Source organism: Companilactobacillus heilongjiangensis (assembly GCF_000831645.3).
GTDB classification, from domain to species: Bacteria; Bacillota; Bacilli; order Lactobacillales; family Lactobacillaceae; genus Companilactobacillus; species Companilactobacillus heilongjiangensis.
In genome coordinates this window covers 2,422,204-2,652,889 of the sequence record NZ_CP012559.1, presented here as the reverse complement: position 1 = coordinate 2,652,889, position 230,686 = coordinate 2,422,204, and the positions used below count along the sequence as shown (strand labels likewise).

At 37.3% G+C, this 230,686-nt stretch carries 197 protein-coding genes, 3 rRNA genes, 1 pseudogene and 1 CRISPR repeat array (1 of these 202 cut by a window edge); of the genes and pseudogenes, 140 read left to right on the top strand and 61 right to left on the bottom strand.

The window, feature by feature from the left end; all coding sequences use genetic code 11:
• The first annotated feature begins 33 nt into the window (after positions 1-33).
• The 17 genes from dnaA to JP39_RS11730 all read left to right on the top strand — a co-directional run bounded on the left by dnaA (position 34) and on the right by JP39_RS11730 (position 18,646).
• The gene (gene dnaA / locus JP39_RS11815; RefSeq protein WP_041498942.1) at positions 34-1,410 is read left to right on the top strand and encodes a chromosomal replication initiator protein DnaA; all 1,377 of its coding nucleotides are present in this window, start codon (positions 34-36) and stop codon (positions 1,408-1,410) included.
• 158 nt (positions 1,411-1,568) lie between these two features.
• Complete coding sequence (gene dnaN / locus JP39_RS11810; protein WP_041498941.1) at positions 1,569-2,705, top strand: DNA polymerase III subunit beta; 1,137 nt, start codon at positions 1,569-1,571, stop codon at positions 2,703-2,705.
• A gap of 239 nt (positions 2,706-2,944) precedes the next feature.
• Positions 2,945-3,154, top strand: coding sequence for a S4 domain-containing protein YaaA (yaaA, locus tag JP39_RS11805; RefSeq protein ID WP_041498940.1), 210 nt, complete (start codon positions 2,945-2,947; stop codon positions 3,152-3,154).
• A 3-nt stretch (positions 3,155-3,157) separates the two neighbouring features.
• Entirely contained in the window at positions 3,158-4,279 is a 1,122-nt protein-coding gene (gene recF / locus JP39_RS11800; protein ID WP_041498939.1) for a DNA replication/repair protein RecF, read from the top strand.
• The gene (gene gyrB / locus JP39_RS11795) at positions 4,279-6,228 is read left to right on the top strand and encodes a DNA topoisomerase (ATP-hydrolyzing) subunit B (protein ID WP_041498937.1); all 1,950 of its coding nucleotides are present in this window, start codon (positions 4,279-4,281) and stop codon (positions 6,226-6,228) included. Before recF ends, gyrB begins: the two co-directional genes overlap by 1 nt.
• Positions 6,229-6,244: 16 nt before the next feature.
• A complete protein-coding gene (gyrA, locus tag JP39_RS11790; protein ID WP_041498936.1) occupies positions 6,245-8,818 on the top strand; it encodes a DNA gyrase subunit A in 2,574 nt (857 codons plus the stop codon).
• A 710-nt stretch (positions 8,819-9,528) separates the two neighbouring features.
• Positions 9,529-9,825 (top strand): 30S ribosomal protein S6, encoded by a 297-nt coding sequence (rpsF, locus tag JP39_RS11780; RefSeq protein WP_041498933.1) that lies wholly within the window; start codon positions 9,529-9,531, stop codon positions 9,823-9,825.
• A 37-nt stretch (positions 9,826-9,862) separates the two neighbouring features.
• Positions 9,863-10,465 (top strand): single-stranded DNA-binding protein, encoded by a 603-nt coding sequence (ssb, locus tag JP39_RS11775; protein ID WP_041498931.1) that lies wholly within the window; start codon positions 9,863-9,865, stop codon positions 10,463-10,465.
• 21 nt (positions 10,466-10,486) lie between these two features.
• Positions 10,487-10,723: a 30S ribosomal protein S18 gene (gene rpsR / locus JP39_RS11770; protein ID WP_041498930.1), complete on the top strand. Its 237-nt coding sequence runs from the start codon at positions 10,487-10,489 to the stop codon at positions 10,721-10,723.
• Between the two features lie 214 nt (positions 10,724-10,937).
• Complete coding sequence (locus tag JP39_RS11765) at positions 10,938-11,138, top strand: helix-turn-helix transcriptional regulator (protein ID WP_041498928.1); 201 nt, start codon at positions 10,938-10,940, stop codon at positions 11,136-11,138.
• The gene (locus tag JP39_RS11760) at positions 11,128-11,670 is read left to right on the top strand and encodes a DUF3278 domain-containing protein (RefSeq protein WP_041498927.1); all 543 of its coding nucleotides are present in this window, start codon (positions 11,128-11,130) and stop codon (positions 11,668-11,670) included. The genes JP39_RS11765 and JP39_RS11760 overlap by 11 nt, the downstream gene beginning before the upstream one ends.
• 99 nt (positions 11,671-11,769) lie before the next feature.
• Positions 11,770-13,773, top strand: coding sequence for a DHH family phosphoesterase (locus JP39_RS11755; RefSeq protein WP_041498926.1), 2,004 nt, complete (start codon positions 11,770-11,772; stop codon positions 13,771-13,773).
• Between the two features lie 18 nt (positions 13,774-13,791).
• The gene (rplI, locus tag JP39_RS11750) at positions 13,792-14,247 is read left to right on the top strand and encodes a 50S ribosomal protein L9 (protein WP_041498925.1); all 456 of its coding nucleotides are present in this window, start codon (positions 13,792-13,794) and stop codon (positions 14,245-14,247) included.
• Positions 14,248-14,253: 6 nt separating this feature from the next.
• Positions 14,254-15,639, top strand: coding sequence for a replicative DNA helicase (gene dnaB / locus JP39_RS11745; protein WP_041498924.1), 1,386 nt, complete (start codon positions 14,254-14,256; stop codon positions 15,637-15,639).
• Between the two features lie 22 nt (positions 15,640-15,661).
• Positions 15,662-16,948, top strand: a complete 1,287-nt coding sequence (locus JP39_RS11740) for an adenylosuccinate synthase (RefSeq protein WP_041498923.1) — start codon at positions 15,662-15,664, stop codon at positions 16,946-16,948.
• A gap of 355 nt (positions 16,949-17,303) precedes the next feature.
• The gene (locus JP39_RS11735) at positions 17,304-18,149 is read left to right on the top strand and encodes an NAD(P)H-binding protein (RefSeq protein ID WP_041498922.1); all 846 of its coding nucleotides are present in this window, start codon (positions 17,304-17,306) and stop codon (positions 18,147-18,149) included.
• A gap of 65 nt (positions 18,150-18,214) precedes the next feature.
• Positions 18,215-18,646 carry an Rrf2 family transcriptional regulator gene (locus JP39_RS11730; RefSeq protein WP_041498921.1) on the top strand — a complete coding sequence of 144 codons (432 nt, stop codon included), beginning with the start codon at positions 18,215-18,217 and terminating at the stop codon, positions 18,644-18,646.
• Between the two features lie 277 nt (positions 18,647-18,923).
• Here JP39_RS11730 and JP39_RS11725 read toward each other — a convergent pair whose 3' ends face one another.
• On the bottom strand, positions 18,924-19,850 hold the full coding sequence (locus JP39_RS11725; RefSeq protein WP_041498919.1) for a hypothetical protein: 927 nt from the start codon (positions 19,848-19,850) through the stop codon (positions 18,924-18,926).
• A 73-nt stretch (positions 19,851-19,923) separates the two neighbouring features.
• Between JP39_RS11725 and JP39_RS11720 the strand changes: the two genes are divergently transcribed.
• Together JP39_RS11720 and JP39_RS11715 are read left to right on the top strand one after the other, a co-directional pair.
• On the top strand, positions 19,924-21,219 hold the full coding sequence (locus tag JP39_RS11720) for a hypothetical protein (protein ID WP_041498917.1): 1,296 nt from the start codon (positions 19,924-19,926) through the stop codon (positions 21,217-21,219).
• Positions 21,220-21,228: 9 nt separating this feature from the next.
• A complete protein-coding gene (locus JP39_RS11715) occupies positions 21,229-23,937 on the top strand; it encodes a transglycosylase domain-containing protein (protein ID WP_048699268.1) in 2,709 nt (902 codons plus the stop codon).
• A gap of 668 nt (positions 23,938-24,605) precedes the next feature.
• On the opposite strand, the gene JP39_RS11710 is transcribed toward JP39_RS11715, so the two are convergent.
• Positions 24,606-26,057, bottom strand: coding sequence for an amino acid permease (locus JP39_RS11710; protein ID WP_041498916.1), 1,452 nt, complete (start codon positions 26,055-26,057; stop codon positions 24,606-24,608).
• 621 nt (positions 26,058-26,678) lie between these two features.
• Between JP39_RS11710 and JP39_RS11705 the strand changes: the two genes are divergently transcribed.
• The 12 genes from JP39_RS11705 (at position 26,679) to JP39_RS11650 (ending at position 41,979) form a co-directional block, all read left to right on the top strand.
• A complete protein-coding gene (locus tag JP39_RS11705) occupies positions 26,679-27,812 on the top strand; it encodes an LCP family glycopolymer transferase (RefSeq protein ID WP_342669235.1) in 1,134 nt (377 codons plus the stop codon).
• Between the two features lie 528 nt (positions 27,813-28,340).
• Positions 28,341-29,885 (top strand): ABC-F family ATP-binding cassette domain-containing protein, encoded by a 1,545-nt coding sequence (locus JP39_RS11700; protein ID WP_041500025.1) that lies wholly within the window; start codon positions 28,341-28,343, stop codon positions 29,883-29,885.
• A gap of 446 nt (positions 29,886-30,331) precedes the next feature.
• A 16S ribosomal RNA gene (locus JP39_RS11695) occupies positions 30,332-31,898 on the top strand.
• 172 nt (positions 31,899-32,070) lie between these two features.
• Positions 32,071-34,988: ribosomal RNA gene (locus JP39_RS11690) — 23S ribosomal RNA — on the top strand.
• A gap of 84 nt (positions 34,989-35,072) precedes the next feature.
• Positions 35,073-35,189 (top strand): 5S ribosomal RNA (rrf, locus tag JP39_RS11685).
• Together the 16S, 23S and 5S rRNA genes form the textbook arrangement of a ribosomal RNA operon.
• Positions 35,190-35,493: 304 nt before the next feature.
• Positions 35,494-35,991, top strand: coding sequence for a DoxX family protein (locus tag JP39_RS11680; protein WP_041500373.1), 498 nt, complete (start codon positions 35,494-35,496; stop codon positions 35,989-35,991).
• Positions 35,992-36,303: 312 nt separating this feature from the next.
• Positions 36,304-37,917, top strand: coding sequence for a helix-turn-helix domain-containing protein (locus JP39_RS11675; protein ID WP_041500372.1), 1,614 nt, complete (start codon positions 36,304-36,306; stop codon positions 37,915-37,917).
• A gap of 250 nt (positions 37,918-38,167) precedes the next feature.
• Positions 38,168-39,358 carry an MFS transporter gene (locus JP39_RS11670; RefSeq protein ID WP_041500370.1) on the top strand — a complete coding sequence of 397 codons (1,191 nt, stop codon included), beginning with the start codon at positions 38,168-38,170 and terminating at the stop codon, positions 39,356-39,358.
• Between the two features lie 13 nt (positions 39,359-39,371).
• A complete protein-coding gene (locus JP39_RS11665; protein ID WP_041500368.1) occupies positions 39,372-40,268 on the top strand; it encodes an alpha/beta hydrolase in 897 nt (298 codons plus the stop codon).
• 9 nt (positions 40,269-40,277) lie between these two features.
• Positions 40,278-40,754, top strand: coding sequence for a hypothetical protein (locus JP39_RS11660; protein ID WP_041500365.1), 477 nt, complete (start codon positions 40,278-40,280; stop codon positions 40,752-40,754).
• Entirely contained in the window at positions 40,751-41,596 is an 846-nt protein-coding gene (locus JP39_RS11655) for a sulfite exporter TauE/SafE family protein (protein ID WP_174795704.1), read from the top strand. The genes JP39_RS11660 and JP39_RS11655 overlap by 4 nt, the downstream gene beginning before the upstream one ends.
• The gene (locus JP39_RS11650; RefSeq protein WP_041500363.1) at positions 41,596-41,979 is read left to right on the top strand and encodes a DUF1634 domain-containing protein; all 384 of its coding nucleotides are present in this window, start codon (positions 41,596-41,598) and stop codon (positions 41,977-41,979) included. The genes JP39_RS11655 and JP39_RS11650 overlap by 1 nt, the downstream gene beginning before the upstream one ends.
• Positions 41,980-42,031: 52 nt before the next feature.
• Here the strand turns inward: JP39_RS11650 and JP39_RS11645 are convergent, their stop codons facing one another.
• Positions 42,032-44,380, bottom strand: a complete 2,349-nt coding sequence (locus JP39_RS11645; protein ID WP_041500361.1) for an L-type lectin family protein — start codon at positions 44,378-44,380, stop codon at positions 42,032-42,034.
• Positions 44,381-44,569: 189 nt separating this feature from the next.
• Positions 44,570-46,885 (bottom strand): L-type lectin family protein, encoded by a 2,316-nt coding sequence (locus tag JP39_RS11640; RefSeq protein WP_041500359.1) that lies wholly within the window; start codon positions 46,883-46,885, stop codon positions 44,570-44,572.
• Between the two features lie 254 nt (positions 46,886-47,139).
• Between JP39_RS11640 and JP39_RS11635 the strand changes: the two genes are divergently transcribed.
• On the top strand, positions 47,140-47,580 hold the full coding sequence (locus JP39_RS11635; RefSeq protein WP_041500357.1) for a MarR family winged helix-turn-helix transcriptional regulator: 441 nt from the start codon (positions 47,140-47,142) through the stop codon (positions 47,578-47,580).
• An 88-nt stretch (positions 47,581-47,668) separates the two neighbouring features.
• Here JP39_RS11635 and JP39_RS11630 read toward each other — a convergent pair whose 3' ends face one another.
• The 5 genes from JP39_RS11630 to nrdH form a co-directional block, all read right to left on the bottom strand.
• Entirely contained in the window at positions 47,669-48,454 is a 786-nt protein-coding gene (locus JP39_RS11630) for a Fic family protein (RefSeq protein WP_041500355.1), read from the bottom strand.
• Positions 48,455-48,772: 318 nt separating this feature from the next.
• Entirely contained in the window at positions 48,773-49,798 is a 1,026-nt protein-coding gene (gene nrdF / locus JP39_RS11625; RefSeq protein ID WP_041500354.1) for a class 1b ribonucleoside-diphosphate reductase subunit beta, read from the bottom strand.
• 15 nt (positions 49,799-49,813) lie between these two features.
• Positions 49,814-51,985, bottom strand: coding sequence for a class 1b ribonucleoside-diphosphate reductase subunit alpha (nrdE, locus tag JP39_RS11620; RefSeq protein WP_041500375.1), 2,172 nt, complete (start codon positions 51,983-51,985; stop codon positions 49,814-49,816).
• Positions 51,972-52,346: a class Ib ribonucleoside-diphosphate reductase assembly flavoprotein NrdI gene (nrdI, locus tag JP39_RS11615; RefSeq protein ID WP_041500353.1), complete on the bottom strand. Its 375-nt coding sequence runs from the start codon at positions 52,344-52,346 to the stop codon at positions 51,972-51,974. The genes nrdE and nrdI overlap by 14 nt, the downstream gene beginning before the upstream one ends.
• Complete coding sequence (gene nrdH, locus JP39_RS11610; protein ID WP_041500351.1) at positions 52,346-52,576, bottom strand: glutaredoxin-like protein NrdH; 231 nt, start codon at positions 52,574-52,576, stop codon at positions 52,346-52,348. Before nrdH ends, nrdI begins: the two co-directional genes overlap by 1 nt.
• Before the next feature lie 269 nt (positions 52,577-52,845).
• Here nrdH and JP39_RS11605 point away from each other — a divergent pair, with 269 nt between their 5' ends.
• Positions 52,846-53,472: an LVIS_2131 family protein gene (locus JP39_RS11605; protein ID WP_041500349.1), complete on the top strand. Its 627-nt coding sequence runs from the start codon at positions 52,846-52,848 to the stop codon at positions 53,470-53,472.
• 638 nt (positions 53,473-54,110) lie between these two features.
• On the opposite strand, the gene JP39_RS11595 is transcribed toward JP39_RS11605, so the two are convergent.
• On the bottom strand, positions 54,111-54,320 hold the full coding sequence (locus JP39_RS11595; protein ID WP_041500347.1) for a hypothetical protein: 210 nt from the start codon (positions 54,318-54,320) through the stop codon (positions 54,111-54,113).
• 83 nt (positions 54,321-54,403) lie between these two features.
• On the opposite strand from JP39_RS11595, the gene JP39_RS11590 reads away from it, so the two are divergent.
• The 3 genes from JP39_RS11590 to JP39_RS11580 all read left to right on the top strand — a co-directional run bounded on the left by JP39_RS11590 (position 54,404) and on the right by JP39_RS11580 (position 57,593).
• Complete coding sequence (locus JP39_RS11590) at positions 54,404-54,961, top strand: guanylate kinase (protein ID WP_041500346.1); 558 nt, start codon at positions 54,404-54,406, stop codon at positions 54,959-54,961.
• A 213-nt stretch (positions 54,962-55,174) separates the two neighbouring features.
• Complete coding sequence (locus JP39_RS11585) at positions 55,175-55,888, top strand: C40 family peptidase (RefSeq protein WP_041500344.1); 714 nt, start codon at positions 55,175-55,177, stop codon at positions 55,886-55,888.
• Between the two features lie 1,045 nt (positions 55,889-56,933).
• The gene (locus tag JP39_RS11580) at positions 56,934-57,593 is read left to right on the top strand and encodes a ribose-5-phosphate isomerase A (RefSeq protein WP_041500343.1); all 660 of its coding nucleotides are present in this window, start codon (positions 56,934-56,936) and stop codon (positions 57,591-57,593) included.
• Positions 57,594-57,648: 55 nt separating this feature from the next.
• Here JP39_RS11580 and JP39_RS11575 read toward each other — a convergent pair whose 3' ends face one another.
• The 9 genes from JP39_RS11575 to hflX all read right to left on the bottom strand — a co-directional run bounded on the left by JP39_RS11575 (position 57,649) and on the right by hflX (position 69,995).
• Positions 57,649-58,980 carry a replication-associated recombination protein A gene (locus JP39_RS11575; protein ID WP_041500341.1) on the bottom strand — a complete coding sequence of 444 codons (1,332 nt, stop codon included), beginning with the start codon at positions 58,978-58,980 and terminating at the stop codon, positions 57,649-57,651.
• Positions 58,981-58,992: 12 nt separating this feature from the next.
• The gene (locus JP39_RS11570) at positions 58,993-60,306 is read right to left on the bottom strand and encodes an MFS transporter (protein WP_041500339.1); all 1,314 of its coding nucleotides are present in this window, start codon (positions 60,304-60,306) and stop codon (positions 58,993-58,995) included.
• Positions 60,307-60,321: 15 nt separating this feature from the next.
• Entirely contained in the window at positions 60,322-60,834 is a 513-nt protein-coding gene (locus JP39_RS11565) for a DUF1440 domain-containing protein (RefSeq protein WP_041500337.1), read from the bottom strand.
• Positions 60,835-62,952: 2,118 nt separating this feature from the next.
• The gene (locus tag JP39_RS11560) at positions 62,953-63,879 is read right to left on the bottom strand and encodes an ABC transporter ATP-binding protein (RefSeq protein WP_041500336.1); all 927 of its coding nucleotides are present in this window, start codon (positions 63,877-63,879) and stop codon (positions 62,953-62,955) included.
• The gene (locus tag JP39_RS11555; protein WP_041500334.1) at positions 63,879-64,925 is read right to left on the bottom strand and encodes an ABC transporter ATP-binding protein; all 1,047 of its coding nucleotides are present in this window, start codon (positions 64,923-64,925) and stop codon (positions 63,879-63,881) included. The genes JP39_RS11560 and JP39_RS11555 overlap by 1 nt, the downstream gene beginning before the upstream one ends.
• Before the next feature lie 16 nt (positions 64,926-64,941).
• Entirely contained in the window at positions 64,942-65,967 is a 1,026-nt protein-coding gene (locus JP39_RS11550; RefSeq protein WP_041500333.1) for an ABC transporter permease, read from the bottom strand.
• 1 nt (position 65,968) lies between these two features.
• Positions 65,969-66,901 (bottom strand): oligopeptide ABC transporter permease, encoded by a 933-nt coding sequence (gene opp3b, locus JP39_RS11545; protein ID WP_041500332.1) that lies wholly within the window; start codon positions 66,899-66,901, stop codon positions 65,969-65,971.
• A 22-nt stretch (positions 66,902-66,923) separates the two neighbouring features.
• Complete coding sequence (locus JP39_RS11540) at positions 66,924-68,561, bottom strand: peptide ABC transporter substrate-binding protein (RefSeq protein WP_041500330.1); 1,638 nt, start codon at positions 68,559-68,561, stop codon at positions 66,924-66,926.
• 141 nt (positions 68,562-68,702) lie between these two features.
• A complete protein-coding gene (gene hflX, locus JP39_RS11535) occupies positions 68,703-69,995 on the bottom strand; it encodes a GTPase HflX (RefSeq protein WP_041500329.1) in 1,293 nt (430 codons plus the stop codon).
• A 510-nt stretch (positions 69,996-70,505) separates the two neighbouring features.
• Between hflX and JP39_RS11530 the strand changes: the two genes are divergently transcribed.
• A complete protein-coding gene (locus JP39_RS11530) occupies positions 70,506-70,787 on the top strand; it encodes a bacteriocin immunity protein (RefSeq protein ID WP_041500920.1) in 282 nt (93 codons plus the stop codon).
• A gap of 335 nt (positions 70,788-71,122) precedes the next feature.
• The gene (locus JP39_RS11525; protein WP_041500922.1) at positions 71,123-72,373 is read left to right on the top strand and encodes an MFS transporter; all 1,251 of its coding nucleotides are present in this window, start codon (positions 71,123-71,125) and stop codon (positions 72,371-72,373) included.
• On the opposite strand, the gene JP39_RS11520 is transcribed toward JP39_RS11525, so the two are convergent.
• The gene (locus tag JP39_RS11520; protein WP_041500924.1) at positions 72,368-72,574 is read right to left on the bottom strand and encodes a hypothetical protein; all 207 of its coding nucleotides are present in this window, start codon (positions 72,572-72,574) and stop codon (positions 72,368-72,370) included. The genes JP39_RS11525 and JP39_RS11520 overlap by 6 nt on opposite strands.
• Positions 72,575-73,285: 711 nt before the next feature.
• Between JP39_RS11520 and JP39_RS11515 the strand changes: the two genes are divergently transcribed.
• Positions 73,286-73,636 carry a hypothetical protein gene (locus JP39_RS11515; RefSeq protein ID WP_041500925.1) on the top strand — a complete coding sequence of 117 codons (351 nt, stop codon included), beginning with the start codon at positions 73,286-73,288 and terminating at the stop codon, positions 73,634-73,636.
• Positions 73,637-73,649: 13 nt separating this feature from the next.
• Here the strand turns inward: JP39_RS11515 and JP39_RS11510 are convergent, their stop codons facing one another.
• The 5 genes from JP39_RS11510 to JP39_RS11490 form a co-directional block, all read right to left on the bottom strand.
• Positions 73,650-74,270 (bottom strand): hypothetical protein, encoded by a 621-nt coding sequence (locus tag JP39_RS11510; protein ID WP_169751890.1) that lies wholly within the window; start codon positions 74,268-74,270, stop codon positions 73,650-73,652.
• Positions 74,271-74,306: 36 nt separating this feature from the next.
• On the bottom strand, positions 74,307-74,909 hold the full coding sequence (locus JP39_RS11505; RefSeq protein ID WP_041500929.1) for a hypothetical protein: 603 nt from the start codon (positions 74,907-74,909) through the stop codon (positions 74,307-74,309).
• A 113-nt stretch (positions 74,910-75,022) separates the two neighbouring features.
• Entirely contained in the window at positions 75,023-75,772 is a 750-nt protein-coding gene (locus JP39_RS11500; protein WP_041500931.1) for a response regulator transcription factor, read from the bottom strand.
• Entirely contained in the window at positions 75,769-77,019 is a 1,251-nt protein-coding gene (locus tag JP39_RS11495) for a GHKL domain-containing protein (protein WP_169751889.1), read from the bottom strand. Before JP39_RS11495 ends, JP39_RS11500 begins: the two co-directional genes overlap by 4 nt.
• A gap of 44 nt (positions 77,020-77,063) precedes the next feature.
• Positions 77,064-78,359, bottom strand: a complete 1,296-nt coding sequence (locus JP39_RS11490) for a GHKL domain-containing protein (protein WP_041500934.1) — start codon at positions 78,357-78,359, stop codon at positions 77,064-77,066.
• Positions 78,360-78,554: 195 nt separating this feature from the next.
• On the opposite strand from JP39_RS11490, the gene JP39_RS11485 reads away from it, so the two are divergent.
• Both JP39_RS11485 and JP39_RS12630 read left to right on the top strand, forming a co-directional pair.
• Complete coding sequence (locus JP39_RS11485) at positions 78,555-78,767, top strand: hypothetical protein (protein WP_041500936.1); 213 nt, start codon at positions 78,555-78,557, stop codon at positions 78,765-78,767.
• Between the two features lie 345 nt (positions 78,768-79,112).
• The gene (locus JP39_RS12630) at positions 79,113-79,259 is read left to right on the top strand and encodes a hypothetical protein (protein ID WP_157492469.1); all 147 of its coding nucleotides are present in this window, start codon (positions 79,113-79,115) and stop codon (positions 79,257-79,259) included.
• A gap of 55 nt (positions 79,260-79,314) precedes the next feature.
• Here JP39_RS12630 and JP39_RS11480 read toward each other — a convergent pair whose 3' ends face one another.
• Positions 79,315-79,911 carry a hypothetical protein gene (locus JP39_RS11480; RefSeq protein WP_041500938.1) on the bottom strand — a complete coding sequence of 199 codons (597 nt, stop codon included), beginning with the start codon at positions 79,909-79,911 and terminating at the stop codon, positions 79,315-79,317.
• Positions 79,912-80,094: 183 nt separating this feature from the next.
• On the opposite strand from JP39_RS11480, the gene JP39_RS11475 reads away from it, so the two are divergent.
• Genes JP39_RS11475 through JP39_RS11450 form a run of 6 tightly spaced genes read left to right on the top strand, consistent with a single transcriptional unit; the run spans position 80,095 to position 84,223 of the window.
• Positions 80,095-80,472, top strand: a complete 378-nt coding sequence (locus JP39_RS11475; protein ID WP_245626333.1) for a GntR family transcriptional regulator — start codon at positions 80,095-80,097, stop codon at positions 80,470-80,472.
• Positions 80,465-81,193, top strand: coding sequence for an ATP-binding cassette domain-containing protein (locus JP39_RS11470; RefSeq protein WP_041500941.1), 729 nt, complete (start codon positions 80,465-80,467; stop codon positions 81,191-81,193). Before JP39_RS11475 ends, JP39_RS11470 begins: the two co-directional genes overlap by 8 nt.
• Positions 81,186-81,938, top strand: coding sequence for a hypothetical protein (locus tag JP39_RS11465; protein ID WP_041500943.1), 753 nt, complete (start codon positions 81,186-81,188; stop codon positions 81,936-81,938). The genes JP39_RS11470 and JP39_RS11465 overlap by 8 nt, the downstream gene beginning before the upstream one ends.
• Positions 81,939-81,953: 15 nt before the next feature.
• On the top strand, positions 81,954-82,664 hold the full coding sequence (locus JP39_RS11460) for an ATP-binding cassette domain-containing protein (RefSeq protein WP_041500945.1): 711 nt from the start codon (positions 81,954-81,956) through the stop codon (positions 82,662-82,664).
• On the top strand, positions 82,661-83,434 hold the full coding sequence (locus JP39_RS11455) for a hypothetical protein (RefSeq protein ID WP_041500947.1): 774 nt from the start codon (positions 82,661-82,663) through the stop codon (positions 83,432-83,434). Before JP39_RS11460 ends, JP39_RS11455 begins: the two co-directional genes overlap by 4 nt.
• Before the next feature lie 39 nt (positions 83,435-83,473).
• Entirely contained in the window at positions 83,474-84,223 is a 750-nt protein-coding gene (locus tag JP39_RS11450) for a hypothetical protein (protein ID WP_041500949.1), read from the top strand.
• A gap of 224 nt (positions 84,224-84,447) precedes the next feature.
• Here JP39_RS11450 and JP39_RS12845 read toward each other — a convergent pair whose 3' ends face one another.
• Positions 84,448-84,576, bottom strand: a complete 129-nt coding sequence (locus JP39_RS12845; RefSeq protein ID WP_255312369.1) for a hypothetical protein — start codon at positions 84,574-84,576, stop codon at positions 84,448-84,450.
• A gap of 66 nt (positions 84,577-84,642) precedes the next feature.
• Between JP39_RS12845 and JP39_RS11445 the strand changes: the two genes are divergently transcribed.
• The 5 genes from JP39_RS11445 (at position 84,643) to JP39_RS11425 (ending at position 87,786) form a co-directional block, all read left to right on the top strand.
• The gene (locus tag JP39_RS11445) at positions 84,643-84,840 is read left to right on the top strand and encodes a hypothetical protein (RefSeq protein ID WP_041500951.1); all 198 of its coding nucleotides are present in this window, start codon (positions 84,643-84,645) and stop codon (positions 84,838-84,840) included.
• Between the two features lie 339 nt (positions 84,841-85,179).
• The gene (locus tag JP39_RS11440; RefSeq protein ID WP_041500953.1) at positions 85,180-85,368 is read left to right on the top strand and encodes a hypothetical protein; all 189 of its coding nucleotides are present in this window, start codon (positions 85,180-85,182) and stop codon (positions 85,366-85,368) included.
• Between the two features lie 84 nt (positions 85,369-85,452).
• Positions 85,453-86,310, top strand: coding sequence for a helix-turn-helix domain-containing protein (locus JP39_RS11435; protein ID WP_041500955.1), 858 nt, complete (start codon positions 85,453-85,455; stop codon positions 86,308-86,310).
• A 58-nt stretch (positions 86,311-86,368) separates the two neighbouring features.
• Positions 86,369-87,220 (top strand): helix-turn-helix domain-containing protein, encoded by an 852-nt coding sequence (locus JP39_RS11430; protein ID WP_041500957.1) that lies wholly within the window; start codon positions 86,369-86,371, stop codon positions 87,218-87,220.
• A gap of 14 nt (positions 87,221-87,234) precedes the next feature.
• Positions 87,235-87,786: a hypothetical protein gene (locus JP39_RS11425; protein ID WP_041500959.1), complete on the top strand. Its 552-nt coding sequence runs from the start codon at positions 87,235-87,237 to the stop codon at positions 87,784-87,786.
• A 183-nt stretch (positions 87,787-87,969) separates the two neighbouring features.
• On the opposite strand, the gene JP39_RS11420 is transcribed toward JP39_RS11425, so the two are convergent.
• The gene (locus JP39_RS11420; protein ID WP_041500961.1) at positions 87,970-88,902 is read right to left on the bottom strand and encodes a DHH family phosphoesterase; all 933 of its coding nucleotides are present in this window, start codon (positions 88,900-88,902) and stop codon (positions 87,970-87,972) included.
• A 355-nt stretch (positions 88,903-89,257) separates the two neighbouring features.
• Complete coding sequence (locus JP39_RS11415; protein ID WP_082330702.1) at positions 89,258-90,715, bottom strand: APC family permease; 1,458 nt, start codon at positions 90,713-90,715, stop codon at positions 89,258-89,260.
• A 757-nt stretch (positions 90,716-91,472) separates the two neighbouring features.
• On the opposite strand from JP39_RS11415, the gene JP39_RS11405 reads away from it, so the two are divergent.
• The 14 genes from JP39_RS11405 (at position 91,473) to JP39_RS11340 (ending at position 107,357) form a co-directional block, all read left to right on the top strand.
• Positions 91,473-92,225, top strand: coding sequence for an ABC transporter ATP-binding protein (locus JP39_RS11405; protein WP_041500965.1), 753 nt, complete (start codon positions 91,473-91,475; stop codon positions 92,223-92,225).
• Positions 92,226-92,239: 14 nt separating this feature from the next.
• Positions 92,240-94,030 carry an FtsX-like permease family protein gene (locus tag JP39_RS11400; protein ID WP_041500966.1) on the top strand — a complete coding sequence of 597 codons (1,791 nt, stop codon included), beginning with the start codon at positions 92,240-92,242 and terminating at the stop codon, positions 94,028-94,030.
• A 703-nt stretch (positions 94,031-94,733) separates the two neighbouring features.
• Complete coding sequence (locus JP39_RS11395) at positions 94,734-95,465, top strand: amino acid ABC transporter ATP-binding protein (RefSeq protein ID WP_041500019.1); 732 nt, start codon at positions 94,734-94,736, stop codon at positions 95,463-95,465.
• 11 nt (positions 95,466-95,476) lie between these two features.
• The gene (locus tag JP39_RS11390; RefSeq protein ID WP_041499961.1) at positions 95,477-96,304 is read left to right on the top strand and encodes a glutamate ABC transporter substrate-binding protein; all 828 of its coding nucleotides are present in this window, start codon (positions 95,477-95,479) and stop codon (positions 96,302-96,304) included.
• The gene (locus JP39_RS11385; RefSeq protein WP_041499962.1) at positions 96,301-96,939 is read left to right on the top strand and encodes an amino acid ABC transporter permease; all 639 of its coding nucleotides are present in this window, start codon (positions 96,301-96,303) and stop codon (positions 96,937-96,939) included. Before JP39_RS11390 ends, JP39_RS11385 begins: the two co-directional genes overlap by 4 nt.
• 13 nt (positions 96,940-96,952) lie before the next feature.
• The gene (locus tag JP39_RS11380) at positions 96,953-97,606 is read left to right on the top strand and encodes an amino acid ABC transporter permease (RefSeq protein ID WP_041499964.1); all 654 of its coding nucleotides are present in this window, start codon (positions 96,953-96,955) and stop codon (positions 97,604-97,606) included.
• A 690-nt stretch (positions 97,607-98,296) separates the two neighbouring features.
• Positions 98,297-99,700, top strand: coding sequence for a Na+/H+ antiporter NhaC (gene nhaC / locus JP39_RS11375; RefSeq protein WP_041499966.1), 1,404 nt, complete (start codon positions 98,297-98,299; stop codon positions 99,698-99,700).
• A 750-nt stretch (positions 99,701-100,450) separates the two neighbouring features.
• Positions 100,451-101,362 (top strand): efflux RND transporter periplasmic adaptor subunit, encoded by a 912-nt coding sequence (locus JP39_RS11370; protein ID WP_041499968.1) that lies wholly within the window; start codon positions 100,451-100,453, stop codon positions 101,360-101,362.
• Between the two features lie 12 nt (positions 101,363-101,374).
• Complete coding sequence (locus tag JP39_RS11365) at positions 101,375-102,052, top strand: ABC transporter ATP-binding protein (RefSeq protein ID WP_041499970.1); 678 nt, start codon at positions 101,375-101,377, stop codon at positions 102,050-102,052.
• Complete coding sequence (locus JP39_RS11360) at positions 102,045-103,196, top strand: ABC transporter permease (RefSeq protein WP_041499972.1); 1,152 nt, start codon at positions 102,045-102,047, stop codon at positions 103,194-103,196. The genes JP39_RS11365 and JP39_RS11360 overlap by 8 nt, the downstream gene beginning before the upstream one ends.
• 8 nt (positions 103,197-103,204) lie before the next feature.
• Positions 103,205-103,657, top strand: coding sequence for a hypothetical protein (locus JP39_RS11355; RefSeq protein WP_041499974.1), 453 nt, complete (start codon positions 103,205-103,207; stop codon positions 103,655-103,657).
• A 321-nt stretch (positions 103,658-103,978) separates the two neighbouring features.
• Entirely contained in the window at positions 103,979-104,467 is a 489-nt protein-coding gene (locus JP39_RS11350; RefSeq protein ID WP_041499975.1) for a prolyl-tRNA synthetase associated domain-containing protein, read from the top strand.
• A 335-nt stretch (positions 104,468-104,802) separates the two neighbouring features.
• A complete protein-coding gene (locus JP39_RS11345; protein ID WP_041499977.1) occupies positions 104,803-106,494 on the top strand; it encodes an FAD-dependent oxidoreductase in 1,692 nt (563 codons plus the stop codon).
• 98 nt (positions 106,495-106,592) lie between these two features.
• Positions 106,593-107,357, top strand: coding sequence for a hypothetical protein (locus JP39_RS11340; RefSeq protein WP_041499978.1), 765 nt, complete (start codon positions 106,593-106,595; stop codon positions 107,355-107,357).
• 79 nt (positions 107,358-107,436) lie between these two features.
• On the opposite strand, the gene JP39_RS11335 is transcribed toward JP39_RS11340, so the two are convergent.
• From JP39_RS11335 to JP39_RS11325, 3 genes are all read right to left on the bottom strand, one after another.
• Positions 107,437-109,131, bottom strand: coding sequence for a phosphoenolpyruvate carboxykinase (ATP) (locus JP39_RS11335; protein ID WP_041499979.1), 1,695 nt, complete (start codon positions 109,129-109,131; stop codon positions 107,437-107,439).
• A 493-nt stretch (positions 109,132-109,624) separates the two neighbouring features.
• Complete coding sequence (locus JP39_RS11330) at positions 109,625-110,284, bottom strand: histidine phosphatase family protein (RefSeq protein ID WP_041499981.1); 660 nt, start codon at positions 110,282-110,284, stop codon at positions 109,625-109,627.
• Between the two features lie 136 nt (positions 110,285-110,420).
• A complete protein-coding gene (locus tag JP39_RS11325; protein WP_041499982.1) occupies positions 110,421-111,071 on the bottom strand; it encodes a histidine phosphatase family protein in 651 nt (216 codons plus the stop codon).
• A gap of 112 nt (positions 111,072-111,183) precedes the next feature.
• On the opposite strand from JP39_RS11325, the gene JP39_RS11320 reads away from it, so the two are divergent.
• Positions 111,184-111,804, top strand: coding sequence for an NAD(P)-dependent oxidoreductase (locus JP39_RS11320; protein WP_041499983.1), 621 nt, complete (start codon positions 111,184-111,186; stop codon positions 111,802-111,804).
• Between the two features lie 4 nt (positions 111,805-111,808).
• Positions 111,809-112,249 (top strand): flavodoxin domain-containing protein, encoded by a 441-nt coding sequence (locus JP39_RS11315; protein WP_041499984.1) that lies wholly within the window; start codon positions 111,809-111,811, stop codon positions 112,247-112,249.
• Positions 112,250-112,309: 60 nt separating this feature from the next.
• A CRISPR array of direct repeats spans positions 112,310-113,797; the repeat unit is 36 nt; unit sequence GGTTCTTAAGTAATTGAGATGACATACTTCTAAAAC.
• A 20-nt stretch (positions 113,798-113,817) separates the two neighbouring features.
• Here the strand turns inward: JP39_RS11315 and csn2 are convergent.
• From csn2 to cas9, 4 genes are all read right to left on the bottom strand, one after another.
• Entirely contained in the window at positions 113,818-114,522 is a 705-nt protein-coding gene (gene csn2, locus JP39_RS11310; RefSeq protein ID WP_041499986.1) for a type II-A CRISPR-associated protein Csn2, read from the bottom strand.
• Positions 114,519-114,815: a CRISPR-associated endonuclease Cas2 gene (gene cas2, locus JP39_RS11305; RefSeq protein WP_371851528.1), complete on the bottom strand. Its 297-nt coding sequence runs from the start codon at positions 114,813-114,815 to the stop codon at positions 114,519-114,521. Before cas2 ends, csn2 begins: the two co-directional genes overlap by 4 nt.
• A 13-nt stretch (positions 114,816-114,828) precedes the next feature.
• Complete coding sequence (gene cas1 / locus JP39_RS11300) at positions 114,829-115,704, bottom strand: type II CRISPR-associated endonuclease Cas1 (RefSeq protein WP_041499989.1); 876 nt, start codon at positions 115,702-115,704, stop codon at positions 114,829-114,831.
• Between the two features lie 152 nt (positions 115,705-115,856).
• A complete protein-coding gene (cas9, locus tag JP39_RS11295) occupies positions 115,857-119,927 on the bottom strand; it encodes a type II CRISPR RNA-guided endonuclease Cas9 (protein ID WP_041499991.1) in 4,071 nt (1,356 codons plus the stop codon).
• A gap of 170 nt (positions 119,928-120,097) precedes the next feature.
• On the opposite strand from cas9, the gene JP39_RS11290 reads away from it, so the two are divergent.
• On the top strand, positions 120,098-120,781 hold the full coding sequence (locus JP39_RS11290; RefSeq protein ID WP_053085060.1) for a sunset domain-containing protein: 684 nt from the start codon (positions 120,098-120,100) through the stop codon (positions 120,779-120,781).
• Positions 120,781-121,617 (top strand): DNA/RNA non-specific endonuclease, encoded by an 837-nt coding sequence (locus tag JP39_RS11285; RefSeq protein WP_041499992.1) that lies wholly within the window; start codon positions 120,781-120,783, stop codon positions 121,615-121,617. Before JP39_RS11290 ends, JP39_RS11285 begins: the two co-directional genes overlap by 1 nt.
• A gap of 36 nt (positions 121,618-121,653) precedes the next feature.
• On the opposite strand, the gene JP39_RS11280 is transcribed toward JP39_RS11285, so the two are convergent.
• The 7 genes from JP39_RS11280 to JP39_RS11250 form a co-directional block, all read right to left on the bottom strand.
• Positions 121,654-122,055 carry a MerR family transcriptional regulator gene (locus JP39_RS11280; RefSeq protein WP_041499994.1) on the bottom strand — a complete coding sequence of 134 codons (402 nt, stop codon included), beginning with the start codon at positions 122,053-122,055 and terminating at the stop codon, positions 121,654-121,656.
• Positions 122,056-122,669: 614 nt separating this feature from the next.
• Positions 122,670-122,984 (bottom strand): hypothetical protein, encoded by a 315-nt coding sequence (locus tag JP39_RS11275; RefSeq protein WP_041499995.1) that lies wholly within the window; start codon positions 122,982-122,984, stop codon positions 122,670-122,672.
• A gap of 397 nt (positions 122,985-123,381) precedes the next feature.
• Positions 123,382-124,371: a tagatose-bisphosphate aldolase gene (gene lacD / locus JP39_RS11270; RefSeq protein ID WP_211257136.1), complete on the bottom strand. Its 990-nt coding sequence runs from the start codon at positions 124,369-124,371 to the stop codon at positions 123,382-123,384.
• Between the two features lie 33 nt (positions 124,372-124,404).
• A complete protein-coding gene (locus JP39_RS11265) occupies positions 124,405-125,349 on the bottom strand; it encodes a hexose kinase (protein WP_041499998.1) in 945 nt (314 codons plus the stop codon).
• A 408-nt stretch (positions 125,350-125,757) separates the two neighbouring features.
• The gene (lacB, locus tag JP39_RS11260) at positions 125,758-126,273 is read right to left on the bottom strand and encodes a galactose-6-phosphate isomerase subunit LacB (protein WP_041500000.1); all 516 of its coding nucleotides are present in this window, start codon (positions 126,271-126,273) and stop codon (positions 125,758-125,760) included.
• A gap of 17 nt (positions 126,274-126,290) precedes the next feature.
• The gene (gene lacA / locus JP39_RS11255; RefSeq protein WP_041500002.1) at positions 126,291-126,725 is read right to left on the bottom strand and encodes a galactose-6-phosphate isomerase subunit LacA; all 435 of its coding nucleotides are present in this window, start codon (positions 126,723-126,725) and stop codon (positions 126,291-126,293) included.
• A gap of 17 nt (positions 126,726-126,742) precedes the next feature.
• Entirely contained in the window at positions 126,743-127,507 is a 765-nt protein-coding gene (locus JP39_RS11250) for a DeoR/GlpR family DNA-binding transcription regulator (protein ID WP_041500004.1), read from the bottom strand.
• Between the two features lie 270 nt (positions 127,508-127,777).
• Here JP39_RS11250 and JP39_RS11245 point away from each other — a divergent pair, with 270 nt between their 5' ends.
• The 5 genes from JP39_RS11245 to ppk1 all read left to right on the top strand — a co-directional run bounded on the left by JP39_RS11245 (position 127,778) and on the right by ppk1 (position 134,196).
• On the top strand, positions 127,778-128,290 hold the full coding sequence (locus JP39_RS11245) for a PTS sugar transporter subunit IIA (protein ID WP_041500006.1): 513 nt from the start codon (positions 127,778-127,780) through the stop codon (positions 128,288-128,290).
• A gap of 17 nt (positions 128,291-128,307) precedes the next feature.
• Positions 128,308-128,613, top strand: a complete 306-nt coding sequence (locus JP39_RS11240) for a PTS sugar transporter subunit IIB (RefSeq protein WP_010018929.1) — start codon at positions 128,308-128,310, stop codon at positions 128,611-128,613.
• A 27-nt stretch (positions 128,614-128,640) separates the two neighbouring features.
• The gene (locus JP39_RS11235) at positions 128,641-130,059 is read left to right on the top strand and encodes a PTS galactitol transporter subunit IIC (protein ID WP_041500009.1); all 1,419 of its coding nucleotides are present in this window, start codon (positions 128,641-128,643) and stop codon (positions 130,057-130,059) included.
• A gap of 732 nt (positions 130,060-130,791) precedes the next feature.
• Entirely contained in the window at positions 130,792-132,171 is a 1,380-nt protein-coding gene (locus tag JP39_RS11230) for a DUF2252 domain-containing protein (RefSeq protein ID WP_041500010.1), read from the top strand.
• A 21-nt stretch (positions 132,172-132,192) separates the two neighbouring features.
• Positions 132,193-134,196 carry a polyphosphate kinase 1 gene (ppk1, locus tag JP39_RS11225; protein ID WP_041500012.1) on the top strand — a complete coding sequence of 668 codons (2,004 nt, stop codon included), beginning with the start codon at positions 132,193-132,195 and terminating at the stop codon, positions 134,194-134,196.
• Positions 134,197-134,543: 347 nt separating this feature from the next.
• On the opposite strand, the gene JP39_RS11220 is transcribed toward ppk1, so the two are convergent.
• Both JP39_RS11220 and JP39_RS11215 read right to left on the bottom strand, forming a co-directional pair.
• Complete coding sequence (locus JP39_RS11220; protein WP_041500014.1) at positions 134,544-135,449, bottom strand: proline-specific peptidase family protein; 906 nt, start codon at positions 135,447-135,449, stop codon at positions 134,544-134,546.
• Positions 135,450-135,838: 389 nt separating this feature from the next.
• Entirely contained in the window at positions 135,839-136,129 is a 291-nt protein-coding gene (locus tag JP39_RS11215) for a type II toxin-antitoxin system HicB family antitoxin (protein ID WP_169751888.1), read from the bottom strand.
• Positions 136,130-136,304: 175 nt separating this feature from the next.
• Between JP39_RS11215 and JP39_RS11210 the strand changes: the two genes are divergently transcribed.
• The 14 genes from JP39_RS11210 (at position 136,305) to JP39_RS11140 (ending at position 150,054) form a co-directional block, all read left to right on the top strand.
• Positions 136,305-137,624: an NEAT domain-containing protein gene (locus tag JP39_RS11210; RefSeq protein WP_082330700.1), complete on the top strand. Its 1,320-nt coding sequence runs from the start codon at positions 136,305-136,307 to the stop codon at positions 137,622-137,624.
• 373 nt (positions 137,625-137,997) lie between these two features.
• On the top strand, positions 137,998-138,762 hold the full coding sequence (locus JP39_RS11205; RefSeq protein ID WP_041500106.1) for a threonine/serine exporter family protein: 765 nt from the start codon (positions 137,998-138,000) through the stop codon (positions 138,760-138,762).
• 2 nt (positions 138,763-138,764) lie between these two features.
• Positions 138,765-139,232: a threonine/serine exporter family protein gene (locus tag JP39_RS11200; protein WP_041500107.1), complete on the top strand. Its 468-nt coding sequence runs from the start codon at positions 138,765-138,767 to the stop codon at positions 139,230-139,232.
• Between the two features lie 432 nt (positions 139,233-139,664).
• Complete coding sequence (locus tag JP39_RS11190; RefSeq protein WP_041500109.1) at positions 139,665-141,563, top strand: heavy metal translocating P-type ATPase; 1,899 nt, start codon at positions 139,665-139,667, stop codon at positions 141,561-141,563.
• Positions 141,564-141,705: 142 nt separating this feature from the next.
• Positions 141,706-141,936, top strand: coding sequence for a heavy-metal-associated domain-containing protein (locus tag JP39_RS11185; RefSeq protein ID WP_041500111.1), 231 nt, complete (start codon positions 141,706-141,708; stop codon positions 141,934-141,936).
• Positions 141,936-142,490: a ferritin-like domain-containing protein gene (locus JP39_RS11180; RefSeq protein WP_041500113.1), complete on the top strand. Its 555-nt coding sequence runs from the start codon at positions 141,936-141,938 to the stop codon at positions 142,488-142,490. The genes JP39_RS11185 and JP39_RS11180 overlap by 1 nt, the downstream gene beginning before the upstream one ends.
• A gap of 13 nt (positions 142,491-142,503) precedes the next feature.
• Positions 142,504-143,190 carry a Crp/Fnr family transcriptional regulator gene (locus JP39_RS11175; RefSeq protein WP_041500114.1) on the top strand — a complete coding sequence of 229 codons (687 nt, stop codon included), beginning with the start codon at positions 142,504-142,506 and terminating at the stop codon, positions 143,188-143,190.
• Between the two features lie 579 nt (positions 143,191-143,769).
• Complete coding sequence (locus JP39_RS11170; RefSeq protein ID WP_082330699.1) at positions 143,770-144,429, top strand: Firmicu-CTERM sorting domain-containing protein; 660 nt, start codon at positions 143,770-143,772, stop codon at positions 144,427-144,429.
• 130 nt (positions 144,430-144,559) lie between these two features.
• Complete coding sequence (locus JP39_RS11165; protein WP_048699140.1) at positions 144,560-145,276, top strand: Firmicu-CTERM sorting domain-containing protein; 717 nt, start codon at positions 144,560-144,562, stop codon at positions 145,274-145,276.
• Positions 145,269-145,865 carry an exosortase family protein XrtG gene (gene xrtG / locus JP39_RS11160; RefSeq protein ID WP_041500116.1) on the top strand — a complete coding sequence of 199 codons (597 nt, stop codon included), beginning with the start codon at positions 145,269-145,271 and terminating at the stop codon, positions 145,863-145,865. Before JP39_RS11165 ends, xrtG begins: the two co-directional genes overlap by 8 nt.
• On the top strand, positions 145,862-147,199 hold the full coding sequence (locus JP39_RS11155; protein WP_041500117.1) for a TIGR03111 family XrtG-associated glycosyltransferase: 1,338 nt from the start codon (positions 145,862-145,864) through the stop codon (positions 147,197-147,199). The genes xrtG and JP39_RS11155 overlap by 4 nt, the downstream gene beginning before the upstream one ends.
• Positions 147,196-147,576: a 6-carboxytetrahydropterin synthase gene (locus JP39_RS11150; RefSeq protein WP_041500118.1), complete on the top strand. Its 381-nt coding sequence runs from the start codon at positions 147,196-147,198 to the stop codon at positions 147,574-147,576. Before JP39_RS11155 ends, JP39_RS11150 begins: the two co-directional genes overlap by 4 nt.
• Before the next feature lie 12 nt (positions 147,577-147,588).
• On the top strand, positions 147,589-149,133 hold the full coding sequence (locus JP39_RS11145) for a TIGR03766 family XrtG-associated glycosyltransferase (RefSeq protein ID WP_041500120.1): 1,545 nt from the start codon (positions 147,589-147,591) through the stop codon (positions 149,131-149,133).
• Between the two features lie 150 nt (positions 149,134-149,283).
• Positions 149,284-150,054: a formate/nitrite transporter family protein gene (locus tag JP39_RS11140; protein ID WP_041500121.1), complete on the top strand. Its 771-nt coding sequence runs from the start codon at positions 149,284-149,286 to the stop codon at positions 150,052-150,054.
• A 64-nt stretch (positions 150,055-150,118) separates the two neighbouring features.
• On the opposite strand, the gene JP39_RS11135 is transcribed toward JP39_RS11140, so the two are convergent.
• On the bottom strand, positions 150,119-152,665 hold the full coding sequence (locus JP39_RS11135; RefSeq protein ID WP_041500123.1) for a hypothetical protein: 2,547 nt from the start codon (positions 152,663-152,665) through the stop codon (positions 150,119-150,121).
• Positions 152,666-152,958: 293 nt separating this feature from the next.
• Between JP39_RS11135 and helD the strand changes: the two genes are divergently transcribed.
• Together helD and JP39_RS11125 are read left to right on the top strand one after the other, a co-directional pair.
• Entirely contained in the window at positions 152,959-155,280 is a 2,322-nt protein-coding gene (gene helD, locus JP39_RS11130; protein ID WP_041500125.1) for an RNA polymerase recycling motor HelD, read from the top strand.
• A 219-nt stretch (positions 155,281-155,499) separates the two neighbouring features.
• A complete protein-coding gene (locus JP39_RS11125) occupies positions 155,500-159,129 on the top strand; it encodes a hypothetical protein (RefSeq protein WP_041500126.1) in 3,630 nt (1,209 codons plus the stop codon).
• A gap of 53 nt (positions 159,130-159,182) precedes the next feature.
• On the opposite strand, the gene JP39_RS11120 is transcribed toward JP39_RS11125, so the two are convergent.
• On the bottom strand, positions 159,183-159,614 hold the full coding sequence (locus JP39_RS11120) for a hypothetical protein (protein ID WP_041500128.1): 432 nt from the start codon (positions 159,612-159,614) through the stop codon (positions 159,183-159,185).
• Positions 159,615-159,804: 190 nt separating this feature from the next.
• Between JP39_RS11120 and JP39_RS11115 the strand changes: the two genes are divergently transcribed.
• A complete protein-coding gene (locus JP39_RS11115; RefSeq protein ID WP_041500130.1) occupies positions 159,805-161,136 on the top strand; it encodes a dihydrolipoyl dehydrogenase family protein in 1,332 nt (443 codons plus the stop codon).
• Between the two features lie 70 nt (positions 161,137-161,206).
• On the opposite strand, the gene JP39_RS11110 is transcribed toward JP39_RS11115, so the two are convergent.
• Positions 161,207-162,571 carry an FAD-dependent oxidoreductase gene (locus JP39_RS11110; RefSeq protein ID WP_041500131.1) on the bottom strand — a complete coding sequence of 455 codons (1,365 nt, stop codon included), beginning with the start codon at positions 162,569-162,571 and terminating at the stop codon, positions 161,207-161,209.
• 83 nt (positions 162,572-162,654) lie between these two features.
• Here JP39_RS11110 and JP39_RS11105 point away from each other — a divergent pair, with 83 nt between their 5' ends.
• On the top strand, positions 162,655-163,353 hold the full coding sequence (locus JP39_RS11105) for an EAL domain-containing protein (protein ID WP_041500133.1): 699 nt from the start codon (positions 162,655-162,657) through the stop codon (positions 163,351-163,353).
• A 429-nt stretch (positions 163,354-163,782) separates the two neighbouring features.
• Here the strand turns inward: JP39_RS11105 and JP39_RS11095 are convergent, their stop codons facing one another.
• Together JP39_RS11095 and JP39_RS11090 are read right to left on the bottom strand one after the other, a co-directional pair.
• Positions 163,783-164,418: a GPP34 family phosphoprotein gene (locus tag JP39_RS11095; RefSeq protein WP_041500136.1), complete on the bottom strand. Its 636-nt coding sequence runs from the start codon at positions 164,416-164,418 to the stop codon at positions 163,783-163,785.
• A 10-nt stretch (positions 164,419-164,428) separates the two neighbouring features.
• Positions 164,429-165,010, bottom strand: a complete 582-nt coding sequence (locus JP39_RS11090) for an SGNH/GDSL hydrolase family protein (RefSeq protein ID WP_082330698.1) — start codon at positions 165,008-165,010, stop codon at positions 164,429-164,431.
• 101 nt (positions 165,011-165,111) lie between these two features.
• Here JP39_RS11090 and coaA point away from each other — a divergent pair, with 101 nt between their 5' ends.
• The gene (gene coaA / locus JP39_RS11085; RefSeq protein ID WP_041500139.1) at positions 165,112-166,038 is read left to right on the top strand and encodes a type I pantothenate kinase; all 927 of its coding nucleotides are present in this window, start codon (positions 165,112-165,114) and stop codon (positions 166,036-166,038) included.
• Between the two features lie 58 nt (positions 166,039-166,096).
• On the top strand, positions 166,097-167,662 hold the full coding sequence (gene guaA / locus JP39_RS11080) for a glutamine-hydrolyzing GMP synthase (protein ID WP_041500140.1): 1,566 nt from the start codon (positions 166,097-166,099) through the stop codon (positions 167,660-167,662).
• Between the two features lie 164 nt (positions 167,663-167,826).
• Here guaA and JP39_RS11075 read toward each other — a convergent pair whose 3' ends face one another.
• Complete coding sequence (locus tag JP39_RS11075; protein WP_041500142.1) at positions 167,827-168,171, bottom strand: helix-turn-helix domain-containing protein; 345 nt, start codon at positions 168,169-168,171, stop codon at positions 167,827-167,829.
• A 489-nt stretch (positions 168,172-168,660) separates the two neighbouring features.
• On the opposite strand from JP39_RS11075, the gene JP39_RS11070 reads away from it, so the two are divergent.
• The 6 genes from JP39_RS11070 to JP39_RS11045 all read left to right on the top strand — a co-directional run bounded on the left by JP39_RS11070 (position 168,661) and on the right by JP39_RS11045 (position 175,710).
• The gene (locus JP39_RS11070; protein ID WP_041500144.1) at positions 168,661-169,671 is read left to right on the top strand and encodes a hypothetical protein; all 1,011 of its coding nucleotides are present in this window, start codon (positions 168,661-168,663) and stop codon (positions 169,669-169,671) included.
• A 44-nt stretch (positions 169,672-169,715) separates the two neighbouring features.
• Entirely contained in the window at positions 169,716-170,822 is a 1,107-nt protein-coding gene (locus tag JP39_RS11065) for a CAP domain-containing protein (RefSeq protein WP_041500145.1), read from the top strand.
• 260 nt (positions 170,823-171,082) lie between these two features.
• Positions 171,083-171,562, top strand: coding sequence for an IS200/IS605 family transposase (tnpA, locus tag JP39_RS11060; protein ID WP_041500146.1), 480 nt, complete (start codon positions 171,083-171,085; stop codon positions 171,560-171,562).
• Positions 171,563-172,711: 1,149 nt separating this feature from the next.
• Entirely contained in the window at positions 172,712-173,089 is a 378-nt protein-coding gene (locus JP39_RS11055) for a hypothetical protein (protein WP_041500148.1), read from the top strand.
• Positions 173,090-173,316: 227 nt separating this feature from the next.
• A complete protein-coding gene (locus JP39_RS11050; RefSeq protein ID WP_041500150.1) occupies positions 173,317-174,555 on the top strand; it encodes a hypothetical protein in 1,239 nt (412 codons plus the stop codon).
• A gap of 261 nt (positions 174,556-174,816) precedes the next feature.
• Positions 174,817-175,710, top strand: a complete 894-nt coding sequence (locus JP39_RS11045) for a YitT family protein (RefSeq protein WP_041500151.1) — start codon at positions 174,817-174,819, stop codon at positions 175,708-175,710.
• 43 nt (positions 175,711-175,753) lie between these two features.
• Here JP39_RS11045 and JP39_RS11040 read toward each other — a convergent pair whose 3' ends face one another.
• Entirely contained in the window at positions 175,754-178,192 is a 2,439-nt protein-coding gene (locus JP39_RS11040) for a BspA family leucine-rich repeat surface protein (protein ID WP_041500153.1), read from the bottom strand.
• A gap of 280 nt (positions 178,193-178,472) precedes the next feature.
• Positions 178,473-178,637 (bottom strand): hypothetical protein, encoded by a 165-nt coding sequence (locus JP39_RS12700; protein ID WP_169751887.1) that lies wholly within the window; start codon positions 178,635-178,637, stop codon positions 178,473-178,475.
• 221 nt (positions 178,638-178,858) lie between these two features.
• Here JP39_RS12700 and JP39_RS11035 point away from each other — a divergent pair, with 221 nt between their 5' ends.
• The gene (locus JP39_RS11035) at positions 178,859-181,609 is read left to right on the top strand and encodes a cation-translocating P-type ATPase (RefSeq protein WP_041500154.1); all 2,751 of its coding nucleotides are present in this window, start codon (positions 178,859-178,861) and stop codon (positions 181,607-181,609) included.
• A gap of 98 nt (positions 181,610-181,707) precedes the next feature.
• Here the strand turns inward: JP39_RS11035 and JP39_RS11030 are convergent, their stop codons facing one another.
• A complete protein-coding gene (locus JP39_RS11030; RefSeq protein WP_041500156.1) occupies positions 181,708-182,010 on the bottom strand; it encodes a hypothetical protein in 303 nt (100 codons plus the stop codon).
• A 425-nt stretch (positions 182,011-182,435) separates the two neighbouring features.
• On the opposite strand from JP39_RS11030, the gene glgB reads away from it, so the two are divergent.
• From glgB to JP39_RS11000, 6 genes are read left to right on the top strand one after another with little or no spacing between them, the layout of a single operon-like run.
• Positions 182,436-184,316 (top strand): 1,4-alpha-glucan branching protein GlgB, encoded by a 1,881-nt coding sequence (gene glgB / locus JP39_RS11025; RefSeq protein ID WP_371851529.1) that lies wholly within the window; start codon positions 182,436-182,438, stop codon positions 184,314-184,316.
• Between the two features lie 5 nt (positions 184,317-184,321).
• Positions 184,322-185,467 carry a glucose-1-phosphate adenylyltransferase gene (locus tag JP39_RS11020; protein WP_137619728.1) on the top strand — a complete coding sequence of 382 codons (1,146 nt, stop codon included), beginning with the start codon at positions 184,322-184,324 and terminating at the stop codon, positions 185,465-185,467.
• Positions 185,464-186,636 carry a glucose-1-phosphate adenylyltransferase subunit GlgD gene (glgD, locus tag JP39_RS11015; RefSeq protein WP_041500160.1) on the top strand — a complete coding sequence of 391 codons (1,173 nt, stop codon included), beginning with the start codon at positions 185,464-185,466 and terminating at the stop codon, positions 186,634-186,636. Before JP39_RS11020 ends, glgD begins: the two co-directional genes overlap by 4 nt.
• Positions 186,629-188,065, top strand: a complete 1,437-nt coding sequence (glgA, locus tag JP39_RS11010) for a glycogen synthase GlgA (RefSeq protein WP_041500162.1) — start codon at positions 186,629-186,631, stop codon at positions 188,063-188,065. Before glgD ends, glgA begins: the two co-directional genes overlap by 8 nt.
• A gap of 37 nt (positions 188,066-188,102) precedes the next feature.
• On the top strand, positions 188,103-190,508 hold the full coding sequence (locus JP39_RS11005; RefSeq protein WP_041500164.1) for a glycogen/starch/alpha-glucan phosphorylase: 2,406 nt from the start codon (positions 188,103-188,105) through the stop codon (positions 190,506-190,508).
• A 13-nt stretch (positions 190,509-190,521) separates the two neighbouring features.
• The gene (locus tag JP39_RS11000) at positions 190,522-192,339 is read left to right on the top strand and encodes a glycoside hydrolase family 13 protein (RefSeq protein WP_048699069.1); all 1,818 of its coding nucleotides are present in this window, start codon (positions 190,522-190,524) and stop codon (positions 192,337-192,339) included.
• A gap of 105 nt (positions 192,340-192,444) precedes the next feature.
• On the opposite strand, the gene JP39_RS10995 is transcribed toward JP39_RS11000, so the two are convergent.
• Positions 192,445-193,107 (bottom strand): HAD family hydrolase, encoded by a 663-nt coding sequence (locus JP39_RS10995; RefSeq protein WP_053085053.1) that lies wholly within the window; start codon positions 193,105-193,107, stop codon positions 192,445-192,447.
• A 145-nt stretch (positions 193,108-193,252) separates the two neighbouring features.
• Here JP39_RS10995 and JP39_RS10990 point away from each other — a divergent pair, with 145 nt between their 5' ends.
• Positions 193,253-194,326, top strand: a complete 1,074-nt coding sequence (locus JP39_RS10990; protein WP_041500165.1) for a hypothetical protein — start codon at positions 193,253-193,255, stop codon at positions 194,324-194,326.
• A gap of 105 nt (positions 194,327-194,431) precedes the next feature.
• On the opposite strand, the gene JP39_RS10985 is transcribed toward JP39_RS10990, so the two are convergent.
• Positions 194,432-194,776: a helix-turn-helix domain-containing protein gene (locus JP39_RS10985; RefSeq protein WP_048699071.1), complete on the bottom strand. Its 345-nt coding sequence runs from the start codon at positions 194,774-194,776 to the stop codon at positions 194,432-194,434.
• 244 nt (positions 194,777-195,020) lie between these two features.
• On the opposite strand from JP39_RS10985, the gene JP39_RS10980 reads away from it, so the two are divergent.
• The 8 genes and pseudogenes from JP39_RS10980 to JP39_RS10950 all read left to right on the top strand — a co-directional run bounded on the left by JP39_RS10980 (position 195,021) and on the right by JP39_RS10950 (position 201,395).
• Positions 195,021-196,052 (top strand): hypothetical protein, encoded by a 1,032-nt coding sequence (locus JP39_RS10980; protein ID WP_041500167.1) that lies wholly within the window; start codon positions 195,021-195,023, stop codon positions 196,050-196,052.
• 12 nt (positions 196,053-196,064) lie between these two features.
• Positions 196,065-196,739 carry a zinc-ribbon domain-containing protein gene (locus JP39_RS10975; protein ID WP_041500169.1) on the top strand — a complete coding sequence of 225 codons (675 nt, stop codon included), beginning with the start codon at positions 196,065-196,067 and terminating at the stop codon, positions 196,737-196,739.
• Between the two features lie 21 nt (positions 196,740-196,760).
• Positions 196,761-196,826, top strand: a pseudogene (locus JP39_RS12895) (zinc-ribbon domain-containing protein); the annotation flags it as partial.
• A gap of 3 nt (positions 196,827-196,829) precedes the next feature.
• Positions 196,830-197,441, top strand: a complete 612-nt coding sequence (locus JP39_RS10970; RefSeq protein ID WP_245626332.1) for a hypothetical protein — start codon at positions 196,830-196,832, stop codon at positions 197,439-197,441.
• 22 nt (positions 197,442-197,463) lie between these two features.
• On the top strand, positions 197,464-198,624 hold the full coding sequence (locus JP39_RS10965; protein ID WP_048699074.1) for a PrsW family glutamic-type intramembrane protease: 1,161 nt from the start codon (positions 197,464-197,466) through the stop codon (positions 198,622-198,624).
• A gap of 10 nt (positions 198,625-198,634) precedes the next feature.
• Positions 198,635-199,591 carry an Lreu_0056 family protein gene (locus tag JP39_RS10960; protein ID WP_053085054.1) on the top strand — a complete coding sequence of 319 codons (957 nt, stop codon included), beginning with the start codon at positions 198,635-198,637 and terminating at the stop codon, positions 199,589-199,591.
• A gap of 41 nt (positions 199,592-199,632) precedes the next feature.
• Positions 199,633-200,196: an SLAP domain-containing protein gene (locus tag JP39_RS10955; protein WP_041500172.1), complete on the top strand. Its 564-nt coding sequence runs from the start codon at positions 199,633-199,635 to the stop codon at positions 200,194-200,196.
• Between the two features lie 35 nt (positions 200,197-200,231).
• Positions 200,232-201,395: a CAP domain-containing protein gene (locus JP39_RS10950; RefSeq protein WP_169751886.1), complete on the top strand. Its 1,164-nt coding sequence runs from the start codon at positions 200,232-200,234 to the stop codon at positions 201,393-201,395.
• Between the two features lie 114 nt (positions 201,396-201,509).
• Here JP39_RS10950 and JP39_RS10945 read toward each other — a convergent pair whose 3' ends face one another.
• Entirely contained in the window at positions 201,510-201,809 is a 300-nt protein-coding gene (locus tag JP39_RS10945; protein ID WP_041500174.1) for a hypothetical protein, read from the bottom strand.
• A 357-nt stretch (positions 201,810-202,166) separates the two neighbouring features.
• Between JP39_RS10945 and JP39_RS10940 the strand changes: the two genes are divergently transcribed.
• The 4 genes from JP39_RS10940 to JP39_RS10925 all read left to right on the top strand — a co-directional run bounded on the left by JP39_RS10940 (position 202,167) and on the right by JP39_RS10925 (position 205,473).
• Complete coding sequence (locus JP39_RS10940) at positions 202,167-202,991, top strand: SDR family NAD(P)-dependent oxidoreductase (protein ID WP_041500175.1); 825 nt, start codon at positions 202,167-202,169, stop codon at positions 202,989-202,991.
• 112 nt (positions 202,992-203,103) lie between these two features.
• Positions 203,104-203,571, top strand: coding sequence for a hypothetical protein (locus JP39_RS10935; protein ID WP_048699076.1), 468 nt, complete (start codon positions 203,104-203,106; stop codon positions 203,569-203,571).
• 72 nt (positions 203,572-203,643) lie between these two features.
• The gene (pepI, locus tag JP39_RS10930) at positions 203,644-204,528 is read left to right on the top strand and encodes a proline iminopeptidase (RefSeq protein ID WP_041500177.1); all 885 of its coding nucleotides are present in this window, start codon (positions 203,644-203,646) and stop codon (positions 204,526-204,528) included.
• A 108-nt stretch (positions 204,529-204,636) separates the two neighbouring features.
• The gene (locus JP39_RS10925) at positions 204,637-205,473 is read left to right on the top strand and encodes an SDR family oxidoreductase (protein ID WP_041500178.1); all 837 of its coding nucleotides are present in this window, start codon (positions 204,637-204,639) and stop codon (positions 205,471-205,473) included.
• Positions 205,474-205,600: 127 nt separating this feature from the next.
• Here the strand turns inward: JP39_RS10925 and JP39_RS10920 are convergent, their stop codons facing one another.
• On the bottom strand, positions 205,601-205,885 hold the full coding sequence (locus JP39_RS10920; protein ID WP_041500179.1) for a hypothetical protein: 285 nt from the start codon (positions 205,883-205,885) through the stop codon (positions 205,601-205,603).
• A gap of 242 nt (positions 205,886-206,127) precedes the next feature.
• Between JP39_RS10920 and JP39_RS10915 the strand changes: the two genes are divergently transcribed.
• The 19 genes from JP39_RS10915 to JP39_RS10825 all read left to right on the top strand — a co-directional run bounded on the left by JP39_RS10915 (position 206,128) and on the right by JP39_RS10825 (position 226,928).
• Positions 206,128-207,015: a serine hydrolase gene (locus tag JP39_RS10915; RefSeq protein WP_245626331.1), complete on the top strand. Its 888-nt coding sequence runs from the start codon at positions 206,128-206,130 to the stop codon at positions 207,013-207,015.
• A gap of 113 nt (positions 207,016-207,128) precedes the next feature.
• Positions 207,129-208,070 carry an NAD(P)H-binding protein gene (locus tag JP39_RS10910; protein WP_041500181.1) on the top strand — a complete coding sequence of 314 codons (942 nt, stop codon included), beginning with the start codon at positions 207,129-207,131 and terminating at the stop codon, positions 208,068-208,070.
• Between the two features lie 184 nt (positions 208,071-208,254).
• Positions 208,255-210,117 carry a BglG family transcription antiterminator gene (locus JP39_RS10905; protein WP_041500183.1) on the top strand — a complete coding sequence of 621 codons (1,863 nt, stop codon included), beginning with the start codon at positions 208,255-208,257 and terminating at the stop codon, positions 210,115-210,117.
• Between the two features lie 2 nt (positions 210,118-210,119).
• Positions 210,120-210,992 carry a ketose-bisphosphate aldolase gene (locus JP39_RS10900; protein ID WP_041500184.1) on the top strand — a complete coding sequence of 291 codons (873 nt, stop codon included), beginning with the start codon at positions 210,120-210,122 and terminating at the stop codon, positions 210,990-210,992.
• A gap of 29 nt (positions 210,993-211,021) precedes the next feature.
• On the top strand, positions 211,022-212,950 hold the full coding sequence (locus tag JP39_RS10895) for a PTS fructose transporter subunit IIABC (protein ID WP_041500186.1): 1,929 nt from the start codon (positions 211,022-211,024) through the stop codon (positions 212,948-212,950).
• A 221-nt stretch (positions 212,951-213,171) separates the two neighbouring features.
• On the top strand, positions 213,172-213,480 hold the full coding sequence (locus JP39_RS10890) for a PTS sugar transporter subunit IIB (RefSeq protein WP_041500188.1): 309 nt from the start codon (positions 213,172-213,174) through the stop codon (positions 213,478-213,480).
• A gap of 35 nt (positions 213,481-213,515) precedes the next feature.
• Positions 213,516-214,754, top strand: coding sequence for a PTS sugar transporter subunit IIC (locus JP39_RS10885; protein ID WP_041500190.1), 1,239 nt, complete (start codon positions 213,516-213,518; stop codon positions 214,752-214,754).
• Between the two features lie 30 nt (positions 214,755-214,784).
• The gene (locus JP39_RS10880) at positions 214,785-215,123 is read left to right on the top strand and encodes a PTS lactose/cellobiose transporter subunit IIA (RefSeq protein WP_041500191.1); all 339 of its coding nucleotides are present in this window, start codon (positions 214,785-214,787) and stop codon (positions 215,121-215,123) included.
• A gap of 11 nt (positions 215,124-215,134) precedes the next feature.
• Complete coding sequence (locus JP39_RS10875; protein ID WP_041500192.1) at positions 215,135-216,589, top strand: glycoside hydrolase family 1 protein; 1,455 nt, start codon at positions 215,135-215,137, stop codon at positions 216,587-216,589.
• A 15-nt stretch (positions 216,590-216,604) separates the two neighbouring features.
• A complete protein-coding gene (locus JP39_RS10870; protein ID WP_082330696.1) occupies positions 216,605-218,527 on the top strand; it encodes a BglG family transcription antiterminator in 1,923 nt (640 codons plus the stop codon).
• Between the two features lie 206 nt (positions 218,528-218,733).
• Positions 218,734-219,648, top strand: a complete 915-nt coding sequence (gene yhfZ, locus JP39_RS10865) for a GntR family transcriptional regulator YhfZ (protein WP_041500195.1) — start codon at positions 218,734-218,736, stop codon at positions 219,646-219,648.
• A gap of 12 nt (positions 219,649-219,660) precedes the next feature.
• The gene (locus JP39_RS10860) at positions 219,661-220,020 is read left to right on the top strand and encodes a PRD domain-containing protein (RefSeq protein ID WP_041500197.1); all 360 of its coding nucleotides are present in this window, start codon (positions 219,661-219,663) and stop codon (positions 220,018-220,020) included.
• Complete coding sequence (locus JP39_RS10855; protein WP_041500199.1) at positions 220,013-220,378, top strand: DUF2620 domain-containing protein; 366 nt, start codon at positions 220,013-220,015, stop codon at positions 220,376-220,378. Before JP39_RS10860 ends, JP39_RS10855 begins: the two co-directional genes overlap by 8 nt.
• A 72-nt stretch (positions 220,379-220,450) precedes the next feature.
• Entirely contained in the window at positions 220,451-221,743 is a 1,293-nt protein-coding gene (locus JP39_RS10850) for a YhfT family protein (protein WP_041500201.1), read from the top strand.
• A 23-nt stretch (positions 221,744-221,766) separates the two neighbouring features.
• Positions 221,767-222,651, top strand: a complete 885-nt coding sequence (locus JP39_RS10845) for a phosphotriesterase family protein (RefSeq protein ID WP_041500203.1) — start codon at positions 221,767-221,769, stop codon at positions 222,649-222,651.
• Positions 222,644-223,741 carry an aminotransferase class V-fold PLP-dependent enzyme gene (locus JP39_RS10840; RefSeq protein ID WP_041500204.1) on the top strand — a complete coding sequence of 366 codons (1,098 nt, stop codon included), beginning with the start codon at positions 222,644-222,646 and terminating at the stop codon, positions 223,739-223,741. The genes JP39_RS10845 and JP39_RS10840 overlap by 8 nt, the downstream gene beginning before the upstream one ends.
• A 2-nt stretch (positions 223,742-223,743) precedes the next feature.
• A complete protein-coding gene (locus JP39_RS10835; RefSeq protein WP_041500206.1) occupies positions 223,744-224,910 on the top strand; it encodes a YhfX family PLP-dependent enzyme in 1,167 nt (388 codons plus the stop codon).
• Between the two features lies 1 nt (position 224,911).
• On the top strand, positions 224,912-226,141 hold the full coding sequence (locus JP39_RS10830; RefSeq protein ID WP_041500208.1) for a phosphopentomutase: 1,230 nt from the start codon (positions 224,912-224,914) through the stop codon (positions 226,139-226,141).
• Between the two features lie 247 nt (positions 226,142-226,388).
• The gene (locus JP39_RS10825) at positions 226,389-226,928 is read left to right on the top strand and encodes a dihydrofolate reductase family protein (protein WP_041500210.1); all 540 of its coding nucleotides are present in this window, start codon (positions 226,389-226,391) and stop codon (positions 226,926-226,928) included.
• 38 nt (positions 226,929-226,966) lie between these two features.
• Here the strand turns inward: JP39_RS10825 and JP39_RS10820 are convergent, their stop codons facing one another.
• From JP39_RS10820 to JP39_RS10810, 3 genes are all read right to left on the bottom strand, one after another.
• A complete protein-coding gene (locus tag JP39_RS10820; RefSeq protein ID WP_041500211.1) occupies positions 226,967-227,773 on the bottom strand; it encodes a CAP domain-containing protein in 807 nt (268 codons plus the stop codon).
• A gap of 19 nt (positions 227,774-227,792) precedes the next feature.
• Positions 227,793-228,398 (bottom strand): SLAP domain-containing protein, encoded by a 606-nt coding sequence (locus JP39_RS10815; RefSeq protein WP_041500213.1) that lies wholly within the window; start codon positions 228,396-228,398, stop codon positions 227,793-227,795.
• Positions 228,399-228,505: 107 nt separating this feature from the next.
• Positions 228,506-230,686: the 3' portion of a PRD domain-containing protein gene (locus JP39_RS10810; RefSeq protein WP_041500215.1), read on the bottom strand. 345 nt of this gene lie beyond the right edge of the window; 2,181 of the gene's 2,526 nt are visible here — the last part of the coding sequence; its start codon lies beyond the right edge, outside the window — the gene reads right to left on this strand; its stop codon occupies positions 228,506-228,508.

The following is a 230,686-nucleotide window of genomic DNA, read 5'->3' as shown; positions in this document are numbered from 1 at the left end:
AATTATCCACAACCACAGATTGGGGGGAAATAATTGCAAAATATAAATAACTCAACTGATCCAAAACTAACCGAATTTTGGGACTATTTTACAAATAAGCTTAGATCTCAATTAACTTCTGTCAGTTATTCAACTTGGGTTGAAAGTGCCAATCCTTTATATATCGATGGCAATAACATTTATATTTCGGTCCCAACAAAACTACATAAAGACTATTGGGAAAGAAATTACACCGAAAAAATTGCTATATATTCATATGAACTAAATGGAACTGAATTGAATCCAATCATCGAAAATGATGAAGAAAACAACAAAAAAGAGGAGCAAACAATCGCTCCTCAAGTTGAACAGACAACTGAAACTGCTCAACCAAAGCATATTTTCCATAATTCACATTTGAATCCAAAATATACTTTTTCTTCATTTATCGTTGGTAGCGGAAATCAGATGGCACATGCCGCAGCCTTAGCTGCAGCTGAAGATCCCGGCGGGGTCTACAATCCACTCTTTATTTATGGTGGCGTTGGTTTAGGTAAGACTCACTTGATGCAAGCAATCGGACATCAAATGATCAAACTTGATCCACTAGCTAAAGTTAAATATGTTACGAGTGAAACCTTTGCCAATGACTTCATCAACTCAATCCAGATGCGGACTCAAGACGATTTCAGACAAGAGTATCGAAACGTCGATCTACTATTAATAGATGACATTCAATTCTTCGCTGAAAAAGAGGGTACTCAAGAAGAATTCTTCCATACTTTTAATGAGCTCTACGAAAATGGTAAGCAGATCGTAATGACATCGGACCGTTTACCAAACGAAATCCCTAAATTACAACAACGATTAGTTTCCAGATTTACACAAGGTTTGTCAGCAGACATCACCGCACCTGATCTCGAAACTAGAATTGCTATCTTACGCAATAAAGCTAAAGCAGAACACCTTGAAATTCCTGATGACACGCTTTCTTATATTGCCGCTCAAATTGATACCAATGTTCGTGAACTTGAGGGTGCTTTGATTCGAGTTCAAGCTTATTCAACGACCAAAAACACTGATATTACTAAGTCAGTCGCCGCCGATGCGCTAAAAATCTATAAATTATCTAACGACAAAAACGGTATTTCCATCGCGAAAATCCAAAATAAAGTTGCTAAATATTACCGTGTCACGATCCAAGACTTAAAAGGGAAGAAACGTGTCAAAACCATTGTCGTTCCTCGACAAATCGCCATGTATCTCTCTCGTGAGTTGACCGACAGATCACTTCCACAAATCGGAATGGAATTTGGCGGTAAAGATCATACGACAGTCATGCATTCGTGTGATAAAATATCCGAATTACTCATTAAAGATGACGATTTGAAACGGTCCGTTAATGAACTGAAGGATGACCTTAGAAATTAACATGTTCATAACTTTTAGTTTTTCCCACAGTTATCCACAGCTGTTAATAACATAAAATTTTCAACTGTCACATATCTTTCTAATAGTTTTCCACAGTTTTAACAGTCCCTACTACTACTTCTATCTTTATATTAATTAATTAAAAAAGGGAGTTACCTATGAAATTTTCTATCGACAGATCAAAATTCATTAACCAAACAAGTAACGTTCAACGAGCAATTTCGACAAAGACAACTATTCCTATTTTGACAGGAATGAAATTAGATCTTTCGGAATCAGGCTTAACAATTACTGGTAGCAATTCAGACATTTCTATCACATCGTTTATTTCTAAAGAAGATGCTGATAATGATTTGAAAATTGAGAGTACTGGTTCAATTGTTCTACCTGCTAGATTCTTTAACGAAATTATTAAGAAACTTCCTGGCGACAATTTTGAATTAGAAGTTTTGAGCAATAATCAAACTTTAATCAAGTCTGGTGTTTCAGAATTTACAATCAATGGTTTGGATGCTGTAAATTATCCACACCTTCCAGATGTTGAAGCTGACAATCAACTTGTCTTTCCAACTGATGTTTTCAAAGAAGTTGTTAACCAAACTGTTATCGCTGTTTCAACTCAAGAAAGTCGTCCCGTTTTAACTGGTGTCAACTTCTTGATTACAAGTGAAGGACTAACTGCTGTTGCGACTGATAGTCACCGTCTTTCACAACGTCGTATCAACATTACTAGTGATGAAGATTACAACTTGATTATTCCTGGTAAGAGTTTGACTGAATTAGTTAGAACTATCAGCGACTCAGTTAAAGAGATCTCAATGTCAATTTCTGAAAACCAAGTTTTATTCAGTTTTGACAACATCATGTTCTACTCAAGATTGCTTGATGGCCGTTATCCAGAAACTGACCGCTTGATTCCTGATGAATCAAATACTCGTTTGACTTTCGACTCATCAAATCTACTTGCTTCAGTTGAACGTGCCTCATTGCTTTCTCATGAAAGTCGCAACAATGTTATCAAGCTTGAAATCAAAGCTGTGGATAAAAAAGCCACTCTTTACGGAAACTCACCAGAAGTTGGTACCGTTGAAGAAGTTCTTGATTGTGAAAATCTTGAAGGAGACGACTTAGAAATTTCCTTTAACCCTGATTACTTGAAAGATGCTTTGAGATCGTTCGGAAGTAACACAACAATTGAAATGAGTTTCACATCACCATTACATCCATTTACTTTAAGACCAGTAGAAGATCGTGATAATTTCGTGCAACTTATCACTCCAGTACGAACATTTTAATGTGAAAACGCAAAAATAGACTGAACTTTCGGTTCGGTCTATTTTTTTTGCCAATATCAGCCAAAACGCCGTAATTTAGCGTAGAAACTTTTTTGAGGGTATTTTAGTGGGTGGATACTCATTATTTGAAAAATTGCTCAAATCGCCTGATATTTAGTTCTAAGTTGTTTTTTATTGTGAAAACAACTATAATATTAGTATGTCATTAATGGATAAATCTAATAAATAGGGTGTTAACAATGTCTGAAAAAATTAAGCTAGAAACTGAATTTATAACCTTAGGTCAAATGTTAAAAGAAGCTGGAGTCATCGAAACTGGTGGCCAAGCTAAATGGTTCTTACGTGAGAATTCAGTCCTTCTTAACGGCAGTCCCGAAGATCGTCGTGGTAAAAAGTTACGCTCTGGGGACGTTGTAGTTGTCGGTGATCAAACTTTTGAAATTGAATAGTAGATGTTTGTAAAAGAACTCAAACTTCAAAATTACCGTAACTACGAATCCTTAAACGTCAATTTTTCACCCGCTATCAATGTATTTTTGGGAGAAAATGCTCAAGGCAAGACCAATTTATTAGAGGCTATGTATTTTTTAGCTTTGACGAGAAGCCATCGAACATCAAATGACAAGGATTTAATTAGGTGGGGCAGTGATTTTGCAAGAATCTCCGGTACGGTGATCAAAGATAATTCCAGTCGTCTGAAATTGGATTTGGTCGTCAGTAAGTCTGGAAAAAAAGCCAAATTGAATAATTTAGAACAACGTAAATTATCCAGTTACATTGGTAATTTGAATGTTGTTCTTTTTTCTCCAGAAGATTTGTCGATTGTTAAAGGCAATCCTGGGATTCGTCGCAAGTTCATTGATATGGAATTTGGCCAAATGTCGGCGCAATATTTGAAGACGATGAGTCAATTCCGGTCAGTTTTAAAACAGCGCAATGCATATTTAAAAAAACTTCAGCATCACCAAGCGAACGATATGATTTATTTAGATGTTTTATCAGATCAGTTTGCGGCGTATTGTGCGGAAGTTGTTTTTTCACGTTTACAGTTTTTACAGAAGTTGCAGGTTCATATTGAAAAGATTCATGCAAATATTACCGAAGATAATGAAAAACTAGAAATTGTTTACAATACGTTTTTCAAAACTGACGGAAAGAGTCTTGAAAATATCTATAATATTTTCAAAGATAATTTCAAAAAGAGCTACCAAAAAGAGATTCAACGTGGTGTGACGCTTTCTGGTCCACATCGCGATGATATTAAATTCATGGTCAATGGGAAAAATGTTCAAGATTTCGGATCACAAGGTCAACAGCGGTCAGTCGCTTTGAGTTTGAAATTTGCGGAAGTCGAATTGATTAAGGATCAGGTAGGGGATTATCCAATTCTTTTGTTGGACGATGTCTTGTCAGAACTTGATCACAAACGACAGACCCATTTACTATCCTCAATTAAGGGTGGTATTCAAACTTTTATTACCACGACTTCGATCGATGACGTTGATCCGGAATTGGTTAAAAATCCTAATATTTTAAATATTAAAAATGGCAAAGTTCAACAGGAGGAGATTTAATGGCTGAAGACAGAAAAGCTGAGCTGGAAAAGAAAGAAGAAAAAGTCGAAGAATATGACGCGAGTCAAATTCAAGTTCTTGAAGGACTAGAGGCTGTTCGTAAGCGTCCTGGTATGTATATCGGTTCTACTAGTAAACAAGGTTTACACCATCTTGTTTGGGAAATTATTGATAATGGTATTGATGAAGCTTTAGCTGGTTTCGCTACAAAGATCGAGGTTACTGTTGAACCTGATAACTCCATTACTGTTACCGATGATGGACGTGGTATTCCAGTTGATATTCAAAAGAAGACTGGTAAGCCTGCTCTTGAAACGGTTTATACAATTTTGCACGCTGGTGGTAAATTCGGCGGTGGCGGTTATAAAGTATCTGGTGGTTTGCATGGTGTTGGTGCTTCCGTTGTTAATGCGTTGAGTAGTCAATTGCAGGTTGAAGTTGTTCGTGCCGGCAAACGTTACGGTATCGACTTCGAACGTGGCAAGGTTAAGGATGCAATGCATGTCCTCGGCGATGCTGGTGAATTTAAACATGGAACTAAAGTCCATTTCGTGCCAGATCCAGATATTTTTACCGAAACTACAGTTTACGATGACAAAGTTTTAACAACTAGAATTCGTGAACTAGCTTTCTTAAATAAAGGCTTGAAGTTAACTTTCACTGATAAGAGAGCTGATACAGCTGAAAAATTAGTTTTCCACTATGAAGGTGGAATTAAGAGTTACGTTGAATTCATGGATAAAGACAAGGAAGTCCTTTTCGACGATCCTATTTATCTTGAAGGTGTTCAAGACGGTATTACTGTTGAAGTTGCCCTCCAATATACTGATGAATATCACACTAACTTGATGACTTTCGCTAATAACATTCACACCTATGAAGGTGGTACTCACGAAGTTGGTTTCAAGACAGCTTTGACACGTGTTATTAACGATTACGCTCACAAAAACAAATTATTAAAAGATACCGACAAATTATCTGGTGAAGATGTTCGTGAAGGGATGACTGCGGTCGTTTCTATCAAGCACCCGGACCCACAATTTGAAGGTCAAACAAAGACAAAACTTGGTAATAGTGACGCTAGAACTATCACTGATCGTCTATTCAGTGAACATTTCATGAAGTTCTTGATGGAAAATCCTAACGTTGCTAAGAAGATTATTGAAAAGGGTTCTTTAGCTACCAAAGCTCGTCTAGCTGCTAAGCGTGCTCGTGAAGTAACTAGAAAGCAAAATGGTTTGGAAATCAGTAATTTACCTGGTAAGTTGGCTGACAACTCAAGTAAAGATCCTGCAATTTCTGAATTATTTATCGTCGAGGGTGATTCAGCCGGTGGTTCTGCTAAGACTGGTCGTTCACGTTTAACACAAGCTATTTTGCCTATTAGAGGTAAGATTTTGAACGTTGAAAAAGCTTCAATGGACAAAATCTTGGCTAATGAAGAAATCAGAACTTTGTTCACAGCGATGGGAACAGGTTTTGGTGAAGATTTCGATATTTCTAAGGCTAGATATCACAAGGTTATTATCATGACCGATGCCGATGTCGATGGTGCCCATATCAGAACATTGCTTTTGACGTTGCTTTACAGATACATGCGTCCAATCGTTGATGCAGGCTATGTTTATATCGCTAAGCCACCTTTGTATCAAGTTCGCCAAGGTAAGATGATGCAGTACTTTGATACTGATAAAGAAAAAGATGAATTTGTTGAACAATTAGCACCAAAACCAGAACCAAAGATTCAACGTTACAAGGGTCTTGGTGAAATGGATGCTGATCAATTATGGGAAACAACTATGGATCCTGACAAGAGAAGATTGGACCGTGTTAACCTCGATGATGCCATTGAAGCTAACGCAGTCTTCTCAATGTTGATGGGTGACAAAGTTGAACCTAGACGTGAGTTCATCGAAGCAAATGCACGTTATGCAGAAGTAGATTATTAGGGAGGATGGCAATTTAATGGCAGAGCATAGAATAGAAAATGTTAATTTGACAGAAGTCATGAAGAATTCCTTTGTTGACTACGCTGCTAGTGTTATCGTGTCACGTGCGTTACCTGATGTTCGTGATGGCCTCAAACCCGTTCATCGTCGTATCCTTTACGGTATGAATGAGTTAGGTGTTACACCTGACAAACCATACAAGAAGAGTGCCCGTTTCGTTGGGGATATCATGGGTAAGTATCACCCCCACGGGGATTCAGCTATCTACGAATCAATGGTTAGAATGGCTCAGGATTTCAGTTACCGTTACCCATTGGTTGATGGACACGGAAACTTTGGATCAATCGATGGTGATCCGCCCGCTGCTATGCGTTATACCGAAGCACGTATGAGCAAGATGGCGGTTGAAATGTTGCGTGATATCAACAAAGATACCGTTGACCTTGTTCCTAATTATGATGGTGAAGAAAAAGAACCAATGGTTTTACCAGCTCGTTTCCCTAACTTGTTAGTTAATGGTGCAACTGGTATCGCCGTTGGTATGACAACTAATATCCCCGCTCATAACTTGAAAGAAGTTATTGATGCATTGCATATTTTGATGAGAAATAAGGATGCAACTGTAGCTGATTTGATGAAAGTTATTCCCGGACCTGACTTTCCTACTGGTGGTATCATCATGGGCCGTTCAGGTATCAGAAAAGCTTATGAAACTGGTAAAGGTACAATCATTCTCCGTGCCAAAATTGACGTTGTAACGAAGAAGAGTGGCGCTGAACAAATCATCGTGACTGAACTTCCATACATGGTCAACAAGGCTAAGTTGGTTGAACGTATTGCTGAACTAGCTCGTGAGAAAAAACTTGAAGGTATCACTGATTTGAACGATGAATCTGACCGTGAAGGTATGCGTATCGTTATCGATATTCGTCGTGACGTCAGTGCTTCAGTTGTTTTGAATAACCTTTATAAATTGACATCATTACAAATTTCATATGGTATCAACATGGTTGCTATCGTGGGTAAGACTCCTAAGGTCTTCACACTTAAAGGTGTCCTAGTTGAATACTTGAAGCATCAAGAAGTTGTTATCAGAAGAAGAACTGAATTCGAATTGAAACGTGCCAAAGCTAGAGCTCATATCCTTGAAGGATTGAGAATTGCCTTGGATCACATCGATGAGATTATCAGTATTATCCGTGGTTCTCAGACTTCAGCGATTGCTAAGCAAACTTTGATGGACAAATTCAAGCTTTCAGACAAACAATCACAAGCTATTCTAGATATGCGTCTGGTTCGTTTGACTGGTTTGGAACGTGAAAAAGTTGAAGCTGAGTATCAAGAACTCTTAGTTAAAATTGCGGACTTCGAAGATATTTTGGCTAAACCAGAACGTGTCGACAAGATTATTTATGACGAATTGCTTGATATTCAAGATAAATTCGGCGATCCAAGAAGAACTGAAATTCGTGCTAGTGAAGTTGCTAACATCGAAGATGAAGATTTAATTGAAGAAGAAAATATCTTAGTCGTTTTGACACACAATGGTTATATCAAACGTTTGTCTGCGGATGAATTTCGTGTTCAAAATCGTGGTGGCCGTGGTGTTCAAGGAATGGGGATTCATGATGATGATTTCATCGAACAGATGATTTATACATCAACACATGACCGTCTCTTGTTCTTTACAAACGCTGGTAAAGTTTATCGAATCAAAGGGTATGAAGTTCCTGAATATGGGCGTACAGCCAAGGGAATTCCAATTATCAACCTCTTGAATATCGAGAAGGGCGAAAAGATTGAAACTGTCATCAATGTCGATAAAGATGTTGATCCCGATAATTCATTCTTGTTCTTCGTTACTAAATACGGAACCGTTAAACGGACTCCAGTTAGTGACTTTGCCAATATCAGACACTCTGGTTTGCGTGCAATTACTTTGCGTGATGAAGATGAATTGAACAATGCCTTCTTAACTGATGGCAGTAAAGTTATTATCATCGGAACTCACAAAGGTTATGCCGTAACATTTAGAGAAAGCGACGTTCGCCCAATGGGAAGAACAGCTGCCGGTGTCCGTGGTATTAAGTTGCGTGAAGAAGACTATGTCGTTGGCTCATCAATTGCTGAAGCTAGCCAAGAAATTTTGACCATCTCAGAAAATGGTTATGGTAAGAGAACTGCCGTAACTGAATACCCAATCAAGGGTCGTGGTGGTAAAGGTATCAAGACTGCTAACGTAACTGAGAAAAATGGACCAATTGCTGGTTTGACAGTTGTTGACGGTGATGAAGATATCATGTTGATCACTGATAAAGGTGTTATGATTCGTTTCGGCGTTCAAAGCGTCTCACAAACAGGTCGTGCAACACTTGGTGTCAGATTGATTAAAGTCGATGACGATTCAATCGTTTCAACAATGGCAAAAATTGCTGAAGACGAAACAGAAGATTCCGAAGATACTGATAACAGTGACAAGACTGATGATTCAACAAATGATTCATCAGAAGAAAATTCAACTGATTCAGTAGATTCTGATACTTCTGATAGTTCAGAAGATTCAGATAATTCAGATTCAGACAATGAATAATAATAAATAGTAAAAAAAACTAATCGTTTCTGCGTACTTTAGATATGTAGCCCAATTAAGGGATGCGTGTCAGGCAGAAACGGTTTTTTTGTTGCCGCCTCCGGGTTTGAGAGAATTCTATCTGCTGTGCCGACCGGTGTGAGCCAAGGTCTCACGCCTCGCTTTGAAGCCTTGCAAAAACAGCAAGTCTCCAAAGACGCCGGTGGTGTAATGGCTAAAGCCATAACGCCACTTGCACGGCGGATAGATTCTCTCAAACCCTCCGGCTAATTTGACTTTGAATGTTGGTATTAGCTTTATTTTGTGGCTTTGTATACATAGTCATTGCTTAGTCATGCTGGCAGCTATGAATTGAAATTTGATTATGTATGATAGATATCTACAAAAAATCCTCAGACTTAGTCGGAGGTTGGCAGAAAGATAGTCCAGCAATGGAGGTGGCGTTATGGCTTTAGCCATTACACCACAGGACGAGTTTTGAGACGCGCTTTTTCGGCTCAAAATCGAGGCGCGAGACCTTGGCTCGCGTCGGTCCCATAGCGGACTATATTTCTGCCAACCGGAGACGGCAAATTACAATAGAATTAGTCCTAGTAATTACAGACAACTTATGATAGAATTATCATTCGTGAGTATAAAATGTAGTTAATTTATGCTCCTTGTCCTTTCCAAGTGGAAGGGACCATTAGACCATAAGGAGGTGTACAGTCATGGCTGAAGCACATTACGAAATCACATATATCATTAAACCTGATATGGAAGAAGACGCAAAGAAGGTATTGATCGATCGTTTCGATAAGATCCTTACTGACAACGGCGCCAAAGTAATCGACTCAAAAGACTGGGAAAAGAAACGCTTAGCATACGAAATCGCTAATTACAAAGAAGGTATTTACCATATCGTAAATGCTGAATCTGATAACGATGAAGCAGTTAACGAATTCGACCGTCTTTCAAAGATTGAAGATAACATTCTTCGTCACATGATCGTTAGACGCGAAGACTAAACTTGTTTCACGTGAAACATTTTAAGGAGGCAGATAAATGATTAATCGAGTAGTTTTAGTTGGACGCCTGACACGTGATCCTGAATTGAGATATACTTCTAGCGGAGCTGCGGTTGCCAGTTTTACAGTTGCTGTAAACAGACAATTCACAAATTCTCAAGGGGAACGTGATGCCGATTTTATCGGTTGTACTATTTGGAGAAAAGCTGCCGAGAACTTTGTCAACTTCACTAAGAAGGGTTCGCTTGTCGGTATTGATGGACGTATCCAAACGAGTTCATATGATAATCAACAAGGTCAAAGAGTCTACAGAACGGATGTTATTGTGGAAAACTTCTCCTTGCTTGAATCTCGTGCTGAAAGTGAAAGACGTGATTCTGGTAGTGGTAATAATTATTCAAATAATAATCAAGCACCTAGCTACAATAATTCTAACCAATCAAATCAGTCTCCAGTAAATAATAACAGTAATAACAACTTTAACGGTGGCAACAATGCCCCTGCTAATAGTGGTAATTACAACAGCAATACAAATAATAATAACAATAATCAATCTAACAATAATAACAGCAGTAGTGCTGATCCATTTGCTGACAACAGTAAACCAATTGACATTTCTGATGATGATTTACCATTTTAATATAGAAGGGAGCAATTAATAATGGCCCAACAAAGAAGAGGCGGACGTAGAAGACGTAAAGTTGACTTCATCGCTGCTAACCATATCGAATACATCGATTACAAAGATACAGACTTACTTAAGAGATTTATCTCAGAACGTGGTAAGATTTTACCTAGACGTGTTACTGGTACAAGTGCTAAGAACCAACGTGCTTTGACTGTAGCTATCAAGAGAGCAAGAATCATGGCTCTACTTCCATTCGTTGCTGAAGACTAATTTTTTGAAAATTAATTAAAGACCACTTTTCGGTGGTCTTTTTTTAAACCCTCAAAAGTGAAAATCCATTTGATCCTGATGACGGTCATAAACTGACTGAGCTTGGGGTCTATTTTTATCAATAAAATGTCATATATAATTGACATAATTATTTTTAAGCCCTACAATTACAAATGTAATATATATATGACTTTTTGAAATGAAGGGTGAATGGATGAATCGTGTTCGTGAATATCGTCGTAGTTTAAAGTTGTCGCAAATGGCTCTGGCTGAAAAGGCTGGTGTAGCGAGGCAAACGATTAATCTAATTGAAAACGATAAGTATAATCCGTCTTTAGATCTGTGTCTAAAACTGGCTTGGATACTGAAGACTGATTTGAATACGCTTTTTTGGAGGGATCAAGATGAAGACTAAGTGGGATGATAAAGTAATCAAAAAGTTCTTTGGAATTCCTGGAGTGATGGACGAACGAGTCAAGAATGAAATTGGTCGGAATTCAATTAGAACAGTAATTGTATTGTTGGTTTTTGAATTCTTGTTTGCAATTGCTAGCTTTTCATATGCCGCAGCAGGATTGGTAAATGATTTTGAAAATTTCTTTTATATTAATATATTAATTCAATTGTTAGCGGTTTCATGGATTGCGATTTTATGTTCGATGATTCCGTTACGTCAGCTTGGTTTAATTGATCGAGAAACTACTAAGCAAAATAAAGAACAGAAAATAAAACAAATTCGTCTGAAGTGGATGAAGATGCTGCCGTTAAATTTTCTTTCCTTTTGGATAATCAGCTCAGTTCTAGAGTTTTCGAAACGTAGTTTTCTAACTGTGTTATTTAGTCGGCAGGAATTGTTTGAAGCACTATTTTTTGCCATTTTTTTCAGCGGATTTATGTATTTATGGGAAAGGCATCTGATACGTGTTGTTAAAGATGATAGGTATTAGATAAAACGCTTTCTTTAATAGTTATTTTCAGCACTATATATGAAGAAAGAAGAAGTCGCCTGTGATAAAATTAAAGGGTATATCTAAGAGGGGACTATTATGAAAAAGATAAAAGCTAATCTGAAATTCTTCCTTTCACGAGTTGATCATTCAACTCAACTTACGGCGGTCTCTTTGATTGTTATGTTATTTTCGATATTAATAGTTGGTTTGATTCACGGCTCAGCAGCTGGTTACATTCAAGCTATACTAGTAATTATCTCGTTAATCCTATTTGTTTATTTATTCCTATTATTAGGTGAAAAAGCAGGTAAGTATACTAACAATTTGCAGTATCGAATTGATCGGGGAACAGATAACAGTTTTGTAGAGTATCCATTAGGAATACTTCTATATGATACTGATAAACAGATTCAGTGGGTGAACCCTTACTTTGTTGAAGAGACAGGATTTAATCCATCTAACAGTATGACCATCGGAGATGTATCGGCCAAATTAGCCAGTATGATTGATGATGCGAATCCTACGGGGAATCAAACGATTCAAATCGATGACAAGTATTATTTGGTACAGGTTCAAACAGAACTGAAAGTCATCTATTTAATGGATATTACACACTATTCTAAAATTGAAAAGAGATATGAAGAAAATCGTTCAGTTATCGGACAAGTATATTTGGATAACTACGCTGAGATTACTCAGTCAATGAGTGATCGTGATGTCTCTAATTTGGATAATTATATTACCAATGAGTTGTCGAATTGGGCTTCAGAACAGCAGATGTTCTTGAAACGTATCGATGATGATCATTTCTTTATCATGGCTTACACAGGTCGGATTTTTGAAATGGAAAAGACTGGTTTTAAGATTTTGGATATCATCCGTGAGTACACATCACAACAAAATGTACCTTTGACGCTAAGTATGGGCTTCTCATATGGTGTTGATGATTTGCATAAGCTGAACGATGAGGCGCAAAAGAATCTTAATTTGGCACTTGGACGTGGTGGTGATCAGGTCGTCGTTAAAGAAATTGGCGAAAAAGCTCGTTTCTACGGCGGAAATACTGATCCAATGGAAAAGAGAACCCGGGTTCGAGCTAGAATGATTAGTGAAGCGCTCCAAGAATTGCTCAAGGATAGCGACCAAGTCATTGTTATGGGACACTCGCATCCCGATATGGATGTTTTGGGCTCATCCCTTGGTATTAGACGTATTTCAATGATGAATAATACTCCATGTAAGATTGTCATCAATCCGAATACCTTGCACTCTGACGTCAGTCGTTTGTTGGGCATGATTGACGAAGATCCTAGTATTAAGAAAGATATTATTTCACCAGAGGAATCTGAGACTATCAAGACGCCTAGAACTTTGATTGTTATGGTCGATCACTCGAAACAGAGTATCTCTATCAATCCTGATTTGTTCAACGGCGATAATAATAAAGTTGTCGTTATTGATCACCATAGACGTGGCGAGGAATTCCCAGAAAATCCAATGTTGATTTATATCGAACCATACGCTTCATCAACGAGTGAATTGATTACTGAAATGCTTGAATATCAGCCTAAGAATAAAAAAGCCATCGAAAAAATCGAGGCTACAGCGTTGTTGGCTGGTATTACAGTCGATACGAAGTCATTCTCACTCAGAACTGGTACCAGAACCTTTGATGCGGCCAGTTACTTGCGTTCAGTGGGTGCTGATGAGACCGTCATCCAGAATGTTTTGAAAGAGAATATCGACTCATTTATTCAAAAGAGTCACTTAATCGAAACAATTACGATGGTCAATGGCAACATGGCAGTATGTTTTGGCGAAGAAGACCAATCTTACGATCCAGTTATTGTTGCCCAAGCAGCTGATACATTGTTATCATTAGATAATGTTGAAGCATCATTTGTTATTAGCAAACGTCCAGATGGTCGTGTTGGTATTTCAGCACGTAGTTTGGGAAATGTTAATGTTCAAGTCATTATGGAGAAACTTGGCGGTGGTGGACACTTGTCTGATGCCGCAACTCAAATTTCTGATTCAACGGTCGAGGATGTCAAAAATCAATTGGTTGACGTATTGACTGAATCTAATAAGAAGAACTAAGAGGAGGATTCATATAATATGAAAGTTATTTTCCTAGAAGATGTTAGAGGTAAAGGTAAGAAGGGGGAGCTAAGGAATGTTGCTGACGGTTACGCCCAAAACTTCCTAATTAAGAATAAAAAGGCTATTGAGGCTACAACTGCTAATGTTGCTAAATTAAAGGCTGAACAAAACCGTGAAGCTAAAGATTACGAAGCTGAAAAAGCTGAAGCTAAGGTTTTGAAGACTCAGATTGAAGATGACAAGACAGTTGTCGAAGTTTCAGCTAAAGCTGGTACTGATGGTCGTTTATTCGGCTCAGTTACAACTAAGAAAATTGCTGAAGAATTAAATAACCAATATGGAATCAAAGCTGATAAGCACAAGATGACATTAGCTGATGGTGTTAAGGCACTTGGATACATTAACGTTCCTGTTAAATTGTTTGAAGGTGTTGAGGCAACCATTCGCGTACACGTTGCTGAAAAGAAGTAGGAATAAATGAATAATGATATAACTTCAAGAATACCGCCCAATGATAAGGATGCCGAGCAAGCCGTATTAGGAGCGGTTTTTCTTAGTCAGGATGCTTTAATCGAAGCTATGGAATACGTTGAAGCGGAAGATTTTTATCAACACGCTAATCAATTAGTATTCCAAGCTATGATGAATTTAAACGATGAGGAAGAACCAGTCGATGTTGTGACAGTTCAAAACGAACTCGATCGTTTAAATCAAATTGAGGATATTGGTGGGGTCAGTTACTTAGCTGAACTAGCTAGTGCTGTACCGACAGCCGCTAATACGACTTATTATGCCAAAATCGTTAAGAACAAATCGACTTTGCGTCGTCTGATCAATGCTGCCACAGGAATTGTCCAACGGAGTTTTGAAGAAGATGAAGATGTTGATAGTATTATCGATTTATCCGAAAAAGAAATCATGGATGTTTCTGAAAACCGAAATCACAAGGGTTTCAGAAGAATCTCAGATGTTGTAAAGTCTTCATTTGAGGAGATTGATAAACTCTATGATCAAGACAGTGATGTTACTGGACTTTCAACTGGTTACAAAGATCTTGATGCCATGACGACTGGTTTGCATAAGGATGAATTAGTTATCCTCGCTGCCCGTCCCGGTGTTGGTAAAACTGCCTTTGCTTTGAACTTGGCTCAAAATGCGGCCACGAAATCTAATGCCACAGTTGCTATTTTCTCTTTGGAAATGGGTGCTGAATCGTTAGTTAACCGTATGCTTTGTTCAGAAGGTAGTATTGACGCCAATGCGTTGAGAACTGGTAAGTTGGATGAGAATCAATGGAACAGTTTAGTTGTTGCCATGGGTAGTTTGTCACGGACTAACGTCTATATCGACGATACCCCTGGTATTAAGATGGCTGAAATTAGATCAAAATGTCGTCGACTTTTAAAGGAAAGCGGCAATTTGGATTTAGTTATCATTGATTATTTGCAGTTGATCGAAGGTACTGGTCAAGAAAATAGACAACAAGAAGTTTCTGTTATTTCTCGTAATTTGAAAAAATTAGCAAAAGAATTACATGTACCAATAATCGCATTGTCACAGCTTTCCCGTGGTGTTGAAGCTCGTCAAGATAAGAGACCAATGTTGTCAGATATCCGTGAATCTGGTTCAATTGAACAGGATGCGGATATCGTAGCTTTTCTTTATCGTGATGATTATTATCGTGATGAAGATGGCGATGACAACAATAATAGTGAGCCGCAAGAGGAACCGGAAGATCCGGATGTTGGTGAAGTCGAAGTCATCATCAGTAAGAACCGTTCGGGTCCTCGTGGGACTGCTAAGTTATTGTTCGTGAAATCTTATAATAAGTTTTCATCGATCGCGAATATTCCAGAAAATTAAATAGTGTAGGTGTAGAAGAAATATGACAACAGTTGTTGTAGTAGGTACTCAATGGGGCGATGAAGGTAAAGGAAAGATTACCGATTATTTCAGTGGTGAAGCTAACATTATTGCACGTTACCAAGGTGGAGATAATGCTGGACATACGCTAAATATCGATAACCATGTTTACAAATTGAGATCTGTTCCATCAGGTATTTTGTATCCAGATAAGACTAGTGTTATTGGAAATGGGGTTGTTTTAAACCTTGAGTCACTTCAAGAAGAGCTCGGTCGTCTTCACGAACAAGGCGTTGACACAACTAACCTAAAAATTTCTAACCGTGCACAGTTAATCTTGCCTTACCATATCGAACTAGATAAGCTTCAAGAAGCTGCTAAGGGCGATTCTAAGGTCGGAACAACTAATAGAGGTATTGGACCTGCTTATACTGACAAAGCTTCACGTGTGGGTATTAGAATGGCCGATATTCTTGATAAAGAGTTGTTCAAGGAATTGTTGACAGAAAACCTTAAGCAAAAGAATGAACTATTTACTAAAATCTACGGTGCTGAACCAATGAACTTTGATGATATCTTTGAAAAGTATTATCAAATTGGTCAAGACTTAAAAGATCGTGTTATCGACACATCTGCCTATTTGAACAGAGAATTAAAGAACGGTAAAAACGTCCTATTTGAAGGCGCACAAGGAATCATGCTTGATATTGACCATGGTACTTATCCTTATGTAACTTCATCAAATCCCGCTGGTGGTGTAACAACAGGTGCCGGAGTCGGTGCTCCATTGATCGACAACGTTATCGGAGTTGTGAAAGCTTATACATCACGAGTTGGTGCTGGTCCATTCCCAACAGAACAATTAAACGAAACCGGCGATTTCTTACGTGAAGCTGGCCATGAATACGGAACAGTAACACACCGTCCCCGTCGAGTTGGCTGGTTGGACCTAGTCGTTCTAAAACATTCATGTAATGTTGCCGGAGTAACACACTTATCACTTAACTGTTTAGATGTACTAACAGGCCTAAAAGAAATCAAAGTCTGCACAGGCTACGATTTGAACGGTAAGATTATCGACGAATATCCAGCAAACTTGAACGTTTTAGCAAAATGTAAACCAGTATATAAGACATTCCCAGGTTGGGATGAAGATATGACACAAGCCAAGAGCTTGGAAGATTTGCCACAAGCAGCTAGAGATTATTTGGACTTTGTTAAAGACCAATTAGGCGTTGAATATGCTACAGTTTCAGTTGGTCCAGATAGAGAACAAACAATTGAAGTAAATGACGTGTGGACAAACTAGAGAGTGGAGACAGGGCGGTCAGCTCCCGAGCATTTTCGTAAATAAGTGAATTGTACGCTGAACTTAGCGGGCGATTTACTTATTTATGAAAAGCTGAAGGAGTTGCCCTGTCGGAACTCGTTTTAGAGCCACTGCCTATATAAACCAAAAGCATCATCAGTTCCAAAACTAAAACTAAATCAACTAACTAAACTCAACAACAAAACAAAAAAATCGATTCCAAGGCCTAATCCCAAGGAACCGATTTTTTTATATCCTCAGAAACCAAAATCCTTGCATCTAAGAAATAAGATGTTATTATAATAATAACAAGTTAATAATAAAGTAACACCTATTAGAGAGAAGGATAATATCAATGACAAAATACGCAATCACAGCCGTTACCGGCCACTTTGGACAAAACGCAATCAAGGAATTAGCAAAACTAGTAGCACCCACAGACATCATCGCTTTAGCACGTAATACCAAAAAGGCTGAAGCAATCGTTCCAGAAGGTGTCGAAGTACGTCCTGGAGATTATACTGACGAAAAACAACTTGAAGCATCCCTAAAAGGCGTTGACCGTCTACTTCTAATTTCATCTCAACCAGGTGGACCAGTAGCTCGTTTAACACAACATGAAAATGCAATTAAAGCTGCTAAAAATGCTGGTGTAAAATACATTGCTTATACAAGCTTCCCACATGCTGACGAGACAACGGTTCCTTTAGCCGCTGATCATATTGCATCTGAAAAACTTATCAAGGAATCAGGGATGGACTATTCATTCCTACGTAACAACTGGTATTTGGAAAATGACGGTGCTGGCTTGAAAGCTGCAGCTAACGGTCAACCTTTAGTTTATTCAACTGGCGACAGTAAAGTAGGCTGGGCTTTGGAAAGCGAATATTCAGAAGCTGCTGCTAAGGTTTTAGCTACTGCTGATCCTAAAAAAGTCTATGAATTTGCCGGTAAGAGTCGTACATATGCAGATTTAGCTCAAGCTATTGGTGATGTAAAGACTGTTTCAATTACTGATGACGAGTACAAAGAACAACTTAAGGCTGCCGGAATGGACGATATGACAATCGGCATTATCATTTCAATTCAAGATTTGATTTCTGAAGGTGCCTTACAAGAAGAAACAACTGATTTACCAGATGTACTAGGCCGTGATTTGACACCAATTTCAGATGCCATTCAAACAGTTATTAATGAATAGTTTGTCATCTAAACGCCTAATGCTATGATAATAAAAGGTATTTTTTTACTAGGAGGCGTTTAAATATGAAATTTTCCAATAAACTAAGCGATGGAGTCCACATATTAGCTTATATCGACATTTGTAAAGATGGAGATCTCTCAAGCGCTGCGATTGCTGGTAGTATTGAATCCAATCCTAGTTTAGTGCGTCGAATGATGTCACGCTTAAGTAAAGCCGGCTTGTTAGTCAGTCGACCTGGAGTAGTAGCACCGAAACTGGGCCGACCAGCGGATGAGATTACACTTTTGGACGTGTATAAAGTGATGGAGGATAACCAAAACCTCTTACACATCGACGAAAAGACTAATCCAGCCTGTATTGTCGGCGGCAATATTCAAGAAACTTTGACTGATATATATGATCAGATTCAAAAGAATGCTGAAGACAGTATGGCGCAGGTGACTTTACAACAAATTATCGATAGTATTTTGGTTAACAATAGTAAGAAAAAATAAAAGACAATTCATTTTCTGAAAGTTCAGAAGACGAATTGCCTTTTTTAGTGAAAAATTTTTGAAATTGGCCGTTTCCAGAGTTGAGAGTATTCATCTGCTGCACGGTACGGTTCGAGCCAAAATGCGGTCTCGAACCTCGGTTGAAGTCCTGCAAAACTGGCAGGTCTCCAACACGCCCGATGGTGTAATTGCTAAAGCAATAACGCCACTTTCGCTGCTGATGAATACTCTCAACTCTTCCAACTAACTTATGCTACTTAATTAAACCTTCAATAAATTAATTATTACCATCGGTCGAAATAATACCCTTCTGGAAATTGATAAAACGTCCACTATTGCGGCTGAAAGTTAATGTATAGTAATAACTATTATCTTTACTCAATTGTTTAATGTAAACCCGAGTATATCGAGGTACATCGGAAATCTGATAACCAACGATACTAGAATTGCTGACACGGGCATTAGAATTTTTAGCCAAAGCATATAAACCATTATTACTATTATCAGGGTTCAACCCCAAGTTGATTGAAATTTGATTGAAGTTACCGGGTTCGCTAGCATTAGTTGCAGTCAAATTTGAGTTGATAATGGCTGTCTTCAAACGTTGCAAGAAAGCCTTGGCCTGATCATTACCTGATTTGCCCAATTCGATATTTGAAATAACAAATTTTGGCGGATACTTGTTAGACTTGGTATTGAGATACTTAGCTGATTTGATTGAATCGCCACGATAATAGAGTCGATAACGATAACTGACAATATTTTTCGTATCATCGTATCGATTACAGCTGATAGTGATGTATTTGCCGATGGAATCTTTTCCAAAGTTGAGTAGGGTCATTTTGGCAATGTAGCGATGTGGTTTCTCGTGAACCTTTTTCAACAAAGTTTTTTCTTGGTCATTGGATAAAAATGAGAGCTCCTTCGTATTATCATAGTCATCATTGATAGTGCTGACTAAGTTGATAGCTTCTTGCTTGGCCTTAGTCATATCGCCATCATTTATTTCAACGGCTTTGGGAGCAATATCTTCATCAATGTTTTTAGGATTAACAATCAGGGAAAACGGAATGGTGATTGAAGCAATGCCATCGACCGTCTTATCTTTGATTTTTCCTAGGTTAAGGGCATATGAGGATACAATTATTACTAGTAAGAGAAGAATAATGATCCATTTAATATATTTTTTGTTTAATTTTTTCAAAATTTCCACCCTTTATTTGTAGGATAATTTACTATATATAATAACAAGATGAACTAGATATTTGGGGAAAATAATGAAAGATAAGAAAGATTTAAAGAGTAGGACGAAATCAGAGCATTATTTGATGGTGAGTGCTGGCATTGTTGGTGTAGTAACGGCCATCATCTTTTTTATCATGCTTTCACGTGGTGTCGTCAATGCAGTTGTGACTTCAAAAATATCTAGTCAATATCAGGATAAAGAATTGGAAGTTTTAAAGACTGATTTAAACTATCGCTCATTGGATTTCATCGGCAAGGTGATCAATGTCAGCGATGGTTACGTGATTACGAAGAGCAATATTCAAAAATATCATGAGCTCGAGAACTATATTCAGGCTCGTAAGGATCGGACGAAAGATGTTAACGCGTTATATGACGGCAAAAGTGACTATCGTGATGATGTGACGAGTGATACCATCAATAATTTGGATAAGACGTTGTTAAAAGAGAAGAATCAAGACGTTTATCAAAAGCAGCGTAATAAACTCGATACGATTCAGATATGGTATGAACAAACTCAGGATGCTGACAAGTATTTGAGTAAGACTTGGAATGCTTATACGGCAGATAACTCGAGTTTGAGCTTTAAGAAAATCTCGATGGTTAATACTTATTATAAACTGGTTAAAAATAAGACGGTTAAAAAACGCTGGACCGAGGATGTTACGAAGATGGACGACTACTTTGCCAATCATCAAGGTGAGAGTTCTCGAGTTGCGGCAGTTAAGCAAGAACTAGAAGCACTAAGAAATTCACCTTTGACGGAGAAATATACTCCTGCCAATGTCGATATTGTTGGCAGTCTCAATTCAACTACTGGCGCATCAGATGCTTTAACACAATCTGGAATCACGGGTAAGAATGTCCTTTACTACAACTCAAGTAAGAATACTTTGGCATTGATGACTAAAGTCAGTGGTAAGTATGTGGCTCAAGATGGTTACGCTAATGTTATTAGTTCACAAGTTAGTTCCGGCAAGTATACGATTAAGAAACTCGTTAATGCTGGTAGTTCGGATGCAATCGTTACAGATAGTAGCAATAGCGACTTTGGGCAATATGTCTCAAACGCTAGCGAAAGCGACTTTACTTCAATGAATATAACTGATCCAGATAATACGACAGCTGATTTCAATTCTGCTACGCCAGTCTTCTGGTTCAAGAATAATTCAGCATTGAACAGTTCAATTTACTTCAGTAATGGATCAACACTTGGATTCATCTATGCTGGAGGTACAAGTTACAACAATGGTATGCAAATTAGTTCATCAGACTTGTCTAATTTGATGTCACAAATCTCTTCTGGAATAACATTCTATGTTAATTAGGGGCTAATTATGCGTAAGAAAAAAATGGAACACAGATTAATCAAAAAAAGAAAAAAATGGCCGTGGATACTTTTGACAATCGTTTTATTAATTGTTTTGAGTGTCGGAGCTTTCTGGTGGAAATATGGCTATGATATTAGAAATACGATTGCGGATGGCTATTCATACAGTCAGGGTTTGAAGAAGTCAGACTTTCATCCTAAAAATTCAACCGTTATATATGACCGTAACGGTAAAGAAATCAAGAAACTGTCACAGTCGAGTTCCAATTATACTGATATAAATGACATTAACCCCAAGATTAGCAAAGGATTAGTCGCGGTGGAGGACCAACGTTTCTACATTCATCATGGTGTCGATTTGTATGGTATTCTGCGTTCGACCGTTTCAACTGTTTTGCATCGTCGGACTGAAGGTGGTTCGACCTTAACGCAGCAACTAGTTAAGAATGTTATTTTGCAGGATCAATCACAGAATCTAACGCGTAAGTTGAAAGAAATGGTTATTGCCCAACAACTGGAGAAGAAATTTACCAAGCAACAGATTCTTGAATTCTATATCAACGATGTCTATATGGGACATGGTTCTTATGGATTCAGTGCCGCCTCGGATTACTATTTTTCACAGGATCAAAAAGATTTATCAATTGATAAATTAGCTGTGCTAGTCGGCATCCCTAATAATCCAGTTTACTATGATCCAGTAGCTGCACCGCAACGGACAATAAAACGCCGTAACATGATTCTCTATATTTTCCATCAACGTGGTTTGATTTCCAAAAAGACTTATTTGACCGCACGTAAGCGTCCATTAGGTTTGAAGATTAATCAGAAGCGTTATGACAATAATGTTTCGAATAACTATGCGCTGAGCTACGCCGTCTTCAATGCGACTGAGGAATTAATGAAGTCAGCTGGCTTCACGATGCGTTATGATTTTAAGGATAACGCTGACCGTAACGCCTATAATACTAGTTACCAACAAGCATACGAGCGTGCTCATGGTCAATTGATGGATGGTGGTTATACGATTAGAACAACGATTGATGAAACTGTTCAAAATAAGATTGAGCAATTGGTCAATAATACGTATAAGGCTTATACAGGTAGGGATGTCCATGGAAAATTAGCGCCACAAGTATCAAGTACCGTCGTTGATAACAAAACTGGCGACGTTATAGCGATAGTCGGTGGACGAACAACCAACGGGGATCAAGTTAATCGGGCGATAAGTGGTTATCGTCAACCTGGTTCCACAGCCAAGCCGATAGTTGCCTATGCTCCAGCTTTTGAACGTGGATATTTCCCTCAGAGTACCGTAATCGATTCTGCTGTCGGAAATCCAGTAGTTCATAACTGGTACAGCGGTTATACAGGTAGCAATACTTTGCGTCATGCTTTGGAAAACTCAATTAATACAATTGCGTACAAATTAGCGGCTTCGGATACTAAACACACCTATTATGATGACTTAGTTAAAATGGAGTTTGCTCGTTTGAGCCCTGAACAGAAAGAAGAGCCACGTTTAGCAATTGGTTCATTCAAGTATGGGACAACTACGACCGAAATGGCCTCCGCATACAGTTCATTCTCACGTGGTGGGCAATTCATTCATCCAAGTAATTTGTCGAGTATTTATGATAATGACAATGATCGTTTTATTTATCAGAATACGCACATGAAAAAGGACGTTTATACGAAGAATGCCAGTTATATGATGCTCAATACCATGCAATCCGTTATTACTGATGGTCTGGGTAAAGCAGCGGCATTGGATAACTATAAGTACACGGCTGGTAAAACTGGTACGACCGATGATACGAAAGATTCCTATTTTGTTGGGATGACACCTAATTTCACGATTGCTAACTGGACTGGTAACGATGTGCCATCTACTTTGACTCAGAGTGAAGATGCTTTGACGATGCAGGCTTTCAAGGCTGAGGGTGAGTATATGGTCGATTATACAAAGCAAAAGCAAACTAACTTCAAGAAACCAAGTACTGTCACAGTTAGTGGTGGCAATATCTCGGTTAAGGCAAGCAATGAAAAGCCAAGTATTCAAGATATTATTGATAACGACTTTTCGAAATATAATACCGACCAAGAAGATAAGAATACGAACCGACTTTACAATCTCGATTATCGAATTATCTATCATTTGACTAAGAAAGAAGAATTTAGTCGTGAAGATAAGGTTCAAAAAGCCATCGATAAGTATAACGAGTCACCAATTACTAAGGAGTCTCAATACAATAGTAAGTTGAGTGAATTGCAGAAGATTCGTTACCTCAACGCTAATGTTAAACGCCAGAGTGCCAAGATTGATTTCAATAAGCAGATTTTGGAATTACAAAAGGATCTGAATATGAGTCAGGCCATGTTCCAAGCAGCTAAGGATAATAAGAAAGTTGCGAAGTACGAGGCTGAGAAGGAAACAATTGAAACAGAACGGGCTCAGAAACGTCAGTCAATGGTCGATAAGTTGATGCCACAGTACAATTCACAATTGCAGAAGGTTAAGGATGCTTATAAGAACGATGATTCAGATAAAGCTGATCAAAAGCAGAAACTCGTTGATATTATGAACGAAATTAGAAGCTATGGTGGCAATGTGCCAGACATCAAGATAGATGCCAATGGCAATTCAACCAGTTCTTCATCGTCATCAACGCCTTCTTCTGATTCATCTTCAAGCTTTGACAGTTCTAGTGATTAGGTTTGGTGTATTGAAGGATGCCGCCACAGGTTGCCAGCAATTTTCACCTGCTGTGAGGACCGGTCCGAGCCAAAGAGCGGTCTCGAACCTCGACTTGAAGCCTTACCACAACCCGGTAAGTCTCCAAGTCGCCCTATAATATAATGACTGACGTCATTATATTATTTTCACTGCTGGTGAAATTGCTGGCAACCTGTGGCTGGGGTTTTAGTTTTAGTTGATTTAATGTATGAATTAAAAATGTATTGTAGATATTGATGAAGTCAGACTGTTTGGATTACGGTCTGGCTTCTTTGTATTTAATAGGTTAAATACGAGTGAATGAATCAAAATTGCTATAATTTTTTGGACATTATTATCTCTATTGTTAGGACTTCAGTTATTAATATGTCCAGAGTATTTAAAATACTTTAGCTTGCGGATGCCAGTGATGGAGTCAGCAATGGAGGTGGTGTAATGGCTTTAGCCATTACACCACAGGGCGACTTTGGAGACTTACCGTTTTGTGGTAAGGCTTCAAAGCGAGAGACGAGACCTTGGCTCGGCTCGGTCCTCATAGCGACTCCATCACTGGCATCCGCAAGCGGCATGCTTTAAAAGACAAAAATAGGACCATCAGAATTAACTGATGGTCCTATAAAATCACCTGTGCAGAGAGGCAATTAAGTTTAAGCTTCGTCTAAATCTTTATTAGTACGTTTGGCAATAGCAGGTAGAATCAAACCAAGAGTAATCAAAGCAATTGGTGTGATGATGTTAAGTGCTAATTGGAACCACCATGATGATGGATCTTGTGCCATATTCATCTTAGGAACCATACCTAAGATACATGCGAAGGCTGTTAGGAAGAAAGTCCAAAGACCTAATCCGAAACCAACGTATTTGTTCTTAACAAACATATAATCTGATTGGAAACTTTCGATATGTTTTGAAAGCATCATGAATGCGAAGAATACCCATAGATAACGCATAGGCATAACGATTGAGTTAAGGTTCAACAACCAGTTATATAGATCATTCATACCGTTGATACCAAGAGCAGGAACGACAATCAAGATAGAAACAAGAACGGCAGTCATCTTGTAACCGTTGATTGCTACGCCACGCTTGTTTTTCTTTGAAAGTGCCTTAGGGATGAATTTAGAATCGGCATCACCTAAAAGCATACGTAATGGAGCATCAATTGAAATAGCAAGGGCAGCGGCTGAAGCAACTGTATTAGTAATCGCGAAAGCCCAAACGAACAAGTTACCAACGTGGAAACTGTTACCTAAGAATTGGAAGGCTTGGTAAGCACCGTTAGCCATCAAATCAGATGGAATATGGTTAGAGTTAACAATCATACCAATAGCAAATGATCCTAGAATGGCTGAAACAGCAACCATGACAGCTAAGATAATCATACCAAGTGGGAATTCTTTGGAAGCATTCTTAGTCTTGTTAACGTATGGTGAAATCTTTTCAGAACCACCAACGGCGAAGACTAACATAGAAATTGTCGTAAAGTATTGAAAGTCGAATTTCGGTATATATGTGTGAATATCAGTCATGTTTGGTGTAGCGATTGCCACATGAGTGATAAATGGAGCGCTGACACCTAAGATAATGAATAGCATTGACATAGTAAACATAGCGATACCGGCAATACTACCTAAATTATTTAGAGTGGCAGTACCTTTACTAGCTAACCAAACGAAAGCTAGAAAGATAATTAAACTGGCCCCTTGAACTAATAATGGGGAACTAGTTTTGATAAATGAACCATTACCCTTAAATAACCAACTCAAGCTAACCATGATAATTTGTGGTTTTTGAGCAAGGTATGGAACGTGAACAACCCAATAAGTCCAAGCAGCGAAGTAAGCTAACTTATTATTGGATAGTGCTTTGACCCAGGAACTGACACCCCCGCCAGCATTTTGAAAGGCTGATCCCAATTGACCAACCATCAAAGTGTATGGGACAAAGTATAGAATCATGATCAAAATCCATGAAGTTATAACAGCTAAACCTTGGTTGGCAAAGTTGTTAATAACGTTATTAAGACCCCAAACAGTGGTAAAACCTAGTAAGGCAATATTCCACCATCTGAACGTCTTTGCATTATTTGCATCTGGCATTATTCAAATCCTCCTACGAAGGTGATTATACAGGAAATTAGGAACTAAAACTTAAAAATAATAAGATAGTTTTTTGATTATATCCGACTTTATATTCTGACAAAATTATTTTAATGAAATTGACATGTGGTATTAAAAACATATAATTTAGATTGTTTGGGAAGGCCGCCGGAGGCTGGCAGTAATGTCAGCCTCCGGCTAATGTATTTTTTTGATTGATTTTTGATTAAATTATCAACTTATTGAACAATCATAATATTGGGGATGCTAACATGTATTTATTAATGTTAAAATTCATTGAACAGTTTAGAAATTTCAATAAGTAAGGTATTAAAATAAAATGAGAAGCTTTAATTTGATTATTAATCCTAAAAAATAGTTGGAAGGGCTGAGAATATTCGTGTTCTCAGCCCTGGAAACAGCAGACAAATACTAAGCTTTCAATGTTTAGTGCATCAGTTGAACCAAGGCCTTTTACAGAAAGATTTTTAATCAGTAGAATTAAGCTGTATAATTGCATTCTATCTACTATATAATATAGAGAGAATTTGTTAGAAACGTAGATAGCAAATTAATCGGAGTTTATTTATGGATAACAACAATAAAAACAATAAAAACAATATGTCTAGAGAGCGTCGGCAACGAACTCGTAACAGTGCCTTAGCCTCTAATAACGGTGGTAATATTAAACGCCCATTTGTGAAGATTCTAGGTTTAGTATTTCTAGTTATGATTTTCGTCATGGGTGCTTATGGATTTAGACTATATGCCCAAACCCAAAGTTCTATGGGTAAGACTTACAGGCCTTTGGATGGTAAGAAAGTTTCAACTCGTATCAATGATAAGAAACCTGTCTCAATTCTTCTATTAGGTGTCGATACAACTGACGATGGTGTCAGGGATTCTGAAAAGGATTATCGTGGTAATTCAGATACAATGATCATTGTATCGGTCAATCCGGATACGAATAAAACTACGATGATGTCTGTTCCAAGAGATTCCATGGCTCAAATTTGGAAGAGTAGCTCGAATAATACGAGAAAGATTCAAAAAATCAATTCAGCCTATAATATTGGTAATGAAGAGAGTGCTGTTGCTACAACAGAGAAATTCTTGAATGTACCGATTGATTATTATGTTAAAGTTGATTTCAACTCATTGACACAGATTGTTAATGCTGTTGGTGGTGTTGATGTAGATGTACCATTTAGCTTTTCTTATGGTGATACCGGTCAAAAGGAATCCCATTTTAAGAAGGGTAAGATGCATTTAAACGGTAAACAAGCTCTTGATTACTCAAGAATGCGTTACGAAGATCCAAAGGGTGATTATGGACGTCAATTAAGACAACGTCAGGTCATTACAGCAATTATTAAGAGTGCTGCGAGTGCCAAGACATTTACACGTTATCAAAAAGTGTTGGATAGTATTTCTAGTTCAATGACAACTAACTTGAGCTTTAGCGATATGCAATCAATGTTCTTGAATTATCGTGGTGCGGCCAAGAGTATCGGCTCTGATCACGTTCAAGGATATGGCTCAATGATCAATGGTTCTTCTTATGAAGTAATTCCTTCTAAGGAACTACGACGTGCATCCAATAAACTAAGGAAGCAATTAGGCTTATCCGAGGAAGATTTGGATAATGAAGAAACAAGATTAAATACATTGAATGAGGATAATGGTTTCTCCTTTGAGAGTGGGAACCAAAACCAAAACTATACAATCTTTACAAGAAATCAAACGTCCGAATAAGGATTTGACTAAAGACTGAAACGATAGTTTCGGTCTTTTTTATATATTTTTAGTGGCGGGGCCTCCGGGTCTGGCAGTAATGGAGTTCTGCTGTGAGACCGGTTCGAGCCACAGTGCGGTCTCGAACCTCGATTTTGAACTTCGCAAAATACGCGAATTTCAAAATGCGTCAGTAGTGTAAGAGCAGAAAATCGCTGCTCTAACGCTACTTTCACTGCTGAAATTAATTACTTCCAGCCCCTCCGGTTAAGTTGGCTGCATGGACTAGTCTGACTTTGGGTGATAACATGTATTCTTGTGTGTTTTATTAAAAATATGAATAAATAGATAATTTACTACTATAGTAGTAAAAGGTTAGATGGAACCAAGCTTAATATAGTTGGTTTTATAATATATATAATTCAGAACATTAATAGAGTTATTAATAATAAAAGATAAATTAGTCGTAAGGGATGAGAGTATTCACCAACAGGGGCGAAATACTCTCATCTCTGTAGACGGCATATTTCAAAAGAAGAGGAGACAAATATGAGTGTTTTAGAAGTACATGACTTAACACAACAATTTTTGGATAAAAGATTGTACGATTCAGCCAATCTACAGGTTAATAAGGAAGATCATTTGGGTATTATTGGACAAAACGGTGTCGGTAAGTCTACCTTTATCAAGATTTTGACTGGCCAAATTGAACCTGACGAGGGAAAAATCTCTTGGAAGAAACATTTAACTATCGGTTACTTGGATCAACAGGCCAAATTAGCTGCCGGAATGACGATTTACGAGTACCTTAAAACCGCATTTTCAAAATTATATGAAACTAGCGATAAGCTAAACGACATTTACATGAATAACCCAGATGATGAAGACCTTGAAAAGGCTGGAAAGCTTCAAGAAATCTTAGATGCCAACGATTTCTACGAATTGGATACTAAGATTCAACAAGTCGCTACCGGTTTAGGACTCGATGCGATTGGATACGACCATGACGTTTCCAAACTTAGTGGTGGTCAACGTTCAAAGATTATCTTGGCTAAAATTTTGCTCGAACAACCTGATATGATTCTTTTGGATGAGCCTACTAACTACTTGGATACTAACCATATTGACTGGTTGGCTGATTATTTGAATAACTTTGAGGGTGCTTTTATCGTAATTTCCCATGATTATGGCTTCCTAGACCGCATTATCAACTGTGTAGCTGACTTTGAGTTCGGTAAGATTACTAAATATACTGGTTCATTGAAGCAAGCTCTCAAGCAAAAGGCTGCTAATAAAGAAACATATATGAAGGCTTACGTTAAGCAACAGGACCAAATTTCGAAGACTAAAGCTTATATTAGAAAGTTTAAGGCCGGTTCGCGTTCTAAGAGTGCCAAGAGTAGGGAGAAGCAATTGTCTCACATGGAAGTCCTTACTCCTCCAGGGAACAAGACCGCAGCTAGTTTTGGCTTTCCATATATCGAAGTACCAAGTTCTCGTATGTTGCTAGAAGTAAATGATCTTAAAGTCGGTTATGATGGGAAAGCTCTATTTGATAAAGCTTTGAATTTCTCGATTGTCAGTGGCGAAAAGATGGTTATTAAAGGGTTCAATGGTATCGGTAAGTCTACATTGATCAAGACTCTACTAGGTATTATTCCTCCTATTGAAGGTAATTTTGATTTCTCAGAGACTGTTAAGATTGGATACTTCAAGCAGGATCTAGTATGGAAGAATAATCTCGAATCACCATTTAAGTACATAAGTGACGAGCATTCTGACAAAGATGGTAAGGAAGTTAGACGTGTACTAGCTAGAACTGGACTAACTAACCAACAGATTATGTCCCAAATGCGCTCACTATCCGGTGGGGAGCAGACTAAGGTTAAGATTGCTGACTTGATGTTCGACAATACTAACTTCCTATTCATGGATGAACCTACTAACCACTTGGATGATGAGTCAAAGGCTGCTCTACGTAAAGGGCTTAAGAACTATGATGGATCAATGATTCTCGTAACTCACGAGGAGGATTTCTATAGTAGTGACTGGATCGATAAGGTCTTGGATATTGAAAAGATAAAAGAAAATTGATTATTTTCAAAAAAATATGAAAAAGTACTTGCATTGGTTTACTATTAACGGTAAGATATTACCTGTTGTCACGAAGAGTTAACAACGCCAACGGTTAAGCAATGATTTTGCTTGATTGTTGGAAAAATTATTTCAAATAAGTTCTTGACATTATGTTTTGAACTTGGTAGAATAATTAAGTTGACTCAGAAGAGCAACACGTAAGAATTTGATGAATTTATTCATTAAATTCTTACGAAAATTATTTTAAAAAGTTCTTGACATTCATTTGTCAGCTTGATAAAATAATTAAGTCGCTGATGAGCGTAAGCGCTTAATCAGCTGGTAGACCTTTGAAAACTGAACAAAGTTTTAACACTAAAATTGTGTAGGCCAACATTTATTTGTTGGATTTACAACGAAGTCAATTCGCTAGTATTTAATATTTTTATTGAGTCACAAACTTTTAATATGAGAGTTTGATCCTGGCTCAGGACGAACGCTGGCGGCATGCCTAATACATGCAAGTCGAACGAACTTTCCCGATGATTGAAGCTTGCTTCATGAATCGGATCTAAGTGAGTGGCGGACGGGTGAGTAACACGTGGGTAACCTGCCCAAAAGTGGGGGATAACATTTGGAAACAAGTGCTAATACCGCATAACAACTACTTTCACATGATCGTAGTTTAAAAGATGGCTCTGCTATCGCTTTTGGATGGACCCGCGGCGTATTAGCTAGTTGGTGAGGTAAAGGCTCACCAAGGCAATGATACGTAGCCGACCTGAGAGGGTAATCGGCCACATTGGGACTGAGACACGGCCCAAACTCCTACGGGAGGCAGCAGTAGGGAATCTTCCACAATGGGCGAAAGCCTGATGGAGCAATGCCGCGTGAGTGAAGAAGGTTTTCGGATCGTAAAACTCTGTTGTTGAAGAAGAACATGCGTGAGAGTAACTGTTCACGTACTGACGGTATTCAACCAGAAAGCCACGGCTAACTACGTGCCAGCAGCCGCGGTAATACGTAGGTGGCAAGCGTTGTCCGGATTTATTGGGCGTAAAGAGAATGTAGGCGGTTTATTAAGTTTGAAGTGAAAGCCCTCGGCTCAACCGAGGAAGTGCTTCGAAAACTGGTAAACTTGAGTGCAGAAGAGGAAAGTGGAACTCCATGTGTAGCGGTGGAATGCGTAGATATATGGAAGAACACCAGTGGCGAAGGCGGCTTTCTGGTCTGTAACTGACGCTGAGATTCGAAAGCATGGGTAGCAAACAGGATTAGATACCCTGGTAGTCCATGCCGTAAACGATGAGTGCTAAGTGTTGGAGGGTTTCCGCCCTTCAGTGCTGCAGCTAACGCATTAAGCACTCCGCCTGGGGAGTACGATCGCAAGATTGAAACTCAAAGGAATTGACGGGGGCCCGCACAAGCGGTGGAGCATGTGGTTTAATTCGAAGCAACGCGAAGAACCTTACCAGGTCTTGACATACCATGAAAAGCTAAGAGATTAGTCTTTCCCTTCGGGGACATGGATACAGGTGGTGCATGGTTGTCGTCAGCTCGTGTCGTGAGATGTTGGGTTAAGTCCCGCAACGAGCGCAACCCTTATTATCAGTTGCCAGCATTCAGTTGGGCACTCTGGTGAGACTGCCGGTGACAAACCGGAGGAAGGTGGGGACGACGTCAAATCATCATGCCCCTTATGACCTGGGCTACACACGTGCTACAATGGTCGGTACAACGTGCTGCGAACTCGCGAGGGCAAGCAAATCACTTAAAACCGATCTCAGTTCGGATTGTAGGCTGCAACTCGCCTACATGAAGCTGGAATCGCTAGTAATCGCGGATCAGCATGCCGCGGTGAATACGTTCCCGGGCCTTGTACACACCGCCCGTCACACCATGAGAGTTTGTAACACCCAAAGCCGGTGGGGTAACCCTTCGGGGAGCTAGCCGTCTAAGGTGGGACAAATGATTAGGGTGAAGTCGTAACAAGGTAGCCGTAGGAGAACCTGCGGCTGGATCACCTCCTTTCTAAGGATATGATGCGTAAGCATCAACGGAAATACACAATTGTTAAAACTTTGTTTAGTTTTGAGGGGTCTACCCTCAAACTCGTACCTTGAAAACTGGATATTAAGAAATAATGAATTAAAGAAACACCGAAAACTGCGCGATAAAAATGATTAATTTCATATTTTGTCAAGATTAAGTTATAAAGGGCGCACGGTGGATGCCTAGACACTAGGAGCCGATGAAGGACGTAACTAACGACGATACGCCTCGGGGAGCTGTAAGTAAGCTTTGATCCGGGGATTTCCGAATGGGGGAACCCAAATATCGTAATGGATATTTACTTGTTTGTGAATACATAGCAATCAAGAGGAACACGCAATGAACTGAAACATCTAAGTAGTTGCAGGAAGAGAAAGAAAATTCGATTCCCTGAGTAGCGGCGAGCGAAACGGGAATAGCCCAAACTAAAGAGCTTGCTCTTTAGGGTTGTAGGACTGATGTTGTGAGAACAAAAGGTAATGATAGTTGAACAAGTTGGAAAGCTTGGCCAAAGAGAGTGAAAGCCTCGTAAATGAAATCTGACCCACTCCATTCAGTATCCTGAGTACGGCGGAACACGAGAAACTCCGTCGGAATCTGGGAGGACCATCTCCCAAGGCTAAATACTCCCTAGTGATCGATAGTGAACCAGTACCGTGAGGGAAAGGTGAAAAGTACCCCGGAAGGGGAGTGAAATAGATCCTGAAACCGTGTGCCTACAAGTAGTCAGAGCCCGTTAATGGGTGATGGCGTGCCTTTTGTAGAATGAACCGGCGAGTTACGTTAACATGCAAGGTTAAGATGAAAAGTCGGAGCCGTAGCGAAAGCGAGTCTGAATAGGGCGACTAAGTATGTTGATGTAGACCCGAAACCAAGTGACCTACCCATGACCAGGTTGAAGATGCGGTAAAACGCATTGGAGGACCGAACCCGTGTATGTTGAAAAATGCTGGGATGAGTTGTGGGTAGCGGTGAAATTCCAAACGAACTTGGAGATAGCTGGTTCTCTCCGAAATAGCTTTAGGGTTAGCCTCGGGGATTAGGATTATGGAGGTAGAGCACTGTTTGGACTAGGGGCCCGTCTTGGGTTACTGAATTCAGATAAACTCCGAATACCATCAATCTATACCCGGGAGTCAGACGATGAGTGATAAGATCCACCGTCGAAAGGGAAACAGCCCAGATCACCAGTTAAGGTCCCAAAATTCATGCTAAGTGGAAAAGGATGTGGAAACGCATAGACAACTAGGATGTTGGCTCAGAAGCAGCCATTCATTCAAAGAGTGCGTAATAGCTCACTAGTCGAGTGATTCTGCGCCGAAAATGTACCGGGGCTAAGCATGATACCGAAACTGTGGATGTGTCGTAAGACACGTGGTAGGAGAGCGTTGTAAGAGCATTGAAGCTGTACCGTGAGGAGCAGTGGAGTTCTTAGAAGTGAGAATGCCGGTATGAGTAACGAAAGACCAGTGAGAATCTGGTCGGCCGAAAGACTAAGGTTTCCTGGGGAAGGCTCGTCCTCCCAGGGTTAGTCGGGGCCTAAGATGAGACCGAGAGGTGTAATCGATGGATAACGGGTTGATATTCCCGTACTAGTTTATTTTGTTTGAACGATGGAAGGACGCAGGAGGATGATGTGTGCGCGCTGATGGATATGCGCGTCCAAATAGCAAGTCTTGGTAAGAGTCAAATGCTTTTACCTTTAAGGACAAGTTATGATGGGGAGTGAAATTTTAGTAGCGAAGCACAGTAACTCACACTGCCGAGAAAAGTTCCTAGTTAGAAATAAACTACCCGTACCGCAAACCGACACAGGTAGTCGAGGAGAGTATCCTAAGGTCAGCGAGTGAACTCTCGTTAAGGAACTCGGCAAAATGACCCCGTAACTTCGGGAGAAGGGGTGCTGGTGTAACAGCCAGCCGCAGTGAATAGGCCCAAACAACTGTTTATCAAAAACACAGGTCTATGCTAAATCGTAAGATGACGTATATGGGCTGACGCCTGCCCGGTGCTGGAAGGTTAAGAGGATCAGTTAGCTTTTGCGAAGCTGAGAATTGAAGCCCCAGTAAACGGCGGCCGTAACTATAACGGTCCTAAGGTAGCGAAATTCCTTGTCGGGTAAGTTCCGACCCGCACGAAAGGCGTAATGATTTGGGCACTGTCTCAACGAGAGACTCGGTGAAATTATAATACCCGTGAAGATGCGGGTTACCCGCGACAGGACGGAAAGACCCCATGGAGCTTTACTGTAGCTTGATATTGAGTTTTTGTGTGACATGTACAGGATAGGTAGGAGCCGTTGATTTCGGAACGCTAGTTTCGAAGGAGGCATTGGTGGGATACTACCCTTGTTATATGAAAACTCTAACCCACGCCGCTCAGCGCGGTGGGGGACAGTGTCTGGTGGGCAGTTTGACTGGGGCGGTCGCCTCCTAAAATGTAACGGAGGCGCTCAAAGGTTCGCTCAGAATGGTTGGAAATCATTCGCAGAGTGTAAACGTATAAGCGAGCTTGACTGCGAGACTGACAAGTCGAGCAGGGACGAAAGTCGGAGTTAGTGATCCGGTGGTACCATATGGAAGGGCCATCGCTCAACGGATAAAAGCTACCCTGGGGATAACAGGCTTATCTCCCCCAAGAGTTCACATCGACGGGGAGGTTTGGCACCTCGATGTCGGCTCATCGCATCCTGGGGCTGTAGTCGGTCCCAAGGGTTGGGCTGTTCGCCCATTAAAGCGGTACGCGAGCTGGGTTCAGAACGTCGTGAGACAGTTCGGTCCCTATCCGTCGCGGGCGTAGGAAATTTGAGAGGAGCTGTCCTTAGTACGAGAGGACCGGGATGGACATACCTCTGGTGTACCAGTTGTGCCGCCAGGCGCATCGCTGGGTAGCTACGTATGGAAGGGATAAACGCTGAAAGCATCTAAGTGTGAAGCCCCCCTCGAGATGAGATTTCCCATTCCTTTATGGAAGTAAGATCCGTTAGAGATTATGACGTAGATAGGCTGCGGGTGGAAGTGTAGCGATACATGGAGCTGAGCAGTACTAATAGATCGAGGACTTAATCGAGTAAGAGTTTACAGCAGTTCGAAGTGATTCAAAATTTAATTCATTGTTCTTAATATCTAGTTTTCAGGGTACGAGCGAAAATAGTGTGGTGGCGATAGTGAGAAGGATACACCTGTTCCCATGCCGAACACAGAAGTTAAGCTTCTCCGCGCCGAAAGTAGTTGGTGGGAAACTACCCGCGAGGATAGGGAGCTGCCACGCTAACATAAAGGAATTGACTTAGGTCAGTTCCTTTTTTCGTATCTTCAAATAATATAGAGTAAACAAGGTCTGAACTTCGTCTAGGGTTCGAGACTCCTACTCTCCGCAATGCAATTGAAGAGCCGTTCATTTCCCTTCGGGATCATGAAAGGCTCTTTGTGTACCTATTTCTTCCTATTATATATAGTTTTAATTTTCATTTTTATAAAGTAAATATGTAATTAGTAATGAAAACTATGAAAATTAAAACAATTAGTTCTATAATGTAGTAGTCACTTATTTGTTAAACAGAGGGGAATATAAAATGGTACATTTTTTGCGTAATAATAAGATTGCGACTGTTATCTTAGCAATCATTCGTATTTACCTAGGTGTTCAATGGACACTTGCTGGCTGGGAAAAGGTTTCTGGCGGAGCTGCTGGAGCAGTTAAAGGTCTTGTAGCTAACGCTATCAAGAACCCTGTTAAGGGACCTGAAGGTAATGTTCTTTATCCTTGGTTCAATGATATGCTCAGTGCTATCTTGCCACATTACAAAGGTATGAGCTTAATGGTTTCATGGGGTGAACTATTAGTTGGATTAGGTTTAATCTTTGGTTGTTTAACAACCGCTGCCGTCTTCTTCGGCTTGATGATGAACTTTTCATACATGTTAGCTGGAGCTATTTCTGTAAATCCACTCTACATCTTTCTTGAATATTTCATCATTATCGGTGGATTCAATGCTGGTAAAATTGGTTTGGATTACTGGGTAATTCCATGGATCAGAAAAAATATCTTCAAAAATAAGGCTTCAATATAAATTTTTTAGATAAAATAAAAAAGAAACTGAATAAATTTCAGTTTCTTTTTTTCTTTTTTATGAAAAAATATTTTTTCCGGATTACGGAACGTGTAGGCACTATACTTATTTAAAATAAGGCGTAAAATAACATATTGGTATAGATAATAAATTATGTTCATATTTCACTAAATTTTCTGTCTATTTATTTAAGTAATAAAATATGGTAGGTTACTTATATACAAATTTATTTACCATAATATAATTGTTTTAAAATGAGATTGAATATATTCTATTATTATAGAATTAATTGCATCTACGGGGGTGGAGTTCTTGGATAGTTTTACTGACTTATTTTTATCGAAATCAGAAATTGAAAAAATTCAACTATTTAACAAGATCAAATTAATTAGAACTACTCAACTAGCTAGTGCCGACTTAATCGGTACTTATCGTAATCGCGATATCCAAGTTAAGGATATCAACTTGCGTAAGGCTGCTTATCAAATGAATAAGAGTTACGGTAGTGTCTATAATACTTTCTTAGGAATCCAAGATGATTTCAAGAAAATTTTAAATAAGGATAAATATAGCACTGAAGAAATGTTCAATGTTACACGAGATGCTTATCATGCATTTCTAACGACTAATTCTGATGGCTACTTATTCTTAGATGCCATTGTTAAGGACAAAGAGAGCTCATTCAAGCACTTTTACGAAACATTGGAAAGTAGCAAGGCAACTGTTTTGCGTCACTTAAAACCAATGAGAGGCTACTTAAAACGCTTTGGAGTTCGTATTGCCTATGAACCTATGCGTTTTGTTGGTGATGAAGAATCAATTCGTTTGGCTATCGCGGCATTGTACTGGAATGCTACTAGGGGATACGTATGGCCATTTGAAGATTTCACACAGACTGTTGCTTTCAAAGTAGTTGATATTGCTTTGGACAAATATCGTCTCAAGCCAACTAATGACATTACAAAGATGTTCTATGCATATGTTGTTATGGCACACCTATATCGAATCATTGACGGCAACCACGTTCAAAATATGGACGCATTGAATGTCATCAACTATCCTTTCCCAAACATTTTCGAAAGTGCTGGTTCTATGCTTGAAGGGGATTCAGGTAGCCAAAAAGTTCGCGAATTGAAACGTGCCATCAAAGAAGATGTTAGCTATGAAGAGCAAATGTTCCAATCAGCTGACTTCTATATTCTATTGATGTGTGTTCCAGCAACATTTGAAGTTTCCGAAGACTACTTACAATCAGTTTCTAAGCAATTGGTTAGATATAATCCATTGTTTGCTAACTTTATTGATGACTTCTTGGAACTTATTCCAATTGATATTGAACAAACAGTTTCAGATATGGCCATGTCACATTCTGAATTCTTGAGATATAAGTACAATCTGACAACATGTATCATTGGTGTGCTTGCTCTTGATCACAATTATATTGAAATCTTGAACTTATACTCTGGTTTTGGCGATGCTATCAGCAAACTTAATGATGAGGGCTTGGAGAGTAAGATTTACTCAACTGTTCAACATTTGATGTTGCGTGATAAGTATCAATCATTAACTGGAAAATCAAAGCAAATTTCTGAAGCTATTTATGCAATTGCTTACCGTTTCTTCTCACTATATAACAAGAATATTCAAGTTAAAGTTTATCTAGAACTTGAATCATTCTTCTTAGTTTATTCAGATTTGGCTGTGACTCTACAATCATTGCCGTACGCTAAAATTGTTAGTGATCCTAAAGAAGCTGATATTGTTGTAACTGCCAATAGTGCCAATCCACCAGAAGACGAAATGAAAAAAGATGTCTGCATCTATCGTTGGATGTATAACGGTGTCGATGGCCAAATGGGTGGCTTATTGAACCTAATTTACAAGATTTGGACTGAAGAAAAGGTTGATGAAAATCCAAATCTTTAATGAAAAGTGTTGCAACTATTTTCATAATATATTATGATACACATTGTGCGATGAGTCGAGAGCCGTCGAATTTGGACGGCACTTATGAGGTAGGGTATCGAGCACTACTCACCGGATATGTGAGGGATATCTATAGGAAACCGATGTGAACGGGGACCTATTTGCTCATATGAGTACTACCGTTTAAAACCATGGATATTTTAAGCCATGGTTTTTTTATTGAAAAAATTACATAGAAGAGGTGAAAAGGATGCGCGCTCAAAGACTTTGGTTACTAATTTTGAATATTACGTTCAATTTAGTGATGGGATTTATTTTGCCAGTGAATACAATTTTTATTCACAAGAACTTACATGAGTCATTAGTAACAGCGGGATTTACTTTAATGGTATATTCAGCCTTTATGATGATCGGTAATGCCCTAGGAGGGGTAATGTTCGATCGTTTTTCAAAACGTGGGACATTATACATTGGCTATGCTATTTCGATTCTTTCGTTATTAGGCATGTCAGTTCATCATATTTGGCCAACATATGCGATTATGTTGTTCATTTTAGGATTTGGAATGGGACTGGTGTATACAGCCGTCAACGCTTATACAGCTTTCATTGCCGAACAAATGTCAGGAAACAGTCGAGTAATATTCAATAATATGTACTTAGCTGCCAATATCGGAATTGCTATTGGTTCCACGGCTGTAGGATTTATTTTTAAGTGGAGTATCTTTTTCACTTTCTTCATTCCAATGTTACTATTTGTCGTCAGTGGCGTTATTTTACTATTTAAAGCTAATCTATTGGATACAGTTCATGAACATGATGATTCAATTGGACATAATTATGTAAGTAGCGATACTGCCGATCCTAAAATTGAAATTGGTGCAAGTCGTTTTACTGTAAACTTGATTGTTATCTGTGCTTCAATCTTTATCGTTTGGTTGGGCTACTCACAATGGGACAGCAATATGTCAGCTTACATGTTGAATCAAGGCTACACAACACGTGAATATGGTTTAGTTTTCACAATTAATGCGGCTTCACTTTTGATTATTCAACCAGTTATGAATCGAGTAGTTTCAAAGATTTTCAAATTGTTAAAGTATCAAATTTTCTTAGGAACAGTTATCATGGGATTATCATTCCTCTTGTTGCCAGGAGCTAAGTCATATCTAGCTTACGTTATGAGTATGTTAGTTTTGACAATTGGTGAATCCATGGTCTTCCCAACAATTCCAGCTTTGTTGAGTAAAATGTCGACAAACAAGAATCGCGGAACGTTCCAAAGTTTCTATAGTATTTTCGGATCATTAGGACGTGCCATTGGACCATATGCAGGTAGTTTGATCGTTACGGCATTGTCATTTTCAAGTTTATTCGTGGGAATCACTGTCTCAATGATCGTAGTTGCTGTAGCAATGATAGGTGTAAAAGAATTAGCATAAGTGAGGTAATATCATGATAATTATTTTGTTGATATTGTTATTACTAGTCGTTCTAATTCTGAACGCCTTTTTTTTATATGTTCAAAAAAGAGGTTCCAAAGCGTTAGGTTCAGAAGCTCCGAAAGTAAAAATGGATGACGGATTAGCAGAAGCAACGGATGTGTTTGTAAAGAAACCCAAGCAGACGTGGGAGATTAAGTCTAGTAATACAGGCAATCAACTGTATGGGTGGTTCACTGATAATAACGATGATGTAACGGTGTTGATGGTTCATGGCTTTGGTGTGGATCATACGTCATTGAATGTACATGCACAGTTATTCGATAAGCTCGGGTGCAATGTATTGCAGATTGATAATCAGGCAGCTGGCAAAAGTGAAGGTAAATACCTTGGCTGGGGCTACTTGGAAAGTCTTGATGTTTTGGATTGGATAAAAAAGCTTCTATCTGAACGCCCAAATGATAAAATTATTCTATTTGGTGCTTCAATGGGAGCGGCAACGGTTATGTTAACATCACAGTATGACTTGCCTAAAAATGTTAAACTGATAATTGAAGATTCTGGGTACACGAGTGCAAGCGAAATCTTGAGTTATCACTGTCAGAAACGTTATCATATTAAAGGTAAGTTACTGATTGGTGGGATATCTTTGATGTCGAAACTGAGAGCTGGTTTTTCATATCGACAGACTGATTGTCGCAAGGCTTTGTCCAAGAATAAGGTGCCAATGATGTTCATGCATGGCAAGAATGATTTTACCGTTCCATTCGAAATGCGAGACGAGTTATCCACATGTGGACAATTCAAAAAAAGGACGTACGAAAGCCTTGGTGTTCACATTCGGAGCTACTACATAGATTCGAAAAACTACCAGATGGCTGTGGAAAACTTTTTAGAAAAATACCTTTAGGAGAATAGTATGAAAATTAAGATTGCTGATTTTATGGAGAACGTTCAAGCAGGTGAATTTAACCAAACTAGTTTGGAAATTAGTAAGGATGATTTACTTCAAGAAGACCTTTGGTCACTAAATAAAGCTAAGGAACAACTTGAAAAAGACGTTACCGATAATAAACTTTCACAAGTTATGATCCATGTGGCTGATGCTGAGTTCGAAATTGATTTTTATTTAGAAACAGGAGTAATCAATTTACCCTTTGCAGATGCTAAGAAAGTCACTCATTTCTTCGATGATGACGCCGAAGTAGAAACAAAAATTTATCTTTCGACAAGTTGCGATTACTTAAATGCATCCAAATTTCACATTGATTTAATTTCAGAAAATAGCTTGAAAAATGATGAAATAAAACACACAATGGATATAATGAAAAGTAACTATGAAACTTCCGTCGAGAATTTTGCTAAGAAAGAGGAAGTAGAAAAAGAGGATAAATAATGAATTCAATGCTACTACTCCTAGTAATGGGTGTGGGAGCTGGAGTTCTTGGTGCAATTTTGGGGATTGGTGGCGGAATGATTATTACTCCGGTGCTAACTATCATGATGGGGTTAGATATCAAGTATGCAATTGGTGCTAGTATCATCTCAGTTATTGCAACGAGTTCCGGTTCGACAATCGCTTATTTAAAGGACGATATGCTAAACCTGCGGGTGGCTATGTTTTTGGAGATTGCTACAACGGTCGGTGCCATCATGGGGGCTCTGTTAGTAGGGATGTTCTCAAGTAATTTCTTATACGTCTTATTTGGATTCTTTTTACTGTATTCTTCATACAATATGATCCGTAAGTTATTCGATAAAAAAGGTGAAGTCGTTTATACCGAGACTGGCGAAATTGTTGAGAAATTCAAATTAGCCAGTACTTATTACGATAAAGCTGAACAAAAACAAATTGATTATTCAATGAAAAATGTTCCCGGTGGATTCATAATGATGTGGGCTGCTGGTTTGGCCAGTGGTTTGTTGGGTATCGGTAGTGGTGCTTTTAAAGTTATCGCTATGGATACAATTATGAAAATGCCTTTGAAACCATCAAGTGCAACAAGTAATTTGATGATGGGTGTTACTGCTGCAGCTAGTGCTACAGTGTATTTCTTTAACGGCTCAATCCGTCCCGACATCGCTGCACCTTTAGCAATTGGTGTTTTGGTTGGTGCAACAATCGGAGCTAGATTGATGCAAGTATTGAAACCTCGAGTTATTAGAATGATCTTTGTTCCCATTATTTTATACATGGGAATACAAATGGCTCTTAAAGGATTTGGGGTGAATATCTAATGCAATCACATGAAGAAACTCGAAAAGTTGAGTTAATCATCGGTCAAATCTTACGTATCGGCGTTATAACGTCTGCTATCGTTATACTAATCGGTATGGGATTGTACTTTATGAATGGCGCTGGTTATCCAACCGTTATCAGAAATGGCCATTCAATGGTTGATTTCCCACAGCGTTTCTCGTCAATCTTTGCTGGAATAGCAGAGGGTAAGTCATACGCCGTTATAATGTTGGGCGTATTCTTATTGATATTGACACCGGTGTTACGTGTTGTTGTTTCAATCTATGCGTTTTATAAGGAGCACGATACCTTGTATGTTGTTATTACATCAATTGTTATGGTTATTCTGATGTTTGCGATGTTCTTGGGTTATCGTAGTTAATGATGAAAAAATGAAGGCGTTACGCGAAGGTTTTTCGCGTAACGCCTTTTTCTTATATAGAATCTGATAGGGCCCAATAAATTTTACCATTGTAGGTTCCAATGAGATTATCGCTTTGCATGGCCAGCAAGATTCCGCTGTTTGAATCCCAAGTATTAGTAATATTCGTTTTTTCTGGTGTGTCGACATCTTTGATATGACTAGCAACAATAGTTGGGTTACCCTGAATATTTTTATCCGAATTCTTTTTTTTAGGATCGCGATAGAACATGTTGCCTTTAAGAATTGTTTTCTGATTATTATGAGTTAAGCTTTCTGATTCGGCAGTTACTTTCCAAGGACTACCTTTTTTTCTGCTATCATTAACCTCAACTTGCCAGTTTCCTGATCGAGGAACTATTTGTTCCCCCAAAAAGCCAATAGTCGTTTGAAAATTAACTTCAGTTTGAACTTTTCCAAAGGCTAATAATCCACCTATGGAAAGCTGACGATTGATATGATTGCTTGTCAAATCACCGTAAGTGACATAAAATTCTAAATTTCCGAAATTTGAATTATTAATTTGTTTCAATATTGAAGCGTCGATACCAAAAGTGAATTTACCACTAGGATCGATTCGTATAGGTTTATCAATTATAATTCGTTTTGGATTTGTCAAATCAGCACTATCTATTAAAACTAAATGAACTTTCATTTGGTTGTAGTCAGCATCCAATCCTCTACAAGTTATTTGTCCATCAATCGTGGTGTCCTGATTATATTTTAGTATTATCGGGTTAGGTGAGAAACTGTCCAATGTTAATTGTAATGGCTCAATACTAAATGATGGAGTTTCGGTACCGGTGATAAGATTATCACCCTCAAAAGAAGCATGAACCGATGGAACTGGTACGTTTGTTTCACCGGAATTTATTCTATCCACTTTACCATGAAGCTCTATTTTAGCATCTCTACTGTTGGAATCTAGTTTCTCTGGAAGGTGGTATTGAAAGGTCCTATTTGTATTATCTTTAAAATAGTCAGCAGGAATTTGGCGAGTTGATGTATTAATTGGCGAGTTTGGATAAGTCACGGTACCACTTGTAAATGTAACGTGCTCTGGGATTTTTAAACTAGCGTTAATTTTATTCCAGTCTTTTTCCCATCCTTTATAATTTAAGGAGAAAGAATACGTAATATCAGAATTTGAATCAACAATATTATGAGTGTCATCGATTTGTATTCCTTTTGAATTATCATAGATTGTAGAATCAACTTTAGCATCTACGAATGAAGGTAAAGATTCGAAAACTATTAAATTATTTTCAGAATAGTCACCAGTTGACCCAGTAAAACCCCAGTATAGTTTTTTATTGCCATTAGTTAATCCAAATTTGGTAGTATCTATTTCTTGAGAGTTAGAAATAGTATATCCTTTCGAAGGTTTACCAGTAGTGGGATTTTTGTCATTGTAAATATATGTTAGTTCTCCCTTTGTATTGTCATTACTATTCGGTTTCCATTTAATAGTAATATGGTGCCATTTACTATCCACAAAAGAAGTGTTATTTGGAGGAAACCGAGTATTAGTTTGATTATGTGATAATCTAAAATAATTTTTATTAGACCTGTTCGTATAATGTTTGTACGTAGAGGAATCAGCGGGATAGTTACCCATAATGTGATTATGGGTAATATAATAATCAAAAGCAGTACCTTCCCCTGTTAATTTATGGTCATCATCATCACCGATGCTTATGTTTGCAAAGGTATCAAACTCTAAAGCCCAACTATTTTGAATTGCAGTTTGTGATAATTTATTTGGACATTCATTGTTGATATCCCAATCAGCTCCCCAGACTCCCATAGATTGCCCATTAACAGGTACCCCGTCAGCTGAAAGTGCAATTGAGTTTTCTCTGTTGGGATCGTTTTGTAGAACAAAGGCCATACCATCTGCGGGTATATTGGTTGTTCTTCCAAAATATATCCACATGGAGGCTGTTTGTTCATGATCAAGATCAAAATAGTTATCTTTTGACATATTACTCCAAACGGCACCAGTTTGATGTTCTGCATTGGTCATTTGAATGATACTCGTATCCGGATGTTTAGGATTAGTAGATGGAATAATTTTAGCATTGTTCCGTCTACTGGGATTCTTACTTAAAACTGTTTTATTACTATGGTTTCCGATGTTTGTTCCGTTAAGTACACGGTTATTATATGCAGTTGAAAAGTTAGCAATAATGAAATCATCATCATTCCAATGTAATCCTTTAGGAGCACTTGAAAGAGCATATTCAAAATCACTATTGGTAGTGTTTGCTTCATCAGCTTTCACTAATTGATAACTATTAAGTGATATCAAAAATCCGAAACAAAGTAATAATAATACTTTTAAAAGCCTAAGCCATTTCATAAATGCCTCTTTCATCCTCAACAAATTTATTTACAGAAAAATCATAACAAATCCCAGATTTTCTAACTGCATATGAAAGGCGAAAGGCCATTGTATTTTTATATAAATGAAATAAGCGATTAAATATTAAATAATTATTCCTGTAATCAAAAAAAGTCACTGAATGACATATTCAGTGACTTTTTCAAATTATATATTAGGAAGGGCATCTAACAGAATCCATTGGAGTTCACCCTGATAGTTACCATCCTGATTTCCCTTTTCCATTGATAGTAAAACGCCGCTGTCAGTTGTCCAAGTATCGGTGATGTTCTTAGTTTGTGTATCGTCAATATCCTTGGTATGACTGGCTACACTGATGGTATTGTTGAATAGATTGTGGTCAATACCAGAATTGTCACGATAAATCAGATTACCCTTTAATGGATATTTTGGATCATTATTCAAAAACATATTTGAAGCATTCGCCTGAACGGTCCAGTTGCTGCCTTTTTCACGACTATCGATGACATCGATTTGCCAATTATCTAAACGAGGGATGATTTTATTTTCAAATGAGCCGTTTGTTGGTTTGAAATGAACCGTATCTTGCACGGTACCAAAAGTTAGCAGCCCACCAACGTTGATTTGTCGGGAGACAGTGTTACTTGTGTTGCCCAATGTGTCCGTTACATAGAAAGATAGAGTGCTGATTTTATTCAGTTGATTAGCACTGATTGGCATAGTAAAATTGCCGCTTGGGTCTACGATTCTACCAAGATTGGTCTTGGTTCCATTCAAAGTTTGATAAACGTTCATCGTACTGAAACTTGGCGTTGTTCCACTACCGATATAGGAAACTTTACCGGGGACAGTCGTGCCTTCATTTGGTTTTAAAGTGATTGGGTTAGGGGATGAACTTTCCAAACTCAACAGTCGCGACCTAATTTTGAAAGCCTGAGTATCGGTTCCGGTAATTAAATTGTCACCTTCAAATGATGTATGAACCGAAGGAACCGTCAGTTGCGTTGGCGCTCTGGCAATAGTATGACCCTTTAATTCAATTTGAGCATTACGACTGTTGGAATCTAAACCTTCGGGAAGTAAGTATTGTAATTGATTATTTGTTACATTTTGAAAAACTTCTGCTGGAATTGGACGAGGATTTTTATTAGTTGGTGAATTTGGATAGGTTACAGTTCCACTTGTGAAAGTAATATTGTCAGGCACTTTCATTAAAGCATTGATGTCATTCCAAGTTTTAGTCCAACCTTTGTAATTTAGAGAATAGGTATAACGGATGTCCGAATTTGGATCAACTAGGGTACTGCTGCTGGTAACTTGAGTTCCACCTTGGGAATCGTCGTATACGGCTGATTTTGCTTCAGCATCAACGAATGACGGAATCGATTCAAAGACTATCAAATTATTTTCATAGTTATTACCAGTCGAACCGGTGAAGCCCCAATATAGTTTTTTATTATCTTTAGTGATGCCTAGTTTAGTCAAGTCAATCGGATATTTACTCGTAACGCTATTGGTCAAAGGTGCCCCTGTATTGGGATCTTTATCGTTATACGCATATGATAGTGTGCCGGTATATTCGGTACTGGGAGTCCACTTAATGGTGACGTGGTGCCACTTGCTATCTACCAGATTAGTTGGTGGAATATTGTAAGAAGAAAAAACGTTGGTCTGAGAATTATGGTTCATTATGAAGTAATTTTTACCACGATTACTTTTACCATTTGTATATGTGGATGATAAAGCGGGATAGCCGGCAGAGATGTGTTGATCCTGACGTTGAAGATTGGGTATATCATAATCGAAAGTATTACCTTCACCAGTGATATTACTATTTTCAAAATTGGTAAAAGTGTCAAATTCCAACGCCCAACTATTTTGAATGGCTGTTCTCGATAAATTTTCAGAATATGGATTTGCAGTATTCCAATCAGCTCCCCAGACACCTAATGATTGTCCGTTAACTGGGGTTCCGTTGGCTGAAAGTGCAATGGCATCGCCACCGTTGGGATCGTTATGAAGGACAAAAGCCATACCATCAGCGGGCTGAACTCCAGTAATTTTTCCCAAATAAAGCCACATTGAAGCGGTTTGTTCATGTGTGGTATCGAAGTAATTATCATTGGCTAAGTTGCTCCAAACAGCCCCAGTCTGCCATTTTGCATTGGTCATTTGAATGACACTTGTATTAGGAGTATTGGGATTGGTCGATTGAGTAATCTTGGCATTATTGACGCGGCTGGCGTTTTGGTCAACCAAATTATTACTGTTATTTCCTTGGTTTGTACCGTTTGCTATTCTATTTGCATAGGCTTTGGCAAAATCAGCTACGGTAAAGTCATCATCTTTCCACTTTAAACCTTTAGGTGTCGTTGCCAAGGCATTTTGAAAGTCCGCATTAGCATCGGCAGCGTGAACCAAAGTAACGGGATAATTAAGGATTAATGAAAATATCCCGAATACAATAAATACTATCCTTTTGAAAACGTTTAACTTGCTCATATAGTTCCCCTTACGCGCACAAATTCCTTCCATAAAGTGAGTGTATCAAATATATACACTTAGTACACGTAAGATAAGAGTAAAAATCCATTGTATTTTTATATAATTAATATAATAAAATGTCAGTACATATAATAACTAATATTATAATTAGATGCTATGGCATTGTTGGGTTGTGCAAAATAGAATAATTTACAATTGAGTTTAAAAAGCATAGAATACATGGTAAATACGGTATTAAAGGAGGCAACAATATGTTTGTAGATACGAGTCAGCCCCTGCCTTTGGACGATCATTTGTGTTTCTCGCTTTACGCAACATCGCGTGCCATTCAAAAGTTGTATCACGACGGATTGAGCGCTAATGGCATAACATATCCACAATACCTAGTACTTGTAGCGCTGTATCAGTATAAAGAATTATCGGTCAAACAGATGGGTGAATTATTGTCACTTGATTCTGGTACCTTAACACCATTATTGAAACGCCTTGAACATGAAAATTTAGTAGTTCGTCAGCGAAGTAAAGAAGATGAGCGAGTTGTTAACGTTTATTTGACTGAAGATGGTCTCAAGAAACGTGAAGCATTGAAAGACTTGCCACAATCATTAGTTAGTAAAAGTGGTTTCACCAAAGAAGAATGGGACAGTTTAGAAGATCTCACTAAAAAGTTGTACGGTAATATTACTAAGTAAAATATCAATTAAAAAAGCTGTTGGACTTGAATTAATCAAGTTCAACAGCTTTTTTATGCGCCTAGATTCAAACCGTTATCGGGATGTCTTAGAAATTTTTGTTATTTTCGTTTCGAAATTGTGGTTTAACTTTATAAGTTGTTGCCAACTTTTCTTTGTTTATCTCTTCTGGGGATAATGGGGCTCTCAGTTTAGTTTCACGTTCTTTAGCAGAAGGTAGAATGTCTATCATACGGTCAAGATATTTGTTTTCTTCTGATTTACTGTCAGCCTTGTAATAACGCATTAATTGGATTGTAAAGTCTGCTCGATCTAAATCACTGAAAGGCAGTACTAAATAATTTTCATTTTCCCATGCTTCATAAGCAGCATTGGCTGAGATTAAGGCTGTTCTTTTGTTGCCATCTTGAAACGGCTGTAGCTTAGATATACTTGCAAATACCCGCCAAGCATCTTTTTCGGCCTTCAATGAGTTTTTGTATTCTTCCACTATTTTACTCAAATCAGATTGAGTGACTATTTCAGGTGGAAAATAATTATCGGATTGACGAGCTCTAGAATCAGTCGTGACGACAATACGAGCAGCTTCATTCCACATAGCATTTCTTAAATGTCCTGGAATGTTGGGCTCTTCGTCATCAGGTGAATCAAAATTCTTATTTACTGCGATAATACCATCAACGCTAAAGCCAATCTTTTTAATGGCTTCAATACCACTTATTGCATCCTCAAATATTGCGACATCATGATTATTCTGTTCGAGTGGCGCACTAGATTTTGCATCCAACGCTTTTTTAGTCTGAGCGACAGTACTGCCATAATCATTTAAACTTCCCAGTGAGGTTATAAATCGTGCTAATTTTGTATTGTCCATTTAACGTCACTCCTTAATCAGTCAGTTTTTAATAATTGAGTCCAATATGCATGGTGCTAGTTGATAAACTATTACAAATATTTCTCTTTATCAACATTATATTCGAATTTATCTTTAACTGCACAATTTACATATTGGTAAAAAAGATGGTTCTGTGACATAACTATTTTTATCTTAAATATGCAGCATAAACGTGCAACAAAACATAGCTTTTTCCGCTTAAGGCAAACAAGACTAGCAATCCAAAATCGGATTACTAGTCTTGTTTGCCTTAATGCTCGAAAGCTGACCATGTTTTGTCACACTCTCATCTTTTTGTTATTTTAATTTTTTAACCTTATCAAACAATGAATTACCATCAGGTGTCTTATTGTCGCCAGTACGCCCAATATCGTAATCAGAATCTCGCATGGCTTCAACTTTACCCATCAAATAACCATTACCAACTTGTGAGAAGAAATCATGATTACTTGTACCAGTCGAGATACCGTTCATAACGATAGGATTGACATCTTCGGCATTGCCATCTGGAAATAGTGGCTCTTGACCGAGGTTCATCAATGCTTTGTTAGCGTTATAACGAAGGAATACTAGAACTTCATCGACCCAACCAACCTCTTTGTACAATTCACGAGTATATTTCTCTTCATTATCATAGAGAGTATAGAGCAAATCGTACATCCAGTCTTTCAATTCAGCCTTTTTATCATCGCTCAATTCGTTAAAACCGAGTTGGAATTTATAACCGATATAAGTTCCGTGGACCGATTCGTCACGAATGATCAACTTGATGATTTCTGCAACGTTAGCTAATTTGTTGTTACCAAGATAGTAAAGTGGTGTGTAGAAACCAGAATAGAATAAGAAGCTTTCTAGAAAGACACTGGCAACTTTTTTCTGCAATGGTTCACCATTTTGATAAATATCGTTGATAAACTTAGCTTTCTTTTGAAGATATTCGTTGTGATCAGTCCAGTCGAAAATTTCCTCAATTTCTTCGGCACTGTTTAAAGTACTGAAGATTGATGAGTAACTCTTGGCATGAACTGATTCCATAAATTCAATGTTATTGAAAACGGCAGTTTCGGCTTGAGTACGAGTGTCCTTTAACATTGCTTGGATACCATCTTGTGACTGTAATGTATCTAAGAGTGTTAAACCACCAAAGACGTGTCCGACAACGGTATGTTCAGCGGAATTCAAGGTGCGCCAATCGTCTAAATCGTTTGAAAGAGGGATTCTAGTATCCAACCAAAATTGAGAAGTTAACTTTTCCCAAGTTTCCTTGTCGATTTGGTCTTCAAGTTTATTCCAGTTCATTGATTTGTAATATGTATCAACCATTATAAAAAATTCCTCCTAGATTGAGCAGCTTTCACACTCGTTACTGCCGATTTCATCATTGTTCTCGGTAAATGTTCTCACATAATAAAGTGACTTGATACCCTTGTAGTAAGCGTAGTTACGCAAAATACTTAGGTCACGTGTTGTCTGTTTAGTATCGTCAGCAGCTTTCCATTCATATAGTCCTGCTGGGATTTCGGAACGCATGAATAGGGTCAAACTCATACCTTGATCGATGTGTTCTTGGGCTGAAGCGTATGTATCGATAACTTTACGCATATCGGTGTCATAGGCTGACTTGTAATATTTGATTGTATCGTTACTCAAGAAAGGAGCTGGGAAGTATAACTTACCGTTCTTCTTTTCTTGTCTCTCTTCAACTAGACGTGTAACGGGTTGCAAACTGGCACTAGTGTTATTGATGTAAGAAATTGAGCCAGTAGGGGCAACTGCCATACGGTAGGCGTTATAGATACCATCCGTCATAACGCTGTCTTTTAATGCAGCCCAGTCTTTTTCTTCAGGAATAAAGATACCGGCGAAGAGTTCTTTAACGTTATCTAATTTTGGAGCGTAGTTATTTTCGACATATTTATCGAAGTAAGTTCCGTCAGCGTATTTAGATTTGTCAAAGTTAGCGAAAGTTTCATGACGTTCTTTAGCAATGTTGTTACTTTCAACTAAAGTCCAGTAATTTAGCAACATGAAGTAAACGTTGATGAACTCAATTGCTTCTGGTGAGCCATATTCGAGATGATGGCAAGCTAAAAAGGTATGTAATCCCATAGCGCCCAATCCGATGGCATGGCTCATCTTGTTACCATTAGCAACTGGTGGAACAGATGTGATATTTGAAGCATCACTGACAAATGTCAAAGCTCTAGTCATTGAACGAATCGATTGACCGAAGTCAGGACTTTGCATCATATTCAAGATGTTAGTTGAACCAAGGTTACAGCTGACATCTGTTCCCAATTTAGTATATTCTTGAGCATCATTTAATTCAGAAGGGATTTGGACTTGTTGAATTTCAGTACAAAGATTACTCATGATAATCTTACCGTCGATAGGATTTGTACGGTTAACGGTGTCGATATTTAGGACGTATGGGTAACCAGATTCTTGTTGAAGTTTACTAATTTCATCTTCAAGCTCACGCGCATCAATTTTATATTTCTTAATGCGGTCGTCTTTAACCAGGTTGTCATATTCTTTAGTGATGTCGATATATGAGAATGGTTTGCCATAGACGCGCTCAACTGAATAAGGGCTGAAGAGATACATCGGTTCGTTGTTGCGAACTAATTCATAATATTTATCAGGTACGATAACGCCGAGTGAAAGAGTCTTAACACGAACCTTTTCGTCAGCGTTTTCTTTTTTAGCAGATAGAAACTCAATAATATCAGGATGGAAAACGTTCAAATAAACGGCACCAGCACCTTGTCTTTGACCGAGTTGGTTACTGTAACTGAAACTGTCTTCCAATAACTTCATAACGGGCAAAACACCGGATGATGAATTGTCGACACCTTTAATAGGAGAACCTGACTCACGCAAGTTCGATAGGGTAATACCAACACCACCACCGATACGTGATAGTTGTAAGGCACTGTTGATTGTTCGACCGATACTGTTCATATCGTCAGTAACTTGTAGTAAGAAACAAGAAACGTATTCACCACGGCGCTTACGACCAGCATTTAAAAATGACGGTGTAGCGGGTTGATAACGCTGAGCAATCATCTCAGTTGCCAAACTCTTTGCGAGATCTTGGTCGCCATTGGCATATAAAAGGGCATTAAAAAGAATTCTCATCTCATAATTTTCAAGATAATAGTTACCATCGTTAGTCTTTAGGGCATATTGATTGTAAAACTTATAGGCTGCCATAAATGATTGGAACTCAAAATGTTGATCCAACAAGTATTGGTAAAGATTTTCGATAAATTCAACTGAGTACTTATCGATAACTGATTTTTCGATGAAGTCACCTTTGATTAGGTAATCTAGGTGGTCTTGGAAAGTATCAAACTTCATCGTATTAGGTTTCACATTTTCGGCAAAGAAGGCTGCAACAGCTTCTTTATCCTTGTTTAGTGGAATTTTGCCATCTACGGGGATGTTGATTTCGTTATTTAATTTGAAATAACTAAGCTTAGTTGCATCGAGGTTATTTAATCCCAATTTCATTCACTACTTTCTGAAAGTTTTCGACATCTTTTTGGGTACCATTGAATTCAAATTGGAAGACAACGGGCACATTTAAACCAGCGGCGATATCCTTAGCCGTATGATTGTAGAGCGTATTGAAGTTACGATTGCCACCACCGGCGACACCGACACAGTTCTTGGCATTGTCTTCATATTGGAGAAAATCGATTACAGGGTCCATCATATCGTCGTCATAAGCAGGCACAATAAGAATAAATGGCCGACCCATTTGATAAAACGGATCGGCATCGGTAATTTCATATCCATCTATTCCCAGCTTATTAACAAAACGCTTTGTTTGACCTGTAATTGAATAATAAGCTAGCTCTTTCATTAGTCCACGAGCTCCTTTAGGCTATCTGGACGGAAACCGACGATTGGGTCCATAGCTGAGTTCATTACGACAGGAACACTTTGGAATCCCTGTTGTTTAAGAGTGGCTAAAAATTCAGGGTCTTGATTGATGTTTCTTTCTTCAAAAGGAACGTTGTGTTCTTTAAGATATCTCTTAGTCATTTTGCATTGCATGCAGTTATTTTTACTATATACGATTGTGTTGTTCATGTTATTACTTCCTCTCAAGTGCTATTCTCAATTAGTATAATCATTTGAAATACGAAACACAATATATTGTATTCGACATAACGGTGAACACACGATATAGCGTGGTTATGCTACCATTATAAAAAGTCGGCAAACGTGTGTACCCACACATTTTTTAGCGTTTCGCATCTCAATTTCAAATAATTTTTCGATTCGTGGTAAAATTAGCGTAATGACTATTATAGAGTTATGAAGTGTGTAAAACAATCAATTTTAGTTGGGAGAAAACTATGAGTTCTTGGAATTTTGTGGGAATTATTGCATGGATTATTGTCATCGCGCTATTAATCTTTGTAGTATTTAATATTAGAAATCGCCATTTAAAAATTTTAGTAGTTAAAAAGGGAAAAATTACTGGAGCAACGATTTTGATGGACTTTGTTGAAATCCTGGTCGTTATTTTTGCTGTCAGTGGTATGTTGTACACGAGTTTGTTTACAAAAGTTGATTTGACTGATAAAAGTGAAGTCGCCGTTTCATATAAGTACGATCCGATGATTGTGCAGACAACCAATGATGGTCAAGGATATTACGTCAAGATCGATAAGAAAGAATCCAATACCGCAACAGATGTCTACCAATATTGGATCAATAATTCGACATTCACAGTTTCCAGTCGAAATGCCACAATCTCAGATGCAACATTGCCATTCACCGTATCAGGCATGCATTTGGATTGGCCAATGAAGAAAATCAAGAAGGCCGATAGTAAGTATCAAGACGCATACGTTATTACCGTTCGTGCCAAGTATAAGAACAACTTCATCAACGGCTTAGGTCTAAAAGCTAACCGTTATGCAATGGAATATCGAGTATTACGAGTTCCTGCACGTTCATTTATTAATGTTGAAAAATAGATGTTTGTAAAGGCGGCCGCCCCGGCCGTCAGTGATTTTTTGCCGCTATGGGGACCGGTCCGAGCCAAAGGGCGGTCTCGAACCTCGATTTGAGGACTTGCAAAAACCGCAAGTCTCCAAGCTCGTCCCGTGGTGTAATTGCTAAAGCAATAACGCCACCTCCATGGCAGGCAAAAATCACTGACGACCGGAGGCTAGGGTTTTAGTTTATTGATGTGTAATTGAAGGTAGGAATCCGATTATTCGATATTTAATTGAATACGGATGGTTCAGAGAGTCTGATAATTGTCTTCTCTATTCATTACATCAATGATGTAAATAATTAAACCATAATCAAAAAAATCTAGCCGCAAATTAAGGGATGTTTTTAAATTAAAAAATTAAATTAGTTGGAAGAGCTGAGAGTATTTATCCGTAGCGAAAGTGGCGTTATTGCTTTAGCAATTACACCACCGGACGTGTTGGAGACTTTCCGATTTTTGGAAAGTCTTCAACCGAGGCCCGAGACCGCACTTTGGCTCGGACCGTGCCGCGCAACAGATGAATACTCTCAGCTCTGGAAACGGCAGACTAATATAACGAAGAGTAAAAAAAAGAAGCTGATCAACTTAATGACCGGCTTCTTTTTATGAGATTAATTATTTAGCTTTTTTGATTTTCTTGATACTTACAACAATCTTGTTATTTAATTCCGTTTTATTAGTATTGTCCTTAGGATCATTCTTAACAATCTCCATCAAAGCTGAGTGCTCGTAAACTTTCTCAACTTTTCCTTGGAATGGGTAATCCATATCTTCATCAACGGAGCAATCGTAAACAGTGCCAACTTTTAAGTCTTCTATTTTCATATCTAATTCTCCTCGGATTAATTACTTAACAGACTAGTATAATAATATAGTAGAAGAAATATTTCAAACATAGGAGTCCTATAATGGATAAAAAAATTATTGTTATCACTGGAGCAAGTGGAACTGGGAAAACAACAATTAGTAAATATTTGCAAGATACCTATCATATACCGAGTGTCATAACTCATACTACTAGATTACCACGTGTGGGCGAAAAAGACGGCATAGACTATCATTTTGAGACGAAAGATAGCTTTTTGAAGAATCATTATCTCGAAAGAGTCGAATTTAGTGGCAATTGGTATGGATCTTCTGAAGAAAGTCTCAATAAAACTTGGGAAAAGTATGATGCGGCCAGTATTGTGGTCGATACTAAAGGTGCAATTTCCTATAAAGAGAAGTATGGCAATCAGGCAGTCGTCATTTTTCTTGAAGTAGATTTGGATACTGTGACGAAACGTTTGGCTGGTCGCGGGGATGATATTAATCGATTAAAGGCGCGAATTAATAGTGACGAATTCCATCGAGATTTGAATATTCCGAGTGAATTAAGGGGTAAATGTTATAAAATTACTAATAATAACATAGAAATAACTAAGGAAAGCGTTAACAAAATACTGAATATCGAAAAAATCAAGTAAATGAGTTTTTCACAATAAAGCTGTAACCACTGATATGTATGTGGTTACAGCTTTATTACTTTGTGAACAACAAAGTGTAACATTCTTATACAATTGCTGTAACATTTCTGCAATATTCAGAGCGTATTATAGTCAACGTTGAGTGATAAGAAATTAATAATTAAGAAAAACTTAAAAAATAAAAAAAACAAACCATTACGGGGGATTTCAATTTTGAATACTAACGTTAAAAAGAGTCTTATTTCATTTACAGCTGCTGCCGCTTTAGCAGTTACAGGTTTAGGCCTATCAAATGCTTCTACAACAAAGGCTGCTTCACAAGTTCTATCTGATGCACCTTCTGCTGTACGTACAAAGACAATGTCAGCACTTTACACAACACCATCATCAAATGGCAAGAGTTCTGGCCGTGCATTGCAAGCTAATACAGCCTGGGCCGTTGGTCAAGCTGTTAAAGACGATCAAGGAAACACATGGTACCTAGTAGGCGCAAGTGAATGGGTTAACGCTAGTGACGTTACTGATATGGCTGCTGTTACAGAATCAGCTTCATCATCAGACAAAGCTTCAACTTCTGACAGTGTTGTAAATACTGCTAAGAAATATATCGGTACACCATATGTATGGGGTGGTAAGACACCTTCAGGTTTCGACTGTTCAGGTTTCACATCATACGTATACCAACAAGCAACTGGTAAGAGCATTGGTTCATATACAGTAGCTCAAGAAAGTGCCGGTACACAAGAAGCAGTTTCTCAAGCATCAGCTGGAGATCTATTATTCTGGGGTGGCAAAGGTTCAACTTACCACGTAGGTATCTACTTAGGTAACAACCAATACATCGCCGCACCACAACCAGGCGAATCAGTTAAGATTTCAACAATCTCAGGCTACTTCATGCCTTCATTCGCTGTTAAAGTTCTATAATACACATTCAAAATTAAAATCATTCACGTTGGACTGTCCGAAAGAAAGGGCAGTCCTTTTTTTGTATGTTATTGAAGGATGCCACTTCCGGTTTCCAGTTATGGAGTTCAGCTATGGGACCGGCTCGAGCCGAAGTGCGGTCTCGACCCTCGATTTTGAGCCGAAAACCGCGTCTCAAAAGTCGTCCTGTGGAGTAAGAACGAGAAGAACGCTCGTCCTAACTCCACTTCCACAGCAGCCTCCATAACTGGAAACCGGAAGCTAGGGTTTTAAAAAGAATTTTGCTCTTCTATTTTCTTCGATATATATGATGGAATTTAGAGGTGTTTCTATATATCTTTGAATTCCTATAAAAGCTAGGAAGATCAGAGGATTTAATCAATTTGATAAGATATACAGACTATTTCATATCCACTGCAGTAACAAAAGAGACGGAAGAGCTAAGAAGTATTCACCCGCTGTGGGTGTGGCGTTAGAGCTTTAGCTCTTACACCACCGGGCGAGTTTGGAGACTTTCCGGTCTTTGGAAAGCCTTCAAACCGAGGGACGAGACCTTGGCTCGGCCCGGTCCGCATAGCAGATGAATACTTCTTAGCTCTGGAGACGGAAAATAATTCACCAATTCTTCATATTTTGTTATAAATTTATTCGTATTTAAACGTTATTATTTAAACATAGTCAAATAGAGGAAGAGGTGAACGGATGATTAGATAAAGCTTCAAATAGAACAAACCCTTTAAAAAACAATTATTGAAAACAATTAATGAATAGAAATAACCCCCTTAAAACATATATATACGAATAAAAATTTAATCTCCTATAAATAAACTTAAACTTCAGATATCTCCCCCTAATAGATAAAGAAGTTAAATTCAAGATTACTATTCCCCCGTAGTTAATCTTCAAAAGAAAGAAGTTGATATTTATCCTACTATTGAATATCATGATGGCCTGCTTATTAGCAGGCTTTTTTGCTGCAGAATTTTTGATAGAATAAGTGTTGAATTAAATGCATGCAAAATATATTTCTTACGAGGATGTAAACATGGAAAAATTAATCGAATCGGCTTTAACAATGATCAAGCCTGGTATGACTGTTAGTTTTGGTGGCGGTCGCACGGTAGGACGCTTGATTCACGCTTTGGATGCATCAACAATTAAAGTGGCTAGTCCTTCAGAACAAACTCGAAAGCTTTGTCTGGAATTGAATATTCCGGTTGTACCTTTGGAACAAGTAACGAAATTTGATTTAGCCTTTGACGGTTGCGATAGTATCGACCAAAACCTGAATGTTTTGAAAAGTGGCGGTGGCATCCATACTTTGGAACGCTTATATGCTAATTTGGCTGACCGATACGTTATTATGGCGCCACAGGAGCGATTTGCTGAAGCATTGAATCCTGATGTGCAATTGACGTTGGAAGTGCTAGAAATGGCTATCCCACAAGTTATAGATACAGTTTCTCAGTTGGGTGGAGAAGCAGAAGTTCGTCAATCTCAAGATATGGCTGGAATGGTACGAACACCTAATGGCAATGGCTTAGTTGACTGTCATTTTAAAGATTGGTCCGAAATTGACTCGATTAATAGTAAATTAGCAGTAATGGCAGGAGTTTTGGGAACATCATATTTTAAAGATGTTGTGACTGATGCTCTTTTAGCAAGCGGCGATAATGTAAAACATATTAAAAAAGAAGATTTATAATTTGAACAAAAAACGACCAAGTAATCTGTAAATTTGATTACTTGGTCGTTTTTTGTTATTTATCATCGTGTTCTTGGTGCCATTGTTTGACATATTCCAAACGTTGCTTGAATAGTCGCTCCTTACCTTGTTCGGTAGGGTGGTAATATTGACTATCCTTGATTTCATCAGGAACAGTTTGCATGGTTGTTAATTTGTCTTGATAGTTGTGGGCTAATTCATAATCTTTACCATAACCGAGATTCTTCATTAGCTTAGTTGGTACATTTCTAATCTGCAATGGAACTGGCAAGTTACCATATTTCTTAATATCTTTTTCAGCGGCTAAAACTGATTTATAAACGGCATTTGATTTAGGTGCGACTGATAAATAGATCACAGTTTCTACCAAATGAACGTTACATTCAGGCATTCCTAGGAATTGGCAAGCTTGGAAGGCATTGATGGCCACGTTTAAAGCGTTAGTGTCTGCCAAACCGATGTCTTCACTGGCAAATCTGACTAGCCGACGGGCGATATAGAGTGGATCTTCACCGCCATCGAGCATACGCATAACCCAATAGATAGCTGAATCGGTATCACTGTTACGCATGGATTTGTGTAAAGCCGAGATGATGTTGTAATGTTCTTCACCATTTTTATCGTAACGAAGCGACTTAGTATTCAACAATTGGCGGACGTCGTCAGCTTTAACTGAAGCAACTTTGTCCTTGGTTTCAGAGTTGATAACGGCCATTTCTAGCGTATTCAAGGCTACTCGAGCATCACCATTGGCATAAGCAGCGATTAATTCCAAAGTATCGGAATCGAGTTCAACTTTTAATTTTGGAAAGACTTTGGGATTCTTTAACGTATTTTGTAGTAACTGGACTAAGTCGGCAGTGGTTAAAGATTTGAGTACAAAGACTTTACAACGTGATAACAGAGCGGAATTGATTTCAAATGATGGATTCTCTGTAGTTGCTCCAATTAAGGTGATGCTGCCTTTTTCAACGAATGGCAAAAAAGCGTCCTGTTGGGCTTTATTGAACCGATGGATTTCATCAATGAAGACAATTGTCTTTTGTCCCATTTCACGATTCATTTCAGCTTCTTTCATGACTTTTTTAATATCATTGATACCGCTAGTGACAGCACTAAAGGTGATGAAATTGGCTTCAGTTTTCTTGGCAATAATTTCTGCGAGAGTAGTTTTACCAACCCCGGGAGGTCCCCAAAAAATTAATGAGGGGATATTATCCTGATCAATGATGTCACGGAGAATTTTATTGTCACCGATTAAATGTTGCTGACCGACAAAATCCTCTAGCGTTTTGGGACGAACCCGATTGGCTAGAGGTGAATTGTCGTCTTTATTTTGACTTGCGAAAAGTGATTCTTGTTGCATTTTTAACCTTCTTTAAGAAATGGCTTGTTGAATCTTAGTCTCATTATATCCCAAAAGAATTAAAAACATGATGACGTATAAAACTAAAGGAATTAATGCGTAATTTAAATTAATAGCGGCAATAGTTTGTGCTGTCTGAGTTTTATTCGAAACATAGCCGGATATTTGGAGAGATTCAGCGGTAATTAAACCACCTAATCCCAGTCCTAAGTTAACGCCGAAGTCGTCGGTTGAAGCAAGGACACCTTCAGCTTGAATACCCATGGCAGTACCGTAGCGAATCGTGTCCGCAATCATGATGGAAACGAGTCCAATGATAAATCCGCCACCGATACAGTTGATAAAGATACCAGTAAATAGAATAGGTAAGTTTTCTGTATAAGCTGCGAAGGTGATGATTAATTGGCCAATAAAAGCAACGATAATGCCTAGTAGCATCGTATTCTTTTTACCAAGTTTAGCGGAAACAAAATAGATTGCGACCACACCGATTAAAGCCGTCAGCGTGAAACTATTTGCTAGTGAAACGAGTGCTTCATTGTGAATAATATATTTGAAATAGTAGATAGTTGTCTGATTCTTAATAGAAGTGGTGAGCCAATACAGGAAGATAACAATGGAAATAACGATCCAAGGTTTATTTGCCCGTAACATTTTCCAAACGGAAGAAAGCGGCTGATGACTGATTTCTTTATTCGTATAACGTTCACGAACATGGAAGAAAGTATTAAGAATCAAAAATAGTGAAATGAATCCGAAGAGAATAATCGTTCCTAAGAAACCTTTTTGTTGATCACCCTTACCAAATAAGCTTACTAGAGGGATGGTAAAGACTGCCACGATAATTTGGACAGAGCTACCGAAGAACTGTCTGATAACGCCTAATAGGGTGGTTTCCTGCTCGTTGTCAGTCATAGTTGGCAAGATTGATGTGATTGGTAAGTTAACTGCAGTGTAGAAGAAGCCTAGACCCAAGTAAGTGACGTAGGCCCAGATTAATTTCCCGGAGTGTGGTAGGAAATTAGGAGTAACGAAAGTTAGGATAGCGAAGATAACGTAAGGGAATGAATACCACAAGAAAAATGGTCGACTTTTACCCCATTTAGAGTGAGTGTTGTCGATCATAACTCCAATAAGTAAACTTTCAAAAACGTCAGCTGTACGGGCTACAACGAAGAGAATTGCCACTTCATTAGCGGTCAGTCCGAAAACGTCAGTGTAGAAAAAAAGCAGATAAGTAGTCATCATTTGGAAGACTAGATTGTCTGCCGCATCGCTTAATCCATAACTGATTCGTTCAGTTAAAGATGTTTTCCATCTATTCATATTTTATGAACAGATCTATTTTTGCGTAGTTAAACGACGATAAAGTTCACGTCCAACAATATCGTTTGTCCACATCCAAGCGATATGACCGAGAGCTTCAGAAATATGTTCTTCAGTAGGTTGATCCTTTGCTGAAGGGACAGTCTTCATCATAGGCATAATTCCAATATGGAAAGCTACCCAGATAGCAAGGCCAAAGATGGCACCAGAGCCTTTTCTGATAAATGGTGAGTATTCTGAGAGTACTTCATAAATGATTGCAAATGAAGTTGAAAAGCCAAAGTGCATCAAAAAACTAGCCCAAGGCATTTGGTGATCAGAGTAAGTGTAAGTTCCACGAGTAATTTTGGTAGGAATCCCCGCTTGTTCCATCAAAGTCTGTGGAGGGTTAACAGCATCACGTTCAGGAGTACGTGGAGGCAAGACATTCTCCCAGCCCAATTTAACAAAGCCAGAGATAATACCAGCGGCCGTTCCAGCGATAATAGCAGCTTTAAGATCGACCTTTTGATCTTTAGTTAATTTCATAAACAAATCCCCTCATTCTTTTTTATCAAATTTATTAATTAAAGTATAAATCAGAATTAAATGTAATTCAGGTAATACGTCTTGGGGTGGTTGGTTGGATATATGCCGCCTCCGCTTGCCAGTGATTTTCAACCGCTCTGGGACCGGCTCGAGCCAAAGGGCGGTCTCGACCCTCGATTTTGAGCTTCGCAAGGTACGCGAATCTCAAAAGTCGTCCTGTGGAGTTAGAGCTAAAGCTCTAACTCCACTTTCACAGCGGTTGAAATCACTGGCAAGCGGAGGCTAGTTTATTTTTGGTGATAAAAATAGATGATATTTCAATAGTTAGTAATTCCCGAGAAGAGACGAAGCCCTTGATATGTAAGGGATATTTGAGGTTAGTGATTTTGAAAGAAGAAAGGGGGGATATTGTGGGAGATAGATTCAAATGGACAGTAATTTTTAAGGGCATAAAATAATTGCTTTTTAGTTAGGAATTAAAGATGGTTGATGGAAGCTCCAAATAATTTGAATATAGCCAGTAAGGTAACAGATAAAAAAAGAGTTGGAAGAGAGGCGTAAGTATTCACCCGCTGTGGGTGTGGCGTTATGGCTTTAGCCATTACACCACCGGGCGAGTTTGGAGACTTACCGGGCTTTGGTAAGGCTTCAAACCGAGGGTCGAGACCGCACTGTGGCTCGGCCCGGTCCGCATAGCAGGTGAATACTTACGCCTCTCTGGAGACGGCAAAGTCATAAATTCTTCATACATTGTTATCAATTCCTTCGTACTTTGGCAACTATATATTCATAATTTCCCGTTATTATATAACCATAGTCAAATAACAAAGGAACAAAGAGGTGACCGGATGTACAAACAATCGATTTCCAAAATGAATAACATGAATTAATTTAATCCCCTTAAAATATTGAAATCCCTTATAAACAAAAATTAAAAATTATATCTCCCCCCTTAAAAAGATATAGAAGAATCTACTTTGAAAGAAGTGACCTGATGAAATTGGAAAAACCCCGTAAAAATTAATTTCTTAAATAACTCACACAACATGAATAGAAATAAACCCCTATATAAATAATCTATTTTTAAAAAGTTTAATCCCCTTATAAAACATATAAATGAAACTTTAATATCTCCCCCCTATAGATATAAAGTTAATTTCCTAAAAACAATTCGATATTTATTCCCCGTAAATATCCAAAAAATAAAAAGTCTACTGGATGTAGGCTTTTTTTATTTGAGCTAGCCGCCATTTTCGACCGTTCTGGGACCAGTTTGAGCCAAAAATTGCGTCTCAAAGCTCGTCCAGTGGGGTAAGAACTAAAGTCTCAAATCCACTTTCACAACGGGTGAAATCAAATGCACCAGAAAGCTAGGTTATTTTTACTGGATTGTCATTTTTTATCAGTTCATTATTAAATACGGAATTATGGACTGGTTCAATCTGGAATCAGAGTATCCACGTTCTAATCTTTTGATCTTTAAACTAAGAATTAAAAGTGAGTTCAATACATATAGCAAAAGTATCAATTTCAAAAAAATAATATAGCCAAAGGTTTAGAGGGAAAAAGCCAGCAGTGAAAGTGGAGTTAGAGCTTTAGCTCTTACTCCACGGGACGTATTTTGAAATTCGAGTGGTCTTCTCGAAGTTCAAAATCGAGGGTCGAGACCGCACTTCGGCTCGAGCCGGTCCCACAGCAGGCTTATTTCCCTCTAAACCCTTGGCGGCAGTGAACAATCAGAACAACATTCTTTCTTCACATTTATTTACTATTTCTTTCTAACTTTCCAAACGATTACTTCATATTTTCCAGCTATTATATAACCATAGTCAAGAAACGAAGAGGTGACTCAAATGACTATGAAGGCACCATTTTAAAAGGATAATTAAAATTTAAAAACCAATCGATTTTTTCAAAATATATCCCCTCCCCCCCGATATATAGAAGAATTTCAAAATGAAAATAAAAGGAAGAAAAGCTTATGAAAGAGACAAATACAAAAAGAGCTAGCCGCAAGGCTAGCTCTTTTCTTATGTAAAATAATATTTGTTTGGTATAGGATTTGGATTTTGTCAGACGTAATAGAATCAGGCAATGTCTGCACGCATCGCCACGGTTCTATTTCTTATATGTGGCTGCTTCTTCATTGCTGCAATAAAGGAAGTGGCCAGGTAGTACTTCTTGTAATCTTTGATCATCCTTAAAAGGACTCTTGTGATCAAAGTCAATTCTTGTCCGTTGCTTTTCAATCTCTGGATCAGGGACTGGAATAGCAGATAGGAGACTTTGAGTGTAGGCATGCAATGGATTGTTGTAAATCTCATTGGAATCTGCCAACTCAACGATCTTACCACGATACATAACAGCGATACGGTCACTGATATATTTAACCATGGAAAGGTCATGGGCGATGAATAGGTAAGTCAAACCTTGTTTCTTTTGAATATCTTGCATCAAGTTGACAACTTGCGCTTGGATAGAAACATCAAGAGCTGAGATAGGTTCATCGGCGATAATAAATTGTGGATCAACTGCCAAAGCACGGGCAATACCGATACGTTGGCGTTGACCACCAGAGAACTCATAAGGGTAACGTGTCATATGTTCAGGGTTCAAGTTAACCATGTCGAGCAATTCACGGACTCTAGCATCACGTTCTTGTTCATTCTTAACCAAACCGTGGACATCAAGGCCTTCAGCGATAATATCCTTAACTTTCATTCTGGGATTCAATGAAGCATATGGATCTTGGAAAATCATCTGCATTTCACGACGGAATTCTTTCATCTTAGGTCCATGCGCTTTGATTTTACTAATATCTTGGCCATTGAAGAAGATGTGACCATCGGTTGGATTGTAAAGTCTGATAATACTACGTCCAGTAGTACTCTTACCAGAACCAGATTCACCAACTAGTCCAAAGGTTTCACCTTTATAAATATCGAAGGAAACATCATCGACAGCTTTGACTTCGTTAGGTTTGCCAATGTTGAAATATTGTTTGAGATTTTTTACGGATACGATTACTTCTCTTTCATCTGCCATTATTTAGCATTGCCTCCTAACTGTTCAAATTTTTTGTAACGATTGAGAATTGCTGCAGGTGGTGTCACCTTTGGTGCATTGGGGTGAAGCAACCAAGTAGCGGCGTAGTGGTTCTTTGAAACTTTAAAGAATGGTGGTTGTTGTTCTTCATCAATTTGCATAGCGTATGTGTTACGTGGTGCAAAAGCATCACCCTTTGGTGGATTCAATAAGTTTGGTGGTGTACCAGGAATTGAGTTCAAACGGGCATTTTCGTTGGTATCAAGGGTAGGCATTGAATCTAATAGTCCCCATGTGTATGGATGTTGAGGATTGTAGAAAATATCTTCAACAGAACCATATTCAACGAAACGACCAGCGTACATAACAGCTACACGGTCAGCAATACCAGCAACAACACCTAAATCATGGGTGATGAAGATGATGGCAGTACCAATTTTTTGTTGTAATTCTCTCAAAAGGTCAATGATTTCAGCTTGAACAGTAACATCCAAAGCAGTTGTAGGTTCATCGGCGATTAGAATTTCTGGGTAATCAACGATAGCAATCGCAATAACGATACGTTGACGTTGACCACCAGAGAATTGGTGAGGGTAGTCTTTCATTCTGGCAGCTGGATTAGGAATACCAACTAAACGAAGTACTTCTTCAGCACGCTTCATGGCATCCTTTTTAGAAACGTTGTTGTGAATCAAAAGTGGTTCAGCAACTTGTTTCCCAATTGTCATTGTAGGATCGAGTGAAGTCATAGGATCTTGGAAAATCATGGAAATTTTGTTTCCACGAAGTTTATCCATTTCCTTTTCACTTTTTTGTAAAAGGTCGTCCCCATGATAGAGGATTTCACCTTTAGAAATAGTGGCATTTGAAGCCAACAATTGTAAGATTGAACGAACTGTGATGGACTTACCAGAACCAGATTCACCAACAATAGCTAAGGTTTCACCGGCGTTTAAATGGAAGTTAACACCACGAATTGCATGGACGGTACCGTTATAGGTATCAAAGTCGACATGTAAATCTTTTACTTCTAGAATTTTATCCATTTCGATTTCTCCTTAGTTAATGATCAGATGATTGTGGGTCAAAGGCATCACGTAGACCATCACCAAGTAGGTTAGTGGCAATCATGATAATACTCAAGATAATAGCAGGAGCCCACATTTGGTATGGCAAGAATCTGAAGGCTTTTTGACCATCTGATAAAAGTGTACCTAATGATGCGTTTGGTGCGGGAATACCAATACCAATGAAACTTAGGAAAGCTTCGAAGAAAATGGCATTCGGAATTGTAAACATTGTTTGAATAATAATTGTTGAAGACAAGTTAGGAATCAAGTGCTTTGTAGCAATCTTAGTTGATGACTCGCCAAGCGTTCTGGCAGCTAAGATATATTCTTGTTCCTTCAATTGGAAGGTTTGAGCACGAATCAGACGCGCCATTGTAACCCAACCAGTGATGGCAATAGCAATAACGATTGAACCTAGACCTGGTTTTAAGATGATCATCATCAAGATAACAACAATCAAGTTAGGAACAGAAGATACGATTTCAACGATACGTTGCATAATTGTATCAGTTCTGCCGCCTTTCCAACCTGAAACGATACCGTAAGGAACACCGATGATTAAATCAACTAGTGTAGCCAAGATAGCAACAACAAGTGAAAGACGAGTACCATAAATGATTCTTGATAATAGGTCACGACCAAGATAGTCAGTACCTAATAGATAGAAAGCGTTCTTAGGTGCGCCAGCTTGTTTGTAAGCATCGACCATCTTACCACCCATGTTTTGGTAACCATTGAATCCAGGGATGTTTAAGTTTCCTAGTTTAGGAGGCAAGTTAGATAAGGTAACTTCTTGAGCATTAGGATTGTGAGGTGCAACTAATGGGGCAAAGATTGAAATCAAGACGATAATTGAAAGTAGTGTTAAACAAACAACAGCGACTTTATTTGAGAACAAGCGACGACGAACATCTTGTAAGTATGTTAGAGAAGGTGTACCAATCTTTTCTTGTTCATTATTATTCTCGTCATGAACTAATTTGAATTTTTCCTTTGGAATGTCTGGAATTTGTTCCATATTATTCTTTACCTCCGTTTCCTAATCTAATTCTTGGATCGATAAATCCGTAAAGAATATCGACAATCAAGATGATAACAACCAATAGGAATGAATAGAAAATTGTAAGTCCCATGATTGTAGGGTAGTCATTTGTTGTAATTGATTTAACGAATTGTTCACCGATACCAGGGATTGAGAAGATGTTCTCAACAACCATTGAACCAGTCATAACAGATACGGCCATAGGTCCGATGATTGTAACAACTGGGATTAAAGAATTACGAAGCGCATGCTTTGTAACAACTTTCCAAGCTGAATTACCTTTTGATTTGGCTAATTCAATATAATCACTACTCATAACATCGACCATTTCAGTTCTCATAAATCTGGCAACGTTACCTAATGGTAAGGCTGCTAGAGCTAGTGTTGGCAACACACTTGATTGGAAGTTGTCCCAAAGAGCAACTGGGTAGATGTGCCATTTGTAGGCTAAGTAGAATTGTAGTAGTACGGCTAAAACGAATGATGGAATTGATAGACCTAAGATTGAAATGAATGTAGCAAGTGTATCAACCCATGTGTTTTTACGAATAGCGGCAACAGCACCTAGTAAAATACCAAGGACTGTACCAACGATCATAGCTTGTGCACCAATTTGCATTGATGGAGCAAGACGTTGACCGATTAAAGCTGTAACAGGTTCATTGTTGAATTGGAATGATGTTCCAAGGTTACCTTGAAGCAAACCACCCATATAACGTAGATATTGGACAAAGACTGATTGATCCAAACCATATTGAGCTTTAACAATTTTCAGCTGATCCGGCGACATACGGTTCTGGTTAGAGAACGGTGTACCAGGAAGCATCTTCATTAAGAAGAATGTCAAAGTTGCAATAATGAAAAGGGTCAAAAACAGGTAGAAAATTCTTTTGAGAATATATTTAGCCATCTTTAATCTCCCTAACTCCTAATTATTTTTTGTAAACAGTGGCAAGGTTGTAACTACCGTTTGGTGTAATTCTGTAGTTCTTAACGTTTTCTCTAGTTAAGTTAGCTTGGTAAGTTTGGTATAGCGGAACAGCGCCTTGATCTTCAGTCAAAAGTGCAGCTGCTTGTAACAAGTCTTGCCATCTAGCTTCAGGATCAGTAGCGTCAGTTGTCTTACTCTTCTTGATTAAAGCATCGTATTCTTTGTTTGAATACTTACCATCATTTTGAGGGTTATTTGTTGTAAACAAGTCAAGGAATGTAACAGGGTCTGGGAAATCGGCATTCCAGGCTGTAACAACGATATCGAAGTCACCAGTCATAGATTTGTTAAGACGTGATTTGAATGGAACGTTTTGTAAGGAAATGTTTAATCCAGGCAAGTTCTTTTCAAGTTGACCTTGTAGATACTCGTTTTGTTTCTTAGCACCATCAGTATCGTCACCTAAAATAGTGAAGTTAAGGTTCTTTTGACCAGTTTCTTTCAATCCTTCTTTCCAGAGTTTTCTAGCAAGTTTAGGATTGTATTCTGAATATTTACCGGGAGCTTTCAAAGCTGCTTCTTTAGTAAAGTCTTTCTTAGTTTCTGGGTTAAATGACATTCCAGCTGGGACAACGGTATTATCAACACCAGCAGTCTTACCAAGAACGTTATCAGTTAATTGTTTACGGTTAATTGACATTGAAATAGCTTGTCTAATCTTTTTGTTTCTAAAGAAAGGATATTTCTTTTGATTCAATTCGAAGTAGAACGTTGCAGCAAGTTTATCGTTGGAGAAAGTCTTGTAATTTGAAACTTGACGAGCTGTATCACCACTGATCTTTTGTAGACGGTTGATACGGTTAGCATCGTATAAGTTCAAACCAGTATTGTTATCCTTAACAACGTAGTATTTAACTTTATCAAGTTTAACAATCTTAGCATTCCAATACTTGTCGTTCTTAACTTCAGTCCAACTGTTGTTTGAAACAGTCCAGTTAACTAGCTTGAATGGTCCGTTGAAGACCATACCTTTACTCTTCAAACCATATTGCTTACCAGCTTTCTCAACTGCCGGTTTGTATTGTGGGAAGAATGTTGAACTAGCCATCAATGTATTGAAGTATGGAATTGCGTTTTCTAGCGTAATTTGTAATGTATAATCGTCCAATGCCTTAATACCTAAAGTATTAACTGGTTTCTTACCAGAGTTGATAGCATCGGCATTTTTGATACCTGAGTAAATATAAGCATATTGTGAGGCTGTCTTTGGATCAACGGTTCTGCGCCATGCGTAAACGAAATCTTGAGCACGGACAGGTTTGCCGTTTGACCAAACAGTTTTCTTCAAATGATAAGTGTAAGTTTTACCATTGTTAGTTGGTTTAACAATACTCTTAGCAATAGCAGGTTTTAATGTACCACCATCGAAACGATATAGCCCCTCCATAGTGTCTGTTAAGCCTTGAGCACCGATAACATCAGTGTTCATTGATGAATCCATTGTTGCGATAACATCACTGGAACTGATTGAAAGTGTATTTTTATTATCTTTTTCTGTCGAGTTACCACACCCGCTCAGAACTAATGCAAATAGAAATATCGGTAACAATGCAAGGAAATACTTCTTCTTGAAATTCATTGTTCATCCTCCCTAAAATAATTATTCTTAGAATACACTAATGAATATTAAAAGTGAATACCCTTAATTAGAAAAATTCTAATGTTTATAAAATAATAATACAATATGGACTAAATTGCAAAGAAAAACAGAGATATCTGCTTAATCAGATACCTCTGTTTGGATGTATTTATTAAATCTTTCTAATTCTTCAGGGCTTAAATTAGCACTGATCAAAGAACCGTCATTAGTAAACTCTTTTTTGATTACTTGGGAGTTTTTCAATATTTCTTCCGCAACTTTCTGATCACTGTAGGGAACCAGTAATTCAGCTTGCTTGTAGTGGTTGAAAACTTTTATTTTAATCAGATCAACTAATTTTTCGATCGATTCCTTATCAATGGCTGAATAATAGATATTATCGCCTTCGATAACAGGGAATTGTTGACCCGGTTTGAGGTCGGCTTTGTTGAAAGCATAAATCATTGGTTTATCAACGACACCAACCTCTTTCAAAGTCTTCTCAGTAACTTCAATCATGTTGCGCCAATGTTCATCTGAAACATCGATGACTTGGATTAACAGATCGGCGTTTTCTGCTTCCTGTAACGTTGTCTTAAATGATTCGACTAAGTTATGTGGTAGTTTGCTAACAAACCCAACTGTATCGGAAAGTAAGAAACTTGAGTTGTCTTCAAGATCGATGCGACGAACGCTGGTATCTAGGGTAGCGAAGAGCATATCCTTTTCAAAAACCTTACGGTCTTGCGAGTTATCCTTGTTAAAATTCAAGATACCGTTCATTGTCGTTGACTTACCAGCGTTGGTATAGCCGACTAATGAAACTAGTGGAAGGGATGTATTAGTCCGACGTCTGCTTTGAACATCAATTGTACGGTCGACCGTTTTGAGTTCGTTACGTAAAGCGGTGATACGTTTTCTAATTACACGTCTATCCAATTCCAATTTTGATTCACCGGCACCACGGTTAGCGAGACCACCTGAAGCTGATTGTTGGTCAAGTGGATTCCCAGATGGGTGAATTCTTGGTAGTTGATATTGCATTTTAGCAATTTCGACTTGTAATTTAGCTTGTTTAGTTTGAGCACGGTTTGAGAAAACTTGGAGAATCAATTCTGTTCGATCCATGAAACTCAATTTAGTTTCTTTTTCCAAGTTTCTGATTTGTGAAGGTGTCAATTCATCATTTAAAACGATAATTTGAACATCATCAGCGTTGGCAATTTCTTTGATTTCGGTAACTTTACCAGCACCAAAGTAAGTTTTACCACTGACACTGTTAACGTTTTGAACGATTGTATCAGCTACTTCCATGTTATTAGCTTCAACTAAAGCTGCTAATTCTTGCATCGTATATTCAAAGTCAGGCTGTAGGTGGCTAACTCCGGCAACGATTACGCGTGTTTTTTCATATGTTAATTTAGATTCAGTCATAAATCCTCCTGGTGGCACTAATTACCCCAGGGTAACAATGCCAATTTATTATTTATTGGTTGAAATGATATCAGTCTTTAAGCGCATGATTGCGAATACCATCCTTTCGATAAGCTGTATAAATAATACCATGGATGTCCTTTTCGCGCTATATAATAGGTAGAAAACGGTTTCTTGGATTTGTATTGAAATATGCCGCCTCCGACTGGGAGTGATTTTTCGCCCTGCTATGGGACCGGCTCGAGCCACAGTGCGGTCTCGACCCTCGATTTTGAGCCGAAACCCGCGTCTCAAAATACGTCCTGTGGTGTAATGGCTAAAGCCATAACGCCACTTCCATAGCGGGTGAAAATCACTCCCAGTCGGAGGCTAGTTCATCCTTCTTATTAAATTATTTCTTTAATATATATAGATTCAGGACCTAAAAATAGTGTGTTCAAGACAATTTGTTTCGTTTAAGAGTGGTTTTTAGTAGTATTGAGTCAATAAATGATATGAGGCAATTTTAATATGGATAAAAATGAATTAATGAAATTGATTGATAATGCGGCTCAGGATGAAAATGTTAAGAATGATCAAGGTTTGTTTTCTGCTTTATTGTTAGCTTACAAGAATTTGGATGATGGTAAGGAATTTCGAGATGTCGTTCGAAAGTTGGGTGGGGTTATCTCTACTTATCTTATGACGCATCAATACAAGGCTCCTAATGATCTTATGGTATTGGCGAAAGCTGTACAGGCGGATGATCAGAAGTTTTGGAAGGGTACTGGAATTAGTCATTTATTTTGGTAAAAGAAGAGCAGTTAATCTGGGGATTATTCTAGATTAGCTGCTTTTTTCTTGGCTAAAATTAGAGGGCTTAATGTCTGAAATACGTTTTGAAATAACAATGTGCCTTGAAACGTGTATCTAAAAGGTTTTTAATATTATTAACATTCTAATTTAATTAAAAAATTGTTTTTTTTATTCACTGTATTATAATTCTACCATATCTAAATTTGTGCTTGATGCTAGTTTATTAGGAATTCAAGTTGAAATATAAGATTAGAAAAAAATTAGAGATTTATACTATCTACCGATATTTCTTGATGGAATAGAACCAAATTTAAATGAAAAGGGATCTTATTATGGAAAGAAAAAGGAAGTCTGGGGTTCAGATATCTTTAGCTACTAGTAGTTTACTTATAGGATCCTTTGTCAGTGAGCTATTTACATTTGCGTTGGGGATGTATGTGCTCAAAGTTTATAAATCGAGTATTTTATTTTCATTGATAATTTTTATTGGGCCATTTTTGTCATTTATTTTTAGTCCTTTTATTGGACACTTAGTCGACCACTTCGATCACAAAAGAATTGTTATTATTGCGCAGATTGCCAGTACTTTAGTGCTTTCGATTGCGACGTATTTCTTGTTTATTGTTGGGAATAAAACATATTTTCCAGCGATTATCGTTGTTCTCTCTGGTCTACTAGAACTATGTGATGCGTTTCAATCCACGGCGTATAAGGCTTCTACTACTGGAGTCGTACCAACAGCTGATCAGCAGAAATTGATTTCTCTAGAACAAGGTGTAAATATTATTGCCAGTTTGTTTAGTCCAATTCTTGGTGGAGGATTGTTCGCGGTAATTCCCGTAATTTCATTCTTTGTTCTAGATATTGCTGGAGAAATCGTAGCTTTGATTTTGATATTATTTCTCAACTTTAATTTTGCGGAGGTTGTTAAGACTAACGAGAAGCCTAAGGAACAATCAATACTTTTGGATTCTAAAGAAGCTTTGTCATTTATTAAAAGTGACAAAATATTGGCATCAATGGCTGTTTTCGGAATCATCGCTAATTTCAGTTTAGCTGCAATTAACGTTGGTATACCTTATGTTTTAGTAACATTGTACAAAATGAAGTCGACACTTTTTGGGATAATTCAAGCTGTGATAGCGGTGGGGATGTTAACAGCAAGTATTTTATGGAGTGTAAAACATATCAAAGCCAGCTTAACTAAAATGACTGGGCTCTTTGGCTTACTGACGACTTTCAGTTTCGTCCTATTCTGTTTACCGCTATTTACAAAATTAAATATGTTTGTTGTATATGCAATTTCAATGTTGATTTTAGGATTATCGGTCACTTCGGTAAATATGCCGGTCTCGATATATATCAGAACTAAAATTCCATTTGAGATTCAAGGACGAGTAAATGCCTTTTTCAATTCAGCTGTAAGTGTACTGACACCAGTCGGAACAGCAGTATTTGGGTTACTATTCGACAAAGTTTCACCAATTATACTGTTTGGAATCACGGGTGTGATTATATTGATATTATCAATTTTCATGCTTACCATTGATGTGCCAAATAAAAAAACGATCAAAGCCCTATAAAATAGGATTCTGATCGTCATCTTTTTTAGGCTTAGGCTTTCGGAAAAGACTAAGTAGTAAGAAAACAATGGCTGAAATGAAGAAAATGGCATCAACTAATATCCAAGTTGATTCAGTTGAGTGGGCTGTAAATATGATGCCGACAACGAACATAGCGACGGCATACCAAAAATTGATGGTCTTATAAAACAATTTATTCATATGTAATATCTCCAAGTAGTGAAAATGTATACGTTTTATTATACACCTAAAGATTGAAGGTTTATTGAAGTATGCCGTTTCCAGAGCTGAGAGTATTCATCTGCTGCGCGGAACGGCCCGAGCCAAAGAGCGGTCTCGAACCTCGGTTGAAGCCTTTCCAAAGACCGGAAAGTCTCCAACTCGCCCGGTGGTGTAATGGCTAAAGCCATAACGCCACTTTCGCTGCAGATGAATACTCTCAGCTCTTCCAACTAATGTATTTTTTTGAAATGATGATTTTTGACTATTTAAATAAGCTCCACCGGAATCTATTACAGCGATTGTTCGTATCAGAAATTCATCGTTAAATTTTTATTTATACGAATAAATGCAAATTCGGGTTCAATAGTTATATTCTACAAGGGTATTTGTAAAGAGATAATATATTCAGTCATTAAAAGATACTAGCCGGAGGTAGCGAGAAAAATTCACATGCTATGGAGGTGGCGTTATGGCTTTAGCCATTACACCACAGGGCGAGTTTTGAAATTCGCGGTCTTTGCGAAGTTCAAAATCGAGACTTGAGACCTTGGCTCAAGTCGGTCCTCATAGCAGGTGAATTTTTTCTCGCAACCGGAGGCGGCAGGTTTAACAAGTTTAAATAGAAAAATGAGCTAAAGCATATCTATTATTAAGGAAATCAGTTATATTTATATACGGGTGAAAAGACAAATGGAATATTCTAAACAGAAGTTATTGCTTTCGATATTGATGAATTTCGATGAATCATTTAACAATCAGATTAATGAATCAGCGGTTAATCAAGAGATGGGGCAATTTATTAAGCTATCTGTCCAAGAACTCTCAGAGAAACAATATCGCGGTTCACTTTTTGATAAGAAAATTGATCAACTCATTAGTAAGGTCAATCATGAACGTAATGCGAATAAATTGGTTTTCAATGATTATACTGGTCGTTTATGGGACCAAATTTTACAAATAAAACAACGGACAACTAGCTTTGAAACTGCTTATTCTTTGATAGATATCCTAAGTACAAAAAATGCATCTCTTAAATTATAAGAGATGCATTTTTTTAATTAAAGCTGATTTTGTGATTGGAATAATTGATAATTTTAATCTGAGCATCATCGAGACTGTCGAAGAATTGATTTAATTTTTCGATGGTCTTTTTATTACTGTAAGCATAATCACGTGCGACGCTCAAACTAATCGTCTGGCCATCCTTCATAGTGAGTTCCAAAGTGACTGGGTTCTTAATCATGGATAGGATTGGCGTTAAAACAGCATAGTAAGCTGTCACTTGAAGAGGAACGGCAACTTCATCAGGATTAGCAAGTTTGCCGTTGACTGTGATGGATTGAATATCTTGTTTTTTGATAGTGGTTAATTGATTCTTGAAAGGTGCAAGCATCATTACCAAACGACTAGATATTTTTTTCATGTCGTTATAACGAATCACATTGACATCGGCTTCCCAATAATTGAAAGTCGTAGGTAAGTTAAATAGGTAATAAACGAAGAAAATAATACTGAAGACTACCAAACTGAGCAAGTAGGCGAGTGGCCAATTAAACTTAATTGCTGGGATTAGCGGAATTAAAGTAAACAATATACTAATAATTAATGGTCTATATGTAACTTTTTTACCGAATTTTAACATGATAATTACCTTCCTTTGAAAATATTTATTCATGAACGATTCCTTTTACCATCGTTATAACGGTAAAAACTAAACTGTTTTTGTGGAAGTATGCTTTCTATCTTTAGGGATGTCAGTTTTGATAGGAATGCTTCCTAATCCTTTGAAGAAAGCATCCAGTTTGTCGAGGGTATTATCACGACTGTATGCGTAGTCACGGGAAACATCCAAGTCAACTGTCGAGCCATCTTTGATAGTTAAAACAACAAGATCTGGATGATGGATCATTGAAAGGACTGGTGAAAGAACCGCTACTCCAGGGCTGAATGGAATTGCCATTGGCATAGCGAAGTTGCCACTCAAATCACCAACGACTGTAGCCGACTTAATATCACTCTTTTTAATTGTCACCATTTTGGCAGCGAAAGGAGCCACCATACCTAAAAGACGATTTTTCCAAGATTTAATATCACAATATCTGATTTCGTCAGAATCTGCCGTCCAATAAACAAATAGCGTTGGCACGTTGGGAAAATAATAAGCGAAGAAGACATACAAGAAAAATGCTAGTCCGACTAGTAAGCCTATTGGTAATGAGTTGAGAATGTCTCCAGCCGCACTTCCCGGTAGAAAACCAACTAACAAACTAATCAAGAGTGCTCTGTATGTTATTTTTTTACCAAATTTCAACATAATAATGACCTTCTTTAAATTGAATTGTTCTTATTACACCCTCAATTTATCATCAACGAAAATTATTGGAATTAAGATGTCTTGAAATAGGGTAGATTTGTTCCTGAATCAAATTAGAGCGTTTCTTGAATGATATTTTTGAGCTTCTTAGATTTTCCGATAGAAAATTTCTGTGTTGTGCCGTCACTAAAACCGATTTCCCGAATTGAAAAATCAACGTGATGAATGTTCTCAGGGTTGATCAGACAAGAACGGCTAATTCTGAATAGGAAGGGATACTTCTTCTCCAATTCGGTTAGCTTGCCGTAAAATTCAAACTTGCCGTTAGTTGAGTCGAGGTTCAAACGGTGTGGAATATCTGAGGCTTCGAGGAAAATAACCTCAGACTTATCCAAATTGTAAACTTGGCTGCCAACTTCAAAGGAGAAACCTTTCTTTTGAACAGTTCGAGTTTCATCAATAATTTGTTTGGCGTAGTCGAGCGTATCGTAGATTTCTTGACGATAGTCTTCTAAAGGCTGGTCTTTTTCGATGAAGTCTAAGGCGGCAACTTTACGTTTCAAAGTCAAAGGCGCAAGTTCGTCGTGAGTTGTAACGAAAATAATCTCAGCTTGGACGTCCTTTTTACGAATGATGGCTGCTAATTGAATGCCGTCAATTTCAGCTTTGAGGTCGATATCGAGAAAATAGATACCATTTTGGGGCTCAGATTGGTCCAAATAATCGATGACTTGTTGCGGCTTAGAGGCTGTTAGTTCAACTTTGAAGAGGTCACTGTGAAATAGAATATAATTCTCGACCAACGTATCTAATTGTTGTAATTGAATTTGATTATCCTCACACATGATAATTGGGTAACTCATTTTTTGTCCTCCTTGGTGATTAATGTGATGTGGAATCGGAACCACTTGGCATTTTTACTATGCTGAATAAATATATTGGAATATTTTTTCTTTAATTCCTTGATATGAAGCAGTTCCAAGTAATCTTGTTCTCGCTCAGTGGTGGGTAAATTGGCCAAAGTATTATTGATCAAAAATGCCAGCTGATTATTCTCCTGAGTGATAGCCAATTGAATTTTGCCATGTTCTTGACGCTCGGTGAAATGAATTGCGTTGTCGATAGCCCGGTCTAACAGGCGTATGAGGTCAAAAATATTAATCGGTAAATTATTCAACTCATCGGTACAATTGAAAAAACAGACGATATTCTTCTGATTGATGGTATTTAATTTGCTGATGAGCAGACTTTTTAGGTAAGGGTTCTTCACATTATTTAAGTCTTGATATAAATCCATTGATAAATTGTTTAGATAATCATCAGAATAATTTTCGAGGTTATCCAGTGCTTGATTCATCAACTCGTAATTTTGTTGTTCGGCCACGGACTTTAAACTGAATAGCAGGTTCTTATAATCATGTTTAAAATGACGTAATTTTAATTGATCGTGTTCCAATTGGTCAGTATAAAGTTTCAAATTTTTAACCTGTTCTTCAGAAAAACGGTCGCGATAAACTTTTCTCTGCCGTCTTCTGGTAAAACTGAAGATCAAAATAATAAAAATACATTGAATGAGGATAAAAATAAACATACCAGTAATTAATCCAGCATATGCCTTGAAATGTTGGGTGAGTTTTAGGAACATGAAAAAAATGATGTAGACGTAACCTAGTACGATACTAGTCATCGGATTTTCCCGTGATTGAAAGAAATCGTTTAGTTTAAAGTAGTTATAGAAGTAAACGAATGTAATGGAGAAGATAAATTCAATCAGATTGATTATTAGATTGAAGCCGTATGAGACAACGTCTGGACTGGGAAAGAAGTGCATCAGAATTGGACTGGGAATGATGATGGCAAGAAATTTGACGAGAAAGCTCAACAGAATAATATTTATGAGATAATAATCAATTTTCTTGTCGGACCAGAGAACAAAATAAATAATTATGGCAATAAGCAAGTTAGCATAACCAGATAAGAAGATATTTAGAGTAATCGAAATTAACCAAAGTGCCCAGTAACTGAGTGTTTTGCGTTGAATAGAAAATTTAGAATGATAAATTAAGCTGAACATGTAGTAGAAAATTGCCCAGGTAAAGCAGATTCGCATTAGATGCGGTCCGGTAATAAATAACGTCATAAATACTCCCTAAATTATTTAATAATTACAATACTAAGATTAAACCATTGATTATTTTTCCGATATTGAACAAAGAGGTTAGGATACTTCTTTTTGATGTCTTGAACATTGACCATGCCTAATCCCGAGTGATGCTGCTTAGTGGTAAAGCCTTCTTGCATCATGTCAGAAATATCGGTTTGTTCGGCGGTGGTGTTGTTGATGACAAAGGATAATTGTGCTGCTTCCTCAATAATCGCAATTTGAATTTCACCATTCTTTTGATTTTTCGTGGCCTCAGTTGCGTTGTCAATCGAAATCCCCAGTAGTCGCACGAGGTCAAAAATATTTATCAAAACATCATTGACCGTATCACGACATTCAAAGTGGCAGGTGATGTTATTTTGATGAATCAAAGTGAGTTTACTGATTAAAAGGCTCTTCAAATAAGGATTCTGAACGTTATTGAGGTCCTTAAATAGTTGCATTGAAATATTGTCGAAATAGCTGTTGGAGTAATCTTCCAAAGTTCCTAAAGAGTGCTTCATTTCTTGGTAGTCGCCAGTTTTAGCGATGTCTCTTAGACCGGAAATTGTGCTCTTATAGTTTCTTTCAAAGCCACGGAGCTTAATTTGGTCGGTTTCCAATTGGTCAGTGTACATTTTGAGATTCTTCAGTTGTTCCTTCATAAGTTCACGGGTATAAGTTTCAGCTTGAGTTTGGTTGCTCTTTAGAAAGACAATGACGATGAAGAAACATTGAATCAGAATAAAGAGCATGATGCCAGACATTAAATCTGAGTAAGCTTGATAGTGCTGGATTATCCGCATGAAAAAGAAGATAACGATGAATAAATAGCCAATTAATAAGCCAAATAAGGATGAGTGAGCGATATTCCAGTCCTCTTCGATATTAAAATATCTATATGAAATAATAAAAATTGCGGAAATAATGATTTGAATTAAAAGTGTGATGAATACGAATAGAATACTACCCCAGATTGTTTTAGTTGAGATATTTTGACTGTTGAAGAAAAAGGCAGTCGTATTGACTAACGTTTCGCCAAGTAATTGAATTAGGGAACTCAAGAGAATTGTATTGATCAACAGTAGTTTATATTTCTGGTGCCAACAAAAGGCTAGGTACAAGATGATGGCATCGATGAAATAGGCATAATCAGGAATAAAAATAGCCGTTATAACGATGGATATAGCTGAAATTACGAAAAAGTAATTTTTTTGTTGACGATACAAACTGTTAAAGACATAGAAAAAGACTATTCCCGACAGCGCTCGACCAATGACATCAATCGTTGGATTTATATAAATCATCGTTTGCCCCCTACCTATATTGATATATTAATTATCACATATAATTAATCACTAAAAATAAAGATATCGTGAAACAAGTAAATTTATTCCTGAATTCGTTCAAGAACGAAATATATGGTATTCAAGATGTTTTGATTCAAGGCAATTCACGAGATGCTATCTTTTAGTCAAGAAGCAAGAAGGGAAGCGTCTAAAATGATTTGGAATTATGTCTTTGGTATTTTAGCAATCGCATTTGGAATGTATCAGATGTTAAATTCAATTAAATACGTTAAAGTGATTCAGCATCACGGTAATAAGACGACATCAAATTTTTCTGCCTTAACCGTTTGGTATAGTTTTCTCTTTGGAGCATGTTTCATAATTGGTGGCGTGGTTTTGCTTGTAGTAAAAAGTCCATTGTTCTAGTATGCCGTTTCCAGAGTTGATCGTATTTATCTGCTGCGCGGCACGGTCCGAGCCAAAGAGCGGTCTCGAACCTCGGTTGAAGCCTTTCCACAGACCGGAAAGTCTCCAACACGTCCGGTGGTGTAATGGCTAAAGCCATAACGCCACTTTCGCTGCGGATGAATACGCTCAGCTCTTCCAACTAATTTATTTTTACTTTTAACTAAAGTAAAGTTTCTGAGTATTTGAAAAATTACTACTGAAGTTATTACGGTAACGGTGGTGTCTAATTTAATACGAGAATATTAGTCGGAAGAAGTGTCATACGAAACTAGTACTATACGGTTATTTTAAGGAGTAAGTACGATGAAAAAAGATATTGAGGTTAGAGAAAAAGCCTTGATGGAATTAGGCAACTTGTCAAAAGACTCCAGTTGGAATGGCATGAATATGGGTGATTTCAACGATAAATCACAATTCTATAGTTTCTCTGAACAAATGCCACAAAGGTAAAAATTTGAGTCTAAAAATAAGAAGATTACGGTGAATTAATATCATCGTAATCTTCTTATTTTTGCCTTAAATGTAGTAAATTTTCAGTTTCATCTGATAATTCTAAAATTTTAGGATTAAAACTTTCGAGAAACATCCGCAGTTTGCCCAATGTTTCATGCGGTCGTCTTACATAATCACGTGATAGATCTAGGTTGATGGTTTCCCGATTTTTCATGGTCAGACGGACTTTGACAGGTTCATTTATCATCAGAAATAAGTTGTACATTAAGCCGCCTTCCTCTGATAATACTAATTCGGATGCAAATGACAAATCGTGCTGAGGTAATCCTAATATTGATATTTGACGAATATTTTTCCTGTCAATGACGTTAACTGGTGAAAATTTTGGCAAAAGAATAGCCAGTAAGCGTTTATTGAGCGGTTTGATATCGTTATAACGGATGAATTTACTGTCGGAATCCCAATAATTGAAGATTACTGGCAGTACAAATAGGTAATGTCCAAGGAACATCAATAGAAAAAGTATAACGGCAATTTTAATTCCCAACATAGTCGCAATATTAATTCCAAATATTAGTCCGACGGCTGTAGCAATGGCGCCACTGACTAGAAACGGTCGATAATTGACTTTTTTTCCAAATTTTAGCATGACACATCAGTTCTTTCGATTAGCTCCCAACTTTGAACTAAATATAACATCACATCAGAAATGTGGTTGATGGGAGGTGATTGACATGTTGGCAAAGAAGAATTCAACAATCGTTGTTAATCAGTTGCTTTTTTTAAATATCCGTTGTACTGTATTAGTGTACTAGAACAGTAAGAGGGTGAAATGATGGAATATATTGATAACATACCTATTTACCTCCAAATCAAGGATATCTTGTATCGCAAAATTATTAGCAATCAGTATGAATTAGGATCACAACTGCCTTCAGTAAGACAGTTGGCCGTCCAATTTTCTGCTAATTCAAATACCGTTCAGAAATCGCTCAAGGAAATGACTGAAGAAGAAGTCATTATACCGCAGCGTGGTAAAGGCAATTTTGTGACTGAAGACACCAGTATTGTGGAAAAATTAAAAGCACATATCGTCAGTGAAATGTTTGATGCAACATACGATAAATTGCATTCATTGAATATGGATGACACCGAAATTATGAATAGCTTCAATACCTACGTCAAAAAGCGGGAGGCAAATCATGAGTAAAGTATTGGAAATTAACTCTTTAAATTATAAAAAGAATAATAAGTTAATTTTAAAAGACATTAATCTTAGTCTTGATAATGGCAAGATTATTGGTTTACTTGGCGCTAATGGAGCCGGAAAAACGACGCTGATGCGTTTGATCTCCGGTGTGAATGCTAAGACTTCTGGTCAGATTGCGGTTGCCGGAGTCGATAGTAAAGCAGCACGCAAATCATGTGTCAGTGCAACTTACTCATTAACCAGTTTTAACAAAGGTGCAGGCGAAAAAAATACTAAAGTTAAAGATGTCGTGAAATTTTATATCGACATTTATCCTGATTTTTCATTTGAAAAATATCAGGCAATGGCTAAGTTTCTAGAAATCCCTTGTGATGACAAGCTAGTCAATCTCTCAACTGGTACGGGTGAAAAACTGGAGATTGCTTTAACCTTGGCGCGCCAGGTGCCACTTTATTTATTAGATGAACCGCTGAATGGAGTCGATATTATGGCTCGTAAGAAAATCATCAAAAGTATTATTCAGTGGAAGGGTGACGATTCAACAATCATCATCAGTTCGCACTATGTGAAAGAAATTTCGAGTCTCTTGGATGATGTCGTAATTTTAAAGGACCAAACAGTTTATCAAGTTAGTCCTGTGGAAGATATTCAAGCTAAATATCACTTGGGAATTGAAGATTATTATGAAAAAGTTTATGAAGGGGGTCTGGACGATGAGTAGCTTAGGTCGTGTCAGTAAAGGATTACTTAAAAACAAATTTAAAATGATCAGCTGGATTTTAGGAATTCACATACTTATCATATTAGTTACTCAAATCTGGAATTCCTTCCGAACAAATCCTGGAATAACTAGTTTTACTGGTGGTGTTTTTATTGCTATGGCCGTTGGAATTTTTGCAATGGCAAGAGCAAATGAGCTGGTTTACGTTAACGATAAGTATCGTTTGATACCAATCAGTGATGCAACGCTTTATTCAAGCAATATGATGACATCATTTTTCGGATTAGTATATTTGATGGTTGGGGAATTTGTTGTTTATGTGGCTTCTGTCGCAATTTTTCCTAACGATTATGATCGCTTTATGGTCAGAAGTTTCAATTCAGTTCAACAGTATTATTTCAAAGCAGAAGTTGTAGTGGCATTTATATTAGGAATCATCGTCATTTGGACTGGAATAACGGCGTTACATTTGTTGAGCGATTGGGTTAATGATTTTCTGCCATTTAGAAGTCAAAGTTTAGTCAAAGCTATCGTTTCAGTAATCATTGTCTGGTTGTTTATGATACCTTTCAACTTTATTACAAGTAATGTTTTGAGAATCATGGGAATCAATGATTTAGACAGCAGTTTCGGTGCCGTTTCACGAGTGTTGTACTCGGGCATGGCAATGATGGTTATCTGGATTGTAATATTCACAGTTATTGATCTTTATTTATTAAATAAAAAGTCAGAAACAACTAATTAGGAAAGGGGCGTCATTATGACAAATTTGTTAAGAATTAAGAATTTGAATTATAAGAAGAATAATAAAGCCATTTTAAAAGACGTCAATTTGAACTTAACCAGTGGCAAAATTGTTGGCTTACTTGGTGAAAATGGTGCTGGTAAAACCACTTTGATGCGTTTGATTGCTGGGGTAAATTCATTGCCTGAAGGCGTTATAACGGTCAATGGTGCTAGTAAGAAACGTGAAATTAAACAAAATGTCAGTTTTAGTGATCAACTAGGCGGTTTTTCTAAGAATACCAAGATTGGCGATATCGTTAAGTTTTACGAGAACGTCTATCCTGATTTTGTTCAAGGAAAGTACTTGGAAATTGCTGAATATCTAGGATTGGACGAGGGCAAACGAATATCTTCACTTTCAACTGGTACAAGAGGCAAGCTGATTATTGCTTTGACACTATCTCGCGACACTAAACTCTACTTATTAGATGAGCCTTTGAGCGGTATCGATAGTATGTCACGTAAGAAAATTATCAGTAGTATTATCCGTTGGAAGACTGATGATTCAACGATTGTCATCAGTGATCATTACGTCACAGAGATTGCTAGTCTATTGGATGATGTGATTATTATTAAGGATGAAACAATTTATCAAGTTAGTTCAGTTGAGGACATTCAAGAGAAATATCACTTGGGTGTTGAGGAGTACTATGAACAGGTTTACGAAGGAAGTGTTACAAAATGACCAAATTTATGGGTTTGACAAGTAATTTAATGAGCGAAAAATGGCGGATGATGAATTGGATCATTATTATTGATCTAATTTTTCTAGTGGCTGTTGATGTGTTGAGAATCTTCACAGGCGGTTGGGATGGACAAATTTTTCCAGATTATTTCTTTGCGACATTTATGATTAGTTTGAGTTTTGCTAACTTTGTGGGATTTATCTTGCTGGCACGTAAAAATGAAAGAGTTTATACAAGCAATAATTACCGTCTGCTTCCTGTTTCAGAGACTAAATTATATTTCAGTAATCTTTTAACAACCTTTTTAGGATTAATGTATCTTCAAGTTCTGGAGGTTGTGCTTGGAACTATTTTTTACTTTATAAGCGGTCAGAGCGACTTCAATCTAGCAGCGGGTGAAATAAAGGGCTCAGTCGGAACAGCTGCATTAATGTGGCTGTTAATGACTTTAACGATGATTTTGATTTGGATGGGTATTACTTCTGTTCATTTCTTAATTAATTGGATCAGCGGATTCTTACCATTTTCTCGTCAGAAATTTGTTAATTTCATTCTATATATCGTTGTAACGGTAGTTGGAATGATGATTTTTAACTATACATCAGGCAATGTGTTTAGAGTCATTTACAATGGATCACAAGGAATTACAACATTAGGCCAAGTCAACAATGTTATCTGGCTTGGAATCGGAATTGTTGTGATTTGGGGTGTAATTTTTTCAGCAATAAACATCTATCTCTTGAAGAGATGGACCGAAACAGATCGTTAAAAAAACTACAAAATAAAGACTATGGGATGGTCCGTTATTATGGGTAGCTTACTGGGTGTAAGTAAAGATTTAATTTGGAGCAAATTCAAACTCATCAATTTGATTTTGCTCGTTGATGTTATTGGAGTTTTGGTTCTCATCGGCATGGATAAGATGGACGTTCATTTGAATTCACAATATCCAGTTGGGTTGATGGTTATGGTCGCCGCTGCAGTTTGTGTGGTCAGTATTGTCTTATTGGTTCGAGCTAATGAGAATGTATTATCGAGTAATCGTTATCGGTTAGTACCGATATCAGATAATAAATTGTACTTTAGTAATTTACTAACGACGTGTCTGATTTATTTGTATTTTGGATTGATAGAATCAATTATTTTTATCGGATCACTGTACTATTTTATGAAACAAGACGTTATTCATCATCTAATTGTTGTCAGCGATATGCGGCTGGAATTGTTGATCAAAGACTTAGCCGTTGGGATATTGGCAGTGCTGTTGATTTTAACTGGAAGCACGCTGATTCACTTGTCTATGGACTATTTTGGCAACTTCTTACCAATGAAAAATCAAGGAATTATACCTTTGACATTTTATGTTTTGATTTTAACTTTGGTTGGTGCAAATATTTACTGGACCCTAACGCGTATGTCAGTTTTGGGGATGTATCGCTATACTGGCGTGCACAATAATGAATTTTTGATAGTAAGCACGATAGATATTGTCGGAATATTAATTTCAATCGTTGTTGGTCTATATCTTTTGAAAAATCAAGCCGAAACAGACAGATAATTTTACGTTCATGATTGAAAAACGTACGTTGATGATGAACTTGGCACAAAATTATTAATAGAGAGTATTATCTACCTAAAGGTTATTTTATTGGTTAAAAACTAAGCAAAGAAGGGAACCGTTGTGAGATTCAATAGTGATTTTTATAAAGGAAAATACTTTTGGATAGGCATTGTGGGATTACTATTTTTAGTTGATTTCCCGTGGAATAGCATCTGTACAGTTCAAGGAATTCTTTCCCTGACGATGGTTGTTGTTGGTACGGTTTCATTGATTGGTTCAATTTTTAACTTTTCGAAGTATTTTTCATAAAATAAAAGGAGGATTTCAGTACTAGACAGTTTGTCTAGCACTGAAATCCTCCTTTTTTTGAGTTGGACCTTATCATATGGGTAACTTATAGGAAAGAAGTGACCAAAATGTCTGATCTAATTGCTTTAGTTGCCTTGATTATGGGTGGTACACAAATTTTTCTAGTAATAAAATCGTTTAACCAAATTAGAAGAGAGCCCAAAAACAAGTTCCCTAAAATTGAACGATTGCTATTGGTGTTTGGATCTACTTTTGGAATGGTTTTAATATTTCTTAGCTTTGATATTATCTTCAAATGGATTTAATCCTGTTCCGAAGTGGCTTATGATTGAAGTATGCCGTTTCCAGAGCTGAGAGTATTCATCTGCTGCGCGGTACGGTCCGAGCCATAGTGCGATCTCGAACCTCGGTTGAAGCCTTGCAAAATCAGCAAGTCTCCAACACGCCCGGTGGTGTAATGGCTAAAGCCATAACGCCACTTTCGCTGCTGATGAATACTCTCAGCTCTTCCAACTAATTAATTTTTTTATGATGAATAATTTGAGGTATTTAAAGATTGAATTTGTAATTAAGGATATGTTTGGGTTGTGATTTTTTAGAATTAATCAATTATTAAAGCAATTAAGAAAAAGGGGGATGATTTCATGGGAATTGAGTTAATTGGGATTGTCGTTATTTTAATGGGAATCTATCAAATATATGTCGGTCGCAAAATGTATTTCAACATCAAAAAGAACGTTAAGAATCCTCAACCATATGTGTTTATGGGTGTCTACTCGTCACTGATCATTGGGGTCATCTGTCTAGTTGTGGGTGCTTTTATGATTAAATAAGCGTTATATAACGCCGCAAGCAGAAAGTGCGTGCAATTTTCTGAGCTTAGAACGTATAATTTAGTCATAGAGGGAGTGAAAACGATGTCATTAGCAGATAATATTGTTAAATATCGAAATAAAAATCAATTGTCACAAGAACAATTAGCTGAAGCATTGAGTATCTCCCGACAATCGATTTCAAAGTGGGAGACTGGGGAAAATCTACCTAGTATTGATAATTTGATTTCGTTGAGTGGATTGTTGGATATTTCTTTGGATGAGCTAATAACAGGTGAGCCATATCTACATTTTCCATTCAATTATGGTAAGCCCAGGAATCGTTGGCCGGTTTTCTTTTTAGTAGTGGTGGTTATTTTGGGAGGATTGGTTTTCTCAGGATTTCATCGCTTTTATGCGCCCTTTTTTGGAGCGTTTGCAGCCTATGTGATGGCAATTCTGTTTTATCCGTATGATTTCAAACGCTACTACACGTATTGGACATTGGATAAGTCGGGAATTACCTATGTGGCTAATGATAAAGATGTTTATAACAGCTTAGACGAAATAATTATTCCCATTAAAACGTTATTTCATGCACGTAAAACTAAGTATGTTTCCTATCAACAAATAAAGAAGATTGAAGTTAAATTGGACCTATTCAAGGTCAGCCCTAACTCGGCGATTGCGCCTAAAGGTGGTTATGCACCAACTGAAGGACAGTATATGCATGAGGCTTTTCATCTGATTATTACAACTAAAGATGATCAAACCATCTATTTAGACTTGCGACAGTATTATTGGCCACGGTCAAAGGAACGTCAAATGTTATCGACAATTATTTCTTTCTTGAGACGGAAGAATATTGAATTTGTTGATAAGCAAAACATTGCTGAAATGGTGCGAGATAGAAGTATCAGTCTGACTAAAGAGCTCTATGAGTTGCGAGATAAAGCAGAGTAAATAATATATTGAGAGTGAGCGTGTTTTCCTTAATTTAGGTGTGGGGGAAGTGAACGGGATGTCATTATCAGATAATATTGTTAAATATCGGAAGAGAAATGAATTGTCGCAGCTGCAATTGGCTGAAGCATTAAGTATTTCTCGGCAATCAATTTCAAAATGGGAAACTGGCGAAAATTTGCCAAGTATCAATAACTTGATTTCCTTGAGTGGACTATTGGATATTTCACTGGATGAGTTGATTACAGGTGAACCGTATTTACATTTTCCGTTTGACTATGGAAAACCCAAAAATCGTTGGCCGTTGTTATTTTTATGGTTCACGTTTATCCTTGGGGTACTGATATACACGGAATCCCAAAATTTTTGTATGGCTATTCTTGGATTCACAGTAGCGTATTTTATGCTGGTTTTCCTGACACCTTTTGATTTTAAACGTTATTATACTTACTGGTCTCTGGGTAAAAAAGGGATTACTTATACTGACGATTTTAAGGATAAATATAATAGTTGGGATGAAATAACAATTCCACTAAAAGTTTTATCTCATACTAGAAAAACTAAATACGTTACTTATCAACAGATAAAGAGTATTGAAATAAAACTAGGTTTGTTTGAGTTTAATCCCAAATCAACAGTTATAATATTTGGATTCTATACGCCCAATTTAGGTCAGTATATACGTGAAAATTTCTATTTTATTATTACAACTAAGGATGATCAAACTATCTATTTAGACTTGCGGCAGTATTATTGGCTCCAGTCAAAGGAACGCCAAATGTTATCGACGATTATTTCTTTCTTGAGACGGAAGAATATTGAATTTGTTGATAAGCAAAACATTGCTGAAATGGTGCGAGATAGAAGTATCAGTTTGACTAAAGAGCTCTACGAATTGCGAGATAAATAAAGCAGGGGGTCGTCATGAGGAAGTTTACGTTTGGACGCAAAATTAGTTATGTACCTTTGTTAATCAGTTTAATTGTCGGCTTGATAGTGAGTATATTTTTCTACACCTTGTCAAACCAGATAGCAGTCAGCATTATATTTGGTCTGCTGTGTTTCATCGTGGCGTTAGCTCTATACGTTATCAATTTATCGGATGCGTATGGATATTGGCAAATTGATTCTCAGCACGTTGAATATTACGATTACAGCACTGCCGGCAAGAGGTTAAAAGCAATTTTTCTTCCTTTTGGTGGCAATCAAATGTCAGTTACTCTGGATCGGGTAGCTGATGCTAATGTGGTAATCGGTAAAAAAATGCAGGTTCCAGCAAATATTACAGCTGCAGCAGTCAGCGCATATATGGTTTATTACTATCCCAGTGCCTATTACTTAAGTTTTAAGTTGAAAGATAATCGAGAAGTCGATTTGGATTTGTCCTTTGATGAGACTGATAAATCTAAAATTGAACAGATGTTACAAATGCTTGATTCATCAGCTGGGATAACTGTTAGATTAATTGAAAAATAATAGAGTGGGACAAAACATGTTCAACTTTCGAGCACTAAGGCAAATAGGGACTGTAATCCGATTTTGGATTACTGTCCCTATTTGGTTTAAGCGGAAAAAGTTATGTTTGGTCGCACGTTTACGCTGCATGTTTAATGAATACGACAGTTATGTCCCAAACTTTTCTTTTGAGTTCCAAATTTTTTATTTGTTTAAATTATCCATATCTTTAATTAAAGCTTCGACTTCATCCATACTACCAACGTAAACGCCACTAGCTAAGGGATGACCACCGCCGCCGAATTTTTCAGCAACACCATTGATAGCGACATTCTTCGAACGTAAGTTAACACGGAAATGGTTCGGTTCCTTCTCACTGACCACAATCCAATTATTGATGGTATTAATGCGGCCAATCAAAGGAACAGCGTGATCCAACTCGCCATCATTTAAATTGAATTTATCAAATGTAGGTTTTCGGATAATGATGTAGCCAAATCCAGAATCGGTAATCTGAAAGTTATCCAGAATATAGGCTTCCAAACGGGCTACTTGCAATGACATCTCATCTTCGTGCAAGGCAATCTGAGAAATATCGATTCCAGTTTTAGCTAATTCAGCGGAAATTCTCAACGTCCGATAGTCGGTTTCTCCATATAAGAAACGGTTAGTATCACCGACGATACCAGAATAGAGGCTGAACGCTGATTTTTTCGAAACCTTGAGTGGCTCCAATTCGTCAGTCAATGTGTAAATCATTTCGGCACAACTTGAATATGATTCATCAACCCAATTAATATCGCCGAATGGATCAACATTGGGATGGTGGTCAATTTTAATAACTTTGGCTGCCTTTTGATAAGCTCCATCATTGTCGAGCCGTGGAGAATTGGCAGTATCGACTGCAATAACTAGGGCATCTTGATAAACGTCACTAGAAATTTGGTCCATCTTGCCAATCCAATCGAGCACGGTTAAGTCGATTCCCGTTACATAAATATCCTTGGTTGGAAAAGATTCTTGCAAGATGGTTTTCAAACCAATTTGTGAACCAATGGCATCAGGATCAGGATTTTGATGTCTGAGAATAATAATTTTTTGGTACTGTTCAATGTCTTTTAAAATTTCATCAATCATATGAAGACCCCTCAGCTTTTATTGGTTTATTTATATATTACTAGAAATTCGGATTTTTTGCTGTCTCCAGAGCTGGAAAATATTCACCTGCTATGCGGACCGGTCCGAGCCAAAGAGCGGTCTCGAACCTCGGTTTGAAGCCTCGCACAACCCGCGAGTCTCCAAACTCGCCCGGTGGTGTAAGAGCTAAAGCTCTAACGCCACACCCACAGCCGGTAAATATTTCCCAGTTCTTCCGACGAATTCGTTTAACTAAAAAAGATGGCTATGTAAATATAATCTTTTTTAGTTAAACGAAACTAATTATATTAATAATAATCTTTAATTAGCTTAACATTAAATGACAACAAGGCAGTTAGTTAGTTTCATGTGATCTTTGATAGTAAGCAATCAAAGGCAAAATAATCCCAATTAAAATCATCAAAACAGGTTCCAAAATATTCAATGTCAAAACGTGTGTCCATGCGGAAGTACCAGGTGTTTCATCAGTTGGAAAGATACCTAATGTGGCAGCTCCGAAGGTGATTGCAAAACACCAAATACCAACTAAAATAGCAAAATATTTATTTTTAATATAAACGAAGTCAGATTTGAATTTATCATCGTGTAATCTAACTAGGATAAAGGAACTGAATAGGAAACAGGTTGTATATGGTGAAACGATACCATTTAGATTCAAGAGTTGATTGAAGATTGAATTCATATTTGGCAACGTTGCACTCATGACCATGATAAGGGTACAAATACCAGTCGTTAGCCAGTAACCGTTGATTGGTAGGCCACGCTTATCAGTTTTAGTAAGACCTTTTGGTAAATATTCTTTCGCGGTATCAGATAGGAACATTCTCGTTCCGGCATCCAAGAGGACAGCCAATTGCGCCATCATGTATAGTGCCTGCGTTATAGCGAATAAGTATAGGAAGAAACGACCCATGCCGAATTCTTGTCCCATGTATTGGAAAGCATAGTAAGAACCGTTCATCTTCAAGTCATTTGGCAAATGGTGGGCATTGAAGAATACTCCCAAGGCAAATGAACCAAGCACTGTTAGAAAACCAGTCATAATGGCTAGCATCCACATAGCTTTTGGAAAATCACGTTTACCGTTCTTCATTTCTGTAACGTATGGTGCAGCGAATTCTGATCCGTTCATCGCAAAGATGACGAGTCCAAATGTTGAAAGGTAATGCATATCAAACTTAGGAATAAATGATTTTATAGTAAATGGTTGGGTATGTGGCATGTTACCTTTGCTCAAATAAACAAAAGTCATGATGACATACAAAATTGAGATGATAAACATCGCACCACCACCGAGAATACTCAAAATTTGTAGTGAGTTTCTCAAATAATGTTGGATGAAAATAAAGACTGTAAAAATTACGGCTGTCAAAAGGGCAAACATTGAGTTGCTCATCTTATCTGACATTGAACTGTTACCGTTGATCAACCAGCCAAATGACACCAACGTTGAGTTAGCGACATCGACAATATAAGGCAAACTAGAAACCCAAACAGTCCAAGCACAAATATAGCCCCAGACATTACCGCCAGTGGCACGTACCCAAGAAGTAACGCCACCACCTTCTTCATCAAATGTTGAACCAAGATGACCAACCATCATCTCATAAGGTACAACGAATACGAATAGCATAATAATCCAAGTAAATACGATTCCCAAACCTTGGTTATGGAAATTGTAGACAATATCATCGAAGCCAATAACGGTAACGAAATCCATTAAAGCAACGACAGGCCAACTAATAAACGACTTCTTAGAACCGGAGTCGATATTTGGCAAATTTTTCCCCATCGGAAATACACCCCTTTGTGTAGATTTAACGTATTATGTGCCGTTTCCAGAGCTGAGAGTATTCATAATGCTGCGCGGAACGGCCCGAGCCAAAGAGCGGTCTCGAACCTCGGTTGAAGCCTTTCCAAAGACCAGAAAGTCTCCAACACGCCCGGTGGTGTAATGGCTAAAGCCATAACGCCACTTTCGCGGCATATGAATACTCTCAGCTCTTCCAACTAATTTATCTTTATATGCTGAATAATTAAACTGGAATTTTCTAGTTACTTAAATAAATTGTCACTGGATTTGTCACTTAATCCATAGTTAGAGGTATTCAGCGACATTCCAACGTCAAAGTAAGCAAATTATAAAAATTCAGAATACTTTTATAACTAATTTAATATCGGAAAAATAGTCGTAAGAGCCGGAGAATATTTGTGGGCAGTGGAAGTGGTGTTAGGGCGGGTGGTTTTCCCGCTCTTACACCACCGGGCGTGTTTGGAGACTTACCGGTTTATGGTAAGGCTTCAAACCGAGGGACGAGACCTTGGCTCGGCCCGGTCCGCACAGCCAGTGAATATTCTCCGGCTCTGGAGACGGCATATTACAACACGTTAATTTTTTTTTAGGCCATCTTTGCGAATTGATAGTCCAAAAATATTATATATCACAATGAAAGATTGACTTACAAAAATGTAAGGAAATGTAAGAAGAATCGCACGACCCAAAATGGCTATCCAGTTATGATAGATATATCAAATGGAGGGAAGTACAAATGCAAAAAATCGTCGATGTACAAAATATTGAAAAAATTTATGGTAAGGCTGGTGAGAAACAATTTAAGGCTTTGTCAGACGTTAATTTTGAAGTAAAACCCGGCGAATTCGTAGGAATTATGGGTGCTTCAGGTTCAGGTAAGACAACGCTACTAAATATTCTATCTACCTTAGATACACCAACTAGTGGTCGTGTTGAAATTGCTGGCCAAGATATTACTAAATTAAAGAATAATCAAATGGCTAATTTCCGAGCTAATAAAATTGGTTTCATTTTCCAAGATTTCAACTTACTAGAAAATTTAACTGCTTACGAAAATATTGCTTTGCCTTTGGCATTACAAAATAAACCTGCTAAATCAATCAAACCAGCCGTTATGAGTATTGCTGAAAAACTTGGTTTAACTGAAATTTTAAATCACTATCCAACTGAATTATCTGGTGGTCAAAAACAACGTGTTGCGGCTGCTCGTGCCTTAGTCCACGAACCATCAATTGTCTTTGGTGATGAACCGACTGGTGCGCTTGATTCTAAGAGTGCTCGTGCTTTGATGGACACACTGACAAAAATCAATCGTGAAGATAACGTTTCAATTTTACTTGTAACGCATGATCCATTCTCAGCCAGTTTCTGTGACCGTATTTTATTCATCAAAGATGGTGAAATCGGCCAAGAGTTGAAGAAAGAAGACGACAGTCGTGCTGAATACTATCAAGAAATCTTGGATTCACTAGGAACATTCGCTGAATAGGAGGGGAGGACATTATGTTAAACAAATTAGCCTTGAGTGGCATTAAACATCGAATACGTGATTACAGCGTGCTGTTTTCTGGCTTGACGATTGCTTCAGCCATTTTCTACATGTTTATGTCACTGGCAACTAATCAAAATTTTCTAAAGTCCAATTCTCCGGCCGCAGCAACTAGTTTTATCTTCGGATTCGGGATTGTACTGTTAGCTATCATAACGATAGTTTACGTCAATTATGCCAACACTTTTCTGTTGAGCATGCGTCAAAAGGAATATGGGATGTTCATGATGCTCGGTGCCAAGAGCAGCAAGATTTCCCGCATGATATTTGTTGAAACATTCGCTATTGGTGCTATTTCAACATTGATTGGCTCAGCCATTGGTATTCTAGCAACTGGCTTTGTCAGCAAGTGGATTATCAACGCCCTAGATATGCAAGTTAAACATTTCAACAGTTTCTATCTACCTGCTTTATTGTGGACGTTCGCATTCTTCATCATTATCTTCATGTTCTCAGCGATTAGAAATTCAATTTCACTCCGTCGTAGCAAGGTTTTAACACTATTAAACCGTGACAGTCAACCAGTTAAAATTAAGCGTAACGGCGTTTTAAAAGCTGTCCAAGCTGTTCTTGGTTTGATTTTACTAATTATTGGTTATTTATCAATGTGGTATATCGGTCAAAACGCCGGTTTCATCATGATTGGGATTCCAATTGCTTTGGTAACAATCGTTGGTGGAACGTACTTCATGATCAATTCATTCGTTACAACAATTATCGGAATGTTGAAACGCAACACGAAGTATTCTCAAAAAGGTTTGAACAATTTCACCTTGTCACAATTGAGTTTTAGAATGAACGACTACACTAAGATTCTCTCAATGGTATCGATCATGTTCGCTTTAGCCCTTGGTGCTATTACAGTTGGACTAGGTTTCAATAACCAAATCGACAATGTAGTTAACGGTCAGAACTATTATGATGTTCAATTAACCAACCCAGATGCTGCGCAACAAAAACGTTTGAAGAGTTTGAATATTGATAAGAAAAATACTTATAACTTTAAATCTGATAAGACAAATGTCTACTATCAAGCAAGTGAATTCGAAAAACAACCAATCGGTTATTCACAAATTGATACGAAGACAATGGTTTCAAAACTTCGGACTTCAACCAATCCAAGTAAAAATGATAATGCCAAATATGAATTGATGAATACAAGAATGCCTGATCAACGTGGTCATGTTGCTAAATTTGTCAGCGACCAAGAATATAAGGCAATTAATGCTCCCGAAACAACAACTGTCTTGGTTAAAACTAACTCATTCAAGGATAATCTATCTGAAATTAAGGCTATCTCAAAAGCTGAAGTTAAACGTTATCCAGTTTTGAAAAATGCTGGTGGCGATAAATACAGTGCCTATACAATGATCAATGGTTTCTTCTCTGGATTAGAATTCATGGGATTCTTCCTGGGAATTGCCTTTCTAGCCATGTTAGCTAGTTGTTTAATGTTCAAGATTTTGTCCGGTGCCAATGGGGATGTTAAGCGTTATAACATGCTCTACAAGATTGGTACGAGATCAAAAGTTTTACGTTCAACAATTAACAAGGAAATTGCCGTATTATTCTCAGTTCCCGCAATCCTTGGAGTGGTTCACGTATTAATTGGATTACAAATGTTCAGCGCAATTCTTTATAAACCATATGCCCATATTGAAATTCCATTCGCAATCTTCATCGTTCTATACCTTGGTTATTACTTCTTAACTAGATATTTGTACAAGAAGATTGTTCTAAAGTAACATGTAGTGCTGCCGTCTCCAGAGCTGGGAAATATTCTCAAGCTGTGCGGAACGGTCCGAGCCAAAATGCGGTCTCGAACCTCGGTTTGAAGCCTTGACACAGTTCGTCAAGTCTCCAAACACGTCCGGTGGTATAAGTACGGAAAATTCCTTCCGTACTTATACCACTACCACGGCACACAAATATTTCCCAGCTCTTCCGACTAATTAATCGTTGTTAGTTGAATTTGAAATAGGTTATCAATAAGTACCATGCATAAAGTAACAAGTTCCAGCAGTTTCTTCCGAGAAACTGCGCACAACGGGTACTCTCAGCTCTGGAGACAGAATACGAAAAACCTTTTGTGCGCAGCTTCTCGGAAACGAGAAGCACTTCCCCCCTTAATAATTAATCTATATAGATTTCGAAATCCTCAACAATTTTTCGAAAACATTAAAAAAGTTCACTTTTGTTTTAATAAAGTGAACTTTTTTATTTGTTCGTAAAAATTTTTTTAATTTAAAAAGCGTTAAGATTATAATCCCTATAACATTGGTGTTATAGTTTTTCTGGGTCAATGGTCATTCGTTAAAAAGACGAACATTTCTTTCACAAAATGTTTTTTTGTTGCCAAAACATAATTTAAACATTAAAATTTTCTTAATATAATTTTTTAGAATTATTTTTCACGAAGTAAGAAGGGAGCATTTAGCTATGTCATCAATGATTGAATTCCGCAATGTGCAAAAGTATTACGGAGATTTCCATGCTTTAAAGGATATTAACTTGGAAATTGACAAGGGTGAAACAGTTGTTTTAATCGGACCATCTGGATCAGGTAAGAGTACTTTATCCAGAACTGTCAATGGTTTGGAAACGATTCAAGAAGGGCAATTAATTGTCAACGGACGTGATATTGCTGATAGATCAACTGATATCAACCGTATTAGACGTGATGTCGGAATGGTTTTCCAACACTTTAACTTGTACGCCAACAAGGATGTTCTTGAGAATATCATGTTAGCACCTAGAATCGTTTTAAAAATGAATGAAGAAGAAAATAAAAAGCAGGCTATGGCTTTGCTTGATCAAGTCGGCTTAGCTGATAAAGCCCATAATATGCCTTCACAAATCTCTGGTGGACAAAAACAACGTGTCGCCATTGCTAGATCTTTAGCTATGAAACCTCGTTGCATGCTCTTTGACGAACCTACCAGTGCTTTGGATCCAGAAATGATCGACGATGTTTTGAAGGTTATCAAGTATGTTACTAGCCAAAGCGATATGACTTCTCTAATCGTTACTCACGAAATGGGCTTTGCTCAAGAAGTTGCTAACCGAGTTATCTTTATGGCTGACGGTGAAATTTTGGAAGATGACGACAAGGATACTTTCTTCAATCATCCAACGAACGAACGTGCTACACAGTTTTTGAGCAAGATTATTAAACACTAGGGGGTAAGAATATGAAACGCTGGAAATATTTTGCAGTAATTATCACTTCTTTACTTCTAGTCTTTACATTAGCCGGCTGTGGTTCACAATCACTGTCGTCACAAAATCTTTATGAAAATAACAAGAAATCCAAAACAGTAACTTGGGGTGTTAAAGCCGATACTAAGTTGCTTGGTTTGGTGGATGTTAAAGACGGACAAGAAAAGGGATTTGAAATTGATTTAGCCAAAGCTATTACTAAGAAAATGTATGGTAAAGATGCCAAAGCTAAATTCGTTACCGTTACATCGCAGTCACGTATCCCTTTGTTAAAGAATGGTAATATCGATGCTATCATCGCTACAATGACCATAACGCCGGAACGTCAAAAGACGATTGATTTTTCCAAGTCATACTTTGATGCGGGTCAATCAATTTTAGTTAAAGACGGTTCGCCAATTAAGAAAGTTCAAGATCTTAACAACAAGACAATCATTGGGGTTGTCGGCTCTAACTCAGTTCAAAATGTTAAGAAATTTGCTCCAAAAGCTCGGGTTCTCCAATTGCCTGATTATGCTCAAGCTCTAACAGCTTTGAAGTCAGGTCAGGGTGATGCTTTGACAACTGATAACGTTATTTTAGCTGGTATGGCAGTTAAGAACCCTGGCTACAAACTACAAGGTGAAGCCTTTACAACTGAACCTTATGGTATTGGTATCAACAAGGGCCAGACTGACTTAAAAGCAGGTATCAACAAGGCTTTAGGTGAAGTTGAGGCTGACGGTACATACAATAAATTAATCCTTAAGTGGTTTGGTAATGTACCTGGATTTAACTACAAGGAGGTGCTACGCAAATGATTCATCTACTAACAAGTAACTGGAGTGCATTTATCAGTGGATTTGGTTGGACGTTGCTATCAAGTGTTCTGGCACTGTTCTTTAGTTTAATTATCGGATCACTGTTCGCAATTCTCGAAGTAGTACCAAATAAGTTCTTACGTATCATCGGTAATATTTATGTAGAAGTTTTCCGTAATATTCCGCTACTAGTTATTACAATGTTTTTCTACTTGGTAATTCCGTTGTACGTTGTCAAAATCAACGGATTCACAGCAGGAACAATTGGTTTGACGATTTATACGTCTGCTTTTATCGCTGAAACTGTTCGTGCCGGTATCAATTCAGTTGACCCCGGACAAATGGAAGCAGCTCGTGGACAAGGGATGACTTTCAGTCAAGCGATGCGTTATATCGTTTTACCACAAGCTTTCAAGTACGTTATCCCACCATTGGGTAACCAATTCGTTAACTTGGTCAAAAACTCTTCAGTTCTAGCTTTCGTTGCTGGATTTGATTTGATGTACCAAGGTAACGCCATTGCTTCACAAACGTTTGATACAGTTAATACTTACATTATCGTTGGTGTTTTCTACTTGATCATAACGTTGCCAATTAGTTATTACATGCAACATCTAGAAAGAAAATTAGCTTAGGAGGAGAAAAATAATGCAAAATTGGATTGACGCTTATTCATGGATCAATATCAGATTCCTTCTCCAAGGCTTATGGATCACGATTTTGATCTCCGTTATATCGGTGATTTTAAGTTTTATTATTGGATCAATTTTAGGAATCATTCGTTATGATAAGGTTCCTTATTTATCAAAAATTGTTGGTTTTATAATCGATGTTATTCGTAATTTACCACTGCTACTAATTATCTTCTTCGTTTACTTTGGCTTGCCAGCATTTGGTTTCAAACCGGATACGATTCCCGCAGCCATTTTAGCGATGACAGTCTTCGAATCGATGATGATTGCCGAGATTATCCGTTCAGGTATTTTGGCAGTTGATCCCGGACAAATGGAAGCATCACGGGCAATGGGGATGAAGATGTCGCAAGCAATGTGGCATATTGTTCTACCACAAGCATATAAAAAGATGATTCCAGCAATGGTTAGCCAATTTATTTCATTGATCAAGGATACATCTTTGGCAACAATCATTGTTGTGCCAGAATTGATGCAACACGGTCAAGTTGTTTATGGACAAGACCCTAACTTCATCATTCCAGTCTTCGTGGCTATGGCGGTTATGTACTTTATCGTTTGTTACGCTTTGTCACTGTTGTCAAAATTTATTGATCGTCGTATGGCATAAAAAGATATGCATGGTGCTAGTTGATATTACATCGTTTAAATATCGTGAATGTTGATACTTTGCATTCAATTATTACTAACGAATTAGTCGGAAGAGCTGGGAAATATTTGTGTGCTGTGGTAGTGGTATAAGGACGGGAGAACCTCCCGTCCTTATACCACCGGGCGTGTTTGGAGACTTGACGGACTGTGTCAAGGCTTCAAACCGAGGTTCGAGACCGCATTTTGGCTCGGGCCGTTCCGCACAGCTAGAGAATATTTCCCAGCTCTGGAGACGGAATATTTAACTAGCACCGAATTTAAAGTTGACAGAAATGAATCAGCCTGTTATTGTTTAAGGCAATCAAATAAACACATATAAGTGTCTGAATTAATTAGTAATGTATCTGGGCGTAAGAAAGCCGGTGGTTGATGCGAACCGGTCAGGGTGCAGTTATGAAATACCAGACATGACTTGGTTTTGCCAAGCGGAATAAGAGAGCCGTTATTCTCAAGAGTGGAGCAATAGTTTTTTTGAACTATGCTCAAGCTGGGTGGTACCACGGTAAATCGTCCCTGTTGCATATTTTTGCAGCGGGGACTTTTTTTATACAAAGGGGTACGGAAAATGATGATCAATACATGTGGTGGTAATCCTCGATATTAGTTTTTTCTAGCATTCGCAGGTAAAAAACAATTTGGAGGATTCAAAATGAATAAGAGTAAAAAGAATGTCAGTTTTAGAGAAGCAATCGTAATTTTAGTAATGATGCTGATTGTTTTAGGATTTGGAGTTATCAAGTTTGGCTTGTCACCTCAAACACCAGTTTTAGTAGTCATCGGTCTATTGATTTTATGGGCTAAAGTTCGTGGCACTGAATGGGATGAAATTTTTGACGGTATTACTGATGGTGTTAAAAACGGAATTATTCCCATCTTCATTTTTATTTTAATCGGAGCTTTGATTGGTACTTGGATTGCGGCCGGAATTATTCCATCAATGATGGTTGCCGGATTCCACTTGATTTCAGCGCAATGGTTCGTGCCATCAGTTTTCCTAGTTTGTGCTTTGATTGGTACATCAATCGGTAGTGCCTTTACTATTGTTTCAACAATCGGAATCGCCTTGTTCGGAATGGGCCAAACTTTAGGAATGAATCCAGCTTTGGTTGCTGGTGCAATTATCTCAGGTGCCATTTTTGGTGATAAGACTTCACCACTTTCAGATTCAACTAACTTGGCTTCAGCGATTGCCGAAGATGACTTGTTCGATCACATTAAAAACTTGATGTGGACAACGATTCCCGCATTTATCATTTCATTGATTCTTTACACAATTCTCGGCAACGCTGGATCAGGTGCTAGTTTATCTAAAATCGATACAACTTTAAACGTTTTGAATTCTAATTTCATCATCACATGGTGGTCAATTTTACCAATTGCTTTATTGTTCGCTTGTTCGATTATGAAAATTCCCGCTATTGCAACTTTGATTTTAAATATTACCGTAACAGTCGGAATGATTTTTGTTGAAAAACCTGGCACACCAGTAAAAGATATCGCTGGATTTATCGAAAGTGGATTTGTTTCAAAAACTGGCAATGCTAGTGTTGACGCTTTGTTAACTCGTGGTGGGATTTCTTCCATGATGGGTACAGTCTCATTGATTTTCCTAACTCTTTCGTTAGGTGGCTTGTTAATGAAGTTTAACGTCATTCAAACAGCCATGACACCACTTGCCAAGAAACTTAAAACACCAGGTGCCGTCGTTACAGCAACAATCCTTTCAGGAATCGGCGTTAACATCTTTGTTGGTGAACAATACTTATCAGTTATTTTACCTGGTAAAGCATTCAAACAAACATTCAATGAACATGGTTTGGATAACTTGGCCTTGAGTCGTGTACTTGAAGATGGTGGTACAGTAATCAACTACTTGATTCCATGGGGCGTTGCCGGAGCTTTCGCTGCCAATACCTTAGGAGTACCAACATTAACCTTCTTACCATTCTGTTTCTTCAGTCTATTATCACCAGTTCTTTCCATTATTAGTGGATTTACCGGAATTGGTTTAAAACGTCAGGATAAGACATCTAAAAAAGTTGTGACTGCTTAGGTGTCTCTGGACGCCGGAGGGCGTCAATAATGTAGTTCCGCTATGGGGACCGACTTGAGCCAAGGTCTCAAGTCTCGCTTTGAAGCCTTACCAAAGTTCGGTAAGTCTCCAAAGTCGCCCCGTGGTGTAATGGCTAAAGCCATTACACCACCTGCACAGCGGACTACATTATCGACACCCTCCGGCTTTTTGTTTTGGAATATATATATTCTGATATTTTGTTTGATGGTAGTTTTTAGGACACAATATAAATTGAAATGTATTAAATAGATTGGAGCTCTGATTGGAGTCGTTTAACTTTTGTAGAAATAAATTAAGGGTTAAATCTGAAGTTTTTAATCAATCGTCAAATTATCAAACAAACTAGTTGGAAGAGCTGAGAGTATTCATCAGCAGCGAAAGTGGCGTTATCGCTTTAGCGATTACACCACCGGACGTGTTGGAGACTTTCCGGTTTTTGGAAAGGCTTCAACCGAGGATCGAGACCGTACCTTGGCTCGAGCCGTGCCGCGCAGCAGATGAATACTCTCAGCTCTGGAAACGGCATATTTAAAAAATCTTTAAGCGATAATTAGAGTAAAAAATTTCAGAAAATTGTAACCGCTAACTTTGTTGGTATCATTAAACTTTATAAAAAATCAGGGCAGCAATGCTCTATTTTTTTGCCAACAAACATTGACAGTACGCCAATTTTTGTCTAGTTTAAGACTGTTATGCTATTTAAGATAAGCAAATTTAGGGAGATTATTTATGAAGAAAATCAAGATTGCTATTTGGGGTATTAATGTTGTCCTAATTGCCGTTATTTTGTTTTTAGTTTTAGGAAACGGCTTTAAGAATGATACTAATAAAATAGATTACAAAACTTATACTGTGCAGCGCGACAATACTAATTATTTCAACGGTATTGTTCAAGAAACAGATAAGCAAGCGGTCAGTGACCAACCCAAGAGTGAAGATGAAACTTTGACTTCAACTCACGTTATTAATGGTCAAAAAGTTACTAAAGGACAAGTATTATTCAGCTTTTATCGTGATATGAGCAGTGACTTGGCCAGTGCCAACGCTGAGATTCAACAAGCCCAACTTGCAATCCAAGCATATAATTCAACCGACAAAACTACTGCTGACAAGATTGAATTGAGTAAGAATCAAGAAGTCTTAGCTGAAACTCAAGCTAAAATTAACAAGATTACTAAGGCTCAAAATAGAACCGTTTTGGCACCAATCAGTGGTGTTTACTACAAGGATGATGCTGGTAGAAGTTATATTTATGGCGCTCCAGTTATCCAAGGTAATGTGAACGAGTACAGTCTTGATAAAATCAAACTAGGTGCCGACGTTACAATCATCAAGAACGATGGTACAAAGATTTCCGGTAATTATGAACAAAAGGATGCTATTCCTTACAGTACTCACAACGTTTCTTACTATCACTTCCGTGTTGCGACTGAAGACAAGCTCCCATACGGTATGCACGTCCAAATCAAGACTGAATCTGATGGTTACAAGATCCCTTCTAAAGCCGTTTGGAGTAAGAACACAGTCTATCTTTTGAAGAATGACAAGAAGCATAAGAAACATGTAACGATGATGAAAAAAGATCAAGATTACTACGTGATCGATGGGCTTAAGGCTGGCGACAAGCTAGTCTTAAAATAAGGCGGTGAAATGATGCTTAAAGTTACTGATGTAGGTAAAACTTATGGCAAATTCACTGTGTTACAGAATATCGATTTAGAGGTTGCTGATGGGGAATTTTTAGCAATTATGGGACCTTCTGGATCAGGTAAGTCGACTTTGATCAATATCTTGGGATTATTAGATCAAAGCTATACTGGTGAATATCTGCTTGAAAATAAAAGCTACAAAGAAGTTAACGATAATGAGTTGTCACAAATCCGTGGCGATCAATTGGGGTTTGTTTTCCAAAACTTCAAATTGTTGACGACATATAACGTTTATGAAAATATTGAAATTCCACTTATTTATAGTAAGAAAGAACAAAGTAAAAAACATGAGATGGTTGAAGATGTCATCAAAAAGGTTGGTTTGACTGGGAAAGAGAAAAATCGTCCAGCTGAACTATCTGGTGGTCAACAACAACGTGTTGCGATTGCTCGAGCTATCGTTAACCGTCCTAAGTTGATTATTGCTGATGAACCAACTGGTGCTTTGGATTCTAAGACTAGTAAAGAAATCATGGGGATTTTTACGAAATTGAATCAAGCTGGAACAACTATTATCATGGTTACTCATGATAGCGAAGTGTCTGATTATGCGATGCGTACAGTCTATATTCGTGATGGCCGACTATATAATGATGAAAAGAGTGTGAAAAATCATGACTGATAAAATTATGATTGCTCTCAAATCAATCGGTAAGAATAAAAACCGTAACTTTCTAACAATGTTGGGAATTATTATTGGTATCGCCAGTGTTATTTGTATTTTGGCAATTGGGGATGGCTTTACACATACAGTTACCAAAGGTATGGGCAGCCACGATACTCGTAATAAAGTTACTTTACAGTGGCAATCAACGTCTGATTACAATACTGACGGTGGTTTCACACCAAATGACGCTTCAGTTTTGAGCAAAGTTCCGGGCGTTGACCATGTGAAATTGACTAGTAGCATTGTTGAAGCTGGTGCCAAAGTTCAATATAAGACGAAGAATATTTCAATCGGTTTGAATAAGCAGCCTAAACATTTGAAATTGGTCAAGGGGACTTATTTCAATATGACAGGTGCTTCAAACGGTGTTTATATTTCTGAAGATTTAGCGCACAGATTATTCAAAGAGAATGCCATCAACCGGTTAATCTCAATTGATGGAACAGTTTTCGTTGTCCAAGGAATTTATCATATCAGCGATATGAATTATCGCCCAGATGCATATGTTTCTAAACAAATTTTCAAAGATTTGTTTGCTAATCAAATTTCTAAAGATCAGGCTAAATTGTACGTTCAACCAGATGCTAACAAGAAGCAAGTTGGTAAGACGGCCGTTAAACGTATGAAGAAAATGGGTGAACAGAAGCATACAGGTGACTATTCCGTTTCCAATCCAGACGCTATCAGTAAACAATTCACGCGTGTCTTAAATGATATTACGTACTTTATTGCGTTTATCGCCGGAATTTCTCTATTAATTGCGGGTATTGGCGTTATGAACGTTATGTATATCACAGTTTCCGAACGTCGCAAGGAAATCGGGATTCGTCGGGCATTCGGTGCTACATCTAGTGATATTAGAAATCAATTTTTGATTGAAAGTGTTGTTCTCTGTGTCATCGGTGGAATCATTGGAATTATTTTTGGATATATTTTTGTTTCAATAATAAATGCGTTCTTACCATTCAAAGCCGTTATAACGGTATACGCAATAATCCTGTCGTTGTCAGTTTCAACTGCAGTTGGTTTGATATTCGGATTTATTCCATCAAACAAAGCGGCTAAATCAGAACTAGTTGGATTATTGAAAGAAGAGTAGGGGAAAATATGAAGAATTTATATAAATTAGATAGACTTTCTGTTTTGGGGACAGTCTTGATCAGTATTTTGATACAAGTTATTCAAATGATTTTAACTGATCCTAACGTTTCAGAAATGCCACAAATGGGTAAATGGTTGAAGTTGCTTATCTATGTAATTGGTGCCGTACTTGCCTTTGCGATTGCTTATTGGTTGTTCAACTTATTATTGAAGAATAATGATAATTACAAAGCCAAATTGATTATTAATATGGCAATTGGTTTAACAATTGAAGCTTGCTTGATGATTATCGTATTTTTGATTGCTGGCAAAACTAATATTTGGATCAAGGGAATTGTTGGTGTTATTGGTTTTGGTAGCATGGCTGGTTTGAACTGGAAGTTTTTGGAAGTATCACAGTCAGATAAGATTAAAATCAGTGTTTTAACTGCAATTTGGTTTATTTTGACATTATTCTAAGATGCCGCCTCCGAGTGACAGTGATTTTTCGCCTGCTGTGAGGACCGGTTCGAGCCAAAGTGCGGTCTCGAACCTCGCTTTTGAGCCGAAAACCGCGTCTCAAAAGTCGTCCTGTGTTGTAATGGCTAAAGCCATTACAACACTTTCACTGCTGGTGAAAATCACTGTCACCCTCCGGCTAGTTCATTAATATTTTGTTGACGATTTAAAACTTGATTAATATTGAATAGGTTTCATAAAGCCTACATAGTTTAAAAAATTGTCCAAATAACGTTCACTTCTCTGATAGAATGGGTCTAAAAGGTTCCTTGGGGAAATGTTATGAGTCCATTTGAGCAGGTTAAAGCTGAACTAGCTAAACTGAATATTTCTTATGATATTGTTGAGCATCCAGCTGTTTTTACCACTGATGTTGCTGATGAATATATCAAAGGTAAAGTAGGCGTTCGGACTAAGTCGCTGTTTTTAACTAATAAGAAGAAAAAAGCTTTTTATTTGGTTTTTATGGATGACGATAAGCGTTTGGATATGAATCACTTTGCTGAAATTGTTGGTGAAAAGCATATCAAATTTGCTTCAGAAGCTAGTTTGATGGAAAAACTTGGCTTGAAACCAGGAGTTGTTTCGATCTTTGGTTTGTTGAATAACAAGGAAAAAGATGTCCAAGTTTATTTTGAGAAAGATATAGTTGGTGATATTCCGCTAACGTTCCATCCGAATGACAATACTAAAACGATTTTTGTTAAAATGGACGATTTGGTTAAATTTTTAAATGATTTAGGATTTGAATATAACGTAATTGAATTATAGAGACTTTTCTTGAGCTGGAAATTGCAGTTCAAGAAAGGCCTTTTTTAATATACGAAGTTTAGTCGCCAAATAAAGAGATTTAACCGTCTATTTATGAAATATCAATAATATTAGCTGGAGGTTTCGAGAGATTCTACCCGTTGTGGATGTGGTGTTAGAACGGTGGTTTTCCGTTCTTACAGCACGGACGTATTTTGAGATTCGCGTTTTTTGCGAAGCTCAAAATCGAGGCGCGAGACCTTGGCTCGCACCGGTCCCACATTAGGTGGAATCTCTCGCAACCGGAAGCGGCAAAATGTTATGATAAATTAAATAAAATAGGGGGATTAAAGCGAATGGCTAATAAGAAAATTGTGATTGTTGGTGGTGTCGGCGGCGGTGCCTCAGCTGCTGCCAGAGCTCGTCGTTTAGATGAATCGGCTGAGATTACGATGTATGAAAAGGGACCTAATGTTTCGTTTTCTAACTGTTCTTTGCCATATCATTTGAGCGGATTGATTCCTGATGCGGATAGTATCGTTATGAAGACTCCGGAGCAATTTCATAAGCAATATAATATCAACGCAGAAGTTAATTCAGAAGTGATTGATGTTGATGCTCAACAAAAGACGGTTCAGGTTAAGGATGTTAACACTGGTGAAATTAGAACTTCTGCTTATGATGAATTGGTATTGTCGCCAGGAGCTAATCCCATCATGCCGAAATCTATTAAAGGTATCGATAAATCAAATGTCTTTTCAGTTCGAAATGTAGTCGATATTAAGGCACTACAAGCGTATTTGACCGATAATCAAGTCAGTGATGTCGCAGTTATCGGTGGTGGCTTTATCGGCTTGGAAGTTGTCGAAAATATTGCCCAAACTGGTAAAAAATTAACGCTAGTTGAAGCAGCGGATCATGTTTTAGGAACGATTGATGATGACTTCGCCCAATTGGTACACAAGAATCTTTATGACAATGGTGTTCAAGTTATTTTGAATGATGGTTTGGCTGAAATAAGCGACCAACATATTACGCTGACTTCTGGTAAAGAAATCAAGGCTCAAGCGGTCGTTATGGCAATTGGTGTCAGTCCTGATACGACTTTGGCAAAGAATGCTGGCTGCAGGATTGGCGTTACAGGTGGTATTGAAGTTAATCAACAATTTGAAACTTCAATACCAGATATCTATGCGGTCGGCGATGCGATTGAAGTTACCAATATGATTACGCGTCAAAAAACCCGTTTGGCATTGGCTTTTCCAGCACAAATGGAAGCACGTGATGCAGTTGATCACATGTATGGACGTCCAGTTCAAAATCAAGGTGTGATTGGTTCACAAGTGATCCATTTATTCGATTTGAACGTTGCTTCGACTGGATTAACGGAAGCGGCCTGCAAGCAAAATGGGTTTGACCACCGTTCTGTTACCGTTATACCTCAAAACCGTGTCGGCGTTATGCCTGATACATCACCAATATTTTTAAAGCTAGTGTTCAGTTATCCAGGTGGTGAAGTCCTTGGTGCGCAAGCAATTGGTAAATCGGGAGTCGATAAGCAAATTGACGTTATAGCGACGATGATTTCAATGCATGGTAATATTTCAAATCTAACTCACTTGGAATTAGCCTATTCACCTTGGTTCAGTACGGCTAAAAATGCGGTCAATATTGCGGCTTTAGTTGCAGAAAATATTCTCAATGGAGAGTATCAACAAGTCTCAATTAGTAAGGTGCGTGGATTAGTTGAAAGTGGTGCCTTCATTATTGATGCCAGAGAACCTAATGAGTACGCCGCAGGCCATATTACGACCTCTATCAATATTCCGTTGAGTCAATTCCGTCAGCGCTTGGATGAGATTCCAACTGACAAACCCGTTTATATTCACTGTCAGTCAAGTCAACGCAGTTACAACATGGTTCGGGCGTTGAATAATCTCGGTTATACCAACGTTACGAATATTTCAGGGTCATTTTTAGAGCTGAAGCAATATGAATATTTCAAGGACCAAACAACCGACAGAAAGTCGATTTTGACCAATTATTAATTGATAAAAATAAGACAAAAATTTTAGTGTTTTATATAAAATAATCGCGGTACAACAGTATTCCGCTACGTGCGATAATGACGGTGGGGAGAATTGCGATGAAAAAAACACTAATGATTATTGTATCCTTATTAGTATTTGTTTTACCTTTGTCAGCGTATAGCGTTAATGCCTTGAATAGTTCGAATGCTCAAGAAATCAAACGGGAAGAATCTGCAAGATTGATCAGTCGTAATCAGAAAATTTGGCAGAAACATATTGCTAAAGCTGATGTTATTCATAGCGATGAATTTAGCACGCGCAAGGCATTTATTAGCACATCACTCGAACAGTTGCAGAACCACAGTCAGACAGTGATTGAGGGGACTGTTTATAATCTTCAAAAGATGAGTAGTCCTGAAGAAATGTCTTATACCAAAGCAACAATTTACGTCAATCGAGTCATCAGTGGCGATACGTCATTGAAGGATAAACAGATTTATTTAGCTCTTGATGGCGGCTTAGTGTCTTTTGATCGTTGGTATTCGCATAGTGGTAGGCCAAAAGATCAGAACCGTGAGATGCTTATTAAAAATGATGAATTTCCATTGCCAAAGATTGGTTCTAAGATAATTGTTGGCTTGATTCCAAATCATTTAGACGAACCAACTGAGTATAATGTCGCTTTGAAACGAAGCGGTTTTACAATCAACAATTCTTATGCAATCGAAAATCCACGTTATAACGTCTGGGTCAAAGCTCCAGATTCATCAAAGTATCAGTTAAACAATCCGAAGATGCGTCGGCAAACTAATGCCCAACAAACTCAAGATTTACAAAAACTAACTCAACAAATTAATCAGAAATACAACAAAAAATACTAGCAATCCAAAATCGGATTACTAGTATTTTTTGTTTTAATGCTCGAAAGCTGACCATGTTTTGTCAAACTCTCTTATTTTTTTAATTATTCATTAATTCAGATAGTAGTTCTTTAGCTGATTCTTGAAGACTGTCTTTTGACTTGTCATACCCAAGGTGAGTATAAATTTCGCCAACATAAACCTTATCTTGATAGAGCTTGTTGAAGACTTTATCAATGATAGGACGAGTTTTTTCTTCTTCTTGAACAGGGCCGAATGGGTTAGCGAAGAATGTTGTACTCATACCAACTTCATCAGTTGTCCCAAGGGCTTTACGTTTACCAGCAATAAATGTTGCCTTAGCGTGATCTTCGTCAGGGAATTGATGTAAACCAATCTCTGAATCGTAGTTATTTGCGTAAACCCACATGTCGATTGAATGATGTTCGACCACATGTTTGTAAGTGTTGGCAGGCAAGATAACACGGGCATTCTTGAGCTCAGGGTTCAAGTAGATACCACGATCCATATTGTTAAAGGCGACGGAACTGCTCAAGTCATCCAAACGAACGAATGCACCTGTTTCAGTACCTTGGGCGTAAACATTGCCTTTTTCATCGAAAGCAAAGCTACCCATATCGTCGAAAATAGTTTCAATGTTGATGATTTTATCATCAGCGACTTCTTGTAATGCTTCAATTGATTCAGACTTTCCGGCACCAGAATCACCGAAGAAGACAACTGACTTAGTTTTACCATTTGAGAAACTGATATTAACCATTGAACCGTGGATTGGCAAACGGCTTTCATAAATCATGTGTAAGTTGTGAACGGTTAGACACATCTTCTTCATATAACCGAAGTAAGTTGTCTTGTCGTTATAAGGAACTTCACCGACCCAGATGTCGTTTTCTTCATCGTGATAATAATGGCTGACGTCACCCTCAGTCTTTTTGAGACCGAAGAGAATAATTTCATCAGGTTTTTGTCCGGCAATACTGTCAGCGTCAGCGACTTCAAACAAGTTGGCCAAAGCAATACCACTGACAAAGTAGTCGCGATGGAAGTAGATAAATGCTAAACTTTCACCGATTTTAGCAGGGAAACAGTACCAGTCTTTTTGGTCGCCATCGAATTTATCGATAGGATTGTCTTTAACAGCGCTGAAAACACCTTCACGTTTATTACTCTTAGTGTGCATCATCATTGGTGGACGCAACATGATTGTATCCAAGAAACGAATGCTTTCTAGAGCTTGGTAATTTTGGGGAGCAGCCCATTTGACTGATTGAGTTAGGACGCAGGCATTAGTACCAGCGTTGATTTGACGGTAAGTACGATTAGAAAATCCTTGAATTTTTTCTTCAATAGCACGATAAAGGTGAAGCACGACTTCATTGAAACGGTTGTCAATGTTCATGAAATTGCCTTTAACAATGGCACTGCTGTGCTTATTGATGAGAGAAACTCTAAAGTATGAACGGTAATATGAGTAGAAATCTTCAATACTCTTTAAGATTTGTTCATTACCGTATTTTTCATATGTAGGTTTATCGTCGATTAAGACAGCTTTCAGGATGCCGATGTAAGTATCAGCTTGTAAACCTTCCACTTTATTGGTTACAGCCAGTTGACTCTCTTCTAGGTATAGGTCAACTAAATTGTGAAAACCTTTGCTGTTGATTAACTGAAAAATATCTTGGACGTATTCTTCGTTGTAATTAATTACGGCAACTGATCGATTAGGATTAATATAAAAGGCCTTTGATTCGATAGCTTGTAATGAATTAGACATATGTTAAAGTTCCCCTTTCAAAAATGAGATTAATGACAGTTTATAGCATTTTTCGGTAAATGGGTAGTAAAAATTAGAATTAATTTAATTTTTAGAATCTTTGAAATGCTTTATTGCCGTAATATTCAGCTTTCACAAATATATTTTAAAAATTTCAAAATAAAAAATTTTTTATTAAATTAATTGTAATCTAAGAAAGGGGCCGCCGGAGGTCGGCAGTGATTTTTTGCCCGCTATGAGGACCGACTTGAGCCAAGGTCTCAAGTCTCGCTTTGAAGCCTTACCAAAACCCGGTAAGTCTCCAAAGTCGCCCTGTGGTGTAATGGCTAAAGCCATAACGCCACCTCCACAGCGGGCAAAAATCACTGCCAACCTCCGGCTAATGGGTGGAATCGGATGTTTGGTATTTTTAAATCCGAATTCAAGCCCAAAATCTGGGATAAAATTCGTAAAAAAAGAGCCCAAATCGTTTATGATTTGAGTCCAGTTTTATTTAATCTAATAATTGATTGTAACTTGTTACCTTGTTTTCACCGTTATCACGTGTCATCATTGTTAAACTAGAATTTCTAGGACTTACCGTTACGTCAAAGTTACCATCGTTATAACGGTCTGTGATTGAACGAATTGTTGTTCCGTGTGAAACTAAGAGAATTTTGTCGCCATCTTTGGCAATTTCATCGAGTTTTTCGAAGCCTTTGTTAACACGGTTCCAATATTCTTCAGCGTTTTCGGCATCGTGGAATGGATCGGCTTCTTTCATGAAGTCTTTTGTGGCGTCCATACCATACTTTGCAATAATTTCTGCGAAACTCTTGGCTCCGTGGGGTTCACCGACCATGAACCAAGCTTCGGGAGAATTCATACCCTCGTAATAACCGTAGAATTCTTCACGAAACTCCATTAATTTTTGAGGTGTGATTTTATCGTGGTTGATATTTTCATCCACAATTAATTTGCAAGTATCGATTGCTCGTCTGGCATCTGAAGAAAATGCGGCCGCAAAGTCGACGTCTTTCAAAGCATGTGCTGCTTTCTTAGCGACTTCGACTCCTTCTGGGGCAAGGGGAGTATCGGACCAACCTTGCATTTTATTGTATTTGTTAAACCAAGTACGTCCGTGACGAACTAGGTAAATTTGATATTTTGCCATTATAAAAAAATATCCTCCTCAATGTTTGTGGTTCTAGTTTACTACTGCCGCCTCCGGTTACAAGTGATTTTCGTCTGCTATGGGAACACTGGTCCAACAGCAGGCTATCTTTCACCTCTCGACCCTGTAGGTGGGACTAAATTAGTGACTGATTATATTTAGTTAACTTGTTAACGCCATTATCACGCTCCATGAGTGTCAAACTGGCATTTGCTGGAATATCATTTATCTCTAATTCGGGTGTCTTATAACGGACTGCTAGGCCCAAAATAGTGATGCTGTGTGTTACTAAGAGAATTTTATCTCCGTCGTGAGCAATCTGATCAATTTTCTTAAATCCACGGTCGATTCGGCTCCAATATTCTTGGGCACTTTCGGCATCGTGAAGTGGATCAGCTTCTTTTACAAAATCCATGGTGGCGTCAAAGCCATATTTTTTAACAATGTCGGTAAATGTTCTGGCTTGATGTGGTTTTCCGATGGCAAACCAGGATTCATCAATACTGCGGCCTTCAAAATAGCCATAGAATTGCTCTCTGAATTCGGAAAGTTCTTGGGGAACTAAGTTATTTATATTTCTTCTTGTAATGATACGTGTTGTATCGACTGCACGTTTCATATCTGAGGTCACGGCAGCTGCAAAATCAACAGTTCGTAAAGATTCAGCAGCTTTTTGTGCCACGGCAACGCCCTCGTCTGTTAGCGGAGTGTCGGACCAACCTTGCATCTTTTCATATTCGTTGTACCAAGTTTTACCGTGTCGTACTAAATAAATTTGATATGCCATAATTAGCGCCTCCCAGCACGATAAGTTTACTATATTAGGAGCTTATCTTTGGTTATTTTGCTTATGATTATGTAAAGTGAGTATGTCGATATAATTTGGAGGTAGTGGATTTATGAAAATAGCAGTAATTGGGGCAAATGGTAAAGAAGGTTCTTTGATTGTCAAAGAGGCTTTAAGTAGAAATTTGGATGTGACTTCAATCGTACGTGATGCGAAGAAATCACCAACTGATAAATATTTAGTAAGAGATGTTTACAGTTTGAAAGCTGAGGATATTAAAGATTTTGATGTGTTGGTTGACGCTTTAGGATTCTTTGGACCATCTGTTAAAGAGTACGTTCCCGCAATGGAACATTTGATTGAAATTATTGGAAATGCTAAAACTAGATTATTGGTTGTTGGTGGCGCAGGATCACTTTATGTTGATAAGGCTCATACAACTAAACTTTACCAACAAGCTGATTTTCCCGATGCTATTAAACCTTTGAGTGAAGAAATGGCCAAGTCATTGGATATTTTGCGTGATAGCAAGATTGATTGGACATTTATCAGTCCAGCAGCCGATTTCCAAGCTAAAGCAGAACGCACTGGCAAGTATGTTTTAGCTGGTGAAGAATTAACTTTTAATGATGAAGGAAAAAGTGAAATAAGTTACGCTGACTTTGCATTGGCGATGGTTGATGAAATTTTGGCAGACAAGCATTCTAAAGAACGTATTAGTGTAAGGTGGTAATTAAATGAAGGTACTTTTAACATATACAAGCATGACTGGTCGTAATGAAAAGATTGCTAATTATTTGGCCGACTATTTAAAAGAAAAAGGCGCTGATGTCGATTTAGAAGAAATTATCGATACAGATGCCTTTGGATTGACGGATTATGACGCTGTGATCGTAGAAAGTTATACATATCACGATGGTGAAGTCCCTGACGAGGCTCAAGATTTTTATGAAGATTTAGCTGACGTTGATTTGGAAAGAACTAAGTTTGCGGTGTTAGGTTCTAGTTCAAAGAAACATATTCACTTTGGCCGTGCCGTTGATTATTTCACGATGCAACTTAACTCTAGCAACGGGGAACAAGTTAGCGATTCTGTGAAGATTGATCAGGACCCTGATGAAGATGATTTCAAGCGAGTTAGAGATTTGGGCGATAGAGTTTTGAAGAGTTTGAAATAAAAATAAGCTGTCACATGAACAAAACCTCAATGGGGGTGTTCTGTGACAGCTTATTTTTTTGGATCATAAATAATTGAGATGACATACTTCTAAAACCCTGTTAGAAGTGGGGGGTCAATACATTTTGTTTCATAAGTAAATGAGATGACATACTTCTAAAACAGCAGCGATTAACTCAATGGCTGCCTGTTCGGTTCTTAAGTAATTGAGATGACATACTTCTAAAACAAGAGGTCAGTGAACCGGATGATAGTATTCGGTTCTTAAGTAATTGAGATGACATACTTCTAAAACTTTAAATCAGCATTTCGGACTAAAGGCAACGGTTCTTAAGTAATTGAGATGACATACTTCTAAAACCTCATTGAACGTTTAGCTGTATCAATATCAGGTTCTTAAGTAATTGAGATGACATACTTCTAAAACAGAAGTTGAAGAGTTATTAATAGATTGAACGGTTCTTAAGTAATTGAGATGACATACTTCTAAAACATGGCATTTAACAAAGGCTGTGTAAGATTTGGTTCTTAAGTAATTGAGATGACATACTTCTAAAACAACATCAGCTTTGTCATCAGGCATAGTAAAGGTTCTTAAGTAATTGAGATGACATACTTCTAAAACCTCAGTCTTGCGCCTGTGACACGTATAACAGGTTCTTAAGTAATTGAGATGACATACTTCTAAAACATGATGAACGACCTGATGGACGTGTATTCAGGTTCTTAAGTAATTGAGATGACATACTTCTAAAACAACGCTATCGTTAACGAAGTCAAATACATGGGTTCTTAAGTAATTGAGATGACATACTTCTAAAACCTCAAAAATAAGTATTCATACAGAACAATTGGTTCTTAAGTAATTGAGATGACATACTTCTAAAACTGAGGTTTTCGCTTGGACAAAAGTTCATCTGGTTCTTAAGTAATTGAGATGACATACTTCTAAAACTTTACTATGACCACGTGAACTAAATACGGGGGTTCTTAAGTAATTGAGATGACATACTTCTAAAACAAGTAGACATTAACGATTACTTGTCAATATGGTTCTTAAGTAATTGAGATGACATACTTCTAAAACTATCAGTACTAACACGCGCTTCTTCATCAAGGTTCTTAAGTAATTGAGATGACATACTTCTAAAACACATTCGTAATTTCTTATCACCATAAAATAGGTTCTTAAGTAATTGAGATGACATACTTCTAAAACATTTCGCTGCTTTGACTGAGATCCTCTCTCGGTTCTTAAGTAATTGAGATGACATACTTCTAAAACGCCTGTATCAGTTGGCTTACGATACTGGTGGGTTCTTAAGTAATTGAGATGACATACTTCTAAAACATAGAGATCTTTTCCATTGTTGTTAGGATCGGTTCTTAAGTAATTGAGATGACATACTTCTAAAACAAACTATAGCTATTGATTCAAGATTTCATGGGTTCTTAAGTAATTGAGATGACATACTTCTAAAACTGATCGTGCAGCATGTTGTCATGTGTTTTAGGTTCTTAAGTAATTGAGATGACATACTTCTAAAACCGTTGTTTTCTAATCATCCTCTAATAATCAAATCTAACGTGATCATTATCAATGGAGTAAACCTTGATATTAAGGCCTTTCTCCTTCAATAACATTGGATATGACTCTAAAGAAATAATTGTTAAATCAACAGATTTTAGATATTCATCAATCTCGTTTAACTGATCCAAGCTAAGCAGACGTTCCAAACCGTAGAAAACTAACAATTTTTTGCTGGAAAATTCTGAATAAAAACTGATTACGTCCATAATCTTATCACAGTAATTCTGCCATTTGCTAGTATCCACAAAAACTCCTTTAGCTTTTAAAATCTTTTCAAAATTAGCATAGAAATCCATACTTAAGGGGACCGTATACTGAGTGATTGCTTCAAAAACTAAATTGTTTAATTCAGAATTTGCTCCTTCAATTTCGTCTTTAATAATAGTTGAATTGGCTACCACCTTCTTTAAAATGATTTTTAATTGTGTAGCTGAATTGATGTCAAAACTATTGAGATCACCGAGCAATTCCACATCCTTAATATTTTCATCAAACGGATTTTTCGGATCAGTATAAAAGTGTAAAATTCGATTTGTATCGTCTGTCAATGTTGTGTGCTTTTTGAGGTTATGAAGTCTAAAAATTAGCTGAGAGAATTCACTTTTATTTTGAAAATTAAATAATGTCAAACCAGATCCTATTTCAAAAGGTTGGTAAGGGAAAATAGTAATTGAATTTGTCATATTACCGTCAACCTCTCGAAGGTATTCTCTTCTGAGTTATCTTTTTCTCCAGTCAAGAAGTTCATTGAGGCAAACTGCTTTTCGGTAACAATGAGTGACTGTACTAGTCCTTTTTTGGGGGCGTATAAGGATATTTTGTTATTCAATAAGTTAGCGGCTTGTCGATCAATCAAAATACAGGTATAAATAGACTCCTGCATCATAGTAAATCCATCTTGAAGTAACTTTTTTCGAAATTGTCGATAGTTTCTTCTATCCATTGCAGTCAGAGTAGGTAAATCAAACATAATCATTAATCTCAATGCTCTACACCTCATTTTTAAACCCTACCTTACCGATTGTGTCTCGCTGAGAATTTAAAAATGAGAAACAGTCATGAATATATTGAGATAGAGCATTTTTTAAAATAAAAGTCTTATCATTGTATGTTATTTCGTGATTCAATACATCAACCAATTCAAGCTTGACGTATTCATCAAAATCATAGTCTATTCGTTCTAAAACTTTAGAATCAACAAATTGCCTAAATGGTTCCATTAAATCACTAGATAGATTGAAACAGTTTCTTAAACTATGATGATGAATGCCTAATTGTGTTAAATATCCTTGTGCAGCAACTTCTTGATTGGTTGCTGATAAAAGGATCGTGTAGCCGTAATTTAACATGGCGTTTACTTTGGAATCAGACCCTCTAGTAAAATCTTCGTTGAATAGGGCGGGAAAGTATTTTCTAGCAATCACAGCTTCACGATTGGTTGAATCATTTGCTTGAATAGACGAGTATTCCGTAACGATGTCAGAAGTATCTAGATTATCTTTTTCCATGAGTGCGATTTGATTCTCAATTTTATTTTTAACAATGTCTGTCCATAGTTCTTGCTTGGCAGGAATGCTCCAAGAAATTTGATCTTCGATATTTTGATTACGTTGAATATTATTGTAATAGCCATTTAATTCAGCACAAGGATTGTGATCGGGGGAACAGAAGACAACTTTGATATTATTTTCAATCAATTCTGAAACTAAATAGCCGGTAATTACCGATTGCGTGGTGGCAATAACGATACAATTTATTTGGTGAAATGGTATTTGTTTCAAATCCATATCCGTTTGGATCAATAAATGATTAGCCTTATACGAAAGCTTGGCTTTTTGCGTTATATAAATAGTCCTCCAACCCATAATCAATCTCCTAATTATTGAAATTAATGTCGAATTACGATAATATGTAGGTGGTTCATAAGTAATTGAGATGACTTACTGAATTAAAATAAACATAAATGTTAAATAGCCTTAGGGCCACTCCCGCGTGGGAGTATTTTTTTTGCCCTTTTTTAATCAATGTGGAATTTAGTTTGGTATAATCCCGTTACTGATTGATAGACTAAGTCTGTATTTTCCAATGGGATTCTTTTCTTTTTTCTACCAAGATCTTTTTTTGACACTTCTCCAAGTTTAATTGAGATACGGCTTGAATTGGCATGAAGCATTATTAATAATTGTTGAAGTACATTAACCTTTTCTATTACAGTTGCTGACTGGAAGTTTTCCCTTATAGAAACTAAATATTCTTGTTCATCAATGTAAAAAGGGAAAAAAGTTTTAATTTTATTTGTGATTTCATCGAATATTTCTAAAAGGATATCTGTATCGTAAAATGATAGTATTTGATCATATTCTGAGGTTGGAGCATGTAGTAATGTTAGCAAAGCAACATGTTCGAATGGAAGAAATAATTGTTGTGCGTTTGCTATTTCTTTTTCAGATTGTACCGATAGATAACCGTTCTTTGGGTTATAAGTTAATTGACCGATAGGAATCTTAGTTTTTAAGACTTCTATCGTTTTTTTATGTTTAATATTATTTTCAAGCCATGATTGCAGTGATAGTTTACCATCATCAATCATTTTAGAAAATCTTATAGGAACAGATACCATTGTTGGCTTTTTTTGATCTACTTTAATTATTGCTAAGTAAGATGATTGTACGCCACTGTATCCGCCATAGATTTTAGGGTCCAGATTCTTTTTTTGAGGAATTGGATTTTTAACATTCTCATCATGGGGTGAATATAGTGTTTGTTTATAAAACTCTCCAGTTTTAATTTCTGTTCTTTTGGTGATGTTGTATTGCTTATAATTGAAGATTTTAATTACTTTTCTTTTATAATCCATATTCCAAATAGTTTCCATGGTTTTATTGTTTATTAATGTTTCCCCATTAACTAATGGAGCCAAAATAAAGCCATTTTTTTGACTGTCTGGAATTTTGCCATGATTCTTCACGCTATTTTGAGCCTGAGCAAAGAATTTTCGATATTCTTTTTTTATTAATAGCATTTCATCACTTGGAAATCTTTGAATACGATATAGTCCTAAGAGACAAGCTAAATAAGCATCTTGAGCATGGTGAAAGTCGTTAACATCACGATTCTTGATAAATTCGGGATGTTTGAAGTGATACTTATCGTCTTGCTCACTAAATGCAGTTCTAAATGCACTCGATAGATTAGCCTTAGTTTCGACGCAAGTTGTTCCTTGTTCTTTATACATATTGTCGAGTATGTTGGCAACGTTTTTAATTATTTGAGATGTCTGTACTAATTGGCGATTAATAAAATGTACTTTATCATCCTCAGTAATTGTGGTTCTAGTTAAATTTTTGAATTTCTTAGGGCTAATCATTCCGTGGTCCTTCATGTAGATCCATCGTTCCATATTTTTGTTAATGATTGAAGGTTGGAGTAATAAATCATCGGCTTTTCTTTGATTCTCCTTGGCCAATACCAAGGCTTTATTTTCTAGAGAATCATCTTTAATGTATGTGCGTGGCAAAATATGATCTACTTGATATTCAGATAGTCGATTAATGTCCAGTGCTTCGTCAGAATATAACGATTTTCCATTTTGTAAGAAATATAGCATTAATCTTTCTTTAGAAAGATCCTTGTCATGACTTTCTAATTCTTTTTGAATACTTTTGTCTGGTACCAAGTAATCACGCAAATCGAGTTTGAATTTCTTTGTATCCTCAGACAGGTTGTTATAGAGTTTTTTTAAACGTTTCTTTCTGGATTCAGATAGTGTAGAAGTTTTATCCTCACGCGTGAATTCTAAGAAGATATGTTGTGGAGCATGCCCCATGAATTTTACTAACTCCTTAACAATGTTAATTGATTGAATAATCCCTCGTTTTAAAGCAGGGGAGGTATGAATATTGTCAACCAATTCATTGATGTCGGTTTTGTCGTCAGTGCCTAGATTGTAATCTTCCAGGATAGATTCAAAATTGTATTTATCCTTGTGAAGAATACTATAAAAGTTATTATTAGTTGACCACATTAAATCAAGAATAGAGTAAGGGTGTAATTGGTGGGACTTATAGATGGTAGATTCTACCTTTATATCACAGAGTAATTTTTTAGAAATTCTCCCCCAACCTCGATAACGCATATTTGATATCTTTCTTATTTGCTGGTCACTGTAAGGATAATTAGAATGTCGGATTTTTTCAGATAGTATTTGTTTGTCTTCAAAAACTGTTAGCCATTCAGCTAATTCTTCTAACTGTGAAGAATTCCTTGGATTGTTGACAAAGTCCATACCAAAGATTGCTTTCATATCAATAAAGGTGGATAAGCTTGAATTAAATTCTGAAGGTTTAGATAGTCCGATAATTGTAGGGTCAGTAAAGTAACTGTTCCTTATCAACCATTTTTTTAATTGGTCACTCTTAACAGTTTTATATCTTTTGAAGAGTTCTTCAAAAATTTGTTGTTTTACTTCTACAGATAATTTTGAACCTAAAGGATCTTGGGATAAGTTTTTACTAATCCTAATGTTGTTAAGTTCATTAAGAACTTCAAATTTTTGATAGATTAAACTATTTTTAGGTAGTACGGGTTCTCCGACTAAATAAGTATCAGTTGTTGTCATACGTTTAATAAAGTTATTTGAAGACTTTTCTCGGTCAATAACTTCATCAAAATTCCAAGGTCTAGCTTTTGCTTGTATTTTCTTTACCATCCAAGAGAAGTTCTTGTCAGTAGGAGCTTGGATAGGTCCTACATAATATGGAATTCTGAAACTTAGAATTGAAATGATTTTTTCACGATTCTCTTTTAAAAATGGATAATATTTACTTTGATTATCGATGATTTTTTCTAATTCAATGAGATTTAATTGAAAAGGAATTACACCATTATTACTAGTACGTTGTTTTGGAAGATACGTATTAGCATCTATCTTTTTCAAAGCATCTTTGGCAAGGTCTTCAGGAATAGCAATTTTTAAAAATGGCGAAATAGCTTTGTAAAAGTCCTCAGTATTATATGATCCGTGAACATATTCTTTGTAGGCCTTTCGTGATTTCTTGATTAAATCTGGGTTTGTGGTTTTATACCACATTTCTTTTAGTTCTTGAAGGTCTGAACAATGTGTATCATACTGTTTGATTTTGGCTAAACTTAAGTATGTCTTGCCATCCAGAATGTCATTTAAAGTAATGGAACTATAGAGTTCATTTGCAGAAGAAATAAAATGAATTTGTTCATCAGACAAAAGGCTATCGAGATTGTTAAGCTTCAATTCAATATCTTTAGCGGATAATGAAAGTTTCTCATCATCTTTATCTAAGGAAGTATGGAAAATTGTATTTAGATTTGCGGAATTACCTAAAATTAGTTTCAATACTTCTTTTAGATATTTCTTTGTATCCTTGTCTAATTCTAAATTTGAAATGATTTCGTCAATTTTCGTTGAAACATTATTCGATTTTAATAATACTTCAGAAATTGCTGAATAGTCAGTATTATCAGGAAAGGCATCTTCAAATTCCATAAGTTCTTGATTGAAATTTTCTAGTGCTTTTGTAAGATTGCTACTCATTTCTGAAACGTTGAATTTACGATGATCATAGGTAAAATTGCCACGGTATTTTATTATGTTGTGTAAGGCCAAATAAACTAGTCTGATGTCAAATTGTTTATCATCAAACATCAAATCACGTCTTAAATGATAGATAGTAGGGTACTTATGATGATAATTTTTGTCAGTATAGTCGGCATCCATAAATAAATTATATTTATCACGTGTTCGTGAAGAATCTTTCTTTGAGATCCAAGAAGAGTTTAATCTGGTTAAAAATGATGGGTCAACTTTTGATAGTTCGTCAGCAAAAATTTCGTTCAACCAGTTGATTCGATTACGTCTACGGCGATAGCGTCGTCTTGTAGAGCGATTGATACGACGACCAGCAGCCGATTCCGCAGCTTCAAAGAGTCGAACTCCCCATAAATTCTTTTTTTTAATGTTTAATAAGTCATATTTACCATTGGTAACGGCCCAACCAACGGAATTTGTACCAATGTCCAATCCAATATAGTATTCTGAATCTTTCTTACTCATATCTGACTCCTTTAAAATATGATTGACTAAGGAACTTTCACTTTATACGATATACCAAATTCATTATTTCACAATATGTAATTTTTAGCTGTAAAAATCATTGTTAACTTCATAAATTTGGATAACATAGTATTTATAAGTATAAGAAACTTCAAAAGGGGGAACAGGGGATGACAAGAATAGTCGGTGTCGTGGCGTTTGGATTTATAATTTATTTTATAGTCAAAATGTTCAAGACTCGTAAGTTAGATAAGACGATTCAAACTAAAGCTATCCGAAAGCATTATCGCAATGGCTTATTATTGAGTATTTTAATCATGATAATCACACTTGGCTTTGGCGGCGGTGGAACTTCTGAACAAACCGATTCCAAACAAACGGGCAGTGCCGAGACTACTAAAGTAGTAAAAAAGCAGAAGTATATCGGTAAGGACAAGTACCAAATTGCCAAAAAAGAGAATGTAGCTTTACTTGCTAAGAAAAAGAAACTTCAAGAACAAGCAGATAGTCTACAGTCGCAAAAGGATAAGATTGCTAGTGATGAGGCAGCTGCTAAACAAAAGGAACAAGAGCAACAGGCAGCCGCTCAAAAGCAACAAGCAGAGCAAGCAAAACAGCAACAAGAACAAGCTGCAGCTGCACAGAAACAACAGCAATCGCAACAGTCTGCATCGCAAACTCAGACTAAAGGTGATATGAACACATCTGATTCAGGATCCATTGTTGGAAATGTTAACTCGCACATCTACCACGTCCCTGGTCAAGCCGGTTACAACATGAATTCATCTAATGCAGTCTATTTTCACAACGAGCAAGAGGCCATCAATGCCGGTTATAGGAGGGCAAAACGCTAATGAAAAAGTTAGTTAGATTTTTAGTTTTATTAGCCTTAGTTCCAGCCACGGCAACAGTCACAACGCAGAGTCAGGCTGCTTCTAAGAGCAATGTTAAAACTGAATATGTGAAGAATTACTCTTATCAAAAGAAAACTAAGAAGTTAGTTTCAAAAAATAAGCAACTCAAGAAATCAATTTCTAAACTTCAACAAGAGATTGCGGACAATCAAAAGTTCCTTGATGATCACAACAACAAGCCAACTCAAACAGCTGCTAATACTGATTTAGCCAATATGAATTACAATGGCACGCAGGAAATAGTCGTCAATAACAATAATCCTAGCTTTAACCAAGACGATTTGAGTACAGCTAAAGGTGCTTGGCAACAGTATGGCGACCTCGATAATCTCAACCGAGTTACTGCCGCTAACGCATTGTTGAATATTTCACTTATGCCATCAGCTAAACGGGAACCTTTACATTGGAATCCAACAGGCTGGCACAATAAGAAAATCAATGGTGGCTGGCTTTACAACCGCAGTCATTTAATTGGTTATCAGTTAACAGGCCAAAATAATAATCCGAAAAATTTGATGACTGGGACACGTTCATTGAACAGTCCAGAAATGTTAGCACACGAAATGGATATTGCTTATTATTTGAAACAAAGTAGTTCACATTACATTAGATATCGTGTCACACCAGTCTTTCGTGGGGATGAATTGTTGCCACGTGGTGTTCAGATGGAAGCACAATCGATTGGTGACAATGCCGTTCACTTCAATGTTTACATTTTTAATGTTCAGTCAGGTGTCACACTAAATTACGCAGACGGAACAAGTCAAATTGGATAAAACACAAAAAAGACGATCACAATGTGACCGCCTTTTCTATTGGCTAAATCTTCTTGCAGCACTCAAGCTATCCTTCTTAGTACCTTTAATAATAGCTTCTTCTAACCTAATCTTTTCATCCAAACAATTTAACCGCTCAGTGGCCGCATCAAGGTCTGACTGGGCTTTTTTTCGTTGCTCTAACAACAATGCGTGACGTTTTTTCAAAGCTGCAGGACCGGTTTTCTGACTCAATTGTAAGTACGTTTGAATTTCAGAAAGCGACAATCCCAAGTCCCTTTGAAACTTAATACCTTTCAGCCAAGTGATGGATTCATCGTCGAAAACTCTTTCACCGTCAAGATCACGCTGAATGGAAGGGACCAAGCCAAGGTCGCAGTAATAACGAATAGTTGGAATTGAAAGACCGACCGTTTTACTTACTTCAGAAATTTTCAAGAATAATCACACCCTTTGAAATGAACTTTCAAGGACAAGGGTAGCATCTTTACAGGACGATTCTGATTACATAATGTCAATGAGGTGGGTGGACTGAAATATTCCGCTGAAGGTCGTCAATAATATAGTCTGCGTGGGGACCGGTCCGAGCCAGAATGTGGTCTCGAACCTCGATTTGAATCCTTGCCACAGTTCGGCAAGTATCCAAACTCGTCCCGTGGTGTAATGGCTAAAGCCATAACGCCACCTCCACAGCTTGACTATATTATTGACGACCTTCGGCTAGGTTTTCTGGAGTTGATAATGTCTAAAATTTTTATGTATAAGTCTTTAAATATGAATATGTATTCTGAAAATATAAGGCGAAAATGAAAGTATAAATTAGCCGGAGGGTTCGAGGCAGTAAGGTGCCAGCAATTGCAGTGGTGTTAGGGCGTTTCGCCCTTACAGCACAGGACGTGTTTTGAAATTCGCGTACTTTGCGAAGTTCAAAACCGAGGTGAGAGACCTTGCGCCCGAACCGGTCCAACAGCAGGCAACCTTACTGCCTCGAACCCGGAGGCGGCAAACAAAAAAATCCCCCAAATCCAAACGGATTTAGGAGACCTAATTTGTTATTTTTTAGACTTATTAGTAGTTTTCTTAAAAATAGAACTAATGATAAATATAATCACAACAGCCATAAAGACAAACGTGACAATCGTATTGATGTAATCAAGACTAGCAGGCAATTTAACAAAGTTCATCAGTGTGATATAAACACAGTAAATAGCGATGAAAGTCAAAAGAATCGTATCACCAGTCCAAACCTTTTCTTTATCACGATGTGAGTATTTTGAGATCATGTAGATAATGTAAATGACAATCAATAATACAGCAACCATTGATGTAATAGCGTTTCTAGCCAATTCAAAGTTAGCAGGTACCATAATTTTACCCCCAGATAAAATTTCTAAATAATATAGTGTGTTAAGTAATAATGTGTTTTAAACATTGTTATTAATTATAGTCGTATATCCGAATAATTAGTATTTTTATATTAAATTGCAGCAGATCAACTAGTCGGAAGGGAAGAGAATATTCACCCGCTGTGGTTGTGGCGTTACAGCTTTAGCTGTTACACCACCGGGCGAGTTTGGAGACTTACCGGTCTTTGGTAAGTCTTCAAACCGAGGTGTGAGACCTTGGCTCACGCCGGTCCGCATAGCAGGTTAATATTTCTCTTCCCTGGAGACGGCCCAAAAGAAAAAACTGGAGATTCCTGAACAAAAAGATTGTCCAAGAAAACCCAGTTTATTCAAAGTGCATAATTTTTAAAGTTTTAAATTAGTCTTTTGAAACTTTTTCTTTCCATGAAGTTGCAGTTTCAGCAAGAACTTCGTTCAATTCTTCGATGTTCTTCTTACCTTGATCGTTCATCCACTTCTTACCAGCTTCTTCACCATCTTTGGCGAATGGTTCGATAGCACCTCTCCATGTGGCACGTCCACATAGAACACCATTGAACTTAGCATCAGCATCTTTAGCTAGGTGTAGTTCATCTCTGAAGGCCTTAGCTGTAACACCGGCACTCAAGAAGATATATGGCAAGTTTGTAGCATCGCTTTGTTCCTTGAAGTACTTGATAGCTTCATCCTTTGTGTAAACAACAGGGTTGTCGCCGTTAAATCCTTCAACGTAGTCAAGGTTAATAGGAACTTCAACCTTCAAAACATCGATGTTGTACTTAGGCTTTGAGAATTCTTTCATAGCTTCGATAACCTTGTGAGGCTTTACCTTAGCATATTCGGCACTCTTAACGTCACCAATTGAGTCATCGTATGTAACTAATTCAACGAAGAAAGGAATATCTTCAGCAACACATTCGTCACCAATTCTTTCTACAAATGCTTCCTTTTGGTCGATGATTGATTTATCTTCATCTGGATCGATGTAAAGCAAGAACTTGATTGAGTCGGCTCCGGCTTCCTTCAAACGACGTACTGACCATACTGAAATCAAATCAGGTAATCTACCTGGTTCAGTTGCATCATAACCAGTCTTTTCGTATGAAACTAATAGACCTGAGCCTGCTGCTCTAACCTTTGATGCTGGAAGACCATATTCTGGGTCCAAAAGGATAGCTGAAGCATAAGGTGTCAATTCAGAAGCAATAGCTTTCTTGAATTCAACGATATCTTCTTCGTTAGCTGGCTTGTTTGCGGCTGCGGCTAACATCTTCTTTAGTGAACCACGTTGGTCAATAGCAAGAGCTGCAATAACTCCGTTCTTGTCAGACATTTTTTCTAGTGCTGCGTACTTTTTTGCTGTTGTCATATACATTCATTCCTCCGAATAATAAATTAAACATTAGTACTTAACTATGTCTACCTTTTCAAAATAATCCTCATACTGACTAATGTCAATATTTCCAGTCTTTTCCTGTAAAGTATTTAGGATACCGACTGTCATAGCTCTTTTCATAATATCTTCTGGTTTTTCATCTTTTACGATACCTGCGGCTAAACCAGCTACAGTGGAATCGCCTGATCCAACAGGGTTAACGGCGTGAATTTTTGGAATATTTACTTTGAAGAAGTTATTTTGGTATTTAACGAATGCGCCCTGCGAACCTAGTGAAACCACAACCCAAGGAATTCCTTGGAAAATTTCTTCGGTTGCTAATTTGTCTTTCAAGTCGTTCAAATCACTGATTTCTTTACCAATTAATTGAGCAATTTCATCTTGATTAGGTTTAATCATAAATGGCTTAACATCGCTTTCTAGAGCTAAACGTAATGCCTCGTTAGAACTATCCAGAATAACGGGAACATTGTGCTTAGCAGCGACATTTACCATCTTGGAATAAAGGGCCTTTGAAAGGCCTTGTGGTAAACTTCCAGAGATTGTTACTAAATTGAAGCTACTTACTTGATCGTCGAAATGCTCTAGAAAAGCGTTTTCGTCGTCTTTTGAAAGGATAGGACCTGCTTCAAGAATCTCAGTTTGGTCACCATTGTCGTGTAGAATAGCGATACAGTTACGAGATTCTTGACTGATCTTCATGAAAGCGTGATCGATGTCATTTTCATCAAGTTGGTTAGTAATGTATTGGCCGATTGTTCCACCAATAATTCCTGATGCTGTGACATCAACGCTAAGTTGCTTGAGAACCCTTGTAACGTTTAATCCCTTACCACCAGCTGTCTTGGAAACATCCTTAACACGATTGACGGTATCAATATTTAGATGTTCTAGTGGATAGGAGATATCAACTGAAGGATTCATTGTGATTGTTAAAACTGAATTACTCATTGTGCGGACCCCTTTATTAAATTTAAAATAGTCTGGTTCAGGCCATTAAAAATGGGTTCTATGAAACAAAACCTCTCAAAGTTAGTCCAGCTTGATGCACTGTACCACGTGGTTCAGTGCATCAAGCCGGGCTAACTTTTTTATTTCATATAGCCCTGATGAGTTACACAATGGCAGCTCACTTTTTTTGTTTTTCTTTGATTTGGATTGGAAGGTTAGGGTGGATGCCTTGTATGTGTATGTAGAGGTTGTTAGACCTCTTTATATAGGCAGTGGCTCTAAAACGAGTTCCGCAAGCCAATTTCTTCCGCTTTACATACCTTCCCAAATCGTCCGCCAAGTACGCGGACAATTCGGGAAGCTACGTAAATGCTCGGAAATTCCCAGGCTTGCTCCACTCTCTAAATCCTAGTCATGATAGAATCCTTCGTCCCATAGCTTCATTTCATGATCGTAGAAGTGTGGATTGTCGTGTTGGTCTGGATTGTCCTTTGATTCAACGGCATCAATCTTCTTAACTAGATCGTCATCTTCACCTAAATAGTCAGCAGCAAGGAATGTCTTAACGATTTCTTCAGCTAGATGTTCACCGACAACGGCACCACCAAAGCTGATAACATTAGCATTCAAGTGTTCTTTGGCATACTTAGCAGTTGTTGTATCAGCAACTAATGCAGCACGAACGCCTTGGTTCTTGTCAGCGGCTGTTGAAATACCAACACCAGTACCACAAAGTACGACACCATAGTCGGCTTTGCCATCACGTACAAGGTTAGCTACACGTAATCCGTAGATAGGGTAGTGAGTTCTTGTGTGGTCATATGTACCAACATCAATAACCTTGTGACCCATAGCTTTTAACATTTCTGAAATTTTGATTTTAGTATCTGTAACAATATGGTCGTTTCCTAATGCAATAATCATAAATTGATTTCCTCCTATTAATATAGTTTTTCTAGCATGTCCAAACGGATTTGGTGACGTCCACCAGCGTATTCAACACCTAAGTATTCATCGACGATTGATTCTGCACGTTTGTTACCAACAATTCCAGCACCAATAGCAATTGCTTTAGCACCGTTGTGTTGTGTTGTCATGTGAGCTGTATTTTCTTCAGTAACGTTAGCTGTTACCATGCCGTGAATCTTGTTACTTGCCATGGCTGAACCTGTACCATATTCATCAAACATAATTCCACGGTCTGTCTTGCCATCAAGTACGGCACGAGAAACTGCAACTGATGAATCTACGAAATCAGCAGCTGGTTCTTCTGAAAGGTCTACAACTTCGTAGCCTTTGCCTTCATTTTCAAGATAACTCTTGATGTAATTTTTTAATTCAAATCCTGCTTTATCTGAAGCTAATGCGATTTTCATAAAAATATTCCCTCCAATTATTTGGTAATAAGTCTTAAATATTGTTGATAATAATCGATAGTCTCTTTTGAAGTGCTCTTGTTAGTCACTAGATAATCTACATCGTCCAAACTATAGAAGGTATAGAAATCATTACGATTCAACTTATATCTATCTGCAACAATGTATTTCGTCTGTGAGTTATTCAAAGCGACGCTTTGGATTCGACCTTCTTCGGTGTTAGCAGTCATAATCTGAGAATTCTGAATCCCATTGACCCCGACGAATGCTTTGTCGAATTTCAATCCATTCACAGCATTGCTTGCCAAAGCACCGATTAAAGTTCCTGAACGGCTACGATAAATACCACCAGCTAAAATTAATTCACAATTAAGATCCGAATTCTTAAAGCTTTCAAATACAGGAATGCTAATCGTTACGACCCTCAAAGAATTAATATCTTTAGTAATGTTTTGAGCAATCAATTCAAGCGTTGTTCCTGGACCGATAAAGACAGTATCGAAATTGTCGATTTGGTTAGCTGCCAGTTTAGCTAGTTCTTGTTTTTCCTTAATATGTACCTGGCGTTTTTCTACGTGAGAAGCTTCTTCTAGTGGAGAAACGCTAATTTTTTGTGCTCCACCGTGTATCCTGATCAACTTGCCAGATTCTGACAACTCTTCAAGATCACGACGGATGGTCATATCAGAACAATTCAATAATGTAGTTAAATCGTTAACAGTAACGATGTCGTTCTTATCTAATTCCGATAGTATCTTTAGAAAGCGTTCTTTCTTTAACAAAAGATCACCTCTTTTTGTTTACTATTGTTCGTTACAAACATAATTTAGCATTGGAATGTTCGCTTGTCAATCATTTTTGGTAAGTAAGTGTTTATTTCTTTGTAAGCATTTACCTTGTTAATACGTCAAGAAATCGGGTGGCTCATTGCTATATATAGGAAGGGCTATTTATGGCTTTATAATTTTATATTTAGTATTGACATATTTTGTGCAAGCGTTTACTATTGTTCTTGTAAACAAAAACAAACAAACGGGTAGGTGATGGTGTTAATGGGCGAATTAGCTGCTGATCAACTATTTAGCGAAAGCGAAGTTTATATTTCTAAAGCTTCTACACAGGAGGAAGTGTTTCGCGAAATAGCAGATTCTTTATTAAAGAAGGATCTTGTAACTGAAGACTTCATTAATAATTTATTGGAACGTGAACAAAACTATCCAACCGGAATTGATATGTCAGTTGTATCTCCAAAGATACCAAATATAGCTATTCCACATACGGAGAGCGAATTCGTCAAAGCACGAATGATTGTTCCTATTAAATTAGATAAAGAAATTTCTTTCCATAATATGATTGATCCATCGAAAGAATTTCCAGTGAAGTTTTTGTTCATGATTCTTAACAATGATCCAGAAGGCCAATCAAACATTTTGGCACAGATCATGGACTTCATGGCTCGTACTTCTGAAAACGAGCTTGTACCATTCTTTAAGAGTGACAATCCTAAAGAAATCTATTCATTCTTGAATAGAAAATTTATTAAATATGCGAAGAGCAATGAATAAAAAAGGAGAGTGTAATTATGTTTAAGATTTTAGCTGCTTGTGGTGCCGGAGTTAACTCAAGCCACCAAATCAAGGATGCTTTGGAAACAGAAATGAGCAATCGTGGATACGATGTTCAAGCCGATGCCGTTATGGTTAAGGATATTACAGAAGATATGATGAAGGATTACGATCTATTTACACCAATCGCTGCCACAGATCTTGGATTTACACCAAGCTGTCCAGTTGTTGATGCTGGTCCTATCCTATATAGAATGCCTGCTATGGCCAAACCAGTTTATGACCAAGTAGAACAAGCTATTAAGGACAGTGGCAAGGCATAAAATACGTTCATCTAGGGGGAAACGGATATGTCAGGAATTATTGATTTCGCCAACGCGATATTCAAACCTTTAATTGATCTTGGTGCCGCACCAATGATGTTAATTGTTTTGACTATTATCGCTTTGGTATTTAGAGTTAAATTCTCTAAAGCTTTGGAGGGTGGTATTAAATTAGCCATCGCTCTTACCGCTATCAGTGCCGTTATTGGATTGTTAACAACAGCTTTCCAAGATGCATTGAATGCGTTCGTTAAGTCTACTGGTATTCAACTATCAGTTACTGACTTAGGTTGGGCTCCACTTGCTACTATTACTTGGGGTTCACCTTACACATTGTTCTTCTTGCTTGTTATGGTTATCGTTAATATCGTTATGATCGTTATGAACAAGACAAACACACTTGATGTTGATATTTTTGATATTTGGCATCTAGCTTTCGTTGGTTTGCTAGCAATGTTCTTCGGTGCTAACTTACTAATCACTACATGTTTAGTTATTTTCATTGGTGTTTTGAAGATTATCAACTCTGATTTAATGAAACCTACTTTTAATGATCTATTACATGCACCAGCTTCAAACCCAATGACAACAACACATATGAACTACATGATGAACCCAATCATCATGGTATTTGATAAGTTATTCGATGTTATCTTCCCATGGTTAGATAAATTCGACTTCGATGCTGCCGCATTGAACAAGAAGATTGGATTCTGGGGAAGCAAATTCGCAATTGGTATTTATTTAGGTATCTTTATTGGTTTACTTTCACACCAAGGTATTAAGGAAATCTTTACACTATCATTTACAGCTGCTTTCTGTTTGGAACTATTCTCACTTATCGGTTCATGGTTTATCGCCGCTGTTGAACCATTGTCACAAGGTATTACAGACTTTGCTAACAAGAAACTTAAAGGTCGTACAATGAACGTTGGACTTGACTGGCCATTTATCGCCGGACGTGCTGAAATCTGGGCTGCCGCTAACGTTTTGGCACCTATCATGCTTCTTGAAGCACTTGTATTACCTGGAAACAAGATCTTGCCTTTAGGTGGTATCATCGCCATGGGTGTAACACCAGCTTTGCTAGTTGTTACACGTGGTAAGATTATCCGTATGATCGTTATTGGTGCTATTGAATTGCCTCTATTCCTATGGGCAGGTACATTATCAGCACCTATGGTTACAGCTACAGCCAAGAAGCTTGGCGCATTCCCTAAGGGTCTTGCATCAGGTACAATGATTTCCCACTCAACTATGGAAGGTCCTATTGAAAAATTCTTAGCTTACTTAGTTGGTAACGCTTCAACTGGTCAAATTAAGTTTGTTCTTTACGCTGCATTAGCACTTGTTGCATACCTATTGATCTTTATCTGGTACGCACAACAAATGAAGAAGAGAAACAAAGTTTATGCTGACGAAGCTGCTGCTAAAGCTGCTAAATAGTATATAAATGTTTTAAAAAATCCCGAATTTTCTGATTCGGGATTTTTTTTTGCGTTCTGCCGTCTCCAGAGATGAGAAGTATTTCGCCTGCTATGCGGAACGGTTCGAGCCAAAGGGCGGTCTCGAACCTCGGTTGAAGCCTTGCAAAACCAGCAAGTCTTCAACTCGCCCGGTGGTGTAACGGCTAAAGCCGTAACGCCACTTTCATAGCTGGTGAATACTTCTCATCTCTTCCGACTAGTTAATCTGTATTGTGTTGTATGTGTCCTTATGGGGTTATTTGTGTGTCTTGGAAAGCATTTAATGATAGCCTTTTGAAAGTAATTAGATAATAAATGATGTTGGCTGATGATTGGTTTTAAATGAATATGATGAATAGTCAATTCATTCTAATAAATTAGTCGGAAGGTCAGAGAATACATACACGCTGTGGGTGTGGCGTTAGAGCTTCAGCTCTTACACCACCGGGCGAGTTTGGAGACTTACCGTACTTTGGTAAGGCTTCAAATCAAGGTCCGAGACCGCACTGTGGCTCGGACCGGTCCGCATAGCGAGTATGTATTCTCTGACCTGGAGACGGCACCCCAGATTAATATTTAGTTATTAAATCTAAACAGTTTAGCCATACTTAAGAAATATATTTTAGTATAGTGAACATTAATGTAAAAAATGTTGAAAGCTGGCAGTTATTGGTGCCAGCTATTGTATAATAAACTTGAGGAGATGACCGGTATGAGCAGAACACCATATACGTATCAAGATACGGATGCTTTTAAAAGTACGGAACAATTAATTATCAGAGGTCGTTTTTTTGCGACAACTGTTTCTGATAAATTTGATCAATTTGAACCCGAAAAAAGAAATATCCACAAAATTCTGAATATCAAAAACAAACTATTAGTTCCAGAACTTTTAGCAGTTAAGCGTGAGAGAATGTCGAAGTCGCTCTTTGCTTTCTTTCGCGGTACCGTTGATGTGATGCATTATGACATGTCGCGGAATGAGAATAGTGGCATCAAAGTATTAGTTGGTGGCGACGCTCATCTCGGTAATTTCGGTTTTTACGGTTCTTCCGAAGGCCAGTTACTCTTTGATATGAACGATTTCGATGAAGCCCATTTAGGTCATTGGGAATATGATTTAAAACGATTGTTGGTCAGCGCCTTGTTGGTTGCTAGAGCCCATAATTTTGTCGAAACCGACGTTCAGGAATTTTTGCTAACGGTAGTTGATACTTATTTTGACACCTTGAAACACATGACAAAAATTTCCGAAATGAAAAGATTTATTTTACCAAATACGCTACAAAATATTACTGAAATATTTGGTATGCTCAAAGATAATGAGGAGTATTTCCAAGAATCATTCAATAACATGATTGCTAAGAGTATCAAAAAGGCTCAGAAGAGCAATTCGCGATTAGTTATTGAAAAATATACTGAGGTCAGTGCCAGTGGCGAACGTCGTTTTGTCGAAAATAAGCCGGTGACACAGCACATCAGTGAGAAAGACTATAAGAGTGTCGTTGATGGATACCAGAGTTACAAGAAGCATCAACGTAGCGATGTCAGGCTGTTTTTGGAGGATTTCGATATTATCGATATCGTCCGTCACAGTGTCGGTGTAGGGAGTGTGGGAACTCTTTGCTACTTGATTTTGCTACAAGATTTGGACAGTAACTACTTGGTACTCCAGGCTAAGCAAGCTTTGCCAATTTACAATGATGACAAATTGTATTCTGATGATGAAATTAGTCAGGGTCAAAATATCGTCAACAGTCAATTGATTTTGCAAAGTGCTTCAGATCCATTCTTGGGAGCCTTCGATACGAAGAAATATAGTTTTTACATGCGTCAATTTAAGGATATGAAGTCGTCTATTAACCTGGATAAACTAGATTTTGAATCATTTGAGGATTATACAAAGGTTTGTGTCATTCTACTTGCCAGAGCGCACTCACATTCACCTAACTATCCGTTGATTATTGGATTTGGTGAAGAGTATGCAGATATTGCCAATTCGTTGATGAACTTTACCAATAGTTACGTCAAACAAGTGGAATATGATTACGAATCATTTAAGAAAGAACAGAGGGATGAAAGACAAAAATAGGAATGAAGGTTAATTAGCTATATGAAGGATAAATATTATAATAGGGATTTAAGTTGGATATTATTTGATAATCGAGTCATTGATCAAGCCTATGATGAAAAAGTTCCGTACTTGGAAAAAATGCGTTTTTTGGCCATTGCCTCAAACAATTTGGACGAATTTTTCCGTGTCAGAATGCACAATATTCATACGATGGTTAAGCAAGACAAGTCAGAGAAGCGAACTGGTTTGTCCGGGGAAGAGATTCTCAGTTTAGCTTATGAATTTAATGCTCGTAATATTGAAAAACAATATACTGCCTACCATGCATTGATGAAAGAAGGCAAGGATAGTGGCCTCTTTAAGTTGATGAAGTATGCAGATTTGAAGGATTCAGAAAAGAAGTACATCAAGAAGTTTTATAATAAGAAGATTTTGCCTAGATTAGACATGCAGCGTTTCATGAAAGGGTTCAAATACCGTCGTAATTTGAATTTGTTGATGGAAACACCGAACTATATTTATACATGTCCAATTCCGGAAGATCTCGGCCGTTTGGTTGCAACTGGTGTCGACAACCATTACATCTTAATTGAAGATGTGATTCGCCACTGTTCCTCGGATATGATTAGAAAGTATAAGATTTCTAAATTCTATGTCTTCCGGGTTACCTATGACCAAAATAAGCCATATGACTTTTTGGATGAACATCTGTCTGATGAAGAATATCTAAATAAGATGATTAACTACGTCGATACTCGTGACCTTCGTAAGATTACCAGAGTAGAATTCTCCTGCAATGGTGATAAAAAGGGGCGAGAATACTTTGCTAAATTGCTCAATATCAGTAAGAAGAGTGTTTACAAAATTCCAGGACCAGTTGATCTCAAGTTCCTCGGTAATATTTTCAAACTTTATAAAGATCATCCAGATTTAGTCTTTCCACCATTTCAAGCATTACAGTGGAACAAAGCTAACAACATGTTGCAATACTTGGATAAATCGCCAATTTTGGTGCAATATCCATACGATTCATTCCATGTCTTTATCGATTATTTGGAAACTGCCGTCAACGATCCTAAGACAACCAAGATTTGTATCACAATTTATCGGACGGAAGATAATTCTGATTTATTGAGATTATTGAAAGAGGCTGCCGCAAAGGGGATTGATGTTACAGCTGTGGTTGAATTGCGAGCTCGTTTTGATGAAGTTCACAATATTGAAGTTGCGAAAGTTCTCAAAGAAGCAGGCGTGAGAGTTTTGTTCGGCGATAAGATTAATAAGGTTCACTCAAAAATCTGTTTAGTTTTACACGCTGACAATACTGGCTATGTTCAAATCGGAACAGGTAACTATAACGCTATAACGGCTAATGTCTTTTCTGATGTCAGTTACTTCACTAGCAAACAAGATTACATCGACGACGCCACTAAATTCTTCAATTATTTGATTACTGGCGAAAAGTTACCATATAAATATTTGACCGCCTCACCAAATGGAATCAACGATATGGTGATTGCCAATATTAAAAAAGCTGCTGAAGCTTACAAACGTGACGGTCAAGGTGAAGTCTTCATGAAAGTTAATGGTTTGACTGATGTCGACATTATCGATGCAATTTATGATGCGGCTAAAGAAGGTCTACCATTTAGACTGATTGTTAGAGGACCTTGTTCATTGAAGATTGGTGTTTGCGGACCTAAAGAAGATATTCGTATCAAGAGTATTGTTGGGGAATTGCTGGAACACAGTCGAATCTTCAAGTTCCAATATGGTAGCGACCATACTGATATTTGGATTTCATCAGCTGATATGATGACTAGAAATCTTGAACGTCGTGTGGAAATTGCTGTTCCTGTGATTGAAGAAAAACCTAAGCGTCAATTGTTAAAGATTATTAAGATGTTTTGGAAAGATACTGAAAACTCTTATCATCTCAATGATGAGGGTAATTATGTTAAAACCCATGTTCATCATGGTATTTCGGCTCAACAGACTTGGTTGGATCGTTTGCAATATCGTAAATATATCCATACAAAGTAAAAGTACGTAAAAAAATCCTTCAATTTTTTAAGATTGAAGGATTTTTTTTTTGCTTTTGATATTATTTTTAATTCTTGGTTATATAGGCAGTGGCTCTAAAACGAGTTCCACAAGCCAATTTCTTCCGCTTTTCATAAAACTGTAAATCACACGCAAAATCGGCGTGTAATTCACAGTTCTACGAAAATGCTCGGAAATTCCCGGGCTTGTTCCACTCTCTCACCAAAACGAGTTACGACAGGGCAACTCCTTCCGCTTTGCATACCTTCCCAAATCATCCGCAAAGTGCGCGGATAATTCGTGAAGCTACGCAAATGCTCGGGAGCTAACCGCCCTGTCTCCACTCTCTATTCAGCGAAATTCCCAGATTCTACATCTTTAATAAATGTCTCCAAGTGATCGAAGTAAACTGGTGCGTTATCGATCATGTGATGGTGTCCACCGTTTGGTGTTGTTACTAGACGTGCATGAGGAATTTCCTTTTGCATAATCTTGGCTGTTGGGATAGGCATTGTTTCGTGTTCACCGAAAGTTAATAGTGTTGGTACGGTAATTTCCTTAAGGTGTTTTCTGAAGTGCCAGTCTTTTAATTTACCTGTGATGACGAATTCGTTGTCACCTTGGAATGTGTTGTAAACGGCTGTACCGGTTGTATCAACTAAGTGTCTGATAGCAGTAGGTTGTTTACGGTCAACGTATTCAGCGTTCAAAATATCAACATAACTTTGGTATGTAGGGTCTGAAAGGTTGTTGTCAGCTTCGATTTTTTCCATGTACTTAACTTTGTCAGGGCCTAATGTGTCCATACGGCATTTGTTAATATTTACAACATAGTCATCGATTTCGTCGACCATACTTGAGATGATAGCACCCTTGAGGTGTTGTCCATATTTAGCAGCGTACATTTGAACCAAAGCGCCCCCCCATGATTGTCCAATGAGGTAGAAGTTTTCTAGTCCGAGTTTTTGTCTAACTTCTTCAACTTCTTCCAAGAAATAGTCGTAAGTTAAATATTTTTTAGCGATTTCGGGGTCGCTGTAATCTGGTTGGTCTGAGTACCATGAACCTAATTGGTCATAGAAAGTTACTTGAACGCCGAGATCAGCTAATTTGTCGCCAAAGTTTTCCCAATATTCATGGTTTCCGCCGGGTCCGCCATGTAAGCAAAGCAATTTGATGTCACCATGGCCTTGAGTGTGTGTCCATAAGTGGTATCCGTTATCTAAAGTAAGGATTGTTGTTCCTTGTTTCATAAAAAGTTCACCTTCCTGCAAATGATAATTATAAGTATATATCTAACTCTTAGTTTATTTCAAATAATCTATAATATTATTTTAATAATTCTAATGTAAAATTTATTTTGTGGGGCCGCCTTCGGGCGCGAGAAATGGAGTTACGCGGTGGGGACCGGTCCGAGCCAGAGTGCGGTCTCGAACCTCGACTTGAAGCCTTACCACAGTTCGGCAAGTCTCCAAGTTCGTCCCGTGGTGTAAGAGCTAAAGCTCTAACGCCACCTGCACTGCGTACTCCATTTCTCGCACCCGAAGGCTAATGGGTTGATGCGCTCTAGGTCTTTCTTTAAAATGCCTTATATTTTAAAATACGAAAAAAGAACCGTTCTTTTGAACGATTCTTCAATTTTTTAATTTATTTCTTCTACATCGAGATCATCAAGATCAACGCTTACTAGGTTAACGATTGCTTGAGGATTATCTTTTTTAACGTCTTTTAAATCGGATGGGGTAGGCATTTCTGAATCTGAATTTCCATAAAGTGATATGCCGAGTGCCCCAGGGGCTCTTTTGATTGCTTGATCTAGAGTGTCCCCGTACGTTAAAGCATCTGGAACATCGGGAAAATTAACACTGTAAACACAAGGTTCGTTTTGTGTATCATCAAAAATTGCTGGATATTCGACTATTTTTGTCATCATTTTCCTCCGAAATTTAGGATCACCAATATGGTACATGAAGTTATGGGTGTAGTGGAAATGATTTGATTATTTAATTATAAATACAAATTATAAATATATTTTGAGAAAGATGTCGTAATATTTAAGTGTATAGAATAATTATGATAAAATTGGTATATATGTCAAAAGGGGCGATATGATGAAGAAATTGCTAATTAGTCTATTGTCTGTGGGGATGCTCTTAGGAATATTTGGTGTAGTTGGAAATAACACTGGTACACCTAATGTAATAGAAGAAACAGTTCAAGCAGATTCGACCAGCAATAGTAAGATAATTAATTATGAAGTTTATAAAGAAAATTCAAATTCACTGTCACCAATGAATACGTTGTTTACCAAAAGCGCGACAGTTACTCCCAATGATGATGGGACTTATAAGGTAACTATTACCGGCAGAAATTCTAATCTCAGCGATTTGAACGTACCAACGATTGATGGTCAAACACCAAAAGTTGCGACAAGTGGCCATGATCGTAAGGATATTAGCTTTAATATTGCTAGTTTAGAGGACTTGGATAAAGATATTCCGGCAACAGTTCAGACAAAAGTTTTGAATTTAAATATTGATCAACAAGATGTTACTTTCAAATTTGATTCAAGTTCAATGTATACGCAAGGAGCCAACAGTTCTTTTGCGGACAGTTTGAATAGAATTACGCATGCAGAAAATAATATAACCAATAGTATCAATAACGCTAAAGGTCTCGTAAGTAGTCTAAAGTCTAACGATGACAACGATAATATTATCTCGACACCAACTGACAATCAGTCAACTGATACGCCAACAAATACTGATAATAACAACACTCCGGCAACAAAAGTTGATCCTAAAACAATTTTGAAAGAATTGACTTATAGTATTGCTAAAAATAATGGTGATGGATCTCTGATTTCACCCTACTTTACGAATACGGCTAAGTTGATGCAAAATCCAGATGGCAGCTATTACGTTGAAGCTACTATTAAATATCCAAAGAAATTTGGAACTAACGCCTTTGAAATCAACGCAATTAATGGTCAGAAGCCATTTAATATAAGTTTTCGTAGCGAAGGCGATAGCAATTACATAACATTCGACTTTCCAATCAAGAAAATAACCGACTTGAGCAATCTGATTCCCGGTGATATCACAATGAATATCCCTGATTTCGGTTTGAATAAAGATCTAGGATTCAAGTTGAATTTTGATAGTTTAAATCCAGCAGATTTATCAAATCTAATGAGTGGCACCGATACATCAGGCATGTCAGACTTAATTTCCAGCTTAGGCAGCATCAGCAATTTGGGCGATGTAAAAGCTACACCAACTACGAAATCAAATACAGCAGCTAAGCAGAGCACCAACACATTACCTCAAACAGGTAATGAAACAAACGACGCTTTAGCAGTAATAGGTGTTCTAATTTTGGTTTTAACATTGGTTTTATTAAAAGGTACATATTTAAAGAAGAATTAAATTTGTAAGAAGACATTATCCGTAATAAGGAGATGCCTTCTTTTTTATGTGCTAAGAGTTTGATTCAACAGGAATATTTATTCAATTATTCACGGAAAATATAAGATAAATTAGTCGGAAGAGATGAACATATTAACCAGCTGTGGGTGTGGCGTTATGGCTTTAGCCATTACACCACCGGGCGAGTTTTGAGATTCGCGTACTTTGCGAAGCTCAAAATCGAGGGACGAGACCGCACTGTGGCTCGGCCCGGTCCGCATAGCAGGTTAATATGTTCATCTCTGGAGACGGCCAACTGAGCTTTTACATTCCACCCCGTTTGTGTTAATAATATTCTAATAATAAAAATATCTACCATTTGGAGGGAACCATTATGGGGGCTATCAGCGAAAGAGATATTGTCACTCTTTGTGGTCAAGTGGGAACGATTCTACTAGAGAATGGTGCAGAAACGGCTCGGGTTGAAAATACAGTCGAATATGTAGGAAGAGCTGCAGATTTACCGGTTGTTTGTCACGCGACAATGACTGGTATTTTTGTTAGCTCAGAAAAAAGCGCTGCTACCAGAATTTTTAAAGTCCGTGTGGGCGATTTTAATTTGCAAAAAGTGGATGACATCAATACTTTATCAAGAGAATTTACCAGTCATAAAATTACTTATGAACAGTTACAAGACGGAGTTGCTCGAGTCGATAATGAGAAACGTGATTTTTCTTGGCTGACAAAATGTTTCGGTGCGGGATTAGTTTCCATGCCACCAATGTTGCTGTTTAAAGCCACTTGGGGCGATTTAGGAATAGCCTTTTTCGTGGGAATTATTGGTTATATTGCCTCACAATATGTCGCTCGCCATACGAAGATTCCCTATATACCAGTGGCCGTTGGCAGTCTAGCAATTAGTATGTTGGCACATGTCTTGGGGATTTACGGCATAGCTCACGATGCAAATTACATCATTATCAGTGCGTTGATGCCGCTAGTTCCGGGAGTTCCAATGACAAACTCTTTGCGAGAAATCATCGAACGAAATACTATTTCCGGATTAGTTAGAGCAACCGATGCCATCATGTCCGGAATCTCCATCGGAAGCGGCGTTATAATCGGACAAATCGTGATCAGAACAGTGATGGGAGGCTAATCATGTCAGAAATTATTTATGGATTCATTTTTGGTTTCCTATCAAGTGTCGGATTCGGAATTATCACTAATAACCCCAGAAGAACGTTGATTCCAGCAGGACTAGTCGGAGCAATCGCCTGGATCGTGTACATTGTGGTCGGCTGGTATAATCACGGATTGATCATGCCCAATTTAATGGGTGCAGTGGTAATTGGAATATTAGGAAATTTATGTGCAATCCTTGTAAAAGCTCCAGTCAATATTTTCTACGTACCTTGTTTAGTTTCGTTAGTTCCCGGAGCAATTCTTTACGATAGTATGCGTAATTTTACATTGGGTAATGACAGCCAAGCCGCATATGGATTTGTCAAAGCCTTAACAGTAGGGATGTCGTTGGCGATTGGGTTTATAATCGCCGAGGTAATAGCAAACAAGCTCTATCCGCCAGTAAAACGGTATTTAACTAAACGAGAAAACGGTAAGAAGTAATTATGCGAATATAAACTAAATAATCCCTTCATTATCAATAGGAAGAAATTTCAAAATTCTTCTTATTAATAATGAAGGGATTTTTACGTCCAATTAATTTGGGTTAAAGGTTATTCATTATTCTATCAAAAACGAAAAAACCTAGCCGGAGGTTGTCAGTAATATAGTCCAGCAGTGGAGGTGGTGTAATGGCTTCAGCCATTACACCACGGGACGAACTTGGAGACTTGCCGAACCATGGCAAGGCTTCAAGTCGAGGTTCGAGACCGTATTCTGGCTCGGACCGGTCCCCACAGCGGACTATATTACTGACAACCGGAGGCGGCAATATATAAACAAATTCCATTTCTTGAGCAAACTTGATTAGAATCAAGTTTTTAAACCAGCTTACCCGTTAGAATATGTCTTGTAAGTAAGAGAGAGGTAGAAAAGATGACAAAATTAAATATATGGATTACAAAACATCAAAATAAAATAACTGCTGCAATCGCAATCTTGATTGCATTAAGTTTACTTTCAGATTTCGTATTGAAAATGGGAACTGCCGCTACGGTCTTCATGATCGTTGCCAGTATCCTCGGAGCTATTCCGGTAGCCCTACATGCCTTTAGCGCATTGCAAAATAAAGTTATCAGTATTGAACTTTTGGTAACAATCGCTGTTATCGGGGCCTTTATCATTGGAGAATATGAGGAATCTGCTGTTGTTACTTTCCTATTTCTCTTTGGTAACTATTTGGAACAGAAGACTTTGGAAAAGACTCGTTCTTCAGTTAAGAGCTTGACAAAGATGGCTCCAACAACCGCCGAATTGGTTGACGAAGATGGTAAGACTGAAACTGTCGACGTTGACGATTTGGATGAAGGTGACCATGTTTTAGTTAAACCAGGTGGTCAAATTCCTGTCGATGGAAAAATTATTGACGGAACTGGATATATGAATGAAGCTTCAATCACTGGCGAATCAACTCCTGTTAAAAAGGGTATCGGTGACAAAGTTTTCGCTGGATCTTTAACAGATAACGGAACAATTACTGTTGAAACAACTTCTGTTGGTGAAGATACAACTTTTGGTAAGATTATCGAACTTGTTGAAGAAGCTCAAGATAGTCAATCACCAGCTGCACGTTTTATTGATAAATTTGCGACATATTACACACCTGCTGTTTTAATCATCGGAATTTTAGTTTGGGCAATCACTCGTGACTTCCCATTAGCTATCACCGTTCTAGTTCTGGGATGCCCTGGTGCTTTGGTTATCGGTGCTCCCGTTTCAAACGTTGCTGGAATTGGTAATGGTGCCAAAAATGGTATTTTGATGAAAGGTGGAAATGCCGTAAATAGTTTTTCACATGTGGATACTTTGGTGCTTGATAAAACTGGTACTTTAACTACTGGTAAGATGAGCGTTACAGATGTGGATAACTTTGGTGACAAGACTGAGAACCTTGCTTTACTAGCCGCTGTGGAAAAAACTTCAGATCACCCACTAGGCCAAGCAGTTGTTAAATACGCTGCTGATCAATCAATTACTGAAACACCAGAATTACCTGAATTAGATACTGTTAAAGGCCAAGGACTAGTTGGTCAAAAAGATGATTTCAAGATTTTAGTTGGTAATGAACGTTTGATGAAAGCCAACGATGTTAAAATTTCCGCTGAACAAAAAGAAGCTATCAATAGTCGTATGAATGATGGTGACTCAGTCGTTTTGATGGCTGTCGGTCAAGAATTAAAATTAGTTGTCGGTGTTAATGATCAACTCAGACCAGATGCCCGTGAAGGACTCCAAGCTTTGAAAGATGCTGGTTTGAAACGTATCGTGATGTTGACTGGTGATAATAAAGTGGCTGCACAACGTGTCGCTGACAGATTGCCAATTGATGAAGTTCACGCTGAATTACTTCCTGAAGATAAAGTAACCTTTGTTAAAAAGTTCCAAGAACAAGGCAGTACCGTAGCTTTCGTTGGTGATGGTATCAATGATAGTCCATCGCTTGCTACAGCTGATATCGGAATTGGAATGGGAACCGGAACTGATGTTGCAATTGAAACAGCTGATATTATCCTGGTTAAATCAAGTTTCGATGCTTTAGCACACGCTTATGTTTTGGCTAAGAAGACCGTTGCTAACACGAAAGAAAATATCTTTATCGCCGTTGGTACCGTTGCTTTACTACTATTAGGCTTGATCGTTGGTGTTATCCATATGGGTAGCGGAATGTTTGTCCACGAAATCAGTATTTTAGTCGTAATCTTTAACGCAATGAGATTAATTAAAAATAAACCTGTAAAACTTGATTCAAATCAAGTTCTCAAGACAGCAAACTAGTTAAGATAGTATTTGTAAGTTAGTTGAGCAAGTGATTTTCGGATTACTTGCGAGCTGTAAGTGCTTCATTTTTGGAACATTTACAGCTCGTGGGTAATTGAAATTTCACCGCGAAGAATTAAGAAATATGGAGGAATCAATTATGGCAAAAGCAATTTTACAATTAGGTGAATTAACATGCCCATCATGTATGACAAAAATTCAAAAGGCCGTTGAAAATCAAAATGGCGTTTCAAACGTCAAGGTTCTCTTCAATGCCGGTAAAGTTAGAGCAGATTTTGATGAAAATAAGAATTCAGCCGATAATTTGGCTCAAGTAATCACAGATTTAGGATATGAAGTATTAAAAGTAAAAGTTAAGGAGCTTGCATAATGACTGAATTAACAATTGATGAAAAATTTGAGGCTGAACAAAAACAAGCTGATGCAGATCACCACAAACCTACTGCTGGAGCAATGACTGGACATATTGTTTCCAATCATTTCCTATTAAATATTAAATTGCACCAAATAAAATGGTTTATTAAAGGCGCTAACGCCGAGAATTACAAAGCAGTTTTGAATCAAACAATTGACGAGAATAACGCTTGGTATGATAAGATAGCCGATGAATTATTAGATGAGGGTGAACTTCCTCCTTCAACTATGAAAGAATATTCCGACTACGCAATGATTGACGAAGATGGTAAGAACAAATACTTGAGCGCCGAAGAAATGATTCAAACAGTTGTAAATGATTTCAGTACTGACAATATGTTTGTTACACGTGCTATCAAGTTGGCTGAAAATGAAGATCGTCCATTCATGGCACAAGTTTTAGTACAATTACTAGGATTCAATAATCATCAAATCAGAATCTATCAAGCTTTGTTAGGCAAGAGTGCCCGTGAAGGCTTTGAAGAGGAAGATGACGAAGATTTCGATTAAGGAGCGATAATTAATGGCAAAATTGGCGCATGACCACACCGCAGAGGATTGTGTTGAATTAGTTTCAATCTTTCAAAATTTATCAAAATCCGATAAAGAAACTATTGCAACGTTGGTGACTCACCATCACTACAAGAGCGGCGAATATCTATTTTCCGCAGGCGATGAAGCTGATGCACTAATCATTGTGGCCCACGGTCAGGCAAAAGTTTTCCAAATGTCTGCCAATGGCAAAGAGCAGATGCTCCGGATTTTACAGACAGGTGACTTCGATGGCGAAGCAGCCTTGTTTACAAATTCCGATCACAACAGTTTTGCCCAAGCTTTAATGGACACTGCCGTCTGCCAGATTAAACGTAGCGATTTCCAAAAGTTGATGCAACAAACACCAGAATTAGCAGTCAATATGGTCAATGCGTTAGGACGTCGAGTAGGACAGTTGGAGCAACAGACAACCGAAGTCACGACAGCCAGCGTTGAAAGCCGATTAGCTAATTATCTTTTGGAAACAAGCGCAGGCTTAGACGATGCAGTATTCACCCTTCCACTTAAAAAGAAAGATATCGCAACATATTTAGGCACGACCCCTGAAACAATCAGTCGGAAATTAACATCCTTGGCAAAACAAGGAATGATTGAAAAAATCACGAATAATAAATTCAAAATCTTAGACGAAGATCGGTTGATGATGATTGATTAGAGAGAGGGCGAAACAAGGGCGTTCAGCTCCCGAGCATTTTCGTAACAATATGGATTACACGCATGAACTTAGCGTGTGATTCATATTGTTATGAAAAGCGGAAGGAGTTGCCCTTGTGTAGCCCGTTTAAGAGCCACTGCCTATATAAAAAATAACAACCAATAGCCCAGTAATCCAGTACTTCAGATTACTAGGGCTATTTATTTAGCCACGAAAAGCGGAAGGAGTTGCCCTGTCGGAACTCGTTTAAGAGCCACTGCCTATATAAAAAAGAGCACCCAATAGCCCCAGTAATCCAGTACCTCAGATTACTAGGGCTATTTATTTAGTCATTGAAATTGCATCTGCCCTCATTTTAAATCCACCGTCATATGAAAAAAACACCCAACAGTCCCAGTAATCCAGCATTTCAGGATACGAGGACTATTTATTTAGAAATCAAATTGAATGATTTGATTATTTCTAAACCATTTGTTTTTTAATACAAATATTTGTTATTTCCTATATAAATATCTTAATAATAACCTCGTTACCAGTTATAATCGGTATAGATGAATTTTAGTAAATTCAAAGGGGGATATGATGCGTAAGATAATTTTTGCCTTGTTCGTTGCTTTAGGAATTGTTGGTACGGGGATGACTACAGTTGTTAAGGCCGCTGATACGAATAAATTTGGCATCACAATCGATGGTAATTTTGACGACTGGAAAGATAAACCAAAGGTTGATTTTAAAAATCCTTGGGATACTGATCCAGTAAAGGAAGCTTCACTTTTAACAGATGGCGACAATATTTACTACTATGTAACGATGTCTAAGACTGGGAAAGCTAATTATCCAATGCAAGTCAACGATTACGAGTTAACTGTTGGCGGAAAAACGCACGTTATCTATATCAAAAATGCCGGTAATTTACCGGAGAATGCTAATCGAAAAGTAATGTTGCAGGATACGACTAAGGGTGATTACAATATGATTCATTCTCCAGCAATCGTCCATACATTTGCCAAAGACGGTAATCTGTACGCTTCAATGGAGTGCAAGATTCCAGCGGCTGACCTACATGCGACATCAATAGATTTACACGATATTTCGATGAAGAATCCACTCTTAGGGAATAAAGTTGTTGAAGCTAAAGGAGCCAGCACCGGACCAATTATGTTAGCAAGTATCGGTTTGGGGATTGCATTGCTCAGTTTCTTTACCGTTCCTAAGCTGAAAAAGATGACAAATAAATAAAAAATAATTATAATTTATTGTTATTTTTGGACATTGTTAATATTATGTCTTATTTATTTTAATAAGAAATGAATATACATTAAACATTAATAATATGATGATATAATAATCCTCGAAGAGAGGGGATTGCATGAAAAAAATAATATTAGCAATGTTAATTCTTTTAGGATTAGCATCTTTTAGCATCACTACAAACGTGCAAGCTGCTGTTGACAGTAATTCAATGGGGAGTCCCAATATTACTATTGATGGTAATTTTGATGATTGGAAAGACAAACCGATTACCGATATTAAAGAACCCTGGGATAATTACAATATTAAACATGAATCTTTATTAGCAGATCAAGATAACATTTATTTCTTCTTGGATATGTCACCAGAACATGGATATGGTTATGCAACTATTCAACCATCTGGATATGAATTAACAGTTGGAGACAAAAAGTTCAGTCTCAGTATTTTGAATAATCCATATGATTTGGAAGTAAATAAGCCTAAGAAAGTTGGCCTGTATATTTATGAGCATGACAATATTGGCAATGTTAACAAAGAGGCAACCAAGGCCGAAGCATATGCGGTAAAAGTGCCAATTAACGTTGATAAAGGCGTTGGACAAGGCTATACAGGGAAACTTGAATTCAAGTTACCTCTATCAGAACTTGGCATCACAGGTACTACTGCACAAGAAATAACCATGAAGAACACCAACTTGGGTACTCAAACTCTCCACGTAAAAGGTGGAAGTACCGGCCCTATAGTATTGGCAGTCAGTGGTTTTGCAATTGCACTATTAGCAGTTATTAAGATGCCTAAGATAAACGAATTAAGGAAGTCGCTTCATGAATAGTATTTTACTATTCGGCATTATCATTTGGATATATATGCTGTCAGTTCTAAAAAGAGCAAAACTGACGGCATTTTCTTTTATCATCGGTAGTGTCGGATTCTTTTTCATTTTGATGGCTATGAGTACGCCGTACTGGATTTGGTTCTTTACACATGCAGTTATCAACGGTGTTGCATGGTTAGGAGATCTGACGAGAATGAGTCAGACCTATCCTAAATACGGTTTGGTTTACATTGTCAATAACCTTTCGCCAGTGACGATGCAAATTGATTATGAGTGCTCAGGTATCATTGAAACCATGGCTTATATCAGTTTGTTGGCTTTTTATCCAACATATTCACGCAAGGAAAAAGTTTTCTACTTGCTGCTGGGGATGCTTTGGATTTATTTGTCAAACGTTCTCAGATTGTTATTGGTCATTATTATGGTTCACTTTGGTGGAGCTGGGCTCTTCTATATAGCACACTCCATTCTCGGAAGAATCGTATTTTATTTATTAGTCATTACGCTTTATTACAACGTCTTCACTTATTCTCGACTATCTCAAGGTATATACAAAATTTTTAAGGAAAGAATAAAGCGAGCATGAGATATTTTTGGTATCTAACAGTTAGGCAGATGGGATTTTGGTTAACATGGGTCTTAATTCCAATTGTTGTTGAGATCGTTCCTGCGTTTATCTCAGCAATTCTTTTGCTGGTTAGAAATAGGAATCGAACCAAAGAACCAATGCCTATGAAATTACCATTTATTACGGTCATCGTGCCAGTTTATAACTCTGAAGCAACACTTTATAATTGTGTGAAATCGATTAAAGATTCAACGTATCCTAGTAAATTAATTCAGGTCATATTAGCTGATAATCAAAGTACTGATAATAGCTTTGGTGAATTTGCTCGAGCTCAAACGGATTTCGGCTTGAACATGCAGCTGATTAAGACTAAAAAGGGTAAAGCCAATGCTTTAAATGCTTCAATTTATCAATCCATCGGGACGTACATTATCAATATCGATAGTGATGGAACTTTGGAAAAGAACGCTTTGATGAATGTTGTTTTGAAATTTGAAAATCATTTGGACATTTCAGCTTTAACCGGAACCATTTTGCCTAGAAAAGATATGATCAAGCGGACAAAGAATTTTCCTTTACGATTATTACGTAAAAATGAGTACTTTGAATACGCTCAGGCCTTTCTTTCTGGGCGAGTAATTGAATCATACAGTGATCAGTTGTTTACGATGTCAGGGGCTTTCTCAGCTTTTCGTAAGTCAACGATTATGAAGACATTTATGTACGACACCAAAACTTTAGGTGAAGATACAGAAATGACTTTCCAAATCAGAGATCGTCTGAAGAAGAAAGTTTTGATCTGTACAGATGCGATTTTTTACATCGATCCTATCAGCGGATTAGATGAATTGTATCGGCAACGTCAACGCTGGCAACGTGGTGAATTGGAAGTTGCTAAATCATATATGAGAAATAATGCCAGTCTCAAGAACTTCTTTACTAATTTCTTGGTACGGCGGATGATTATTGACCATACGTTTATTTTTCCAAAGATGATTTGGCTGTTTGCCAGTTTTGTTTTACTATTTTTGCGCTATTCACCAGTTATTTTGGGTTTTTCATACGTAGTTATTTACTTCCTGTATGTGCTGGTCTCAACGTTAAATTACTTCTGTGTCAGGTTACTATTGGGGAAATTCCAAAATGAGGAACGCTTTTATGAAAAGTTGTTATGGGTAACGCTGACTTTGCCAATGTATAACTTTATTTGTTCGTGGTTCAGATTAATTGGAACGCTGAATGTTTCAGAGAAAAATCATAATTGGAATTCATTGAGTTTTAAGGATGAATCTAAGAATGCTTATAAAATTGTTAGACGGGATGTCCGTAATTTAGAGAGGAATCGATATTGAATATAGATGGTTATGAAACTTATAGTACTTATAAATTAACATCGTATATAAACGCCAGTCATGCTGTCCGTTGGGAAGGTGGCATGGGCAAGGAACATATGCATACGTGGGCGGTTATTTGCGAAATTCATGTTAATAATAATCAAATGGTTCCGTTCAACCAGATTGAAAATGAATTGAAGGAAGTTTCTTCACGAGTTTCCGGTAAATTTTTAAATGAAGTGCCACCTTTTGATCATGTAAATCCAACGTTGGAAAATCTAACGACATATTTCTTCCAAGTTATTACCGAACTATTGCGTAGAAATAATGCAGTTTTGACACGTTTGGAAATCGGTGAATCGCCAACTAGATTTTATTGCATAACTTTGAAGTAATAGGTGGGGAAAATGAAAGAAAAGTTTTTTAAATTCGGAAGTAAATTAGTTAAATATCTTTTTTACTTCTTCCTTTTACTGACATTTTATTTTGCCATCACATCGCCAAATTTAATTTTGGGTGATAACAGTGTAACCGGAGCAGGGACAACACTTTATACGACATTTTTCATTATTATCAGTTTGGCTTTGATAATTACATTTTTTACGTATGAATCTTGGTCGGATTTTTTGAAATTTCTGTTTATTGATCGAAAGTGGATTACTGCCGGTGTCATGATGGGATTAGCTATTATCGTTCAAATTATCTTTGTCTGGAACGTTCATCCGGCAATCGGATTTGACCCCGGAGCCTTGCACCAGGCGTTATACAATACAACAGATCCCGAGACGAAAGCTTATTTCTCACTGTATCCCAATAATATTGCGACAATGCTTGTGATGCATCAGATTGCGGTTTTCTTTCATAGCCGGTCATGGTTATTGTTCGACGTTATAACGACGTTATTAGTTGATATATCGGCGCTACTTAATATTTTGGGTGTAGCGGTGATTGATCGTAAAAAAGTTCCATTGGCAATGTATATTCATGCATTGTGGTTGATGGTTTTTCCGATGATTATCGTTCCATATACTGATGCGTGGGTTCTACCATTAGTATCGCTGTACATCTTATTGTATATTTTGATGCGTTATGGAAAGTTTCCTTGGGGTTGGAAGATTCCATTGGCCGTTCTGTTTGGAATGACCGTCATTTTTTCATATCTCATCAAACCTTCAGCAATTGTTGCTGTGATTGCGATATCCTTGATTGAATTCTTGTATATTTTTAAAGGTAAATTTTCTAAGACTAAAGTGCTTAATGAATTTATCTTTGCGCTGGTTGTTGTGATTGGGATGGTACCAACGTATTCCATCAGTAATTATGCGATTGATCATCAAAAGTATATGGAAATCAATACATCGCGGGCAATCGTTCCCATTCACTTTATGAGTATGGGTGTTTCAGGTGAAGGTGGTTATAACGCTCACGATGCTTTGATGATGGCTAGAATGCCCAATAAGCAGGCGCAAGTTGACTACTCTAAAAAGATGCTGAAGAAACGTTTGAAGAAAATGGGATTCTTCGGATATATCAAGTTTTTGTTCAGAAAGCATTCTAATAACACGGCTGACGGAACATTTGCTTGGATTAAAGAAGGACATTTCATTATCGGAAATACCAACCCATCGCATAAAGGCTTTGGTGGTAAAATCCGAAACTTTGTTTATTTATACGGAACTAATTTAGGGGACTTTCGTTATGTGGCCCAAGTTTGGTGGGTCTTCTTGTTGGCAGCGATTTTCTTCAACTGGAGTGATGGCCGTAAGTTCGTTCAATTGTTGAGGTTAACGGTTATCGGTGGTTTCATGTTCTTACTATTGTTTGAAGGTGGCCGTAGTCGTTACTTGATTCAATATTTGCCAGCATTTTTGATTTTAGCGACGCTGTCGTTGAATAATTCATGGGATCGACTCAAGAGACTTTTGAGCTGGGTAAAACCAGATAAAAAATAATAAATATGAACTTAAATAACGCTGATTATAATTAATTGGCGTTATTTTTATGTATACGTGTTATCCGAATGATTTTGCTATATTTCATTGATATGTTCGGTAATTGATGATATTTTTATTACACTAAATGGTGTATAGGGAGATTAAAATATGTTTACTCCAGAAGAGATTCTGCAAAAGAGTATTGGTGCCGGAGTTAATAAACTGAAAAAGACACTTGTTGCTAAAATGATTTTGGGATTCATCGGTGGGGCGATGATTTCGATCGGATTCTTGGCTTACGTCCGCGTGACAGCTTCGATTCCTAGCAATTTAGCGAGTGTGAAAGCCTTGGTCGGAGGGACTGTTTTCCCAATCGGGCTGATTGTTATCCTATTGGCTGGTGGTGAATTGGCAACGGGAAATATGATGGCAGTTGGGACGTCACTTTTTTCCAAGAAAAATAATTGGTTCGACTATTTTAAGAACTTAGCAATCATTACATTGTTCAATTTTATCGGTGCCGTTTTTGTGGCATATTTCTTCGGACATGTGGCTGGATTAACACACGCTGAACCTTTCAGACAAGCAGTGATTGGAATTGCGGCAGGTAAAACCGGAGCTGGTTTCTGGTCAGCTTTCGTTTCCGGAATTGGTTGTAACTGGTTAGTTGGATTAGCCGTTTGGTTGTCATTTGGTGCTAAAGATGCAGCAGGGAAAATTCTTGGTATTTGGTTCCCAATCATGATCTTCGTGGCGGTTGGATTCCAACATAGTATCGCTAACTGTTTCATCATTCCAGCAGCTATTTTTGAAGGTGGCAGCACATGGTGGTTGTTCATTCAAAACTTTGTACCAGTATTCTTGGGTAATATTGTCGGTGGATTGGTATTTGTGGCCGGATTCTATTACTTGAGTTACAAAACAAAAAATGCAGACTAGATAACACTAAAAAAGGTTCCATCATTGATTTTAATTAATCAACGGTGGAACCATTTTTTGATTTCTATAAACTGTCGTCGTAATCCATAATTGTCCATGTTAAAGTTCCACTATATTTTTTGGAACTAGATAGACCATAATTCTTCAAAAGTAGTCCGGTATCAGTGGTCCACTTGTTTAATTTGGAAATTGAAGTAGTAGTTTCTGTGTCATATGAATTGTTATCTTTGGCGATTATCGCTGAATTGTTGGTCAAAACAGTTGTGCCTTGAGTGTTCTTATTAACAATTACACCGTTAAATTTTGTGTCGCCATTCATCAATTCACTGGCTGATACTTGCAGCATCCAAGGATTTTGATAGCTGGTAACGGAAACATCATAGTCGTTGGCACGCTGAATGTATTCTTTCATAGATAGGTAATTGAAGGATTTGAATTGTAGATTATCGTCAGGTTTCATTTCCAACAAATGGTTAGTTTTAACTTGGATATTATAGGTAGCGGTGTTTGATGTTACGCCATCGTTATCAATCGCACTGATGGTGACTTTTTGCATCTCATCATTAGGGAAAAGGCTCCAGAAATCGAGACCAGCATTTTCAATGATTGTTCTTAACGGAATCACATCACTTAAAGTATCTGAATTGGCTGAAACGGTCGTATTATACGTTAAATCATGACCACCCACGCTGATTTGGTATTGAATCGGATCATTGGTTGCAAACGCGGGACTAGTTTTTCCTGTGTAATTAAGGTTTGCATTCAAGTTGAGTGTGGCGTTATCTTGTTGATAGATTAAAGTCACGGGGTCAGTCATGGGGTTAGTTAGACTCAAAGTCCAATCTTTTTTATAAAGAACCGTGAATTTGGGAGTACTTGTTGATTCAATATTATTTGAACCGGTAAAGGTAGCTGGTTGACTATCAACAGCAACGTCAGATTTAGTTTCGTTGACAGCAACGCCGTTGATAATAATATTAGCTATTTTTGATGTTGCCGAAATATTACCGAGATTTTGTAAGAAAGTATAGTTGATTGTTTGAAGACCGTTGGAATCGGTTGATAGTGCTGAGACTGGAATTTGCTCTGAGTCGCCGTTTCCATATTTGATAGTACCGATATTTCCATCAGTAGTATCGTAATTGATATTTTTAGGCAGAATAATCTTTGAAGCAATATCTTTCCAATCTTCACGACCATCTTCGTAAGTCAATTTGTAATCAAGTTGCACTTTATCGCCACTAGCAACTTTACGATCGGTCGTATCGCCAGTTCCGCCATCAGGATCGTCGAACATAACTTTATTCTTCGTTTTGTCGGTGACAGTCGCGTCGATTGAGGCATTAACTAAATCAGGAATCGATTCAACTGAAACTAATTTACTGGCAACATCTGGATTGATGTTATTATTGGCCCCTGTGAATCCCCAATAAATTTTGCTATCAGAAGTGATATTGCCTAATTGGGACATATCAACTGTGATATTATCATCAATACGATTTACCCAGTTGTTGATTGAGCCATCGGGATCCTTGTCGTTAAATGAATAAGAAATAACAGCCGTTTTTAAATCGGCTGAGGGCATCCATCTAAAGGTAAGGTGGTGCCATCCAATGCGATTATTATTGGAGTCAGTACCATCAGCAAGATGGGGACTTTGTTGACGATGAATGTGAAACATTGAATAACCTTCTGAAAATGGACTATAAAAAGAAGTATTGTCAATGCCCAGTGGATAGTAGGTTGCAGGAGAGCTTGGATAAGTTAAGGCAATATGACCATAGTTTCCTCCAGCGCCTAATGCTGTATCATCAGGAAATCCAGATGGTGCGGGAACGCCAATCCTTTTTGAATCGAAAGTGTTGGTAGAGTAGTAAGAATATGCAGTATCCATAGTGTACATAATTGGTGGATAAAGTGCCGAAGCAGAGTCCTGTTTTTGTGTATCAAATTCAAGTGCGATACTGTTTTGGACGGCTGTTTTAGCGACTGCTTCAGTGGTAGCTAGAGAATTGGAAAAACCTTTACTGGTAGATTTATCGTAACCATAGACGCCAAGACCTTCCTGACCAGCCCCCATTTGAGTTGAACCATCTGGGTTGTTTTGCAAGACCAAAGCTATACCTTGCCCATTGGCCGTTTCTGTCGTACTTTCACCAGAACCAAAGCTCATCCAAGCGGAGAATGTCTGTGGTTTCCCTGCTTCAAAATAAGCCGTGTCTATATTTGACCAAGCGGCACCATATGACCCAGTCTTATTTGTAATGGCTGGATATATTGGGAATGGCCAGCCCGGACCAACAGCAGTGTTATCAGCACTGTTCGTGCTGGTACCATGAGCCAGCACTAAGACTTTATCGTTATTGGAAATAAAGGCTGAATTGGATTTAAATCTGAAGGAACTATCTGAAGAATTATTAGTTGGATTTTTAATAGTAAAATAATTACTCATTAGTAAGCCGGTAGGAGCTTTATTTATAGTAGCTTGATCAGCACTACTCAAATCAGCATCCGTTGCTGCAGAAACTTGTGTAAATTTAAAAAGCATTGCCAAAGAAGTAATCAACAGTGCAAATACTACTGGTAACTTAGATTTGTTTAGGTGTTTCATCGTTTTTCCCCCTCACAAAAGAAATAAATGAAATAGTATACATAATGTACACTAATATTGCTGACTATTTTATTCATAATATGTTATAGAATTATATAAAATATGAGTTCAAATATGAACTAAAAAGTTGACTTTTTAGCATGGCATATATACTAAACAATATTACTAATAGATGAATATCAAAGAATAAATCAACATATATCTATTAATTGATATTGCTATAAGAGGCGCTCTTTGTAATAGTCAAAATTTAGTGGTAACATTATATAACTTAAAATTAAGAGGTTATTATGATGACAAGCAAACCTAAAGTTAATGAAGTAGACGAAAAACAAAAAGAGCAAGCCCATTTAAACGATGTGGTTGCTCAAATTAAGAAGTCTGAAAGTCGTCTCCAGGAACACATGGAAGTTGCTGAAGAAGATTTAAAAGTTATCAATAATGCTTTTGATGACATTCATATTGGTATGGATGGCGATTCTATTTCGATGGATGCGGCATTGTCCATTCACCAACAACAACAAATGCTCGATGAAAGAAATAATAGTTGGCAACAGTCACGTCAACGTTTGGGAATTCTCAAGAAACTTGAAAAGACACCATTCTTTGCACGATTGGATTTCCAAGAAAAGGGTGAACCTAAGAAAGAAACAGTTTATATCGGTTTGAGTTCCTTCACTGATAAAGCTGACCATTTCTTAGTCTATGATTGGCGTGCTCCCATTTCTTCTATCTATTACGATGGAAAATTAGGGGATGTCACATATCAAACACCTGATGGTGAACAAGATGTTGATTTGTTCCTAAAACGTCAATTTCTTGTTGAAGATGGAAAAATCAAAGCATATTTTGATACGCAAGAAACAATCGGTGATCAGATGCTTTTGGAAGTTTTGGACGGTAAATCTTCGACACACATGAAGGGTATCGTTAAGACGATTCAGAGTGAACAAAATAAGATTATCCGTGATACTAAGTCGAAACTCCTATTTGTTCAAGGTGCTGCCGGTTCCGGTAAGACATCAGCTATTTTGCAAAGAATCGCCTTTCTACTATATAGATATCGTGGAACTTTGACATCTAGTCAAGTTGTTATGTTCTCACCAAACTCGTTATTTAATGACTATATCAAGAATGTTTTGCCTGAAATGGGTGAACAAAACATGGTCCAAATGACGTACAAGCAATTCTTAGCCCGTCGTTTGCCAAATCTAAATGTTGAAAGTTTGTCAGAACAATTTGAAACAGTGGTTGATACTGATAGTAAAAATATCGGTAAGTTTGTTTCGGATATTGAATTTTTCAAAATTTTGACAAATTATAGCAAGTTATTAGGTCAAAGCGGGATTGCCTTCAAGGATATTAAGTTCCAAGGTAAGGTCTTTATTCCTAAAGAAAAGATTCAAGAATTTTATTATAGTTATGGACCTCAATATAATTTGGGTAATCGTCTCGATGCGACAGTTGACCGTTTGATCAAGCTATTGCATCGTAAGATTGGTGCTGAAATGCGTTCAAATTGGGTTTCCGAACAGATTGAGAACTTGAGTAAAGAACAATTGCAGGCTTTGTATACAACGGCTGATCAAGAATTCAAAAATGGTGATGAAGAGAAGAAATTCTTGGCTCGTAAAATCGTTACGACTATGATGCAAGGTGTTTATAAGAATATCAAACACTTGCGTTTCTTGAATGTCGCTGCCAATTACTTGAATTTCTTAAAAGCTGTGCCAAAGATTGTTGATTTAAGTGAACATGGCATTACTAATGAACAATGGAATCAATTCGTTGATAAATTTATTCAGGGATTCCAGAATAAACAGATTTCGATGAACAATTTAAGTCCATATCTTTACTTGTATGACTTGGTTACAGGTAAGCACGGTGAACTCGATATGAAGTTTGTCTTTATTGATGAAATTCAAGATTATACACCGTTCCAATTGGCTTATATGAAGTACAAATTCCCTAGAGCTCGCTACACAATGCTGGGTGATTTGAATCAATCAATTTTCACGAAGAAGAATAGTCAAACATTGCTTTCTGAAGCACAAAGTCTCTTCAATGCGGACGAGACAAATGTTGTTCAACTAGTTCATTCATATCGTTCAACTAAGCAGATTACTGACTTTACCAAAGCCATTTTAACTAATGGTCAACGTATTGAGCCATTCAAGCGTGATGGTGATTTGCCAAATCTATTGATGTCACAAAACGTCGATGAGTCTGTTCAACAAGTTTTGGGACAACTCAAAGAGAACGATAAGCGTAAATTTACCACAGCTATCATTGCGAAAACTTTGGAAGATGCGGCTAAGTTGCACGAATTATTGGGAGCTCAAGGTGTTAAATCAACTTTGATTCGCTCAGAAAACCAACGTTTGGCAACTGGAACAATTGTCTTGCCATCATTCTTGGCTAAAGGTTTGGAATTCGATGCAGTCATTATGTGGGATGCTTCGAAAGATAAATTTAGCGAGGATGAACAACAGCTGGTTTACACAATTGCTTCTCGTGCCATGCACAAGTTGACGATTACTTCGATTGGAGAATTGTCACAATTGTTGCAACGAGTACCAGAGAAATATTATCAAGTTGCTGAACCTAAGGCATAATATGACGAATAGTTATCAATTTTAATAATTGATGCTATTCGTTTTTTTGTTATCAAAAAATAATAATTAAATTATCTTTGAATGATAAAAATGCTTGAATAAAGTAAAATATTTCATTACAAATAATAAACATTTATGGTTATTGAAACCGATTACATAAATAATTCCTGTATGATATTTACATATAAGAGGGTTTCTACTATTTGTGAGGGAAAAACAATGAAAGACAGAAGAATAGAATTTATATTGTTAATGATGGCTTTTTTAACCGTCTTGGGGTTAACAACTAAATTTTCTTCGGTTAGGGCGGCAACGACTCCGCCTACAAAAACTGAAGTATATCAAAATGCTCCAGACGGATTATCGTTGGTTGGACTGATTGATCATCCTAATTATGAAAATGGAACCAACGGGGCAACCTTGTTGACCGATTACCCAACTAATATTGTTGAAATGTTAAGTGCCAATAAAGCTAACAACCAAGTTAGCTCTTTTTGGGGTAAAAAATATAGCGATAGTGACGAAACAAAACTATATAATTCTTTCCGGTTAGACAAACCGCAAACTATTTCAGCTTGGATTTATTTTGGTGATACTTATCACTTCTACAGTGACAAACCGGGAAAAAGTAAACCCGAGCTTTATGATGGGACCGTGAATGAGGACCTGACTTCAGATGGTATAGCCTTAGTTTTACAAGATGATTCCAGAGGTGCTAAAGCTATATCCACAGCTATCGGGGGTACTGATAAAGGAAAACCTTCCTATGGAGAAACTCTGGGTGTTTGGGCTGGTAGTTCTGCCGACCACCAGCCATTAACAGCCAATGGTGGAGGCCTCATTAGTCCACCTTCAGCCACTTTGTTTGATAATTTATATACTACAGGTATTCAAAATAGCTTTGCGTTCGAAATGGATGCTGTTCACAATTATAGGGCACCGAAATCTGCTCTTGATGGTCTTATTTTTGAAAAAATAACTGGCACAGATGATTATTTTGATGCAGATAGTAATTATAAAGGGCAACATCTAACTACTGGTTACCCCGGGGATAGTGCAACGTATAAATCAGCTATGGGTACTTACAATGTTAATAAAGGCTTTTATTATTTTTCACAAGCATATCGAAGCGGTACTTCCAATAATATTGAAATTTCTGGATATTCATCGTCTAGTCCTTCTGATATGAATGCGGACAAAGCTTGGCGACATTTAACATTTAAATATACTCCGCCAGCTGATACAAGTTCGACATTGGCATCTTATAAATATAGCTTTAATGATCAAAAGATTGATGGAACAGCCACTGGTTTTAATCTTAAAAGTTCTGGTAGTGGTTCAATCGATTTATCTAAAGTTAGTAAAAATGATAATATTCGCTGGGGATTCACCGCTTCTACTGGTTCAGAATATTCCGCTGCAAAAGATCATGCGATTATCATGCAACAGATGCCTAATACAGCTAACGTTGAAAATACGGCTAAACTTTATGATATGTCACAATATGATAGCAATGGCGAGCTGGGTCGTGAAATTAGTGATTTGAATCAAGAGCAGTACTACAATCCCACACTCAGCCACTCAATAGATGGATATTTAAACAAAGCGATTTACAATGTTGCTAATAATGATAAATTACTATTTCAATACGATTTGAAATATGATTCCGGAACGATGAATACTGGTGACATTAAGAGTGTGCTACATCTACCTAAAAACATTGAGTTCAAGGCGGGACTATCGAGTTCTGTTGGTGACCAAAGTATCGGGAAAGTAGTTTACTCGGGTGAAGGTTCGGACCCTAGTAAGTCATTTGAGATTTCTGCCAGTGACATTACAACTGATGTCAAAAGTGGAGACCAAGTATTAAATATGAATCTGCCTGATATGGACACTGAAGGTCAAAAGGCGACCATCTATCTTTATGGACAAGCAAATGCTACAACGACGCCACAGTTGGTTGACGGTGAACCGATTTCTTACCGTAGTAATAATTTTATTTCTGATGTTACGACACCTGTTTTTATTATTAATGATCAATTGCACATTGATAGTGATAAAACTGAGCAGGATGTAGCTTCAAATGAAGATGTCACACTTAATGGGACAATTAATTATGTAAATAACTCGACTTTTGGTAGTAATGCGGTTCAAATACATACAACTATCAATGGTAAGGACATGGGGTCTGCTACAGCCAATACAACTTCTGGAACAACAATCGGTAGTTATACGATGGCTGCATCCAACGCATTGAGCGATGGTAGTCTATTGAAGATTGGTAAAAATACGATTGAAGTTTACGCAACGGACTCCTTGAATCGAGTTTCTAACAAAATTACCTATACGGTGAATGTCAAAGATTATAAGGATTTGGAATTAGTGGCAACGGGCTCAGACTCTCAAACCGTCAAGGTTACTGATTCGATTGCGTTGACTAGTGATCTGTCATATACAAATGGCGATAATATTGATTCTGGTACTTTAAAGGGTTATTTCAAAGTTGATGATGGCGAGTATACAAGTATTGGTGTGAGTGGTAATGGTATTTCAAATCCAGCAAACCTTCATATCAAAATTCCTGCAGGTACTCTATTAGCTGGCACACATACAATTACTTTCTATGTAAGTGACGGAAAACGTGATTCTAATCCAGTCGAATATAAGGTTATCGTTAATGATAAAGAATTGATTCTAACGCCTGATTCAACCGATTTGAAACAAACCGTACATGACAACAGCAATGTGAGATTAAACGGAAGTTATGCATATGCAGATAATTCCGATTTTACGAATAAAATTACGTCAGTTAAGTATCAAATCACAAACGCTGATGGAACAAAACAAGCTGAGGTATCACAGGATGTGACTGATAAAATTACCGATACAGGTGACTTTACGGTTGAATTGGAGCCGATTGGGGCCAAATTATTTGATGACAATGGTCAACAATCAGTTGATGATTATCTGAAAACGGCAACCGGCTTAAAAGTTGGTCTCAATAGGATTGATGTAACTGCCTATGATGGCGAGACCGCATCGAATTCAGTAACTTATGAAGTAAATGTGCCTGATATTAAACCAAGTATTTCGGCTACAAAAACTGAATTAACAGCGATTTCGAATTTACCGTTTAGATTACCAATGTCTTTTACATATCCAAAGATTGATTCGATGGATTATCTTTTACAAAGTGGTGACTTGGCAGTCTTTGCTCAAACGGATGGCAGTACCGATACACCTGTTATGACTGTGGCTGACCGACCTAAGAAATCTGAGGATAAGGTTAATACACCGTATAAGCTCAACCCTAAGACTGGTTGGACTGAAAAAATGTCAGCTGGCGACTATAAACTAAATGTCTATGTCATGGATCGATACTTGCGTAAGACGAATACTGTTACTTATACGGTTGAGGTTTTACCAACAGGTGCCCAAGTTGAAGTGGATGATTATCGCTTTAAGACAATTGACCCACGTGGCAACATTGTTCCCAGATATGTCCAACGTGACGGCAACTGGGATATAAAAGTTGATAGTTATAGGTCAAAATGGAAGTTACAAGCCCAAGCGGATAACATGAAACGTCAAGATGAAAGTGGAGATTACAGTGAAACCTCTAGCTTGCAAATGGTACAAATGAGTGATGATTCAGGTACTCCAATTGCATTATCAGAGAATCCAACAATTGCTTCTGGTGATAGTACGGATTCGGAAAATCCTATTTCTTATTCGATTTTTGGTGATAACAGTGACCCTAATACCGGAATTTTATTAGGTACACGAGGAGTTCCATTATCTGGTGAATATCAAGGTACCGTAACTTGGTCGATGAGCGATGCATTATAAAACGAGTAATCTAATCTATTCTGATTGCTCGTTTTTTTGTGTTTTGAAACTTGTCATTTAAAAATACTTTTGTAAAAAGTTAAGTCGGATTCAAACTCATCATCTGTAAGCAACTTATCAGGATCTGTATGGAACAAAATATCGGTATGAATTCCAGCTTTGTTGAGCTCTTTTTCTAAATCCAACATCGTTTTTGATTCATGGCTTTTCTCATTTCTTTTTTTCAATTTTCTCCAAGCAATGTAGAGGTGTGGGGCTCCAAATCCTCGACCAAGATTGAAAATATAGTCGCTGTACTCTTGGTTCAAATATTCGACCAGCTTGTTAACCGTAGATTCGTCAACGCTATTGTCCAAATGTTTTTGGTCAAAAATTGAGATGACTTCTTCAAGTCTGTCACCAACCTTTAAGTTATATAGGGCGCTTTGAACGTCGTCCAGATTAAGAAAATTATCTGCTAATACTTTAATCTCACTGCTATCCATAATTGTTCTCCAATCAATAATTATTTCTTAAAGGCATTATACATCATTGCGCGAACATATGTTTGCATAACCGAAACTTTTTATTATTTTTTTGAAAGGGCGATAAGGATGGGACTAATCGAATTTATTGCCACTCTTTCCGGAATGCATTATGTTGAAGGTATAGAAAAAAACTTTGGAGGGCAGTTGGATGGTTAAATATGATTACGATGTACTTTATATTGGAGCGGGTCATGCCACGTTTGATGGTGGGGCACCGTTAGCTAAAACTGGTGTCAAAGTTGGTGTTATTGAGAGTGGTTTGATTGGTGGAACATGTCCTAATCGTGGCTGTAATGCCAAAATCACTTTGGATGAACCAGTCAAAATGGTCCGTGAGGCTGAACGAATGAGTGATATTTTTGAGGGTGATCTCAAGCTTGATTGGACGAAAAATGTGGAACATAAACAAGAAATTATCGAAAATTTACCGCAAGATTTAACAGAACGTTTGGAAAGTAATGGTGCGACGATTATCAGGGGTCATGCGACGTTTAAAAATAATCACACTGTTATTGTCGATAATGTGGGTGAAGTGACTGCGGAAAAAATTGTGATTGCGACTGGATTACGCCCACATCGTTTGAACATTGCTGGAACTGAATTGGCACATGATAGTGAGGAATTCATGAATCTCAAGCAATTGCCAGAGCACATTACGATTGTTGGTTCTGGTTATATTGGCATGGAATTTGCCACAATGGCGAATGCCGCCGGAGCTCAAGTAACTGTCATGTTGCATTCGGATAAAGTTTTACGTGATTTTTACCAGCCATATGTCAAAATGGTGGTCGATGATTTGAAGAAACGTGGTGTTACATTCGTCGAAAATTCACGTGTGCAATCCTTTGAAAAAGTTGGTGCCAACTATCAAGTAAATTATGGCGATAATCAGCAATTAACCACTGACTGGATTTTGGATGCGACAGGTCGGATTCCTAATATTGATAAATTGGGTCTCGATAATGTAGGTGTTAAATATGATAAAACCGGCGTTTTCGTAAATAATTATCTCCAAACGAATATCGAGAATATTTATGCAGCTGGGGATGTAGTGTCCAACAATTTACCAAAGGTAACGCCAGCAGCCTACTTTGAATCGAAATATTTGATGAAATTATTCTCTGGTCAAACGACTGAACCAATTGATATGCCAGTGATTCCGGCGGTCGTCTTTACATCGCCAAGAATTGCCAAAGCAGGTGTTTCTGTGGAGGAAGCTAAAACAAAGGACTATCAAATTTCTGAGAATGATTTAGCAAACTATTGGTATTACAAGGTTGATAAAGAGCCAATTGCCCAAAGTAAACAGATTCATGACAAGGATGGTCATTTATTGGGTGTGACTGAAATCAGTGATCAAGCTCAAGATGCAGTGAATGCTTTGTTACCAGCAATTGAGTTCAAGTTAGATCCAGAACAAATTGGACGCTTAACTAGTTTGTTCCCAACAATCGGCTATGCTGCATGGCATCGGGCATAGAATAATTTATAGAAATCAAAAAAGAGTTAGCAATCAAAATTATGATTACTAACTCTTTTTATGAAATCTATTATTTTCTCAAATAACCATGTTCTTGGTCCACAGCGATTTGAGCGACTAAATTCAAATAATTAAATGGTTCATCAAAGTTAGGTGAGAATAGCATATCAAGAAATGCTAATTCATCGATTGTGTTGCCGTTTTGAATCACAACAGAAATAGTATTAGCTGATTGTGAAACTTCATGGTCAGACATCATTTGAGCACCTAATACTTTACGGCTGATTTTGTCATAAACTAGTTCAATCGTGATTTCAGCGGTTGTTGGCATGAAATCAGGACGGTAATTACCGTGATAGAAGGCAACCCCGGTATCAAATCGGGCTTCTTGAGCTTTCGCATAAGTTAATCCGGTACAAGCGATTGTCTTTCCAAATAAAAGCATGCCAGTTGTAGCTTGGGTACCAATTGATCTGAGACGTTTGTCCAAAACATTGATTCCGGCTAAAGTACCTTGGCGAACAGCGTGTGATGCTAAAGGTATATAAGCTGAACTCAAGGTTGGATTGTAACGGACTTCAGTGGCATCTCCAGCCGCAAAAATATCAGGGTTAGTTGTACACATATAAGGGTCTGTCACAATGGCACCATTTTTAGAAATTTCAACTTGTCCTGCCAAAAGGTCTGACTGAGGGATAACGCCGGGTGCGATGGCAACCATATCAACGGCGCATTCAGATTGAGAAGTTTTAACATTAATTTGTTCGTTCTTTAAGTCGTCAAATTGCGTTACAGTAGTATTAGTTAAGACTTTAACGCCATGTTCAATAAGTAATGTTTCAACTTTCTTTGCCATGACTGGGTCCATGTATTGACCAAGCAGATGTTCTCCACGTTCAATTATGGTAACTGCGTGGCCAGATTTAATATAGCCTTCGGCTAGTTCAACTCCAGCATATCCACCGCCGACAATAGCGATTTTATGGTGAGTTTTAGCGGCGTTGTATAGTTCGTGAGCTTGGTCGCAAGTTTTGCAAAGCATTACTTTAGGATTTTCGATACCACTGATTGCAGGTATGGCAGTGATTGATCCAGTTGCCATAATCAGTTTGTCATAATCGTCATGTATTAATTCTTTGGTTTTTAAGTCTTGAACTAAGATAGTGTGTTTATCAGCATCGATACTGATAACATCATGAAGCAGGCGCATTTTAACACCTTGTTTAGTAAATTCGTCGGGATCTGCATAGAAAACATCGTCTAAGTTTTTAACAGTTCCACCTAAATGTAGATATGTTCCACAAGATAGGTATGAAATTTCGGCATGACGCTCGTAAACGGTTATGTCCGTATTGGGATAATATTTGAGGATTTGTTTAATGGCCGCGATTCCTGCATGGGTGCAGCCGACAATAATTACTTTTTTTTTCGTGATGTTGCTATCCTTTCTGGTTGTCGTATACTACGAGTATACAATGAATAGTACAAATGTAAACTCATCAAAGGGGTGATGAATGAATGAAACCGATTTATCGTTATTTTGTTCAACCACAGCTGAATGGCCGGACCAAAAGTATCTTCGGGTATGAATTGTTGATCAAGCAATTGACACCTGAAGGTTGGCGTTTACCTGAATCATTTACTGCGATTAGTTCTCAAACAACGTCCGATTTATTAGTAGCAACTACGAAGATTTTGGGCGAAAAAGTTCAATATTGTTCCGTGAATATTAGTCGTGAGCAATTGATGGATACAACCGTGGCTAAAGCAATTATTAAGAGCCAAACGCAACTTTATCCAGCTAAGTTGGTCGTTGAATTAACCGAGGAAAAAGGACCAAAGAGTTATCCTGATACAAGTTTGATTCCTTATTTGAGAAAGTTCGTTGAATCAGGGATGCAAATATCTTTGGATGATGTTGGGACTGGTGTCAATGACTTTAGGAGTATTCAAGAATTCCTACCTTTGGCATCAGAAATTAAGTTTGCCTTGCAGAATTTCAAGACTGGTTTTGAGGATCCAAAAATCCAACAGAAGTTGCATTTTTGGCACGCTATCAGTGAGGAATATGGATTGCGCATGATTCTTGAGGGTATTGAGAATGATCATGATGCACAATTGAGCAAGGATTTTAATATTCAATTGCGTCAGGGTTATTATTATGGGAGACCTAAGTTGTTGAGGTTGCCTGGAGATCCTGTCGATTTGGGGTATTAGATCATTGCCGCCGAATCTTGCCAGTGATTTTCACCTGCTGTGAGGACCGACTTGAGCCAAGGTCTCAAGTCTCGCTTTGAAGCCTTGCCAGAATTCGGCAAGTCTCCAAAGTCGTCCTGTGGAGTAAGGGCTAAAGCCCCAACTCCACTTTCACTGCTGGTGAAATCACTGGCAAGATTCGGCTCTTTTTTTTTGGAGAGGGCAGTGGAATTACTGATATTAAGTATATTTTGAGATGCTAAAAAGGCATTACAAGTAATCTTAGTTGATTGCTTGTAATGCCTTTGTTTATATATGCAGTGGCTCTGAAACGAGTTCCACAAGCCAATTTCTTCCGCTTTTCATATTTAAGCGAATCACACGCAAAATCGGCGTGCAATTCACTTAAATACGAAAATGCTCGGGAGCTGACCGCCCTGTCTCCGCTCTCTAACTTAATAAAGTCAAAGTAACTCTATTCAACTTCTTAGAAAGCTCAAACAATTTCTCATAAGTCGGATCATTTTGATACAACTCGATCTTGTCTTTCACTTGCTTCTGCTCGAATTGTGAGAAGTAGAACTTCAAATCGTGATTTCCGTATAAGGTTGCTAATAGGGCGAATGCTTCTGGTGAAACTTTTTCCGCTGTTAGGATTTCTTTACGCAAATCGGATACCAATTCTCGTTTTATACTGCGATTTGGTAGATAATTGTTCGTCTTGAATACTAATCCGGTCACTGCTTTGGTCACGTCGACTTTATCAACTAGGGAATCACCGATTTCGTTGTAAATAATCCGGGTGATTTTTTCGTTGGTTGCCATGGCTCTTAAAACGTGGTTGACGCTGCGGCCTTGGTTCTTGTTGATAATCTGGAAAAATTCGTTTAAATACGTTTTGTCGTCGGGCAAAACCTTATTAATGATGACACTGTTGTCTGTCAAATCGATAATATCATTTAGTGCTAAGTCGAAAAATGAGCTTTCAGCTAAATAAGCACGACGTCTGGTATTCTTAAAAATACGAATGCTACCTTTTTCGTTACACGATAAAATAAAATATTTTTGAGGAATATTTAAATCCATAAAGTGCTCCTTAATTTGACACTAGTTCTGATTTTCTTGCTAGCGTGGCTTTAATTTCTGGTATTAACTCGTCTTCTAAGAGATTATAACCTTGCTTGGTAAAGTGCAAACCGTCTGTCTGTAATAATTCCTTTAGATTGGTGCAATTAGTCATATCATGTAATAAATCGATATACGATACGTCTAGTTGTTTGCTGAGATGTTCCGTCACTAACTCGAACTGCAGCTGGCGGGTCCATGGTCTGGTTGGGTCTTTGATCCAATCGATGTACGGCGGCGAAAGCAAAATTACACGATTACTACCAAGAGTCGTTATTATATTTGTTAGGTTTGCGGCAAATTTACCGGGTTTGATTTCATCATCTGTGGAAATATCGTTGGCGCCAAATCCGAGAATAACTACTGCGGGATCTAGTCGTGCCACACGATCAACACGTGTCATAGCATTATTGGTTTTGTAGTCCGAGATCGACATATTAATGACTTCATAGCCAGGAAAGTCTTTCCGAATGCGTTTAGCTAGCGTGTCGCTGGCTTTTCCATCCCGAAATCCCATCATGGTCGAGTCCCCAAATAATACTATTCTCTTCATATATTATGTTTCCTTTTTTGAAAATGTTCTATACTATTACTATACTAGAATACCAGAAAACTAATAAAAGTTAATTATTATATTAAGCAGGGTCTAATAATATGCAAAGTTTAACTAACTACGATGAATTTACTCGCAAACAATGGGAAAGCTTCCATGGCGAATATACTAAGCAAGCAATTACTGACGGAGAGTTAAGGAAAATCAAATCTTTGGATGATGAAATTTCCATCGATGACGTGCGCTCAATTTATGCCCCAATACGTCATTTACTTCATATATATTTGAAGAATTATCGCAAATTGACGAAGTTGAAAAATGAATTGGTTAATCGCTCAACACGTAAGATTCCATTCATCATCGGTGTTTCCGGCTCCGTGGCAGTGGGTAAGAGTACGACTGCGCGCTTGTTGAAGATAATGCTGGAACGTGCCTATCCGCAATATAAAGTTTCTCAGATGACGACTGACGGCTTTTTGTATCCCAGTAAGATTTTAAAAGAACGTAATTTGATGGATAAAAAAGGTTTTCCCGAAACATACGATATGGAAAAACTTTTGAAATTTCTTGGTGAAGTCAAAACTAAAGGTGGAAAAATTAAGTATCCACTATATTCACACAATATTTATGACATCATTCCTGACCGATATGAAGAAACCGATAATCCTGATATTTTGATCGTCGAAGGTATAAATGTACTACAATTGCCTCATAACGAACAGATTTATGTCAGTGACTTTTTTGATTTCTCGATTTATATTGATGCAGAAGTCGAAGATATTGAGGAATGGTTCTTGAAACGCTTCGAAAAGCTGCTAGATTTGGCTAGAAACGATCCTAACAGTTACTACTACCAATTCACCCAGATTCCAGAAAAGAGCGCTATGGATATGGCAAAGCAGGTTTGGGAGACGATAAATTATCCTAATTTGCGGGATTATATCAAGCCAACGATGAATCGAGCCAACTTAATTTTACATAAGTCAGAAGATCACCAAATCGATAAAATTTATCTTCGTAAATATTAAGCGTTTACAGTATATGACATGGAACTGAATTTCGTATACAATAGAATAAATAAAAAAAATGGGGGAAATTGATTTGAGCAAGCAATGGCCTGATGCTGATAGCATCATCGTTCTAGACTACGGTAGTCAATACAATCAGTTGATTACTCGTCGAATCAGAGATATTGGTATTTACTCTGAATTATTACCAAATACTATTACTGCTGCAGAAGTTAAAGAAATCAATCCTAAGGGTATTATCCTTTCTGGTGGACCAATGAGTGTCTACGATAAGGATGCCTTTACACTCGACCAAGACATTTACAAGCTAGGAATTCCTATCCTTGGTATTTGTTACGGTATGCAATTGATGTCTTATAACCTTGGCGGAAAAGTTGAATCAGCTGATAACCGTGAATACGGACGTGCTGACATTACCGTTAAAGATACAGATTCTGTATTATTTAAAGGCTTACCAGAAAAGCAATATGTTTGGATGAGTCATGGTGACCTTGTAAGAGAAGCACCTGAAGGATTCAAAGTTGTTGCTACAAGTAAGAATGCGCCTATTTCTTCAATCGCTAATGACGAAAAGAAGATGTACGGTGTTCAATTCCATGCCGAAGTTAGAAACACTGAATTCGGTTTGGATATCTTGAAGCATTTTGCTTTTGATGTGTGTGAAGCAGAAGCTAACTGGTCAATGACTGATTTCATCGATCAACAAATTGCTAAGATTCGTGAAACTGTCGGAGACAAGAAGGTTCTTCTTGGACTATCTGGTGGTGTCGACTCTTCAGTTGTTGGTGTTTTGTTACACAAAGCCATTGGTACTCAATTGACAAGTATCTTCGTTGATCATGGTTTGCTACGTAAGAACGAAGCAGATCAAGTTATGGATAGTTTGAAAGGTAAGTTTGGTTTGAACATTATCAAAGTTGATGCTCAAAAACGTTTCCTAGACAAACTTGCTGGTGTAACTGATCCAGAAAAGAAACGTAAGATTATTGGTAACGAATTTATCCAAGTGTTTAACGATGAAGCTACAAAGTTGGATGGAATCGACTTTCTAGCCCAAGGAACACTTTATACAGACGTTATCGAAAGTGGTACAAGTACTGCTCAAACAATCAAATCTCACCACAATGTTGGTGGACTTCCAGAAGATATGCAATTCAAGTTGATCGAACCATTGAGAACATTGTTCAAAGATGAAGTTCGTGAACTTGGTGAAAAACTAGGTATGCCACATGACCTAGTTTGGCGTCAACCATTCCCAGGTCCCGGCCTTGGAATCCGTGTTATCGGTGAAGTTACCGAAGATAAGTTACAAATCGTTCGCGATAGTGACTGGGTTCTCCGTGACGAAATCGCTAAAAACGGCTTAGACGAAAAAATCTGGCAATACTTTACAGTATTACCCGGAATTCGTTCAGTTGGTGTTATGGGTGATGGTAGAACTTACGATTATACAATCGGAATTCGTGCCGTTACTTCAATCGATGGTATGACAGCTGACTTTGCACAAATCCCTTGGGATGTATTGCAAAAGATCTCGGTTAGAATCGTAAACGAAGTTGATCACGTCAACCGTGTAGTTTATGATATTACGAGCAAGCCACCAGCTACTATTGAGTGGGAATAAGTAGCCAATATAACTTGAAGACGAATCCCGGTAATTCAGGCTTCTTGACGCGGTACTAATGGCAAAAATCATGTAAAATAACATGGTTCCCAGCCAAAACCCAGCCAAAATTATTATAAAAAAATAAAGCTCTGACAGTTGATGTCAGGGCTTTTTTGATGCACTTAATTATCTATTTTTTGACTAATCTTTATAACTTCCAACACTCGTTTACTTAATTGCTCTGCCTGTTCAGGTTTTGCTTTATTTAAAAAATTGTTTAACTGCCTTAAATTTGGACCAACTTTTTCTGATGATTTTATATTTTCCCCGTTCATCAGTGAATCCATAGTTACGCCTAAAGCTTTAGCAATCTTATTAAGTGTATTAGCACTTAATCGTTTTGTAGTACCTCTTTCGATCTTAGATAAGTAGTTAATCGTAAGATCACTAAATTCGGCAAGCTGCTCTTGGGTCATATTTTGGTTGTGGCGCTCACGAGCAATGTTACCACCTACATTATCTTTCATTTCGTGACCTCTTTACTTTTTAAATACTAAGGTAAAGGTTAATGAAGAAAAGATAACGTTATAAGTTCTTATTCGAATGTTATCAAATGAATACTTACGAAACATGTTCTAATTGGAATGCTATAAATATGGTTCTATTTCTACGAATCTTGACGTATAATTTAATCGATTACTGAATATAAGGAAAAATATTGTTATAAGGAGATGTACTTGGCTTTTTAGGGAATTATCAATCATAAGGGGGAAGTTAATGAAACAATATTTTGAAGGTAGTAATAAGAAGAAAACGTGGGTAATAATCGGTGTTATTGTTGCTATTATCCTAGTTTTCGCTGGAACGAGAGCACACAAAATGGAGGTAGCATAGCTACCCCTAAGAATGTGTCTTTTGTACAGCAGGCAAAAGGATCTGGAACACATGTATGGGTTCAAACTTGGTCTTAAAGTGGAGAGATTACTAAGGATGATATCGTTAGCACTATTTTTGTAATGAAGAATGGTAAAACTCAAGCGTTCCAAATCTTTGACGGTAACGTTACTTTAGGTAAGCTAAGCTCTATGAGTGATTCTGATACTATTAAATTGGCTAAAAGCCAAGATAAGAAATACTCCACTACTGGTGCTATTCAAGAAATTAAAAATTATCAAAAAGGTAAACCTAGCGTAGGTCAAGAGGCTGATTTTAATAAGGGAGCTCAGGCAGTCGCCGATGGTGATATTTCAATATATTATTTGTCTGGTCCAAAAAAGGACAGTGGAGAAACTATTGACCGTCGTCAGGATAAAATTATTAATATTTATCCTACATATGATGAAGCTGAGGATAAAGAGAATCCTCAAGATGGTACGTCAGCTCAGGGAGCTAACTTAAATAGATTAGCTATGCAACCAACAAAAAATGATGGGGAGGAAGGCACTGATAGTGGGTTTGGGAAAGCTATTATTAAGCATATAGAGAACTCCACATATCGCGAACCTAAGTCCCAAGACATTTCGGTTAAGAACTACACAGATAATTCTGGTAATAAGATAGTAAATCAGAAGATCAAATACACGGCAATTGATTTATTTAATTCCAATAAGGCTACCGATAATACATATAAAATAGCAAAGGAAAATAAAGCTGATACTTTTAAGTTACTTAGTTACGCTAGTACCGGTGATTACGGCGGGAAATTAAGTGAAATTGACAGTGAAGCTGTGTATGGAATCGGCAACGATAATGATGATGCCGATTTTGCAAAATATAAGTCGGAAATAAAACAAATGGATTCTGAAGGTTATGCAATTTATCAGAAATTATTTGGTAACAGTTATTCAGAAATAACAAAGGGTGTTTATGGAAATTATGAGTGGGATAAAGATTTAGCCATTGGTGATCCCACAAGTCAAAAAATTTATAAATCCCGTTATATCGGATATACGATCACATCTGATGGCGGTAGTCATATTCTAACAAAAGCCCAAAATGATAAGCAAAAAGCAGTATTAGCTAAATAAATTAAACGCTGCACCGCAGCAAAATTTAAAGGAGAAAATATGTCATGAAATTTACAGGAAAATCAGCAGCTATTGTAGCTGCATTAGCAATGGCAACAACAGGAGTCTTCGCATTAAATCAAACAGAAAGTACAGCAGATGCTGCCACAGTCGCAACCGTACATCAAGGTGTAACAGCAAGACTATATACTCAAAATGGCTCACTAGTTAAGAATCGTGCTCTAGCACCTAACACATCATGGCAAGTTGGTAAGATCTCAAATATCAACGGCGTAACAATGTATCAAGTTTCAACTAACGAATACTTGAAGGCTTCTGACTCATCAATCATGGGCGCTGACGCTAACTCATCAAAACAAATTGGTAAGGCAGCCTTTGCACCACTATCACTTTATCGTGATGACACAAACAAGATGGCAAACCGCTCACTTGCTAAAAATTCATCATGGCAAATCGGTAAGTTCATCCGTAACAAGAACAACCAAGAATTTGTACAAGTATCAACTCACGAATATGCTGATGCAGCCTTGATGGCTTACAACCACCCAATGACAAATCCAACATACATCGCTGACTTTGGTACTAACACAGACTTCACAGTGATTAAAGTTGGTAATGGCGACCTCGGTACAGGAACTCCTGTAACACCATCACAACCTTCAACTGGCACTGATACAGGATCATCATCAAATGGTCAAAACCAACCAGTTGCAAGTACCCAAGCTATTCAACAAGCAATTCTCAAATCAATTAATGACGCAAGAGCTACAAAAGGTACAGCACCAGTAGCACTTGATTCAACATTGACTAACATTGCCATGAAACGTGCACAAGAAAGCGTTACAAACTTCTCACACATCCGTGCTGATGGCAATCACTGGTATGCAGAATTGAAACAAGTTGCACCATCATATGCAGCTCGTGGAGAGAACTTATTCCTAAGTCCTTGGAACCAATTACCAAAAAACGAACAAACAGCAACTGGATATGCAAATCTAGTAATGGATAACTTTAAAGGTGAAGGCGAAGGCAGTACAACAAACTGGACTCACTACACTGGTGTTCTAGATCCAAAAGCTAACAAGGTTGGTATTGGTGTATACGTAGAATCAGATAGCACAGTATATATTGCAGAAGACTTTGCTGGCTAATCATCACCAACCAAACAACACTTAGTTCGAACATTGCATCACCGTGTTTGCTGGTTACAAACACATTCGACCTGAACTCGACAAAAGTTCAGGCTTTTTTATTTTATGCTTTTAGGTTCGGTTGAGTGCGCATAAGCGTGCGAAACAAAAAAAAACCCGCATAGCGGGTGGGCATTAATTCGTTATGCGAAAACGCCCCCATAAGTTTTAAAACGTAGGTGTCGAAGCCAAACATTTTAAAAACAAAGGAGACGTCTATCGTGGCGAATAAGCTCAATAGTCTTGCACATACCAAATGGATGTGTAAGTACCATATCGTATTCATTCCAAAGTATAGGAGAAAAATAATATATAATCAATATCGACGTGATTTACAAGACTATATAAAATTGCTTTGTAAATATAAAGGTGTTGAAATAATCGAGGGTCATATGATGCCTGATCATGTGCATTTGTTGTTAAGTATTCTACCTAAAATAAGTGTTGCAAGTTTTATGGGATATCTAAAAGGAAAAAGTGCATTGATGATGTTTGATAAGCATACAAATTTGAAATATAAATTTGGAAACAGACATTTTTGGGCAGAAGGGTATTACGTAACGACTGTAGGAATGAATGAAGCAACTATACAAAAATACATCCGTGATCAGGAAAAGAAAGATATGGTCACGGATAAATTGATATCTCATGAATATGAGGACCCTTTTAAGGGTCCCGTAAGTAGTACGAATACCGCTTAAAGCGGAAGCAACAGTGGTAAGAGCAATTTGGCTTTGATATACAAAAGCCAGCGTCTTAAGGCGCTGGCTAGTGATGGAGGCTTATAGCCTCAGAGAAAGCCACCCGTTTTACGGGTGGTTTTTATTATTATTTTCTATTAATGCCTTTTAACTGAGGTTCTTTGTCAAGTCGTATTGATGTATGATTTTGAACCTGAAAGGTACTTTCGTCACGGCTCCATTAATCTTATTAAATAGGAAAAGCCCAAGTACAGAATCCAAACGTTTCTGTACTTGGGCTTTTTCAATCTTGAGTTATGTCACAGTTTCTTTTTATACATAAATTAGTTTTACTTTTTTAAGCATGTGATCAATGTTTCTAAGCCTGTGGCGATTGTGTTTAAGCTATTTTATATTACCAATGATTTCTCCTGGTGAACAATTGTAGTAGTGTACCTACCCTTTTTATAAATTTGTTTCTATCGCACTTTAGACAACCATTAATGTTGTAATCATTGTTTTAATGTACTTCAAAATAACGTATTCTTTGATTATTGAATCACCCACTAAAATGTTTTTAATTATATTGTTTTTACGCTGGGTACACAAAATACAAAATCATTTTAGAATATTGTTGCTCTTTTCTTTGGGACAGGTGCTATTACGTAAATCTTAATAAAACGCATAAAAGGTATTAATTATTTATTAATACCCAAAATAGTAAAGCCGTATTTATAGCAAAATTAAAGCACTTTAAAGATGGACTCTGTTTTTTTATTCTATGTTTTATTTATATAGAAATACTTACTTTCTATTTTTTAATTGTTTTTATATGATGTTTTACCCAGCATATTATATGCTTCCAATATTGTCACTAAAGAGTACAAGATTTGTATTTACTATTGTCTAATAAGATATATCTCTAATAATATTTTATTATATTAAAACCAATAGGATAGCCCACTATATCTTAATTAAGGAGTTAAATGAATCTCATTCAAGGAACATATTAAGATAAAAAAGTAGAAGAATACTAAAGACAGCTGCTTGCTTAAACACTGAAAAGCGATTATCTAAAAAGTAAAATGATTCAAAAAAGAGAATAAAAAAAGTTTTAGTTGACAAAATACGACACTAAATATATAATGCAATTAAGATAGGAGTGGTGAAATGGACACTAGTAATTTTAAAGTATATAGCCTATCAAATGGGCTACCAACAATGACAGTTGCTAAGTCAGGAATATCATTTAGCCGAACAGCAGTGATTAGATTAAATAAACCAAAGTATGCTGAACTACTCATGGATGTTGAAAAAAAGGCAATTTTAATAAAGCCCTCTGAAGAAAGCAATCCGGATGCTGCGCCCTTTTATAAGGAAGATCGTAAGCTTGTAATGGCACGATGGAATTATAAAGATCTTATTCAAAGGTTTGAAGAAATGATGAGTTGGAATACTGATGAACATACATACAAGATTGAAGGCAAGTATTTCATGGAAGATAATGAACTACTCTTTAATTTAAATGAGGCCCAGACTATCAAATAAAAAAAGCCCGATAAGTGGCAGCTTATCGGACTTATGGCAAATGCCCTGAATGGGAATTCACGTAACCTTTAGTAATTATAACAAATTTTTGCTGAAAATGAACCCCCATTTGTTTAGGTTATTTGCTGTATCTAAATAAATGGGGGTGTTTTTTTTGGTATTAAAAACTTAATAATTTCTTCGAGATATATAGGACCAAAACTTATTCTATATCAAGGAGAAAACATATGAAAAATTTAATTGAAGACAACTTAAATAAAGAACAATTGACTGAAGCTGCAAGCATTAAATCAGTTTTGCGATTGATTAGTGAAGGAACAGTTCAAAATAACTTTACAGAAAAAGAGAAGCAAAAAGATTTTCAGAATAAAGTTCAAGATAATGTACCGTTAGATGGAATTAATGATAAATTATCTATAATTGGATCTAAAGAAGTATTAGATTCTTTTAATAAAATTAAGTTACACAAATATGATCAAATTATCAGTGTTAAGGATATTGGCCAAGTAGAGTTTTACAGAGATACTAGTACTAGTAAGTATGAAATTAAGGTTGATATTAATTCGGATGAGGGTGAACATGCGTATACTGCCAAAACAATATACAATGGATCAGAAGACTTTTTAGATAAGATTTTTAAAATAAATAAGTTTGCAAACTTCTCATTAGAATTAGGTGCCGAAGATATGGTTAAAAGTAATTTAGATATCGTTAAGAGTAAAGAACCAGAAAAGACATTTAGATTTCGGCTAATAGAATATGAAGGGGAAGCTTACCTTAGAGCGGTGGTGACAAGTGATAGATACAAATTATATGACAATAATATTGTTTTATATATTGCCCTTGCAATGATGGAAAATTATAGCGTTCAAAGACATGAAAAATTTTATGTTGATAAATTTAATATCACAGATTCAAAAATGAACCTTACATTAATATCGTCTGAAAAGAAAAAACTTAGTGGAAATATTTCCATTAGTACAGGGGTGAATATATCAAATAGTGAAATATCAGATGGAAGTGTCAGATTCAATTTTGTTTATAAGATTAATGATGGGAAACATCACGTTTCTGCAATCAGTAAGGAAATCTTAAAAATTGATCATGGATGGAAATCTGATAAGATTACTGGTGAATTAAAAAAACTGGACGGATTAAATGAATTAACTGATGGTGTAATTAATGCCGTCAGAAATGCAAGTTTAAATCATAAGGTGACAGAGCAGGTACTCTTTACCATATTTAGGGATTTATCTGGTTCGACAAGCCAATTATTAACGGGTTATAAAGATAAATTTGAGGCTTTGAAAAATAATATTGATGTCGTTGATAATACTATAAGTATTTTTAAACTGTTTTCATTGTTAGATGGTGTAGTGAAAGATGATGTTTCAGCTAGATTGTTCATCGAAAGTAAGTTTAATAAATATATTGATCAATTGGGAAGATTAAATGAGTTAGGATAATACAGAGTTGATTAAGTTTTAAATAATTGAAAAGACATCTCGTTTAGAGGTGTTTTTTTCATGCTGAAATTAATCTTAATTACTTTTATATAGGTGTAAAACCAAGGGATTAACGTATACTTGGGTAGTAATTTACTGTATGAAAATCGTGAATGAGACTTATTTTGGAAAATAGATTTAGAGGATAGTAATATAATAAAGGAAAGCGTAAGGTAAACTTAATATTAATAGCAAAAAAATTATTATATTGGAGGGAAAAATATGAATTTTAAGTGGTGGACCAAATATAATAGTTTGGAACTATTAATGATTACCCTAGGATGTGCCATCTATGCCTTCAGTTTGGATATGATTTCCATTCCAAATGGCCTAGCTGACGGGGGATTAAGTGGTATTACTTTGATCATTCGATATTTTCTTCATATTAATCTTGGTGTAAGTACATTAGTGCTAAATATTCCACTGATATTAATTGGATTTCGATTTCTAGGCAAGCGTGTTATGTTCTATACGCTTTATGGCACGCTTTGTTTGTCATTATTTTTAATACTTTGGTCGCATCAATCTATAATTAAACCGTTACCATTAAAACATGATTTATTGTTATCATCCCTTGCTGCGGGTGTATTATCTGGACTCGGCATTGGACTAGTTTTTCGCTATAACGGAACGACTGGTGGTAGTGATATCATCGCCCGTGTTAGTCAAAAAAAATATGGTATTTCGTCTGGCAAAGGCATTTTAATTATGGATTATATTGTATTATTTTTATCGCTATCATACTTGGATTTTTATCACATTATGTATTCGTTAATTGTTAGTTTCATTTTGGCAAGAATGATTGATTTTGTGCAAGAAGGTCCCAATCGTGCCAAAGCCTTGTTCATTATTTCTGACAAATATGAAGAAATTACGCAGTTAATTGATATTACGCTTGAGCGTGGCTGGACGTATTTGAACGCTGAAGGTGGTTATCAAAATGATGAGAAGAAAGTTATTTATCTGATGATTCAACCGCGTGAAGTGCCCCAATTAAAGCAGCTAATTAAATCTGTTGATTCCAAAGCTTTTGTTACTGTGCTTGATGCTCATGAAGTAATCGGTGAAGGATTTAGTTATCAACGGAAGAGATATCACATTAGTTTGCATAAATAATTAGATTAGAAAACCTCTAAACCGTAATGGCTTAGAGGCTTTTTTAGATATTGTCTGCACGAACAAAGAGGTTAGTGGCTATACGATAATACGTATTACCATTAATATTTACGGCAATATCAGACTTATACTCAGAAAATGGTAAATGTAGGTCAACAGTATTTCCTAATTCATCATAAACAACAGTATTTTTATTAGTCTTAACAACACGTGGCTCAGCTTTGTATTCATAAACTGCAGGTGCTTTAACAAATTCACTTGTAGCTACACGGTAGTATTTTTCACCATCAAACATTGCAATTCGATCGGTATACCAATCGCTACCAGCTTGTAATTCACGACTGAGAATCTTGCCATTATTGCCGTCGGTTAATTGAACGTAATTGCCTTGATAGGTTCTAACATCGGCGCTATTGGCGAAGAATATATAGGCATCGGAAGATTTAACACACTTGTCGGTTGCCAGACTGTAATAGGTTATTCCATTTAGCAACATCTTTTTATCGCTATGCCAATCGACATCAGGTGCAACGGTCTCATCAATCGTATTGCCTTCAGTATTGTATACCTGAACGGCTGGTCTATCACCGAAGGTTGCGACGTTTTGGTTAAAGTCTGTGATTGTTGAAGATGGTGTGGAATCACTGTGGATTGGTCTGGTAGGGATGACTCCGCCTTTTTTATAAACAATATCAAATCCAAAATAACCTCCAGCAAAATTAGGATTTACCAGAATCCTAGAACCGGATTCATCATATGGATTGGCAATAGAGTGAGACAAAATCACATTTATAAGGTCGTTAATTGAGGATATTTTGAATTCTTTAAAATCGTTTATTTTTTCAGTAAATGTTGGACCGCTGGGACTATTATATAAAACTTTTGATTTATCCAGATCGACATCAGCCCATTCTTTGCCATCATTCAATAATTTTGAAGAGTAATCGTAGCTGTTTAAAAGAGTATAAACAGTCAATGGCATTTGAACATAATTTGTTTTGTGGCCATCTAGATAACTCTCTTGTATTTTTAGATTGACTGGGGCCCATGGGGTAAGCTTAGTTTGATAAGTAATAACATCCCCATTTTCTGAAGGAACTGTACCAGTTAAACTCCCGTCAATCGCGTTATATCCAGGTAAATATTGGTTAAGAGTAAATGAAGAGCCAGCACGTGCTGAGTAGGTTGTGGGATCGGTATAAGTTATTGGATTCTTAGGATCAGAATCATCAACATACTGCACCTTAAAATTAACGAATTTAGGATATGTTTGCCAAGTAGTTGCCTTACCGTTAACACCATCATAGAGGCTAGGATTGGGGCCATCCCCTTCGAGTGCCGCACTATTATAAAGGCCATTAGGATTATCGGTTGTCTTATAGTCATCAGAAGTCCAACCGCCTTTAATGGAATCATTCGATGTTTCAGGATCTTGTAGACCGATAGAGCCGTCTAGTTTATCTTTTGAGCCTAATTTTAGTGACTGCAAAGATGTTCCGCCAAGTAGACCACCATAATTAGCAGAACCTAGCTTTGACATGTCCCAGTTAGATAAATCGATAGACTTTAATGAAGTACAACCAGCAAACATAGCTATAAAGTTAGTACCGTGAGATAAATCCCACTTAGATATATCGACAGACTGTAATTTAGAACATGAAGCAAACATGTCACTAAAATTAGTTCCTGCTGAAGTACGCAATCCAGAAACATCCGCAGTTTCTAAGTTCTGACAACCAACGAACATAGAACTAAAATCAGTAGTTTTACTAGTATCTAAGTTATTTAGTCCACTAATTGATTTAATTGCTGTAAGGCCTTGGAACAATCCGTTTAAACTACTGCCTGCAGTCACTCTATCATCAAAGCTTATTGAGGTGATTGCATCTGGACCGACGTGATATTGATCGGCTTGCCAGCCATTGTTAGGATCACCACTAAGCTCAGTATTTGAAGATGTGAAATGAAGGGCATGATTGCTATCAATTCTCCACCCGTCACCACTGTCTATGTCACTTGAAGTTGTTGTAGGTTCAGTGTTTTTATCCGTGTTTGAAGTAGCTATAATATTGCCACTTGTTGTTGCGGGTGCCTCATAAGTCTGGCTAGGTTCAGTGGGTGTCTTGTCATAGGCACTGTCTGCTGGTTCACTAGCGTTAGCATTTTTTTCGTTCGATGGAGTAGTGTTACCACCATTAACAATACCTTGACGGTTATCCTCAGTGTTACCTGAGGTTTCATCACCTGTAGCTCCAGCAGAACTACTTTGTATCTTAGTATCATCAGTATTTACTTGTTCCTGCTGTTCAGTATCAGAATCAGAAGCAACATCAGCCTTAACGATATTAATCTGTGAAGACCCCAAAAGAGCAAGTCCACCAACAAATGCCAAACTCGACATTACTACCCAATTTTTACCTGATTTATAGAGCTTTTTCCTAACAATAGTATTTGAAGCACGTTTCAATTGCTCAAACCTCATAATTATTCCCCCTGTGTGAATTGCCCAAAACCAATTCTACATACCTTCAATTTAGCACTTTTTTGGATGATTAATTAATAAAATTATTGTCAATCTAAATTAATTTAATAAACTTTCATTCCGTTATTATTAAACTAATATTGTAGAAAAATTATGATGTTAAGATGAAGATCGTTTCATTAACCTCAATAAAAAAATCCGTATTATACTCACTTCGTGTAATTTTGTGAGCATAATACGGATTTTTTAGTAAGGAGGTATCAAATATTAAAGCTCTTATTTATTTCTCCCAAGATTTTTCAGCAAACAAGTGATACAACAAAAGGCCCACCCCGAGCAATGCGCAAACACCGCCCATAATAGGTACAATTTTGCCGAATTGCGACACGTTCATGATGATTGCTCCACCGACAAACAGGAATCCACTGGCGATTAAATTAGTCATAATTTTTCTCCATATTCGAATTTAAGTTACTTGTATATATGAGGTTAAGTTTAACAGTTATATGTAGCGGCTACTATTTATAACAATAACAATATATTTTATTCAATATTTAGAGAATATATTTATAAATTCTAAGTCGTATGTTTCGAGCCTTACAAAAATATTTGTTAAACTATTAGGAGACACTTATAGAAGTATGCCAAATTAAAGGAGGCGTGGAGATGTTTTACAACCAGACTAAAGATACTGTATTAAAGGAATTGAAGTCCAGTCGTCATACTGGATTAACTAACAAAGAAGCTCGATTGAGGTTAGAAAAACAGGGACCAAATGAGATTCAAAAAGATCCACCCACGCCGATTTGGAAAATATTTATTCATAGTTTTAAAGAGCCACTCGTAATTATTTTATTATTAGCAATTTTATTATCGGTTATCAGTGGAGTTTATGATTTGAGCAGTAATGGGGACTTGAAACATGCGATGTCTTCGTTTTATGAAGCAATTGCCATTCTGATTTTAATATTGATCAACAGCGGATTATCCGTCTGGCAGACTGTCAGCGCTCGAAAATCCTTGGATAGTCTCAAGAAGATGAATGACCACCAAGTTTCAGTTTTTCGGGATGGTGACTGGGAGAAAATTTCGGCAAATTTATTGGTTCCCGGTGACATTATCGGAGTAAAAATGGGCGATTTCATCGAAGCAGATGTTCGTTGGTTCAAGGTTTCAGAATTACAGGTGCTTGAATCACATTTGACGGGTGAATCTGATCCTATAAATAAAACTATCGAAGCACTTTCAGAAGACACGGACTTGGGTGACCGCACCAATATGGGTTACTCGGGTTCGACCGTGACCAATGGAAATGGCTATGCAGTTGTCGTTGCTACGGGTATGGATACTGAATTGGGCAAAATTGCTGGATTGTTGAACGATACGCCGGACTCCAAAACCCCTATCGAAAAGACGGTTAATGAACTAACTCGCAAGTTGATGTACGTCGCTGGGGGAGTGGTGTTGTTCACATTAGTTACCGGTTCGTTGAAAATTTGGCTGACGACTGGAACTTTTTCGTTCACTAGTTTCACAGCCATTTTATCTACTGCAATTGCCTTAGCAGTGGCTGCAATTCCCGATGCTTTACCCGCAGTTTTGTCGATTGTTTTAACGATTGGAGCAACTGTTCTGACCAAGAGCAAAGGTTTGATAAAGTCACTGAATAGCGTTGAAACTCTAGGATCGACAACGTTTATTGCCTCAGATAAAACGGGAACTTTAACAAAAAATGAAATGACCGTAACCAGATTTTTCGCAAATGGCGTGGATTTTGAAGTTGAAGGTCGTGGCTATGATCCTTTAGGTGACATAACACTGAAAACTGAAGTTGATTCGGCGAGGCAATTCATCATTGCGAGTATTTTAAATAATGAAGCTAATGTTTCGAAAAATCCTAATGGAAAATATGTTCCGTTTGGCAATCCAACTGATGTTGCGCTGGTAGTTTTAGGCCTGAAAGCGGGATTAGAGAGACAGGATTTATTGAATCGCAAGGCTGAAGTGGATTACGATATTTTGAAAGTTTTTCCATTCGATAGCACCAGAAAAATGATGAGTGTCGTTATCAAAAGTGGTACTGAATTTAAAATTTTGGCCAAAGGTGCACCGGATGTCTTATTGAACAAGTCAGCAACTGGGACTGACCGAGATTTATTTGAAGAAAAGATAACTGAATTTGCTCAAGATGCTTTGAGAACTTTGGCTGTCGGCGAACGAGTTATTACTGAAGAACAAGCGCTCAACGCACCAATGGAAGAATTAGAACAAAATATCATGCTGTTAGGATTGGCTGGAATAATTGATCCGCCACGTGAAGAAGTCCGTCAATCCGTTGAAAAACTTCATAACGCTGATATAAATGTTGTTATGATAACGGGTGACCATGCCAAAACTGCGGCTGCAATCGCCACTAAATTAGGAATTATTTCTAACGATGGCGCACAAGTTATGGAAGGAAAACAAATTGATAAATTAACTGATGATGAATTATTTAATAAAGTCGAAGATATTCGGGTATACGCTCGAGTTTCTCCGGAACACAAACAGCGAATCGTTAATCAGCTCCAACGTCATGGGGAAGTGGTTGCGATGACTGGCGATGGTGTCAATGATGCTCCAGCTTTACGTGCAGCTGATATTGGGGTTGCGATGGGTATCAATGGAACCGATGTAACCAAAGATTCAGCCGATTTGATTTTACTGGATGATAAATTCACTACGATTGAACATTCAGTGGAAGCAGGGCGAACGATATTTACCAATATTAAAAATTTTATGCGTCATGAATTAACAACTAATGTCGCGGAAGTTTTGTCATTGATGTTAGGCCTGCTTTTCATAACGCATGATATTGGAAATGTCAGCAGCAATACGCCAACATTAACAGCGCTGATGGTCTTGTGGGTAAACATGATCAGTGATGCCTTGCCATCTTTTGCCTTAGGATATGACGTTCCCGAATCAGATATTATGAGCGAGCCACCTCGGGATACGCATAAATCGATTTTGGCTGACGGAATGTTAAGAAGAATAATCGTCCGTGGAATTACGATGGGTGCAGTGGTTTTCGTGGCCTTTATCTTGGCAGCTAAAAGTGGCATGCGAGTTGAAGAAGCCCAAACGGTAGCTTTCTTAACGTTAGTATTCGGGCAATTGTGGAATGTATTTGATGCGAGAAGTTCCAAAACATTGTTCCACCGCAGTCCCTTCAGCAATCCGAAGCTGATTATGGCAGTAACTTTCTCAGCGTTAAGTTCAATTCTGGTAACCATAGCGCCATTCTTTAATGAAGTAATGGGAACTGCCCGCTTGAACGGTAAATTATACTTAGCAGTGATATTTTTACCAGCGGTGCCATTGTTCATGATTTCTGGAATTAAAGCATTATTGCTAAAGAAAAATAGAATTAAGTAAAACCGTTTTATGTATTATCCTTTATGAGTATAAAATGAAATTCTGCATCGAAAAAAGCTTGCTAACACTTGGTAAATCAGTGTTGGCAAGCTTATTTTTTACTTTTCACTCAAGTCCAATAAATTGTTCTTAGGATCATGATACAAAATAGCAGCTGAACCAAGGTCTCTTAATTCACGCCACAATTTCTCTTGTTCAGCGGTCAAAGAAATTTCTTCAGTCAAACGAATATAGTTCACAGCACTAGCAGCATGCGCAACCAAATCAATCACATCAGTTCCTTCTTCAAGTCGTTTGTAAGCTTTCATCAAAGGAGCTTGCAAACGTGTATCGTCAGTTGAGTTATAAAGTTGCTTGATCAAAGCTTTAGCTTTGATAAGCTGGTCATTTTTTTCAGCCATATCAGTTCACCTTTCTAAAAATGTATAAATTAATTGTATCACCAGACTAATTCCGTCAAAAAAACTTGGCAGATTGCCCAACAATATCCGTGAGAACTGTTTTTTTACAGCTAAAAATTGGTATATGTCAAAAAGAAATAATAATTAGTGCCTATTGTGAATAAATGAACGATTTTAACAGATAAAAAGCTAAAAAGTTCAAAAAACCAACCATTACTAAGTGACATCTTGTATACTCCAGATTATGTAAGCGCTTAATAACAATTATATCAACGAATAACCGTTAAAAATTTATTCGATATAATTTCAACAAAAAATGAATACAATTGTCAATAACTAACTTATAATGAAGTTATAACAGAGATGTTTAAATAAATATAGTTACAATTTTCACGTTTCTTTGAAGGGAAGTGATTGGGTTGGTATTGCAAGACACATTAGCTGATAAAAGTTACTTGTTTAACACGGGGAGGTCTTTTAAAAGTTATGGTTTCTTAGGATGTCACATGCACGATGAAGGTCGAGCGGAATTCAATGTTTGGGCTCCAAATGCTAAATCCGTCGCGGTCGTTGGTGATTTTAACGATTGGCAAGATAGTCCTATGAAACAGATTGAAAATACTGGTATCTGGCATATCGAAACTAATAATGCCAAATTGGGTAATTTGTATAAATTTGCGGTTGTTGGACCTGATGGCAAACGTAATTTAAAGATAGATCCATACGCGACTCAGTTCGAAAGAAAACCTGGAGATGCGGCGGTTGTCACACCTCCAATCGGTCACAAATGGCACGATGGTTTGTGGCTCGGACGAAGAAAGCGGAGTAAACCAGCACAACGACCGATGAATATTTATGAAGTTCATCTTGGTTCTTGGAAGCGACACGATGATGACAGTTATTATACGTATTCTGAGTATGCGGATGAATTGATTCCTTATGTTAAAGAGCTTGGTTACACGCATATTGAGTTGATGCCTGTCATGGAGCACCCTTTGGATGCTTCTTGGGGTTATCAGCAATTAGGATATTTCGCTACTACGAGTCGTTTTGGTAGTCGAGAAGATTTCTTAAACTTCATTGATAACTGTCACTTGGCAAATATCGGGGTCATTGTTGACTGGGTTCCGGGACACTTTATTAGAAATTACGATGCACTTTATCAATATGATGGGACGCCAACGTTTGAATATCAGGACGAAAATCGAGCTGATAACAAAGGTTGGGGTGCTTGGAATTTTGATTTGGGCAAAGCTCAAGTGCAGAGTTTCTTGATTTCGAGTGCCTTGTATTGGATTGATGAATGTCACTTGGATGGACTGCGTGTTGATGCGGTTTCAAACATGCTTTATTTGGATTATGACGTCGGCAAGGAAAATTTGGTCAATAAATACGGTGATAATCGTAATTTAGAAGGTATCGAATTTTTACAAAAACTGAATCAAGTCGTCCATCAGGAACATCCTGATACATTGATGATTGCCGAAGAATCTTCAGCATATAAAGGTGTTACGGACACTGTTGTCGATGGTGGCTTAGGATTTGACTACAAGTGGAATCTCGGTTGGATGCACGATACGTTGAAATTTTTCGAAATGGATCCGCTCTATCGTCACGATCACTACAACCTATTAACATTTGCTTTTGTTTACATGTACAATGAAAAATTTATTTTGCCATTTTCTCATGATGAAGTTGTTCACGGTAAGAAGTCGTTGATGCACAAGATGCCGGGGGACCGCTACAATCAATTTGCTAATTTGCGGACGATGATTACTTATTTACTAGCCTTTCCGGGTAAAAAATTAACTTTCATGGGTTCAGAATGGGGTCAATTTTTGGAATGGCGTGATTGGAGTCAGCTCGAGTGGGTCGATCTAAAGGATCCCTTGAATCAGAAGATGCAGGCATTTACGAAGGCCATCAATGATGTTTATCACGATGAACGGCCACTTTGGGAACAGGACTATGAGCCTGAAGGGATGATTTATTCCAATACGGATGACAATGAAAGTTCAACGATGGGCTTTATTCGTCAAGGTAAGAAAAAACGTCAATTCGTCGTGGCAGCTTTCAACTTTGTACCAGTCGAGAAACAGGATTATCGTATCGGAGTTCCATATTCAGGTGATTATGAATTACTTATTAACACGGAAGATGAGCGCTTTGGCGGTACTTGGACCAAACTGGAAACGCAATTCACAGCAGATAAAACGCCTTTTAACGGCCAACCTGCTAGTTTTACGGTGACACTTCCAGCTATGGGAGCGCTATTGATTCGACCAACCAAACTTAATAGAGGGTGAGTCAAATGAACGAAAATAATGAAATGTTAGCAATCATTCTTGCCGGCGGACAAGGTAGTCGGTTAGGAAAATTGACTAAATCCACAGCAAAACCAGCGATTCCTTTTGGAGGACGCTATCGTATCATTGATTTTACACTAAGCAATTGCGCTAATTCAGGTATCAATACTGTCGGGGTCATCACCCAATATCAACCTTTGGAACTAAACGCTCACATCGGAAATGGTTCCAGTTGGGGTCTGGATGATCAAATGGGTGGCGTTACTGTTCTGCAGCCATTCTCATCGACAGAAGGAGAAAAGTTCTTCGAAGGAACAGCCCACGCTATTTACCAAAATATTGAATATATTGACCAACAGAATCCAAAATATTTGCTAGTCCTTTCTGGTGACCACATTTATAAGATGGATTATGAAGCAATGCTGGCTTATCACAAAGCTAAGAAAGCTTCATTAACTGTTGGTGTTATTCCGGTAACTCCTGAAGAAGCCAAACGTTTCGGAATGATGAATACGGATGAAACTGACCGCATCATCGAATTTGAAGAGAAACCAGAACATCCTAAGAGCAACAAGGCTTCAATGGGTATTTATATTTTCAACTGGGCAACTTTGAGAAATTATCTAACCACTAGTTTCAGCACTAACAAAGAATTAGAAGACTTCGGTAAAAATGTTATCCCAATGTATTTAGCAAATAATGAATCCGCCTACGCTTATTCATTTGAAGGTTACTGGCGTGACGTTGGTACAATCCAAAGTCTCTGGCAAGCAAACATGGAATTCCTTTCTCCATACAACAGCCTGAATATCGGCGACCACAATTGGCGAATCAATTCCAAAGCTCAAGTTTTGCCACCAATGTATTTGACATCGACAAGCAATATCAATAATTCAATGATTGTTGACAGTTGTTATGTTGCCGGTGAAGTTGACCATTCGATTTTGTCACAGCGTGTTTCAGTCGGTGCCGGTAGTAAAGTCGTGGACAGTATGATTATGCCTGGAGCGACGATTGGAAAGAACGCTGTGGTCGACCATGCATTAGTCGGAGAAGAAGCAGTTATTGGTGACGATGCTGTTGTTAAAGGAACTGAAGATGATATTGCCGTTGTAGGTTACGGCGAAGTATTGGGGGTTAAAAAATCATGAAACATAATAGTGTGAGTGCCATCATAAATTTAGTTGAACCATGGGAACAACTCGAGCCATTAACAACGAACCGTCCAGTGGGAACTCTGCCTTTTGGCGGTCGCTATCGTTTGATTGATTTTCCACTTTCCAGCATTACTAACGCCGGAATTCAAAACGCCATGATTATTTCACCACGTTCAGGCCGTTCAGTTGCGGACCATTTGCGTAGTGGTAATGATTGGAATTTGGATACTATTCGCGGTGGATTATTTAATTTTCCATACAATGATTTGTCATTGATTGCTCCACAAAAGAAGGAAACATTGATTCATCACTATTACGACAATACGATTCTCTTTTTGAAACGCAGCAATAGTGAGTACTCCGTAATTATGGGAACGAGAAATATTTGTAATATCGACCTCCGTGCTTTGTTACGTTATCACCAAGAACGCGACAATCCAGTCACAACAGTCTACAAGAGTATCGATGCCAAAGAAGCTAACCCAAGCACATCGGTTTTACAATTGACTGATAATGGGATGGCTACCGCAATTTTACCTGCTGCCAGCAAGAATGTTGTTCCAAATGAGAACGGTAAATTTGCCAAGAGTTTGAACATTTATATGATGAGTACAGTTGATTTAATCGACATTTTGAAGGAAGCTAATGAACGTGGAGACTTAATCAGTTTAGAGGACTTGATGCTCCAAGCGGTTATGCAACACAGTGCCAACGCCTTTGAATATACTGGCTACTACGCTAATATCCATGATATCGAAAGCTACTATAATGCCAGCATGTCGATTTTGGCAGAAGATAATTTCAGATCACTCTTCTATACTCAGCGTCGAATTTACACGAAGGTTAAGAATGAAATTCCAACGTTCTTTGCTAAGAGTTCGCATGTCAAAGGCAGTCTCTGTGGTACTGGTGGCTACATTGAAGGAAAAATTGATCATTCAGTTATCTTCCGAAATGTGTTCATTAATCGCAAATCACAAATTAAGGATTCCGTCATTATGCAAGGGACCAGAATTGGTGCCGGGACGAAAGTTGAAAATGCCATTATCGACAAAAACGTAGTCATTGGTCCAAATATGCAATTGATGGGGACACCTGAAAAACCTCTTGTAATTGGTAAAGGCGAACGAATATTTCGGCAAACGGAGGTATCTAATGAATAAGGTTTTATTTGCGGCAGCAGAAGCAGCACCTTTTTATAAGACTGGTGGTTTGGGGGATGTTATTTACGCTTTGCCACAAGCTCTGCACCAAGATAATGAAGTAAAAATAGCTATACCTTACTATGGAAAGCTTTTTCCGGAAAAATATCGTAATTTAGTTAAAGACTTGATGCACTTTACCGTTCGTGTCGGTGAAAAGACGAAGTATTGTGGTATCAAAACGCTCGAACTCAACGGGATTCAATACTATCTGATCGACAACGAAGAATACTTTGGCCGCGACAGCTTGTATGGCTATTGGGACGATGGCGAACGGTTTGCCTTTTTCCAATTGGCAGTCTGTGAAATGCTAGAAAAGGTCAACTATATTCCAGATGTATTGCACTTAAATGACTGGCACACCGCCTTTATTCCCGTATTATTGAAGGATAAATACAACTGGATTGACGCTTATCGCCATATTAAGACAGTTTTGACGATTCATAATATTCAATTCCAAGGAATCTATGACCCAATTATTTTGGGCAGCTTATTTGGCATTGGCCGTCGGACTTTCAATGAGGGTAGCGTTGAATACTATGGAAATGTGAACTTTATGAAAGGCGGCATCACGTTTGCGGATGCTGTTACCACAGTTTCACCCAGCTATGCTAAAGAAATTCAAACCCCTAATTTTGGTGAATATTTAGATGGCATATTACGTGACAATTCCTATAAATTACACGGAATTGTTAATGGAATCGATATGAAAATCTATGATCCAGCAACTGATACCAATATTCCGGAACATTTCAGCGTTAAGGATATGAAGGGTAAAGCACTTGATAAAAAGGCCCTCCAAAAGGCTGTTGGACTACCTCAAAAAGATGTGCCTATCTTTGCAGTCGTCTCACGTTTAACACGTCAAAAAGGTATGGATCTGTTGTTAGATGCTTTGAATGAATTTTTACAAAATCATGATGTACAAGTTGTCATTCTAGGAACTGGTGACCCAGATTTGGAAAAAGGTTTCAGAGGGTACCAAGATGCCTATCCTGACAAGCTTGCTGCTAAAATCGAGTTTGATGTGAAGTTGGCACAGTTAATTTATGCCGGAAGTGACGCTTTCGTTATGCCATCAGCCTTTGAGCCCTGTGGCTTATCACAAATGATGGCAATGCGCTATGGTAGCGTACCAATCGTCCATTCCGTAGGTGGATTACGTGATACAGTGGTGCCGTTCAATAAGTTCACCAAAAAAGGAACTGGTTTCGGATTTGACGATTATCGCTTTGAAGTCTTGGGCAAGATGTTAGATTCCGCCTTTGATTTATATACTAAAGCTCCCAAAACTTGGCAAGAACTCAGAAAGCAAGGGATGGAACAAGACTTTGGCTGGGAAAATTCAGCTACTAAATATCGTAATTTGTATCAAGAATTGACTGATTAAGTCAGTTTGCATCTCTTAGAATAACAGAGGTATTAATATGGAATTAAAAGAAGCCGAGTTTGTCAGAGATTACATTAACGAAATTAGGGCTGCCTATGCGGTGGAATTAAAAGACACTTCACCAATGGAGCAGTACATGGCTTTGGGACATTTAATTAAGCGTTATAACAGTGAGAACTGGACGGATACTTCTAAGAGTTACCGTAAAAATGATGTCAAACAAGTATATTATTTTTCAATTGAATTTTTACCAGGACGACTTCTCCAATCAAATATGCTGAATTTGGGCATTACTGATGTCGTCAAAAAAGGTATTAGAAATTTAGGCCTAGATTTCGATAAAATTGTTCGAGCTGAGCCCGACCCTGGACTTGGCAATGGTGGTTTGGGTCGACTTGCCGCCTGTTACATGGATTCAATGGCAAGTATTGGAATGGCTGGTAATGGTAACGGAATTCGTTATCGTTACGGTCTATTTAAGCAAGTCTTCATGGATGGCTATCAAGTTGAATTGCCTGATGATTGGCTCCGTAATGGTAATGCTTGGGAAGTCAGACGTGAAAATCGGGCTTGTTTAGTTAAATTTGGCGGTCACGTTTGGATGCAAGAGCAACCAGATGGCAGTTTGAAACCAGTCTATGATCACACCGATGATGTTTTGGCGGTTCCTTATGATACCGGCATTATCGGTTATCACAATGTGGTTACGAATACATTGCGGCTTTGGTCAGCTGAATTGCCACCAAACGCTGAGGAAAAGTATTATTCTCAAAGTCAGCGTGACAATATCGATGATATTACTAAAGTTTTGTATCCGGATGACAGTAATGAAGAAGGACGTTCGTTGCGTTTGCGTCAAGAATATTTCTTCTCCTCAGCTGGTGTCCAAAGTATTGTCCGTCATTATCTGTCAGGTCACATTAGCCTCAAACGTTTTGCCCAAAAAGTTGCGATTCATATCAACGATACCCATCCAACCTTGGTAATCCCTGAATTGATGCGTATTTTGATGGATGAACACGATTGTCCTTGGGACTTGGCTTGGCAAATCACAACGTCAACTATGAGTTATACTAACCACACAATTATGCAAGAAGCACTTGAGAAGTGGCCAATTCCAATGTTCCAAGGCTTGCTTCCCAGAATTTATCAAATCGTCGAGGAAATTAATCGTCGTTATCGTGCTGCTAAAATTCCTGTTTTTGGTGAAGATATTGTCGATCGAACAGCTCCTTTGGGTGATGGCCAAGTTCGGATGGCTTATTTAGCTGTTATTGGTAGTCACAGCGTCAACGGGGTTGCACCATTACACACCGAGTTGCTAGAAAAAGATGTTTTAGCTGATCTTTACCGAATTTATCCTGAAAAATTCAACAATAAGACTAACGGTATTGCTGAACGTCGTTGGTTGGAAGTTGCTAACCAACCGCTTACTAAGTTGATTGACAGTAAGATTGGTAAAGAGTGGCACTTCAATCCGAAATTGTTGCAGGAATTGTCAGCCTTTGAAGGCGATACTAAGTTTTTGAATCAATTAGTTGATGTTAAGAAAGAAAATAAGCAACGTTTGGCCGATTATGTACAGTCCGAAATGGGAATTACGATTCGAACCGATGCTATTTTTGACGTCCAAATCAAGCGGCTGCATGCGTATAAGCGACAAGTGTTGCATATGCTAGAGATTATTCGTGAGTACCTGGAAATCAAGCACGATCCTAAGGCTGAAGTTACACCACGAGTTCACATTTTTGGTGCCAAGGCAGCTCCTAGTTATCACTATGCCAAGTCAGTTATCAAGGTTATCAATGCGTTAGCCGATTTGGTCAACAATGATCCTGATATCGGTGATAAGTTGAAAGTTGTCTTTATACCTAACTATGGTGTTTCGTTGGGTGAGTTGATTATTCCCGCAGCTGATATTAGTGAGCAAATTTCGACAGCCTCTAAGGAAGCATCTGGTACTAGCAATATGAAATTGATGACTAATGGTGCTTTGTCATTGGCCACATTAGATGGCGCAAATATTGATATCATTCGGGCAGCCGGCAAGCAAAACGAGTATACCTTTGGACTCACAGCGAGCGATGTTTACGGCTATTATCACCGCAATGATTATCGTTCAAAAGCTATTTATGACAGTAATCCTGAGTTACAAAAAGTCGTTAATTGCTTAATTACCAATATGATTCCGGGTATTTCGACTGAGGGCCGTGAGATTTACGATTCATTACTACAATATAATGATGAATATTTCGTTTTGGCTGATTATGCCGATTACGTCAAACAGCAGAAACAGATTTCCCAAGATTTCAAAGATGTCGAGACTTGGCAGAAGAAGTCCTTGGCTAATATTGCTGCATCCGGAACATTCTCAGCTGACTATTCAGTAGCCCGTTACGCTGAGGATATTTGGCAAGTTCCATATAAGCGGATTTTGAAATAAGGTGGCCCATGCAATGAGTATTGTGATTGAGTACAATTCATTTGAAACGTCAAAAAAAGCTCCATTCGGCGCGGTGGTCGAAGGAACTGAAGTTGATTTTAATATAAGAGTTCATTCTAGCAATGATATTCAACAAGTTATTCTGCATGTGGCACAAGATGGTCACTGGGATACGGAACATCAGTTTCAGATGAACTTGGGACCACATTCTTATCAGGCTGAATTTACACCGATATCTTCGGGTTTGTTTTTCTACTATTTTGAAGTTATTACGAATCAGGAAAGCTGTTTCTATGGCTGTCTAGATGGCGGCTTTGGCGGTGAAGGCGTGATTTATTTGAAGCGCTCGGACGTCCAAATGTACCAGTTAACCGTTATGAGTCATGTTGAAAAGATTCCTGATTGGTATAAGCATGGTCTGGGTTATCACATCTTTGTCGACCGTTTTAACAATGGTAATTCTGATGGTCACATTAATAATCCGAAACCGAATAGCTTTATTTATGGTCAAAAGAGCGATTTGCCAATGTATATCCGTAACAATAAGCAAGAAGTTGTTCGTTGGGACTTTTATGGCGGTAATTTACTCGGAATTGAAAAGAAGATTCCTTATTTGAAGCAATTAGGCGTGACCATCATTTATTTGAGCCCAATCTTTGAGGCGATGAGTAATCACCGTTATGATACGAGTGACTATTTCAAAATTGATCCGATGTTGGGCACTTTGACTGACTTTGACCGCTTGGTTAAGAAGATCCATGAAGCAGGGATGCACGTTATTTTGGACGGTGTCTTTAACCATGTCGGAGTTAATTCACGTTACTTCAATCAAGCTGGAACGTATGAAACACTTGGTGCTACACAGTCGAAAGACAGCCGCTATTATCCTTGGTTTACTTTTACGAAGTATCCGCAAGAATATGATAGCTGGTGGGGTGTCACTGATTTGCCAACGGTTAATAAGGAAAACGTTGATTATCAGAATTTTATTTATGGTGGCGATGACTCAGTAATTGACTACTGGACTAGTCGTGGTGTTGATGGCTGGCGCTTAGACGTTGCTGATGAGTTGCCTGATGAATTTATCTTGGGTATTCGACAAGCGTTGGACAAGTACCCTGACAAAGTTTTAATCGGTGAAGTTTGGGAAGATGCCTCGCATAAATTGGCTTATGGCAAACGACGTCATTACTTGGAAGGCGGCATGTTGCAGGCGGTCATGAATTATCCGTTGCGTAAGTTGATAATTCGAGTGTTGACTGGTGATTTGAAGCCATCTGAGTGGTGGTTAGAGTTGATGACGTTGAAAGAGAATTATCCGCAGACTGTCTTCAAATATAATTTTAATAATATCGGTAGTCATGATACGAGGCGGATTCTAACTGCTTTGCATGGAAATCATGATTGGCTTGAGCAGGCGTTTGGATTGCTGTTCACGTTGCCCGGCGTTCCTTGTGTTTATTATGGAGATGAAACTGGTTTGACTGGTGGGAAAGACCCCGAGAACCGAGCTTTCTTCCCTTGGGATGATCTCAATACTAATTTACAGCAGGCAGTGGAACATTTGTATCATTGGCGTTCACGTAATAGCTGGATTGATGATGCTGAATTTGCACCATTTCATCTGGACAATTATGGGATTGGATATGTTTACTGGCAAGGCGATAAGAAATTATTGGTTGTTTTGAACACTTCATCTAATGAACGTCAGATAAACTCCAATGATTTAATGTTGGACGTGGTGCCTTCCGATTTGGCAGTTGAGATTAAGAAATGTTTGACTGACAAGAGTTTGGAACATGGTGAATTTAAGATTATTGAAGATTTTTAGGCGTCTCCGGGACTGATTCAATATATATATGTATATAAAAAAAAAGACTGATATTCAGTCTTTTTTTTATTCCAATGAAATAGACTTATATAGTGTTTTTAGGTATCATTCCTCAAATAATTTTATTGATTCTTTTAAATTAGGAAGAACTGCCACGGCCTGTTTTGCCAATTTAGGCTTTGGTTGAACTAGGTCAGGGACAATTATTACGTCGATTTTAGCCGCTAATCCTGATTCGATGCCACTGTTGGAATCTTCGAAGATTAACGCATCCTCTGGTTTGGCGTGAGTTACATCTAACGCGTGTAAATAAATATCAGGGGCTGGCTTATTATTTTTTACATCGTCACCACTGATAAGGGCGGTAAAATAGTCTGTTATACCTGTGTTTTTGGCATTGAGCGTCAGAATTTCTTTGGTGGAAGATGATGTGATGTAGCGGGCAATGTTGTGTTCTTGTAGATATGTGAGCAATTCTATCGTACCGGATTTAAGTGTTACTTCGCCGGCTAAAACTTTGTCATGGTAGCGTTCCATTGATTCATCAAAAATTTTTGCGCCCAGTTTTGGATCACCTGCTAATTCTTGTAGGCGACGTTTAGTATCGGGAAAACCTTTGGCAATGTAGTGTTGGTTATCTTCTTTTGTGAATGGGAAGCCGTACTTTTCTAGGATTTCTTTGCGAGCTGAGTAATATAAACCTTCAGTGTCGATTAGGATTCCGTCCATATCGAAGAAGACAAACTTTTTATCGCGTAGATTCATCATAAAATTCCTTTCCTTGTACAGTGTGTTGGTGGATGCTTGTTATGATTTGATTGTACACTAATACGCCGTTATCAAATAACCTATAAAACGTTATTGTTTTTGAGTATAATGAGAGCCATATTGTTTCAAAAGGGGATTTTCAGGAATGAACGATCTATTACACCAGTACAGAATATCCAGAACGATGAGTATAGTTTTGTTGATTGGATTATTTATGTTGGGTACATTGCCAATCATGATTATTGCCTATTGCTATTTGGCATTGATTTTCATTATTCGAACATGGATGAAAGTCGGATTCAAAAGACGGGTAAAAGTAAGTTTAACGGTAATTTATGGCGTTATTTTAGCGACACAAATAGTTTTTGCATCCTTGGTTGTCTTTCCAATGCACGGTGTCACTTTTATGTACTTTCCCGCTAAAATTTTTGCATTAGTTCTGTTAGGAATTCCATTTTTTATCGAACGTTTTACGACAACTAAGAATGGAACCGAATTTTACATGCCTACGATTGAAGATGTCACTGCCATCAGTTTTGAGGAATTACGTGATAATTCGCAGCGGATTAAGTCGATGATGCAGAGCATGTCTAATATGAAGAAAAGTGTTTCGATGAATCATATGAAAACAGTTCTGGAAGACATTCCCCGACACAGTTCAACACGTTATATCAACCATGGCAGTCTGACAGATTACTATTTTGATTCTGCTAAAGCTAGTTTGGATGATGGACATATTTATTTGGTGGTTTCTAATACCGGAAGTCCGGCCAGTGAAATAATTTCGCAATTTACGCAGAAACAGTATAATCACGTGTCACTATCTTTTGATAGAGATCTTAATACGATTATTAGTTACAACGGTGGAAATAATGTCTATCCTCCGGGGATGAACGCTGAAGCAGTGCAATATTTTCATCAAAAGGATGATGCGTCAGTTTTGATATATAGTTTGCCAGTCACTCGTAGGCAGAAGGAACTTTTGATTGAAAAAGTCGCCGAAATTAATGAAGAGGGCAGTGCTTATAATCTAGTAGGATTGGTTGCCAAGCATTCATTTAGGCCTAATATTATGTTCTGCTCCCAGTTCGTTTATAAAATGTTGAAGCTGGCGGGCTTAGAATTTTTTGAAAAAGATGCTGGTGAAGTTAGACCAACTGATTTCATTGAATTGGACTACTATAAAAAGATGGCTTTTGAATACGAAATAAAGTTTTAATAGTGAAAACTTGAAGTGTGTAATCTTTCAAGATTACTGTCGAATAGCAGAAAAAATAAAGCTCTGACCGATGTGAGGTCAGGGCTTTTTGTGTGCAATGAATTTTTATTTATTAGTCTTTTGACTCAATTTAATAACTTCCAATAATCGTTTGCTAAGTTGTTCTCCTTGTTCAGGCTCTAAATCGTTCAGAAACTTAGTTAGTTGTCTAAGGTTGGGACCAAATTTTTCCGTAGATTTGATATCGTCGCCGTCCATTAATGAATCCATGGTGACACCTAGTGCTTTGGAAATCTTACTGAGTGTATTAGCGCTTATTTTTTTAGTGAAGCTACGTTCAATTTTAGATAAATAATTGATGGTCAGATCACTAAGTTCTGCAAGTTGCTCTTGCGTCATATTTTGATTATGACGTTCTCTGGCGATGTTGCCACCCACATTATTCTTCATATTGTGACCTCTTTACTTTTAGTCTTAGTTTAAAGAGTAATGAAGAAAAGATAACGTTATAAGTTCCCATGAGGAATTGCATTAGCAGATACTGTAAGACTATAGTTCATTAGTATATATATTATTGTGGTTCTAAAGGATTATAAAAAGTTGTATAATCAAAATGACTTCAAAAATTGGCGGAAAAATTATTGCTTAAAGGATTAAATGAATGACGATAATTCAATAAATATAGGGGAACTTTATGAATAAAAAGAGTATTACTGCACTGGCAGTCTTATTAATTAGTGGTGGAGTTTTCATGACGGGATGTTCAGTTGGTAATGTCACAGTTAGTGACAATTCACGTAAAGCTGAAACGCCTAAGGAAAATAAAGCTGATAAGACACGAGCAAAGAAAAGAGCAGCAAAGCAAAAGGTTGAAAAAGCAAAGCAGAAGCAAAGGGCACGTGGTAAAGAGTACAAATATGCATTACCAAAAGGTCCCTCATGGATGTACATCTACGATAATGGTAAAAAAACTTCTGTCAACATCGATCCAAATGAAATTCATATAGCTAAGTTGCATGAATTTGACAAGGTTAAGTTTGGTGGCTCATTGCCAGTAGTTGGTGAACTGATGACTGAAGAATACTCAGTCGGAACATCTTCAGGCCAATCTACTATGGATGAATCTGAAAGTTACGATAAAAAGCTGGGCTTCAGGAAAACTAATACTAAGAATGAAATGAATATGTCGTTCTACAACTTGAAGAATGCTGACGATAAAGAAATTAGCCAAATGGCATTCAATGATTTGCCAAAATATTTGGATGCAGCAAGTACTAATGATTCCTCCAAATTGCCTAATCAATCGAAATTGTTAATTAGTTCATTGGATGGAACAAATTATCGTGGCGATTCAGCAGCTAGTTTTCAAGTAATGAATCAATACTATGATAAAAAATCATCAAAACACTCAAGTGGCGGGTTCTTTGATGGCGACCATGCCACTTATGTCCAGATTGGTAGTCGACCTACTATGGAATTAAAGAATGCCACACTATTGTTTGTGCAAACATATGCCAAAGTCAAAAAAACAGATACTGATCAACATGCTTTTAGAACAGACGATGATGCGGATTATGGTAGTTCAAGTACACAGATGGAAGAATATCAAATGGCTTATCAACTAACCGACGATAATAAATGGCAATTAGTTTCAGTTGTTGGTGAGGGTGAATCACCATATTCCATGGATACTTCAAAATCTAACTGGATTGTGCAAAAGAATTAGGGGGTAAATAAGATGCATTGTAGTAATTGTGGAGCTGAGATACCAGAAGGTGCGGAATTTTGCCCAGAGTGTGGTCACAAAGTTGGAGAAACTGTTGAGCATGAGAAATCAAAGCCAGAAATAAATTTAACTCCAGAAATGAAAGAGTCAATCAAGTCGCATGTTAATAAAAAGAATATTTTTCGACTAATTCTTGTATTAGCAGTGTTAATCGTAGGATTTGTAGGATACAGATTACTATATTTACCTGGCGTTGTTAAAAGCGAAGTGGCAAAAACAGAATTTAGAACTGCTAATTATTCAGTTAAGGCTAATGTTTTAACTAAAAAAATCATGATAACAACTGAAAATGGCGAAATTTATAATTTAGTGGCAGCTTCAACTGGGAATGGATTTCTAACTAATCCGATTGGTGCCGAAGAACAGATGATGAAGATGGGTAAGGATTTGCCCGGCAATTGGACGATTCAAATTATTCAGACAACTCGTTCGGATGCCCCAAGGATTATGTGGCAGTATTCAGACGGACACGAGAGCATTCGCTATCAAAATTCAAATGAGTATCGGCGCGCCAAACAAGCATATGTAGAAGTCTCTGAAAGAAAAGATGCAACAAATAGTGAAATCGATTCGGCGGTATCTGGCGCAGTAGTTGGCGGGTTGATTGGTGCCGCGTTAGGTAGATAGAGATAGGGGGATTTTTTGAAAATGTTTTGTCCAAAGTGCGGTTATAAAGTCGAAAAAGGTGTGAAGTTTTGTCCGAAGTGTGGTCAAAATTTGATGGTTAAAAAATCAAGTAGTGAAAGTAAATCAACAGAAAGTAAAGCTACTGAAAATACTTCATTGATTAAAAAGTATCGTCACAATAAAAAGGTGATTGCTACTTTGGTAGCTATTGTCGTTGTTCTTTTCGGTTACATGGCAATTTATGCTCCAATGACAATTAAGTCGGTTCTTCAAAGAGAGGAATTCACCACAAAAAATGGTTATGAAGTTTCGGTCAACCCATTAACTAGGACGATTCGAATTAATGTCGGGGAGGCTGGTATGAACAATATCGAAAGGGGTCTAAATAGTACCCATTTTGATACGAGTGCAATAGCACTTGAATATCATATGGCCAGTGCTGCTAAATCAATTTCAAAAAAGACGATTGGTTCTTGGAAAATTAATTTAACACAGACGAGATATAAAGATACTGATACTTTAATGTGGCAATTCACAGGTAATAATGAAACGCATCGTTACCAAAATACAGCCGCTTGTCGTAAGAATCATCAAGATTATCTACAGGCCGAAGCCGATAGTGCGGAGCAGGATGAAAAAAATAGTGATGCAGCAGGAATTGCCGGTGGACTACTCGGTGGGGCATTAGGTTATATGTTCTAGTAAATATTAGGGGGATTTTATTTTGGCCGATGAAAAGGAGACAGTATTTTGTACTAATTGTGGTACTGAGAATATTGCCAAGTCAAAGTTTTGTATTAAATGTGGGAAACCACTCGAAACAATAAGCAATGATGGTATTGAAGAAAAAGCGGAACAGCCCGAACAAAAAGGTTCGATTCTTGATTCTGCAACGTCCCATTTGAACAGTTGGACTGGTGGAGAAGGAGCTGTCAAAGTCAGTTGGAAAGAATTTTTTAGTGAAGTTTTTAAATCACATACCGAAGATGAGGCAGAGGATATTTTTATTGCGGGTACTAATAAGACCACACCGTCGTTATCTGAAATATCGAATGAGAAAGTTCAGCCTTGGTTATTTTCAAGAATTTTAATATTTATGATAGCGGCTGGAGTTTTGCTTTCAGTGCTTGCCAATTTGAATCCGAATGCAATTGGTGATCGTGTTGCCGTTGATGTAATGACATGTATTGCCGTTCCAATGGCAGCGCTAGTATTATTTTTTGAAACTAATGTTTATAAAAATATTAGTTTTTACAAGGTTGGAAAAATAATGTTGCTTGGTGGTATTTTAGCCATTATTTTGACGCTTTTGATGGACCTTTTTCTTGGCGATAGCGGGGAGCTAAATTTCTCAGGTTCATTATTGACCGGAGTAGTTGAGGAATCATCTAAGTTATTAATTGCTGCTTATTTTGTTCAGAAATTGAAAATCAAAAGAATTTTTAACGGACTGCTAATTGGGGCTGCAGTGGGAACTGGTTTTGCAGCCTTCGAGAATATTCAATATATGTTTATGGGTAACCAATTAGCTTCAATGAGTGATGCGTTAATCAGAACACTTTACTCCATCGCTACACATACAGAGTGGTGTGCCATTGCTACTGCCGCTTTAGTTATTGTGAAAGGTTCTAAGAATTTATCGACAGGTACTTTTATGAATGCAAAGTTTTTAAGGTTCTTTGTTCTAGTTATTCTTATCCATATGTTCTGGGATTGGAATCTATTTTATAACTTTAGGAAGATTGTGATTCCAGCATTAGTTTTGATAACTTGGTTAACGATTCTTGTATTAATTCATGCTGGCTTGCGTGAAGTTAAAGAATTACAGTCAGCAGTTAACAATGACTCTATATCAAATAAAGGAGGTGAGGATTATTCGAATTAGGAAATGGAAATTGGCTGCATTATTAACTGTGGTTACACTTATTTTGACCGGTTGCAGTAGTCAGAATCAGAGTAAAAAGGATACTGATTCACCGAAGATTAAAACGACAACAGGTATCAAGAAGAAGCATAAATCTCAAGCGAATACAGCGAATACTAAAAAATCGATTGTATTTTGGGATACTGCTAAAGATAATCAGCTAGAAAGTTTCATTGATCAATGGGCACCAACTATGAAGCAATCGTATGTTAAGTATGATGGAACCAATTCTTTAAAGACATCAACCGGAACTGTGTATCCCGATGATTTATCTAAGGTCACAGTTCAGGGTACTAACGCATCAATTGGGTGGAGCAAAGATGGTAGTAACAAATACACTTATAACGTTGTAGCAATTTATAACTACGACGGGGTAGTACCACCATTGCCAAACCATATTACGTATTTCTTTGCTTTTCAAAATGGAGAACCAATTGTCTTAGTTGATCAAAGTCGTGACGGAACACCTAATTTGACAGAAACGGAGAATACCAAGGTTAAATCGAGTTTTGCGGATATTGTGTCTGGCAAAAAGGTAACAGTATCTTCTGATACAGAATCTTCCAGTAATAAGCCAGCTCAGCTAACTACTGATCCAAAACTAATTGGAGTCATGGTTCATCAATTAGCAATGCCAGGTGATGATGTTACAAAGGAAGATATGTTGAGTATCTACACTTATAAGGGAAAATATTGGATCGGTATTGGAAGTGGAGTTTCTACCATTGGTTATGAGATTAATGGTAATACCGTCAGCTATTATACGAGACATTACGATGAAAAAGAGTCATCCGCCGAAGTGTCATATATTAAGCACGATATTAGTCTAAGGGATCTTGAAAATAACTATTATTCAACTGATGCTCAGAAACAAACAGTTCAATATGTGGCTAATAAAATGCCCGCAATTCAGGAACAAGCAGATTAGATTCATAGAATAAAAATACAATATTAAGGGGATTATTTATCATGAAATTTACAAAATCAGCAGTACTAGCAGCTGCATTATTAATGGCAGCAACAGGAGCAGTAACAAGTTTATCAAGCAATACTACAGAAGCAGATGCAGCTACAGTCGCAACAGTTAAATCAGGCGTTACAGCTCAACTTTATAATTCAAATGGTGCCTGGGTTACTGACCGTGCTTTAGCACAAAACACAAAATGGCGTGTTGGTACTATCAGTAAAATTGCCGGTGTCACAATGTATCAAGTTGCTACGAACGAATATTTGAGAGCTTCAGATTCAGTACTTTCAGGTCAACCACAACAAGCACCTTCATCAAGTCTAGTTGCTACATTGGGTAACAACGGAGCTCCATTGTACTTCTCAGCTACAAAGGGTGACCCAGCTCACTATCAAACACTTGGCGCAAACAGTGCTTGGAGAGTTAGCCATGTTGTTAACAATGGTAAGGATACATTCTATGAAGTTGGTTTGGGCACTTTTGTTAATGCCAAGGATGCTCAATTGAACAAGACACCTTCAAATGTTGAAACAATTGGCTTCGAACCATACCTAGGTTTGAGATAATCAATTAGACGAGGATAGTAAATATTATGAAATTTATGACTAAATCAACAGCCATCGTAGCCGCTTTAGCAATGGCAACAACTGGAGTACTAGCTTTTTCAACGAAAGCTAACGCTGCGACTGTTGCGACGGTTCATTCTGGGGTAGTTGCTCGTTTGTACACACCACAAGGGGCTAAAATTAGTAACCGAGCTTTGTCACCAAATTCTGCCTGGCAAGTTGGTAAAATTTTGACAATCAATGGCGAAAAGATGTATCAAGTTTCAACTAATGAATATCTTCGTGCTGCTGATTCTTCTCTTAATGGTCAACAACAAAGTCATGCGCCAAGATTAGCTGGAAAAGCTATGAGTATGTTGGCACTTTATCGTGATGATACTAACAGTATGGCCAACCGTTCATTGGCACCTAACTCAGAATGGGCAATCGGTAAATATGTCGTTAACAAAAATGGTCAACAATTTGTGCAAGTTTCAACGCATGAATACGCTGATGCATCTAAATTGATGTACACACAACCTATGACTAACTCAACTTATATCGCTGACTTTGGTACAAATACTAAGTTCTCCGACTTTGCGGTCGTTGGTTCAGGTAATTTGGGTACTAATGGTGATAGTTCATCTGAAACGGATACAAGTACTGATAATAACCAAGGTTCAACATCAACAAGTACTTCCACGGATCCTGATATTGACCCTAGTTTAAATGCTGACGTTAAAGTTGGTACGAATGGGTTAACGTATGAACAAATTCATAAAAGATATCCTAAAGTAGAAGATGTTATGTCGGCAATGATGGGTACAATTAATGCTGAACGTAAGTCACGTGGATTATCTACCTTGGTAGAAGATCCCACTTTGGATGCAATTGCAGCCAGACGTGCACAAGAAGTTTCAACAAACTTTACTCATTATGATTCTTCAGGTAAAACTATTTTCTACGAATACTTAAAGCAAGAAAAGCCAGAGTTGAGTGGACAAGGTGAGAACCTGATTTTGCTACCATGGAAAGATTTAACTGATCAAACGGCGCAAGGATATGCCGATGTTGCTATGGACAATTATCGTGGTGAGGGAACAAATGCTACATGGAATCACTACTTAACTATTATTAATCCAAATGCAAAATCAGTTGGTATTGGAATTTGTGAATCACCAGATGGAAATATATATTCAGTTGAAGACTTTGCTAGATAATTAATAAATTAATGCCAAAGAACAATGAAGGCATTAGAAATTATTGTGGCAATAGTGGTTCTAATTTATTATCTTGAAAAATAAACCCCAACCAATTACGGTTGAGGTTTTTTGTTATCCATTCAAATCAGCAGTGTCCAATCTGAAGAAAGGCGATACCAAGTGAATGGCGATGATGTATGTGTTATTGGATAAAACATTGTAGCATTCCCAAACACGTTCACTAGGTTCGGTATTACGAAGGTATTCCTTGATGTCAGCTAAGTAAGGCTTTATTTCAGTTTCCTTGAGAATCACATGTTGTTTCATATTTAGTTCTCGTTTTTGAGAGCCAGTTAAAACTAATCCCGTTTGAATTTCCAAGTCCTCAGTTAGTTCCGCAATAATTTTTGTAAATCTAATATCTAATGTCATTAGATACTACCTCCAGTTTTTTTATTTGTTACGAAAACTCAAAAAAGACGCCCGTGGCGTCTTACGGTTTTATAGATTAACTAGTCGGAAGAGCTGGGAGATATTTGTGTGCTGTGGTAGTGGTATAAGTACGGGAGATTTCTCCCGTACTTATACCACCGGACGTGTTTGAAGACTTGACGGACTGTGTCAGGGCTTCAAACACGTCCGCACAGCTTGAGAATATTTCCCAGCTTTGGAGACGGCATATTTGACTAGCACCACACGTTAGATTAGCAATAAGTTAAAATGTTTGACTTAGAGTGACCTCTAACTTGTAAAATGCTAAACATTAACTAGAAAATAGAGGAAATATTAATGACAAAAACATGGATGATTACAGGAACTTCAAGTGGATTTGGTAAGGAATTGGCTCAGGTCGTCGCCAAACAAGCAGGCACTAACTTGGTAGCGACTGCTCGTAAAGAGGCTGATTTGGCATATTTGGACGCATTTGATGCAACACGTGTGGCTAAGGTGATTATGGATGTGACGAATGAAGAGCAAGTTCAAGCCGGAGTTGCGGTAGCCAAGGATAAATTTGGCGGGATTGATGTATTGGTCAATAACGCTGGTTTAGGATATTTTGGAACAATTGAGGAAAGTAACGAAAAAGATGTTCGCCAAATGTTTGAGGTTAATGTTTTTGGATTGGGTAATGTGACAAAGTCAGTTTTGCCAATTATGCGGGTACAAAAGCAAGGGGTAATTATTAACATTTCGTCCGCATTAGGTGTTACTTCGTTGCCAACTTTAGGTTGGTACAGTGCAACTAAATTTGCGGTGGAAGGTTATTCCAACGCTTTGCGCCAAGAAGTTGCTCCATTGGGTATTCAGGTGATGAACGTTGAGCCTAGTGGTGCCAGAACTAAATGGAATGCTGGAAAGACTGCCCCAGTTGAAATTGCAGATTATAGTAAATTTGCTGGAATGGTCGATGGTGCTTCAAATGGTGTCACGCAAGCACCTGGAAGTCCGGAATTAATTGCCAAAACAATTTTTGACATGGCTACAGATAATAAAGTTGTGCCGGATCACTTGCCATTGGGAACTTTTGCGACTGATGGGATGAAAAAAGAACTTACTAATACTTTGAAAGACGTTGATAAATATCACGATATTTCCGTTGGTATTGATCAATAGTCGATAATAAAAAATGCCTCGACTATTAAATTAGCTGGGGCATTTTTTGTTGAACAAATTTTGTTTCCATGTCGTAATTTCACATATCTAGCCAAAAAGGGAGGATATGTACATGCGGGCAAAATTGAAAAATATTGGAAGTAATCAACGCCATAGATACAGTGGAAAGTTTGTTAAATATGGATTCAAATATGATGATAGAAGAAAAGAACATGCCAAACCAACGCTGATATTAAAGGACATAACTTTGATTGATGATGAAAAGGAAGAGCTGATTGCGGATCATCTATGGCTGAATTTAACAGTTGGATTCAAAAAATTGGGAGTTTTACACAAGGATGAAATAGTGTCCTTCAATGGTCGAGTTGCGCCGTATAAAAAAGGATATTATGCATCCAGACAGAAGGTTGATTATAAGTTACGATTTCCTACTAAGGTGGCACTATCACGGCCCTTAATTGACTTATCTCAAAGAAAGTCGTGGCCTGATAGTAACTGGGAAATCTGTAATGATATTTATAAAATGTATGAAGAAGATTATCTAAAGCGAGATATTGGTAAACCATACCCGGAACGTTAATTGTACAGTTTGATAAATGAGCTGGGATGTTTTTTGCTATGATAGCTGTATAAGTGAAAAGAGGCAGTTAAATTGAAAATCCAAACAGGCTACATGCCATTTCGTGAATACAAAACTTATTATCGAATTGTCGGGGATTTGAACTCCGAAAAGACGCCATTATTGCTATTACACGGCGGTCCTGGGTCCACTCACAATTATTTTGAAGTCTTTGACCAATTAGCCGAAGAAACTGGGCGACCAATAATTATGTATGATCAACTTGGTTGTGGAAAATCCAGTATTCCTGATGATAAGGACCTGTGGAAAGCTGATACTTGGGTAGATGAGTTGAAAACTTTGCGAGAATATTTAGGTCTAAAACAAGTTCATTTGTTAGGTCAATCTTGGGGCGGGATGTTAGCGATAATTTACATGTGCGACCATAACCCTCAAGGTGTGAAAAGTTTGATTCTTGCCAGCACTTTGTCTTCGTCCAGATTGTGGGCTCAAGAACAGCATCGGATGATTAAATTCATGTCGCCAGAAGATCAAGCAGCAATCACCCAAGCAGAGTCAACGGCAAATTATACTGCTCCAGGATATTTAAAAGCTAATGAACATTTCATGTTACAACATGCCTCAGGACCTATCACAGAGCAGTCTCCGGAGTTTTTACGTCGTCCAAAAATCAGTGGGAAAACGTCTTATGTTACCGCTTGGGGTCCAAATGAATATTTTCCAACTGGTAATTTGAAGGATTATGATTACACGGATAAGTTGAAAAATATCACCACGCCAACTTTGGTAACGAGTGGAACTGACGATTTATGTACGCCGTTAGTTGCTAAAACAATGGTCGATCAGTTGCCAAGTGTTGAATGGACTTTGTTTGCTCACAGCCGTCATATGGCATTTATTGATGAAACTGCTTCTTATATGAAACGATTGAATAAATGGTTAGCTAAAAATGATTGATAAGTTTAGCTTATCGATGCTTTTAATAATTGGAATTGGTCGGTAAGTGGATAGTTTGTAATATATATCTTGAAAGTTAAATCAGTTAAGCAATGGAGGATATATATTTTGAACAATGAAGTAGTCGTATTATTTGGTGCTGGTGCAATTGGTGAAGCAATCGTCAGAAGAGTGGCAGCTGGTCGAAAGCTGTTGTTGGCGGATTACAGCGAAGATAAATTAGATACAATGAAACAAAATTTGAGTGAAGCAGGTTTTTCAGTTGAAACTATTAAAGCTGATCTTTCTTCAAGAGCCTCCATTAAAGAAGTAGTGGAAAAAGCTAAATTGCTTGGTGAAATCATGGGCCTAGTTAATGCAGCCGGAGTTTCACCTTCACAAGCTAGTGCTGAACAAGTGTTGAAAGTTGATTTGTACGGTACATCAGTTTTATTAGAAGAATTTGGAAAAGTTATGGCGCCTGGTGGAGCTGGAATTGTGATTTCTTCACAGTCAGGACATCGATTGCCAGGTTTATCAGTTGAAGATAATCAGGCCTTGGCAATGACACCGACTGAAGACTTGCTGAATTTACCAATCTTACAACCAGATGTCATTACCGATTCCTTAGCAGCTTATCAATATGCTAAACGGACGAATGTTTTACGAGTAGCGGCTGAATCTGTTAAGTGGCAGAAACGTGAGGCCAGAATAAATGCCATCAGTCCAGGAATCATTATGACACCATTAGCTTTGGATGAATTGAATGGACCTCGTGGAGCTGGATATAAAAAGATGTTTGATTCGATGGTAACAAAACGACCCGGAACTCCAGATGAAATTGCTGGTTTGGCTGAATTGTTGATGGACCGTCGCAGTGCCTTTATTACTGGTAGTGATTTCTTAGCAGATGGTGGAATTACAGCACAATATTGGTATGGTGATGTTTCAGAAGTTAGAAATTAATAAATTTAATAATATAAGGTTACTGATATAAAAGAAGTCCTCATCAAGATATAATTCTTTTCGAAGAATTTATCTTGATGAAGACTTTTTTGTTATTTGAATAATTTACAGGGGAGAATTTGTTATTTTAAATTTGAGCGTTGATAGCATCGGCTGTCTTCAACATGTGATAAGTTGCTTCAAAGACAGGGCAGACATCTCCGGGAATCGCATAATCCTTAGTCGTTTGACGTAATTTGGCAAAATTGTCACTGAGATCTTTGTGATTGCTAGCATCTAGACACAATTTAACGTATTGCTGTCTGACATCAAAAACTTCAGGGTGATTTTGTCCGTGGGCATTGGTGATTGCTCGAGTATAGAAATCCAATTTATCGTGACGCTCGTCTAAATAGTCTTTAACCGTTGTCATTTGAAAAGCCTCTTTTCGTTTGATGACTTCAGTATAAGGTGCCAAATGGATTAAAAAATTGATTTAAATCAAAAATCGTATATTTAAAAATATGTAACATAATTGTATAAAACATTTATGGTTGTAGCTCGTATAATTGAGTTACTTAAGAGAGTATTAGTAAATATATGTAAGCGTTGAGATGAGGTGATCACATAAGAGTTAGAAGAAGGAATATAAAAAAATATTTAAGAATTATTTTAGTGGTGGTTCTGCTAGCAGGAGGACTAGGTTACTATTTCAATAATTCTTATGCCTCAAGTGGTAATGATAATGCCAAAACTAATCAAGTGATTAAAAAGAAGCAGCGCATTATCAAACACAATTTGACGAGTTATTTGAACAGTGTGACTAAAGATGGCACGGCTAGTGTTAGTTTTTATAATTTAGGCGCTACTGAGGATAGTGATGCGGCCGATGGCAAGTATGCTGACGTTTATAAGAAGGGTAGCTTGCAAGTAGAGGCTAATGCTCACACCGCACAAACCGCTGCTAGTACGTATAAACTTTACATTGCGGCGTTTCTAATGAATCAAAAGTTGAACGGCAATTTTAGTTGGACGGATTCTAATGTAGATGGATTCAATCGAATGATTGTTGAAAGTGCAAATGATTTTTCGGAAAATCAAATTGATATTTATGGCGCAGATATTCTGAATGAGTTTGCTGGCAATCAAGGCTGGTACTCAGGCGTTTTCCAGTCTGGTCAAGGAACACTGACGACGAGTTATAGTTTGCAGCTGTTGTTGCAAGACCTCGAGTCAGGCACAGGTGTGTTTAAAAACAAATCCGATCAAGCCAAGATTTTAAAATTGATGGGAAAACAAATTTATCGTGATGGAATTCCTGCTGGGGCTGCCGCAGCTGATGCTGGGACAACTGTGCAAGATAAAGTTGGTTTTCTCGATGACGTCAATAATGATGCGGGGATTGTGACGATGCCAGATGGTCAGAAGTATATTCTGGTTATTTTAACTAATGGTCATAATCAAAGCAAATTTAGTGGGTTCCCAAGGATTGCTAAAATTACGAAAAATGTGCAGCAGATTGTTTACGGATCGGATGCTGGAACTAAAATTGTTAACTATTAATGGACTCTGAATTTGATTCAGGGTTCTTTTTTGTTATTGACAGAGGTGTTAAAATTTAATTATTGTGAAAACGCTAACATGGCGTTGAAAATAACAATTGGGGGTATTTTTTAATGCAAAAAACTTTTGTTAACGGTGTCGATGGTAATTTTGGAAAATTGGTTGCTGAGTATGTTCAGCAATTGATTCCTAAGGAAAGATTAGTATTCACCGCACCTGATGAAAGCAAATTAAAGATTTATGCCGACCAAGGTATTCAAACGGCCGTAGCAGATTTCAATTCACCTGAAAGTTTAGCAAAAGTTTATGCTCACGCTGATAAAGTTTTATTGATTTCGATGCCTTTTGTTGGTGAGAAGCGTCGTAAAGCTCATAAAAATTTTGTGGATGCTTGTGTAAAAGCAGGAGTTAGACAGGTTATTTATACGTCGGTTTTATCCGCTGGAAATCCTTTTAACCCAAGTGTCGAGAATGCGGATCACGGTTATACGGAATCTATAATTCAAAATACGGATTTAGATTATATTTTCTTACGTAATTCTCTCTTTGCTGAGGCATTTATTTCAGATTATATGCGTGCGGTTGATAGTCACGAAGATACGATTGAGAAAAATATGGGTGACGGACGTGTTTGGTTTATTTCTAGACGTGATGCAGCCTTGAGTGCAGCTTGTGCATTAAATGATGACTTTTATCATAGAGCAGTTTTGAATATTAATGGTCACGAGCCATTTACGTATAATAAATTCTTGGAAGTTGGCAATAAGGAGACTGGCAACAATATAAAGTATGTTAAGAAAACTGACCAAGAATTATATGATTATTTTGATAGCGTTGGCGTTCCTAGAAATACTGATGGTGATTTTTCTAAGAGCCCAATTCAGGCCACTTCCGATGGAATGGTTACATTTGGTACGACTGTTCGTGAAGGATATCTGGATGTTCCAGTCAGTGATTTTTGTAGATTGACGGGACATGAACCAATTACTGTAAAATATATGTTTGAGCATAAGGATGATTTCTTGTTAGGAGATCGTCATTCGACAGAAAAATAGTATCAGAACAAAGAGGATGTGAGATATTTGATTATCTTACATCCTTTTTGTTTTGCTTAAGATGGGGCTATTTCCTACCGGTAGGAAATAAGTATGACTTTGTGAGCGGTTACAACAGAAAATATAATAGGAATTGTTGATAAGCAATAACGGTTCTTATTAGTAAATTGGTAAGGAAAATATTATGAATAAGAATATAAATAAAATGCTAGATGTGTTGCTGCAACAAAAAGACTTTATTACTAACAAACAATTATCTGAGTTGGTTGGGGTAACGGAGAGGAGTGTAAGAAGTTATGTAGCTAAAGTTAATGCGTCCTTTAATGGTGAGAAGTTAATTGTTTCGACTGAAAAAGGATACAAAATTGATAAAAGTAAATATGATTCCAAGAATATCAATTCAAATGATTCAGACAGTGACGACGAGATCCTGTTTCGGATTGCATTGTTATTAATAAATAGTACTGGATATACGCAAATTGATATAATTGCTGATCAACTTTCTTATTCGAGTGAAAGTATTCGTAGCAAAATTCAAAAGTTATTTTTAAAAATTAAACAGTTTGATATTGGACTTTCATTTGAATCAAAGATTTTCACAGGAGTTAGATTGGTCGGCAATGAGGAATCTAAGCGTTTAATTTTAGAAGAATTGGTACCTTTAAAAATATTTTCAAAAGAGAAATTGATTTATCAATTGGATAATTTCTTTAAAGATATGACTGATATTAAAGAAATAACTCAGAGTGTAAAAATGGTTGACAACACTCTGACAGCTCATAACTGTACCGTTGAATATTGGACGTACGTAAAGTTGATTATTCACATCATAATTATGAATTATCGAGTGAAGAGTCACCATTATGTAACTGAGTTAGCTAGCTATGAAGAAGTGGTTCATGAATTTTCGGAATATAAGTTAGCAAGTAGTTTAATTGATGATTTTAAAATTGGAAAAACGAAGGAAGAATTATTAAGCCTTACATATTATCTTTTGGCACTACCATTAGATATTACTAACCCAGAAATAATTTTGAACGATGAAACAACTATCTCAGCCATAAAAGAGACGTTATTCAAAGCAGAAAAATATTTCAATATTCCAGTATATTCTAATGAGAATTATCAGAATCAAATTGTTAACCATATAGCTAGACTTCTAAATCCAATAAAGGAAAAGATTCCAATTTTTAATCCTTATTTTACTGAATTGAAGCATGAATATTTGTTTGCATATTCTATTTCTAGTTTCATTTACGATGACTTGAAGAAGCGTCTTTCACTATCTATTCCGGAATCGGAAATAGCGTATTTATCAATACACATTCAATTAGTTTTGAATGAGGAAAAAGACGGAATATTAAAAACGCTTTTGATTGTTAACAATAAGCAAATCGAAACCAAATTAATAAAAAATAAGGTGGAAATGTTTTTTCAAAATATTCATATTGCCCGTATTGAGCATGATTTTGAAAAAGCAAACTTTAATGAGTTTGATTTAATCCTAACGACAATCGGTGAATATCCTAGTCCCAAATATTATAGGATCGACAAATTAATACATATTTCAAGAAATTTTAACAGCATGGATATTCAGAGTGTACAAAGGTTTATTTCCACAATAGGAACTTCAAATTTAATAGATGACGCAGACTATTTTCATATAAATGAAAGTTCAAGTATAGATGCCATTGAGAAGTTGCTGGAGTTATCAGGGTATTCCAATCTCATCGATAACTTTAAGGATAGAGAAAAAATGTCTAGCACGGATGTCGGAAATTATACAGCCTTACCACATCCATTTTTAACCAAATTTTCTTATAATCCCAAGGTAATTATTGGTATTAACAAATCAAATATTATCTGGGGGACTCAGAAGGTGAAATTGATTATAGCCTATATTCCTTCGGAGCAACTAGAAGTAAATAAGGGATTCTTCAGGGATGTATACGTACATACCAATAACCTAGAGACGGTGTTGAAATTACTAAAAACTAAAAATAAGCAGAATTTCATTTCTGTATGGAATAAAGAAAGAGGATATTAAAAATGTTAATGAACATGGTTGATTTACTAGATGTAGCTTATAAAAATAATTTTGCGGTTGGTTCATACAATGTTTCAAACAGTGAATTTGTTGAAGCAATTATTGATGCGGCTGAAAAGAAGAATGCCCCAGCTATTATTCAAATTCACCCAGATGAATTGAGCTTTATTAGCGAAGATTTTGTAGCTTATGTCAGACAAGCTGTAAATCGTACAAGAATCCCAATGGCCATCCACGTTGATCATGGTGGGACTTACCAAGATATTCTTAAGGGAATTAGAAACGGTTATAGTTCAGTAATGATTGATGCTTCAGCTAAACCTTGGGAAGAAAATATTGCTATTACCAAGAAATGTGTCGAAGCAGCCCATGCAGTTGGTGTTTCTGTAGAAGCAGAATTAGGAACAATTGGAAGCAATGAATTATCTGTTGATAGTAACGGTGTTAACGAAATTCTTTATACGGATCCTGAAGATGCTAAGAAGTTTGTTGAGGCAACTGGAGTAGATACATTAGCAGTTGCTATTGGAACACGTCATGGTCACTATGCACATGTTGAGAAGCCAGAATTAAGAATCGATCTTTTGGAAAAGATTCACGAGGCAGTTGATATTCCATTGGTATTACATGGTGGTTCTGATAACAAAGATGAAGAAATCCGTAAGACATACAAACATGGTGTTGCTAAAATCAACCTTTCAACGGATATGAAGACCGCATTTTTCAATCAATTACGTAAAACATTGGTTGAAAAGCCTGATGATTATGAACCAAACGTGTTAATGCCAAGTGCTCGTAAGGCTGCACAAGATCTTGTTGAATATAAAATGGATCTATTCAATTCAACAGGAAAGGCTAGCTTGTATTTCAAATAATCTAATATTTGATGTAGAAGGGGAAAATTATGAATGTTAAAGATGTGATTGATAAAAAGAATATCATTATTTCTAATACATCCATGAGTAAACAAGAAGCCATTGAAAAAATGAGTTCATTACTCGGGAAAAATGGATATGTTTCTGATGTAACCTCGTTTCAAAGCGCTGTTAATAAGAGAGAAAAGGAAATATCTACTGCCGTTGGTTATGGAGTGGCAATACCTCACGGTAAATCAGATGGTGTAGACAGAGCTACGATTGTTATCCTTAAAAATTTAAGTGGTATCCAATGGGATAAGGAGATTGTTAATCTGGTATTCATGATTGCAGCTCCAGCAACCGCTAATGATGAGCATTTGCGGATGTTATCAACTATTTCTACTTTTCTGATGGATGAAAATTTCCGTGCTAAATTGTTGACTGCAATGACTGAAGATGAAATCTATAATGATTTAATCAAGCAGGATGAAGCAAAATCAAATGAAAAAGATTTGAAGAAAGCAACTGAAGATAGTGGGAAATACTTAATTGGTATTTCTGCATGTATGACAGGTATTGCGCATACTTATATGGCTGCTGAATCACTTGAAAATGAGGCTAAAAAGCGTGGAATGAAATACAAGATTCAGACTAATGGCTCAACGGGTGTGGAAAACAAACTTACTCCAGAAGACATTGCAAAAGCTGATGCAATTGTTGTTGCTCACGATGTAAAAGTGGATACAGACGTTTTCAAAGGAAGAAAGTTTCTTGATGTCCCAGTCAAGAGAGCCATCGATAAACCTCAACAGATTGTGACAGATGCTTTAGCTTTGAGCTCTGACTATGTTAAATCAGATAAGATTTCGAAGGCTGAAGAAAAGAGTGAAGAAACTGAAGGGGAAAGCAAAGGTGGAAGCTTTGCAAGAGCATTTTACACTCACACTATGAGTGGTGTTTCATACATGATTCCATTTGTTGTAGTTGGTGGTATTTTTATAGCCATTTCCTTTATGTTTGGTATTTATGCTAGTGATCCAACAAGTAGTCAATATAATGTTTGGGCAGCATTCTTTAACGAAATGGGTGGTAATGCCGCATTCAAGCTATATGTTCCAGTTTTGGCTGCTTATATTTCATGGAGTATTGCTGATAAACCAGGATTAGCACCAGGTATGATTGGTGGTATGATGGCCGTGAATGGTGGCTCTGGGTTCTTAGGAGGTATGTTAGCCGGATTCTTAGCTGGTTATTTAACAAAATTTATTATTAAGAAAACTAAGAATATTCCACATACATACCAAGGATTAATTTCAGTGTTATTAATACCTCTATTGTCAACGTTTGTAGTTGGATTCGTAATGTTCTTTATCTTGAATACACCTATGTCTCATTTCAATGAGTTCTTAACGACATGGCTGAAATCAATGAATGGATCTAGTGCTTTTGTTATGGGAGCTCTATTAGCTGGTATGATGGCTTCAGATATGGGTGGTCCGATTAACAAGACTGCTTCAGCATTTGGTTTAGCAATGTTCGCTTCTAAGATTTATGGACCATCAGCTGCTTTGATGGTTGGTGGTATGGTACCTCCTTTGGGGGTAGCATTAGCTACATTATTATTTAAAAATAAATTTTCTAATCAAGAAAGAGAAGCTGGTAAAGCTAACTGGATTTTGGGTGCCTGTTTCATTACTGAAGGTGCCATTCCATTCGCTGCAGCTGATCCATTGAGAACAATTCCTGCTAATATTATCGGTGGTGCCGTTGGTGGTGCTTTAAGTATGATGATGGGAATTACACTTCAGGCTCCACATGGTGGTATATTCGTAATTCCAGTTGCATGTAATAAGCCACTATTGTATATCGGATGTATTGTTATAGGTGCTGTTATCACTGCTTTGATTCTAGGATTTACTAAGAAGACCTTGAGTGAAAGTGATATGAACAAACAAATGGCAGCTGGTATTATTTAATATATGTTTTACAAATCTAATTTGAATAAAGAGTAGTTCTGAAAAATAGAACTACTCTTTTTGTGTACCTAAATTTAAGGTGGTGACATTCAAAAATATATTTTGTCACCTAGGTAGTGACAAAACTAAATGTAATCGCATACAATAAAAACTTACTATATAAATGTAAAGAGAAACAGATAACAAAATAAATTATTTAGAAATTATTGGAGGAATATATCATGAGTAAAAGTATTCTATTGATTTGTGGATCTGGAGCATCATCAGGCTTCATGGCAGCTAATATGAGAAAGGCTGCTAAAAAAGAGGGACTTGATTATAAAATCAAGGCACGTAGTGAATCTGAATTAGGTGATTATATGGATGATATTGATGCTTTGATGGTTGGACCACATTTAAAGGCAGAATTTGATGGTATTAAAGAACGTGTTCCTGAAAATGTAAAAGTTATTCTAATGCATGCTGATTACTATTCAATTCTTGATGGTAAGGGTGCAATTGCACATTTACAAGAAGAGCTTGGCGACTAAGACACAGTTAAAAAATAAATAAGGGGTGTGTCAAAATGGATAAATTTATGGACTTTCTCAACACTAAGTTTGCACCAAAAGCACAAGTTGTTGGGAACAATCAATGGATCGTAACCCTAAAGAATTCAGTTCTTGAAGTGTTGCCATTCATTCTTGTTGGTTCAGTAGTTAGTTTGCTAAATATTCCTGGAAATTTCTGGAATTGGTGGCCTGATTTTACACCGGTAAGCAACTTTACTTTTGGACTATTATCAATTTTTGTTGCGTTTCTGGTTCCATTCAACTATATGGAATATAAGAAGCTTAAAAAACAGCGTATTATCGCTGGATTAACATCTGTCGCTTTGTTTATGATGTTAATTAATCCAAAGTTCACTAATTCAGGAGCTACAGCTTCATTTAGTTTTAGTGAATTTGGTGCAGGTGGTATGTTTGTCGCCATTATTGTTGCTATTTTTGTCAGTTTGATAATGGAGGCTTTTGGAAGATTTTCATTCTTTAGTGAAGATACAGTGATTCCGGATTTTGTAACATCATGGTTTGATTCTATGTTACCTATTGGAATTATTATTATATTTGGTTGGCTATTAGTAGATGTAGCACATTTTAATATGTATAACGCAATTCAATCGATATTCGCACCTTTAGCATCAGGAGCAGATACAATTTATGGATTTACATTCATTTTGTTCTTAGACTGTTTTATTTATTCAATGGGTATATCTGGTTGGGTACTTTCTCCAGTCACTCAACCATTAATGCTTGGTGGCATTGCAGCTAATGTTGCTGCAGTTGCTGCTGGCAATCCTGCAACTCATGTCTTCACTAGTGAAGTTATTTACAGTGGTTGGGCATGGATTGGTGGTGTTGGATGTACCATGCCTTTAGCTTTAATGATGTTGTTGATGGCTAAATCTCAACGTTTAAAAGCACTAGGTAAGGCTTGTATTGTTCCATCATTATTCAATATAAATGAACCACTTGTTTTTGGTACTGTTGTTTGGAACCCATACTTGATGATTCCTCTATGGATCAACGGTATTGTTATTCCAATTATTACTTGGCTTGGTTTAAAGATGGGCTTGGCCGCAATTCCAAAGGCATTAATGCAGATGTGGTACATTCCATTTCCAATTTCAACATGGATTGTTAGCCCATCAGTTGGTGCAATCATTTTAATGGCAATTATCTTTGTAGTCGCATGGTTAATCTGGTTCCCATTCTTTAAAGTTTATGATGGACAAGTTCTTCAAGAAGAAGCAGCACGAAATTAAAAGATTTTATTTTTAGGAGGAAGACATCTTATGGCAGAGGAAGAGTTTGATAATAAATCAGTCAAAGATACGATGGAAATTATTATTAATGCCGGTGATGCCCGAGCATTTATAGCTAATGCATTAGATGACATCGGAGATTTCAATTACATTTCTGCAAAAGAAAATATAAAAAAAGCTGACGAAAAGTTAGTTATTGCACATAGATTGCAAACTAAGAAACTTCAGGAAGAAGCAGAAGGCGAAGAAGTTAAGTATTCAGTGTTATTTACACATGCCCAAGATACTTTAATGACTATTATGAGTGAATATAATTTTGCCAAACACTTGATTACAGTATTTGAAAAGCGCGATCAAAAAACTAGATAAGGAGATAAATTATGAAAGATAGCAGATATCCATATTTCCCAGATAACTTTCTTTGGGGTGGTGCTCAAGCAGCCAGTCAGGCTGATGGTGCTTACAAAGAAGATGGTAAAGGATTGAATTCATCTGATGTCCAACCGTATTTAAAAGGATTATCTAATGAAAAAATTCAAGAGCTAGAAACTCAAGGTATGCAATTAGAGCAAGTGAAAGCTAATATGCATGATACTAAGAATTATTATCCAAAACGTTTTGGAATTGATTTCTACCATACGTATCCTGATGATTTAAAACTTTTGGCTGATATGGGATTCAAAACACTTAGAACTTCATTAGATTGGTCACGTATTTTCCCTAATGGTGATGATTCTGAGCCCAATAAGAGTTCGCTAGAACATTACAATAAAATGATTGATGCCATGCTTGATTTGGGTATTGAACCAATTATCACGATGAACCATTATGAAACTCCAATCAACATAACTGTTAAGTATGGTGGATGGCCTAACAGAGAAGTTATTCCAATGTTTGAGAAATTCGGAAAAACATTATTAGACTGGTTTGGTAAGAAAGTTAAATATTGGATTGTTGTAAATCAAATTAACATGGTTCAAATTGAACCATTCCTATCTGTCGGAGTCTGTGCTGATCAGTATGAGAATGAAGAAGAAGCCTTGTATCAAGCTGTTCATAATCAAATGGTTGCTGCTGCATGGATTAAACAATATGCCAAATCATTAAATAATCCAGACATTCAAATTGGTACTATGGTTGCGGATGGGACTGCTTATCCAGCCAGTTGTAAACCTGATGATGTGATTTTAGCAATGCGTCAAAATCGTTTACAATATTTCTTCACTGATGTTCAATTCCGTGGATATTATCCTGAGTATGCTAAGAACTATTTTGCTGAACGCGGTGACAAACTTGATATTAAAGATGACGATATGAAACTATTAGCAGATAACCATATGGACTTCTTAGCAATTTCTTACTATTACTCCAAGATGGTTGATGCCTCAAAGAACGAGTATCGTCCATCGGATAATAGTAAGAACCCTTATTTGAAGGAAAGTCCATGGGGATGGGCCGTGGATCCACAAGGTCTATACAACACGCTTAGTCAGTATTGGGATCGTTATCAAAAGCCAATTATTATTGCTGAAAATGGTATCGGTATGTATGACAAAGTGGAGGATGGTAAGATTCATGATGATTACCGTTCAGATTATTTGAGTGAGCATATCGAACAAGTCGGTAGAGCAATTCATGACGGTGCAAAAGTTATTGCATACTGTGCATGGGGTCCAATTGATATTGTTAGTTGTTCATCACAACAAATGTCCAAACGCTATGGATTTATCTATGTAGATAAAGATGATGAAGGTAATGGTAGTGGTAAGCGTTTATTGAAGGACAGCTACTATTGGTATAAGAATGTTATTTCATCAAATGGAAAAGAAATATAAAAGACGTATACGGAGATGAGTTATTTGCGTAAAGACCATAAGAAAGAATTATGGGACTATTTACAAAATAACCCTGGATGGCATACCTCTAACGAATTAGCTGTGGTAATTGGTGTATCTCAACGTAGTATTAAACGCTACGCAAAAGATTTAATCGATGCTACAGCTATTTTTGTTAGCAATAAAGGGTATAAATTTAACCAGAAAAAAGTAAATAGTACCAACAATGACAATTCAGATTACGAAAGTATTAAACGAGTTTTGACTAATGAGTTTACTCAACAGAAAAAGTTAAATTTGTACGATGTAGCAGATCAACTATATTTAAGTGAATCCACAGTAGTTAAACTTTTCCGGGAGATTCAGCAGTACGTTAAGCCTTTTGAATTGGAATTGAAGCAGAGTGGTGATGACTGGGCCCTAATCGGTAGTGAAATGAATAAGAGACGATTAATCAGTGATATTCTGTACCGTGAATCAAAGCAGACATTCATTGGAACGAAGACTATTCAAGAAAGTTTCCCTGATATAGACGTAGTTCAGATTTCAAATTCAATAAGAAGATTAACTCAATTAGAAAATATTTATTTGAATACATTTGACTTCAATAATATTCTGTTACATATAGCGATTGCTACCCATAGAGTTAAGAACGGCTATCAACCGCAGAATACCGAAGGAAAAACGAAATATGAATTAAAATCTGATTTACTTTCGGATGAAAAGGTAATTCAGGAAACAGAGTTTGGAAATAAGTTAATTGATAGTGTTGAAGACAATGAAAAAATTAAATTTTCTGATGCGGAACGAAAAAGTTTAAAGTTGATTATCCAATTTTCTATTACGCGTAAGCATCGGAATTTGGAAGATACAGTTAAACATAGTACTGTCGTGTTGGTTGACGATTTAATAAAGTATGTTAATTCGATGCTAAATATTGATTTGAGAGTTTTGAATTTTAGAGAGCAATTTGCCATTCATATTCAGCGTCTGCTTGAGCGTTCCTCACGAGGATATGTTGAGCGTAATCCAATGACTGCAAGTATAAGAAAGTCTTCTCCTATTATTTATGAATGTGCAGTTTTGATTTCTAATCGAATGGAAGAAATAGAACATGTTACTTTGGAGGACGACGAAATTGCTTATATTGCAATGCATATTGGTAATGCAGTGTCAGAGTATATAAATGATTTACATAAGCTGTACGTTGTTGTTTTAATGCCTGATTATCAAAATGATACAGATGATTTTGCTAGCAGGTTGGAACGACTTTTTAGTCAAGATATGGTTATTGGGAGTGTTGTTCATACTCCTGAAATGATAAATGAGAAAGATTATCCACGTAAAGTTGATTTTGTGATTCAAGTTAATTCAGAATATCAGTTGCCAGGAATAAATCATGCTAATATTTCGCAGTTTATGACTCAAGCAGATTACAAACGTATTAATCAATTGATCGAAAGTCATAAACATCAGCAGCAGAAAATTAATTTTACAAGTAATTTGGAAAGGTTTTTCCCGAAGGATAATTTTAAAGTAGTAGATGATAAGGTTGAGAGGGATGATATTTTTCAGACCGTATGTGATGAACTGGAGAGTAAAAATGTTATTCCTGAAAAATTTTCTGACAAGTTAAAAGCTCGCGAGAATATGTCAAGTACGGCTTTTGGACGCGTGGCAATACCACATTCTATGCAAATGATTGCCTTGAAGACACAAGGGTATGTTGTTATTGCTCCAAAAGGTATTTTGTGGAATGAAGATAATCATGAAGTTAATTTAATGTTTTTGTTGGCGGTTAATAAGGAGAATAAACAATCATATAGAAACATCTTTGATGATTTATCACAAATTGCAGTGGATCCTAAAAATATTGCAGAATTAGTTAAAGCTAGGACTTATGAAGAATTTATTAAACAGTTAACAAACTTGTTGTGAGTGCTCGATGTGAAATATATTTAGAAGAGAATCATACAAACATTTGTATGATTCCTTTTTTGTATGTTCTAATAGATATGTTAAGAAAATAATATGGATATACAGGTTATGGTAAAAAATATATTGACATAAATTATGCAAGGGCTTACACTAATGTCGTTGAAAGCAATATATTAAAAACCGTATATTGGGAAAGAGATGTAATAATGCGAGAAATACAATATCAAAAAAAAGGTATTGCTTTGATCTATCTAGCAAAGAAGTTTTTTACATTGGGAGTAGGCGATAAAGTTCCAACTGTTGATGAGTTGTGTAACGAAACTAATACCTCAAGAGGAACGATGCAAAGTGCATTAGAGACTTTGAAGACTGATAAGGCAATCGTCACTGTATCCAAAGGACATATGGGAACGTATCTAGTAGATCAAGATCAGGATAAGTTGTTGAACTATCTTGATGATAGAAATATCGTTTGCGCTATGCCATTACCATATACGAAATATTACGAGGGTTTAAGCACTGGCTTTTATAAGTCATTTGAAGATAAGAAATTGAATTTAAATTTAGCTTATGTTAATGGCTCTATAAATCGTTTGAATGGATTAAATAGTAATCGTTATGACTTTATAGTTACTTCAGGGCTAACAGCCGATTATCTAGTAAAACACAATGATGTTGACCTTGTCACATTACTTCCACAAAAAACTTACGTTTCAGAGCATGTTATTGTACATAAGAAAGGCAGAAATGACTTTATATACGATGGCATGAGCATTGGTGTTGATTCATACTCAATCGATTACAAAATTCTGACGCAGGAAATCGTTAAAAATCATGATGTAAAAATGATTGAGACACCTTATAACCAAATTGTTCAAAGAATTGAAAATGGAAGTATTGATGCCGCAATTTGGAACCGGGATGAAGTCGAAGAAAAAAATTATCCAGTTTCGTACAGTCCGATTGATAGTGAATTAGTTAAAAAGTCATCAAGCGCAGCATTATTATGTAAAAAGGGTAATACATTTATTAAGGAAATTGTTCAAAGATATGCCGATATTGATAAGATTACATCTGTTCAAAAAGCAGTAATTTCTGGTGAAATTTTACCCGAATATTAGGAGGTGACAGAAATGAAAGAAACTACTGAAGAGAAGTTGAAGGTACTGCACAGACTGGGAAAGTTGGATCAGGACTCCTTTGACTTTTTAACAGATGTCGATGATTATTTTTTGAAAAATTATTACAGTAATGATAATGAAATGCTATTGATTCATCTATCAGTGGCAATTAACCGTATGTTTGAAAATAAGAAGGTTGATGAAATGCCAGATGAATTGTGGCAACAAGTTTCTGGGAAACCAGAGTACAAAGTTGCGAGATCTGTCTGGAATGATTTAAAATCAAAATCACCAGTAGAATTCACAGAAGGTGAGACGAAATATATTTTGCTACATGTTTTGAACATATTAAGGAGGAATCAAAATGATTAAAATTGTAATCGGTGGTCAAATGGGTAAAGATGAGATTGAAGCTGATTTGAAAAAAATGATTGGTGATAAGGATGTTGAAATAACTGTTAAGAATGATCTTGAAGCAGCAATGTCAATCCAAGCTGGAGAAGCAGATTATTATATTGGTGCATGTGAAACAGGAGCTGGTGGAGCATTGGCAATGGCAACGGCACTTCTAGGGTCAGATAAAACAGTTACTGTAGCGTCACCATCAAAAGTGTTATCCGAAGAAGAAATTGCGGATCAAATTAATAATAAAGGTAAAGTAGCATTTGGTTTTACCATTAATACTAAGGATACTGTACTACCAATTTTAGTGAAATATTTAGTGAAATAATTTAACTCTGTTTATCTATCTTTCAATATACAATATACAGTATATTGAAAACAAATAAAGGAAGGTATAACAATGAATGTTACTACGCTGATTAATTACATATTAATTGCTGCCGTTGGTGGTGTCGGATCAATCCTAGCCAATCGTGGTATTGCCGTTTTTAACGATGGGTTGAGACCCATCATGCCTGAATATATTGAAGGCAAGATTACTAGAAAAGAATTGGCTGCTACCAGTTTTGCCGTCAGTTTTGGTTTAATCATTGGTTTTGGTATTCCTGTTTCAATTGGGTCAACAATTCTGGTTGCCCATAGTATTTTACTGGCAGCCGATGTTATTGGTACATGGACTCCAGACAACAAATGGGGTACAGCTTTAGCTGGTATCGTAGGTGCCATCTATGGTGCAGGTTTGCTATTTGGACTTTCTTCAATTGTTGCAATGTTCAAGATGTTACCATTTAATTTCTTGCCTGCACTTTCATTAATGAGCGGTCCAATTTTGTTAGCATTTTGTGCGTTTCCAGCACTTGCTGTTGCAAGTCAACACAATCCCAAGAAAGGTTTCATCACATTTGGTTTAACATTCTTGGCTTACTTATTAGCTACGAAGTTTGGTACTTTCAAAGTAAATGGTTACACAATTACATTAAATGCCATTGGTATGGCTTTGTTAGTTGCAATGGTATGTATGATTTACTTCGCTGCACAAATTAAAGGCGATGGGAATTCTAATGCGAGTCTAGTCAATGTGTTCTCAAAACGTGTTGGTCGTATCAAAGGTAACTGGATCTGGCTATCAATTATGGGTGGTTTAATTACAGCTGCATCAAGTATGTTAATTATTGCTGTTGATGTGTTACCACAACAATTGTTAGTTAAGAATCAAGTTATGGAAGCAGCTATTGCTACATTTGCTCGTGCTATTGGTTTCATTCCGTTGGTATTCTCAACAGCCATCGTAACTGGTGTTTACGGTATGGCCGGAACAACAATTATCTTTGCACTTGGTCTTTTACTGAAAGGTCAACCAATTGTAGCTTTCATCGCCGGTTTTGTCTGGATGTGGATTGAAGTTCAATTATTAGCAGCAACTGCTAAAGGATTGGATAAGTTCCCTGGTTTGAGAGATATGGGTGAACATATTAGAACATCGTTACAAGATACAATTGCAATTGCACTGTTAATAGGTGCTGCTATCGCATGTAATAAGATGGCTGCCAATATCGGTTTCTTCTGGGTTATTGGTTTCTGGCTATTAAATAAGAAATCAAAGAAACCATTAGTAGATATGGCAGTTGGTCCTATCGCAACAATTGCATTTGGTGTTCTACTTAATATTTTAAGAGTAATAATGATTTTTTAAATTAAAGGAAAGAGGAATTTCACATGTTAGTACCTGGTATGGTTTATTCACACGAACATATTCCAATTGATTTGTCGGAAGTTAAGCATAATGAAGATTGTCATCTTGATTCACAAAGACTTGTAATTGAAGAATTTAAGGACTTGTATGCCAAAGGAGTTCGTAATGTTATTGATATGAGTAATCGAGGAATGGGAAGAAATATTCCTTACGCACAAAAAGTTGCTGAAGAGTCCGGAATCAATATTGTTCAATCTACCGGATTTTATCAAGATGCATTTCTACCAGTCGAAGTTTTTAGATTGTCAGTTAACCAACTAGCAGAAGGAATGATTAAAGATATTCAAGTCGGAATTAAGGGCACAAACGTTAAGGCTGGAGTTATTGGAGAAATTGCTACTACCAAAGGTAAGTGGACTGAAGGCGAAGGCAAGGTATTTGATGCTGCTGTTATTGCACAAAAAGAAACTGGTTGCCCAATCAGTACTCATACATCAATTGGAACATTAGGCCATGAACAAGTTAATTACTTCGTACGTAACCATGCAGATCTGAGCAAGATTGTAATTGGGCATGTTGATTTATCAGCAAGTTCTGACTATGTCATTGATATGTTGAAGACAGGTATTAATGTGGAATTCGATACCATTGGAAAAAATAACTATTTAGCAGATTCTATTAGGGTTCAAATGCTTAAGGATATTGAAGCAGCAGGATTTGCTGATCAAGTAGTAATGTCTATGGATATTACAAGAAAATCACACTTAAAAGAAAACGGTGGTAATGGTTATTCATATTTACTAGATAACTTTGTACCTCAACTTCAGGAAGCTGGTGTTTCTGAAGAATTCATTAATAAAATGTTAAATGAAAATCCACATAGAATCTATGGTGATATCAATGCCTAAATTTAAAACGTATCCTTTGGAGAGCATCTCAATAGATGCTGCCCTCGATAAACAATTCAAATTGGTTGATGCAATGACTCGTCATTTTGAAGGTAATGAATTATTGAGCCGAGGTGACTTGGGAGTTGTTCCGGGTCTCAATCAACCTAGATATACCAAGAAGGTTGAAGAAGTTCTAGCTGATTTCTTTGGTACTGAAGCAGCAATGTTAGTCAGAGGATCCGGAACGTCAGCCATTCGACTAGCTTTACACTCTGTTTTAAAGCCTGGTGAACAATTACTAGTTCATCGAGCACCAATTTACCCAACGACTAAGGTCTCGATTGACAGTATGGGCATTAAAACAGTGGCAGTGGATTATAACGACATTGAAAATCAAGATTTACCTAAAGGCATTTCGGCAATTTTGATTCAATATACACGTCAACAGCCTAGTGACTCTTATTCTATGGAAAAGGTCATTTCGTATCTTAAAGAAAGATATCCTAATATTCCCATCGTCACAGATGATAATTATGCCGTTATGAAGGTTAATAAAATTGGTGTTGAGTTGGGTGCATCACTTAGTTGTTTCTCCACATTTAAATTACTTGGGCCCGAAGGTATCGGCTGTATCGTTGGGAACAAAGAGGAATTGGATAAATTACGCAAGGAAAATTATTCTGGTGGTTCCCAAGTTCAAGGTCATGAGGCTCTAGATGTTTTGCGAGGACTAACATATGCTCCGGTTGCTTTAGCCAATCAGGCACGTGTAGTTAATGAGTTGGTTGAAAGACTTAATAGTAATGAAGTATCAGGGATTGCTTCAGCTTATGTGGCTAATGCCCAATCCAAGGTCTTATTGGTTGAATTTGAAAAGCCAATTGCTCAAGAAATCTTAAAGTATACTAATGCGCTTGGAGCTGCTCCAAATCCAGTTGGGGCTGAGTCTAAGTATGAGATTATTCCGATGTTTTACAGAGTTTCGGGAACGTTTAAAGAATATGATCCAGAATTACTTAAAACGACAATTCGTATTAATCCATACAGATGTGGTGCAGATACCATTGTACGCATATTAAAGAACAGTATTGGCAAGGTGGTGAAGTAACAATGTTTTTGAAACAGCTTGAAAAACATAATCCGGAGTTGATAGACTTTGCTTTCGAATTACATAAAACGGGTCAAATACTGCCAGACACTTACGTAATTGATTTGGATATGATACATGATAATACAGTTAAGATGGTGGCTGAAGCTAAAAAATATGGTGTCGAATTACTCTATATGACTAAGCAATTGGGTCGAAATCCTATTGTAGCTAAAGAAATTCAATCAGCAGGTATTGAAAATGCAGTCGTAGTAGATTTTCGAGAAGCAGAAGTTTTTATGGAAAATGGATTGAATTTAGGAAATGTTGGACATTTGGTTCAAACACCTAAGGCTTTGTTAAAAAAGATAATTTCCTATGGAACTAAATATTTTACGATGTATTCACTTGAAAATACTGTCGATTTGAATGAGGCCGCAAAGGCTGTGGGTAAAATTCAACCAGTAATTTTAAAGATTCAAGATACTAAAGATGATATTTATCCAGGACAGGTTGGCGGATTTACGCTGGATGAGTTGGATAATCAATTAAGTGAATTGAGAGATTTGTCTAATGTAAAAGTTGTCGGGCTAACGACATTTCCTGCCATTTTATTCGATGAAAAAACTGGTGATTATCATTCAACATCGAATATGGAAACTGTAAAAAAGGCTAAAGAATTATTTAATAAGCACGGAGTTGAATGTTCTGTCGTTAGCTTGCCGTCAGCAACTGCTACTAAATCAATTAAGCTGATCAGTGAATTAGGCGGTACAGAGGGTGAGCCAGGTCACTCACTTACAGGGACGACACCAATGCATGCAACAAAGGACTTGCCAGAAAAACCTGCTTATTGTTATGTGAGTGAAATTTCACATAGTTATGGTGATCATAGTTTTATCTATGGTGGTGGTTACTATCGCAGGGGTCATCTCAAAAATGCGATTGTCAAAGATGGCGATAAGGTAGAGTCTGCAGAAGTTTTACCACTAGATAACTCAAGTATTGATTATTATTTAGAATTAAATAAAAAGTTTAAATCTGGTTTACCAGTAGTAATGTCAAGCAGAACTCAGATGTTCGTAACGAGAAGTACAGTTGCACTTGTTAAAGGGTTACATACTGGAAGTCCAAAATTGATTGGTTTGTATGATACACAGGGAAGAGAATTAGCGAAAGGAGTTAAGTAATATGGGCAAGTTTGGAGTTATTGTTTTAGATAGTTTTGGTGTTGGCGCAATGGACGATGTGCCTAAGGTACGTCCTGATGATATTGGGGCTAATACTGCTTTAAATATCATTAAAGCGGTTCCACAAATTAAAATACCAAATTTAATTAAACTAGGATTAATGAATGCAATTGGTGAAGAAAGAGGAGACTTTAAATTCTCTACGACTGCTAATTGGGGTACTTCTAATTTAATGCATCATGGGGCTGATTCTTATTTGGCTCATCAGGAAATAATGGGAACAAAGCCTAAAATGCCTTTATTACAACCATTTAATGAAGTAATTGATACAGTCGAGGCACAAGTAAAAAAGGACGGTTTTGATGTTAAGAGATATGGTGATCCCGGGTATCAGCTATTGCTTGTAAACGATTGTGCGACAATTGGAGATAATCTTGAGGCAGACCCAGGTCAAGTTTATAATGTCACAGCGGCTTTAGATGAGATGCCGTTTGATGAGATTACTAGATTGGGTGAGTCTGTGAGAAGCGTTGTTAAGGTTTCTCGTGTAATTGCCTTTGGTGGTCGTGAAGTTACGTTGAAGGATATTTTGAAAGCTTTAAAGATAGAGCATGAAAAATATGTTGGAGTTTCAGCTCCCGAGTCTGGTGTTTATAACGTTGACTATCATGTTATTCATTTAGGGTATGGAATAAATCCTAAAGTTCAATTACCTCAAATACTTCATCGTTCTGATATTGATGTTGCACTAGTTGGTAAAACGTCAGATATCATAAATGTTGATACTGACAGAAAATTCCCTGGTGTAGATACAAATTATTTGTTTGATAAATTTATAGAACAGTCTAAGGATATGAAAAATGGATTATTGTTCATGAATATTCAAGAGACCGATTTGGCAGGTCATGCTGAAGACCCTGTTAGTTATGCCGATGTTTTGGAAAAGGCTGATAAAAAATTGGAAGAAGTATTACCGCTATATACGGGTGACGATATTTTAATTGTTATGGCTGATCATGGGGATGACCCAACGATTGGGTTTACACTACATACACGTGAACGTACACCGTTACTTATTTACAAAGAGGGTACACATAATAAATATGTAGGTGATCGAGCAACGCTTTCTGATGTTGGAGCTACTGGAGCTGATTATTTTGGAGTTGAAGCACCTGAAAATGGTAAAAGCTTTCTACATAGAATTATTGATGGAACAGATATAGGCGATTAAAAAAAGCGCAAAAAAATAGACAGGTGACCACACCTGCCTATTTCCCGATACAAAGTGACTGAGATTGCCACTTATAAAAGCTGCATCGGTTTTAGTATAACAATAATCGAGACCAATAGATAGAATAATTTGCAGAAATAAAATAAATGACAAAAAGTAAAATTAAAATATTGCTTGAAGTTATGTATTTACCGCCAATTGATTATATAATTGTTTCAACTAAATAGGTCAATTGGAGGACAAAATCATGGCACGCAAAGTTATCTTGTTTATCGCTGAAACTTTGGACGGCTTTATTGCTGAAACAGATGGCAATATTGATTTTTTAATTGATAGTGACTTTACTTCGGGGGAAACGACTGATCGTGAATATGAAAGATTAACTAAACATATTGATACAGTGGTAATGGGACGGAAAACTTACGAGCAAGTAGCCAACAAATTATCACCTAATAATTATCCGTATGATTCGTTTGAAAATTATATTTTAACGACACATCCAACTGAGAGCCTTGGTAATATTAACTTTATCCGGGATAACGTTGTTGATTTGGTCGAAATGCTGAAGAGCCAACCATCAAAGAAAGACGTCTGGATTATCGGTGGCAGTAGTATTATCGCTCCACTAGTAAATAGTGATTTGATTGATAGTTATCAAATCGGTATCGTTCCAATCGTTTTGGGTAGTGGTATTCCACTGTTTTCTGACAAAACCAAGTTCAAAGAGTTTAACTTGGAATCAGCTAAGAAGGTTAATGGAATTGCTTATCTAACTTATAGCAAGTAAAAAGAAGGAAAATCGCAGAGGATTTTCCTTCTTTTTTTTTATCGAACGGAATCTTTGGAAACAAATTTAGTGTTTGGCGAAGTTCCCGTATAATTATAGAGATTCATGAAGTCATTACCTGGTGCCCAGTCAGCAACGAAAGATGAAGCATCGTTAGACATACCGACTGCAACGGTTGGTCCGGAATAGATTATCGCAGCTCTGTGTCCAAAATGACCACGTGTTCCTAAGTAGCTTCCCATATTGTAAGTTTCGTCATACCAACCTTTCAATAGATAATAGGCTACATCTCTGTCTGAATGAACGTATCCCCAATGAAGAAGATAATCATAGCCAGAACTAGATAAGTTTTCTGACATCTCACGAGTTGCAGTTGAATGGCTCAATTGACCATTAGTTTGTTGCGCTGCTCTCTGATTGGCGTAATTAATGAGTTCAGTCGATCCATGAACTGGTTGCGTTCCGTTAGCAGCATGAATGGCATTTACATATTTAACAATATAGTCATTGATTTTGTTGATATCAGGTTTGTAATTTGTGATTTGAACCTCAACGTTTGGATCGTTACTGATTTGACCATCGCTAATAAATGCGTACTCATTGGTTGCTACTTGAGCATATTCTGCACCGTCGATGAAGCCAAGTTTACCCACAGCCCAATTAGTATAAGGTCCTAAAGCACGATTACTGATTAATTTACCCTCAGAAGTATAAAGTCTAGTGACTTTACGTACGAAAAATGTTGGTCTTTTAGCCGCATCAACTTGATTTTGTGTCGAAATAAGTCCGCTGAATGTGACCAAGATTAGAGCGGCAATAATACCGGTTAATCTAAATTTTTTCATCGTCTATTCCTCATATTTTCTAATAGTCTGTATTTGGAGTATATCCAGGATTCAATTTAGGATCCATTTGCCAATAATAATATAGATTAGGATCTGAAGTTGGTTCGGGTAGTGCCTTATTGAATTTCATATGGGAAATAGGAACGTAGTCATCGCCAGAAACTTGAACGTATTTTTTTCCGAGACGATTTATAACGTATTTTCCAATTTGCCATTGTGAACCTTCAGGTAAGATGTTGTCGGAAAGGTCATCTAGTCGCTTACTGATTGTCAGCGTGCCTCCGTGTGTTGTAACTGTTCCAATCAGGGCAGTTTGAGCAGGTTGCTGTGTTTGAACATTGCTGCCAGATAATGAAGAGTCACTGGCTTTCAAATATTCATTGGTAGCGACTTGATAAAGTTTCTCGCCGTTGATAGTAATGGTTTTACCAACAGCCCATTTAGTATTTGGTGCAAGGGCACGGTCAGTAATCATTTTCCCCTCAGAAGTGTAAAGCCAAGCTGGTCCTTTGGTAATGGTTGTGGCGACTGTAGATGCTTTGGCGTCGTGCTGTGTGACAAGTAATCCACCGACCGATGCCACTGCTAGAGCAGCGATTAAAGCTGCTGATCTGGTTAATTTCATAAAAAAATCCCCCTATAACAGATTATCCTAACTAACGGATAATTTAAGAATAGAAGAATTTTATAAATATTTCAATATCAAAAGTAACCGATTTCATAATTTGACACTTAATTAACGAAAATAAAATCTTTAAGCAATTGATACAAAAGCTCAATTTCGTAATCTTGAATCGTAATGTTGAATTTTTGCTCAACTGGCTTAAAAATACCATGTGAAAGTGAGAAGAAGTCACGTTCTTTATCAGTTAGAGACTCCTGTTTGATAACTGATTCAGAATTGCTTCGACTCATCAGCATCCGTTCAAACATTAACGAAAGGTGCATGTATAAGTTTAATTTTAGTCTAGCCTCGAATTTGACGTTATAAAAGTTTTCATAATGAGAAACTACATCTTGGCTATCTTGAATCACAATATCAGGATTTAAAATCTGTAGTCGACCGCGAATACCTTCAATTGATAAGAACCTTAGTAATTGATCAATTAGGGATGTGGTCGATTTTTTAGTTTCGCCAGCGTTTAACAAAATTGATTGAAGCTTTGAAGAGGTGACTTTATCGAAAATATTATAAATATTCATGATGTTCAAATCGAGACTGTCGCTGACATCAGATGTCGTCATAATCAACAATGTATTGGAGAAGAATTGCTGATCATTATTTTCCAACAATTCATGTAACTTTTTATAATCAAGCGCAATAACTTCGAGTGAAGGTGAAAGTGTTGAGTCGATAAGTTTCTTCAATTCTTTCGATAGCCCTACACCAGACATACAAGAGACGATAATATTCTTCTTATTTGAGAGGCCTTCATAATATTGTGCGTCAGTGCTTAAACTATATTTCTTGCTAGCTTCAGCGATTGATTGGAAACTATCGTTTCGTTGGATACGAAGTGCAGTGTCCAATGCCATTGAAGTGGTGACATTATTCACAACTAGCAATTCTTGATTCGAAGTCCGCTTAATCTTAGTAAACATTTGGCGCAATGACCCCATATCGAATAAGATGATATTTCCTTGTGTTGAGCTAGGTTGATTTTCAAGATATTTGCTAACGTAAGTATTAATCTGTTCCAATGAAATGTCGATTGGCATGTCGAAAGCTTCAAAAAAGTAATTTCCACACAATGAATTAACGACTTGTTGAATACTTGATGCAGTATGTTCACCGTGAGCAAGTAAAATTGCATTATAACGGACGGCTTCAATTTCATCAGCACATTGATACATCAATATGAAGAAAGGTAAGTAATAAGCTTCACTATCTACTCGTCTAGGAAGAGTTTTTTCTAGTAATTTATGAAATAGATAATGGGATCGTGGATAGTGTTCCTTAACTTGTTCTTGTAAATGAGGCACCTTTTCAGAACCCGCAATATTGTCGTCATATAGGTTGGCAAATACGAATGCGAGCGTAATATTTCTCCAGAAAGTCTCATCTTTGGGAAAAGTTACACCATATGGATGGGTGATGTATTTATGAATTAACTCCTTAATTCTCTGTATGGACGGATTTAGGAGTTCTTCACTGGTTGCAGTGCTTAATTGATTAATGATTTTAATCACAAGGAAATACTGCTCGGAAATGGTTTCGCCACGTTGAACTGAATCCGTCAGTTTGTTGAGTAGGGATGTTAAAGTAGTGCCCAATTGCAACGAACTGTTAGTTAGTGACCGAATGCTGTCCGTTACCATTTGCTGATTTGGCAATATGTGGATGGCTTTTTCAGAAATGTCACTGATAAATAGCAAGTCCCCTTCAGGCGTATGCGCATATGCTTCAGCACAAAGGAGTTGAATGTAATTGTTCAATCCACGGATATTATTGATTTGTTTAATGGTAGAAAGTTTAATCAATTTGCTGGGAGAAATCATGATTCCTCGGCCAGTTTGATTAGCTTGTTGTTGTAAAAACATAGCTATAAAAGCGATTCGTTCCGCAAAAGGACGTTGGTTTAATGGTCTAAGGGTAATATGAACTGCGGCTGATTTGAAATAAGCATTGTCTAGTTTATCGATATCCGCTGTAGCCGAGAAAATGTATCGAGGTCCGGAAAACTCCTGCTGGTTAGTAGTATTGAAAAGATAATGTTGGTCATTTTTAGTAAGTGATTGTAGGTTTTTAATATATAAATAGCCAGTTTGATTGGATCCTTTATCTTTGAAATCGCCGATATTTTTGGATAGGTCACTGCGAAATTTATCGGGTTGATCCTTGTAATTTATGCAATCCATAATTTGAAAAGTGGCATTCTTAGTCAGTGCCTTTCGTCGTATTGCTTCTTGATA

Excerpts from the sequence above, each read along its gene's own strand:
- JP39_RS11230 (WP_041500010.1), top strand. The coding sequence starts at position 130,792 with ATGAGCAGAACACCATATACGTATCAAGATACGGATGCTTTTAAAAGT.
- JP39_RS11340 (WP_041499978.1), top strand. The coding sequence starts at position 106,593 with ATGAAAAAAACACTAATGATTATTGTATCCTTATTAGTATTTGTTTTA.
- JP39_RS11755 (WP_041498926.1), top strand. The coding sequence starts at position 11,770 with ATGAAAAAGATAAAAGCTAATCTGAAATTCTTCCTTTCACGAGTTGAT.
- opp3b (WP_041500332.1), bottom strand. The coding sequence starts at position 66,901 with ATGGCTAAATATATTCTCAAAAGAATTTTCTACCTGTTTTTGACCCTT.
- JP39_RS10910 (WP_041500181.1), top strand. The coding sequence starts at position 207,129 with ATGCAAAAAACTTTTGTTAACGGTGTCGATGGTAATTTTGGAAAATTG.
- JP39_RS10900 (WP_041500184.1), top strand. The coding sequence starts at position 210,120 with ATGTTAATGAACATGGTTGATTTACTAGATGTAGCTTATAAAAATAAT.
- JP39_RS11120 (WP_041500128.1), bottom strand. The coding sequence starts at position 159,614 with ATGGATAGCAGTGAGATTAAAGTATTAGCAGATAATTTTCTTAATCTG.
- JP39_RS11125 (WP_041500126.1), top strand. The coding sequence starts at position 155,500 with ATGAAAGACAGAAGAATAGAATTTATATTGTTAATGATGGCTTTTTTA.
- JP39_RS11405 (WP_041500965.1), top strand. The coding sequence starts at position 91,473 with ATGCAAAAAATCGTCGATGTACAAAATATTGAAAAAATTTATGGTAAG.
- JP39_RS10845 (WP_041500203.1), top strand. The coding sequence starts at position 221,767 with ATGTTAGTACCTGGTATGGTTTATTCACACGAACATATTCCAATTGAT.
- JP39_RS11630 (WP_041500355.1), bottom strand. The coding sequence starts at position 48,454 with ATGGACAATACAAAATTAGCACGATTTATAACCTCACTGGGAAGTTTA.
- JP39_RS11565 (WP_041500337.1), bottom strand. The coding sequence starts at position 60,834 with ATGAAATTAACTAAAGATCAAAAGGTCGATCTTAAAGCTGCTATTATC.
- JP39_RS10905 (WP_041500183.1), top strand. The coding sequence starts at position 208,255 with ATGAATAAGAATATAAATAAAATGCTAGATGTGTTGCTGCAACAAAAA.
- JP39_RS11670 (WP_041500370.1), top strand. The coding sequence starts at position 38,168 with ATGCGCGCTCAAAGACTTTGGTTACTAATTTTGAATATTACGTTCAAT.
- JP39_RS11765 (WP_041498928.1), top strand. The coding sequence starts at position 10,938 with ATGAATCGTGTTCGTGAATATCGTCGTAGTTTAAAGTTGTCGCAAATG.
- JP39_RS11360 (WP_041499972.1), top strand. The coding sequence starts at position 102,045 with ATGACTGATAAAATTATGATTGCTCTCAAATCAATCGGTAAGAATAAA.
- JP39_RS11430 (WP_041500957.1), top strand. The coding sequence starts at position 86,369 with ATGTCATTATCAGATAATATTGTTAAATATCGGAAGAGAAATGAATTG.
- JP39_RS11020 (WP_137619728.1), top strand. The coding sequence starts at position 184,322 with ATGAACGAAAATAATGAAATGTTAGCAATCATTCTTGCCGGCGGACAA.
- JP39_RS11210 (WP_082330700.1), top strand. The coding sequence starts at position 136,305 with ATGATGAAGAAATTGCTAATTAGTCTATTGTCTGTGGGGATGCTCTTA.
- nrdI (WP_041500353.1), bottom strand. The coding sequence starts at position 52,346 with ATGAAAGAGCTAGCTTATTATTCAATTACAGGTCAAACAAAGCGTTTT.
- JP39_RS11165 (WP_048699140.1), top strand. The coding sequence starts at position 144,560 with ATGAAAAAAATAATATTAGCAATGTTAATTCTTTTAGGATTAGCATCT.
- JP39_RS11380 (WP_041499964.1), top strand. The coding sequence starts at position 96,953 with ATGCAAAATTGGATTGACGCTTATTCATGGATCAATATCAGATTCCTT.
- JP39_RS11155 (WP_041500117.1), top strand. The coding sequence starts at position 145,862 with ATGAGATATTTTTGGTATCTAACAGTTAGGCAGATGGGATTTTGGTTA.
- JP39_RS11460 (WP_041500945.1), top strand. The coding sequence starts at position 81,954 with ATGACAAATTTGTTAAGAATTAAGAATTTGAATTATAAGAAGAATAAT.
- JP39_RS11650 (WP_041500363.1), top strand. The coding sequence starts at position 41,596 with ATGCAATCACATGAAGAAACTCGAAAAGTTGAGTTAATCATCGGTCAA.
- JP39_RS11580 (WP_041500343.1), top strand. The coding sequence starts at position 56,934 with ATGGAAAAATTAATCGAATCGGCTTTAACAATGATCAAGCCTGGTATG.
- JP39_RS11760 (WP_041498927.1), top strand. The coding sequence starts at position 11,128 with ATGAAGACTAAGTGGGATGATAAAGTAATCAAAAAGTTCTTTGGAATT.
- glgA (WP_041500162.1), top strand. The coding sequence starts at position 186,629 with ATGAATAAGGTTTTATTTGCGGCAGCAGAAGCAGCACCTTTTTATAAG.
- JP39_RS11495 (WP_169751889.1), bottom strand. The coding sequence starts at position 77,019 with ATGCGAATCTGCTTTACCTGGGCAATTTTCTACTACATGTTCAGCTTA.
- JP39_RS11335 (WP_041499979.1), bottom strand. The coding sequence starts at position 109,131 with ATGTCTAATTCATTACAAGCTATCGAATCAAAGGCCTTTTATATTAAT.
- JP39_RS11485 (WP_041500936.1), top strand. The coding sequence starts at position 78,555 with ATGATTTGGAATTATGTCTTTGGTATTTTAGCAATCGCATTTGGAATG.
- coaA (WP_041500139.1), top strand. The coding sequence starts at position 165,112 with ATGCAAAGTTTAACTAACTACGATGAATTTACTCGCAAACAATGGGAA.
- JP39_RS11700 (WP_041500025.1), top strand. The coding sequence starts at position 28,341 with ATGAGTGTTTTAGAAGTACATGACTTAACACAACAATTTTTGGATAAA.
- JP39_RS11325 (WP_041499982.1), bottom strand. The coding sequence starts at position 111,071 with ATGGCATATCAAATTTATTTAGTACGACACGGTAAAACTTGGTACAAC.
- JP39_RS11355 (WP_041499974.1), top strand. The coding sequence starts at position 103,205 with ATGAAGAATTTATATAAATTAGATAGACTTTCTGTTTTGGGGACAGTC.
- JP39_RS11515 (WP_041500925.1), top strand. The coding sequence starts at position 73,286 with ATGGAATATTCTAAACAGAAGTTATTGCTTTCGATATTGATGAATTTC.
- JP39_RS11000 (WP_048699069.1), top strand. The coding sequence starts at position 190,522 with ATGAGTATTGTGATTGAGTACAATTCATTTGAAACGTCAAAAAAAGCT.
- JP39_RS11105 (WP_041500133.1), top strand. The coding sequence starts at position 162,655 with ATGAAACCGATTTATCGTTATTTTGTTCAACCACAGCTGAATGGCCGG.
- JP39_RS12630 (WP_157492469.1), top strand. The coding sequence starts at position 79,113 with ATGAAAAAAGATATTGAGGTTAGAGAAAAAGCCTTGATGGAATTAGGC.
- JP39_RS11705 (WP_342669235.1), top strand. The coding sequence starts at position 26,679 with ATGTCTAGAGAGCGTCGGCAACGAACTCGTAACAGTGCCTTAGCCTCT.
- JP39_RS10940 (WP_041500175.1), top strand. The coding sequence starts at position 202,167 with ATGACAAAAACATGGATGATTACAGGAACTTCAAGTGGATTTGGTAAG.
- JP39_RS11715 (WP_048699268.1), top strand. The coding sequence starts at position 21,229 with ATGCGTAAGAAAAAAATGGAACACAGATTAATCAAAAAAAGAAAAAAA.
- recF (WP_041498939.1), top strand. The coding sequence starts at position 3,158 with ATGTTTGTAAAAGAACTCAAACTTCAAAATTACCGTAACTACGAATCC.
- yaaA (WP_041498940.1), top strand. The coding sequence starts at position 2,945 with ATGTCTGAAAAAATTAAGCTAGAAACTGAATTTATAACCTTAGGTCAA.
- JP39_RS11315 (WP_041499984.1), top strand. The coding sequence starts at position 111,809 with ATGAAGGTACTTTTAACATATACAAGCATGACTGGTCGTAATGAAAAG.
- lacB (WP_041500000.1), bottom strand. The coding sequence starts at position 126,273 with ATGATTATTGCATTAGGAAACGACCATATTGTTACAGATACTAAAATC.
- JP39_RS10875 (WP_041500192.1), top strand. The coding sequence starts at position 215,135 with ATGAAAGATAGCAGATATCCATATTTCCCAGATAACTTTCTTTGGGGT.
- JP39_RS11055 (WP_041500148.1), top strand. The coding sequence starts at position 172,712 with ATGGACACTAGTAATTTTAAAGTATATAGCCTATCAAATGGGCTACCA.
- JP39_RS10850 (WP_041500201.1), top strand. The coding sequence starts at position 220,451 with ATGAATGTTACTACGCTGATTAATTACATATTAATTGCTGCCGTTGGT.
- JP39_RS11635 (WP_041500357.1), top strand. The coding sequence starts at position 47,140 with ATGTTTGTAGATACGAGTCAGCCCCTGCCTTTGGACGATCATTTGTGT.
- JP39_RS10985 (WP_048699071.1), bottom strand. The coding sequence starts at position 194,776 with ATGAAGAATAATGTGGGTGGCAACATCGCCAGAGAACGTCATAATCAA.
- JP39_RS11720 (WP_041498917.1), top strand. The coding sequence starts at position 19,924 with ATGAAAGATAAGAAAGATTTAAAGAGTAGGACGAAATCAGAGCATTAT.
- JP39_RS11075 (WP_041500142.1), bottom strand. The coding sequence starts at position 168,171 with ATGAAAGATAATGTAGGTGGTAACATTGCTCGTGAGCGCCACAACCAA.
- xrtG (WP_041500116.1), top strand. The coding sequence starts at position 145,269 with ATGAATAGTATTTTACTATTCGGCATTATCATTTGGATATATATGCTG.
- JP39_RS11605 (WP_041500349.1), top strand. The coding sequence starts at position 52,846 with ATGAGTTCTTGGAATTTTGTGGGAATTATTGCATGGATTATTGTCATC.
- JP39_RS10895 (WP_041500186.1), top strand. The coding sequence starts at position 211,022 with ATGAATGTTAAAGATGTGATTGATAAAAAGAATATCATTATTTCTAAT.
- guaA (WP_041500140.1), top strand. The coding sequence starts at position 166,097 with ATGGGGGAAATTGATTTGAGCAAGCAATGGCCTGATGCTGATAGCATC.
- JP39_RS10855 (WP_041500199.1), top strand. The coding sequence starts at position 220,013 with ATGATTAAAATTGTAATCGGTGGTCAAATGGGTAAAGATGAGATTGAA.
- cas2 (WP_371851528.1), bottom strand. The coding sequence starts at position 114,815 with ATGATTATGTTTGATTTACCTACTCTGACTGCAATGGATAGAAGAAAC.
- JP39_RS11320 (WP_041499983.1), top strand. The coding sequence starts at position 111,184 with ATGAAAATAGCAGTAATTGGGGCAAATGGTAAAGAAGGTTCTTTGATT.
- JP39_RS11240 (WP_010018929.1), top strand. The coding sequence starts at position 128,308 with ATGTTTAAGATTTTAGCTGCTTGTGGTGCCGGAGTTAACTCAAGCCAC.
- JP39_RS11740 (WP_041498923.1), top strand. The coding sequence starts at position 15,662 with ATGACAACAGTTGTTGTAGTAGGTACTCAATGGGGCGATGAAGGTAAA.
- JP39_RS11040 (WP_041500153.1), bottom strand. The coding sequence starts at position 178,192 with ATGAGGTTTGAGCAATTGAAACGTGCTTCAAATACTATTGTTAGGAAA.
- csn2 (WP_041499986.1), bottom strand. The coding sequence starts at position 114,522 with ATGACAAATTCAATTACTATTTTCCCTTACCAACCTTTTGAAATAGGA.
- JP39_RS10955 (WP_041500172.1), top strand. The coding sequence starts at position 199,633 with ATGAAATTTACAAAATCAGCAGTACTAGCAGCTGCATTATTAATGGCA.
- JP39_RS11480 (WP_041500938.1), bottom strand. The coding sequence starts at position 79,911 with ATGCTAAAATTTGGAAAAAAAGTCAATTATCGACCGTTTCTAGTCAGT.
- JP39_RS11475 (WP_245626333.1), top strand. The coding sequence starts at position 80,095 with ATGATGGAATATATTGATAACATACCTATTTACCTCCAAATCAAGGAT.
- dnaB (WP_041498924.1), top strand. The coding sequence starts at position 14,254 with ATGAATAATGATATAACTTCAAGAATACCGCCCAATGATAAGGATGCC.
- JP39_RS10950 (WP_169751886.1), top strand. The coding sequence starts at position 200,232 with ATGACTAAATCAACAGCCATCGTAGCCGCTTTAGCAATGGCAACAACT.
- JP39_RS11140 (WP_041500121.1), top strand. The coding sequence starts at position 149,284 with ATGTTTACTCCAGAAGAGATTCTGCAAAAGAGTATTGGTGCCGGAGTT.
- JP39_RS11145 (WP_041500120.1), top strand. The coding sequence starts at position 147,589 with ATGAAAGAAAAGTTTTTTAAATTCGGAAGTAAATTAGTTAAATATCTT.
- JP39_RS11435 (WP_041500955.1), top strand. The coding sequence starts at position 85,453 with ATGTCATTAGCAGATAATATTGTTAAATATCGAAATAAAAATCAATTG.
- JP39_RS11680 (WP_041500373.1), top strand. The coding sequence starts at position 35,494 with ATGGTACATTTTTTGCGTAATAATAAGATTGCGACTGTTATCTTAGCA.
- JP39_RS11265 (WP_041499998.1), bottom strand. The coding sequence starts at position 125,349 with ATGAGTAATTCAGTTTTAACAATCACAATGAATCCTTCAGTTGATATC.
- JP39_RS11180 (WP_041500113.1), top strand. The coding sequence starts at position 141,936 with ATGACTGAATTAACAATTGATGAAAAATTTGAGGCTGAACAAAAACAA.
- JP39_RS10825 (WP_041500210.1), top strand. The coding sequence starts at position 226,389 with ATGGCACGCAAAGTTATCTTGTTTATCGCTGAAACTTTGGACGGCTTT.
- JP39_RS11385 (WP_041499962.1), top strand. The coding sequence starts at position 96,301 with ATGATTCATCTACTAACAAGTAACTGGAGTGCATTTATCAGTGGATTT.
- JP39_RS11235 (WP_041500009.1), top strand. The coding sequence starts at position 128,641 with ATGTCAGGAATTATTGATTTCGCCAACGCGATATTCAAACCTTTAATT.
- JP39_RS10990 (WP_041500165.1), top strand. The coding sequence starts at position 193,253 with ATGAACGATCTATTACACCAGTACAGAATATCCAGAACGATGAGTATA.
- JP39_RS11530 (WP_041500920.1), top strand. The coding sequence starts at position 70,506 with ATGGATAAAAATGAATTAATGAAATTGATTGATAATGCGGCTCAGGAT.
- ssb (WP_041498931.1), top strand. The coding sequence starts at position 9,863 with ATGATTAATCGAGTAGTTTTAGTTGGACGCCTGACACGTGATCCTGAA.
- JP39_RS11520 (WP_041500924.1), bottom strand. The coding sequence starts at position 72,574 with ATGAATAAATTGTTTTATAAGACCATCAATTTTTGGTATGCCGTCGCT.
- JP39_RS11525 (WP_041500922.1), top strand. The coding sequence starts at position 71,123 with ATGGAAAGAAAAAGGAAGTCTGGGGTTCAGATATCTTTAGCTACTAGT.
- JP39_RS11090 (WP_082330698.1), bottom strand. The coding sequence starts at position 165,010 with ATGAAGAGAATAGTATTATTTGGGGACTCGACCATGATGGGATTTCGG.
- JP39_RS11365 (WP_041499970.1), top strand. The coding sequence starts at position 101,375 with ATGCTTAAAGTTACTGATGTAGGTAAAACTTATGGCAAATTCACTGTG.
- JP39_RS11005 (WP_041500164.1), top strand. The coding sequence starts at position 188,103 with ATGGAATTAAAAGAAGCCGAGTTTGTCAGAGATTACATTAACGAAATT.
- gyrB (WP_041498937.1), top strand. The coding sequence starts at position 4,279 with ATGGCTGAAGACAGAAAAGCTGAGCTGGAAAAGAAAGAAGAAAAAGTC.
- cas1 (WP_041499989.1), bottom strand. The coding sequence starts at position 115,704 with ATGGGTTGGAGGACTATTTATATAACGCAAAAAGCCAAGCTTTCGTAT.
- yhfZ (WP_041500195.1), top strand. The coding sequence starts at position 218,734 with ATGCGAGAAATACAATATCAAAAAAAAGGTATTGCTTTGATCTATCTA.
- JP39_RS11095 (WP_041500136.1), bottom strand. The coding sequence starts at position 164,418 with ATGGATTTAAATATTCCTCAAAAATATTTTATTTTATCGTGTAACGAA.
- JP39_RS11490 (WP_041500934.1), bottom strand. The coding sequence starts at position 78,359 with ATGATTTATATAAATCCAACGATTGATGTCATTGGTCGAGCGCTGTCG.
- JP39_RS11660 (WP_041500365.1), top strand. The coding sequence starts at position 40,278 with ATGAAAATTAAGATTGCTGATTTTATGGAGAACGTTCAAGCAGGTGAA.
- JP39_RS11400 (WP_041500966.1), top strand. The coding sequence starts at position 92,240 with ATGTTAAACAAATTAGCCTTGAGTGGCATTAAACATCGAATACGTGAT.
- JP39_RS11570 (WP_041500339.1), bottom strand. The coding sequence starts at position 60,306 with ATGAATAGATGGAAAACATCTTTAACTGAACGAATCAGTTATGGATTA.
- JP39_RS10870 (WP_082330696.1), top strand. The coding sequence starts at position 216,605 with ATGAGTTATTTGCGTAAAGACCATAAGAAAGAATTATGGGACTATTTA.
- JP39_RS11560 (WP_041500336.1), bottom strand. The coding sequence starts at position 63,879 with ATGGCAGATGAAAGAGAAGTAATCGTATCCGTAAAAAATCTCAAACAA.
- JP39_RS11390 (WP_041499961.1), top strand. The coding sequence starts at position 95,477 with ATGAAACGCTGGAAATATTTTGCAGTAATTATCACTTCTTTACTTCTA.
- JP39_RS11170 (WP_082330699.1), top strand. The coding sequence starts at position 143,770 with ATGATGCGTAAGATAATTTTTGCCTTGTTCGTTGCTTTAGGAATTGTT.
- JP39_RS11115 (WP_041500130.1), top strand. The coding sequence starts at position 159,805 with ATGGTTAAATATGATTACGATGTACTTTATATTGGAGCGGGTCATGCC.
- JP39_RS11045 (WP_041500151.1), top strand. The coding sequence starts at position 174,817 with ATGAATTTTAAGTGGTGGACCAAATATAATAGTTTGGAACTATTAATG.
- rplI (WP_041498925.1), top strand. The coding sequence starts at position 13,792 with ATGAAAGTTATTTTCCTAGAAGATGTTAGAGGTAAAGGTAAGAAGGGG.
- rpsR (WP_041498930.1), top strand. The coding sequence starts at position 10,487 with ATGGCCCAACAAAGAAGAGGCGGACGTAGAAGACGTAAAGTTGACTTC.
- hflX (WP_041500329.1), bottom strand. The coding sequence starts at position 69,995 with ATGACTGAATCTAAATTAACATATGAAAAAACACGCGTAATCGTTGCC.
- JP39_RS11735 (WP_041498922.1), top strand. The coding sequence starts at position 17,304 with ATGACAAAATACGCAATCACAGCCGTTACCGGCCACTTTGGACAAAAC.
- JP39_RS11665 (WP_041500368.1), top strand. The coding sequence starts at position 39,372 with ATGATAATTATTTTGTTGATATTGTTATTACTAGTCGTTCTAATTCTG.
- JP39_RS10840 (WP_041500204.1), top strand. The coding sequence starts at position 222,644 with ATGCCTAAATTTAAAACGTATCCTTTGGAGAGCATCTCAATAGATGCT.
- JP39_RS11510 (WP_169751890.1), bottom strand. The coding sequence starts at position 74,270 with ATGAATAAATATTTTCAAAGGAAGGTAATTATCATGTTAAAATTCGGT.
- JP39_RS10820 (WP_041500211.1), bottom strand. The coding sequence starts at position 227,773 with ATGAAAAAATTTAGATTAACCGGTATTATTGCCGCTCTAATCTTGGTC.
- JP39_RS11505 (WP_041500929.1), bottom strand. The coding sequence starts at position 74,909 with ATGTTGAAATTTGGTAAAAAAATAACATACAGAGCACTCTTGATTAGT.
- JP39_RS11275 (WP_041499995.1), bottom strand. The coding sequence starts at position 122,984 with ATGGTACCTGCTAACTTTGAATTGGCTAGAAACGCTATTACATCAATG.
- JP39_RS11465 (WP_041500943.1), top strand. The coding sequence starts at position 81,186 with ATGAGTAGCTTAGGTCGTGTCAGTAAAGGATTACTTAAAAACAAATTT.
- JP39_RS11345 (WP_041499977.1), top strand. The coding sequence starts at position 104,803 with ATGGCTAATAAGAAAATTGTGATTGTTGGTGGTGTCGGCGGCGGTGCC.
- lacD (WP_211257136.1), bottom strand. The coding sequence starts at position 124,371 with ATGACAACAGCAAAAAAGTACGCAGCACTAGAAAAAATGTCTGACAAG.
- JP39_RS11290 (WP_053085060.1), top strand. The coding sequence starts at position 120,098 with ATGACAAGAATAGTCGGTGTCGTGGCGTTTGGATTTATAATTTATTTT.
- JP39_RS11220 (WP_041500014.1), bottom strand. The coding sequence starts at position 135,449 with ATGAAACAAGGAACAACAATCCTTACTTTAGATAACGGATACCACTTA.
- nrdH (WP_041500351.1), bottom strand. The coding sequence starts at position 52,576 with ATGAACAACACAATCGTATATAGTAAAAATAACTGCATGCAATGCAAA.
- JP39_RS11350 (WP_041499975.1), top strand. The coding sequence starts at position 103,979 with ATGAGTCCATTTGAGCAGGTTAAAGCTGAACTAGCTAAACTGAATATT.
- JP39_RS11555 (WP_041500334.1), bottom strand. The coding sequence starts at position 64,925 with ATGGATAAAATTCTAGAAGTAAAAGATTTACATGTCGACTTTGATACC.
- JP39_RS11205 (WP_041500106.1), top strand. The coding sequence starts at position 137,998 with ATGGGGGCTATCAGCGAAAGAGATATTGTCACTCTTTGTGGTCAAGTG.
- JP39_RS11190 (WP_041500109.1), top strand. The coding sequence starts at position 139,665 with ATGACAAAATTAAATATATGGATTACAAAACATCAAAATAAAATAACT.
- JP39_RS11245 (WP_041500006.1), top strand. The coding sequence starts at position 127,778 with ATGGGCGAATTAGCTGCTGATCAACTATTTAGCGAAAGCGAAGTTTAT.
- JP39_RS11415 (WP_082330702.1), bottom strand. The coding sequence starts at position 90,715 with ATGGGGAAAAATTTGCCAAATATCGACTCCGGTTCTAAGAAGTCGTTT.
- JP39_RS10835 (WP_041500206.1), top strand. The coding sequence starts at position 223,744 with ATGTTTTTGAAACAGCTTGAAAAACATAATCCGGAGTTGATAGACTTT.
- JP39_RS11640 (WP_041500359.1), bottom strand. The coding sequence starts at position 46,885 with ATGAGCAAGTTAAACGTTTTCAAAAGGATAGTATTTATTGTATTCGGG.
- dnaN (WP_041498941.1), top strand. The coding sequence starts at position 1,569 with ATGAAATTTTCTATCGACAGATCAAAATTCATTAACCAAACAAGTAAC.
- gyrA (WP_041498936.1), top strand. The coding sequence starts at position 6,245 with ATGGCAGAGCATAGAATAGAAAATGTTAATTTGACAGAAGTCATGAAG.
- glgD (WP_041500160.1), top strand. The coding sequence starts at position 185,464 with ATGAAACATAATAGTGTGAGTGCCATCATAAATTTAGTTGAACCATGG.
- JP39_RS11730 (WP_041498921.1), top strand. The coding sequence starts at position 18,215 with ATGAAATTTTCCAATAAACTAAGCGATGGAGTCCACATATTAGCTTAT.
- JP39_RS11395 (WP_041500019.1), top strand. The coding sequence starts at position 94,734 with ATGATTGAATTCCGCAATGTGCAAAAGTATTACGGAGATTTCCATGCT.
- JP39_RS11445 (WP_041500951.1), top strand. The coding sequence starts at position 84,643 with ATGTCTGATCTAATTGCTTTAGTTGCCTTGATTATGGGTGGTACACAA.
- JP39_RS11500 (WP_041500931.1), bottom strand. The coding sequence starts at position 75,772 with ATGAGTTACCCAATTATCATGTGTGAGGATAATCAAATTCAATTACAA.
- JP39_RS11175 (WP_041500114.1), top strand. The coding sequence starts at position 142,504 with ATGGCAAAATTGGCGCATGACCACACCGCAGAGGATTGTGTTGAATTA.
- JP39_RS11710 (WP_041498916.1), bottom strand. The coding sequence starts at position 26,057 with ATGCCAGATGCAAATAATGCAAAGACGTTCAGATGGTGGAATATTGCC.
- JP39_RS10995 (WP_053085053.1), bottom strand. The coding sequence starts at position 193,107 with ATGATGAATCTACGCGATAAAAAGTTTGTCTTCTTCGATATGGACGGA.
- JP39_RS11645 (WP_041500361.1), bottom strand. The coding sequence starts at position 44,380 with ATGAAATGGCTTAGGCTTTTAAAAGTATTATTATTACTTTGTTTCGGA.
- JP39_RS10945 (WP_041500174.1), bottom strand. The coding sequence starts at position 201,809 with ATGACATTAGATATTAGATTTACAAAAATTATTGCGGAACTAACTGAG.
- JP39_RS11330 (WP_041499981.1), bottom strand. The coding sequence starts at position 110,284 with ATGGCAAAATATCAAATTTACCTAGTTCGTCACGGACGTACTTGGTTT.
- JP39_RS11215 (WP_169751888.1), bottom strand. The coding sequence starts at position 136,129 with ATGATGACAAAAATAGTCGAATATCCAGCAATTTTTGATGATACACAA.
- JP39_RS12700 (WP_169751887.1), bottom strand. The coding sequence starts at position 178,637 with ATGACTAATTTAATCGCCAGTGGATTCCTGTTTGTCGGTGGAGCAATC.
- JP39_RS11370 (WP_041499968.1), top strand. The coding sequence starts at position 100,451 with ATGAAGAAAATCAAGATTGCTATTTGGGGTATTAATGTTGTCCTAATT.
- JP39_RS10980 (WP_041500167.1), top strand. The coding sequence starts at position 195,021 with ATGAATAAAAAGAGTATTACTGCACTGGCAGTCTTATTAATTAGTGGT.
- JP39_RS11575 (WP_041500341.1), bottom strand. The coding sequence starts at position 58,980 with ATGCAACAAGAATCACTTTTCGCAAGTCAAAATAAAGACGACAATTCA.
- JP39_RS11185 (WP_041500111.1), top strand. The coding sequence starts at position 141,706 with ATGGCAAAAGCAATTTTACAATTAGGTGAATTAACATGCCCATCATGT.
- JP39_RS11590 (WP_041500346.1), top strand. The coding sequence starts at position 54,404 with ATGGATAAAAAAATTATTGTTATCACTGGAGCAAGTGGAACTGGGAAA.
- rpsF (WP_041498933.1), top strand. The coding sequence starts at position 9,529 with ATGGCTGAAGCACATTACGAAATCACATATATCATTAAACCTGATATG.
- JP39_RS11035 (WP_041500154.1), top strand. The coding sequence starts at position 178,859 with ATGTTTTACAACCAGACTAAAGATACTGTATTAAAGGAATTGAAGTCC.
- JP39_RS10935 (WP_048699076.1), top strand. The coding sequence starts at position 203,104 with ATGCGGGCAAAATTGAAAAATATTGGAAGTAATCAACGCCATAGATAC.
- JP39_RS11425 (WP_041500959.1), top strand. The coding sequence starts at position 87,235 with ATGAGGAAGTTTACGTTTGGACGCAAAATTAGTTATGTACCTTTGTTA.
- JP39_RS11030 (WP_041500156.1), bottom strand. The coding sequence starts at position 182,010 with ATGGCTGAAAAAAATGACCAGCTTATCAAAGCTAAAGCTTTGATCAAG.
- JP39_RS11200 (WP_041500107.1), top strand. The coding sequence starts at position 138,765 with ATGTCAGAAATTATTTATGGATTCATTTTTGGTTTCCTATCAAGTGTC.
- JP39_RS10880 (WP_041500191.1), top strand. The coding sequence starts at position 214,785 with ATGGCAGAGGAAGAGTTTGATAATAAATCAGTCAAAGATACGATGGAA.
- JP39_RS11540 (WP_041500330.1), bottom strand. The coding sequence starts at position 68,561 with ATGAATTTCAAGAAGAAGTATTTCCTTGCATTGTTACCGATATTTCTA.
- JP39_RS11065 (WP_041500145.1), top strand. The coding sequence starts at position 169,716 with ATGAAATTTACAGGAAAATCAGCAGCTATTGTAGCTGCATTAGCAATG.
- JP39_RS10920 (WP_041500179.1), bottom strand. The coding sequence starts at position 205,885 with ATGACAACGGTTAAAGACTATTTAGACGAGCGTCACGATAAATTGGAT.
- JP39_RS11470 (WP_041500941.1), top strand. The coding sequence starts at position 80,465 with ATGAGTAAAGTATTGGAAATTAACTCTTTAAATTATAAAAAGAATAAT.
- JP39_RS11595 (WP_041500347.1), bottom strand. The coding sequence starts at position 54,320 with ATGAAAATAGAAGACTTAAAAGTTGGCACTGTTTACGATTGCTCCGTT.
- helD (WP_041500125.1), top strand. The coding sequence starts at position 152,959 with ATGACAAGCAAACCTAAAGTTAATGAAGTAGACGAAAAACAAAAAGAG.
- JP39_RS11050 (WP_041500150.1), top strand. The coding sequence starts at position 173,317 with ATGAAAAATTTAATTGAAGACAACTTAAATAAAGAACAATTGACTGAA.
- JP39_RS10815 (WP_041500213.1), bottom strand. The coding sequence starts at position 228,398 with ATGAAATTAACCAGATCAGCAGCTTTAATCGCTGCTCTAGCAGTGGCA.
- JP39_RS10830 (WP_041500208.1), top strand. The coding sequence starts at position 224,912 with ATGGGCAAGTTTGGAGTTATTGTTTTAGATAGTTTTGGTGTTGGCGCA.
- nrdF (WP_041500354.1), bottom strand. The coding sequence starts at position 49,798 with ATGGTTGATACATATTACAAATCAATGAACTGGAATAAACTTGAAGAC.
- nhaC (WP_041499966.1), top strand. The coding sequence starts at position 98,297 with ATGAATAAGAGTAAAAAGAATGTCAGTTTTAGAGAAGCAATCGTAATT.
- JP39_RS10885 (WP_041500190.1), top strand. The coding sequence starts at position 213,516 with ATGGATAAATTTATGGACTTTCTCAACACTAAGTTTGCACCAAAAGCA.
- JP39_RS10975 (WP_041500169.1), top strand. The coding sequence starts at position 196,065 with ATGCATTGTAGTAATTGTGGAGCTGAGATACCAGAAGGTGCGGAATTT.
- JP39_RS11070 (WP_041500144.1), top strand. The coding sequence starts at position 168,661 with ATGAAGAATGGTAAAACTCAAGCGTTCCAAATCTTTGACGGTAACGTT.
- JP39_RS11135 (WP_041500123.1), bottom strand. The coding sequence starts at position 152,665 with ATGAAACACCTAAACAAATCTAAGTTACCAGTAGTATTTGCACTGTTG.
- JP39_RS11450 (WP_041500949.1), top strand. The coding sequence starts at position 83,474 with ATGGGTAGCTTACTGGGTGTAAGTAAAGATTTAATTTGGAGCAAATTC.
- JP39_RS10890 (WP_041500188.1), top strand. The coding sequence starts at position 213,172 with ATGAGTAAAAGTATTCTATTGATTTGTGGATCTGGAGCATCATCAGGC.
- JP39_RS11420 (WP_041500961.1), bottom strand. The coding sequence starts at position 88,902 with ATGATTGATGAAATTTTAAAAGACATTGAACAGTACCAAAAAATTATT.
- JP39_RS11455 (WP_041500947.1), top strand. The coding sequence starts at position 82,661 with ATGACCAAATTTATGGGTTTGACAAGTAATTTAATGAGCGAAAAATGG.
- JP39_RS10860 (WP_041500197.1), top strand. The coding sequence starts at position 219,661 with ATGAAAGAAACTACTGAAGAGAAGTTGAAGGTACTGCACAGACTGGGA.
- cas9 (WP_041499991.1), bottom strand. The coding sequence starts at position 119,927 with ATGAGTAAGAAAGATTCAGAATACTATATTGGATTGGACATTGGTACA.
- JP39_RS11285 (WP_041499992.1), top strand. The coding sequence starts at position 120,781 with ATGAAAAAGTTAGTTAGATTTTTAGTTTTATTAGCCTTAGTTCCAGCC.
- ppk1 (WP_041500012.1), top strand. The coding sequence starts at position 132,193 with ATGAAGGATAAATATTATAATAGGGATTTAAGTTGGATATTATTTGAT.
- lacA (WP_041500002.1), bottom strand. The coding sequence starts at position 126,725 with ATGAAAATCGCATTAGCTTCAGATAAAGCAGGATTTGAATTAAAAAAT.
- JP39_RS11550 (WP_041500333.1), bottom strand. The coding sequence starts at position 65,967 with ATGGAACAAATTCCAGACATTCCAAAGGAAAAATTCAAATTAGTTCAT.
- JP39_RS11440 (WP_041500953.1), top strand. The coding sequence starts at position 85,180 with ATGGGAATTGAGTTAATTGGGATTGTCGTTATTTTAATGGGAATCTAT.